The sequence below is a fragment of the Vibrio sp. TAP-3B genome (genome assembly GCF_057784735.1).
Map to the genome: position 1 here is coordinate 1,326,447 of NZ_CM173495.1, position 230,686 is coordinate 1,557,132.

Consider the following 230,686-nt stretch of genomic DNA (forward strand, 5'->3'; position numbering starts at 1 on the left):
TGCTCGAGTGTTTTTACAATTATAACCGCAGGCTAGATTTACCGCTGACAGTTCCACAAAAACGTCCGGTTTTTCCTTGCAACTGACTAATTTAAAAACAAAAAAAAGAAGTGGCACTTACCGTGCCACTTCTTAACATAAAAATAAAGCAATATAGCCTTCTAAAAACTTAAGCTTTCAAAAGTTTTGCAATGTGAGCTTTTAGTACATCAATCGCAATACGGTTTTTACCACCGCGAGGCACAATGATGTCCGCATATTGTTTAGAAGGTTCAATAAACTGCATGAACATCGGACGTACGGTTTGCTGGTATTGCTTAAGAACAGATTCCATTGTACGACCTCGCTCCTCAACGTCACGTTTAACCCGTCGAAGAAGACAGATATCGAGTGGCGTATCCATAAATATCGTCGCATGCATCAAATCACGAAGGCGAGGGTCAGTAAGAAGAAGAATACCTTCTAAAATGATTACCTTTTTAGGGGTCATTATTGTCGTATTGTTTGTTCTTGTATGCTCAGTGTAGCTGTACTCCGGTACCTTTACCGCTTCACCACGCCCCAGCTTTTCAAGGTGCTCACACAGTAGATCGTGATCTAACGCACTCGGGTGGTCGTAGTTCGCCTTTACTCGCTCTTCCATGCTTAGGTGGCTTTGGTCGTTGTAGTAACAATCTTCCGTGATGACACCGATTTGATGATCGCCTACTTTCTCGCGAAGCTCATTATAAATAGTGCTTGCGATCAGACTTTTTCCAGAAGCTGAAGCGCCAGCAATACCGACGATGACGCATTGATTATTATCAGACATTAGTTTGCACCCGATGATGATTTTCTAGTCACATAAAAAGATAAACTGCGTGATTATAGGGAGTTCCCCCCTTAGTTACTAGCTGGAATTAGGGTTTAGTCGTAAGTTTCTGCCTGCTCAGAGGATTAATCTCCAAGCAAACGTTAAAATGTGCAATCATCACCCAATTGGCATAGTAAACTTAGTTCACCATTGTAAAACTAATTGCCTCTGGTTTGGCTTTGCCTTGCCAAAACATCGTGCTACATACACGGTCAGCGAGTTGCTTATAATAACCGGCATGTTCGCTTTCTGGCCGTCTTGCTACTGTTGGTATCCCCGTATCAATGTCTTCTCGCATAGAAATATGCAATGGAATTTGACCTAATAATGCTAAGCCAAATTCTTGTGACATTTTTTCTGCGCCACCCATACCAAAAATATGTTCTTTCGCACCGCATTGACTACAGATGTGGTAACTCATATTTTCCACAACACCGATAACTGGAACATGAACCTTGTTAAACATCGCCGCGCCTTTTCTTGCATCGGCTAAAGCAAGGTCTTGCGGTGTCGTGACCAACACACTTCCGGTTACTGGAATCTGCTGAGACAAGGTCAACTGAATATCACCGGTACCTGGCGGCATATCGATAACTAAGTAATCCAAATCGGGCCAATCGGTTTCGGTTAGTAATTGCGACAACGCTTTTGAAGCCATTGGACCTCGCCAAATTGCCGCTTCCGATTTATCAACCAAGTAACCAATAGAATGAGTATAGATCCCGTGAGCAAAAACTGGCTTCATCCATTTTCCGTCTCGAACCTCGGGTTTCGCATCCTCTTGACCCAGCATCATCGGTACGGAAGGACCATAGATATCGGCATCAAGCAAGCCGACTTTCGCGCCAGATTGAGCAATCGCCAACGCTAAGTTGACCGCTGTGGTTGATTTACCGACCCCGCCTTTTGCCGAACTTACGGCGATGATATTTTTCACACCTTTTACTGGGTTGTCCACTTGTGTTTCTAATGCTTTAACGCCAAGACCAATATGGCATGGAAACTCCGGCACTGTGCCTACAGTTTGCTGATGTCTGATCCAGTCGCGTAATTCGTACTGAAGCCCATTACTTGCAAAGGGCAATGTTACCTCTACCTCACCTTGCGCTGTAATTGCGATGACATCGTGAATATCAGCCCAGTTTTCCACCAATTGTGGATGCTGGTATTGGTTAAACCAATCACAAAAATCTTGTTTTGAAGTGAACTGATGCATAAGTCCTCCTTTTAAAGTGCCATGCTAACACCGTCCCGCCTTAACCAGAACCCTAAAAAAACTAAGCCATTACGCAGTTTGACATCTTGGAGTTAGTGAATGCATGGGGTAGTATTATCCATCAAAATTTTTATACCTATCAAGAAAAGCGAATATTAAGTATGGCAAACGATCCAAGAATTCTTTCTTCAAGAAAAATGCTGGTAACTTGTGCCCTTCCGTACGCTAACGGTTCGATCCACCTTGGTCATATGCTTGAGCATATCCAAGCGGACATTTGGGTTCGTTACCAACGCCTACGCGGTAACACTGTAAACTTCATCTGTGCTGACGATGCTCACGGCACGCCAATCATGCTTAAAGCGCAACAGATGGGTATTACTCCTGAGGAAATGATTGCCGCAGTCAGCGAAGAGCACCAAAAAGACTTTGCAGGCTTTGATATCAGCTTTGATAACTACCACAGCACACATTCAGAAGAAAATCGTGAGCTGGCTTCGCATATCTACTTAGAGCTAAAGAAAAACGGCTTTATTTCTAGCCGCACCATTTCTCAGTTGTTTGATCCTGAGAAAAAGATGTTCTTACCGGACCGTTTCGTAAAAGGCACTTGTCCAAAATGTAAATCAGAAGATCAATATGGCGATAATTGTGACGCATGTGGTGAGGCTTACAGTCCAACCGAACTGATCAATCCTAAATCTGCGGTTTCTGGTGCAACTCCGGTAATGAAAGATTCCGAGCACTTCTTCTTCGACCTCCCTCAGTTTGAAAGCATGTTAAAGGCGTGGACTCGCTCTGGCTCTCTACAAAATGAAACCGCGAATAAGATGCAAGAGTGGTTCGAATCGGGTCTGCAACAATGGGATATTTCACGTGATGCGCCATACTTTGGCTTTGAGATCCCAGGCGAAAAAGATAAGTTTTTCTACGTATGGTTAGACGCACCGATCGGCTATATGGGTTCATTCAAAAACCTATGTGACAAGCGTGACGACCTCGACTTCAACGAATACTGGAAAAAAGACAGCTCGGCTGAGCTTTACCATTTCATCGGTAAAGACATCGTTTACTTCCATAGCCTATTCTGGCCAGCAATGCTTCAAGGGTCAGGTTTCCGTCAACCAAACAACATCTTCGTTCACGGCTACGTCACGGTTAACGGCGCGAAAATGTCTAAGTCTAAGGGCACATTCGTAAAAGCAAGTACTTACCTAGAACACCTAGATCCAGAGTGTCTCCGCTACTACTACGCAGCGAAACTTAATAGCCGCATTGATGATCTCGACCTTAACCTTGAAGATTTCACGCAACGTGTGAACGCTGACGTCGTCAACAAGATCGTTAACCTCGCCTCTCGTAATGCTGGCTTTATCGCTAAACGCTTTGACGGCAAACTGTCTGACAACTTTGCAGAACCTGAACTATACAAAGAGTTCGTCGCCGCAGCAGAGCACATCGCAGAGCTTTACGAAAGTCGTGAGTTTAGTCGTGCGATCCGTGAAATTACTGCATTAGCCGACAAAGCAAACCAATACGTTGACGAAAAAGCGCCTTGGGTAATCGCCAAAGTAGAAGGCAAAGATCAGGAACTTCAAGAGATCTGCTCTGTGGGTATCAACCTTTTCCGCGTTCTGATGACCTACCTAAAACCAGTGATGCCAGCACTCGCTGCACGTACAGAAGCATTCCTAAACCAAGAGCTAACTTGGGACGGCATGACTCAGCCACTAACAAGCCACGAAATCACTAAGTTTAAAGCACTATTCAACCGTATTGATCCGAAGAGGGTTGAAGCAATGGTCGAGGCTTCTAAAGAAGATGCCGCAGTTGAAATGGCAGCAAAAGAGAAAGCGGAAGCAGAAAAGAACGAGGCTAGCCAAACTGAGCTAGATAAAGATCCAATCTCTGATGAGATTGAGTTTGATACTTTTGCTCAAGTAGACATGCGTATCGCTCGCATTATTTCTTGTGAAGAAGTACCAAAAGCAAACAAACTACTGAAATTTCAACTGGATATCGGTGGCGAAACACGCCAAGTATTCTCTGGTATTAAATCGGCATACAAACCGGAAGAACTAGAAGGCAAGCTAACAGTTATGGTTGCGAACTTGAAACCTCGTAAAATGAAGTTTGGTATGTCTGAAGGCATGATCCTAGCCGCTGGTCCTGGTGGCACTGACCTATGGATCCTAGAGCCGCACGAAGGCGCTCAACCAGGTATGCGCGTCATGTAACTCGTTACTTTACTGCCCAATCCGAAAATCCCCGCGAGACTCTGTGGGGATTTTTTTGGTCAAATTCACAGGATTGGTGAACTGTTGCACCATGAATACACAAACTTATTCATTTAAAAACATAAGTCCATATTTTTAAATGAATTTTAATTTGGCATCAAAACTGCTAACTCTTGTTTGATACTCCCAAATACTAACAAGGAGTTGGTTATGTTTGTTTTGATTTCATCTTTACTGTCTATCGCTATTTTAGTGGGCATATATCACCTGTCCTTCAAGCGGGAACAGCAACATATTCGCAAGTATCAACTACTCACCTTATTACGTGATGTTGTTCACCTGCTGCGACGCCACCGCGCAGCAACGCACTACTCGATTCATTTTCAACAAAATAACGAGCAAGAACTACACAAACTGCACCGAGCTCTCACCAAGAAGCTACACCTCCTAGTTGAAACCTCACACTTTGAAAATAAACCCATGTATCGCGTGCTGCAGATAAAAGTCGGTAAATTACTCGAAAAATGGCAAGACAGTAGCGTTGCCCGTAACCAAATGGAGCATGGCCGGTTAATTCGTCACTGCTTATTCTTAATGGATGAAACTACAATAGCGTGGTTGACCGAAGAACAACGAGATGAGTTACATGATGAGTATCATATGAACTGGCAATACATCATAGATAGCTTAGAGACTCTCACTCAGCTTCGTATCTGCATCCAAGACCTAAGTGAGCAAGGAGGAAGGGCGCGATTTAAACACTATGCATCGGTCATGACACGTAAGCTGAACCAATTAGCGATCATTGCCCCATTAAATATCGCCTCGCCAGTTGCGATGCGCGCCATACAAGTACTGGATGACTACGTAAATGAAAAGAATGCCAATATAACGGAAGCAGAGCTTTATCGGATTACATCTGATTTATCGCTCACTATTTTCAATACCTACGATCATGTTCTCTCTGATACCGTTGAGGCTTTATATCTGCCACTCCCCAGACTCTCAGTCGTAGGATAGAAATTTTCAATCCTACGTAGGAAGTCGTTCAGTGAGGCATTTACACATAAACTCTACTTAATAAAAAAACCGCAGGTTTATCGCCTGCGATTTTTAAGTATCGTGCGCTTCTTAGCGCTTAGCTATCATCTTCGGTGAAATTAGTCGGCAACTGTTTTTTCATCTCGTTCCAGATCTGCGCACTTTCAATACCATAATGACGAATCACAATAGGTAGCTGTTCACGTTGACCATTTTCACAAGTTTCTAGTAGCTGACGGTAAAAGTTCAGGGCTAGTTCACGAGAAGCCGGATTTGAGAAGTAGTAGCTACCGACGCGATCATACAGCTTTTTCAATCCATTAAAGATCAACCCATAAATTTGGTTACCAGAATGGAATGCAAGACGCTGGAACAACATGTAGTCGTAAAAGTTGAACGTTTTAGCAATCAAAATTTCTTGACGCTTCGTTTCGTCTTTTTCGTTATCTTCTTTCACACTCTGCACAACTTTGTCGGCATAAGGGGAAGAAGCGATAAATTCATCCCAAGAGCTGGCATTCATCAAAGCTTCACAAGACTCGATTACATTTTTGATGGTGCGCTCAGAACTTTCCTTATTTACTTTAAATGCATAACGCATAAAGATAGGACTGATATTAGTACGTGCCGCAAGCAAATCTTCAACAATATTTGTGGCGTTATCTACGTCCAATGTCATCAAAGTATCTAAGATATGCAGGCCTGAAGTCTCCATAAACTGGTTAACTTTCGTCGGTTTCCCGTGTTGGATAGTTAACCATCCATCACGTGCTAATCGTTGCAGAACCTCTCGTAAAGTCGTTCGAGTTACACCTATCAGTTCGGACAGCTCGCGCTCAGCAGGTAAAATTGAGCCCGGAGGAAAACGGCCGTTCCAAATGCTCTCGATAATATATTTTTCTGCGAATCCCGCAGGGCTTTTCGCCTTTATGACCATTCTACTTTTTATCCAATCTTGATTTATGAGGATCGATATTACTCATCATACCACTAGTTAACGATTTGAGAAAACTTACGATCAATAATTGAAACGACCCTTCAGCATAGAGTTATCACTCTAAACTCCACAATAAATTAGAGTGCTTTTTCGTTGAGTCCAAACCGATAAAATCCACATTTTATGCGAATGAAACAGCCCACAAGTTGAGGCGAAATAAAGACTACTGCGTCACAATTTTATATTCAAAATATGAAAAGTTAATTTGTAATTGACGGTTAATATTCTTTCTTAATTTACCTTTTCTCATCACTGAGTGTCATTTACAATCCAAGAGGATTTTTTTAAACCTTTCATGATATAGTTACACCGTTTTGATCGCGTTATTACATTTAAAAAGTACTCTTAGTCAATAACATCACGTATTGTTATTGACTAATGAATGCTTGAGTGTAGAGTCTGCGGTCGAAAATGAGCGGTGCTTAAGTTCAGGGGAAGTAACTTGGCAAGACTACAATAGGCAAAGGATTGTTGTTTTACTAAGTTATTGTTTTAAAAGACTAACCAATAAGTCTAATAAACAGATACTTAAGCACTATTGTAGTGTCTAATCATAATTTTGTTATAAAGAGAATTATCATGCCGATATCGCTCGGAAATGCTTTCATCAAGAATTTCCTTGGTAAAGCACCTGATTGGTACAAAGTTGCCATTATTGCCTTCTTAATAATTAACCCAATTGTTTTCTTCCTAATTGACCCATTTATTGCTGGGTGGTTGCTGGTCGCTGAATTTATTTTCACACTTGCTATGGCGTTAAAATGCTACCCATTACAACCGGGTGGTTTACTTGCTATTGAAGCCATTGCTATTGGCATGACCAGTCCTGCACAGGTTAAACATGAATTAGTAGCCAATATCGAAGTATTATTACTTTTGGTGTTCATGGTGGCGGGGATTTATTTTATGAAACAGCTTTTGCTGTTTATCTTTACCAAGATCCTGCTTGGCATTCGCTCTAAAACCTTGTTATCACTAGCATTCTGTTTTGCTGCAGCGTTTTTATCGGCTTTCTTAGATGCGTTAACCGTGATCGCGGTCGTTATCAGTGTGGCTATTGGTTTTTACTCGATATACCATAAAGTCGCTTCAGGTAACCCAATTGGTGACCACGACCATACTCAAGATGACACTATCACAGAGCTAACACGAGACGATTTAGAATACTACCGAGCTTTCTTACGCTCGTTACTAATGCATGCTGGTGTGGGTACGGCACTAGGTGGCGTAACAACCATGGTTGGTGAGCCGCAAAACTTGATTATCGCAGACCAAGCGGGCTGGTTATTTGGTGAGTTTTTAATCCGTATGTCTCCGGTCGCTCTACCCGTCTTTTTCTGTGGCCTAATCACTTGTGCGCTGGTCGAAAAACTTAAGGTCTTTGGTTACGGTGCAAGACTGCCTAATAACGTTCGTAAAATTCTGGTCGACTTTGACCGTGAAGAGCGTAAAACACGTACGAATCAAGATGTTGCTAAGCTATGGGTTCAGGGCCTTATCGCAGTATGGTTAATTGCTGCTTTAGCCTTACATTTAGCTGCCGTTGGCTTAATTGGTCTTTCGGTGATCATCCTGGCCACTTCCTTTACTGGCGTAATTGAAGAGCATTCAATGGGGAAAGCGTTTGAAGAAGCCCTGCCTTTCACAGCACTGCTCGCTGTTTTCTTCTCGGTTGTCGCCGTCATCATTGACCAAGAGTTATTCAAGCCTGTTATCGATGCGGTACTGGCCGTTGAAGATAAGGGGACTCAGCTTGCTCTTTTCTATATCGCTAACGGCTTGTTATCGATGATTTCCGACAACGTTTTTGTCGGTACTGTTTACATCAATGAAGTGAAAACCGCGCTGATTGAAGGCGTAATCACACGCGAACAGTTCGACTTGCTGGCCGTCGCAATCAATACAGGTACAAACCTACCTTCAGTTGCCACTCCAAATGGTCAAGCCGCCTTCTTGTTCCTACTGACATCGGCTTTAGCTCCATTGATTCGACTCTCTTACGGCCGAATGGTCATCATGGCATTGCCTTACACCATCGTGCTTGCGATTGTTGGCTTGATGGGCATTATGTTCTTCCTAGAGCCAGCAACAGCTTCATTCTATGATGCAGGCTGGATTCTACCTCACAGTGGTGATCTGACTCCCGGAGCGTCAGTCGGCCACTAAAATTGAGTTGATTAGGAAACTTATACACGATAAAAAGCTCTGAGTATTCAGCGCTTTTTCTATTCAGACAGGAACGAAACCGTGACTACTTTAAATTCACTTAACCAGTTTTCGAAGGGACGCTTATCGTGGCTACTGCTACTTCTATTCATTATTATCTTTGAAGCGTGTGCACTTTATTTCCAACATGTAATGATGCTGGCACCATGTGTGATGTGTATCTACGAGCGTATCGCCATGCTCGGAATTGGCGTGGCCGCAATCATTGGACTGGTCGCACCAACTAATCCTCTTTTCCGTTGGTTAGGCTTAGTTGTTTGGGGACTCAGCGCTTATAAAGGGTTGCTTCTTGCTCAGCAGCACGTTGATTACCAATTTAATCCGTCGCCTTTTGCTACCTGCGACCTGTTTGTGGTTTTTCCTAGTTGGGCACCACTCAATCAATGGGTTCCTTGGATGTTTGAAGCTTATGGTGACTGCTCAAAAGTAGTATGGCAGTTCTTTGATTTGTCGATGCCACAATGGTTAGTCGTCATTTTTGCAGGTAATCTCATCGCTTTAGCGTTAATCGTTATTGCTCAATTCTTCCCTGCAAAACGCAAGAACCCAATTCGTTAATTGAAAAAAGCCGACCACTCGGTCGGCTTTTAAATTAGGGGGGGATGAGATAAATATTTATCAGTGTGACTTGCCACAGCAATGCTTGAACTTTTTACCGCTCTCACATGGGCAAGCTTCATTACGGCCAATGCCTTTGAATGGATTTAAGCTTTGAGCCTTGTTACCGACCATTAACTCATCCGCTCCCAAAGCGACTTCACTGACCATTAAATCCAATTGGTCGACTAGATCATTAAGCGACGGTGGGATTTCTATGCCCGCATCACGCATCTGTTGTTGAGTAGAGGCTTCATCGATGGCTAACATCAACGTTGTGAGTAGCGCCTGTAACATGCGTTGCAAGCCATCATTAAGCTCAGCATCCTGCCATTGCCCTTCAATCATCGGCCAAACCGACATAAATCCTTCCGCAAAATCCGCGAGTTGCTCTGGCTCTTTCCCAGTCAACTCTAATAGTGAATATTCATTGCGTTGAATTCGGTTGTGTTGTGTATGGATTTGCGCTTCAACCACTGGTTGAATGGCTTTGAAGCGCTCTCCTAGTAGTGGCTCTAACCACGCTTCAGGAGCCATGGGCTTAGTGGTCAAGTTAGCGGCTAAAACCGCGCCTTCAATAAATAAGGGAGATTCATCGAACTGAACTTCACCTTTCTCAATTAGTGTGTATTGCATGACGTTTTGGGTTCCCCATATATTTGGCGGCATTATACCCCAGCATTAAGAAGATGCCAGATGGTGGAAGGTTTAACAATCGAGTCTTTTAATGACAAACTTAGCTTACATCGCTACAATCGCCCTCCTTTTGACCACCAAACTGTATTAGGCAAGCTATGCGAGTTGTATTAGGCCCAATGGAAGGCGTTCTAGATCATTTGATGCGCCAAATCCTGACCGAAATAAACGACTATGATCTGTGTGTAACGGAATTTGTGCGAGTGATCGACCAATTATTACCAGACCACGTGTTTCACCGTTTATGCCCAGAGTTATTGCAAGGCTCTCAAACTCTATCCGGTGTGCCTGTACATGTTCAATTGTTGGGACAAGAGCCCAACTGGATGGCAGAAAACGCCATTAAAGCTGCCAATTTAGGCGCCAGAGGCATTGATATAAACTTCGGCTGTCCAGCCAAAATGGTCAATAAAAGCAAAGGTGGCGCTGCGCTGCTGCAACATCCAGAGCTGATTCATCAAGTAGTCAAAGCGTGCAGAGATGCGGTCCCTGATGATATTCCGGTGACGGCTAAGATTCGTTTAGGTTGGGAAAATCCGGAAGATTGCTTTGAAATTGTCGACGCGATTCAATCAGCGGGAGCAAATGAATTAACGGTTCATGCGCGTACCAAGCAAGGTGGCTATAAAGCGTCGGAGATTAAATGGGATTACATCAACCACATTCGTCAGCGTTTTTCCATTCCGTTAATCGCTAATGGTGAGATTTGGAATTACGTTGATGGCCAACGTTGTATTGAAACAACCGGTGCTGATTCCTTGATGGTTTGTCGCGGGGCATTCAACATTCCTAACTTAGGTAACATGGTGAAGCACAACCACCAACCAATGCCTTGGTCAGAGGTTGTCGAATTGCTGATTTACTATTCTCAATTTGAGATGAAAGGTGACAAAGGCCTGTATTATCCAAACCGCGTTAAGCAGTGGTTTTCGTACCTGCGCCAAGCGTATCCAGAAGCAAAGGATTTATTCCGCGAAATCCGCACGTTCAATAAAGCCACACCGATCGTTGAGCATATTCAACGCTATCGTGATGAATTACGATCTCATATTGCATGAACAAAAAGAGACTGAACATCCTCCTTGCGCGTTGGTGAATTTGCCAACGTTCTCAAGGAGGATCATGTTTGATAGTTACGTGAGCTTCAAACTAGATGGAGTCTGGCTTTCAGCGCCGTATTAACTTAATAACAAACTATCATCTGCCAGCTCTTCTCCTCTCACCTTCGAGAACATATCCAACAAATCAGGAACTTGCATCTTGGCTCTTTGCTCCCCTGCTACATCCAAAACAATTTCACCTTGGTGAAGCATTACGGTCCTGTCTCCACAAGCAAGTGCGTCTTTCATTGAATGTGTCACCATCATAACGGTTAAATCAAACTCACCGACGATACGCTTAGTTAAGTCGATGACAAACGCCGCCATTCGTGGATCAAGCGCTGCGGTATGCTCATCAAGCAGTAACAACTTACTTTCTGATAACGTCGCCATGACTAGGCTGACGGCTTGCCTTTGTCCACCAGATAACAATCCGATACTGTCGCTTAGCCTATCTTCCAGACCTAATCCGAGAATGCTGATCCGCTCTTGAAATAACCGACGACGCTTACTCGAAAGTGCTAGGCCCCAGCCACGTGTTTTACCACGCATATACGCAAGCGCCATGTTTTCTTCAATGGTTAACTCGCCACACGTTCCCGCCAGAGGATCCTGAAAAACTCGCGCGCATTGCGTGGCCCGCTGCGCCACGGTTTGTCGAGTCACTTCTTTACCATCAATGACCACTTGGCCGCCGATCATTGGGGTTTCTCCTGTCACGGCCCCCAACAAGGTTGACTTGCCTGCACCATTCGAACCAATCACAGTCAAGAACTCATGCTCTGGCACTTGTAGTGAAACCCCTTTAAGTGCTCGGTTTTCTAAAATCGTACCTGGGTTGAATGTGACTTGAATATCGTTGAGTTCGATCATAATACCTCCCCAGATCCTTTTTTAGATGCCGCTTGCTTGGCGTTCACCACGCGCTGTTTCGCTCTCATACTGTGTTTTAATTTCGGCGCAATCAGCGCAACAGCAACCAATACGGCAGTCACAAGATTGAGGTCTGACGCTTGTAAGCCAAACATGCCAGAACTCAGTGCAAAAGCGACTGCAAGGCGGTAGAGCACCGAGCCAACAATCACAGCAATAACCGCGACCCAAATTTTACGGCCAGGTAACAAGGTTTGACCCAAAATAACCGCCGCCAAACCAACGACAATAGTACCGACACCAGAAGTAACATCAGCAAAACTGTTAGTTTGCGCAAACAAAGCCCCTGCAAAGCCAACAAATCCGTTAGATAATGCCAGTCCAAAGTAAGTATAAAATCCTGTGCTCGCCCCTTGCGCTGAGACCATGCGCGCATTTACACCTGTAGCACGAAGGCCAAGACCAAAGTCACTATTAAGTAAACGGACGACAAAGAAAGCAGAGAAAAGTACTAATACCCCGACCACGATAAGGCGAACAAACATTGGGTCACCCATCGTTTCAAACGGCGTAAGGATTGTCTCTTCCCCTAACAACGCCATATTAGGTTTCCCCATAATACGAATATTGATCGAAAATGCAGCGATCATGGTAAGTATTGAAGCTAACAGGTGTAAGATCCCGCAACGGACAGCAAGAAATGCCGTTACCCAACCTGTCATACTCCCGGCGACCATCGCCATCGCCGTTGCAACCCAAGGATTGATGCCAGCCACAATGGCAGTAGCCGCAACCGCAGCGCCCATCGGGAAACTGCCATCGACACTCAGGTCCGGAAAATCAAGGACTCGAAAAGTGAGATAAACACCCAAAGCAACGAGACCGTAAATCAGGCCGATCTCGAGTGCACCAAAAAAAGCAAATGCAGACATAACCGCTCCTTTCTGCATGCTCAGGTCAATCTATGTTCACCTGAACTTAAGACTTCTAACTTATATCATCCAATCCAATCGCAGAGCGTTCTACGGACTTAACTAAGTTGATAGTAAATTTGGGGCAAATCATCTTTAATGTTAATGAAAATGCCCCGGAAAAGTGTTGGCTATTGAATGTTGGTCGCACGTTGAACGACTGAGGAGGGTAATTGAATACCTAGCTTAGACGCTGCAGCTTCATTGACCACAATGTCTGAACCAGTGGCCACTTTCACGTCCAGCTTGCCTGGCTCTTGCCCATCAAGGATAGCCGCCACATAATCTGCGGTTTGGACACCCACTTGATAATAATCAAAACCAAGTCCTGCGATGGCACCTTTTTCAACATACGATGTTGCGCCGCCAAACACTGGTTTCTTAGCTTGATTAGCCGCAACAATCATTCCTTCAATCGCACTCGCTACCGTGTTGTCGGTCGGTGCGTAGAGGATGTCTGATTTCGCTGCAATTGCCTGAGTCGCCGATTGTACATCGGCACTTTTTAATGCCGTCGCCTCAACAACTTCAATCCCTTTTTCTTTGGCACTTTCTTTGAGTAACTCGACTAGCGTGACTGCGTTAGCTTCCCCAGGGTTGAAAACCACACCGATGCTTTTCACTTGAGGAAGGATTTCTTGAATAAGTTCGACATGCTGAGTGACAGGTGATAGATCAGACAAACCTGTTACGTTTTTACCTGGCTGCGTCATTGTCTTCACCAGTTTCGCACCGACAGGATCAGTCACCGCGGTAAACACGACTGGGATAGAACGGGTTGCAGACACCAATGCTTGTGCAGACGGTGTCGCGATACCAACCAATACATCTGGATTTTCTCCCACATACTGACGAGCGATTTGCACCGCAATGGCAGGATTCCCCTGAGCGGTCTTATAATCAAACTCTAAGTTCTTGCCCTCTTCGTACCCTTTCGCTTTTAACCCATCGATCAGCCCCTGACGGGTAGCATCTAATGCAGGGTGTTCAACAATTTGTGAGACCGCAACGGTGGCAGTTTTTGCCAACACATTCGGACAAAAGAATATAGCGCTAGCAGATAGAACGGCAGTGGCTATTAAACGGTTCGTTTTCATCATAACTCCTTGATGTGACTTCGTCCTTGTTTCACGAGCATTCACGGTTAGTGCGTGCTCCTGAGTTCAAGTATGAGAAGGCGGTAATGTTGTGTTTGTACTTATTTGTGCACTTATTGCGCATCTTGTGTTTATTATTACTACTAAGTCTTAGTAAAGAAAAGAAAGATTTAACACTAAAACAACATTTGTGATCGTGAGGCTGTATTATCAAAGAGAATGGAAAGGAAGTGATTAATTAAACGAGAGAAATATAGATATAAAAATGGAGTGGCAATTGCGCACTCCATTTTCTAAGCTAGTGTACCTAGTACTTACAACCATCGTTCCAAAGACGACTTATCTAACTGACGAAACGCACGATTTAAGATAAGCGCCAGTTCTTTGTAACGTGGTCTTGACTTCACGGGCTCTAATGCAAAACCAGTTTCGACTATTTTTTGGTGTAGCTCTCGGTACCAAGAAGCCAGAGGCGGCGGTAGTTTAGTATTAGCGCGAGCACCCAACCACCAAATGCCTTGAATCGGTAAGCTAATAGCGAATAACGCAACGATAATAGATTGAGGCAATGCATTGTCGTTGTTAAACGCCATTTGAGTGAGCACACTGATAGCAGCAACCGCTGGCATCACTTTTATACCAAAACGGGTGGCTTTGATAATGCGCTGTTCTGGAAAAATGGCACCTAGCTCTTTACGAACTGGCCAGATCTCCATGTAACTCTGACCATCTTTCAGGCTATGGATCAATCCGACTTTATTACTCATACCACTCTCTCACTAAAAAATAGTTGAACATATCAACTGAAGGTACAAAAAATTGATGAAAGTTAATATTCTTTCAAATTTTTTTTGTTATCATTGCCTATTATCGCTATCCTTTGCGAACCCTCAATCTCATTGTTGCTGTTATTTACAATTTACGCAACTCCGAGATATCTATCTGCACGGATCGCACATAGTGATGGATGGGTTCATCACTATTTTTCTTTATACGGAATTAGAACAATTTTTGACCAAGATTAGTACGCAGCCTTGTGGGTATCGGCTATTCTTGTGAATAATTTTTCATTCTTTAACTGATTTTTTATCAGACGAATAACAGGTAGTCATACATGTCTAAGCTAGTTTTAGTTTTAAACTGTGGTAGTTCTTCTCTTAAATTTGCCGTTGTTGATGCCGAGAGCGGCGACGAGCACTTATCAGGTCTTGCTGAGTGCCTCCACCTTCCTGAAGCTCGCATTAAGTGGAAACTTGATGGCAAGCACGAAGCTCAACTAGGTGATGGTGCTGCTCACGAAGAAGCACTTGCGTTTATGGTCGAAACTATTCTTGCTTCTAAGCCAGAGCTTAAAGCTAACCTAGGCGCAATCGGTCACCGTATTGTTCATGGTGGCGAGCAGTTCACTCAATCGGCTCTTATTACTGATGAAGTTCTAAAAGGTATTCAAGACGCTGCAACATTTGCACCTCTTCACAACCCAGCTCACATCATTGGTATCGAAGCGGCTAAGAAAAACTTCCCAGAGCTTCAAAACGTGGCTGTATTTGACACTGCATTCCACCAAACTATGCCTGAAGAGTCTTACCTATATGCTCTTCCATACAACCTATACAAAGAGCACGGCATCCGTCGTTACGGCATGCACGGCACTTCTCACCTGTTCATCACTCGTGAAGTAGCAGGCCTACTAAACAAGCCTGTTGAAGAAGTGAACATCATCAACTGTCACCTAGGTAATGGCGCGTCTGTATGTGCAATCAAGAACGGTAAATCTGTCGACACTTCGATGGGTCTTACTCCTCTTGAAGGTCTAGTGATGGGGACTCGTTGTGGTGACATCGACCCTGCAATCATCTTCCACTTGCATGACGCTCTAGGTTATTCTGTTGACCAAATCAACACGATGCTAACGAAAGAGTCTGGTCTTCAAGGACTAACTGAAGTAACGTCTGACTGCCGTTTCGTTGAAGACAACTACGGTGAGAAAGAAGAAGCAACGCGCGCAATGGACGTGTTCTGCCACCGTCTAGCTAAATACGTAGCAGGCTACACAGCGTCTATGGACGGCCGTCTAGACGCCATCACTTTCACTGGTGGTATTGGCGAAAACTCTGGCCCTATCCGTGAAATGGTTCTAAACCGTTTAGGTATCTTCGGCATCGAAGTTGATAGCGAAGCGAACCTGAAAGCTCGCTTTGGCGGTGAAGGCGTTATCACAACTGACAACAGCCGCATCCCTGCCATGGTTATCTCGACTAACGAAGAGCTAGTGATTGCGGAAGACACTGCGAGCCTAGCAGGTCTTTAATTGAACTATCTGGCTAGCCACTTAGCTAGCCAGTGTTTCATTCAAACGAATTTCTTAGGGGCTCAACCCCTATTCTTCCGAGCGTCATGGAATAAGAGTTGAGCTTTTATCCCCCAAATAGCTAAAGGTACTCTACGAATGTCTCGTACTATTATGCTTATCCCTACTAGCGCAGGCGTTGGCCTAACAAGCGTTAGTATGGGTGTTCTTCGCGCTATGGAGCGTAAAGGCGTTAAAGTTTCTTTCTACAAGCCAATCTGTCAGCCACGCAGCGGTGGTGATCAGCCAGATCTGACTTCAACTATCGTTAGTCACAACAGCGATATGCAGATCGGTGAACCAATGGCGATGTCTGTTGCTGAAAGCCTAATCGGTAACGACAACATGGACGAGCTGCTAGAAACCGTTGTTGAACGTTACAACCAAATCAACAAAGACGCAGACGTTACGCTAATCGAGGGTCTTGTCCCGACTCGTAAGCACCCATTTGCAAACCAAGTAAACGCGGAAATCGCGGCAACACTTGGCGCAGAAATCGTGCTGGTTGCGACTCCAGGTACTGATAACCCTGCGCAACTAAAAGAGCGTATCGAAGTGGCATGCTCTAACTTCGGCGGCACTAAGAACAAAAACATCTCTGGCGTTATCATCAACAAGCTAAACGCACCGGTTGATGACGCTGGCCGTACTCGCCCTGATCTATCTGAAATCTTTGACGATGCAGACAGCGCGAAACAAAACGAATTGAAAGTGATGGAAATCTTCAACACTTCTCCAATTCGTGTACTAGGTTGTGTGCCTTGGAGCATCGATCTGATTGCAACTCGTGCAATCGACATGGCTAAGCACCTGAACGCCGATATCATCAACGAAGGTGACATCAATACTCGTCGTATCAAGAGCATCACATTCTGTGCACGTTCTCTACCAAACATGATTGAGCACTTCAAACCAGGCTCTCTACTTGTGACTTCTGCAGACCGTCCAGATGTCATCGTTGCAGCTTCTCTTGCGGCAATGAACGGTGTGGATATCGGTGCAGTACTGCTAACTGGCGGTTACGACATCCCACACGAAATTGAAGGTCTATGTAAGCCAGCGTTCGACACTGGTCTACCAATCTTCAAAGCACAAGGTAACACTTGGCAGACTTCTCTCAATTTACAGAGCTTCAGCATTGAAGTACCTTCAGATGATAAAGAGCGTATCGAGTTCATCAACGAGCACGTTGCGGGTCACATTGACGGTAACTGGATCGAATCAATGACGGAAGGGACTCAGAAGTCTCGTCGTCTAAGCCCACCAGCGTTCCGTTACCAGCTAACTGAACTGGCTCGTAAAGCAGGCAAGCGCATCGTTCTTCCTGAAGGTGACGAACCACGTACAGTCAAAGCAGCGGCTATCTGTGCTGAACGTGGCATTGCAGACTGTGTGCTTCTTGGTAACCCAGCTGAAATCCGTCGCGTGGCGGCACAACAAGGTGTTGAGTTAGGTACTGGTGTAACCATCATCGATGCTGATGCAGTACGTGAAAACTACGTCGCTCGTCTAGTTGAGCTACGCGGCGCGAAAGGCATGACTGAAGTTGTGGCTCGTGAGAAGCTAAAAGATTCCGTATTCCTAGGCACAATGATGCTTGAGAACGACGAAGTTGACGGCCTAGTTTCTGGCGCGGTTCATACTACGGCAAATACTATCGTTCCTCCGTTCCAAATCATCAAAACGGCACCGAACGCCTCTATCGTATCTTCAGTGTTCTTCATGCTTCTGCCTGATCAAGTACTGGTTTACGGTGACTGTGCAATCAACCCAGATCCAACCGCAGAACAGCTTGCTGAGATCGCTATCCAATCTGCGGATTCTGCGGCTGCATTTGGTATCGAACCACGCGTGGCGATGATCTCATACTCTACTGGTGAATCAGGTAAGGGTGCCGACGTAGATAAAGTACGTGAAGCAACCAAACTGGCTCAAGAGAAGCGTCCGGATCTCATTATCGACGGTCCTCTTCAGTACGACGCCGCTATCATGGAAAACGTTGCCGCTTCTAAAGCGCCAAACTCTCCAGTCGCGGGTAAAGCGACCGTTTTCGTATTCCCAGACTTAAACACGGGTAACACGACTTACAAAGCGGTACAACGTTCAGCTGACCTCGTTTCTATCGGTCCGATGCTGCAGGGAATGCGCAAGCCTGTAAACGACTTGTCTCGTGGCGCACTAGTAGATGACATCGTATACACAATCGCTCTAACCGCAATCCAAGCAACGCAAGAGCAAAAGTAATTCTCCTCTCAAATTTGATTGGTAAAATTCAAAGCCCTCGATGAATCGAGGGCTTTTTCGTGCTTGCTCTTTATTTTAATGAAGCCATCAGTAAAGCGTGAAAAACATGACCCCACCGACGAATACGCATCCTGTCATCACGGGGGCGACACGATGCCAGAGCTTTTTATCCCCTATCGCAACAACCATTCCCATTTTCACAATCGTATTTACCGAAGCCGCTATAAAAACACCAAGCGCGGCTGTCGTAGCGCTTAAGGCTTGAGTACTTTGCCGTCCCAAAGTCAATGAGATAGCATCAACGTCAGTAATACCAGACAAAGCCGCGAGAATAAGCACCCCTGTATTACCAAACCAATCCGATAACGCGTGTGATAGCAACATGATCACCGCTAACACCAAACCAAAAAATAGTGCAGACTGAAAAGCGAGAGGATTACTTTGCTTATTTGATTGCTCAACTTGCTCAACTTGACTCCTGCGCCAAATCCACCAAGCCGGTAAATAAAGTGCTGCCATCATCATCATGACGATTGGCCACAACAATTTAACTAATTGTGGATTAATCACTGACAGTACAATTAATAAACGTGGGAACATGGTGCCACAACTGAGCAGGATCCCACTCGCAAGTAATGGGCTGATACTCGCTTGCTCGCGAGAAAGATGAGAAAACTGAAGTGTTAACGCAGTAGACGAACTTAACCCCGCAAACACAGAGGTAAATAGGATACCTCGCTTTGCACCGCCAATTTTAATCGCGAAGTAACCAACAAATGAAACACTGGCAATCAGAACGACCATCCACCAAATTTCAAACGGGTTGAGCGCCCCCCAAGGCCCATAAGGTTGATTGGGTAAAAGTGGCAATAAAACAATAGAGATGAGCAATAAACGTAAAGCGGCATCAAGCTCATACTCTTGCAGCTTTTGCAGCGCTTGGTGAAGCTCTTTCTTATTATCCAAAACCACAGCGGTAACCACGGCAGCAGCAGCGGCAAGTACAATCTCTCCCGATACCGCAAGGCTTCCCAAAACAAACGTCACGATCAGACTAACAACGCCAGTAATACTGACGTCACCGCTCCTTTTTTGTTGAATCACAAAAGCCATACCAGCCAGTATCACCAATGAAACCAATGCAAAACCCAGTAACAGTGGTGAGTATAGGTTAGCCAGAATTGCCACAAGACCACCTAGTAAACTAACTAGGGAATAGGTACGAATACCAGCAACACGACTACCCTCTACGCTATTTCGCATGACCCAACCACGCTGCGTGCCTACTATCGCACCAAGAAGCAAAGCGATGAATAGATTCCAGATTAGATGGTCACCGCTAACAAGCTCGTTTATATCCATACCTCACCTCGGCAAAAGATCGGTTGTTATATCATCAGTTTATGTATATCTAGAGAATAAGTTGTGATGTTAGGAAAAGAATGAATAAAAAAGCGCCATATTAAATGACGCTGTTCTCGATGCATGTCAATCTTATAGAGACTCTCGGCCATGCGGTGAGTCTAAATCCAGCTCTGGGCCTTTAGGAACGACCTGTGTCGGGTTAATTCCAGTATGACTGAAATAGTAATGACGCTTGATATGATAGAAATCGGTCGTTTCCGCAACACCCTCTACTTGATAAAGCTCTTTCAGGTAACCCTGAAGATTTGGGTAGTCTGCGATGCGCTGTTTATTGCATTTAAAATGACCAACGTAAACGGCATCAAAACGAATCAGTGTCGTGAATAAACGCCAATCCGCTTCCGTCATTTTATTGCCCGCTAAATATCGATGTGTACCAAGGTGAGCATTAATCTTATCTAGTGCGGTAAACAATGAATCAAAAGCTTCTTCGTACGCTTCTTGACTTGTCGCAAACCCACAACGATAAACGCCATTATTGACATTTGGGTAGATGAACTCATTCCACTCCTCAATAATATCTCTTATCGGCTCAGGATAATAATCATCATGATGACCTGTTAACTCATTGAACTCAGAATTCAACATGCGGATGATCTCTGAAGATTCATTCGACACGATCGTGTTGGTCTTTTTATCCCATAACACGGGCACCGTGACACGACCGGTATAATCAGGTTTCGCTTGCGTGTAAATCTGGTGCATTCGAGTATGGCCAAACAATGGCTCCGGCAGACCCATTTGCCAACCTTGACTTAACATGTCAGGGCAAACAACCGTTACATCAATATGCGCTTCTAGATCTTTTAGTTTACGAAAGATGAGCGTTCGGTGCGCCCAAGGACAAGCAAGAGAAACGTATAGATGGTAACGACCTGATTCTGGTTTGAATTCCGCTTTGGCATCATTTTTAATCCAGTTGCGAAATCCAGCGTCTTCACGTACAAACTTACCGCCATTAGATTTTGTGTCATACCAGACGTCATGCCAAACACCTTCGACCAATTTCCCCATGATCCTCTCCTCTTATTCTATTTCGTTCGATAGTAGCAATTACGACGGGAGAGAAAATCATCATTGTTAGGACATCATGTTCAAGAAATTCGAATGTACTAGGCAGTAAACAATGCACATAAAAAAGCGCGACCTCAAGTGGGCGCGCTTACGTTCATTATAGACAGTATTTAGACACTGACGTGTAAACAAGATACCGCGTGAACGTCGTTACCTTGAATGGTCGGCTTCGTCTTCGCACACTCTTCTGTTGCTTGAGGACAGCGGGTGCGGAATACACAACCAGAAGGCGGACTGATTGGCGACGGTAAATCACCTTCTAACATCTGGATGGTTTTTTTACGTTCCAACTTAGGATCAGGGATTGGAACTGCGGACATTAAAGCGCGTGTATACGGATGTTTAGGATCTGAAAACAGCGCTTCAGCTTCACCAAGCTCCACGACGTTGCCGAGGTACATCACGAGTACACGGTCAGAAATATGTTTTACCACGGACAGATCGTGCGCAATAAAGACTAAAGATAGACCTAGCTCTTTCTGGATTTCTTTCAGCAGGTTAATCACCTGAGCCTGAATTGACACGTCAAGCGCTGAGACTGGCTCGTCACAAATGATCATTTTAGGTTTTAAGATAAGTGCACGTGCGATACCAATACGTTGACACTGACCACCAGAAAACTCGTGCGGATAACGGTTGATCACGTTTGGTAGTAATCCAACCTTGGCCATCATCTCTTTGACCCGGTCTTTCACTTCTTGTTTCGATAACTCTGGGTAGAACGTCTCTAATGGTTCTGCGATGATGTCACCTACCGTCATACGTGGATTCAAAGATGCCAAAGGGTCTTGGAAAATCATTTGGATCGCTTTACGCGTTTCACGGCGCTGAACGGCTTTCATTTTTGTTAGGTCTTGGCCCAACCACATCACTTCGCCGTCGGTGGCTTCGACCAAACCGATGATCGCGCGAGCAAACGTCGACTTACCACAACCGGACTCCCCCACTACACCGAGAGTTTCACCTTCATAAAGGCGAGCATTGACACCATCGACAGCTTTCAGGTTTGAGGGTTTCGACCAAGGCCATGCCGATTTTGCTGCAATACTAAAGTGAACTTTAAGATCTTTAACGTCTAATAGTAATGATTTATCTGCACTCATTTCTTCCAAGTCTCCCACGGTGAAAAACATGCGCGCTGACGACCATCACCAAACGAAGTCAGAATTGGCGCTTCTTGTTTACAACGGTCCATTACACGATGGCAGCGTTCCTGATAAGGGCAGCCCGGTGGTAAACGAAGTAAGTTAGGCGGATTGCCTGGGATAGTAGGTAGAATCTCCCCTTCTGTATCAAGGCGAGGAATTGCTTGTAACAGGCCTTCAGCGTATGGGTGACTTGGGTTGTAAAAGATTTCATCAACCGTACCGTACTCCATTGTACGTCCTGCATACATCACCAACACTTTGTTGCATGAGCCGGCCACAACCCCAAGGTCATGCGTGATCATAATGATTGCGGTGTTAAATTCATCTTTAAGTTCATTAAGTAGATCCATGATTTGTGCCTGAACCGTCACGTCCAATGCGGTCGTTGGCTCATCAGCAATCAATAACTTCGGACGACACAGCAACGCCATCGCAATCATTACACGCTGACGCATACCTCCTGAAAACTCGTGTGGGTACATGGTAATACGCTTACGAGCTTCTGGAATTTTCACCGCTTCCAACATACGAATAGACTCTTCAAATGCTGCGGCTTTGCCCATGCCTTTGTGAAGCATTAATACTTCCATTAGCTGATCACTTACCTTCATATAAGGGTTAAGTGACGTCATAGGGTCTTGGAAGATCATCGCGATCTGTTCTGCGCGCACTTTATTAAGTGCTTTCTCCGGTAAGTTGAGAATTTCTTTACCTTCAAATTTCGCACTACCAGAAATCAATCCGTTTTTTGCCAGCAGCCCCATGATTGCGAATACGGTCTGAGATTTACCAGAACCAGACTCCCCGACAATACCGAGGGTTTCGCCTTGCTCCAGAGAAAAGTTTAAATCGTTTACTGCGGTGACGATACCATCTTGCGTGGTGAATTCGACGCGCAGATCTTTGACATCTAATAAGCTCATCATTACTTCCTTAATCTTATCTTTTAATTACCTGTCTTTTGGATCCAGCGCATCGCGCAAGCCGTCACCCACGTAGTTGAAGCAGAACAGGGTTACAACCATAAATGCCGCAGGGAATGCCAGCTGCCAGATTGCCACTTCCATTGTCTGTGCACCTTCTTGTAGGAGTGCGCCCCAACTTGTCATTGGCTCTTGAACACCAAGACCAAGGAATGATAAGAATGATTCTGTCAAAATCATGCTTGGGATAAGCAACGTTGAGTATACCGCTACAATCCCCAGCACGTTTGGTACAATATGGCGGGTAATAATTTTCCAATTACTCACGCCACAAACGTGTGCCGCTTCGATAAACTCTTTACTGCGTAAACTCAGCGTTTGACCTCGAACGATACGCGCCATGTCCAGCCATGCGATTGCACCAATCGCGACGAAGATAAGTATGATGTTACGACCGAAGAAGGTCACTAGCACGATGACTAGGAACATGAACGGTACCGCGTAGAGGATTTCCAGAATCCGCATCATGATACGGTCGACTTTACCGCCGATGAAGCCGGAAGCCGCGCCGTACAGAGTACCGATAAGAACCGCGACAAATGCTCCCATCACACCAACCATTAGGGAGATACGACCGCCAATTAACGTACGTACGTATAAATCACGCCCTAGACTGTCGGTACCAAACCAGTGGTCCGCATTTGGCGACACATGCATAGCGTACCAGTCGGTCGCATCAAAGGCGTATGGGGCAATCATTGGTAGAATAATGACTGCCAAGGTCATTACAACCAGAATACATAAGCTCACCATCGCCGCTTTATTACGCATAAAGCGGATACGAGCATCTTGCCAAAGACTGCGACCTTCGATCTCTAAATTTTCAGAGAATTGTTCAATCGCTTCTAGGTTTTCTTTTTTCGTTAACATAACCAAACGTCCCTGTTAGTAGCGAATTTTCGGGTCAATCATTGCTAGTAGAATATCTACAATCGCGTTGAATAGAATGAATAGGAAACCAATAAGGATGGTCACCCCCATTACTAACGAGTAGTCACGGTTAAAAGCAGCGTTAACGAAGAGCTTGCCAATGCCTGGCAAACCAAAAATGGTTTCAATGACCACTGAACCTGTAATAATGCCAACAAAAGCAGGCCCCATGTAAGAAACCACAGGAAGCAGCGCGGGTTTCAGCGCATGCTTGATAATAATGTAACGGTAGCTCAGACCTTTAGCACGGGCTGTTCGAATAAAGTTACTGTTTAACGTTTCAATCATTGAGCCACGGGTAATACGTGCAAACGTTGCAACATAAAGTAATGACATGCCAATCACAGGGAGGACTAAATACTGCCAACTACCTCCTTGCCAACCACCTGCCGGAAAAATATGCCAGTGCAAAGAAAATAGATAGATAAGAGCGGGAGCCAACACAAAAGATGGCATAACGACCCCAAGCATCGCCGTCGACATGATGGTGTAATCAATCCAGGTATTCTGTTTTAACGCAGCAATGGTACCAACGGTAACGCCCATGATCAGAGTAAAGATAAAGGCGATGAAGCCAACTTTAGCCGATACTGGTAACGCAACGGAGATCAGTTCGTTAACCGAATAATCAAGATATTTAAATGATGGCCCGAAATCACCTTGGATAACATTGGTCAAATATGTGGTGTATTGCTCGAATACTGGCTTATCTAAACCATATTTAGCTTCGATGTTTGCCATGACTTCGGGTGGTAATGGACGCTCTGTCGAGAATGGGTTTCCCGGCGCAAAGCGCATAAGAAAGAAAGATACGGTGATCAAAACCAACATCGTTGGGATCGCCTCAAATATCCTTTTTGCGATGAATTTAAACATAAACTCACTCTTTCAGTCTGTGACCGTTAAATTAAAGAAAGTCGTCCAATTCTTTTTGGACTTAATAGGTGCCACATGCAATTTCTCGCACGTAGCACCTTATTTTTTATAGTTTTACCGAATTAAGACTTACTCAGTGATGTAGAGATCTTTAGAGTAAATTTTCTCTTCTGGGTTGTTCGCTGGGAAGCCGCCAACTTTTGGGGATAGTAGACGTGATTTTACGTACTGGTAGATAGGCGCGATTGGCATATCTTTCGCCATCAACTTCTCTGCTTCTAGATAAAGCTTTTGACGTTCTGCATCAGAAGTTGAAGCAAAAGCTTTGTTCATGATCGCATCGTACTCTTTGCTGTCATAGTGAATACCACCCGTGGTGTTATTACTCATCATCAGCGTTAGGAAAGATGAGGCTTCGTTGTAATCACCACACCAACCTGCACGAGCAACCTCAAAGTTGCCTGAGTCTTTTGTTGATAGGTAGGTTTTCCATTCTTGGTTTTCTAGGGTTACGTCTAGACCCAATGTTTGCTTCCACATCGACCCTAAAGCAACCGCCACTTTTTTGTGGTTCTCTGAGGTGTTGTATAGAAGATTAAACTCAAGTGGGTTATCCGCCCCGTAACCGGCTTCTTCCAATAAACGAGCGGCTTCAGCATTACGCTCTTCTTGCGTCATTGTGCCGTATGCTGGTATTTCTGGATTAAAGCCCGCTGTAATTTCAGGTGTAAGGAAGTACGCTGGTCTTTGCCCTTGGCCCATGATCGCATCACTTACGATGTCACGATCGATCGCGTAAGAGATCGCTTTCCGAACCCGAACATCGTCAAAAGGCGCGCTCTTCGTATTGAAGATGTAGTAGTAAGTACATAGGTTCCCCACCACTGACAGTGATTCTGGCTGCTCTTTCTTGAGGCGTTTAAAATGTTCTATCGGCACTTCATAACTGATATCAATTTCGCCGGCTAGGAAACGATTCATTTCCGCGACTTGATTTTCAATTGGTAAGAACGTCACTTGATCAATCGTGGTATCTTCGTTGTCCCAATATTGCTCGTTACGTTTTAATACTAGACGTTCATTAACGACCCACTTATCGACCACATAAGCACCGTTACCGACAAAGTTCTCTGGTTTCGTCCATTGATCGCCGAACTTCTCAACTGTCGCTTGGTGAACCGGCTTCACTGTCGTGTGGCCCATCATCATTACAAAATAAGGCACTGCAGTATCAAGCTCAATCACCAACGTGTGGTCGTCAACCGCTTTAACACCTAACTCACTCTTATCTTTATCGCCAGCAACAATGTCTTTAGCATTCTTCATCTTGGTATATTCCATATACCAAGCGTACGGAGAAGCCGTTGCAGGGTCGATAGCACGTTGGAAACTGTAAACGAAGTCATCGGCCGTAACAGGATCACCATTGGACCATTTTGCGTCTTTACGTAGGTGGAAAGTGTACGTTTTGTTGTCTTCTGTTTCCCAAGATTCTGCAACACCAGGGACAGTGTTACCGTCTGCATCTTGGTTTACTAGGCCCTCAAGAAGATCGCGAATCACGTGAGATTCTGGAACACCTTGAGATTTATGCGGGTCTATTGTCGCAACTTCTGTACCGTTACCACGCACCAACTCTTGGACAGCGGCCAGTTTTGGCTCTTTAGAATCAGATTTCGCTTCAGGTACTGGAGCCGGAGCGGGCTCAGCTGCTTGTTTCTCTGCAGGCTTTTCACCACAACCCGCCAGAGCGAAAGAAAGACCAGCACCAATAAATAAAGCGCGCGTGATTTTATTCTTATACATGCGTAAAACTCCAATTTTTTTGTTAGCATCCATGACTTCTCTGTAAGAGACTCTAACGGTCAGTGTTTTAGCGTTTTCAGTGTATTTCCTGAACACAAAAGCCTAAAACCTTACAAAGATTGCGGCCCACATTATCAATCATCGAAGTAATTTGCCATTAAAATGCAGCAAAAAAACCAATAATTCTGAGCAAACCCGACATATCTAGCAGTAAACTCTAATCAAATAGTATTCATCAGAAAAATGAAGAGTCGCGTTCGTAGTTAGTAGATGAAAGTGTCGAATAACCTAAGTTTCACTCTATTAATAGCATGTTCTGCTAGAAAATTACGCACTAATTAGGGTTTACAACAAGCAGTGCCTGACAAGTAATTGTTTATATATTGTTGGATAGTGAACTCGATTGCCCACAGGAAACACGAGCATGTTGGCGTGCAAACCGAAGCTTTAAGAAGATAGATACAAAAAAGCTAAGTGCTTTTGACACTTAGCTTTTTTAGTCAAAACGAATGATTGGTTCTACTTTTCCCAACGCTGAGCCGCTTGGCGATCCGTCGCTCGTGACTCAATCCAGCGATCTTCACTTGTGGTCCGTTCCTTTTTCCAAAATGGCGCCTTGGTTTTTAGGTAGTCCATAATGAATTCACAAGCATCAAATGCAGCGCCGCGATGAGCACTAGACACACCAACGAATACAATTTGGTCGCCGCTGTCCATATCACCCACACGGTGAATAACACGCATGCCGAGTAATGGCCAACGAGATTCAGCTTGGTTACAAATATCAATCAGACTCTTTTCGGTCATGCCGGGATAATGCTCTAAATGTAAACCAACGACATTATCCCCTAAATTCATGTCACGTACTTTACCAATGAAGGTGACGATGGCACCAGCGCCCGTCCCTTCGGATAAACGTTGGTATTCGTCATCAACGGAAAAGTCTTCAACCTGCACAGAGACGCGAGGATCCATCTTAACCTCCGGTCACTGGTGGGAAGAAAGCAACTTCATCACCGGCTTTCACTGCCGTTTCTAACGGAACAATAGACTGGTTGACCGCCGCCAATAACTTGCCCGGCTCTAATGCCAAATCCCATTTACCATGCTTAACAGAACCAGTTTCAACAAGATACGCTCGGATCGCTTCGACGGTCTCGAATTGTTCTTCTAACTCGAGACCGTCCACTCCAACCAACTCACGAGTTTGCGCAAAAAAAAGTACTTTAATCATGATTCCACCTTGAAGTGTCCCGATTTACCACCCGTCTTCTCTAGTAGACGAACTTGATCAATGACCATATCTTTTTGAACCGCTTTACACATATCGTAAATCGTTAATGCAGCCACAGAAGCCGCTGTTAACGCTTCCATCTCAACGCCAGTTTTCCCTGCAAGCTTACATACCGATTCGATACGTACTTTATTTTCCGCTTCGATCGCTTCTAGTTGAACTTCAACTTTAGACAGTAAGAGAGGATGACAAAGCGGGATCAAATCCCATGTCTTCTTCGCCGCTTGAATGCCCGCAATACGAGCAGTAGCGAACACATCACCTTTATGGTGTTGACCAGAAACAATCAGTTGCAGTGTTTCTGCCGCCATGTGCACGAATGCTTCTGCGCGCGCTTCACGAACGGTTTCGGTTTTCGCAGACACGTCGACCATGTTGGCTTCACCAGACGCATTGATATGGGTAAGTTGGGTCATTATTTTTCCTTCGTTTTAGGAAAGGTTATACAGAGAGGTGTGGCATGAAGTTACAAGGGCGGTGGCTTGCATCCAGCTGCTGCTTGATGATTTTTGTCCACCCTGTACGGCATGCACCAGTCGAGCCTGGCATAGCGAAAATAACCGTATGATTGGCAAAACCAGCAATCGAACGCGACTGAATCGTTGAGGTTCCAATTTCTTGGTATGACACCATACGAAATAACTCACCGAAACCTTCCACTTCTTTATCAAACAGTGGTTTAAGGGCTTCAGGGGTGCTATCTCGCGAAGTGAAGCCAGTACCACCTGTAATCATGACCGCTTGCACATTATCATCCGCAATCCACTGTGAAACGATCGCACGAATCTTGTACATGTCATCAATCACGATTTGCTTGTCTACAACATTATGACCCGCTTCTTTCGCGTGCTCTACTAGGTAACGTCCGGAGGTGTCATTTTCTTCCGTCCGTGTATCAGATACCGTCAGAACGGCAATGTTTGCAGGTTGAAATTTGCTTTCAGCGTGACCCATTTGTCCACCTATTCTCTATTAACTTTGATACGCTTAGTATCGATTCCGGAAAAAGTTAGAGAAAGCCTATTCCTAAGCTTTCTCTATAACATTTGACTACGTTTAACCGCCGATAGACGCAAGATGTGGCGTCATACCCGTATTGCCATCATGCAAGAAGTGACTGACCGACTTGGTTTGCAGCTGCGCTTGGATACGTTCAATCAGTTCGCTTTCTTGGTTGTCACGCTCAAGCAGATCGCGTAGCTCCACGCCATGCTCGCCAAATAAACACAAGTGCAACTTACCCATTGCAGAAACACGCAGTCGGTTGCAGCTTTCACAAAAATCCTTCTCATAAGGCATGATCAAACCGATTTCACCTTTGTAATCTGGATGAACGAATACTTGTGCAGGGCCGTCATTATGCGAGCGAACTTTAAGTAGCCAGCCATTGGCAATTAACTGATTACGAATAGCAACGCCAGAGACGTGATGCTTATTGAATAAGTCATCCATCTCTCCTGTTTGCATCAACTCGATAAAACGTAATTGGATAGGACGACCTTTTATCCAGTTAAGAAATGCAGGCAGCTCCTGATGGTTTAGGTCTTTCATCAACACGACATTAACTTTGACCTGCTCATAACCGACTTCAAACGCGCGCTCGATCCCATTCATCACTTCAGTAAACTTATTTTCACCCGTGATTTGATGGAACATACGCGGGTCTAAGCTATCTACACTCACGTTGATGTGTGTTAAGCCAGCTTCACGCCAGTCTGCGACTTGCTTTTCCATTCTGTAACCATTGGTCGTGGTTGCGACTTTTTGAATGCCCGGCGTCGTCGCCACTGATTGGATGATGTCGGTAAAGTCTTTACGTAAGCTAGGTTCACCACCAGTAATGCGCACTTTTGACGTGCCACAATCAGCGAACGCTTTTACGACCCGTTTAATTTCAGAGAGAGATAAAAAAGACGAGTTTTTTTTGCCCGACGGCTTGTAGCCATCAGGGAGGCAATAGGTACATTTGAAATTACACACATCTGTCACAGACAGACGCAAGTAATAGAACTTACGATGAAATTTATCTTCGAATTGTTGCGCCACGGAACACCTTTCCAAACACGGGAGGCATGGTCATTTCCAATCATGCCCTTGTGGCAGTATGCCACTGGCTCAAAACGCTTATCCTTGGACTTAGCAATTGTGAGCTCGGAGTTATGGCAACCAGAAGTATGAAACCTCTGATAGCTTTACGCTGTAAAATACTTAATATTTGTATTGGAATCCAGAGTTGAGTAATAAAAAAACTCTTCAGAGACACAATTTACCGCTTATTGAGTACCTTTCAAACACTCATTAATATAAATTGTAGTCGTTTTTACAAGATTATTAGAAGAACGTAATGAATATCTATACAGATAAAAAAGTGGTCGCTGTGGGTGGTGGTCATGGCTTAGGGCGAATGTTAGCAGCGCTAAGAGATTTTGGTGGTAACGCCACCGGTATTGTCGCCACAACTGATAATGGCGGCTCGACAGGACGTATTCGTCATTGCCAAGGTGGTATTGCTTGGGGTGACACTCGTAACTGTATCAATCAGTTGATCACAGAACCGTCGATCAGTTCAATGATGTTTGAGTATCGATTCAAAGGGACTGGGGAACTAGACGGTCACAATCTTGGCAACTTGATGCTTACAGCGTTAGATAACTTATCGGTCAGACCCTTAGATGCTATTAATCTGATCCGCAACATGCTGAAAGTCGACGTCAATATTCTCCCTATGTCCGAACATCCTTCCGATCTTTCAGCGCTATCCGTCGATGGTAAATGGGTGACGGGTGAGACCAACGTGGATGAAATGGACGCCGATTTACAACGCTTAGATCTCTCGCCAGAAGTGCCAGCTACCAAAGAAGCGATTAGCGCATTGGTTGAAGCGGACGCGATCATCCTTGGTCCGGGAAGCTTCCTGACCAGCATCATGCCACCATTACTGTTACCAGAGTTGGGTAAAGCCATCGCAGCAAACGAGAGTGCAAAAGTAATTTTTGTTGCTAACTTAAGCCCTGAATATGGTCCAGCCGGACGTATGACGATGGCACAAAAATTAGAATGGTGTGAACGAGCTTGCCAAGGTAGAAAAATAGACGTGGTACTTGCAGAAGAAGCCGATCAAGAAGTATTAAGCCAGTGGAATGTCGTTACTGAGTCATTAGCGTCAACAAACCGAGACTGGCGACACGATCGAGACAAGCTAAAACTTGCAATTGAAAAACAATTACTTCCAACCCTTTAATGGTAACGGGCTTTAAAGACGAATCGCCACACGGCTCATTTGTGGCGTATAGCTTAGCCCCCTTCCACGTCGGTGAAGCATTTGCTTCTAACGAAGATTATTTAGTAAAACTTATAAACTGATATATAACTTATTGCCGCCAATCGCGGTAAGCTTCCCGCGTTTTATGCAGAAGATTAAGCATCATTGCCAGCTCCTCGGCTTTTTCGTCTAGCTCACCAGTTTTGGCTTTCTTATCGATAGTTACCGCCAATGCGCATAAGCGATCAGCACCAAAACTGGCCGCACTGCTTTTCAATGCGTGACTGATTTCTTTTAAATACTTCAATCGTTCTGTACCTTGATAGAGCGATAGATTCTCAATGTAAACATCCATCTCTCCCAAGAAAATATCGAGCAGAACAGGGACATTATCATGACCAATTTCCATCGACAATTCGTCTATTTTCTGCTGATTTAAGACATTCACACTCATACTTTTTGCCGCTCCTCCTTGCCGTTCCATGCTTGTAATTTGCGGTAAAGCGTCGACGGGCTAACATCAAGATACCCCGCCGCTCGAGGAATATTGCCGTCGCACACTTCTATTGCTTGCTCTATTGCCATTTTTTCTGTCATCCATAAAGGCATAATGTCAGATGCTGTCACCATCTTAGGATCGATTAATTTTGCCATGGACAACGGACGATCGAGTGGCTGATTCAGTGGCGGAGGTAGCATATCTAACGTAATTTCTTTACCGTTATTTAGAACAACGATATTACGCAATACATTTTGTAGTTGACGAACGTTGCCCGGCCATTCATAGCTATTAAATCGAGCTATCACATCTGGCGCGAAACGGATAAAATTTTTCCCCTCTTCATGCGACATGTAACCCAAAAGTGAGTACGCAATTTCAATAACATCTTCGCCACGTTCGCGTAAAGGTGGCAGATGCAATGGAATCACGTAGAGACGATAGTACAAGTCTTCACGAAACCGCCCTTCTTGTACTTCTTTCCACGGGTCACGGTTAGTCGCACACACAAAACGCACATCCACACTCTTCATTTTCGAAGAGCCGACTTTTTGGAACGTACCCGTTTGGATAAAACGTAATAACTTGGTTTGTAAGTCCAAGTCCATTTCACATAACTCATCAAGGAACAGTGTGCCACCATCAGCTAGCTCAGCAGCACCTTGACGGTCATTCGCAGCACCGGTAAACGCCCCTTTTACGTGACCGAATAACTCACTTTCGATCAAATCTTTCGGGATAGCGGCACAGTTAATAGCGATAAACGGCTTGTCTCCTCGCTTACTCGCGGCATGAATTGCTTCCGCACATACCTCTTTACCAGTACCACTTTCACCAGTAATGAAGATGCTTGCTTTACTGCTCGCTGCAGAGTCAATGGTGCGATAGACCTGTTGCATGGTTTGACTGCTACCGATGAAGCCCTGATAACTTTGGTTGCCGGGATTATCGGCCTCATTTTTTAGCTTGGTCGCTTTACGAATGGCATTATTGACCGTGACGCGTAGCCGATCAGCTTCGCATGGTTTAATCAAGAAATCTTGAGAGCCATGGCGCATTGCCTCTACCGCGGTATCGATAGAGCCATGAGCGGTCATAAAAATAATCGGTACGTCCGGGTGGCTTTTTTTAACAGCGTGTAATACATCCATCCCTGTCATATCTGGTAGACGGAGATCGAGTAAAATAAGATCTGGAATTCGATGCTTGAGACTCTCAATCGCATCTCTACCTGTACCAACAATATTAATGTCGATCCCTAAAGGGGTCAGGTATGAACGATAAAGTGCCGCAACTGATATGGTATCCTCAACCATTAACAGGTAACGAGCTTTTTGGCCTTCTGACTTTTGTTGCATAATATAGCTAATTTTTTGTTGTATTTTAAACAATAATCGCATTACGCTTTGCATTTTGCAAACAGTCTATTGAATTACGGCTAATTGAAAATATTAAAAAATGATATCAATCACTTAAAAAATGGCATAAATCATGCTGTTGTATCTGCTGACCCTCGGGTCACCTAGCCAACTGACGTTGTTAGTGAACGGCATGTTCACAAAACAAGCCAATAGACCCGACTGCCTATTGGCTTCTTTTTTCTTCTACTTTATTTATTAAGCCACAACGATCTTGCTCAAACTTGAACGATGAAGGCTAACAGACTCTGTTTAGCTGTTCGTAATAAACTGCGCTCGTAGTTTTTCAATTTCATCACGTTTTTGTGCCGCTAACTCAAATTCTAAGTCTTGTGCATGCTGGTACATAGTCGCTTCTAATCGACTGATTTCTTTTTCCAGCTGTTGTGGTGACATCACTTGGTAAGATTGAGATGGCTCCGCCACTTTCGATAATGGCACCTGCTTGGTATTACGTTGACGCTTAGATTTCGTAATACCCCCCAGTTCCATGATGTCTTTAATATTGCGTTTAAGCGCTTGCGGAGAGATACCCAGCTCTTCGTTGTAGGCTTTTTGCTTCTCTCGACGACGACTCGTCTCATCCATCGCCTTTTTCATTGAATTAGTGATTCGGTCTGCGTATAAGATAGCCCGCCCTTCAAGGTTACGTGCAGCGCGGCCAATGGTTTGAATCAAAGAACGTTCAGAACGCAAGAAGCCTTCTTTGTCTGCATCCAAGATCGCCACCAGCGAAACTTCTGGCATGTCCAAACCTTCTCGTAACAAGTTGATACCCACCAGCACATCAAACTCACCAAGACGAAGATCGCGAATAATTTCCACACGTTCTACCGTATCGATGTCTGAATGTAGATAACGCACCCGTACGTCATGCTCGTGGAGATATTCGGTTAGATCTTCTGCCATTCGTTTGGTTAATGTCGTCACCAACACACGTTCATCTTTAACCGAGCGAATACGGATTTCAGAGAGTAAATCATCCACTTGCGTCGTAACTGGACGAACTTCCAGTTCTGGATCGAGCAATCCTGTAGGACGGACAACTTGATCAGCCACCTCTCCTGCTGATTTTTCTAGCTCGTAATTCCCTGGTGTTGCAGAGACAAAAATGGTCTGTGGTGCTAAAGATTCAAACTCTTCAAATTTAAGCGGGCGGTTATCCAAAGCAGAAGGTAAGCGGAAACCAAATTCAACCAAGGTCTCTTTACGAGAACGGTCACCTTTGTACATCGCACCAATCTGCGGCACAGTCACGTGCGACTCATCGATCATCAATAAACCATCATGAGGTAAGTAGTCGAAAAGCGTTGGAGGCGGCTCACCTTCCGAGCGCCCACTAAGATAGCGAGAATAATTTTCAATACCGGAACAAAAACCCAGCTCATTCATCATTTCGATATCAAATTGAGTGCGCTGACTAATGCGCTGCTCTTCTAACAGCTTGTTGCTATCTAAAAACTGTTTTTTCCTTACTTCTAACTCGACTTTAATATGTTCAATTGCTTCAAGAATACGCTCTCGTGGAGTCACGTAGTGAGTCTTAGGATAGATGGTATAACGTGGTAAATCTCGCTGCTTAACCACGCCAGTGAGCGGGTCGAACACGCTGATGCAATCTACTTCATCATCAAACATTTCGATACGAACGGCATCTTGTTCAGATTCTGCAGGAAAGATATCAATCACTTCGCCACGCACACGGAACTGACCACGTTCGAAAGCCACGTCATTACGTGAATACTGTAACTCGGCCAAGCGGCGCAACATATCACGCTGATCGATCACATCGCCTCGACGTAAATGCAACATCATCTGGAGATAAGATTCAGGATCACCCAAGCCATAAATGGCAGAAACAGAAGCAACGATAATGGCATCTTTGCGTTCCAGTAGCGCTTTTGTGGCAGACAAACGCATTTGCTCAATATGTGCATTTACCGATGCATCTTTTTCAATAAAGGTGTCCGTCGTCGGAACGTAAGCTTCAGGTTGATAATAATCATAGTAAGAAACAAAATACTCTACAGCATTATTAGGAAAGAATGATTTCATCTCTCCGTAAAGCTGAGCAGCAAGGGTTTTATTCGGCGCCAGCAATATGACTGGTCTTTGTGCTTTTGCAATCACATTCGCTAACGTGAACGTTTTACCAGAACCTGTCACACCCAGCAGTGTTTGATGCGCTAGGCCCGCGTCTAGCCCCTCAAGCAATTGGTTGATCGCTGCCGGTTGATCTCCTGACGGTTGATAACCAGAAACCAGTTCATAGACTTTACTCATACCCTTCCTCAACTCTGCTGCTTCTCGGCTGTATATATATACACCTTAGCCAATGAAATCTACGCCTATCGAAAATTTAGCGTCTATTGTTAATAAAATTTCTTGTTTGTCTATATCGAGATAGTCTTATCTCATTCGCTCTGATATAGTATTTCGCCCTAGTTAAAGACCTCCCTTCAATTTTTAGTCTTTAGTTTCCACAGCTTTTCCCCAAAAAACACTTTAAAGTTCCTTCATCCCCAAAAGCTTAGTTTTTATTCATTTTAAATACATCTTACTTAATTTGAACAAATCACTGTTTTATTTGCGTATTTGGTGCATAAATCTACGTAAAAACCCAGCCAATACAAAACCTGTTGCATTTAATAAAAGTTTACTCAGATCTCATCAACACACTTATCCACAAATTTAGTGGATAAGTAACTACAGCTCTTTACTGGTAAGCAATACAAAAAAGTAAAGTATTCTAGATAATATTTTTTGCTAAAAATGTATTTTTTTACGGTTGACACTACTTTAGCCGCTCGGTAAGATTCTTCCCGCTTTCATACAAAACAGTTCCTCCTTAGCTCAGTTGGTAGAGCGACGGACTGTTAATCCGCAGGTCGCTGGTTCGAGCCCAGCAGGAGGAGCCAAATTTAAGAAAAAAGCTCAGTTTAAGAACTGGGCTTTTTTCTTAAATTTGGTATTTCTAACTTGAACTTAATGCAGGGTGTCTGGTTTCTACCTAATAGTCTCGCTGAGCATGGGGTTTCTAAGCTTAAAAAACACCCTATCAGAGCATAAAACAACGCCTTTTCTTCCTAGAAACCATTCACTCGACTTTTTAATTTCTCCTTCATTCATCCAGCATTCCTCTCATAGACGACTATTTTCCCATCGTGTATATAAAACCACATCGTTCACCGGTTGTTATTGGTGTCGCAAAACACGATAATATTGAGATCGGATTTTCAGAACGTAATAACTATGACCGAATATGTTTTGTTGTTAGTCGGCACTGTGCTGGTGAACAACTTTGTACTAGTGAAGTTTTTAGGCTTATGTCCTTTTATGGGCGTGTCCAAAAAACTCGAAACAGCAATAGGTATGGGCTTTGCGACAACTTTTGTCCTCACGCTTGCATCAGTGTGCGCGTATCTAGTGGAAAGCTACATACTTCGCCCACTCGGTATTGAATACCTTCGAACCATGAGTTTTATTTTGGTGATAGCCGTTGTGGTGCAGTTCACCGAAATGGTTGTGCACAAAACAAGCCCAACACTTTATCGCTTACTCGGAATTTTCTTACCGCTGATCACAACAAACTGCGCGGTATTAGGTGTCGCGCTTCTCAACATCAATGAAAACCACAACTTTATTGAATCAATTATCTACGGCTTCGGGGCCGCTGTCGGCTTCTCACTGGTGTTGATACTGTTTGCATCTATGCGTGAGCGCATTGCTGCCGCAGATGTTCCAATACCTTTTAAAGGGGCATCGATTGCAATGATTACCGCGGGTTTAATGTCATTAGCCTTTATGGGCTTTACAGGTTTGGTGAAGTAAGCGATGAGTACGATTCTAATGGCGATCATCGCGCTAGCGGTTCTTGCCGCGATTTTCGGCGCAATACTTGGTTTTGCTTCCATTCGCTTCAAAGTTGAGGCGGACCCGATTGTAGATCAAATCGATGCGATCTTACCCCAGACCCAATGTGGTCAATGTGGCTACCCTGGTTGCCGACCTTATGCAGAGGCAATTGCGAATGGTGATCACATCAACAAATGCCCTCCCGGCGGTCAAGCGACGATCGAAAAGCTAGCCGACCTAATGGGCGTTGAACCAGAAGAATCAGCGCACGATCTCGACAGCAAAATCCCAACCGTTGCATTTATCCACGAAGATATGTGTATCGGTTGTACTAAATGCATTCAGGCTTGTCCTGTTGACGCCATTGTTGGCGGTACAAAAGCTGTACACACCGTAATTAAAGACGAATGTACGGGTTGTGACTTGTGTGTGGCACCGTGTCCGACCGATTGTATTGAAATGATTCCTGTGGTCACCACCACAGAAAGCTGGAAATGGCAACTTAACTCCATTCCAGTGCTTAACATTACGGATGCTGCCGATGATGCAGTGAACGTGAAAGATTCAATTAAGTAAGGTTTCGTATGTTGTCTTTGATTGAACAAATTCGTACAGGCTCACTTTGGGATTTCCCAGGTGGTGTGCATCCGGCAGAGAACAAAGCGCAGTCCAATAAAACAGAGCTCGTCCACGCATCCATTCCATCGGAAATCGTATTACCGTTAAAACAGCACATTGGCAAAGCCGGTAACTTATTAGTTTCCGAGGGCGATGACGTTTTAAAAGGCCAACCATTAACGCAATCAGAAACAGGGTTTACCGTTCCTGTTCACGCGCCTACGTCAGGCAAAATTACTGCGATAGAGCCACGAACCGTTGCCCACCCATCAGGGCTCAGTGAGTTATGTGTTGTTATCACGCCCGACGGAAATGACACTTGGGGTGAGAAAACTCCTGTCGCCGATTACACTCAAAAATCGCCTGATTCATTAATTGATATTATTCGTCTTGCGGGTATTTCAGGTATGGGCGGTGCAGGTTTTCCAACAGCGAAAAAGATCCAATCCGGTTTCGCGCGCACCGAAATTCTTATCGTCAATGCAGCCGAGTGCGAACCATACATCACATCTGATGACAAGCTCATGCAAGAACATGCCGACGAGCTGATTCAGGGAATCGAAATTGTCGAGCATATCCTATCGCCTAAATTGACCATCATTGGTATCGAAGATAACAAACCAGAAGCCGTCAAAGCATTAGAAGCAGCCGCTCTGAATAAAGATATTGTTATTCGCGTTATTCCAACCAAATACCCTTCTGGTGGTGAAAAGCAATTGATCAAACTTTTAACCAATAAAGAAGTGCCAAGCGGCGCAATTCCGGCTGATATTGGGATTTTGGTTCAAAATGTGGGTTCTCTTTACTCTATCAAACGCGCAATCATCGATGGCGAACCGATGATAGAGCGAGTCGTTACACTCACCGGAAAAACCTTTAAACAACCACGCAACGTATGGGCGTTATTGGGCACACCGGTACAAGCATTGCTCGACGAGTTTGGCTATAAAGCAGATAAGAAGTTACAGCGCTTGATCATGGGCGGCCCAATGATGGGCTTTACCCTGCCCCACTCTCAAGTGCCTATAACCAAGACAGCAAACTGTATCCTGGCTCCGACTCGCAGAGAGATCTCACCGCACCAATATGAGATGGCATGTATTCGTTGTGGTCAATGTGCTGACGCTTGCCCTGCGTCACTGTTGCCTCAACAGCTGCAATGGTATGCGAAAGCAGAAGAATACGACAAACTCGAAGAACTTAATCTCAAAGATTGTATCGAATGTGGTGCTTGTGCATTTGTGTGCCCAAGTGAAATTCCACTCGTACAGTACTACCGTCAAGCAAAAGCGGAAATTCGAACCAGAGCACAAGAAGCGGAAGCGGCCGAACGCGCGAAGCTGCGCTTTGAAGAGAAGAAAGCGCGTATGGAGCGCGAAAAAGCAGAGCGTGAAAATCGCTTTAAGAAAGCGGCTGATCAGCGTCGTAAAGATATGAAGTCTTCCGGTGGTGATGATGCCATCGCTGCCGCTATCGCGCGTGTCAAAGCAAAAGACACAAAAATACAAGAAAAAACAGAGTCAACGGTTAAACCAGCGGTCGCCGCTGCTATCGCAAAGGCGAAGGCAAAACAAGCTGCCGCAGCTGATGCTAACTCAAGCGAGCCTGATAACTCAGAAATGGCAAAGCTGCGTGAAGAACGCAAGCGTCTGGCGCGCGAACGCAAAGCGCAGAGAGAGCAAGACGACCCCTCTGCAAATAATGCTGATGACAAGAAGTCGGCTGTTGCAGCTGCCGTTGCTCGGGCTAAAGCACGTAAAGCAAAGCAAGAAAATTCGACCGAAACGGCAAAAGCTGAGACGCCTGCTGAGCAAGAAGACGATCCGAAAAAAGTGGCGGTTGCTGCCGCCATTGCGCGTGCCAAAGCGCGTAAAGCAGAACAAGCAGACTCAACTGAAACGGAAGAAGCTCAAGCGCCTGCTGAGCAAACCGAAGATCCGAAGAAAGCCGCCGTTGCCGCTGCTATTGCACGCGCTAAGGCTCGTAAAGCGAAACAAGCAGACCCAACCGAAACGGTAGAAGCTGAAACGCCTGCTGAACAAACTGAAGATCCGAAGAAAGCCGCCGTTGCCGCTGCTATTGCACGCGCTAAGGCTCGTAAAGCAAAGCAAGAATCCGAACCCAAACCTGCTGAAGATGAAGCGCCTGCTGAGCAAGCAGACGATCCGAAAAAAGCAGCGGTGGCTGCCGCCATTGCACGCGCTAAGGCTCGTAAAGCACAGCAAGAATCCGAACCCAAACCTGCTGAAGATGAAGCGCCTGCTGAGCAAGCAGACGATCCGAAAAAAGCAGCGGTTGCTGCCGCCATTGCACGAGCTAAAGCTCGCAAAGCTCAGCAAGACGCAAATAAAAACAATACCGAGGAGAACGAGTAGTGTCGTTTTTTATTGCCAGTTCACCGCATACCCACAGCCGTCGTAGTACGCCTGATTTAATGAAATGGGTGGCACTTTGTGCACTCCCAGGTTTAGCGGCTCAGACCTACTTCTTTGGGTGGGGCACACTCATTCAGCTCATTTTTGCCATCGCTGTCGCTGTATCACTAGAAGCGTTAGTGATGATCTGTCGTAAGCGTTCACCGATGCGAGCACTGCGTGATAACAGCGCGATTGTTACCGCTTGGTTATTAGCCGTCGCAATTCCGCCGTGGTCTCCTTGGTGGATCATGGTGATCGGTTTAATCTTTGCTATCGTCATCGCGAAGCACCTCTATGGTGGCCTTGGTCAAAATCTATTTAATCCGGCCATGGTCGCTTACGTCGTTTTACTGATCTCCTTCCCTGTACAAATGACAAGTTGGAGTGCACCGACCTTACTCATCCCTGATCACGTAAACTTTGCAGACACGCTATCGCTGATTTTTACCAGTTATGATTATGATGGCTTATCGTTACAACAAGTGCGCTCAAGTGTTGATGGCGTAACAATGGCGACACCACTTGATGCATTTAAGACGGGAATCCTTACCGGAGCAACGCCAAACGAAGTGTTTTCACAACCTATATTCGGTGGCCTCGCTGGCATTGGTTGGCAATGGGTTAACCTTGCTTACTTCATTGGTGGCATGGTGATGATCAAAAAACGCATCATTCAATGGTATATTCCAGCTGGTTTCCTTGCGAGCTTGACACTATTTAGTCTAGTTTTCAGCTTACTGACTCCGGGGGAAACAGGGTCACCAATCTTCCATTGGTTATCTGGTGCTACGATGCTTGGCGCGTTCTTTATCGCCACAGACCCGGTATCAGCTTCTACCACCGTTAAAGGCCGTTTGATTTTTGGTGCGCTTATTGGCGCTTTAGTCTTCATCATTCGCAGTTGGGGCGGATTCCCAGATGGCGTTGCATTCGCAGTACTGCTCGCCAACATGTGTGTTCCGCTGATCGATTACTACACCAAACCTAGAACCTACGGTCACTGAGGTAAACATGTTAACCGCAATTAGAAAAAATGGTCTGACGCTCGCGATCTTTGCCTGTGCAACAACCGGACTGGTAGCATTCACTCAGTACCTAACCAAAGATCAAATTAAGGAACAAGAACAACAACAGTTACTCTCTGTTTTGAATCAAGTCATACCAGAGACCATGCATGACAACGCGCTAACGCAGTCATGTACTATGGTCACATCACCAGAGCTTGGTACGCTGCGTGCGATGCCGGCCTACCTCGCGTCCAAAAATGGTGTGCCGACCGCCATCGCGGTAGAATCGATTGCGCCGGATGGCTACAATGGTGACATCAAAGTTATTACTGGTATTGATAATCAAGGCAACATTCTGGGTTCTCGTATTTTAAGTCATCAAGAAACCCCAGGTCTGGGCGATAAAATTGATCTCCGTGTCACTGATTGGATTTTGAGCTTTACTGGCAAACAAGTCACGGAAAGTAACTGGGACTCTTGGAAGGTACGTAAAGATGGTGGCGACTTTGATCAATTTACTGGTGCAACGATCACCCCAAGAGCGGTCGTAAAAGTGGTGCGAAACACCGTAAACTACGTAAATCGATCTCGTGAAGAAATTCTTAGTCAGCCTTTGGACTGTGAAGGAGAGCAGTAATGAGTGACAACAAGCTGCTAATGAAAAACGGCATGTGGAACAATAACCCCGCTTTAGTACAACTATTGGGGTTGTGTCCACTGCTGGCAGTTTCATCCACTATAACAAATGCGCTGGGTCTTGGTATCGCAACACTGCTGGTATTGGTAGGATCAAATGTAACGGTGTCTCTGATTCGTAACTACGTGCCTAAAGAAATCCGTATCCCTATATTCGTGATGATCATTGCATCCCTCGTGACGTGTGTTCAATTACTCATGAATGCCTACGCGTATGGATTATACCTATCGCTTGGCATCTTTATTCCCTTAATCGTTACCAACTGCATCATTATTGGCCGTGCGGAAGCGTATGCATCGAAAAATGATGTCGTCCCTGCAACATTGGATGGCCTATGGATGGGCCTCGGTATGGCTAGCGTTTTGGTTGTGTTAGGTGCCATGCGTGAACTAATAGGTAATGGCACGTTATTCGACGGTGCAGACCTGCTTTTGGGTGACTGGGCTTCTGCATTGCGTATCCAAGTCTTCCAGTTTGATAATAGCTTCCTGTTGGCGCTACTACCTCCGGGTGCGTTTATCGGTGTCGGTCTGTTGATTGCACTCAAAAATATTATTGATAACACCATTCAAGCGCGCCAACCAAAAGAAGAAAAACCCACCATTGAACGCGCTCGTGTGACTAACACATAATAGAAGAAGAATAAAATCAAAGCTCGACTGCTAGCCGAGCCTTTTCATACACCGCGCAGACGGGATTGGAAGTCAGCAATGAATAAAATAAAAAGAATTGAAATTCTTGAACGATTACGAGAAAACAACCCAAACCCTCAAACGGAGCTGAACTGGAGTTCTCCTTTTGAACTACTTATCGCGGTACTGCTCTCAGCACAAGCCACTGACGTAAGTGTGAACAAAGCGACGGACAGACTGTTTCCTGTGGCGAATACTCCGCAAAGTATTCTCAACTTGGGTGTCGATGGTTTAAAGGATTACATCAAGACCATTGGCTTGTTTAATTCTAAAGCAGAAAACACCATCAAAACCTGTAAGATCTTGTTGGAAAAACATAATGGTGAAGTTCCTGAAGATCGCGCCGCGCTGGAAGCGCTACCAGGCGTTGGTCGTAAAACAGCAAACGTCGTGCTCAACACCGCATTTGGCTGGCCAACCATCGCCGTTGATACGCACATTTACCGCGTATCCAATCGTACTAAGTTTGCTATGGGAAAAACCGTCGACGATGTGGAAGAAAAATTATTAAAAGTCGTGCCAAAAGAGTTTAAGCTCGATGTGCACCACTGGCTCATTCTTCATGGCCGTTACACCTGTTTGGCGAGAAAGCCACGCTGCGGTAGCTGCATTGTTGAAGATTTGTGTGAGTATAAAGAGAAAGTATATCCAGACAACTAATGTTATCTAAAAATGAAAGCTAGGAGCAAAAAATGTCAAACGGTCGAATTCTCCACACTATGCTTCGCGTAGGTGATCTAGACAAATCCATCCAGTTTTACACTGAAGTGATGGGCATGCAGCTACTTCGTACCAACGAGAACAAAGAGTACGAATACACGCTTGCGTTTGTTGGTTACGGTGACGAATCTCAAGGTGCAGTGATTGAGCTGACTTATAACTGGGGTACAACTGAATATGATCTAGGTACTGCTTTCGGTCACATTGCCATTGGTGTTGATGACATCTACACAACGTGTGATGCCATCAAAACAGCGGGTGGTAATGTAACGCGTGAACCTGGTCCAGTGAAAGGTGGCAGCACACACATTGCATTCGTAAAAGACCCTGATGGTTACATGATTGAGCTTATCCAAAACAAACAAGCATCAGCGGGTCTGGAAGGCTAAGACTCACTATTTCAACTCAAGTTGAACATCGATTACAGGCAGGTCTGCGATCTGCCTGTCCTTTTATAAACAAAAGCCTTTACTTGATAATAGTTATCGTTTAGATTTATTCATACCTTCGATATGCGGGATGACGATAATGATCAGTGAATGGGAAACACATACACTTCTAGCCGATACGGCACTTCAACTAGACGACCCTGTTCGCAGCATTCTTCATTACCAGCAAGCCTTAAATCTAAGTGAAGATATCAGCGAATGCGTGGAAATTGAGGCAGACGAGCGGTTATTGATTTCAGTCATTTCTTGTCATAACTTAGCTCAGTTCTGGCGTTGGGCCGGAGACACTGACTATGAACTCAAATACCTTCAGCTGGCTTCTGAGAAAGTCTTAACGCTCATCCCACAATGCCCAAATAAAGAATGTGCAAGCTTTATCGACTCAATAGGATGTTGCACTAAGGCACTGATAGACTTCATGAAACGCCATCCTAACCCGACTATTGCTAAACAGGTTGAAAAAATCGATACCGCAACCAATTGCGAAGTGATTGCCAAATTCCGCTTAAACTAACATTCAAGTTAAACAGCAGAAAACACCGTTAAGAAACTTGGCAAAGTACAAATAGAATATTATTAACGATATCAGTAAATAAAAACGCCGGAGCTTCTAAAGCTTCGGCGTTTTATATGCATCACACTTGGGTTCGCCCTAGCGATATCACGACTCGGCGGTTTTTGTCTTTTCCTATTGGCGAGCCGTTGTCCGCTATAGGTCGACGTTTGCCGTAACCTTGCACCTGAATTCTATCTTCCGGCAGACCGAGGGACTCAAAGTAATCACGGAGTGATTCTGCGCGTCTCTCAGATAAACTTTGACTCGCACTTTTACCATCCGTTGAATCGGTGTAAGTCGCCACCAGCACGAGATCGATATCTTGATTGTATCGGATATAATCTGCAATTTGTGACAAACGCTTTTTGGATGCTTTGGTTAACTGATCACCTTGTCTTTCGTAATGCAAAATCGTAAAGGCAATATCTTCAAAGCTGTATTTCAATAAGTTGGAAATACAGTCACTGAACGCGTTGTACTTACTTTGAAACAACACGGATGACAACGCGACTTCAATTCTCTGATCTCGACTCTGCCAATCTTGGTAACTAAAGGTCGGATAGCGTCCTTTTTCCAACTCAGACAAAATGCCCCATGCAGTTTGTCCACCCACATAGCCATCAAACTGTTTAAAAAACTTTAGGTTCGTAATTCGGTCGGCATGTTCACCAGGTCGCCAAGGGGGCGGCATAGAAATAAGGCTGACGTTACGCGTTTCTCCCATCGGGCGACGCATTTTTAACTCAAAATCTAAGTTGATCTTTTTGCTCGCACGTGATGAAAACACCGCATCTCCAAAACTAGGAATGGGGTGAACAAGTTGGCATTCTAACGGCGTGTTGACCACCATTTCCCATTGAGATTGCTGTGGAGTCGCAACGTAACGTTTGCCCATCACAGCGAAACTGTTGGCGCTAAACAACGAAAGTACAACGCCACTGGTTATCAGCCATTTCTTCATCTAAGTACTATCTCTTAAGCGGCAGCCTGCTGCCGTTACTTTACATCAATTAAACTACATCAAACAGCATGCAAAAACCCCGCCATGAAGTAGCGAAATGTTAACGTGATACAAAATCCTGAATGTTGACTCTTTATGTAATGAGTCATCCACATTCATTAATTAGATGAAAATCGAATTCCGCTTTTCTCCTAAATTGCGGTTTTTCTCCTCGGTAGAATCTGCAATAATGCAGCACTCATCACACAAAAATAAGCCGACATGACAATAGAAAATGAAGCTCTGACCCTGAAAAAACGTTTTCGCGGTTATTTCCCAGTGGTCGTCGACGTTGAGACCGCTGGTTTCAATGCTCAAACTGATGCACTTTTAGAAATCTGTGCCGTCACCCTTCGCATGGATGAAGATGGTATTTTGCATCCTGCCTCTACGATTCATTTTCATGTCGAACCATTTGAGGGTGCGAACCTAGAAAAAGAGGCGCTAGAGTTTAACGGTATACGTGACCCATTTAGCCCTCTGCGTGGCGCAATATCTGAACAAGAAGCGTTAAAAGAAATCTACAAACTGATTCGTAAAGAACAAAAAACCGCAGATTGTTCGCGCGCAATCATGGTTGCGCACAATGCAGCATTCGATTTAAGTTTTGTGAATGCCGCCAATGAGCGCTGCAAGCTCAAAAGAGTCCCTTTTCATCCATTTGCTACTTTTGACACGGCGACATTGAGTGGCCTTGCTTATGGCCAGACTGTTCTCGCTAAAGCATGCAAAACGGCAGGGATGGAATTCGATAGCCGTGAAGCACATTCGGCTCTTTACGACACAGAAAGAACTGCAGAGTTATTCTGTGGCATCGTCAACAAATGGAAGGCCCTCGGCGGTTGGCCGCTTGTCGACGAAGAATAATAAATAAACACAACATATTAGGAAAAGTATGAACCCTGTCGTTATATCTGTATGCGTCATGCTCGTGTTAGCATTGATGCGCGTAAACGTGGTGGTCGCCCTCACGTTTAGTGCCATTGTTGGTGGTTTTGTATCCGGCATGAGCCTTGGGGATACCGTGGCGGCCTTTGAAAGTGGCCTTGGTGGCGGTGCAACCATTGCACTTAGCTACGCCATGCTTGGTACGTTTGCGGTTGCCATTTCTAAATCGGGCATCACTGACCTGTTGGCAAAAAGTGTTATCAAACGCTTGAATGGCAAAGAAAACACAGCCTCGACGACTGGTCTGAAGTACGCTGTATTAATTGCTTTAGTTCTGGTCACTATGTCTTCGCAGAATGTGATCCCTGTCCATATCGCTTTTATTCCAATTTTGATCCCCCCCCTTTTAGGCGTATTCGCGAAGCTTAAACTAGACCGTCGTTTGGTTGCTTGTGTTCTGACTTTCGGCCTCATTACTCCGTACATGCTCCTACCTATAGGTTTTGGGGGGATTTTCTTAAACAACATCCTACTCAAAAACCTACGTGATAATGGTTTAGAGAATATTGTTGCTGGTCAAGTGCCAACTGCCATGCTATTGCCAGGTGCCGGTATGTTGTTTGGTCTTTTATTTGCGGCTTTTGTTAGCTACCGTAAACCCCGCATTTATGAGGAAACGGAGTTAACCGTCATCCACGAAACTGAACACACTATCAACAAGCAGCACATCCTAGTGGCGGCTTTAGGTATTGTAGCGGCTTTAAGCGTTCAGCTTTACACAGGCTCTATGATCATTGGGGCGCTAGCGGGCTTTATGGTGTTTACTTTTGGTGGCGTGATTGCGTGGAAAGAGACGCACGACGTGTTCACTAAAGGTGTCCACATGATGGCGATGATTGGCTTTATTATGATCGCTGCTGCGGGTTTTGCTGCCGTAATGAAACAGACTGGTGGTGTAGAGACGCTGGTTCAATCGCTCTCAACCAGCATCGGTGACAACAAGCCACTGGCAGCTCTGTTGATGCTAATTGTTGGGCTACTAGTGACAATGGGGATCGGTTCTTCTTTCTCTACCATCCCTATTCTTGCAACTATCTATGTGCCACTCGCACTTGCATTTGGTTTCTCACCAATGGCGACGATCGCGCTAATTGGTACAGCCGCGGCATTGGGTGATGCTGGTTCACCTGCCTCTGACTCAACATTAGGTCCGACTTCAGGCCTAAACGCAGATGGGCAGCACGAGCACATCTGGGAAACGGTAGTACCGACTTTTATCCACTACAACATCCCACTAATCATCTTTGGTTGGATCGCGGCAATGGTGCTTTAATTACCGTCAGACCTTCATAACTAAAAAACCGCTCTGTTGAGCGGTTTTTTAGTTATCCGGACGTTTGCTACCTTACCTAATTACATGAAGTAACTGCTATCCTCGCTCACAAGTAAAAAGTTATTGCGCTGGCATATTGTCAATAATACGCTCACGAATTGACTTGAGCGTCGATTCTGTTGACAAGTAATCCACCTCGATGGGGAAATACGCGTCGTTAATTTGAAGAACCAAGCTAGGGTAAGAATCCACACCTAAGCTCTTTGCAAGACTCAATTGATCTTCGAACACACCTTCTAAGAAAGAGCCGTCCATGTCATTCTTGAACTGCTGAACATTCAAACCAATTTCTTTAGCTAGCTGCAAGTGAGTCGCTTCTTCATGAGGTGGCATGGCACGTAAGTAATACGCATGCTGGAGCGCTTCTAGCATCTGCTCATAAGAGTCTTGAAATCCCGCTGCGATCACCGCGCGACAAGATTGGTAAGTGCTTCTTACTGGCGTGCAAAGCTTCCAGAAATCGTAGTTAAACTTAGTACCTAATTGACTCTCAATCTTTTTCCAAACCCTTTCAAGCTTTTGTTGCATCTCTGGTGGCATTGGTAAGTTGGTACCTGGTGCAAGCCCACCCACTACATACTCGAACTGAATCACGCCGGGCAGTTGCTGTTTCAATTTATCGAGTGTTGGTTTGTAACCCCAACACCAGCTGCACATTGGGTCATGTACGTAATAAAGCTTTATATCCACTTAAAATTTCAAACCTTTAAATTCAATTACTTATCACAAAAAACTTTAAATAGTGGCGATGAAATGGCGACGTATTTTATTTTTTGTTTGCTTTGCTGTACCCTAAAAGTCTAGGTTTAATCTGGTAAAGGGTCAGGTCTTACTCACTCAATCTCCACAAAACTGAGATTTTCTCCACCTGCTGTTTACCCTATACCAACCTTTGAGCTCAATTATACTGTCTATAAAATTGAAAAACTGCTTTATATTAAAAATTCGTTCCTAAGCCAGTCATTGCAAGGCTTCACATACCATAGGAGAGATCATTAAAAATACGGACAAGATCTCCCAAATCGTGACAAAAAACAAGGAAAGCATTTAATTTCAATAAGTTAAAATTAAGGATGAGATCTTTAATGATCGTTTATTTTTCAATTCTCTGCAAAAAACTGCAATGATTGAAATTCTACATAACGCAATTTAAGCCCTTTTCAGCAGCTTTTTGCATCACTCAAAAATCCTTACAGCAAAAGGCTTTATCGCGTGTCCTACGCCTTTCCTAACCCCGTAGATTTTCACCAAATCAAAATTGCAAAAAAACTGTTCGAAAAACTGCGCAGGCGGGTGAGGAGAGTGCGAATTTTGTCACTCGATCTTTATGTTACGTGGCTCTGTGGTCGCTGCTTGTTCTTTAGTTGCGTCATTGATATTTCACTTTGATTTAATACAGAAAAAAAACGCAGCCATTTGGCTGCGTTGATGGTGAGAAAACGATATGCAGGTATTAATAAAGTACTTTAACCTGGCTTTGATCTGTAGCCGGTCACATAAATCCAGACCACCACTATTAACGAGAATACAGTGACGTTTGAAAATACGATGAAATAAAAAGTATTGAATATATTAGTATTTGCCAACACATCATCGGGCAAGCTGAAGTAGTAACCGATACTTCCTAGAACAACGATCAAGCCAGCTCCCAAAGAAGATTCAAAAAGTCTTAGCAACCATAAGTGCGAGTATTTCTGCAATTTCCTAAAATTATCCCAGCCCCAATTTCCCCAAAAAACACCAACTACCAAGTTTGCGGTTTCCAAGGTCGTAAGCCAGAAAAAATCAATACTTCCAAACTCTTTAATTCTAAAGTGACTTAACCACAGCATAAAAAAACCCATGATTAAATGCACAATAATGTATATGTAAGGTGGCATATCTTTGATATTTAACATAGTTCCGAAACAAAGAAGCATAACGCTTCGTCTACAGCCGATCGCCGTGTTCAATTCTTATATACTGCCGCCTTTTATTTATCACTTCAATTTATAATCAGCATGTTAGTGACAATATTGAGAGATAAAACGCCTTGGTAAATATCACTTCTAGGTGAGTTAAATTCGAATAATTTATAAACGACTATCGATAACACTACTATATGTACGCGTGATTATTGTATCGGCCAACTTCCGGCTGAACTGCCGCTTTCGATAATGGCTTTGGCGTTGGCTTTTATCTCATCAACAACAGCATTGGCGATAGCGGTGGCAAGTTCATCTGATTTGGCGTGAGCTCCAGATGTTACAAACCCTTGTGATTGTAGCTCTGACAAGATTCTATTTTTTAATGAAGATTTACTAAGTGCCATTATTTTCCTGCCTTGACGGTGCTAGATAAATCAGAATGCGGCAAACCAGTGAATGCACAGATGCAATCGCCCTGCACGACGCCTTTGCCGCCGTTCATGGTTATTAGGTCCGCGGTGAAGCGCATATTCTTAGCACTAGCCTGCCAGTCTTTCTCTATGGTTTCTAATCGTTGGCCCATCACCTTGAGTTTTTCGTCTTGAGCAATAACAGTGTTTCTCAGCCGACCGATCACCGTAACCAAATCACCGGCGGTCGCCGTTTGTATGTTACCTAAACTACCTAGCACAATATCATCACCGGCAATTAGGTTAATCGCGCCGAGTGCTTCAATAAGCTTTTTGCCGACCACCTCTTCAATGCTGTGCTCATCAACCATAATATGGTGTTGACCAAATTCACCACGATAGCGTTCTGCTTGGTCTAGCTTTTCGAACGCTTTTTGGTTTTGCGTTTGGTCGGTTTTCTGGATGGTATTTCCTGCTGCATCAATGCGGTTGCTTACCTCTTCACGTTGCTGTTGCAGCTGTTCCCCTGGCTCTATCGAAGGCAGTGAATATTCACGACCATACACACCGCGAATAATTGGCTTATCATTTCGGCCATAAGCAAAAGCAATCTCAACCAACGTCCCTTCTAATGGATAAGCAACCAATCCAGATTCATGCCCGCTCATGTGAACCGGTAATGGAATTGAACGATAAACCGGTACGTTACTGTCTGGCTGTAAATCCTCATCGAGGATTTGAACATCTACCGACAACCTTGGACGAAAAGGGTCCGCCAGTTGTCCTGCGGTGGCGGTATCTCTCACCGCTTCCACCCGCCCAAATTTTGGCAAATGGAAACCTGCCGCCAACTCAGGAAAATGCTGTAGTGTTTCACGCTTTTTAGGTGGCACCTCTGATTGTTCCGTTTTCAAATAAGCGGTCATTTCGTCTTGAATCAAATCAACGCGATTGACGCGCTTATCGTTCATAACTCTGCCCGGCCTAAGCATTGGAAACGGCACAAAGGTGACACTGTTACCACTTTGGCGACTAGTAAACTCTTCAGGCAATGGCATCGGTTTGTTGTTGAAATGACTATCTTGATATGAACCGAAGTAAACCACCTGATCAGTATGTTGGAACCAAACACTATCAGGAATAGAAAACGCCTTGGCGACTTGCTCTAAACATTGATAGCCCGTTCCTTGGCAAACAAAGTTTGGAATCGTGGTTTTGATGTATTCGGAATCAGGTAGGTTGAACTCAAGCCCTGTTAAATCCGAAAGAACGCCGATCACCTGCTCTGCGGTTGGGTGCTCTAGACTAACCGCCCAACGTTTGGACAAAATGCCAGCCAGTTCTTTAACCGTAATCTTATGATAGCCATTTGCTGCAGGTTGAACCTTGTCGATATAGCCCTCAAACCACGAGGCGGTTTTGTTCTCATACCCAATATCAAAACGTACAGACTCAAACTGCTCTGGTTGCTCTTTGCCTTCAATTTCGAAGATAGCGACACCACCCAGTGATAGCTTTAGGCTCACCATGTTACTGACCAGTTTTACTTCTTCGCCACTGATGAACAAGCGTTTCTCTAACTTCATTTCGTCGCTTCCTCTGCCGTGGTCAATGCCTGTTTAAGTCGAGTATTTTCTCGTTGCTCAGGCTTACTTTGCTGTTTGGCTCTTTGCTCTCGCTGCTCTGCTACGCTGTTGTGCTCTCGCAACTCAAAGGAAACATTCCAAGCTTGCAGCGTTTCATGTTCACGTGCATTTATCCGACCTGTGAATTTCACATTGCGAATTTTCAGTGCTCGCGCAATGTCATTACCAATTCGATAGACTCGCCTTGTATTGGTTTCGTCTTTGTCCGAAGCAAGCGAATACAACTGCGTGAGTGTTTCTACCTGTGTGAAAGGAACACGACCAGTGAGCGTTAACTTTTTCCCTTTATCACCTTGCTCAGCCGTATCAGTACTCGATGATTGACCACTCATGTCTTGGTCTTTTAACTCCATCGACATTTCAACTTTCATTGAGTCCAAATTAACCGCCACACCATCGAGCGCTAACATTGGCTATCTCCTAACAAAGCAATTCTTCAAAAAAGGTCATGGGTTCATGGCTGAGCAATAGACTCGCCACGGTAAATTGATGATTGTTTGGCACACCCGCTTGGTTAATTTGCGTTGCGATACTTTCAACATTACCCGCAACAGAAAACGCATAAACACTGCCCTTTAAGCGTTTCAGAGTATTAACCTGGTCTTTTATTTCATCCAATTTGTTGCTTCGCTTCACCGCTAACGCCTGCAGTTTTTTAAGCACGTGGTTGCCATCATCGGCTAACGATTCCAGTGTGGCAATTTGCGCACCCTGCCAATGCAAAGCTTCATGCAATGGATTGGCATTAAGTTTTGCCATCGGTTTAAAGCGTGGCTGAACGATTGCAGCAGGTTGGTGAAGCTTATCTTTTTCATTGGTAGTCAGTGACTGAGTCAGTCTGCTTACCTGACACCAATCAGGCAGCGGGAACACAGAAACAAGCTCAACCAATTGGTTAGCGAACTGGGTTAACTGCGACGCGGTCAACATGACGGCAACACAATAAAGATGTCCATTAGGACGATATTGGTCAGCGTGATCACGAAGCTTACTCGACAGTACTTTTATTGCCGCTTGGGGGTTGAGATAACATCCAGAGTCTAATTTGGTACCGACTTGAAACTGATAAGGTGTGGCAGAAAGCACGGTGCCAGTAACGAGCAAGGATTCAAGTTCCGCGCGCAAACCTAGCAAGACCTCGGCTTCCGTACCTAAAGCATGACGCCCGTAATTGGCGTCACTTTCAAGGCTCATCAACCGGCTAACAGCCTCATTCATCGTGGTACTGATTTTATCGGTGACCGATTGCGCGCGGCTTTGAATATCCTGCGAACGACTTGGCCAACTTAATGGCGATAATTGCCACATTAAATACTTGTCTCACTGGTCGCCGTAATGTCTATTGGCCTTTTCGGTCTTGTATCGGTTGTTACAACGCCATTTTTTACATAGTCACGTAATGTTCTTCGATAAGTTCGCCAATCTGCCTCGCTCAACGTAGCGCGAGCGTCTGAATCTTCATGAAATCGGATTTGCATATCGATGAAATCCATCTCTTGTGCTACCCATAAGTTTTCGGATTCGGCGAACATGGCGGCGGCTTCTTCTGGCGTGATAACAGGTTCCACATAATCTGAAATCTCGCCAAGTTCGCCGTTAATTGCGCGTTGAAAAGCCTCTTCTCCATGCTTTTCAGTATCAGAAGATGACATTGCGAATGGAAGCCAGTCCGTACCTAATTCACCCAAACACTGAACTTCGCACTCAATCACAGTTTTATCAGGTGATGCGTATTTTAAGTTTCTTGCTGCTGTTATTCTCATTACAAAACCCTCTGGAATAGTCCTGTTTGCACGTTAGCCATCGCATATACATACCCACGAAACGCCCATGTACCTGCTAAAGATGCTCCTTTGTAATTTCCGTATAAGGAAGACCCGTAACGAGCATGATCTCCGCTACTCGAAGAAACCACGTACAGCGTAGTATGACGGTTTACATAGCCCTGACGGTAGTAAGTTGACCCCACCCAAGCTATAAGATATGCCCCTACAGGAAACTGGGTATTTTTGTTCGCAGTACCTGAGTAAACGGTCCCAGATACCGCATCACCAACATTGACCTTGTTATTCAGTGCGGTTTGTAACCCTGATACGCTAGAAATCGCCTGTGTTCCGGTATGATTAGCACGGTTTTTTAAATGCGCATCCGATTGGTTCTTGGTTGCGCCAACGGCGATACCATTGAGCTTAGATTTATCAGCTGCGGTCATTACACCAGCTTTGCTTGTGGTGGCGGCGGGTAAAGTCGCATTACTTCCCGTAGAGCTTGTGACGGTTTGTGTAGTGGCATTCCCAGTAACCCCTAAGTTGGTGGCGGCATTAACCTGCGCCCCTGCTTGAATGCCATTGAGTTTAGATTTATCACCTGCAGTCATTACGCCAGCTTTACTTGTGGTGGCGGCGGGTAAAGTCGCATTACTTCCCGTCGAGCTTGTGACGGTTTGTGTAGTGGCATTACCAATAGCCCCTAAGTTGGTGGCGACATTGACCTGCGCCCCTACCTGAATGCCATCGATCTTTTTCTTATCAGCCGCACTCATCCACCCTGCGACGCTTTGCGTGGCACTGTTAATGTTCTTATTGATGTAGGATGCAACGGCTTGGAAGACGCGCTTAGCACTCCACAAACTGCGTAGCTCACTCTCGCCCGCTTCCGCTTGTTGCTGAGTAATAACCTCCCATACTCGCCAGTCGCTCACTGCGCCCGATGTATCTATGCCAGCCAGCCTAGCGATATAATGTTTGTGACCATACTCATCAATGTGATCGTTCAATTCACTTTCTGAGCTGCGAACGGTGGCCGTATTTTCCCAGCGAGATAGCGCACTGCCGTGACGCACAACATCCAAATACAATCCACAAGGTTTGGCACTCACAACCACCTGCGTTTGCGGCAAGGCCACACGCAACCCAGAGACATAAACCACCCCAGAATTCACGGTGTAAGTATTTGGCTCTGCTTGTTTGACCACAGAACAGCCAGAGATAAATGCTGTGTTCCCATAGTGATCGCGATTTGCCAAATGTAAGTCATCATCCATTCCCGTTAGCCGAGCATGAAAATCAATTTGCCACGTTGCTGGGTCTATATGGATATTCGCGATGGCGGCAGCACCGCTATACTCTTGTGCCACCGATTTAGTGGCGGTCATGTTAGCTTCCTTCGTTTCAGTGCTTTTATGCACAATTAAACCGCAGGAATTCGCCACATGTTTGTCATGCAAGTAAATCGCATTAAAGGTAAAGCTAGCGGTAGTCGCTAAGAGGATCACAGAGTACACCAACGTGTTACTGTTCAAACGGGCGGCTTGGTCCACTGACTGACGATGCACAACATAAGCTTCATCAGGTAAACCTTGAGTACGTGCTATCGGTATCTCTGGGTCTAGATCTGGAATGTAAGCGAACACGAACTCATTCATATTCGGCGCACCGCCTGCCGTGATTTTATCCAGTAGATACCGCTCAAACTCTAAAGGGATAATGGTTTGGGTCATTAAATCTTACTCCTGTAGTTTTGCGCTAAACAGCTGTTGGCTATGGCTAAACTGAGCCGTCCGTAAGTGCAACTCAATGGGATACCACACCTCGAAACGGTAACGGCGGCAGGATCTTCCATACTGTTCAATCAAGGTCTGGGCTAACTTACTGCTTTTGGATATGTCACCATCGGTAAGTTCGATAGTGCATACATCCCAATTCATCGCATCTTCACGTTCTTTGAACGCCACAATGCCGATCCCTAACCGTTCAAAAATCCGTTTGAAGCCTGAGACACTACCGGCATCCTTGGCATTTAATGCCGCGAATTTCACTCGCTTACGAAACAGTGACAGCGGCTCACCTTCAAAGCGGGTAATGTCTCTATCCCAAGCCATTAGCTCCAAGGTGTTTTCGCTGCATGTCAGCGCATCCATTTGGCGAAGCGGAAACAACAGCCAACCCCGAACCATTTGAAAAAAGGCAAATACCCCTTTTGATAAAAAGTGCGGCTCTTTGATTTCTTCCGATGTAGTGCTGCCGTCTTGCCACCAAGGGATAACTATTTCTGGTAACTCTGGGGCGTGTTGTTTTGGGTTGTCGCTTTGATATTCAAACATGGCTTGTTACCTCACCGTCAGCGATTTCAAGCGAGGCTGCTCTAGGTCACTGATGATGTCTTCTTGTATCTTTCCGCCTACGGTGAACCTTACCGATTCAACCTCCGCCATATGGGTGTGGATCTCACTGCCAAGCAAGGACAAACTAAAGCGGCTCCGTGGCTTCGCACGCGTCATTTCTGGATACGCCGCCGTTTCACGAAAGGCAGCTCTGATCCGGTCTTCCGCTTCCAGCAGTTCATTTACTGTGGTTTGTGCGTCAAGGTTCGCTGCTAACACCACATCCGCAATCACATCATATTCAATGTCAGGAATGGCTTTGCACGTCAGCACATCGCCATGGCCGTGGTGCCCTTGAGCCATAATGTGTTCATTTAACTGGTCAAGAACGGGCTGTGGCGTTGCCCCTACTTCCATCAAAATCAAAGCTTCAGCACTGCCGGGAATAACATCCCCTGTATTTCTGAAGTAAATGTTATCGCTGCGAATGCCGGCAACGCTGGCAATGATAGAACGATAAACATCATCGATGTGCCATTCACCCGAACTGGTGAACGCGTTTTGTATACGCAAGGCTAACTCTTCATTGCTCTCGGCATTCGCACCAAGTTTGGTTATCCAGTCTGGTTCATTGACCGCTCCAACAATGCCTGGGATTTCTTCAGGAATGATATTGAAATAACCAGCAGGTAAATTAAAGGCCGCTCCTGGTTCAAATGCTTCAACCAACACCTTGCCCGTTGGCTGCTCTACCTCAATCACGCTTTCAGTCAATACGCGAACCTTATACACCACACCATTAATAGGTAGGGTTTGGATCACGGCGCCACCATCAACGGTGACCGCATCGGCTGTATTTGCTTTAGTGAGCGTGATGTAACCTTGTGTTCTCTGTGCATCTTTCGGCTCGATATTATGTTCCCAAGCTTTTAACTCCAACCCCCAACGCTGCGCCGTCGCCACAAACATGTTGGGCATAATATACTGAGCCAATAACGTTCTGATTAACCATACACAAGGGCTTACTACCGCCGCACGAACCCATCGCCAAAACGGCGACATTTCAGAGTCGTTAGAGATCTTACTGCCAGCTCCCACCACTTTTTGTTTTAACTCAACTTCCAGTGCCTCTTCGGTAACCGGTACACCCGATTCACTTAAGATCTCGATAAAGTCAGCGCTTGGTCGTTTATTCATACTTCGTTCTCTTCCAAAGAAAGCGCAAAATCACCATACTCATAAGTGATTGCGGTTAATGTTATTACCCCTACTTCTGGCTCCGCCGCTGTCGCGCTGCCCGGAATGATTCTCACATCGAGTTCCGATAACTGCTCAACCTGTACTAATACATCAGCACGTAAGGCAGGGTTTCGCTCTGCAACTAACTGACGGACCAAACCCGATTCCATAATTGAATGTTTGATGTCTTGCGCAATGCTGTATAAATCACTGCACTCGGTTGGTTGTTGCCCAGCGTCCATCTCCCAACCGCCGTCGTTCACTCTTATGTCGATGTATTTTTTGTTTTCTGATAAATGGCTATCCGGCATTGAGTTCATCCCACTCCGCTAGTTGGTCTGGTGTCATTCCACTTGGTGCCGTGATGTAAACGTCACCGTAAGAAGTCATATTGCTACCTTGTGGTTTATGGGTAGTCGTGACGTTTTGAACCATGCTAGGCGGTAGCGTAGGCATCGCTCCCGACTGTTTGTATTCTGCTATGCTGCCACTATTAACCGTTGGCGTTTCTGCTGCGTCGAACGCCATTGGCTGAATGGGTTTAGGGCCGCTTTGCTCTGCTTGAACCGCTGCCCTAATCTCTGGTGTATCAACCTTGCTACCCAGTTCAATATCTACACCGGGGATCATGTTCAGTAGGTCAACAATGCCCTCAATCGCTCCGGCAATAACATCAAACCAAGCTGTATCTTTGAATGTTGCGGTTAAGTCGTCCCACCAATAGATTGCAGCGGCCACACCACCAATAAGCAGTGCAATACCAGCCACTACCCACGTGATTGGGTTCGCCCATAAAGCGGCATTAAATAGCCAAGCGGCGGCGGTGCTTGCAATTGTGGTAATGCGTAGCAGTTTCATTATGCTGTTCAAGCCCGTCATGGTGACGGCCCAACCTGCTGACATCATTTGCCCGATACCCATAGCAAGCGAAAGCGTTGCGACCACCCCGCCAAGGGACAAACCAGCAATAGCCACATAACCCAGAATTTCAGCCAGCCAAGGAAATTCGTCTGTCCAACCCACGACAACCATCAATCCGTCAGCCATTGAACCAACAACCGCATTGATAGACGGAAGAATGGCACCGAATACCGCTGCACGAACAGCAAACCAAACTGACTGTAGGCGCTCCCATTGGTCGGTCATTGCGCTCGCCATTTCTTCGGCTTTTGACATACCTTGAACTTGACCGAGTTGATCAATGCTTCCTGCGAGTCCGTCGGTGTCCGTCATTAATTGTTTGATTAACGCTGTCGCTTGCTTACTTCCAAAAGCCTTATCTAGCTGTGCTGATTCAGCGACACTAAGCGTGTCACCAAACTGAGCTTTGATTTTTTCTAGGATGTCTATCATTGGCAGCATTTTTCCTTGGCTATCAGTAAAACTGAGCCCCAACTCATCCTGAGCTTTTGCTACCCCTGAAAGGAATGCGCGATATTTTGTGCCCGCTTCACTGCCACTCATGGTGGCTTGCAAGGTACCTAATATCGCCATTTGTTCATTCATGGCAATACCAGCCGAAGTGGCGTCAGCACCAACACTTGAAAAGGCACTGCTCATCTCTGAGCCAGTTGTTTTAAACATTTGCACCGCGCTAGCCGTTTGGCCAGCGACAACTTCGACCCAATCACCTTTTCCCATCTCTGTAGCTTGGGTTTTAAATATTCCGTACATGGTGCCCATGTAACTGGTGATTGTGGATGTATCGGCTTTCGTTGCTGCTGCTAATACACCGGACGCTTTGGTGAATTGAGACAGTTCATCACCATTTAAGCCCGCAATAGCAGACTGAATATCATAAGACGCATTAACAAAATCAGTGGCTGATTTACCGTATTCAGCAGCGAAGTCTAAGGAGGTCGCTTGTAACTGTTTTAATGCGTCATCAGTCACTCCAAGCGATTTCACCTCTCCAAGCTTTCTGTCCATTTCAATGGCTGGCATCAACGCATTTTGAATAGCAAAACCAGCAGCAACCAAACCCGCGCCACCTGTCGCCATGTTCTGCATGCCTTGCTTGCCTGCTTCCATGGAAGATTGCACTTGTTTGGTAATGCCTTGCAGTGGTTTAGTCACTTGGTCGACCAAGGCCACATGCATTAATAGCTTTTCCATACTCATTGCGAAATGCTTACCTTAGTTATTGAACAATCGGCTGATTGCGCTCATGACGGCTCGCTCGTTGCGTTCGAACTGGTACTTATCCAGCCAGATAGCACGGCTTAAACTGTGTTCGTCGTCCGGTTCGTTTGGCAGAAAATGACGACGCAGGGCAAAGGCTTGTTCAAGTGGGTTATCTTCAATCCGCTTTGCCCTGTCAGTTATTTTTTTAGTGAGATTTCAATGCCACCTTTAGAGGCATTACTCACGGTTGCATACAACTCGATGGTTAGGCCGGGAACGCTATCAAGCAACTCGATCAGCGCGTCTTTCTGCTCGGGTTTTACCGTGCGAGTCAAATACGTGTATGCAGGAGCCACTTTGTTGTTTGGCATCATGTCATTGGTGTAGTTGTTCGCATCTTGCACCGATGGTGTGAATTCGAACTCATTGCCACCGATAGTCACTTCTACAGGTTTTGATGTGAAAGCAGGTTTAGTCATTTTCATCTCTCTTCGTCTTTGTGTGCTTAGCTTCGTGCTTGGCACGCCATTGCAAATAATCTTCGGCTTGCTGAGCGCATTGACTCAGGGCTGCTTTTAATTGGGGGACATCTTCACTGGCCGTTATTAACGGACTAGTGCCTTTTATTTCTGGTTTATGGCAAGGAACTATCAGCCCCGCAGGTGGTAGCTTCACCACAACTTGAGTCGTCACTAATTCAGTACGGCTGGCGCAACCTGTCAGTAACATCACTAGGCCAAGGCTTTTGATAACACTCATCATCGGCAAGTTGATGTCGAAGCGTTTCAATATCCTCATTGAGCTGTTCCTCTATCATGCTGTGTTGCCGGGCTCGTTCGACCAATATCTGATTCGAGTCGTGGTTCTCTTCGGTCAAGGTTTCAATGGTTACCTGATTCACTTGGTTGGTTGATAAGGCCGTATCTAAACGCGCACTTAGTGCGACTTGTTCAGCTTTACTCGCTTTTAGCATCAACCACATCGATGTCATGACACCCCCTATCACGGCTATAACTAACCACTTAACCCATGGAACATGCTTAAATGGAGAGGCAGCGATCATGTTCTTTTTCCCTGCGGTCAATTAAACCTTTCAGCTTCACTCCACCGCCATAAACCCACCTTGGCAACTCATGACAGGCTTTCGTAAAGTTGCCCTGTTTGATGTAGCGATAAATCTGGGTTTCACTGCCATCACGGTTACGCATGAACCGAGTACAACCCGTGTTGAAACTGAAAGAGGTGAACGCATCAAACTGACCTTGTGACATCCGTTTTTCTGCGTCAGCCTCGGCGCGGCTAATACACTGCTCAGCTTGTTGTAAATTCTTCACCCAGTCAGTTGCGATCTGCTCTAACGACACCACTTGGTCTTTCACGTCATGAGTGTTACCAATGCCATTGGTTGCCAGTCCGGCAGGACAGGTGTAAGGGTCTTGTCTACAACCCTCTGCATTACCAATGATTTCCAAACCTATTGGACTGGTTCTTAGCTGGCCGACTTGCTCACCCGCAATCATTACATTGCCAATCGATAGCTCTGAGCTACTTAATGTGACTCCACCGGTCACCAGACCGATGACTGCAGCGACGGAACAAAGAATGCGTTTAGTCAATTTCATTCAGTGCCACTCCTTTTTCGCTTGCGATACGTTGCATTGCTCGTTTGTGCCAATAGTTCAAACCCAATGCTGCTAGGCCGATGACCAGTGATAAAATGAAATACCACTGTTCAAATGTCAGTTTGCTGAAAGTCATACCTGCCAATGACATTAGATAAGCAATTCCACTGGTTATTTTGTCGTACCAGTCTCTCATTCGGTTACTCCCGTTCTGCCTGGCAAGTTGCACAGTAACGACACCCTGCTATAAACAGCCGACGCGCTTCTGGGATTTCATCACCACACTCGTAGCACTCTTGCGCACTTTCTTGTTGGCGGCTCTGCACTGACCGTTTAAGTTGGTCTGCAATCGCCATTTCGGTGAATTTGGCTTCGTTATTACTGGCATGGTCGATAAAATCCGGCATTCTTTCTCTCTCTGAAAAGGCTTAAATGAGACCGCGTGTGTCGTCTGTACTTAGGTATGAAACACCATTGATGCGAACAAAGTGTGGGCTCGTCACAAAACCTTTCAGCTTGCGCTTGGTTTTATCACTGCTGTTAGGGTCAATGCTTAGCAAGTCTGAAATTTGCAGCTTTACGCCGAACAATTCGACTTTGTCTTCATCGTCCCCAGTATTGGCATAGAACATACAATCGTGAGGTTTGATGCCACGCCAACTGCCTGCTTCACGTGCTTTTTGCTGCAACTTGCGGAAGTTGTTCAAATCCAACTCATATTCCACTTCGCAACCTACCGCGCCATGAGTAAAGCCTGTTGGGATACCTTTCTCTTTATCGACGGCAGATTCATCACTAATGGTTGCTGTTGCTGATTCAACGTGAACCAGAACACCCAACATGTTGACGTCGAAGCTTCGACCTGTATAACGAGAATGCATTGATTACTCTCCTAGACGTTGGTTAAGCATGATGCCGATTGTGATTTTCACTGGGCATTCATAAGGCGTAACAGCAAGGAGAATTTCCACTTCTTCACTGTTAATCCAAGTAATGGTGATGTCTTCATCTTGCGGCGGCTTAATTTCACCAGGGAACTCGTAATCGCCGATTTTCGTCACGACCGCCATTTCGCGCAGGTCTTGCGTAAAGTAGAGTTTGGCCGCGGCGATACTGCCCGGTGTTGAGTTCAGTTCACGGTCCGCAATTCGGGCAATGGCACGCACGCGCACTTTACGCGCCGCTTTCATGGCTACACGGATATGGCGAATGTCTTGGAAATCCCCACCCGGCACATCTAAGGTGCGACCCGTAGTCCAATATTGACCTGGATAATCTGGGTACCACATCGGCACCGCCATTCGCGCCGCTTCCAAGGCTTTTAACGTAGCCAAGTCCAACGGCTTGCTTTCCTTATCGCTCGCCAACGCCATGCTGCCCAGTACACTGCCGGTTTTGACTCGCGCCGGTGAATCCGCAATTGACACTTCCTGATTGGCCAAGCGACCAGCGTAAATCCCAACGGTCGAGTTATCTTTATGTACTTGAGGCACAACGGTGATGTATTCACTCGCAAGATTGGTAGGGACGGCTACGGTTGCCGCTAGCCACTCGGCCCATGTCTCGCCTGCAACCGAGTCATCATTGATGCCGGGCAGCGTGCAAATCATGAATACTTCACGCCCTAGTTTGGCTTTAAGCTCATGACGAAACGCGATCGCGTCTTCAAGTACGGTTTTGCCTGTGTCTGGCTTATCGAGCACAACAGCTTCAAAACTTGAGGTTTCATTGGCTTTAAATACCGCGGCTTGCCAACTGTCTGCTGGGTCTAAAACAATCACACCTGCAGTCCAGTTCTGTTTGCCGTTTCGTTGAGCAGCTTTAAGCGTTCGGATGTGTATAGGGTCGATGTTATCGAATGTGCTATCGGCGAAATCCGTGGTGTTGTCCACCATAATGAGGCTGCGTTCGGCTCCCGCGACGGTGCCGTACACGACAAACAGAAAGTGAAATTCAACGCCCGGAATCGGTCCGCGCATCATGTTCAGTATGTTAATAATGACGGTAGGCCATGCCATGTTTAGTTGCTCCTGTTTCGATTCAATTCCCGCTTAATAATCATCGCCACTCGTTTGGGGCTAACTCCTATTAATCGGCGTTCTGGGCGGTCTACTTCCCACTTGCGTGATGGAGTTTTGTTTTCCAAATCACTAATTAGTTTTGCGACTTCGGCTACGGTCATATTCTGAGTAATGAATTTGAGCGTTGGCTTTTTGCCTCTCTTCTGTCTGCCTTGAGGCGTAAACCTGTACCCTAAATCGCGTAACTCTTTCGCTTGTTCTCTCGTTGCCGGATCGGTTTTCTTTGGTTCTTTCTTTTTCTTTGCCTGAACAAAACGTGCTTTTAAGCTACTTTCTTCGTTTTCACCTGAATGATGCTTTGCGGCAACGTAACCAGAGAATCCGGGCCAACCGATATAAACTGTTCGGTGATTGTCTCGCTGAAAGTATTTAATTTTCCTAGCAAGTCCCTTGAACATCTTCGTGCGGCCACGTTTGCGTTTCTTCCAACGATGACCTTCAGGGTCTTGTTGATTACGCATGTTTTGCTGCGTATGCTTTTTTGTGTACCGTCCGATCTGCGCTAAGATTCGTTGGCGGCTCTTTTTATCGAGCATTACCAACTCAAGTTGTTCTTTCACTCGCAGGTAACTGCGCTTATCGGCTCGTATTTCAAACATTACGGATAGTGATATTTGATAGTCTTTGCGCCTGCCAAATCTCGTATTCTTCGATTTTCCAGCGACGACTATTCCAGTAAATCGGCCCCTCTGGGTGTTCGATGACTTTTACTGGCTCTTCAAACATGACCGAAATAAGCACTTCGGCGTTTTTCTCATCTTCTAGAACGATATCCACATCAGGGTCGGCGAGCTCTTCAATACGGAAACGATCAACGTCGTTATCCATTAGCCAAGCACCAACATTCGCGAACAACACTGCAGGGTCATACTCTTTGAAAGGAAACTTATCGAAGTAAAAATCAGCAACGTAACGCTGGTAGATCAGGTCAAAACCGTGGCCCATGTGCTTGGTTTCTAACTTCAATTCAACCTTGCCCATTTCACATTCCATACGTTTAGCAATCTTGTCGCCTACAACTGTGGTTAAGAATGCGCTTAGATCACGCAGCTTGTAGCCTGCTTGGTATTGCGTTTTCATAGCAGATCCACCGATGAGCGGTTTAGCCCTTTCATATTTCGAATAATGCGCTGGCTTTCTGAAAGCAGCTCCGTTCGCACTTCTACACTTCTGTCTGCCATGTGATCACCTTTGTCCTTGGTATGCACGGTTGCAATGTCGGGTAACAAGTCGGCTTTGGCTCTGGCGAACACGGCAGATTCGTACTGGTACACCACTCGGTTTTTGCCATTCATTATCGGGAAAGCAGGAACATCGCCAGCAGCCGCATGCCTCTCTTCTTGATACTTGATTTTTAAATCTTCAAGTTGCTGATTTACTTCCGAGACAGCATTAACTAGAGCAATTGCAATCCGATCGGTATCTTGAGCGGCAGGAATACCGCGGCGCTTTTCGAAATCACCTGCATTGATGTTCGGCCAGAAACCATCATTGGTAATCTCTGTCACCTGATAGTTCGAGCCAGAAGCGCCTGTAAACATTGCCATTCCTCATGAAAATAAGTGAGCCTCTAGCCACTGGGTCGATAGGTCACGATGAACTAAAAGCTCTCGCACCCTCGCCAGCCGAGGCTCGGCGGCGTAGGAGTCTTTAAAGGTTCGTGCCTTCTTGAATGGCACGAATACGTTGTTCAATTTTCTTGATTTGGGTGCCCACGCCCACTTTGCTGTGCTTATCGTGGGCGTGATGAAGCAGAGCCAATGCCTGTTTCAGTGTTTCCAAATTACCGACCGCTGTCGCTTGCGGTTGACCTTCTTTATTTCGGATCAGGGATAACCCCGCAAACTTGTACCACTTGGCGTGAACCTTCTCGTGTAAGCGCCAGTCTTTCTCAACCTTCTCAAAAACTTGGGAGAAATAAGGTTCAATCGAGTTCCCCCGTTCTAATTCGCTTTCCGCCCATGCCAATACCTCATCAGCACAAAATGTCGGCCAATCACGACGAAAATTCTCTGGTGTTGGCAAGTCACGTTCGATGGCTTTCATGCACCAATCAATGGCGGTATCCAGCTCTTTAATATCGAATAGCCAGATCACCAAGTTGGTAAAGATGGGGTTTTCGAACTGTTCACCACTTTCTAAGTAACGCTGAACGTACGGCTTGTATTTCGGGACTAAGACATTGCGCTTATGCTCGACACGGTCAGCTATCGCATTGAAAGAGCGTAAATGCTTGCGGTCTTCTTCGAAGTCAATCAGCTTAATGTGCAGGCTGTCGGTGTCAGCCACAGACTCTACGCCAAAGCTTTGCCGCTCTTTTACTGCTTTCTTTGCAAGGTTGTCTCTCATACCTGGAGATAAGCGCATCGTCATTTACCCCTATGCCGCCGGTGTCGCACCGAAGTGTACTTTCGCTTCATTGAAGCTTGCGTAACCTTCATGATCACCCACGGCATAACCTTCGTTGCGTAGGTATGAGTTTTCATGTTGCTTGCGGTCTTCTACATGCTCCGACTTACGGTGACGCGTGTTGCGCTGCGTATAGATATGCAGGTTTTTCAGCGTAGTCACTGTCATTCGCATACCAGGGAAGAACGGTGGCGACATGGCACGACGACCAGCAATAGAGTTTGGCAATTGTTGCGCTGCTTTCTTCTCTGTTGGTGTTTTTGCCGCGTCGTACAAACGAGCCTGTTCGAATGAAAGAAGATCAGCCCCCACCAACACAATCAAGTTTGGGTCGTTTCGCAACGCCGGATGAATCTTGGTATTGATTAAATCAGACGCCATCGAGTCTAAGTTGGTGTAATCACCACCACCTTCAGGGTCTAGGTAAATATCTACATCAATGATTTGCTCTGGCGACTTTTCTTTTACTAGCTGCTGCCAGCCCTTGTTGATGTCTTCACCGTTTGGACTGGTAGCAGGGTTGGTTGTTTCTGCTACCGACGTACCATTAAAACCAACGCGGATCATGTCTTGCGCAAAGTTCAACGTTGCGTTTTCGTTTAGACGCTTCATGAATTCGCCAGGCTTACCAGAGTTAGCCCAAACACTCAGCAAATCCCATGTTGCTACGGCGCAAGAGTCGGTTTCGACTAGCGTGTAAGTATTGCCATCGACCTTTGAGTTGGTCGTATGGCGGCCACCTTTTTTACGGCCTGTATGTAGCTTATTGGTGCCAACATCCACAACCTGACCAGAAACTTGGTCTACATCTTCAACCGTGATCAGCTTGAGGAAATCAACAGACTCCATCAGCTTATTTTTTAGCGCCGTTTCAATCGGGCCTGAAATAGCGAATTGCTTACTTACATCAGGACGAGAAAACACTTCACACTGCTTTGCACAGTATTGCTCTAGCAATGCACGAGCGGTTTGAGTTAATTGCATTTACTATTGCTCCTTATACAAAATTGCTAATGTCTTCCGCCGCACCTTCTCCGCCCGGCTCTTGTCCCGGCACTTCTTGCGACAGGGCGTTAAACTTAGTCTCAAGGGCAGACACTTTCTCTAAAAGTGGGTTAAGCTTTTCTTCCAGCGTTGCAGAGAACTGCTCAACGGTAGTGCCTTCCGGCTTAACTTCCGGTTTTGGCTCTGGCTCGGGCTCTTGCTTACTGAACTCTTGCTTGAGTTCATCTTTCAGCTCGGTTTTTAAATCATCTTTAAGCACACCAAATTGCTCTTTTAGTGCGGCTTTTAATTGCGCTTCGGTCACTTCCGTTTCCTCGGGTTCTGGCTGTTCAGTTGGTATTTCTGGCAGTTCCCCACCAGATTGGAAATAGCTTGCGATGGTCGCTAATGCTTGTGCTAACGGATTGACAGAATAGAACTCGCTAAGATCGATTAACTCCAATGAATCGGTTTCAATCTCTTGAGTTTCACCCGCTTGGCGAGAGAACTTGAGGCGAGTCGTGCCCGTTGAGGCTGGGGAGTCAGTCACAGCTAGGCCAATCAGGTAAGCTCGCCCCGTTCCTTGGAAATCTGGGTGCATCTCGATAGAGGTATAGAGCTTCTGACCTTTTTTGTTAGCGGAGAGTAAGAGCTCATTTGGCGTAATTTTGGCCAGCAATCGCAGTTTGCCTGCACGTTTTTCAGCTTTAACTTGCGGCACTTCACCCCAGTTATTACCTTCGAACACGTTCCAGTGAGAGCGAAAGTGTTCAGGCCAAATTAATGCGCCATAAAGTGCAGGCGAATATGACTCACCCATCTCTTTAATCTGTGCCGCGCTAATCTGGCGACCGTCTACGGTAGCGCCTTCGGTTGCAACAATATTCCAATCACTGGTTTTGCTCATGTTTGTCGTTTGCCTAGTTAATTACGTCAAATACATCTTGGTCACGGCAAACAATACGCCTTTGACTGACTGCTTTCAGCCACTTCAATTCCTAGAAATTCGGATACAGCCCATATCCGAATTCATCCGAATTTTACTTAGTCATTTGCGAGTTTTCGGAGCGTATGATGCGCTTATGGCATATTCAGATGAAATCAAAGAGGCCGCGAAAAAGCTTTATTTACGCGGGGTACCTCCAAAGGAAATTGCGGCGCAACTTAACCTTAATAGCGACCGTATTATTTATACCTGGGCGGAGAAATTCGGCTGGGCTTTGTTGTTGAACGAACTGTCCGTTGAGGAAATGGTTAACCGCCGCTTGGCCGTGTTAATTGATAAAGATGAGAAAAGCGATCAGCAGCTGAAAGAGATGGATAAGCTTATAGACCATCACGTTAAGTTGCTAAAAGCTCATGCTGATGCAAAAGCCAAAGCGGAACGCATGCTCTCGCAAGGCAGCTCGAAGGAGAACCGCGCCGAATCATCCAATCAAAGTCGTGGGGGTCATGGCAGCAGTAAGAAAAAAGGTAAAGGCAAAAACAGCATTGAGCACCTTTGTGAAGATGACTTTGTCGGTTGGCATGAGTCACTATTCGAATATCAGCATGTCATGCGTAACAACATCAAACAGCGTATTCGCAACATCCTAAAATCACGCCAGATTGGCGCGACTTACTATTTCAGTGGCGAAGCGTTAGAAGATGCCATCCTAACGGGCGATAACCAAATATTCCTTTCAGCTTCTCGCGCTCAAGCCGAGGTTTTCCGTAGCTACATTATTGCGATTGGTAAAGAATTCTTGGGTATCGAATTAACCGGCAACCCAATCATTCTTTCTAACGGTGCCGAACTGCGCTTTTTATCAACCAACAGTAAAACCGCCCAGAGTTACCACGGCCATGTTTATGTCGATGAATATTTCTGGATACCTAAGTTTGATGAGCTGAACAAACTTGCCTCAGCAATGGCTACACATAAAAAGTGGCGTAAAACCTACTTTTCTACCCCGTCTTCCAAAATGCATCAGGCTTACCCTTTTTGGACGGGCGACTCATGGCGCAAGGGCAAAGAGTCTCGGGAGAAAATTGAATTCCCAACCTTTGCAGAATATCGCGACGGTGGTCGACTCTGTGATGATAAACAGTGGCGTTATGTTGTCACCATTGAAGACGCTGCGAAGGGGGGTTGCGATCTATTCGACATTGACGAACTGCGCGAAGAATACAGCGAAGATGACTTCAACAACCTATTTATGTGTGTGTTTGTTGATGGCTCGCTTTCTGTCTTCAAGTTCTCTGACCTTGAAAAAAGCATGGTGGACGCGGCCCACTGGCAAGACTTTAAACCAAAGAACAAACAACCTTTTGCTCATCGAGAAGTGTGGCTAGGTTACGACCCAAGCCGAACCCGAGACAATGCCTGTTTGGTGGTTGTCGCGCCACCTGCCGTCGCGGGTGAACGGTTCCGTGTATTAGAAAAACACTACTGGAAAGGGCTTAACTTCCAGTACCACGTTTCAGAAATAGATAAAGTGTTTCAGCGTTACAAAGTCACTTACATCGGCGTCGATACCACCGGCATTGGTGGCGGCGTTTGGGACTTAATATCGAAGAAATACCCACGTGAAGCTCACGCCATCCATTACAGCAACGAAAACAAAAACCGTCTAGTGATGAAGATGATCGACATCGTAGAAGCCAAACGACTTCAATTTGATGCTGAACACAAAGACATTGCGATGGCGTTTATGGCGATTAAGCGAGTACCAACCGCCAGTGGTAACGCCATGACATTCAAAGCAGAGCGCAGCCAAACGACAGGCCACGCCGATGCATTCTGGGCTATTTCTCACGCCATCATTAACGAACCGCTAGATCATTCCAATCCAACAAAATCAACGTGGGCCACTGCAGCATGACCGAACAAACAGAAACTCTAGTCAAACAAGAAGAACAAGCATCCGAGTCGGTCTATCACATCGACTCTGCACCAGAGGCCATCGACGCCAATAGCTGGATGACGTCTTACTCAGATTTGTTTTACAACGATTTCGACAACTACTGGGAGCCGCCCATTTCGCGCCAAGGCTTATCAGAGACCTCACGCGCGAATGCTTACCACTGTTCACTGCTTCGAGCTCGGGCTAACTATGTCGCTGCTCGATTTCTCGGGGGCGGAGGACTAACACACCGACAAGTGCAGTTTTTTGGTAATAATTACTTTACCTTTGGTGATGCCGCTTTCTTGAAAATAAGAAATGGATTTGGCCTCCCAATAAGACTTCACCCGTTGCCTTCTATGCACTTGCGCCGCCGAAAGAACGGCGACTTCGTCATACTTGGACGCGACAATAAACAACGTGTCTACAAACAGAAAGACGTTATTTTCTTGCCTCAAGATGATTTGCAACAGCAAATCTATGGCTTACCAGATTATTTGGGCAGCTTGCAAAGCAGTTTACTCAACAGAGACGCGACCTTGTTTCGTCGCCGCTACTACAAGAACGGCGCGCACATGGGTTTTATTTTTTACGCTACAGACCCAAACTTAAGTGATGATGACGAGAAGATGCTGAAAGATAAAATCGCGAGCTCAAAAGGCGTGGGCAATTTCCGCAGTATGTTTGTCAATATTCCCGGTGGGCATGAAAAAGGCATCCAGTTGATACCTGTAGGTGACATTGCGACAAAAGACGAATTTGAACGCATCAAGAACATTACCGCTCAAGACATTCTTGTAGGACATCGGTTCCCTGCAGGTAAAGGCGGCATGATGCCCCAACCTGGTTCAAGCTTTGGTGACCCAGAAAAAGTGGGTAAAGAGTATGCGAAAGACGAGACCATTCCTGTCTGTAAATTGATTATGGATGAGGTAAACAACGACTATGAAATCAAAAACATGAAACACTTATATTTAAAATTTGATACTGACACTGATACGGAAACAAGCACGTAAAACTGTACAAAAACACAGCCCTTTAACGTATCATTACATGGTCAGTCAATAAGCTAGGTTTTACTATGAGAGTGTTGTGTCCAGAGTGTGGTTGTAAAAGCCGTATCCAAAAATCTAATCGTATATCTTCAGGTTATGCCGACTTGTATTGTGCTTGTAGTGAGGCAGAGTGTGGGCACACATTTGTGATGAATTTGTCGTACAGCCACACGCTAAGCCCTTCTGCGAAAACAACTTCACAGATGGCATTTAACTTGGTTAAAGCTCTAGCACCAGCTCAAAGAAAAGAGCTGAAGCAGCAGCTTTCAATGCTATAACTTGAACTCTGGACTATCCACTTCATCAGCCATTTGGATGATCATCTGAATGGCTTCTACTTTGTCGCTATCGAGTTTACCTTGATTGTCTGCGACCACTAATCCCATCAAATACGCACCGACCTGCGCACGACTTTCGGCTTCAGTGCTTAACGCTACTCCATCGATGATGAGCTCCAGAGCTTGCTGGAATAATTGGTTTTTATCAGACATATCAATACCCTTAACAACAACGCAGACAATATACTGTATATTCATACAGTCTTCTACCAGTATTTTGCTGTCGGTGTCACTGTATCGAAAGTTGATGAGGTAAAGTCCATTTACCGAACTTTAGTCTACGTTAATATTCCTTCCCCTTTCATGAAGCTCTCCCAGGCTGGTTCAGACCTATCTAACTCCATTTCAAGGAAGTACTTATCGAGTATTTTTTGGCTTTTAGGTGGAATTCTACAGTTATTGCCACTGGACCAAGGGCGGTCGCTCCCGCTCCCTTCAGAAGCCTCCGACAAGTCGGAGTCTTTCTTAATGAGTTTCCATTCCGTTTCTCGTGTATAAACAAGTAAACCTGAACCTTCCACCCCATCAGTAACAGTCACAATTTCACCGTATTTGTTTTCGCGTTCTTTTGTAACTAAGCGGATTGGACGCTCAGACGATCTAAGCCTATGGCCGCCCATATAATCCATGTAAGCCGAAAAGAAACCACAGTCGGCCGCTCTTCTGGCCTTTTCAAACAAGCAGTATTCTTGCTCTTCATCGATACGACGAAGCTCTCGCCAAATGGTCACTGGCGGCGTTTTCTGAAATTGGAACTGACGAAAGCAGAATGTACGTGACCAAGCGGTGACGTTCTTTACGGTTTCTTGAAGCTTGGCTCTTTTATTGTCTCGGTCAACTTCGCCTTCAAGAGCATAACCATCAACGTTTTTCGAAATATACTTAGCAAGATAAGCAACGGCACCTCCGGCAGATTTATCGATCAGCTTTGCATCAAAGCGCGCTTTCATTGCTTTGGTTCTTGGTGTGCCGTCATCAAAATATAGGTCTTGGGACTCTCTGAACTGATACGCTTCAAGCCCTGCGATGAACGCCTTTACGTGTTCTAACGGCATGAAAAATACGCCATGCCAGTGAGGTGTACCGTCTTGGTGAGGCTCGACTACTCTCATACCGTAATACACCAACCCTCGGTAATCGGCCCAGGCTCTGAACAAGTTCCAGCCATGGCTCAGCCAAGCATGTGCGTCTTTCGGGTTAGCACCATCAAACTTCGGGTTTTCTATCCAATATTTACCGTGTTGTTTGAGCCTGTGAAATCGGCTCGGTGAGGTCATCGTGACAAAAATTGCGACATGATCATTGCTCTCAGCATATTCCTGACAACCAGCAATACGCGTCATTAGCTCATGTCTACGATTTGCGGGATTGCTTTGAGACGAATCAATAACTGTTTTTAGGTCAACTACGTCCCCGTTTTCGGATTCTATCGCCATCAACTCAATCCATTCTCGTTGACGATCTTGACGAATAGTTAACCATTCACACGCAGAGTTAGACGCATAAGGTGAGCTATGCGGGGAAACCATACCAGCAGCACGACGGGCATTCTCAAATACCGCAACAACAATACGGCCAATAGCTCTGCGCCAAAACGCTTCATCCATTAGCCTGACAATCATGGAATATGCTTGGTTGGTATCCTCAACATGAGCGAAATGAGGTAGCCATAGAGAAGCACCAGTGAATTGATTAATAAATGAGATTGTCTCAATTGGTGAGAGCCCATGTTCTGACGCGAGCCTGACTCGGTTTCCGCAGCGCCCGGCCATTTCAACAGCCAATTTCGCTCTTTTGATTTCGTTATCAACTTTCCACCAAGCTTCAGGTAACACGGAAAACGCAGATGCAACCGCACTACTGCGCTTTTCAATAAACTCAATTGCACGCTTAAAGCCATACTTTTTTAATCGGCTCGAGGCTGCTTTATCAATATAGTTACGGATATCGAAAGGTAACTTGAGCTTGTTAGCGGTCATAGACGCAAACTCAAACACTCGTTCGCGAGGTGTTAGCTCTCCATCATGAACCCATACGCCATTCACGAAAGAAAGTTGGGAAGTGCCTTTTTGATTATCCAGATAGGAAATCAACTCCCGATGCAGATTGCTTGGGAGTCGATTCAGTGGATTGTTTAGATTAATGTTTTTCTTCTGCATGAAAGTTAAGAACGTGCCATCACACGATTAGGTAAACGCAAAGACTTTTGCTTTAATTTCGTGCGCCACACTCTTTTGCGTCGCTCGCGCTCTGTTTCTGTTATTGTTCGTTTTGCTTCAAGCTCAGCTCGTACCTTCTCTAACCAAATAAGGCCACGCTCTTTGTCTTCCTTTGTCAAAGAGTAATGCGGCAAATCCGGACAAGGTAAATGGCAAGGTTCAGTAAAAGTTTGAATGCTCATATCTCAGTAAACTCCTGTGCATCTACAACAATAAATCCGCCTAGCCCTTCACCTTCGCTTAAAACTCCGTGGCGAACGTGGTTACAGTTAAGTAGCTCGCAAGCTTGATTAACGGCATCGTCTAACGAATCGAAATCTCCAAGCGCCGTTGTTTCTGGCTCTTGAGTGTGTTTGTGGCGCTTCATCGCACCATCACCAAATAATCGAATGGCTACGTATTGCATTAGGCACGCTCCACTCGCTCTGAGATGGCTTTCATTTCTAAACCCGCTTGTCGCCGAATATCTTGCCAAAGACGAATATTTGAGTTTTGCTGGCACTCTTGCCCTTCGACTGAGTTCTGTTGGTACTTGCTGATATTCAGCGCAGCAACGTTCTGTAAGTGTAAAGCTTCTTCTAGGGTGTTCAGTTCGATCGTTATCATGTGGAAATGTCCTTACTATTCTCTGGAGTTAACTCAATCCAGGAATCGGTGCACCACTGGCGATGAAGTCCACGCTCATACTTAGTAATGGCGTGATGCCCGTTGTGCGACTTTCAAGATCAGAGATCAGCGCGACTAGATTGCTGATACTGCAATGCGCCTTGTCGATGATGGTTTGCTTGTGTGAACGGCTAATACGGCTGCGTCCTCCGTGTTCCAGCGCCATGCGAGATAGGTCGCCAGAGTGCACCGCGTTTTCTAGCGCCCGCTTGATAAAGGTTTCTTGATTCGCATCACTTGGGATATGAGCCGTCACCACACCGAGGCCAAGCAAAAGACTATTAAGAATGGTGTAGTTGCCACTCGCTTTGGTTATCAACACAAGTTCTACGTTGGTTAGAATGTGCGGCTGCTCTGGGTTGAGCTTATTGCGCAGCATGGTGGCATTCATTCCTACGGCTTTTGCTAACTTGGTCATGTTCTCCGAGTTCGCAAATGCACAACACGCTTCGTTAAATGCCTTTTGTTTAGAGCCACGGAATTCGCACATTGAATCAATTTCGTTCATAGCGAATACTCAATTGAAGAAAAACGGTACGAAAACGCAAGCCCAACCAAGGGTATTTAGCCACCAAGGGCAATGCTCTTTGGTTGGAATTAAGGAAGATAAGCGCATGATCACCTACCCCAAGTTTTCCATTGCTTCACGTGTAGCAATTTCAAGTAACGCCACCATGTTGATTAGCGGTGTTTCTTTACCTTTTGCTTTAGTTTTAATGGGTAAGCGACCATCTGAGACCCAATCCATGATGGTCCGCTTAGGCATACCAGAGAACTGGGAATATTGGTCATACGTCATGAAAGGGGTATTTAGGACTACTTGATATGAGAGCATAGTGATATCCTGTTAGGTTATTGAATGTTGTGTAACGGTCTAGTGAGTTGCAGCTCGCTAGTCATTAATTTGAATATTAAGTGATCATTTGAATGACTGTCAAGAAGAAAATAGAACCATATGAATATATTGGTGGTCGCGACTTTACATCAAAAGTCGTCAAAGTAATGAATTTGGAGCGTTACAACCAGCTAACTGACGTTCTGGGTGTAAATAAAGGCACAATTTCGACTTGGCACACTCGAAACATGACGCCATTTGAATTAGCTGTACGCATTCATTTGAGTGAAGGGGTTTCTTTAAAGTGGTTACTCTTAGATGAAGGTGAACCGTTTCCAGAGCAAAACTCTCAAGATCACGTAACTAAGAAGAATGAATCAAGAGCCTTATTCGATATCGATATATTCAATTTAGTGAACGGTAAACTGCAAGGTAACGAGTCTCTACCTTTTGACAAAGCATATTTAGATAAGCTTGGCGTACTAAATGTGATGGGTATCGAGCAAGATGGCTCAACATACATTATCGATAAAGAAGTTCATCAAGCAGTAAGTGGCACATATCTAGTAGATATGGATGGCCTATTCTCCCTAAATGAAATCCAACGCCTGCCGGGTAAGAAGCTAGCGATCAGCTTTAATGGCTCAACTTTAACGGTTGAGGAAGATGAAGTAAGGGTTGTAGGTAGAGTTGCATTGGTGATGGAGAAGAAGTAGTTGGATACACCGGAAAGAAATGACAATCATGTAGCGGGGGAAGTTGGTGAACAAAGCGCAGCTTTACAATTTACTAAGTGGGGATGGACCTCTGAAAAAATCTCCTCTGACTATGGCGAAGACTTATCCTGTAGCATATTTACGAACAAGAAAAAGACCCCTCTCTATTTCCGGGCACAAGTAAAATCTTTTTACTCAGAAAAGGGGCAAGTGGCCCAATTAAGCTCGGGAGAGTTTAGTGTCCCAATAAAATCGTCTACCTGTCTATCGTGGGCTCAAAGTTTTTTCCCTGTTATTTTTATTGTATATGACAATAATAACGATCAACTCTATTGGTCTGATGTAACACAAGCGGTAAGAACTAAATCATTACAATTAAAAGGAGAAACCGTTTCTCTTAGGGTTCAACCCAATATACTCAAAGACAGCAAAGCTGGGCTAGAATCTTCCATTGCTGCTTTTTATTCAAAAATGTTAATGTTAAATCAGCCTGAGTTTAGATGCGATGTAATTCCTGTTTTAATGCCAGAGTATAGAGCTTTAAAAACGGCTGGAATAAATGGAATTACCGAACTATCCCCCCCTGAAAACATGTCCGTAATCCCTTTTGGCCAAAGGTTATTTCAGGATTTACCCGGTTGGTTTAGCGCTATTTCATCACTACACCCAGACTCGATTGAGGTTTGTAAAGTAAAATCCAGCACTCAAAGCTTAGATTGCTTTTTTAATGAGTTGGAGCAACTAATTGAGTCGTCAAGAATATCTCATGAACCCGAACAATGGGTATCTTTCATCATTTCCCCAGTATTGCTAACTGACGCTAATGCTGATGATTTTGTTGACCATAACATTTGGAGTAAGACACTCACTGGCTGGTCATGTTACAGCCTTTTTCACGGGAAAGCCTATGATGACTATGATTTCGCATTTTCCATACCCAGTAACTTTTGTCGCCAAGTAGCAAGAAGATCCAGAAGCGTTCAAGGCTATTTTTCTATATCGCCATCTAAAAAGTCGGCGATACAAACATATGCACTGTGCAACCCACCATATTTAGTTTCTCAACATAGTAAGAACTTTAGGGCACAGGTCGAGAAAAGCTTTACTCCATGGCAGTGTTTAGAGAGTGAAATTCCTTCAATTAAAATCATGCTAAAAGAGTTGAATTTGGTGTTCAATATCTTAGAGAAGGATGACAATTTGATGAGTGGCATTATTTGTAATCCTCTCTTTAACCCAGAAAGTGGTGGTATGTTCTTACCGACAAGCTGGGCTGAATATGACGTAGCAAGTGTAAAGGAACAACTCTCATCATATACAGGCCCTTTAATCGGAAAGCCTGGCGAACAAGCTATCGAAGAATCAATCATGTCAAGCTTCCACCTAAACCAAAATGAGTCAACACAACCTTTACTGTGCATGCCAACTGACCATGATGTGGGGCTTCCACTTCTTCAGGCGGATAGACAATTGCTTATCCACTTTTACTTTAATAACTGTAGTTTATTATCTGACAAAGATAGTACATCGGGCATAACTGAACTAGTTCGAAACAACCTAATAGATTCAATGCATGTTGAAGTGTTTTTACAAGAATCAGAACTAAACTCAGATGTCTTAGAGTTATGCATTTGTTTAAAACCTAGATTCGATGTTTCAACCGAAGAGATTCTTATGAGAAATGAGAATAGGATTACGGAATCTGTATATGACTATCTGATAAAGATCGATTGTGTTGTGTTGGCCCCTCAAGAATACCTAACAACTAACGGAGAGATTTACTTTGAAGGGAATTCACCTTGGAAATGACAAACAACGTTTGAAGTCCCCGAGTAGGGGTCGGGAGATTTGGAATCACTAACCTCCCCATGATAACTAAATGTATAAATAAGGGATAGCCAGTTGCGCTGTTTGTCGCTTTTCAACATCACCTTTCCCGCTAGTTTGGTGATTCCAATAATCGGCAATTTGCTGATAGTATTTTTGCCACCATTTCACCTGAGCTAACTTGATTAGTTCCTTATATCGAGTGTCTTCCCGAAAACTTTGCCATATTCTACGTTCAATAAAGTTAGTCAGAAGAAAATCAAAGGCAAGAAATATATCCAAAGGTGGATGCATTAGCCTTGGAGCATCCAATAACACTAATTCGCCGTAATCTTGCGTATTGTCTTTGACCTTACGACCTCCGTGATGAATATGGTTACTCGGATGAATAAAGTCAGGCACACCACTATGATGTCCATGACAATCTAAATGCCACGCTCCTCGAGCAATTTTGTCTGAATTATTGATCGCTTCATAAGTGATCTCTATGACCGATTCATTTACATTTCCAAACTCAAAATCTAAATTCGGCATTAAACTAACGCTTACATGAAGCCTCACATCTAAAGAACCCGCTTTCCAAGTATCACGGCATATAAACTGTTGCTCAGAAACATTCACAAACTTCAAGCTATCAAGAGTGTAGCGAAGCCCTCGGCTTGAATTTGTTCGTTCAAGAACATTAATTAATTGATATAGAGGTGCTGTGCTTTCAACAATTTGACTGCTAGAGGAATCAATAATTGATATTAATTTTCTAACACCTTCGATTGTTTCTGCTTTAGTCGCCATCTATAGTCAACCTTTCATATAGAGGGATCACTTTATCTTGGTAATCTTTGTGAACTGGGTATTTATCCCTATCATATTCCCTGTCATGAGTAACCTGCGGATCCAAGTAAATAGGTTGTTCCCATGACATAAGATCAGGTTTACTCACCAAGATGGCATCACATATGTCTAACGGAGTATCAGAAACAATACAATTTACCCAATACTTCTCACTTTGAGTTCCATTGGTGTATTTTGGTACCAGAGGAATTAAACCACTACATCCAGTGGCTTCTATGATTGATTCAACTCGTTGAGTGGCTGTTAAACCTCTTAATGGCAGGTCGTTAATTTCATTGTCATACCACCAATCCTCTATCGAAGAGAACCACCAACGATCTTTTAAAGACGAAAATACACCTTTATATTTACAATCTTCTAGTAGAGTTTTAAATTCTTCCCACCCTTCTGAGCGATTAATATCTACACCAAGTCGTGTTGCTAACATTGACTCAGTAACTAACATTCCAGCACTTCTTACTAAGTTGTGTAAGATTAAAGAAATGAGCGTATGAATATCTTCCAACTTGGATTCAGCGTACTCTACAAATCGTTTATCGCAATATTTGTATACACTGTCATTCCAGTTCAAAAGAGGTTCTAGTATTTCTTGAATTTTTGCATTTGAACCTATTTTAGGGATCACATTCTCTTTAGCTATCTTATAAGAAGTGGCTAGCCCAATCAGTATATGACTAGCTTGATGTGCATAGCTTTCGCTCTTCGATACTTTTGTTTTCCCAACTGTAAAATCAAATAAATTATGAGCACTTTGGTCTTTATCAAAATATTTTACATATACGTCTTCATTTGAGAACAATACGATGGGAGCTACTACCATTTGGTTTCCAATCATTTCCGTTCTACAGTCTTGCGCTAATGATGTTCCCCAGTAACCTGCAACAACTCCATTTTCATTAGCAGCGTCCAGCTTCTGATCAATCATTAAGCCATCAAAACCGCCTTCAGAAAACATTTTTTGAATGTCCTTCATTGGCCGAGTTTGTGTATGAGTGATTTCTAGCTGGCCGCCTGCATGAAATTCTAGTTCGGTTATTAATTCTTCCAACTTCTCAGTTTCATCATCATCGACATATAAATATTTAATAGGCATCATCTGGAATCTCATCTTCTTTTGCTTTAGGAATAATTACTTGAATGCAGGTGCTATAACCTTCAGATGGTTCTATCACAGAAATATCACCATCAAAACCGTCAACTATGCTTTGGGTAATAGTCAACCCTAATCCCATTCCTCTTAGTTGGTGTCCATCTTTGACATATGCGCCTTTTGAAAGCTCTGTCGTAAATAAAGCACCAAATACTTTACCCCAATTTTCTTTAGGTATGCCATCACCATTATCTTCAAAGTGAAGAATATGTGCGTCATCCGCAGTTCTCACTGTAACTTTTATTTTACCTTTCGGTTGATTGGCTCGGACAATAGCCTTACAAGCATTTGTGAATAAATTAATAAAAACTGAAGACAACTCTGAAATATGCATAGGAATTGTCCAAAAATCATCCCCATCAAAGTTCGTTATTAGTTCATAGGCTCGACGGTTTAAAGTTGGTTGCATAGCATCGAAAAAAGTTTTAGATACTTCTCGTATTTCCAATACTTCTTTAGCTCTCTGAGAGTTATTCCTTATGGTATCGGTAAAGAAATCTGTATACGATACAAGCATTTCTATATTAGACTCTATTTTTCTTGCCGATTTCAATGCAATTTCATTATCAGATACCGCTCTTCGAAGCTGTTTACCATTCAAGGTTAACGCGTTTAGATATAATTGTATTTCATGTGTAAACTCACCGATCGCTAGACCGGAAGATGAAAGTACTCTGTACATGTTTTTTTCATCTATAAGTTCCTTTATATATACTTCTTGTTCTGCCAACCCTTCTTCGAGAGCTACTTTTAACTCTGGAGTTACAAAGCTATTTGTATCTTTCTGAGTATTCTCATCTTCAAATAAACTTGTCGGTGCATCTTCTTTTACATTATTAGAAATTTGTTCGGCAGTCGCTTTGAGTTTTTCCCGAGACTCTTCAAGCTTCTCTTCGATGGTCGGCTCTTTCTTCTTGAAACCAGTTTTCTGACTTGCGGTAACTTTTTTTCCCTGAGCAGATGCTATACGACTTACAGTATTTGCTATAATATCGTAAGCTGTTCTTCGCAACTCTTCAAAATACTTATTTTCAATTAAACCTTCACGTGCAGATGTTTCATCAAACAGAGTACCGTTTATATCTGTTATATCTATACCACCTACAAAGTTGGTGTTTGCATGTGGGGGTAATATTCTCCTTCTCCTACTTGAATCATCTAAACCTAGCCAGTCATCAAACCTACTACCATATGGCGCGACATAGAAACCATTCCTGTATAGTTTTACACCTCCATTTGCATTCAAGTAAGTAAATAGATATTTTGAGGCTCCGATACCCATTGTGAAATAATGCGCGCCAAAAGTGAACTTCGCTGACTTTAGAACATCTGATTTTATTTGCTTTAATATATATTTTTCATCTAGTTCAAAATCTTTCAATCCTTTAATTTTGACTTCTACATATCCTTCATTAGTAATAGAGGCTTGAATATAAGCTGTGGCTTCATTTAAGAACTCAACATCATCAGAAACTATAGGTAATAATTCGTCAGATATTGGTAACTTCGCGTAGAAAGCTGGTGAAAAACCAGGGTCTACTAAACCAGACCCTAAGGTAGTAGGCGTATTTTTTATTACAGAACTAATATATTTAAATGCAGTGGACTGGTTAGTTTCACTCCACACTTCTTTAGTTCCTGAAATAATTAATTTAGTTCCATTCTCGAACCCATAATCATCTTCACTCGTTCTTATTTTATTTCCGATAGACAATAAATTAGATTTTGACTTGTACTCCTGCCAATCAAAATCTACGACTAAGTAAGGTTCATCTGCACTCGTGCGAGTAATTATTGTTAGGTAGTTCCCAATTTTCTGAGCCGCGAACCTACCAATGCCCTTTCGTCCAGCTCTTGCTCTTTCGTAATTTGGAGAAATAGGGTTATCTTCTTTGTCTGAAGTACTAATCTTCATAAAGCCATTGATTAATGCTTCTCTTGTCATACCATGGCCATTATCTGCAATTGTAATGGTTCCACCTGGTTGATCAGTATTTTCAAATATTACTTCAACTTTACTAGCCTCTGCATCATAGCAGTTTTTAATCAGCTCGCTTAAAGCAGTTGTTTTCTTTGCTACTAATTGTTCCCCTAAGCGTTTAACTAAATTACCATCAACAGAAAATCTTGCATTTTCTTCATCATATGTTGATAGTTCTGCAGCAACTTCTAGAATTTTTCCATATTCTAATTTCTCATCATCGTTATTACTTATTAAATCAAGAAGTTCTTTTCTTAGTTGAGATTTATTGGTCATTAAAACTCCTAACACCTTTATAACGCTCTCTTCTTAAAACATTAACACCATCTAATAAGCAAGCACGTTGTTTAATTGTAATCAATCCATGCTGAATAAGAACACCATCTACTAATTCAGCGACCTTAATAGGGTTTTCACGTTGAATTTCTTTTTCAACATCAGCTTTAATGCCTAACAAATCTTCAACACAGTCAGGAGTAAATAATACCTTTATATTTCTACCAGCTGACGGTTCAATCTTAAGCACACCAGAACTATAAGCTCTACCTTCTACCTCTGCCGAAAACTGCGAATAAGTAGAAAGCAACGTTAAAGCAAATGCCTGCTTTACTTTTGCTGGCGTATTTTCTCGGAAAATAACTTTATGAATGGAGTTAGTACAATTCACCTTAGCCTTGTTGACTACCATTCTTGGTCCCAAATGAATCATATAAGATAGAAAGCAATCAGCTACTATCCCATCGATGCCATACCCCGGCGCAAACCAGTTTGGACGTTTTTCGAAAGTTCTATTTTTGTTCCTTTCTTCTAACGTAATTTGGTTTAAATAAGCACTAACAGGATTATTTGGATCTTGCATTTGCTCTTCTGAAGGACAAACTAAATAAGCTCTGTGCCCTTCTCGCTGAATACGTCTTTGTTTTCTGATGTCGTGCGTCACACCTGTCAGAGATGAAAAACGCCCAATAACTGGCTGTAGCACATCCTCTGGCAAGTTATGTTCATTTACCGTTGCCTGATTAACAACAAAGTACTTATTTGCGCCGGTTACCATGCCTATTTTGATATCAGCATAATGGCCAATTGGTTTAGAATGCTCGGATTCCAATAGCTGCAAATAAGCGTTTTTAGCATCTTTGCTGACTAGATCTAACTTATAGCCATCAATTCCCGCTTCTGTAGTTTGCAAATCGCCTTCAATTGCTCGCTTAAGATCTTCAACGTTCTCTACTGCGGCTACTGAAAAATTCGTATCTACCAATGGCTTTGTACTAAAGCTGTCTGCAATTAGAATAACTGATGTTTCTTTGGCACCTTCTTCTTTAAAAAAGCGCTCCGCAAGTTTTAACACTTTTACATTCTGAAAATGTAGCTGATGGATTTCCAATAACCTTTTAGCGTAGTCAGCATGTAGCAAGCTACTTGGTAGAACCCACGCAACTCGCCCACCTTCCTTCAGAAAACTCAATGAGTGCAGTAGGAAAAATGCCCAAAGACTCGCGTTGCGTCCCATAGTTACGCTAGAAAATGGAGAATCACGTAGAACCGTCTCACACGTTTCTCTTTGTTTCTCTGTCATATTGTGCATTGAAACATATGGGGGATTTCCTAATACAACATCGAATTGTTGAACTAAGAAGTCAGTTGGATGAACTGTAATAAAATCTTTCTTAATAAATCGATTTACAGTTTCAACCATATGTCCAAATTTTTCACTCAAGATGCCAAATGCATGTTGGTCGATATCCACACCATACAATTGTTTCTCTGGTGACGGACACCCAAGGCGTCTTAGTGTTTTTATACTACTGTCAAAGAACCCACAGCCCCCAAAACTAGGTTCTAGAATATCCTCGTCAGAACGCACAATAGCCCAGTCCGTTAAAACTTGGCTAAGTTCAGGTGGTGTGTAGTAAGCACCCAGCTCTCTTTTTTTAGTTAAAGAATGTGGGTTAAGCATTAGTTCATGTACTCGCTCATCTAAGTGGTCAACTTATAAGATTTCTTATATAGGATATTAACCTATGTCGTGCATCAAATGAATAAGTTTATCTAACGTCCATCGAGAGCATCACGTATACATACCTATAAAAATCATATAGATACATAACATCTCACTCAATGTAATTATCAAAAGCCTGTCAAATATAATCATAAATCTCAAACTAGCGGCATGTGCTTTAATTGCGATATTAAACATTGTTTAGCGTATGCTTACGTTTATACTGTATATAATCACAGTCAATTGTAGTTTATCCATGTCTATCCGCAACTTAAAAGACGGTTCAAAGAAACCCTGGCTTTGTGAATGCTACCCAAACGGTCGAGTAGGTAAGCGCGTTCGTAAGGGATTCGCTACTAAAGGTGAAGCTGCTGCTTTCGAACGATTCACCATGCGAGAAGTAGACGATAAGCCCTGGCTAGGTGTTAAACCTGATCATCGCCGTTTATCTGAGCTGGTTGCATTGTGGTTTAAGTTGCATGGTAAAAATCTAAAATCCGGTGACCATACTCGCCTTCGTTTAGAAAGCATGGTTTCAGATTTAAACAACCCTATTGCTTCACATCTCAATGCGCAGCAACTCGCGTTGTACAGAGCTAGTCGCTCAAACAAGGGACGAGGCAAGCAACACAAAGATTTGTCTATCGCTTCGAATAATGTGGATTTCGGTTTGCTCAAAGCCATGTTCAATAAGCTGATTAAACTTGGTGAGTGGAAATTGCCGAATCCGGCTGATGGTATCGAGGCAATTAAAAAGCCTCAATCCGAGCTGGCGTTCCTAACCGAGCAAGAAATTCACCACTTGTTTAAAGTAGCGAGACAAAGCCCAATTGGTGACGAACTGATTAAGGTGTACAAGGTTTGTTTGGCGACCGGTGCACGCGTACGGGAAGCAATATTTTTAAAAGGTTCTAACTTGACGAAGTACCGGATCACTTACAGTAATACCAAAGGTAAACGCAACCGGACGGTACCTATTTCTGAAGAGTTATATCATCAGATATATAAGCCGACCAATGATCGCCTGTTCACCTGTAGTTACAACGTGGTGTATAAGTGGCTCACGATCGCCCTTCCCCATTTACCAGAAGGCCAAGCCACTCACGTTCTACGCCATACCTTCGCAAGCCACTTTATGACGAATGGCGGCAACATTCTTGTATTGAAGGAAATCCTCGGCCATCAGCACATCGATCACACGATGATTTATGCGCACTTTTCCCCAAACCATTTGAGTGATGCAGTGAGGTTTAACCCTCTAACAGCACTAGATATCTAGCCGCCATAAGTGGCGACAAAGTGGCGACACACATCGTAATTAAGCGTTATTCTGCGTTAAGATTCGAACAAGATATTTTGAATACACTAGGTAAGACAAGGGATTACAAGGTTTCACTGGTGATATTGAGACTGCCGAACATAATAAAGCTTTATGTTCATTTCCACTAACCTAAAAAAGAAAAAGGAGCCAATGTGGCTCCTTCGTATTCTAACGCCAAGTGTGAGTATTTACGAATTACTCAGCTTGACCTTCAGCGCGTGCTGCAGCTTCTTTAACTAGAGGCTGAAGCTCACCTTTCTGGAACATTTCTAGAATGATGTCACAGCCACCAATCAGCTCACCTTCAATCCATAATTGAGGGAACGTTGGCCATTGTGCGTACTTTGGCAACTCAGCACGGATATCTGGGTTTTGTAAAATATCTACGTAAGCGAACTTCTCACCACATGTCACTAGAGCTTGTGCAGCTTGAGAAGAGAAACCACAGCTTGGCAGTTTCGGTGATCCTTTCATGTACAACAGGATTGAGTTTTCAGAGATCTGCTGTTTGATTTTGTCGATAGTTTCCATCGCTTCCTCATTCATGGGTTTGAACTTTGTTTATCTGTCACATTCTACTCAATAACCACAGAATAAAAACCATATAATTGGTGTGGTTTAATTTTTAATTCGCTAGCTAGATAGTGAACCATTCAACATTGAGCAACCACTAACCTCTTAAAATATTTTCATATCGGGGTTTTAATAAAGTAAAAACTTGCTAAAATAATCAGCAAGTCAGTCGTAATGACGATACACAAATAAAAACACTGGAAGCAATCGAAAGGTTATCCTTTCAAATCAATGGAGAATCGAGTAATGGCATTTGAACTACCAGCACTTCCTTATGCGAAAGACGCACTAGAACCACACATCTCAGCAGAGACTCTAGACTACCACCACGGTAAGCATCACAACACTTACGTTGTTAAGCTAAACGGTCTTATTCCTGGTACTGAATTCGAAGGAAAAACACTAGAAGAGATCATCAAGACCTCTACTGGTGGCGTATTCAACAACGCAGCGCAAATCTGGAACCACACGTTCTACTGGCACTGTCTTGCTCCAAACGCGGGCGGCGAGCCAACTGGCGCCGTTGCTGACGCAATCAACGCAGCATTCGGTTCTTTCGAAGAATTCAAAGCGAAGTTTACTGATTCAGCAATCAACAACTTCGGTTCTTCATGGACTTGGCTAGTTAAGAAAGCGGACGGCTCTCTAGAGATCGTTAACACTTCTAACGCTGCTACTCCTCTAACAGAAGAAGGGACAACTCCACTTCTAACGGTTGACCTATGGGAACACGCGTACTACATCGATTACCGCAACGTACGTCCTGATTACATGAACGGCTTCTGGGCGCTTGTAAACTGGGATTTCGTAGCTGAGAACCTAGCGAAGTAATTCACTTCCCCTAAGTTCAATTTAGTCTTATTCAAAAGCTCGCTTAATTGGCGAGCTTTTTTACTGCCTGCCAATTAATACTGCCATTAATTGTCGTTTTCTCCTTAAGTTCTTCCATGCCATGCCGTTATAAAAGCATCTAGCGAGGAACATCATGCAAATCCATACTTTAGACAAAGCGGCAATAATTAACGAACTTCAGTTCGGTAATGGGATTAACCATGCGGTACACGAAGGCCGTCGTGCGGATTTTTCTCTGATTTTGTCGATGTTCTCTAACGATGTACGCGACGTTATACCTGTTGAGGAAATAAAAGAGGTCACAACCAGTGACAGTGTGCTGCGTCAACAATTTGAGTTATCACAACCACAGGCTCTTCGTTCCGACAGCAGCAGCTACGAGATTGCAGGACAACAAGCTAAACAATTTCACCATGCTGGCCTACCCTCCGCAAAATTAAGCCATTATCTTAGACCTGATGCGTTAACTTACCTACCTGAGGACACATTTAACCTTCCTGAGGATGTTTACCATAACCTTTCAGGTCATGAACGACGTCATTTAGGTGAACGTAATAAGGCTCTGTTCTCTGATGCTGGACTGTATAACCAACTGGTAACGGCCCAACGTCAGTACCAAATCCAAGCTCAAGCATAAAGCTCGGCTTTTTTACCCATTGTTTACATAAGCAACATATCAGAATGTGAACCCTTACAAATTCCCACACAATAGTCCCCACCCTAAAGCGTTAGTTTGAAGCCTTTCACACTGACCGTATCGAATTTCAACCATGCTGTTAGCTCAAACCACTGGTGTAGTTTTCACACATGGAGATAGTGAAGGTGTTATGGATATTAAAGAATCCCTTATTCTTGTCACATCGGCAGGCTCTGTCATAGGTAGGACTTGTGCTAGTCACTTTGCTCACCTTGGAGCAACATTGATTCTTTGCGATCAAAACCCCAGCACTTTAAAAACTAGCTATGAGCAGATTAGTGCCTTCACAGATAAGGTTTACGCTATGAATGTGTGCAGTGATAACACAACTTCAATAAACTTACTCTTCGATCAAATTGAGTCCCAACTGCATGCTACACCGGATGTCATCGTCAACTGTTGGACAAGCACTTCCATGCCAGGCTTAATGGCGCCGGAACCAATGAGCACCTATATCGACCATTTATCTTCAGCCGCCCGCTTTCTTTATACTTACGGACAAGTAGGTGCTGAACGCTTTCGATCTCGAAATAAGAAGGGGGTCATCGTCAACGTCATCTCTCACGATAATCATCAGGATCTGACTGGCGTTGAGAGCATGGCTGCTTTAGTGTCGGGCTTTACCTACAGCTGGGCAAAAGAGTTAACCCCATTTAATATCCGAGTTGGCGGCGTTATTCCCTCGCTCAGTCATATCCGTGACGACATCAAAGAAAGGCATTGGGCGGAAGTTCAAGACGAATTAGTACGAAATACCGCCTACATCATTGCAAATGAATATTTCAACGGCAGAGTGGTTACAACTGAAGTATAAACGTATAAAAAACTATGTTACTGCTGCTAAAGCCTTATTTAACACTCCAAGCAAAAAAGCCCCAGTCAAATGACTGGGGCTTTTACTTTTTCCCGGTTAAGGTTTCGTGCTAGCGAAAACCTTTTTTCAAAAACAACTCTTAATTACGCATCAGCTTTTTCTTTTTTAGCTTTAGGCGCTACTTTCGCTGCTTCTTGATCTGCTTTCTTCTTGATAACCGTTGTACCTTCGAAAGTTTCACCTTCAACAAATGCTTTACCGTAGTAAGAAGACATTAACACTTCTTTTAACTCACTAATGAGTGGGTAGCGTGGGTTCGCACCTGTACATTGGTCATCAAACGCTTCAACTGCTAGCTCTTCAAGTTTAGCCACGAAGTCTGCTTCAGATACACCGGCCGCTTGGATAGACATTGGGATGTCTAGGTTCACTTTTAGCTCGTCCAACCATGCTAGTAGACGTTCAATTTTCTGAGCAGTACGGTCACCAGCTTGGCTTAGACCTAAGTGGTCAGCAACTTCAGCGTAACGACGACGTGCTTGTGGGCGGTCGTATTGAGAGAACGCTGTTTGTTTAGTTGGGTTATCGTTCGCGTTGTAACGAACAACGTTAGAGATAAGTAATGCGTTAGCCAAACCATGTGGAATGTGGAACTCAGCACCCAGCTTGTGAGCCATTGAGTGACAAACACCTAGGAATGCGTTCGCAAATGCAACACCTGCGATAGTCGCTGCGTTGTGTACTTTCTCACGAGCGATTGGGTCATTTGCACCGTTCGCGTAGCTTGATGGTAGGTACTCTTTGAGCATCTTAAGTGCTTGTAGAGCCTGACCATCTGAGTATTCGTTCGCAAGAACAGACACATAAGCTTCTAGAGCGTGAGTGACGGCATCATAACCACCAAATGCGGTTAAAGACTTCGGCATGTTCATGACCAAGTTCGCATCAACGATAGCCATGTTTGGCGTTAGTTCGTAATCAGCTAGTGGGTACTTCGCCCCAGTTTCGTCGTCAGTAACAACCGCGAATGGCGTAACTTCTGAACCAGTACCTGAAGTGGTAGTGATACATACAAGCTCCGCTTTTTGACCCATTTTAGGGAACTTATAGATACGTTTACGGATGTCCATAAAGCGCATTGCCAGTTCTTCAAATGCTGTTTCTGGGTGCTCATACATTACCCACATGATTTTCGCAGCATCCATTGGTGAACCACCACCTAGAGCTAGAATCACGTCAGGCTGGAAGCTTTGCATTGCTTCTGCACCTTTTCTAACAACCGATAGCGTTGGATCAGCTTCCACATCAAAGAATGTTTGAACCTCCATGCCTTGAGCTTTAAGTAGGCTTACTACGCCATCTGCGTAACCGTTGTTGAATAGGAAACGGTCAGTTACTAGGAATGCGCGTTTTTTACCTTCTAGGTCGCCAAGGGCGATTGGAAGGCTACCACGACGGAAGTAGATTGACTTAGGTAGTTTATGCCACAACATGTTTTCAGCTCGCTTCGCTACAGTTTTCTTGTTGATTAGGTGCTTAGGACCTACGTTCTCAGAGATAGAGTTACCACCCCAAGAACCACAACCTAGTGTTAGAGAAGGCGCAACGTTGAAGTTGTATAGGTCACCGATACCACCGTGTGTAGTCGGGATATTGATTAGGATACGAGCCGTTTTCATTTTGTCACCAAAGTAACGGATACGGTCTGCATTTGTGTCTTGATTTGTGTAAAGACCAGATGTATGGCCGATACCGCCAATCTCTACCATAGTGACCGCTTGAGCAACCGCGTCTTCGAAATCGTCAGCACGGAATAGGCCTAAGGTTGGGGACAGTTTTTCGTGAGCGAACTCGTCTTCCACTGAGACTTTACCTAAACCTTCACCAACGAGAACCTTAGTATCTGCTGGAACTTTAACGCCTGCCATCTCAGCGATTGCTGGTGCTGGTTGACCAACGATTTTTGCGTTTAATGCGCCGTCAATAAGCAGCACTTTACGCACTTTATCAGCTTCCGCTTTGCTGAGTACGTAAGCTTTGTGAGAAGCGAAACGCTCTTTTACTTCGTCATAGACTTCATCAACAACGATCGCTGCCTGTTCAGAAGCACATACTACGCCGTTATCGAATGTTTTAGACATTAAGATAGACGCCACAGCACGTTTGATGTCTGCCGTTTCGTCGATCACAACTGGAACATTACCTGCACCAACGCCAATTGCTGGCTTACCAGAAGAGTAAGCTGCTTTAACCATGCCTGGACCACCAGTCGCTAGGATAAGTGCAATGCCATCGTGCTTCATGAGAGCGTTAGACAGCTCAACTGAAGGCTGGTCGATCCAACCAATGATGTCTTTTGGGGCGCCCGCAGCTACTGCTGCATCTAAAACCAGTTTCGCGGCATCGTTCGTCGAATTTTTTGCTCGTGGGTGTGGAGAGAAGATAATGCCGTTACGAGTTTTCAAAGAGATGAGTGATTTGAAGATGGCGGTAGAAGTAGGGTTTGTCGTTGGAACGATACCACAGATGATGCCGACTGGTTCAGCGATTGTCATCGTACCTAAGCTGTCATTCTCTTCTAAGACACCACAGGTTTTTTCATCTTTGTATTTATTGTAAATAAATTCAGATGCAAAGTGGTTCTTGATTACTTTATCTTCAACAATACCCATACCAGATTCCTCTACCGCTTGTTGCGCTAGAGGGATACGAGCTTGGTTAGCAGCAAGAGACGCGGCGCGAAAGATTGCGTCAACTTTCTCCTGAGAGTAAGTTGCAAACTCTTCTTGCGCTTTTTTGACGCGAGCGACCATTGCATCTAGTTCGGCCAGGTTAGTTACAGGCATAGGGATTCTCCTAAAATTAACAAATATTAAAAACTTTTTAGTAAGGCTATTGTTTATCGATTTCACTGTTAATCAGTCATTTAGAAAACAAGCGTCTTAGTAAATTGCTTTCAGGGCTGAGTATAATATTTCAGAGTGTGAAAAAAAATGACTTGGATCAGTTATCACTCTCGAAACACCAGTAAAATCAATTAAGCTACTGATAAAAAAAGAAATTAAACTTCATTCTTTATTTAAAAAAAAGAAGCGCATAGACAGTCAAATAAAAGAAACAACAACAACCTGTAAAAAATTTTCATTTTTAGCCAACAAAATTACATGCAGGCTCAAATTATTACGCTACTGAGAGTATATAGAATCAAATTCATCTCTCTGCAAACCACCTTTGTTTTTATCAAAAGTGCACGAATGTTAAAGTTTGTGTAAAAAAGAGCAGATTTACAACATCTTTCTACGTAACAATTTATTTCCAAGTTGGATACAGATTATTAAAAATTAGTTTTTCTCACGCATATACTGTCGAATACGTTAGTTTTTTTCATTTCTTTAAGTCGGGCTTTTGCCTTACATTACCGCAAAATTACCTCTTCTCTTTTTCACTCGCGTGAATTTTTACGAGTACACGATATGCAGACTTTTGAGCTAGCCATATTCTTACAGTTTTTTCTTGGTTTGGTTGCCGCAGTTAACCCTGTAGGCATCATGCCAGTATTTGTGTCATTGACCGGTCACATGACACCAGAAGAAAAAAGCAAAACCGCGACCACGGCTAATGTGGCGGTTGCTATTATTCTGATCACATCTCTATTTGCTGGTCAGATGTTATTAGATATGTTCAGTATTTCGCTCGACTCGTTTAGAGTCGCGGGTGGTTTGTTGTTGCTCAGTATCGCATTCTCGATGATGAGTGGTAAGTTAGGGGAAGGTAAACAGAACAAACAAGAAAGGTCCGAATACGTGAGTCGTGAACAGATTGGTGTCGTGCCACTGGCTATGCCCTTAATGGCGGGGCCTGGTGCCATTAGTTCAACTATCGTCTACGGCGCACGATACCCAAACATGTTGGATACTGTCGGTATCAGCCTTACTATTGGCTTGTTCTGTCTATGCTCGTGGCTGTTGTTCCGCTCTGCCCCACTGATCGTGCGATTTTTGGGCCAAACCGGCATTAACGTTATCACCCGTATTATGGGGTTGATCTTAGGTGCATTGGGTATTGAATTTATTGCGAATGGTTTACGCAACTTATTCCCAGGATTAGCCTGATTTCCTATAAAATTGTATGATAGAGCGATTCAATAATGGATCGCTTTGTCATGACAACTGACTCTCTCAAACATACGCTTTATGTCACTATATTTGGCACGCATACCAAGGCTGGTCGTGCTTTTGATATTGCACTCATCGTTGCAATCCTTAGCTCTTTAGCCGTTCTTGTCCTCGATTCTATCCCATCTGTGCGCGCAGAATGGGCACAAGAGCTCAAGTATTTAGAATATACCTTCACAGGCTTGTTCACCATAGAGTATTTACTGCGTTTGTATTGCTCCCCCAAACCAGCAGCCTACGCGAAAAGTTTTTATGGTGTTGTTGATCTACTGGCAATACTCCCAACCTACTTAGTTCTGTTCTTTCCGGCAGCATCTTTCATGGGCGTGATCAGAGCACTTCGTGTGATGCGCATATTCCGTATCCTAAAATTGGTCCGATACTTACAAGAGTCTAATATCCTATTGCGTTCTTTGTTAATGGCGCGAAGAAAAATCTTCATCTTCTTTAGTGCCGTTGCCATTTTAGTTACGATTTTTGGTTCTTTGATTTTTATTGTTGAAGGCCCAGAGAACGGATTTACCAGCATTCCAAAAAGCATTTACTGGGCTATCGTAACGATAACAACTGTGGGTTATGGTGATTTGGTCCCACAAACCAACTTGGGCAAAGCATTGGCGTCAATCACTATGTTACTTGGCTACTCGATTCTTGCGGTTCCGACGGGAATATTTACGGCTGAATTACATCAAGAAATGCAATCACACAAGGTTCTAGTGAAATGCCCCAACTGTTCTCACTCCGGGCATGACTCCGATGCGAGTTATTGCAAACATTGTGGTAGCGAGTTAGCCGAACCAGATAAACGAGTGGTTAGAGGAAAAGAATAAATATAAAAAAGAGCTCCCAAGGGAGCTCTTTTGTATTTAAACACTACTTGTTGATTGTTAAATTTATACTTTTTCAGAAAGAATGATGCGTAACGTACGGCGTAGTGGCTCAGCGGCCCCCCAAAGCAATTGGTCACCAACGGTGAAAGCATTTAGGAAGTCATCCCCCATTGCCATCTTACGTAGACGCCCCACAGGCACTGACATTGTGCCCGTCACTTTCGCAGGCGTTAGCTCTTGCGCGGTGATATCGCGGTCGTTAGGAATCACTTTAACCCAATCGTTGTGAGTTGCGATGATTTCTTCGATTTCATCCATTGGCACGTTTTGCTTTAGCTTAATCGTGAGTGCTTGTGAGTGACTGCGCATTGCACCGATACGGACACAAGTGCCATCAATAGGCACTGGCGTATCTTGAGATCCTAAAATCTTATTTGCTTCTGCACCCGCTTTCCACTCTTCTTTACTCTGGCCATTATCACGTTTTACATCGATCCATGGAATAAGCGAGCCTGCCAATGGCACACCAAATTTATCCGTAGGGAAAGAAGAACTGCGCATTGTGTCGGCCACTTTTTTATCAATATCAAGTATCGAGCTTGATGGGTTTGCAAGCTCTGAGCTTACAGAATCGTTGATGACACCCATTTGAGAAATCAATTCACGCATGTTCTGTGCACCTGCACCAGAAGCGGCTTGGTAAGTCATGGCACTTGTCCACTCGACTAAACCTTTCTCAAATAGACCGCCTAGGCCCATCAACATTAAGCTGACAGTACAGTTACCACCAACAAATGTGTTGGTGCCAGCATGAATACCTTGTTGGATTTGCTGCAAGTTCACTGGATCAAGCGTGATGATTGAATCTTCTGCCATACGTAAGGTAGAGGCAGCATCAATCCAGTAGCCTTTCCAGCCCATTTGACGAAGTACTGGGTAAACTTTCTCTGTGTAGTCACCACCTTGACACGTAATAACCGCATCAAGTTGTTTTAAGCTTTCAATATCATACGCGTCTTGCAGTAATCCTGCGTCTTTTCCTAAGTTAGGAGCAGGTATACCAACTTGAGAAGTACTGTAGAATACTGGTTCGATCAGATCGAAGTCTTTTTCTTCAACCATACGCTGCATAAGGACTGAACCAACCATACCGCGCCAACCAACTAAACCAACTCTCATCGTATTAACTCTCCATGTATTAAAAAACCTATTCCATAGTTCATTTTTCGCAACAAAATCTCAAGCCCTAATTTGTAAATAAACTCAATTATTAACCTTTTATCCTGAATAATTCGCGTTAAACGAGATTTTTAAGGGGTCTGGTTGCTAATTCGTTCATTTTTCAAGTAGGGAAAGCCCTCTTTCTCAAAATTGGTCTTACCAGAAAATCAGAAATAACACCTGAAGCACATAATTTTCACATCACATAACATTTAAAACCATAAAGATTAAATAACTTTGACATTTAATTTCACAAGCAAACGTTTTCGCCGACGAACATCAAGATAAAACACCAAATATTCGAAATATAATTTTTGTTAATGTATGTTGTGAGCCATTACAACAAGGAGCGCCTTCCTCTATTGCTCCAAGATTGAAAGAGGCACATATGAAGCAAGTTACACCACGCCTACCAAGCTTGATACAGGTATTTATCTCGCTTGGTTTTTTTCTACTGCTGGCATTTTCGTTTACTGCCAAGTTAGATCTGCCAATACAGTTAGCGCTGTACATCGGCTGGTTCATTATTATCCTGCTGGGTTTAAAACTCGGTCACCTATATAAAGACCTTGAAAAAGCAGCACTAAATGGTATTTCCAACGGGCTTGGAGCAGTATTGATTCTGCTTGCCGTAGGTGCCCTTGTCGGCACTTGGATTTCAGGCGGTATTGTGCCTACTATCATTTACTACGGTCTAAAAGCAATTCACCCTTCTATCTTTTTGCTCGCTACAATGATCATCTGTTCATTAACAGCATTGGCGACAGGCACATCTTGGGGCGCAGCAGGTACTGCTGGTATTGCAATGATGGGTATCGGCCAAGGCCTTGGCGTTCCTGCGCCGATCACGGCAGGTGCCGTGCTTTCAGGCTGTTACTTTGGTGATAAAATGTCGCCTCTGTCAGATTCTGTGATCCTTGCTTCATCAATGTCTAACGTTGAAGTCATGGAGCACATCAAAGGCATGTTACCAATTGCACTGATCAGCTACATTATTACAGGCATCATGTTCACGGCATTTGGCTTTCACTATGCTGGCCAAGTGGACATGAGCCAAGTGGATTCTGTAATCAAAGCGATGGAACAACAGTTCTACATCACACCTTATTCATTTGTTCCGGTTATTATCGTATTGTCACTACTGGCCATGCGTATGCCTTCATTCCCTGTGATCAGCTTCGGTTCTCTACTGGGTATTATTTGGGCTGTGATGATCCAAGAAGTTGACTTCCTAACCGCATTCAATACCGCATGGGCACCATTTGCGATTTCTTCTGGTGTGGATTTCATTGACTCTATCCTTAACCGCGGTGGTATGTCTTCAATGCTAGGGTCAGTTGCGGTTATCGTCTTTGGTCTTGGTTTTGGTGGCCTACTTGATAAAGTTGGTGTTCTAGAAACCATCGCGAAGTTATTCGAAAAACGCGTTCAAAGTGCAGGCTCCCTAGCAACAAGCACGATTGGCACGGCGTTTATGGGTAACGTATTTGGTTCAGCGATGTACGTTTCACTTATCTTGACACCAAAAATCTGTGCGAAGAACTACGACCGCCTAGGCTACAAACGTAAAAACCTGTCTCGTAACGCGGAGTTCGGTGGCACATTAACCTCAGGCATGGTTCCATGGAGTGACAACGGTATCTACATGGCAAGTATTCTGGGTGTTGCGACTCTGTCTTATGCACCGTTCATGTGGTTAAGCTTTGTATGTATCATCGTGACCATTATTAGCTCTTACATGGGCTGGTTTGTTGATAAATGTGAGCCAGTAGCAGAATCATCGGAACAAGTGGAAGCTGAGTTAAAGCAGCAAACGGCTTAATCTGATTTTGCTATAAAACAACTCAAATGAAAAAAGAGCGCTTATAAGCGCTCTTTTTTGTTTACTTTGGGCAATATCAATCTGTGAGCATTTCTTGTATCTTTTCACTCTCAAGGACATTGTTAGCATAAAGTATGGTTTGATGCAGAACACCAGCTAAATCTGTTAGCTTATCTTCCGGCACTGTAAGCCCTTGCTTAATTAACAACTCAATATCACCCGATATATAGTACAGTGGCATTGCACCCAAACTTCCTGCTACTCCCTTTAAGCTGTGTAACGTCCTTTTTGCTTGATCTTTATCTTCCTTTAGTAAGCGATGCATTTTAGTGCCATCATCACAGTGATCCTGAATAAAGATCTCAAGCAACATGCGCACCGCATCTTCGTCTCCCGTTAACGAATCCAACATCTTATTGATATCGATATATGGCTCACTTGAGATCTCATCTGTCGTTGGTGAAGGTGAATTATGCTTGCTTGTTTCTGCGTTCTGTTGTGCTTGCCGACTCTTAGCATGGAACGATAAATCAACGCTAAGTGGTTTATTCTTTATGTGCTCTGGCTCTTTTTCTTGCTCACCTGCTGTTTCTACTGGCTGAACGGTGCCTTCGGTGAAAACTGCCCACGAGAAAAACGCAAGCACTACACCACTGACGGCCGAAAGCCAAACAAGGAATGTCATCAGCTTTTGCTCCAACTGGGCATTAATAGAAGCCAATTGGTTGGAAAAATCCGGCTTAAGTAGCTGATTCGCTAAATAACTACCTTGTGCATTGGCAGAGAGAGCACTTGACGTTTGAGCAAGTCGACGTTGAAAAGCACGCCGCTCTTCAGCGATGAGAGAATCTGACTCGATAAAAAGTAAATCAAGTTCGCGGTACGTATCGGTATTCGTTGCAGAGTCGCTAAAAATAGACTCCAACACTAACGCCCCTAAACGGTAGTACATTGACTGAATGTGTTCTGAATTCTGGTCTAGGTCTCGGCTATTGTGTAATAACTCTGCTAACGATACGAGTTTAGTATCGCTGTCAATAAAAGCGCGAGCGCGCTCTAAAAAACGATCGGTGGCATAAAGCAATGGAGTAATATCTGGTGTGGTTTCTTCTGCCGATAATTCAGTCTCGAGTTGCAAACGAACGGCGTAAACTAGCTGGAGCTCAAGAGAGATTTGATCAACATACTTAACACGATAAGGAAGCTCGAAGTTAAAGAAATGTCGAACCTCTTCGACTTTGGTCCCTAATTCATTAACGATCGAGATTGTTTGCATCGTTTGCTTCGCCTGCAGCAAAACTCCTAGAGCAAAAGCACACCATAAAACAAATAAGAACCAAGCATATTGCCGAACCCCGCCTTTTAACTTCTGCAACGCTCATCCCTCATATATATCCATTAATTACAAGCATATACCATGGCATACATAATGGGTGTACCTGCCTCACATAAAAAAAGAGAGCCAGTGGGCTCTCTTTGTTAAAATGTACTGACCTAGTTACGACTCAACTGGTCTTTGAGATTCGGAGGGGTTCCTTTGATCGTTAACGTATCAGTCTCCGGATCGTAAAATATACGCTCACCAAGCAACAAGCTATCGAAGCTGATGTTTAAGCCTCCACCGGCTCCAACGTATTTGGTTAGCTTGCGCACTGTCGACCGATCACCAGGAAATGACTCTTCAAGTTCATAACCCTGTTCTTTGGTAAAGTCCATGAAACTCGTACCGTCTTGGCTCGGTGGAAGCTCACCAGATAACTCAGAGATTTGAACTTCATCACCTGATTTAATTTGTTCGTTACAGTAATCGTAAACTTGCTTTTTGTACTCGTTAACTTCTTGCTTCTCGAGCTTAGAGTCCGAGCAGAAGTCATCAACGGCTTGCATTAACACCAAGTTTTGTTGTTTGGTGTCTAGGCCAATATCCGCTTGTAAAAAATCGAGGAAAAAGTCCGCCACTTTACGGCCTACTCGTCCTTTTATATAAGACAAATAACGGTTGGACTCTTTATCTGTTTCGTAGCTAGACAGATCAATACGCGCAGCAATATCCATTTTGGTGATATCTAAATAATCTGTCGCACTGATGTCCAAACCCTCCGTCACTTTTAGACTTTGGTTCATAGGTAAAATACCAATGAATAGGTAATCTGTCGCCAAGCTTTGGTATTCTGCAAAAACCAAGATCCCTTCATCCGCGAAGGGATACTTAATCAACTCTTCTTTCAAGCGATTTGCACTAATTTGTGAGAAGTCGTAAAAATCTCGCTCTCCTTTGCGCATTTCTTGAAGCCAAAATTGAAATTCGCTGTCTGACTGGAAAGAGCCAAAACCTTTACCAGCTTTAGAATGGAATACGCGGTGAAGCTCAGCGACTAATTTTTCAGTAGATGCATCGTTCTCTAATGATGCTGGACGAAAGTTTACAACCAGTTCGTCCTGGTCGTTTTTGCATAGTTGATGCAAAATAACGTTTGAAAGATGAAGGCTCATAGTGATTTATCTTGCTACAAGGTTTTAGTTGATGTGGATTGTAGGTTATCATAAGCCGCTTTTACTATCATTATTAGAGTCTTTATGCCGATTACATCTAAATATACTGACGAGCAAGTAGAGAAAATTCTTGCTGAAGTAGCAACAGTTCTTGAAAAACACGCTGCTTCTCCTGAGTTGACGCTAATGATTGCCGGAAATATCGCAACCAATGTCTTAAATCAACGTGTTGCTGCTTCACAACGCAAAGCGATTGCTGAAAAATTTGCTCAGGCGCTGATGTCTTCTTTAGAAACACCAAAAACACACTAATAACGGACAATAGAACACATACATGGTAGACAGCAGAAACTCATACGGCGAACGTGTATCTCGACTGGTTGGTTGGGGTCATTGGTTTGCATTCTTCAATATCGTCGCTTCGATGTTGATAGGCACGCGCTATATTGTTCAGTCACCTTGGCCCGAAACATTGCTAGGTCAATTCTATCTGGCGGTATCTTGGGTTGGGCATTTTGGCTTTCTGGTTTTCGCGCTCTACCTACTGGTTCTATTCCCGCTGACATTTGTCCTGCCATCGCGGAAACTATTCCGTTTGGTGGCTGTGATTTTCGCGACGGTTGGACAAACCCTATTACTGATTGATACCCAAGCGTATCAGTCAATCAACCTGCACTTGACCCCCGTCGTCTGGGAATTACTGTTCAGCGAAGACAAAAGTACACTCAGTACGGATCTGCAACATTTATTTGTGGTGATGCCGCTGATTTTCCTTACTCAGCTCGCTCTATCCGAGTGGGTATGGCGAAAACAGCGTAAGCTTTCTCATAAACACGTAGGGCGACCGCTAACCGCCGTATTCTTCATCAGCTTTATCATGAGTCATTTGGTTTACATTTGGGCGGATGCTTATTTCTACAACCCAATAACAAGTCAGCGCTCAAATTTCCCGTTGTCCTACCCGATGACGGCGAAAAGCTTCATGGAAAAGCATGGCTTGCTTGATCGCGAAGAGTATTTACAACGCTTAGCTGAAAATGAAGGTAACGTCGAGCTAGTCAACTACCCACGAGAAAAGCTGGAGTTTAATCGTCGTGTAAACAAACTCAATGTACTAATGATCAGCGTGAACAACTTACGGTCAGACGCGCTAAATCAACAAGAGATGCCGAACCTCTACGAGTTTGCTCAGAAAAACCAAAACTTCCGCAATCATTACAGCTCAAGTAATGACACATATGGAGCCTTCGGTTTGTTCTACGGTTTACCAACCAGTTATGCCTCAAGCATTAAAGCACAGGGTACCTCTCCCGTATTACTCGATGTTCTCAAAGATCAGGGTTACAACTTTGGTTTGTTCAGTGGCAACGGTTTTGAAGATGACCTGTACTCAGAAATCATTTTCCGAGATTTAAAGCTGGCAGATGAGCTTGACGGAACACAACCCCATACAGACCAACAATCCATTGCAGATTGGAGTACTTGGCTAACTGAACAAGCGAACCAACCTTGGTTTAGCTACATCGAAGTGACGGCTGTTGATAATTTTGAACCGCTGCCATCAAACAAAGATGAAGAAATGCCAGCAAGCGAACGATTCAAAAAAGCGTATGAACTTGCCGTAAAAACTGCTGACAAGACAGTTGCAGGCATTATTAATGAGCTTGAAACTACAGAACAGTTGACCAACACTATCGTTATCATTACCTCTAACCACGGTAGTGAGTTTAATGAGACAAACACCAATAGCTGGGGAGCAAATAGTAACTACAGTCGTTATCAGCTCCAAGTGCCGATGGTACTCCAATGGCCAGGAATGTTAGCAGGTGAGTTTAGTCACAGCACGAGCCATTTAGATCTCTCTGTCACGCTACTGCAAGATATGCTAGGCGTATCGTCTAACCCATCTGATTACAGCAGTGGCCGTAACTTGTTTGATGAAGGCCGCCGCCGCTGGATTCTTGCGGGTGACACTCGTGAGCTGGCATTAATTACCAATTCGCAAACCACGGTGATCGACAAGTTTGGCAACTACAAATTGTATGACAAAGATTACAAACGCCTACGAGATGAAGCGCCGAAATTGCCTGTATTGATGCAAGGCTTAACGGAACTGCAACGCTTTTATTCAAAAAACAACTAGCCGAAGCTGGCAAACACCTACCGCAAAGCTCTCCTTTAGGGGAGCTTTTGTTTATTTAAACAACAGAGATTATAGTTTTCTGAGCAGTAAACATCCAATTGATTAAATTGGGGTTTACAATATTTTCAAAGCCTTATAATATCCAAGTCAACAATGGAGAGATGGCTGAGTGGTTGAAAGCACCGGTCTTGAAAACCGGCATACGTTAATAGCGTATCTAGGGTTCAAATCCCTATCTCTCCGCCATTATTTAAAAAGCCTGCATTTTTGCAGGCTTTTGTCGTTTTAGGATATCTACCCAGTCGAGGGGAATTTTCCCCTCTGATGCATTTAGCTAATTGATAAACACTTCGCTAGCAGCATTAATTAACTGTAAGTGAATTGGTACCAAATCTGCGTGATTCGTTCGGTATCCTCCCCCAACCACTGCCGCAACGGGAATGCTTCTCTCTTTCATCGTTTGCATTAAAAATTGGTCGCGCTCTGCAATGCCTTGCGTAGATACATTAAAATAACCTAGTTCATCATCTTGATGGATATCCACACCAGCATCATAGATCACCAGATCTGGACGATGGAGGTTAAGGGCCATTTCAACGACTTCTTTGAATGTCATTAGAAATGTTTCATCCTCTGTCCCGCGAACGAGAGGAACATCCAGATCTGATTGAGGCTTTCTCGCAGGGAAGTTTTTATCGCAGTGAAATGATAACGTAATAATGTCTGGCTCTGCTTGGCAAAGCGTTGCCGTTCCGTCACCATGATGCACATCACTATCGATAATCAAGACCTTGTCCACATATTCGATATCTAACATTTGCTTTGCGGCGATGACCAGATCATTAAATAAACAGAACCCACTGCCAAAATCTTTGTGTGCATGATGGTACCCACCACTCAAATGAATCGCGACACCATACTCAAGTGCCTTTTCCGCCGTTAAGACCGTCCCTGCCGCAGAGGTTAATGTTCTTGTGATCAGGAGCTCACTCCAAGGAAAACCGATACGGCGCATTTTCGCGGTAGGCATATTACCTTTAATAAGTAAGTCGACATACTCTTCATCATGAACTTGCTTTATCTCATCGACAGTTAATGCCTCCGGCTGGAAAAACTGCACCTGCTTTCCCCACCCCTCCTTTTCGATTTGTGCCATAACCGATTGGTAAAGGTACTTGTATTTCATAATTGGATAGCGATGACCTTTAGGTAATTGAAGTTGCGAATAGATTGGGTGGTAGATCAGTGGCAGCATGAGATTTTCTTGTTAACAATCGTTGTGAAATAGTATCAACTCCAAGTTAATAAAAACAATTCTAATTGATAATGATTTTCAGCACTGACAAAAACAAGTTAAATAGAAACACATTGCCTTTGCCATACTAGATACAATCGTTGGTTTTTATGCGCTGCTTTTTTAACGATCACATTGAGTGCCTAATGGTTAGTTGATTTTATTATTCTCCGCTAACACAATGGCCTCTGTTTAGATCAACAAGGTAGGTGTTTTTATGAGTCAAACGGTCTTTATTACTGGTGCAAACCGAGGCATCGGCTTAAGTTTAACCGAGCTGTACTTGCAACAAGGCAGCCAAGTACACGCCACTAGCCGCTCTCTTGAAAGCTGTTCAGAACTACGAGCATTAGCATCACGCTACGACTCATTGTCTTTACACGAACTGGATGTGACTAACTATGACCAAGTGGCTAAGCTTACTGGCGAACTTCCAGCTATCGACTTGCTGATAAACAACGCAGGCTATTACGGGCCTAAGGGTTATGGCTTCGGCAATACCGATGTTGAAGAATGGCGCAAAGTATTTGAAATTAACACCATTGCTCCATTAAAGCTGATTGAGAGCTTTTACCCACTATTACAGCAAGGCGCTACGAAAAAGATTGCTTGTATTTCATCGAAAGTCGGCAGCATGACCGAGAACACTTCCGGCGGAGGCTATATCTATCGCTCATCGAAAGCAGCACTTAACTCCGTCGTTAAGAGCTTAAGCAACGATTTAACCTCTGAAGGATTTACCGTGTTAGCGCTTCATCCCGGTTGGGTGCGTACCGCGATGGGTGGACCCAATGCTTTGATTGATACACAGACGTCAGCAAAGGGGTTAGCAAACGTGATTACACAGAGCACCCCCAAAAATTCAGGTCAATTTATTAACTATGATAGTACCGAGCTCCCTTGGTGATCAATAAGCCATCAATAGGTGGCCTCTTGACGGTATGATAGACGCGCAACCCAAAGCAACAATGACCTTTTGAGTTGGCGCTTTATGATGTGGATTTACGTGTGGAGGCACCCGATTTAGCAGCGCCTCCTTTCGCATAGCTCCGTTTCTTACGTTTGAATGCAGGACGATCTACTTTAGGGAGATGGCGTAATGAGTCCGGGATCGGCCCTGATTTAACCTGCCCCATCAAACCACTAATTCGTTGCTCTAATGCTTGCATGAAGGGTTGATACGCCTGATTTCTTTCTGACATTCCTTGTAACTGATGTTCCCAATTCGCCGTCATATCAGGATAAGTCGCATCTTGTGGCAGTGCATGAATTAACCCCCGCCCAGCTTGAGAGCTGAGTATCGACTTGCCTTGACGTGTCAACAGTTGGCGTTTGAATAAGGTATCTAAAATACCGGCTCGCGTTGCCTCCGTGCCCAAGCCGTCGGTATCGCGCAATATTTTCTTTAACTCTTTATCCGCAACATATCGAGCAATGCCCGTCATCGCTTGTAGAAGCGTCGCTTCCGTAAAATGCTTCGGGGGTTCGGTTTTGCGATCTTTAATTTCACCCTCTCGACAAGTCAATACTGTCCCCTCCGATAATGGTGGCACAGCATCAATCCCTTCATCATCTTTGTCCGTTTTTCCCATTAACACTTTCCAGCCAGATGATAACAATTGACGTCCTTTAGCGATGAATGTGCCACCAGCGATGTCAAACACGAGTTTTGCTTCTGCGTATACCGCTGTAGGGTAAAACTGCATAAGATATTGACGAGCGATCAACTGATATATTTTCATTTCATTAGCAGAAAGAGCGTTTACATTCGCTTGCTTTGGTGTGGGAATAATCGCATGGTGTGCATCGACCTTTTTATCGTTCCATGCTTTTGATTTCAGAGTTAAATCGGCTCCCTGAACCGCACTTTGTAGCTCTTTGGTATTGTTCGCGATGGCTGAGGTTACCGTCCTTGCTTGCGCATAATGCTCCATCGGTAAGTAGCGACAATCTGAGCGTGGATAAGTGATCAACTTATGCTTTTCATACAACGCCTGACAAGTGTCTAAAGCCTGTTGAGCACTCAGCCCATAACGCTTTGCAGCGTCAATCTGTAGTGCCGACAACGAATACGGAAGCGGCGCCGATTGCTTGGTCTGCTTTTGCTCGGACTCGGTGACTTTAGCTGGCTGATTTTTAATCCGACTTGCTACGTTTTCCACTAGCTTTCGGCTCAGCACTCGCCCTTCTTCATCTTGCCAAGGCTGACAGGCTTCACTCGGCTTCCAGCGTGCGCGAATATCGAATGTGCCATTGTTATCTTGATACGGAATCAATGCATGCAGTGTAAAAAAGTCTTTCGCCACAAAATTTTCTATTTCTTCATCACGGCGAACCACCAAACCTAACACCGGCGTTTGAACCCGCCCCACAGATAATACACCTTGATAACCTGCTTTTTGACCAAGCAGTGTGTAAGCACGAGACATGTTCATTCCGTACAGCCAATCGGCCCTAGAACGAGCGAGTGCCGATACAGAAAGCGGGATAAACTCACGATTACTGCGCATTGAACTCAATGCTCGCTTGACCGCTGGCAAGTTCAAGTCTGAGATAAGCAAACGTTGAGTCGCTGCTTTTTTGGTTTTGGAAAGCTTGCAGTGTTCCAATACCTCATCCACCAACAATTGACCTTCGCGGTCTGGGTCTCCGGCGTGAATGACTTCATTCGCTTCCTTGAGTAACTTGCGAATCACGGTTAACTGCTTGCTCGCACTTTTTCTCGGTCTCAATTGCCACTGCTGTGGAATGATCGGCAAATCCGTCATACTCCACTTTTTATAACGCTCGTCGTAAGCGTCTGGCTCTACCTGTTCTAATAAATGCCCGATACACCAAGTCACTACATCACCGTTACCACAGCGAATAAAGCCTTGGTCTTTCTTTTGGGGGGTAGGCAATGCGGCCGCTATTGCACGACCTAAACTTGGTTTTTCAGCGATAAACAGACGAGACATAACATTTAGACATCATAATAATAAGGGCTACATTATCGAATCTCACCCTAAAAAATCAAGAAAAACTGTATATATAAACAGTAATCCGTTTTTTTTAAATATATTTATTGAAACTCAACAAACTTTGACAAGTCACGCTCTGGTACTTTCATTGGCGTGCAACCCGGTGTGCCTAGGTATAAAAATCCTACGATTTTATCTTCACCCTTTAAGCCAAACGCTTGATGAACTTCTGGATGAAACATCCATTTACCCGATCGCCAAAAACCTTGGAAGCCTTGTGCTACCGCTGTCATCTGCATCGCTTGTGCTGCACAACCGGCAGAGAGATACTGTTCTAATACAGGCACTTTCTCATGTTCGGTTACTTTAGCAATCACGGTAATTACCATAGGCGCGCGAAATGGCGCATTTTTTATCTTTTCCACAACAGTTTCATCACTGTTTTCCGCCATTGCCGCTTTGACCAAAATGTCTGACAGTCTCTTTAGTCCATCTCCCTGAGCAATCACAAAGCGCCAAGGCGTTAAACCTGCGTGATCAGGGGCACGAAGCCCAGCACGAATGATGTTCTCCAATGCTTTGCCTTCTGGCGCAGGTGCAGATAATTTCGCAATAGATCGGCGATTGAGCAAAAGTTCGAGCGCTTCCATGAGAGAATCCTTATTGAATATCACTGTTATTTTCTTTGTTACTCACTTTAGCATAATCCTTTCATCCGAATAACAACCTGTTTTCTGAGGATTTAATAACTTGCTTCACTTAACACTCATCAAGGTTTACTGTAAATTTATTCGTAAAATGAATAGGTTGAATATAGGCAGGTAGATGGACAAAGATAAACAAAACAGCATTTACGAAAAAATCATCAATGACGAAGATGCCCGCGCCTGCAAAGCGATTCCTGAATCCGCTTGCCATCAAGTTCCTGGTAACTTCCTTAAAATCATTTATGCTCAATTTCTAACAAAATTGGGGGATGCGTTGATCAATCCCAAAGTGACTTTGCCATGGATATTACAAAGCCTTGGCGCGCCCGTTTACTTAGTTGGTTGGCTAGTTCCCATTCGCGAATCTGGTTCACTCATTCCGCAGTTAAGTATTGCGCATTACATTCGCCTGCTCCCGGTAAGAAAGTGGGTTTGGGTGCTTGGCAGTGTATTACAAGCGCTTTCGATATTCGCCTTAGCCTTAGTCACCCTCACTATGACGGGCGTTGCTGCTGGTTACGCCGTCATCGTATGCCTCGTCGTTTTCAGTTTTTCGCGTGGTCTTAACTCCGTGGCTTCCAAAGATGTATTAGGAAAAACCATTCCTAAAAACCAACGTGGCCAAGTTAATGGCTGGTCTTCAAGTGCTGCGGGGCTCGTCACTCTTGTGTTCGCTAGCCTTCTTGCAGTGACTTGGCTTTGGGGAGTGGAACCGACCGTACGCTTTTACAGCATCAGTTTAGCATTGGCCGGCATCATATGGTTAGTTGCAGCTTGGGTCTACGCTCGTATTAATGAGTATGCTGGCGAAGTAGACGGTGGTAAAAACGGGGGGTTAGAAGCCTTTAAGCAGTTGGTTCTGTTAAAAACTGACGTGACTTTTCGGCGCTTTGTTATTACCCGAACACTATTTTTATGCTCCGCATTGAGCGCGCCGTATTACATCGTATTGGCGCAACAATCTCTCGGCGGTCAGTTGTGGGTGTTGGCGCTCTTTATGTTTTCAAGCGGGTTAGCCTCGTTTGTCTCTGGTCCTTTCTGGGGACGCATGTCTGATTACTCGAGCCGAAGTGTCATGGTGATTGGCGCAACAATCAGCGCGCTACTTGGCATCGCGTTGTTTGTTTATGACACTTTGATAACCTCTTCTCCCGCCTTTTTATTTGTCATTCCGCTGCTCTACTTTTGTGTTTGTATTGCTCATGATGGCATACGTGTAGGCCGAAAAACCTATCTGATTGATATTGCCGAAGGTGACAAACGCACAAGCTATGTGGCCGTAAGTAACACGGTCGTGGGCGTAATGCTTTTATTGATGAGTTCACTTGGTGCAATGGCAAACGTTCTTAGTCTCTCGTCGATCGTCTTAGTGTTCTCTTTTATTACATTAATAGGCGTATTGCTGGCGAAACAACTGCCAGATATTAACGATTAACTTTTATGCTTATCTCAATGAAAGAAAGCTGCGCATGAGTCGCAGCTTTCTTTTGCAGGATAATTTGAGGCTATTTATAGCTTCACGTTATAACTTCACGGCTAACTTTACCCCTTGGCGAATCGCACGAACGGCATCGAGTTCGCCCGCATGGTCAGCTCCACCAATGATGTGGATTTTTTCACCGAGCTCAGGCCATTTCTCTTCAAATGGACGTACCGACTCCTGCCCTGCGCAAATCACTATTTTATCCGTTTTAAGCAATTGCGATTTTCCATCCACATGAATATGCAAACCATCATTATCGATTTTGTCGTAAGACACCCCACCCACTAAATGTACGCCGCGCTTTTCTAGGGTTCGTTTGTGGATCCAGCCTGTCGTCTTGCCAGGGCCTTTACCGACACGACCTTTACGACGCTGAAGCACCCACACCTCTTTGTCACTCACCGAGTCAGGATATGGGTACAAGCCACCTGGTTGAGACATTTCTTTATCAATGCCCCAATCATGAAGCCAGTCATCCAATGTTTGTCCAACGGGTTCGGTGAGCATCGTCGCAACGTCGATACCAATACCACCCGCACCTACGATCGCAACTTTCTCTCCTACTGGCGTTTTATCTCTAATGAGCGTTTGGTAGTCCACGACTTTTTCAAGGTTTTCAATACCGTCGATTTTCACTTTACGCGGCTCAACGCCGGATGCCATTACGATTTCATCGTACTCGGTGAGCAAATCGTAATTCGCTTCAGTAGAAAGGTGTAAGTTGACCCCTGTCTCATCAATACGGTTAGCAAAATAACGTATTGTTTCACGGAACTCTTCTTTGCCAGGGATCTGCATGGCAAGACGGAACTGACCACCGATTCGATCATTCTTTTCAAACAAATCGACTTTATGCCCGCGTTCAGCCAAGGTTGTTGCGCAGGCTAAACCTGCAGGCCCCGCCCCAACCACAGCAATATTTTTCTTGTTAAAAGCAGGTTCAACCACGATCTCGGTTTCATAACAAGCCAGTGGGTTAACCAAACAGCTGGCGCGTTTACCTTTAAACACGTTATCTAAACACGCTTGGTTACAGCCAATACATGTATTGATCAGCTGCGCTTTTTCCTGCTCAGCTTTGGCGACAAAGTATGGATCCGCTAAAAATGGACGCGCCATTGACACCATGTCGGCATGCCCGGCAGAAAGAATACGCTCTGCATCATCCGGCGTATTAATCCGGTTACAGGTGATAATTGGCACTGACACATGGGGCTTTACTTTTTCCGTTACCCAAGTGAATGCACCTCGAGGAACTTGAGTCACAATGGTTGGAATTCGCGCTTCGTGCCAGCCAATTCCGGTATTTATTATGGTTACGCCAGCTTCTTCCAGTGCTTTTGCCAGTTCGATAACATCTTCAAATGTACTGCCTTGCTCAACAAGGTCCAGCATCGAGAGACGAAATACAATGATGAACTTTTCTCCCACTGATTTTCGAACCGCTTTAACAATCTCAACTGGAAAGCGCATACGTTTTTTATAGCTCCCCCCCATTCGTCGTAACGCATGTTAGTACGCTTACAGAGGAACTGGTTAATCAAATAACCTTCAGAGCCCATTAGCTCCACACCATCATAGCCAGCAAGTTGTGCCAGTTCGGCACTGTTAACAAACGCCTCGATAGTACTTTTAATTTGACGCTCACTCATTTCGCTAGGTGCGAACTTGGCAATAGGTGCCTTTATACCAGACGCACTTTGCGCGAATGGATGCATTGCGTAGCGCCCCGCATGAAGAATTTGCAAAGCAATTTTTCCACCGTGCTTATGCACTGCTTCAGTGACCACTTTATGAGCTTTAGCATGCTTGGGCTTACTAAACTCGGCACTCAAAGGGTGTAGACGACCGCGTAAATTGGGAGAAAAGCCTCCGGTCACGATCAGCCCGACACCTCCTTTCGCACGCTCTTCATAAAACGCGGCCAGCTTTTGCAATCCTTCTTTATGCTCTTCTAAGCCCGTGTGCATTGATCCCATCAGAACTCGGTTTCGTAATTGAGTAAAACCAAGGTCCAGTGGCTTTAATAGGTTTGGGTACATGGCAGACATTACTAAACATCCATTGTTATTATCATGGTCTGACCAGATTACGTCTGCGCAAGCCAAAAATCAAACAGGCGTTTACATTTTTGTAACACCGATCAATCTCGCGTGAAAATATGCCAATTGTTGAGTGGTCGTGATAAGCTAAAAAAATGTTATTTTTTGAGATCTTAGAGATAAGAACCCATACTTTGCAAGATTAAGGGAAGACTATCTCGTTATGGAGACAAGATGAAAAAACTCTTCAAATTTATTGGGTTGATATTTAAGGGAATATGGAAAAGCATCACCTTTATCAGACTCGCGCTGGCAAACTTGATCTTTTTGCTGATGATTGCCGTTTTTTACTTTGCTTTTACCTACACCGGAGAGGGGTTACCTGTCGTCGAAAAAGAATCAGCGTTGGTGATGAACCTGTCCGGGCCAATTGTTGAGCAAAGGCGCTATATCAACCCGATGGACTCTTTTGCTGGATCAGTTTTCGGTAATGAATTACCTAAAGAAAATGTCTTGTTCGATGTCGTTGATACCATTCGCCATGCCAAAGACGATCCGAAAGTATCAGGGTTAGTTCTGGCACTTCGCGACATGCCAGAGACAAATCTAACGAAACTTCGTTATATTGCTAAAGCGCTGAATGAATTTAAAACGTCAGGCAAGCCAGTTTACGCCGTCGGCGACTTTTACAATCAAAGCCAATATTACTTGGCAAGTTATGCCGACAAAGTGTACTTAGCGCCAGATGGTGGCGTACTGATTAAGGGGTACAGCTCTTACTCTATGTACTATAAAACGTTGTTAGAAAAACTGGACGTTTCCACCCACGTATTTCGCGTAGGCACCTACAAATCAGCCATTGAGCCATTTATTCGTGACGATATGTCGGATGCGGCAAAAGAATCAGCAACACGTTGGGTTACCCAGCTATGGAGCGCCTTTGTAGATGATGTGACAACCAATCGTAACATCGATGCAAACGTCTTGAACCCTACGATGGACGAGCTACTTACTGAGATGAAATCTGTCGACGGTGATATCGCACAACTGGCGATAAAACTCGGTCTGGTCGATGAACTGGCAACACGTCAAGACATCCGCACCCTGTTTGCGAAACAGTTTGGTAGTGATGGCCAAGACAGTTACAACGCAATAAGTTACTACGATTACCTCGCTACTATTCGTCCAGATTACAACGTGACCAAACACGACATCGCGGTTGTGGTTGCAAGCGGTGCCATTATGGATGGCCAGCAACCTCGTGGCACCATCGGCGGTGACACGGCTGCAAGCTTACTTCGTCAAGCCCGCAATGATGACAAAGTCAAAGCAGTCGTACTGCGTGTCGATAGCCCAGGGGGAAGTGCCTTTGCCTCTGAAGTAATCCGGAACGAAGTTGAAGCACTAAAAGAAGCCGGCAAACCAGTAGTGGTCTCTATGTCGAGCTTGGCCGCATCTGGGGGATATTGGATCTCGATGAGCGCAGATAAGATCGTTGCTCAGCCAACCACCCTGACAGGTTCAATCGGCATCTTTAGTGTGATCACGACATTCGAAAAAGGCTTTAATAAGTTAGGTATCAATACCGATGGGGTTGGTACATCACCCTTCTCGGGGGATGGCATTACGACTGGCCTTTCCGAGGGCGCCTCGCAAGTCTTCCAACTAGGTATTGAACACGGATACAAGCGTTTTATCTCTTTAGTTGGCTCTAACCGCGCTATGTCTTTAGAGGAAGTCGATAAGGTGGCTCAAGGGCGAGTTTGGACGGGACAAGATGCCCTATCCTTTGGTCTTGTCGACCAAATGGGCGACTTTGATGACGCCGTCGAATTGGCAGCCAAACTTGCAAATGTGACCGATTACGGCCTTTACTGGGTTGAAGAACCACTTTCACCAACTGAGCTGTTTTTACAAGAGTTCATGAAGCAAGTCAAAGTGTCTATAGGTATTGATGCAACTAGTTTGTTGCCAAAGAGTATCCAACCTGTCGCTCAACAGTTTGAACAAGATGTGAGCTTACTGCAAAGCTTTAATGACCCGAAAGGTCAGTATGCATTCTGTTTGAACTGCCAAATTCAGTAGACGTTTAATCGCGATAAATCTTTAAATCGTGCATTGAGGCATCTTGTTGTGAGATGCCTCTTTTTATTGCGTTATCGACTCATTCCTCTGCCTCGCATCTCAAGGTTATTTGGGTATATAATCCCGTTCCCTGTTCCCCTACATGAAAGAAAAATTGAACGATGACTAGAAAACACATCTACATCGCTTACACCGGTGGGACCATCGGTATGCAAAAATCGGATCATGGTTATGTGCCTATCGCTGGCTTTATGGAAAAACAATTAGCGAGCATGCCGGAGTTCCACCGCTCAGAGATGCCGAACTATACTATCCATGAATACGAGCCACTGATTGACTCATCAGACATGACACCTGAAGACTGGCTACAGATTGCGAATGATATCCGCGACAACTATGAAAAATACGATGGTTTCGTGATTCTGCACGGCACTGACACTATGGCCTACACTGCGTCAGCATTGTCTTTCATGCTTGAAAACCTTGGCAAACCAGTAATTGTAACTGGCTCACAAATTCCATTGGCAGAATTGCGTTCTGATGGCCAAGCAAACTTATTGAATGCTCTGCATATTGCGGCCAACTACCCGATCAATGAAGTAACATTATTCTTCAACAACCAGTTGATGCGTGGTAATCGCAGTACTAAGTCTCATGCGGACGGCTTCAATGCCTTCACTTCACCAAACCTCCCGCCACTTCTAGAAGCCGGTATTAACATTCAGGTAAGCAATACCGTGACCGTCGGCGCACAACCTGAAGGTGAATTCAAAGTACACAAGATTACCCCACAACCAATCGGTGTCATTACGATGTACCCGGGCATCTCGCATGAAGTTATCCGAAACACGCTTCGTCAACCCGTTAATGCGATGATTCTACTGACTTTTGGCGTAGGTAATGCACCACAAAACCCAGAGCTACTTGGTCACCTTAAAGAAGCGTCAGAGCGCGGTGTTATTGTCGTCAACCTGACGCAATGTTTAGCAGGAAAAGTCAACATGGGTGGCTATGCGACTGGTTGTGCTTTGGCTGATTCGGGCGTAATCAGTGGCTTTGACATGACTCCTGAGGCAGCGCTAGCAAAACTGCACTATCTTTTGAGTCAAAATCTCACTTACGAAGAAGTGAAAGAGAAAATGCAACAAGTACAGCGTGGCGAAATGAGCCTATAACAAGGATTCGCATAAAACCTAAAAAGGTCCATCGTTCCTTTCTCGGAAAGCCACGATGGACCTTTTTCTTTAACGGTGACACTTTAACGACAATCAATGCTGCGGATATAACATGTCATCAATCAATATTTGGATTCACACGTACAATATCGTTTGCTTCTCCACTGAACTGCTTTTTAAGCTCTTGCTTAGATTTAAAACTGATTTCACCACCCGCTGCAACGCTCATGTGTTGAGCATCGGTATTATGTTTTGATTGATACAACATCACAGCTTGCATACATGAATCTCGCTGCTCTCTAGAAAGTGTTGTACCCTCAGGCCATCTTCCCGTCTCGACTGCATAGACCAGACGATTATAAACTTCTGGAGTCATCGCTTTTAATAGTTGTTCTGCGTTCATAATGTACCTTCTTATTACATTTTATTCACAGAACATAACGGGTTCACAAACTGAGTCAAGAACACGAAAATCAATTGGTGTAACAGATCACAAGCAAAACCATGAAAACAACATACTGGTTACTTACAGGCCTCGCCAGCCTCACACTAACAGGCTGCCTTGAGGGTAACGTGACAACAGAAGAGTTGTGCAATAAAACACCGCAGCTACGTTGCGAATACCTCAATATGGATGACGGACAGTGTCGAATACCACGAACAGACTTGGTCTGGCATCGGTTTGAACAATTTAAACATCCATCAGAAGCAAACCAAATCACCGAATACGGCTTAGTTGCCGAGTATCGAAAGTGCCTAGAGCTTGCTTCTCAGATTACGCCTATCGATCAAAGCGCCCTAAAAAGACAACGTTTTAATGCTTTAGTACATAGCATTGACGAGCTGGATCGTATTGTGGATGAACTCCAAAACTCAGATAATCCAGCCACTTTATACTTTCTCTGGTCTCAAACCGGTGATACCCAAGCGCGCCGTAAGTTTTTACAAATGGAAGGTTCACCGAAGCTAGAAACGGCTGAGATGCAGTATGCTTTAGCCACTTTTTATACTAACCGGGACGCCCAAAAAACGCTGACGCTGTTAAACAATGCGCTGTCTTTATCGAATCAAGACAACGTAAACTCCGTCATTCTTAAATCTATGGCGAGTATCTATCAAGGACTTGGAAAGAAAGAACATGCGTACTTATGGGCAATGGTCGCGAAAAGATTTGATGTGCCACTGGCAGGACAAAAACAGCTGAAGCGAATGTTTAATTTTGAGGATCCTAACCAATATCAACGGCTAGACGATGTAGCGGAATCAATCGCGAAAGCCATTCAAAACGGCAACTATTCTCCCGCAATGATTCCCCAAGAGATGTAAAAAATTCCCACTGAATGTGGGAATTTTTTTGGCTCAATCTCGGTTCTAAATGTTCTACCTAGCAAGCACTTTGTGAAAGGATAAAACACTCTGATGCTCAATTTGGCCTTTATTACCCAGATTTGTTGAAAATTAACGACACTGAATTGATGCAATAACGCTCACCTGTGGATTGCGGTCCATCTTCAAAAACATGCCCTAAATGGCTATCACATGTCGCGCAGCGAATCTCCGTACGGACCATCCCGTGACTGAAATCCTCCAAATAACGCACCGCATTGTCATTGACAGGCGCATCAAAACTCGGCCACCCACACCCAGAGTCATACTTGTTATCAGAGACAAACAGAGGAGCATTACAACAGGTGCAGGCATACACGCCCGTTTCTTTATTATGCAGCAACTTGCCGCTGAACGGCGGCTCTGTACCTTGCTCTCGACAGACACGAAACTCTTCATCAGATAGTTGCTCACGCCACTGCTCATCGGACTTTGTGACTTTTTTCCCACTTTGTTCCACGACTTTCCGTTCCTTCTTTACTCTTTCTAACATTGACTTTTTTAGTAAAAAACTTGCTTCTCGTAATAGTTGTAGCACATACTTTCTCACTAGCACACCATGCGTAATTAATTTAATACGAGTACTTCTCTTACAAGTTATACTACGCCAACTGGGCTATAGATAAATCAGTTGAAAGTTTAAAAAACACACATTTGCTAAGAATTGTTAAAAAAAGCGTCGCTTTTTTTTGACTTTAAACAAGTTAAGTCCGATTATCTGTTGCAGATGATTACTGGATTCTGTAATTTTACTACCAGTTATCTTTAATCAGAAATTAAGTTGTGGAGCAACTATAATGACTATCAAAGTAGGTATTAACGGTTTTGGCCGTATCGGTCGTTTCGTATTCCGTGCAGCGCAAGAACGCACTGACATTGAAGTTGTAGGTATTAACGACCTTATCGACGTAGAATACATGGCGTACATGCTTAAGTACGACTCAACTCACGGCCGTTTTAACGGTACTGTTGAAGTTGAAGGCGGTAACCTAATCGTGAACGGTAAAACAGTTCGCGTAACTGCAGAGCGCAACCCTGAAGACCTTAAGTGGGACGCAATCGGCGTTGACGTTGTTGCTGAAGCAACAGGTCTTTTCCTAACAGACGAGACTGCGCGTAAGCACATCACTGCTGGTGCGAAGAAAGTTGTTCTTACCGGCCCTTCTAAAGACGCAACTCCAATGTTCGTTAACGGCGTAAACTTTGACACTTACGCAGGCCAAGACATCGTTTCTAACGCTTCTTGTACTACTAACTGTCTAGCGCCTATCGCTAAAGTTCTTAACGACAAATTCGGTATCGAATCTGGTCTTATGACTACAGTTCACGCGACTACAGCTACTCAAAAAACTGTAGACGGTCCTTCTGCTAAAGACTGGCGTGGTGGTCGTGGTGCTTCTCAAAACATCATCCCTTCTTCAACTGGTGCAGCTAAAGCTGTAGGCGTTGTACTTCCAGAAGTAAACGGCAAGCTAACGGGTATGGCTTTCCGCGTACCTACTGCTAACGTTTCTGTTGTTGACCTTACCGTTAACCTAGTAAACGGTGCTTCTTACGAAGACATCTGTAAAGCGATGAAAGAAGCTTCTGAAGGCGAACTAAAAGGCGTTCTTGGCTACACTGAAGACGCAGTAGTTTCTCAAGATTTCATCGGTGAAGTTTGCACTTCTGTATTCGATGCTAAAGCTGGTATCGCGCTAACCGACAAATTCGTTAAAGTTGTATCTTGGTACGACAACGAAATCGGTTACTCAAACAAAGTTTTAGACCTAATCGCTCACATCTCTAAGTAATTACTTAGCTTTGAAAAAAGCGTTTAACGAAGCTTGTGTTTGAAGCATAAGATTTGAATAAAAGGCGACCATAGAGTCGCCTTTTTTGTATCTGGAATTTGATGAAAACGTTCGGCTGACTCTCACGACAACCGAGAGATGTGTCGAAATTTCATCTCTACTTGGCCATAGGAAACAGCACATGGATTTAAAAACTCTCCCAGCCCTCACCGTTCTTTCCGATAACGTTACTATTGTAGAAATCAACCAAATAAAAATGGTTCGCGTTATTCACAAGAAAGCAACAGCCGGCATCGCTCTGCATGGCGGTCATGTCGTCTCGTTCTCACCTGAAGGTCAAGAAGATCTAATTTGGATGAGCGAAAAAGCGGTTTTTGATGGTAAAACAGCACTTCGTGGTGGTATCCCCGTTTGTTGGCCTTGGTTTGGCCGTATTGCCGCTCCCGCTCATGGCTTTGCACGCACCTTTGAATGGGAACTGATTGAACATCGGGAAAATGACAATGGTGTGATTGTCGAACTTGCTCTGTTCCCGACAGAAGAAACTCACGCCATCTGGCCTCATATGTTTGATGCTCGCCTTGTAGTAGAAATAAGTGATGAACTAAAAGTCACACTTAAAATCGCGAACATTGATGATGAACCTTGGACCTTCTCTGGCGCGTTACACTCTTATTTAAACGTGGGTGACATTAGGCAAGCCCAAACCACAGGCATGGGCACTGAGTACATCGATAACCTGAAGGCTGGTGAAGTGTGTCAAGGCGGCGATTTACTTCAACTGACTGACACTATCGACCGTGTTTATACCCAACCAGAACCGCAAATCTTGGTGAACGACCCAGTATTACATCGAACCTTGAGTGTAAAAAATTACGGTCATAACTCGGCAGTACTATGGAACCCTTGGGCTGAAGGTGCACAGTCAATGGGTGATATGGCTGATAACGGTTATAAAACGATGCTGTGTGTAGAATCAGCACTGCATGCTCCAACCTTAGAACAAGGTAAAGCCCTGCAACCGGGCGAAAGCTACGAACTGGTTACTGTAATTTCGGCACTTTAATTCCCCCTAATGAAGAGCCGCAGATATCGGCTCTTTTATTTCACTTAGGGTCACTGTTTTTGATAGAATTTGCCGCCCTACTTTCTGTTCGAGATCACCATGAACTATCAATGTCCTTTATGTCATCAGCCTCTTGCATTAAAAGAAAAAATGTTCAAGTGTGAAAAAAACCATCAATTCGACCTAGCCAAAGAAGGTTATGTCAATTTGATGCCAGCACACCATAAACGCTCCAAAGATCCAGGTGATAACCAAGACATGATGCAAGCTCGTCGTCGATTTCTTGAGGGCAATTACTACGACCCAATGCGCCAAGAGGTTACGCAGCTGTGTGCCAACTATACACAAGGTACCGCTCATCAAGTATTGGATATTGGTTGTGGTGAGGGCTATTACACAGATCAAATCCAAAAAGTGATGCAGAAGCAATCGGACAATGCGGCAGTATACGGTTTGGATATTTCAAAAGTCGCTATCCGCTATGCAGCAAAACGTTACACGCATTGCCACTTTAGCGTAGCCTCCAGCCACCGGCTTCCTTTCGCCGATGAATCGCTTGATGCCATCGTACGTATTTATGCACCATGTAAAGCAGCAGAGCTACAACGCGTTGTTAGAGAGAACGGTGTGATCCTCACCGTAACGCCCGCGGGTCGCCATTTATATCAACTACGGGAACGCATTTACCAAGACGTTCGACTCCACCGTGAAGAGCTTGAAAGCATTGAAGGCTATAGGTTAGAACACCAGCAAAAGCTTAACTATATGATGGATTTAAAAGACGGCGCAGCATTCGATTTATTGCAAATGACACCGTTCGCATGGAAAGCAACTGGCGAACTTCGTGAAGAACTAAAATCCACTACACTGTTTCAATGTGAGGCAGACTTTATGCTGCATGTTTATCGCAAAAAGTCCCTATAGTAAAAGAATCGAAAAACGTAAACGTAAGTAATCCCACTTACATTGATTCACTGCTTAGCCTCTTTTAATATTACTCAGCATTTTTGGAGGCTTTTCAATGCGCTTTTCTACTTTGAGCTCGATCTTTGCAAGCTTACTCACTGGTTGTGCTGCTCATATGCCAACCGAGCCTGAGCTGATCCCAACCGATGTCACGAGCTTTTACGACTACCAATTACACTCACCTTCTGGTGAACACCTCGCTATAAACAACTTGCCAATTGAGTTGCTGCAAGCTGATGTGATCCTGATTGGCGAATGGCACACTCATGCCGGTATTCATCACTTCCAAACGGATATGCTCAAGCAGCTTTCTTTTGGCAAGCGCTCACTTGCACTATCGATGGAACAATTTACTCGCGACAAACAAAACGTTCTCGATTCTTATCTCAAAGGGGAAATTGGTGAGCAACCTTTGATCAAGCAAGCCAATGCTTGGCCAAACTACGAAAGCGATTATCGCCCTTTAATAGAATTTGCCAAGCAAGCAAACCTTCCGGTGATAGCAGCGAATGCACCGAGGCATATCGTTCGATGTATTGGTCGTTACGGCATTGATTACACCAACAAGCTAGACCCTGAAGAGCGTACTTTTATCGCAAAAGTAATCAACACAAAGACCAGCCCTTATAAAGAGAAGTTCATGGCATCAATGCATCACGGTAAGCCAGAACAAACCGAGCGACAATACGCCGCTCAAATCACTTGGGATGAGACTATGGCAGAATCTATCGTCAACTACCTCACGACCAACCCTAGAACACAAGTTATGCACGTGGCAGGAAAGTTCCACACAGAAGGTGGTTTAGGTACGGCGGCATCAATCTTAAACCGCAACCCAAGCTTAAAGGTGGTAGTGATCAGCCCAACGGCCAACGTGTTATCAAATAGCTCAGATTATCAGCTAGAAGTCTTGGCTCCACCTGCGCGATACGTGCAAGATGCAAACCGCATGGCAGCGTACGAACACCTCTCGCAACGTAACAGCCGTCTTCAATGCAAATAGCCACATAAGGTTACGTCATCAGAACCGTTTGGCACATTACCCCCTAACAACCACGGTCTGCTTTTTGCTAGTAGTTATGCCAAATAGACAGGAAGCGGCAAAACCAAGCCTATTTTTTATTCACATAGCTTTAGAAATACTTTTTGCCGCCGATATTAAATTAACGGCTTTTACCCGCACTCAGTGAACGAGTGTCGATGTTCCAAGGAGTATTCGATGAATCCAGTAGGAAGCACTTCTATTAATAGTTATGCCAATCGCTCTACAGTTTCAACTCAAGACAATATCGCCCAAGAAAAGACAAACGCTTCGCCACTTAAAATGGAGCGAAATCAAGTGACACTTTCACCTGAAGGTAAAGCGCTGCTGTCCGCCCTCCAGCAGATTGATCATGAGAGTGAACATGTAAAAGTAGAAAATAAGTCGGTCGGTGAAAAAGTCGAGTCCTTTACGCACGGTGCTCTTGGGATGGAGCATCCTACTAAGCTTGAAGAAGACGAAGACGGTTCTTACTCTGCGGGACAGTACCTTTCTGCCGCACTGACTGTTGGTGGCATCATCCTTGCGCTTGCCTAAACCTCAGCATTGTAGAATTCGAGACAACTCATAAACACATCAAAGCTTTCGATCACTAATAGCAGCGCCTCGGCCCATTTTCTTATCGGACTGCGCGATTATAACTTAAACTTTAACAAAACTAGCGCATTGAACTGTAAAGAAAACTTAGCCACAAAATATGACTTACTTAACGGATAAAAAAAGACACTCTATCAACAGAGCGCCTTTTTACATTCGTATGCTCCTTGGCTAAGCGTCTCGCTTCTCTACCATGTGCAAATGTACATCTTGTTGTGGGAAAGGAATGGAAATGCCCTCGCGGTCAAAACGCAGTTTCACCTCTTTAGTCACATCCCAATACACATCCCAATAATCATCCGTTTTAACCCAAGGACGAACGATGAAGTCGACAGAAGACGTATTCAAGGTATGCACTTTGATCATCGGCTCAGGGGAACGAAGCACCGCAGGGTGAGAAGTTACAATGTCAGACAACACCGACTCTGCTTTTAACAGGTCATCAACGTAACCAATACCAAATACCATATCCACTCGGCGAATACGTTCATGAGTTACATTCTTGATTACATCTCCCCAAATTTTGCTGTTCGGTACAATAATGATCTGGTTATCAAACGTACGAATGGTGGTGTTCACTAAACTCATATGGCTGACCTTACCATCCACACCGCCTGCGTACACAAAATCACCCACATCAAATGGACGATAAATCAAGAGCATCATGCCCGCTGCAAAATTAGACAAGGTATCTTGTAACGCAAAACCAATGATGACACCAGCAATACCGAAACCAGTTAAGATTGGCGCAAGATTTAACCCTATTTGAGACAGGCCGACCATGATACCAATCACCCACACGAATTTACCGGACATAGCGATAAAAAAGTCCTGCATTAAGTGTGAGAGCTTCAAATTCTTCGAGGCCACTGCCTTACTTACTACTGTTCGCGTTAACTTCGCTAGCCCGCGAGCAATCAGTAAAATCAGCGCAAAGACAAACAGCTGGAAAATATGCTGCGGCGCATTGTCAGCAAACCAGTCAACCGCCGAGTTTGACCAATGGCTAAGTATTGACCACACCACTTTGGTATTAAGCAAGTCATGCGTGATATTGCCCGTTACCTCAAAAATCTGGCGTTTATATTCTGAGGTTTCTAGGCCGATTTTATCTCCTATCGATATGAGTTTTCGTAGACTTTCTGTCGCAATATTCAGTCTTTGCTTAATAATAAGCTGATTGAGTTGCAACGAGGTTTTCTCTGAATCCGGACTAGACGACAGCTGCGAACTAATAACATCATTTTGTTGACTCAAGTACTCAGTAGAGGCTGACAATAAACGCATTCGTTTATCAATTTTGTCTTTTAACTCTATTTCAGCACGCTCATTCTGTACCCCTAACTCCTTTAACCACGCTAGATTTTGCCAACTAGAATCGAAGCTCACATCCAAATAATTCTGCAATTCTCGGTAGTCATTAATGAGAGCCAGCTTCTCTTCCTCTTTGGCATTATTTAGGTTTTCAACGACTTTCTTAATTTTTTCCAATAAGTAATCAGTTGCGTCCTCTGAGTAATTTTCTTGTTTTTTGACCAGCGTAATCAGCTTATCGCGTGGAATCGAACCATGCTGAATCGCAGCCTCTAGCTGGTTTCTTAGCTCTTCATTTTTTTGGAATAGTTGCAGCTGAAGTGCATCACGCTCATCGCCACTTGCCTGTGAAAGGCTCTGGGACAAGTCAATAATATCTTGGTTCAAGTTATCAATTGAGGCTTCCGCAGCGGATATTTCGGGCGCATCCTTTATCTCAATGGCACTAACAACAGAAGGGGTCACCATACTAATGATGAGTACGAATAATGTGGCCCAAGGTGTCAGGCGATTTTTCAGTAGGGATTGAAACGTCATTTTTACCTCGTAACGGACAGGTCCCGATCGGAGCGATCAAGAATTAGAATGTAAAGCCTTGAAATTATATGCTCTAAGTTTACAACACTAAATAAAAATCCGTTCAGCATTTAGTAAATTAAGCATCAACGTTCCTCAATTTTTTTAATCGATAGTCACGACTTAAGTGTTGTTCTTTTCTTATCTCCCAATAGCAAACAAGCCTTTCACTGTTTGGTGAAAGGCTTGTTTAAATTCGGCTAAGGGCGATTGGGATGATTCAACACATGGTCTTCCCAGTCCACCACATCTATCTCGTACACCACTTTGTTTCGGACACTTTCCCCTGCAGCGTGCATCGCTGATTTAGAGCCCGTAATAAGTGGATGCCACTCTGGTAAAGGTTGCTTGTCTGCCAATAGACGATAAGCACAAGTATGCGGTAACCATGTAAAGTCATTAATGTCTTCACGAGTAAGCTTGGTGCACTCTTCACCAGAAGTAAAACGGTTTGGGTAGTCCTTGCATGAACATGTTTTACTGTTTAGCCAACTACACGCCACGTTGGTGTAATAGATTTCATCCGTATCTTCATCCATCAGCTTATGCAAACAACACTTGCCACACCCATCACAGAGAGACTCCCATTCTTCTTCAGTCATCTGTTCCAACGATTTACTTTGCCAAAATGGAGTGCTCATACTTCAGGTCTCACCAACGAAATTTAGGGGCCGATTTATACTCCTCTCGTCGAAAAAGTTCAAGTTTTACGACGAGATCGCATCATGAATAACGAATGCTCGCAATATCCACTCATTTTCCTTTTACTGTTCTATCCTTAACCAAGTTTGTATTATTTTGTTAAACACTAAGGAATTAAGGAGTTTTCATGGGTATCTTTGCTTGGATAATTTTAGGCTTGATCGCCGGAGCTTTAGCGAAATGGCTCATGCCAGGAAAAGATGGTGGGGGCTGGGTTGCCACTATGTTACTTGGTATCGCGGGGGCGTTTGTTGGTGGCTTCCTGGGAGGAATCCTTGGTTTTGGTGGCGCAACAGGAGTCAACGTAGGCAGCATCCTGACTGCGACGCTTGGTGCCTTTATTTTGCTTTTTGTGTACAACCGCTTTCTTAAGTAATCTTGCTTTAAGGTAATCCAACCTAAAACAGAAGAGGTACTCAGTAGTACCCCTTCTTTTTTTAACTGCTAGCCCTTTCAATCTACGTCAAAATGACCATAATTGCTTCCTCAATTTTTAAGAGGTTTACATTATGGATTGTCGACTAGGGTGCGGAGCATGCTGCATTGCACCAAGTATCTCTTCTCCCATACCCGGTATGCCAGATGGTAAACGTGCTGGTGTTCGTTGCGTACAGCTGAACGAGGACAATCTATGTAAGCTGTTTGGCACCCCTGAGCGTCCAAAGGTTTGCCACGATTTTAAACCGTGCCCGGTTGTATGTGGCAAAACCAACCAGGAAGCACTCAACAATATCATTGAGTTAGAGCAACTGACTTAGCACAACTTTCACTTATTGGTTACCGCTCTTTGTGATGACGTCAGGGCCGTATTGGCCGCCGTTTCTGATATTGGGATGGACTCTTTGGGTATCGCCCTTTACGTGACTGCTACAGGAAAGGAGACGACGCTTTGTTGTCGCAGGCTTTTGACTTTTCGGAAGGTAATGACGATGAATGTTCAATAGGTCAAGATGGAAAACCGCTGAAGTTCAGCGGTTTTTTATTAAATCCGGTGTCGACCTAAAAGCGAATGTGACAGCGTTGTGCCATCAACGAGCTCTAGCTCGCCACCCACAGGTACACCATGCGCAATACGGCTCGCATCGACTTGGTGCACTTTACACAGCTCTGCGATGTAGTGTGCTGTAGCTTCGCCTTCAACCGTCGGGTTAGTTGCCAAAATCACCTCGGCGATATCACCGCGGCGTAAGCGATAATCAAGCACATCTAGCCCAATATCACTTGGGCCAATACCGTCTAACGGTGACAAGTGCCCCATAAGGACAAAATATCGACCTGAATATTGCCCTGTAGCTTCGACTGCTGCAATGTCTGCCGGGCTTTCTACTACACAAATTTGGCCATTTTCTTGGCGTTTTGGGTTAGTACAAATATGGCAAACGTCTTCTTCAGTGAAGGTTCGACACTCGGTGCAATGACCAACCTCAGTCATTGCCTGACTCAACGCATCTGCCAGTTGCAGACCGCCCTTTCTATCGCGCTGTAACAAATGAAAGGCCATACGTTGCGCCGACTTGGGGCCAACCCCAGGTAGACAACGTAAGGCCTCCATCAAGTGCTCCAGCATATGACTGGTTCGCATTAGAAGTCCGCTTAATTAAATAATATCAGCAGCTTAGAATGGCATCTTCATGCCTGGTGGTAGTTGCATACCACCAGTAACAGAAGCCATTCTCTCTTTTTGAGTCTCTTCTACACGACGCGCTGCATCATTGAATGCTGCAGCGATCAAATCTTCGAGCATCTCTTTGTCGTCTTCCATCAAGCTTTCATCGATGTCAACACGACGCACGCTGTGGCTACCAGTAATAGTAATTTTAACTAGGCCAGCACCAGACTCGCCAGTTATTTCCATATTCGCAATTTCTTCTTGAAGCTTTTGCATGCGATCTTGCATTTGCTGGGCCTGCTTCATTAGGTTGCCCATACCGCCTTTACCAAACATGTTTATCTCTCTGGTTTAATGAGGTGTTGCACTAATTAATGGGGTTATCACTATCGATTTTCAACCCCATTCCATTCGATTGTTAGATAGGTCGCACGCTATCTCTATCAAGCTCTGCAGCAAATCGACGTTCGATAAATTGAACATTTGGATCGTCTTCTAGGCTATTCAGAGCTTGCTGTAATTTTTCTTGATAGAGCCGATCTCTCAGTTCAAGTGGCGTTTCGCCACTCTCGCCCACTTCAATACTCAAATGACACTCTTCATCTAAAACCGAGTTGAGTGCTTTGAGTAACTCCATTTGAGCTCTATCGGTATTCAAGTGAGCCTGACTACTTCTCAATAACAAAGAAACGGTCGAGCCTTCTTTACTGTATTGTGAGTTTAGCGCAAGTTGTTCCACCAGCTTGGGGATATTCATCAAGCTGATCAACTTTGCCCACTCGTTCAGCTCTAACGACTCTTCGATGAGCTTTTGAGCCATTTCTGGCGTCTTTTCGTGCTCAAGTGCCTGCTTGAGCTGCGTAGGTGTCAGTTTCGTATTTACTTTTGTCTCAACGGGTTTACTTGGACGCCAGCGATACGCTTCCTCTACTTCAGATTCAGACTCCATGGCTTGGGGAGCTGAATTTGGCGACACCTGCGCGGAATTGTCATGCAATTGCGCTAAACGATCAATGACCGATTCTGGTTGTACAGATGCCGCTTTAGGCTTTTTTGAGCCACCACTTTGAGGAGTATTCTGTTGTAAGCCTTGACGCTGAGAGCGCAGTTGATGACGTAAGCCACTCAACCTACCCCGAGCCGGGGTTGATGTGCTCTCTTGCTCCTGCTGGGATGGCCCCTCATGCTGTGGTGCCGGATTCTCACTCATTGGCGGCGCCATGTCATAACCACTAGATTGATGGTCCGGAGCTTGTGGGGCAGGCTTAGGCTCCATTTGCGGTATATTGTGAGTTTTACTTGGCTGCGGCTGGGAAGCAGGCTGAGTTGATGCTGGTGGTACTGACGCCGGTTTGAGCTGTTCTGTACTTTGCACAGGTGCCGTTGCAGACTCAGTTTGGGCGGAAATTACGTTCGCGTCACGGTTTGATGATGGTCGAAAAGCCATCATTCGTAGCACGACCATTTCCATACCAACACGCCCGTTTGGCGATAAGGTGACATCTTCACGCCCTTTGAGTGCAATTTGATAGTAAAGTTGCACATCTTGCGGGGTGAGCGCTTTACTCAATAATTCGATTTTTCCAGCATCTGGCTGGGCGTTATCTAATGTTGATGGTAAAGCTTGATACATCGCAACACGATGTAATTGCGTCGCTACTTGCTGCAACAGCCCATCCCACTCCACACCATTGGCAGCAAACTGTTGAATTTTGTCCATCGCTTGCTGCGGCTGTTTACGGCTGATCGATTCAAGCAAATGAATGGCTTGGTCAGTATCAATGCTTCCCAGCATATGACTAACAATATCAGTGTGTACCGCGCCATTCCCCAAAGCAATCGCTTGATCGGTAAGGCTTAGAGCATCGCGCATACTGCCATCGGCCGCGTGAGAGAGCATCCCCAGAGCTTTCGATTCAGCAGAAACTTGCTCTTGCCCTAAAATGTAATCAAGTTGCTGATGAATATCATCAACGCTGATTGGCTTAAGGTGAAACTGCAGACAACGAGATAAAATCGTCACTGGCAATTTTTGTGGGTCCGTCGTCGCCAGTAAGAATTTGACGTACTCAGGAGGCTCTTCCAGCGTTTTTAAAAGCGCATTGAAAGAATGACGCGACAACATGTGTACCTCATCGATGAGATAGACTTTGAAGCGTCCACGAGCTGGCTTGTATTGCACGTTGTCTAGCAGTTCGCGAGTATCTTCAACTTTAGTACGTGATGCCGCATCAATTTCCAATAGGTCAACGAATCGACCTTCATCAATTTCACGACAAGTATCGCATTTGCCACAAGGTGTTGCGGTAATACCAGTTTCACAGTTCAACCCTTTGGCGAACAGTCTGCCGATGCTCGTTTTGCCGACGCCGCGAGTACCACTAAAAAGGTAAGCGTGGTGTAAACGGTTTTGCGCCAAGGCGTTTTCCAAAGCGGTCAGGACATGTTTCTGTCCTACAACTTGGTCAAACTGATTCGGACGCCATTTTCGCGCTAAAGCTAAATAACTCATTGAATGTATTAATGTCCTTCAAAATCGCAAATGCTGTATACGTTTAGACCTAATGCCTCTAAACGTTTATCACCACCGATTTCTGGTAGGTTAATAACGAACGCAGCGTGCTCAACTTCACCACCAAGTTGACGAATCAGCTTAGTCGTTGCTTCGATAGTGCCGCCTGTTGCAAGCAAATCATCAACAACAAGTACTTTGTCGCCCGCTACTATTGCATCAGTATGAATCTCTAGCGTATCCACGCCATATTCAAGCTCGTAAGATTGAGCAACAGTTGGACGCGGTAATTTGCCTGGCTTACGCACTGGAACAAAGCCTACCCCAAGCTCAAGCGCTAATGGCGCACCAAATAAAAAGCCACGAGCTTCAGTCCCCACAACCTTGGTAAACCCCATGTCTTTGTAACGTTCAACCATTAAATTGATCGTTGCTTGGTACGCTTTTGCATCTTCAAGAAGACTGGTGACATCACGGAAAAGGATCCCTGGTTTTGGGTAATCTTGGACGCTTTTGATGCTAGATTTGATCAGTGAAATTGTTTCTGTAGTCATAATACCGATTTACTTAGATTGGCTCATCACCCTCTATATTTTATCGCAGTATCACGAGGGCAACGAACAATAGGTTTTCATCACCATGCACTTATTTTCGTAAAGTCACAGGTGCTGAAAATACAAACGCCCACTCGAAGAGTGGGCACACTATTCTCTGCAATCTTAGTGATTTTCTTCTCGGTCAGCAACCAACTCAATCACAGGGAGACGCATAAACCACCTGAGTAAAACGATTAACATCACTAAAAGACCAATTTTCACCCAAACAAAGGGGACCATAAAAATAGAAATCATGAAACTGAGTGCAATAAAAATCGCACCACGTCGTTTTATCTTAAAAGTAACGGCCCGATGTTTATTCCAATTTTTGAGAACTGGTCCAAACGTTTTGTGGTGATGTAACCAGTGATGAAACGCTGGACTGCCACGCATAAAACAAGCGCTGGCAAGTAAAATGAAGGGGGTCGTTGGCAAGAGAGGAAGAGCTATGCCGGCAATGCCAAGCACAATAGAGAGTCCACCAACGATATTGAAGAAGTAGCGCTTAATACGAATGGTGAACTCCAGAACATAATAGCGAGATTAAAAGCCAGCGTAACCATTCATTACACGAAGCCAGGTTAACGTTGCAGGTAGTGTAGGAATTAAAAGTACTGCAATGAACCCTAAAAAGTAAAAAATATTATAAGGCTCTTTAAAATCTTTATCTGCCATGATGTATCTTCTCACTAGTTGACTTTGCTTCTCCCACCACGCAGCGTTAAATAATCGTTGCGTAAATAGGGGATTATTGTTTGCGCATGACTATACCTTAAACTGTTAACCCTAAAAACCAGAGAAAAGTAAGGTTATATATCAGTAAATACCCACTTTTCCTCGATTAAAAAACCACCCTGCAGCGCAAATACGCTGCTGGGTGGTTTTATTAAATCAGAATCAAGCAAACTAGGTATGCCGAACAATATTTAGGCTGAAACTTGACGTTCCAAGACATCCAATAGTCAACTGCCCAGACGTATTTAGTGGCAAGTCTGTGGTGATAAAGTTTTTCATGCTACCGTCACCTAAACAATTGCCCGCTGCAATATGCTGGTTATTATTTCCATCAGACCATCGGCAATCTAAGCCTGCTGGTAAAATAGATACGGTTGATGATGCCAAATCAGCCACACCAAACATCGCATTGACGGCACCAACACATTCCGAGCACTCAATTCCCTTCTCCATGATCTCTATCATATCTTTCAGATCTGCATTGAAGCTCTTCAAGTTCCGTAGATAATCATCGAATAAAGCCCGCACAAGCAATGTCGTCGCTACTCCGCCGTTTTTCTGAGAGGCTGAGTCAACTAAGTAAAAGGCAAACTGTCCATTCAACAACCAACGGTAATCAAACACGAGCGGCATGACATCAATTGATTGCAGCAGACGATACGAGCAACGCCAATCTCCTTGAGAAGTATCCTTCTCTGGTAATAAGGCATGCAGCAAATCTCTCGCTGCGCTCGGGTTCTCCTGCAAGTATTCTAAATGCCAGTGAAGCTCTTGTTCATCTGGTATCTCACCACCATCATCCACTCTAAACCACTGACTTGAGAAATCTCGTTGTTCAGAGAAATGGCTATCGGTATCTTCAAGTGTGTTATCGATCGCTTGAGATAGGTGCTTATAATTACCTATCGGTTTAGGCAGAAAATCTTTAATACCAAATCGTAATGCTTTTGCGACATCCGACATCTCATCCGTACCTGATACTACGATAAGTGGCAAGTATGGATATTCAAGGCTTACTTCTTCAACAAACTCAATACCGTCTAATACCGGCATAGATAGATCGCATAAGACAAGATCGGGCTGACACTCCCTAAGTTGTTGAAGTGCATCCAGACCGTTTTCAGCTTCTACTAATTTAAAACCCTGACTTTCTAAATAGGCATTGGTGACTTTACGAAATACCGGATCATCATCCACCAACATAATTAGTTTTTGATTAACCACTTCCTGTGCCGAGACCATTGCCGTTTGACTGTGAGTCTTAAACATACCTTTACACCTCACAAAGCTCAGTCAAAAAAACAGATTATTATTAAGTCATTATTTTTGTTGTATTTATATCTAGCGAAACGTTGCGCAGCAAGACTTGAGGCCGTTTCGCCTTGTTATAAAAAGTAGCTTGAAAACGCCGTTTATACAATATTGCGGTGAGATATAACTAAAGTAGCTCCCAATAATTTGGGATGAGCGAGATTCCGCTGCGCTATTTTCTTAACCGCGTAGCGTAACGGCGCTTAAAGTCTTACTTATTGAAGCCATTTAAGTATTACAATATTTACGCAGCGAAGTTTACTGTGTTCAAATTCAAATGATGTAACATGTTGACTTAAAGCAAACTACGATCGCAAAATTAATTATAAATTAGCCGTAATGGTAATTGAATGTGTCTGGAAATATGAAATTAGATGACTTAAACCTATTTCGACTGGTTGTCGAAAATGGGAGCTATACCGCAACTTCGCGAAAAACCATGATCCCGGTGGCAACCATCACCCGACGCATTCAAGCGCTAGAAGACTCTGTCAATCTTCGACTATTGAACCGTCATGCTCGCAAACTTTCTTTAACCGAGGCTGGAGAACGTTTTTACCATGAGTGCTCTCCTTTACTGCAAAGGTTAACGGCTGCGACTGAAGAAATCACCGATGACTGTAAAGGGGCGTCAGGGAAAATAAAGATATCTGCGCCTTATAACCTAACTAAGCGCATGATGATGCCAATGCTCAACGGATTTATGAAGCAGTACCCAGATATCAATATTGAGCTAACGACAGAAAATAACGCAGACAAGCTAGACCCGACAGAGTGGGATGTGATTTTTCGTGTTGGCCCACAACGTGACTCTAGCCTAATCGCACGCAAAATAGGTGAAGTAAAAGATATTTTGGTCGCCAGCCCTGATTACCTCACGTTAAACCCGGCGCCAAACCACGCCGAAGAGCTCTCAAACCATTCATTGTTGAAAGGCTATCCTCTCATCAAGTGGACCTTAATTAACAGTAAGGGCGAGTCTGTAGTGAATGTAGAACGCGGTCGTTTTCACGCTAATGCTCTCAATGTCGTTCGTAGCGCATGCTCGGAAGGTCTTGGTATTACGTTAATGCCAGATGTGATGATCAAAGAGTATATTGAAAGCGGCGATCTGCTGCGCGTGCTATCTGATTGGAGTGCAAACCCACGTGATATCTATATGCTGTACAACCACAAAGACCACCTGCCGGAGAAAGTACGTCTATTTATCGACTTTGTGATCGCGTACAACATCCACTAATTAAAGCTCGAAACCTACATCGTTATTGGTTTAGGTATGACAATAAAAAAGAGGCTTAACGCCTCTTTTTTTATATTTTAATAATGTTTAGCGTCGACGCCCACGCGGTGGGTAATTCGACTCATCTGATGGCTGACCGCTCAATGGTGGGATCTTTTCTTTTCCAGCCAATTTTTTCTGCAACGAAAGCATCAATTCGGCCTCTGCCTTAGGCAGTTCACACTCTTCAATAAGCTCATTTATGTCAGCACCAAGCTGTACCATTTTAGAAGCGCGACTGTACAATCGACCATCGTTGTCTGCGTGTTCTAATTCACCAATGCGCTCGTTTAAATGCTGAATAATGTCTTGTTGTTCGGTGACCTTCTGTCCAAGGCCAACCACAACAGAACGGACTTCCAGTAACTGTTTGCTAAGCTTCTGGACTTCTTTATCCGCATGCCGTGCTTGAGCACGTTGTTGACCAATTTGCTTTTGTAATCTCGAGCGAATACGCAGTTGCAACGCAAGCAATACTAAAACGATAAAAGCGACACCACCCGCTAGGAATGGTACAGATAAAAAAGTGTCTTCAGCCATGATTATTCAGCCAATTATAGGTGAGCCATCTCATCCCATTCGTCATCACTTAACAGCTTATTCAAATCGACAAGGATAAGAAGCTTACCGTCACGGTTGCTTACACCTTGGATGAACTTCGCGCTCTCGTCAGTACCGACCGAAGGAGTGGTATCAATCTCAGATGAACGTAGGTAAACCACTTCAGCCACACTATCGACTAAGATACCGATAACTTGACGTTCAGACTCAATCACAATAATCCGCGTATTGTCTGTTACCTCACCTTCTATCAGGCCAAAGCGCGAACGAGTATCGATAACCGTCACTACATTACCACGCAGATTGATGATACCCAGAACGTAATCCGGCGCACCTGGAACGGGGGCAATTTCAGTATAACGAAGCACTTCACGAACTTGCATTACGTTAATGCCGTAGGTTTCTTCTTCTAGCTGGAACGTCACCCATTGAAGAACTTCGTCGTTCGATGCATCTTTCTTCACTTCTACTTCAAAAGCTTGAGACATAGTTAATCCTCGTTAATGTCGTTCCCGACTTAAATCTAATTCATTGATTTTACATCTAAACCGGCGTTTAGCATGTTAATGAGTGCTTGGACATGAATTAAAGCACACATTTTTTCTTTTACCATGCCCGCTAGCCAAGGGCGCTTCCCCGCCTGTTCACGCCAGCGAACTTTGTCGACATTGAGAGTTTCCGTCCCCATTAACTGGTTACTGGCTAACCCCCACATGCTATCTCCAAGCATAACGACATATTGGTAATTATCTTTGTAATCGTCATCGCGAAGCTTATCTGCCATCACCCATTTAGCGGTATCGACAACATCAAATTGTTGCTCGCGATTGCTCTGTAGCCCTAGATACCAAGCGGGTTTACCAATTAAATGGTTCAGTTCCGTCATACGATGAATACCACCTAATTCATCAAGTGGCACTGCAAACGTTACGTTGTTCACATCAAAATAGAGAACTTGAAAATCTTTACTTCGCTGTGTACTTTCCCACGAGTTCGGTACCTCGGCATCCGTTGGCTTATCAACCTCTGGATCAACCTTTAATTCAACGTTGTTATCTTGCTCAATCATACCCTGAGTATCAACCCATGCTGACTGACGCTCCTCCAAAACTGGCGCTTCAATTACCCAGTCTTGTATTTCTTCCATTTTTTCGTGTTGTTGCGCCTCTGAGGAAGAAACCGGCACCTCTGGCTCCACCAATTTTACTTTTTCGGCAATATCGATGGTGTTTTGTTCCAGAATACGGTCAATGTCTAACTCGGCCACAGGGTTGCTCGCCTCAAGCTGACTCAATAGTCTTTGGACATCTTCCAGATTAGGCGCTTCTATCTCTGGTGAATAAGTGTCTCGGAATGGATAAGTGCCCGGTTCAGAATATTGCAACTGTAATTCTGGCTCTGGCTCTGGCTCTGGCTCTGGCTCTGGCTCTGGCTCTGGCTCTGGCTCTGGCTCTGGCTCTGGCTCTGGCTCTGCAGAGGATAACTCTTGAGCCAGTAAGTCAAGATCTTCTTCAAGATCAGCTACCTCAACTTCTTCGCCCAGTAATGCGCTAAAGTAGTCATCAAGCGCTTGCTCACTGGAAAGTACGTCGTTACTGCTCATCAAACGCTAGCCTCTCCAAATAAATCAGCAGTTGCTTATAGGCAAACACACCACGACTGCCTGAGGCAAAGTGCGAAGCTGGTAAGTTTTTTAAACTGGCATCACGGAACTTGGTATCAATCGGTACTGCCGATGTCCACACCTCATTTGGATAATCTTGCTTTAGCTGCATTAATGTCTGTAAAGAAGCTTTGGTACGCTTATCATACATCGTTGGCACGATGGTAACTTTAAAACCACTCGAACGAGACTTATGCATGATGGTTAACGTACGCATCATGCGTTCAAGCCCTTTCATCGCCAAAAACTCGGTTTGGACCGGAATTAAAATTCGATCGCTGGCCGCCAGTGCATTCACCATCATCACACCAAGAATCGGTGGGCAATCAATCAGCACATAGTCGTAGTCTTGCGCAACCGCTTGTAGCGCTCGTTTTAAAATCAACCCCATGCCACTGCGGTTGCCCATTACACGGTCAAGCGTCGCAAGCGACATATGCGCCGGAATGATATCCATTCCTTCCAGCTTCGTTCCCAAAATCAACGGCTTCACCGTTTCACGTGAGAACATCTTAAGTTGGAACAGGTCGAACAAACTTGTCGTTACTGCATCCGGGTCATAACCAAGATAAGTGGTCAATGATGCATGCGGGTCGGTATCCACCATCAGCACACGATACCCCTTTTGACTTAGCAAACCTGCTAATGTCACTGTTGAGGTGGTTTTGCCCACGCCACCTTTCTGGTTAGCTACACTCCAAACAATCATTATGAATCCTACGCTAGGCCAACTTCCACCAGCATGCGGTCAGCAATACGGTCGAGAGGTAAATCTTCGGAAGAGATGCCCGCTTTCGCAACCGCTTGTGGCATGCCGTAAACAACGCAGCTCTGTTCATCTTGTGCCCAGATGGTGGAACCTGCAGATTTTAACATCCGAGCCCCTTCGCGACCGTCAGCCCCCATGCCTGTCAGCACTAAAGACAGTACTTTATCGCCATATACTTTCGCGGCAGACCCAAACGTCACATCGACACAAGGTTTATAGTTCATCCGGTCACCGCCATCAATAATGCGCAAACGTGCTGCGCCAGGCCGACCATCTACCATCATCTGCTTACCACCAGGTGCTAGATACGCAACGCCCGGTTGCAATACATCACCATCTTGCGCTTCTTTGACTTGAATTCTACATAACGTATTCAAGCGACTAGCAAATGCGGCTGTAAACGTTGCTGGCATATGCTGGATTAACACGATCGGATGAGGATAGTTCGTTGGCATAACCGTCAAAATTTTTTGTAGTGCGACAGGTCCACCCGTTGATGTCCCGATCGCTGTAAGCTGATATTTCTTACCAGAAGCACGGAACTTGGTCACTGCAGATCGAGTTGGTGCTGAAGCTGCTCTTACACCTAACGAGCGCGGAGCAGTACTGGGATTTGCTGCAGGACGAGCGATTGGCCGATGCATAAAAGTACGCTTAGAGGCAATCTGAATCACTCGTTGTTGGAGCAGTGATACCGCTTCTTCACGATTACGCGCGATATCTTCAAATTTTTTCGGTAAGAAGTCCAAAGCACCCGCATCTAACGCGTCAAGTGTTGCTTTCGCGCCATCATGAGTAAGGGACGAAAACATCAGGATTGGCGTTGGTGCTGCAGCCATGATTTCACGCACAGCGGTAATGCCATCCATCACTGGCATTTCAATATCCATGGTGATGACGTCAGGCTTAAGAGATTGGGCTTTTTCTACCGCCTCTCTACCGTTCACTGCAACGTCAACCACCTCTAGGCGCGATTCTGAGTTGATGATTTCACTAACACGACGACGGAAAAAACTCGAATCATCAACGACTAGTACTTTAATCGCCATTTTATTCCTTTTAATAACGTCAGCTTAGCCTAGAGGCGTGAAGCCGCAGCGTATTGCTTAAGTAAATCAGGCACATCAAGAATCAATGCGATGTGACCATCACTGGTGATCGTCGCGCCAGCCATACCCGGCGTGCCTTGCAATAAGTTATCGAGCGGTTTAATGACCACTTCTTCTTGACCAATCAGCGTATCCACAACAAAACCAACACGTTGGCTACCAAGCTGAACAATCACCACATGACCATGACCGATGCGCTCTTCTATTCGTGGTGACTTTACCGTTAACCAATTTTGCAAGTAGAACAATGGGATAGATTTATCACGAACGATAATAGTAAGTTGACCATCCACTACGTTAGTGCGGCTTAAGTCCAAATGGAAGATTTCACTGACCGATGCCAATGGCAGAGCAAACGGGTGTCCACCCACACCAACCATTAACGTCGGTAAGATAGCTAATGTCAGTGGCACTTTGATGATGATCTTGGTGCCCTTACCAAGTTCAGAATCGATATCGATTGAACCATTGAGGGTGTTGATCGCCGTTTTCACCACATCCATGCCCACACCACGGCCAGAGATGTCAGAAATCTTATCTTTGCTTGAGAAACCAGGGGCGAAGATCAGGTTAAAACACTCTTTGTCTGTCAAACGCGCAGCAGCATCTTCATCCATCATGCCGCGTTTCACTGCGATTGCGCGAAGTTTGTTCGAGTCCATACCGCCGCCATCGTCAATGATAGCAAGTTCAATATGATCGCCTTCTTGAGAAGCAGAAAGAAGCACTTTACCCGTTCGCGATTTCCCTGCTTTCACTCGGTCATCCGGCATTTCAATACCGTGGTCAACAGAGTTACGCACTAGGTGGATCAACGGGTCGGCAAGCGCTTCAACAAGGTTTTTATCGAGATCGGTTTCTTCACCACGCATTTCTAGCACGATGTCTTTATTTAGGTTACGCGCTAAATCACGAACAACACGTGGGAAACGACCAAATACTTTCTTGATTGGCTGCATGCGCGTTTTCATTACCGCGCCCTGTAGATCGGCCGTAACCACATCGAGGTTGGACACCGCTTTTGACATTTCTTCGTCGTTGCTGTTCAAGCCAAGACTTAACAAGCGGTTACGCACTAACACAAGCTCACCAACCATGTTCATGATGGTATCGAGCGTAGAAGTGTCAACACGCACTGTCGCTTCAGCTTGAGGCTTTTTAACGACTGGCGCCGATGCCTTCGCTTCTTCTTTCACAGCGACAGGTTTAGGTTCTGTTTTTGTTGCTGGCTCTGCAGCCATTGCCGGTTCTGGCTTAGCAACAGGTTCAGGGATGATCTCTTCTGACTCGACATTTGTTGATGCTGGTTTAGTTGCCATATCAAGCTCTTCAAGCGTTGGGCCTTTCCCTGAGCCATGCAGTTCATCCAGCAACTTCTCGAACTCTTCGTCCGTCATTAAGTCGCTGTCAGTGCTTGAGGATGATGCCGGCGTTGAAGCGGGTGTTGAGCTCGCCGCCTGTGGCGATTTAGGCATTTCTTCTGCCGCAGAAGATTCAGCAGTCGATGGGCTGTTACCTGCGCCATGCAGTTCATCTAAAAGACGCTCAAATTCGTCGTCGGTGATATCATCACTTTCGAGTGCACTTGATTGTTCTGGTTCTGACGCCGCAACAGAAGCAGGTGGTATCGCGCTTGGCGCTGAGCCTTTACCATGCAGCTCATCCAGTAGCTTTTCAAATTCGTCTTGGGTAATTTCATCAACAGAACCGACACTTGAGTCTACTACTGGGGCTGCTGGCTCTTCGGTGACCGCTTCTGGAGCAACGACCGATTCTTCTGTGAGTGTTTCAACCACTTCATCTTTAGATTCTGGTTTACATAGACGGTGAAGTTCTTCAAGAAGTGCCGGATCCGCAGCTTGTAATGGTTCATGATCTTGCACGGCTCGGAACTGAGTGTTTACTGTATCCAAAGCCCTCAACATCGTATCCATCAGGCTTTGCGTCACCGTGCGTTGACCATTTCGCAATACGTCAAACACGTTCTCTGCGCCGTGGCAGGTATCTACCAGCTCAGCCAAAGAAAGGAAGCCAGCCCCACCTTTTACGGTATGGAAACCGCGAAAAATGGCATTAAGTAAGTCTTTATCTTCTGGGTTGTTTTCCAATTCAACCAACTGCTCAGATAGCAGTTCCAGAATTTCCCCAGCCTCAATGAGAAAGTCCTGAAGAATATCTTCGTCTAAATCGTAGCTCATACGTTACCTTTAAAATCCAAGACTGGACAACAAGTCATCGACTTCGTCCTGCGATGAAACCGCATCTTCTCTTAGTTCTGGATGAAGAATAGGGCCTTCAACTTCGCTTGTTTGTTTATTCTTTTTATCTGCCGGTTCTGACAAAACTTGAACCTGAACTTCAGGTTTATTGCCGGAAAACACGGTGAGAATTTCCACTAAACGGCCTTCAACTTCGTTCACCAACGTGATTACGCGACGAATAATTTGACCCGTTAAGTCTTGGAAATCTTGCGCCATGAGAATTTCAGTCAGCTGACCGCGCAACTCGGTACTGTCACCTTCGACTTGAACCAGCAGCTCATCGATACGATGACAAAGCGCTTTGAACTCGCTTAATTCGATGCGCCCATGCATAAGTTCATTCCATTGAGGACGAACTTGTTGAAGGCAATCATTTAGGTTGTCAGCGATGGGAAGGCAGCAGTCCACCGCATCCATCGTTTTGTTTGCTGCCAGCTCCGTTTTTTCGATCACGTAGTTCAGTCGGTCCCTTGCACTCGGAATTTCATCTTGCGCAATTTCGGTCATGCGTTGATCGAAGCTAAACTGCTTGAGTGAATCGTGAAGGTCTCGAGTTAACGACCCAATTTCTTGCAGCATTGGATTCTCAGTACCTTCATAAATCGAGGCAACAAGCATATTGGCTTGGTCTTGCTCGCCGCTTTCTAGCATTTGAACGAGCGATTTCGCCTGCTCTAGTGAGATCATTCTGAATAGACCCTTTTACGTTTAATTCTTATTATCACTTTGAAAACGCTAAACAAGTCATTTAACAGGCATTTAATAATTGGTACGAATGACTTGAATAACAAAGGCAAAGAGAGAGTTATAAACGTTCGAAAATTTTATCTAATTTTTCTTTTAGTGTTGCAGCAGTGAATGGCTTAACAATGTAGCCATTTACCCCTGCTTGAGCAGCTTCAATGATCTGCTCACGCTTCGCTTCAGCTGTGATCATAAGAACTGGCAGATGCTTCAATTCAGCATCCGCTCGAATGTGTCTAAGCAAATCGATGCCTTGCATACCAGGCATGTTCCAATCAGTTACAACAAAATCGAAGTCACCTTTTTTCAGCATGGGTAATGCAGTTAAACCATCGTCCGCTTCTTGAGTGTTATTGAACCCCAAGTCACGCAACAGATTTTTAACAATACGGCGCATTGTTGAGAAGTCATCAACAATAAGGATCTTCATATTTTTATTCAAAATTGCCTCCACTGAATCGTAAATCAGTGTTTTTAGTCATTTTGTGTCCACGCACTGAGCTTGGTGCGTAAACGTTGCATCGATTGACTCAGTATTTGACTTACGCGAGATTCGCTTACGCCTAATACATCGCCAATTTCTTTCAAATTGAGTTCTTCGTTATAATAAAGCGAAAGCACCAACGCTTCACGCTCTGGAAGCTGTTTGATCGATTCAACCAGTGCGTTTCGAAAGGATTCATCAGCAACCCGTTTGAATGGATTGCTCTCATCAGTTTCATCAGCAGGTGAAATCACATCATCAGAAACGCCTAAATCCTCAATTCCTACTAATTTCGAGCAGTTTATATCGGTTAGTGCACTATGATATTGATCTAGTGTCATATCGAGGTGCGCTGCTATTTCAGAATCAGTCGGATCGCGATTTAGTTCACCTTCTAGCTCCGCAACCGCTTGGTTGATCTCTCGATTATTTTTATGAACAGAACGCGGTACCCAATCGCCTTTGCGCATGTCATCTAACATGGCTCCGCGAATACGAATACCAGCATAAGTTTCAAAGCTTGCACCTTTAGAACCATCATAATTCTGCTGAGCTTCGATAAGACCTATCATGCCGGCCTGAATTAAATCCTCTACTTGGACACTTGGTGGTAAGCGGCCTAATAGGTGATGAGCAATGCGCTTAACCAACACTGAATAGCGTTCTATAAACGCTTGCTGGCTCTTAAATCTGCCATGCTGGTCATAGGTTATCGCTTTATTCACCAAAAGGGTCCTCTGCGAATTCGGTTCGATTTAGCAACCTTTCCACAAAAAACTCCAAGTGTCCACTGGGTGTTTTCGGTAGTGGCCACGTTAACGCTTTATTTGCTAGTGAGCTGATAGCTAAAGCTGCAGGTGAGCGTGGAAACGCATCAACAACAATTTTTTGTCTTTTTACAGCCTGACGTACTTTATCATCTAATGGAATACATGCGACGAGTTCAATGCTTACATTCAAGAATCGCTCTGTGACTAGCGTCAACTTTGCAAACAATTCTCGACCTTCACGGTAGCTTCTAACCATATTTGCGACAACTTTAAAGCGTTGAACTTGATGATCTTTGCTGAGTAGCTTAATTAATGCGTATGCATCAGTGATGGATGTCGGCTCATCACAAACCACAACAACCACATCTTGAGCTGCACGCGAAAAGCTAATCACCATGTCAGAAATGCCCGCAGCCGTATCAATCAGCAGGACGTCAATTTCTTCTTCAAGACCACCAAATGCTCGGATGAGCCCAGCATGTTGAGCATGTGAAAGCTCAGTCATACTTTGTGTGCCAGAAGTTGCAGGGATTATCTTGACACCATAAGGGCCTTCCACAATCGCATCTTTTAGCTCACACTCACCAGCTAGAACATGTCCTAGGTTACGTTTTGAGCGGATCCCGAGCATCACGTCTACATTGGCCAGACCTAAGTCAGCGTCAAGAACCATCACCTTCTTGCCTTGACGAGCCATACAAATTGCCAGACCCAGTGTTACGTTTGATTTCCCCACACCACCTTTGCCGCCAGTAACAGCAATCACTTTGGTCAATGATGGTTGTGTTAAGCGACGGAGGCCGCTTGCTTGATCGTGTATCATATTCTCAGTCATAGTAATCCGCCGCCTTCGAATCCTTCACTGTCACTGTTCCAAAAGTGAGGTTCATTCTCTGTCGACTTTTCTAACAGTTCATTTGCTTTCGCAAGCATATATTTTGGTTGCGCTATCACAATGTCTTCTGGCACGCGCTGACCATTAGCAATGTAAGCCACTGGCATCGCGTTTTGAATCACTACACTGATGAATTCGCCTAGACTCAATGACTCATCAAGTTTGGTCATAATACAACCCGACAGCGGAATGCGTCGGAAGTGATCCAGCGTTTCTTGTAGAACTCGACGTTGTGCGGTTGCTGGCAAAACGAGATAGCTGTGAATGACTTCTCCGCTTTCTTGCATCAGGGTATCGAGCTGTTCGGAAAGCCGCACATCTCGCTGACCCATCCCTGCCGTATCGACCAAAATCAGTCTTCTGTTTCTTAGCTGATATATAACATCGGCTAACTCGTTAGAATCTTTAGCAACTCTTACGGGACAACCCATGATTCTTCCATAAATTGAGAGCTGTTCATGTGCCCCGATACGATATGTATCAGTGGTAACAAGCGCCACATTATCGGCACCATATTCCATGGCGGCGCGTGCTGCGAGCTTAGCCACTGTCGTTGTTTTTCCGACACCTGTTGGGCCTAACAGGGCAACCACACCACCACGCTTTAAAATATCCTTTTTAGGAATCGTGATTTGATCTGCCACAAGGGACAGAAGTGCCTTCCACGCTCGTGCTGGTTGCGTATCTTCAGGAATGTAACACGCCATTTGATCGGCGAGTTCTGGAGAAACCCCCATTCGTTCTAAACGCTTGATTAGCATCGCTCTTAGCGGCTCACGGCGTTCCACTTCTTGCCACATGAGGCCTGAGACTTGGTGTTCCAACAGACGGCGAATTGACATCATCTCTTCACGCATGCTTTCAAGCTCATCCGCCGATTCTTCTCGTTCATCAGCAGGTCGACGGCGGTCATAACGCGTCGGGTCTAGCTTCGGCGTTGGACGTTCAAATCGATTGTCTTGTGCAATGAGCTTCGCCAACGGGGAATCGGGTTGATATGGCGCAGGCTTTTCTTGATTGTAACCATCGCGATGCTGGTTCTGACGCTGCAATAAAGCTGACAACGAATCTTCGTTTTCCGCAGTATGCTCATCAGAATCTGCTGCTCCGCTGCTATATTGCTTGAGCATATTGGCAAATCGCTTAGTCATTGAGCCTGATTTTTCGTTGTTACTGTGATTATTCAGGCTAATTTTGTCGTTATCTAAATTGCGGTCTCGAAAACGGTCGGCAGACGACGATGACATTTGACGATGTTCGTTATAGCGATTCGATTGAGGAGCACCACGATTCGATTGCGACGTGGCATTCGTGGAAGGCGCGTTAGATTCGCTATCTATTGCTGCGACAATTGCTACGCCCCCAGCCACTTTCTTGTTTGACATGATCACCGCTTCCGCGCCTAGCTCCTCTTTCACTTGGAGCAACGCCGCTCGCATGTCTTTGGCAAAAAATCGCTTTATTTTCAAACTATGAATCCATTAATGATGCGTGAGATCAGTTACCCACGGCTTGCACAATTCTGATCTGTTTTTCATCCGGAATTTCTTGATAAGACAGCACCCGGAGATTAGGTATTGTGTTCTTCACAAACTTCGCTAACGTCGAACGTAATACACCCGACGTCAGCAGAACCGCAGGTTCGCCATTTAACTCTTGCTCTTGCGTCGCTTGGCTTAGTGAAGACTGCAATCGTTCAGCGAGTCCCGGTTCAATCCCAGCAGATTCGCCTCCTGAAGCTTGCATAGTTTGATGCAATATTTGTTCCAGCTCAGGTATCAGGGTAATCACTGGCAACTCTGGCTCTATCCCATTGATTTCCTGAACAATTAGACGTTTTAGACTAATTCGAGCCGCCGCCGTTAATATGTCAGGTTCTTGACTCTTACTGGAATACTCAGCCAAAGTTTGCACAATCGTGCGAATGTCACGAATCGGTATGGCTTCGTTTAACAAGTTTTGCAGAACTTTCACTACGACACCTAATGCCAACTGATCAGGCACAAAATTTTCAACCAACTTAGGCGTACTGCGGCCTAACATTTCCAATAAATTCTCAACTTCTTCATGACCAAGCAATTGAGAAGCATTGTTCGTTAACTGTTGGCTAAGATGCGTCGCTAATACTGTGGATGAGTCCACAACCGTATAGCCTAACGCTTGCGCATGCTCGCGCTGATCTTCGCGAATCCATACGGCTTCCAGTCCAAATGCAGGGTCAATGGTTGGCTCGCCATCAATCATGCCATACACCTGACCTGGGTTAATCGCTAGCTCTTGATCCGGACGAATCTCAGCTTCGCCCACCGCAACCCCCATTAATGTGATTCGATAGCTGTTTGGCGTCAGTTCAAGGTTGTCACGTATGTGTACCGCTGGAATTAGAAATCCAAAGTCTTGCGAAAGCTTCTTACGCACCCCTTTCACCCGCTCCAGCAATTCACCGCCTTGGTCTCGATCAACTAAGGGAATCAAACGGTAACCAACTTCTAACCCGATAATATCAACGGGCTGAACGTCGTCCCAAGACAGCTCACGCTGTGATGACGGCTCACTCCCTTCCTCATCTTTCGCGGGTAGAGCAAGGTCTTTTATTTTCTGTTTTTGACGTTTGTCGATCAAGTACGCGCCGGTGCCTGCTGCCACCGCCAGCGTCAAAAAGGCGAAATGTGGCATACCTGGCACAATCCCCATCACGCCAAGAATCGCGGCCGTGATCATCAACGCTTTAGGGTTATCGAACAGTTGGAAAACCAATTGTTCGCCCATGTCTTCATCGGTATTTTGGCGCGTAACCATCATTGCCGCCGCAATAGAAAGTAAGAGCGACGGGATTTGCGCCACCAAACCATCGCCAATGGTCAACAAGGTATAGATTTCAATGGCTTCACCAAAACCTAACCCGTACTGCGCCATCCCGATAGCAAGGCCACCGATAATGTTGATAAACAGAATTAAAATACCGGCAATCGCGTCACCTTTTACGAACTTAGAGGCACCATCCATTGAGCCGTAAAAGTCCGCTTCTTTGGTTACTTCAAAGCGACGTACCCTCGCCTGCTCTTGATCAATTAGTCCAGCGTTTAAGTCTGCATCAATTGCCATTTGTTTACCGGGCAAAGCGTCAAGCGTAAAGCGAGCACTCACCTCAGAGATACGACCCGCACCTTTGGTGACCACCATAAAGTTGATGATCATTAAAATGAGGAACACGACTAAACCAACCGCGTAGTTACCCCCAATGACGACGTTACCAAAAGCTTCAATCACGTTACCTGCCGCATCGCCGCCTTCATGTCCGAGCAGCAACACGACACGTGTCGAAGCGACGTTCAATGCCAGACGCAGTAATGTAGCGATCAGCAATACCGTCGGGAATGCCGCGAAGTCCAACGGACGACGCGTGTAAACGGTCACTAACAACACCACCATCGACAACGCGATATTAAAGGTGAAGAACATATCCAGCAGCAAAGCCGGTATTGGTAATACCACCATAGCAAGGGTGGCCAAAACCATGACTGGCGCGCCAATGGCTGGCATTGCGCGCAGAGGTATTCGTGGCAATTTTTCTGCAAATGGCAGGTTTAACTTCATACTGCGAGGTATCTCAATCGATTGAAGCGTCACGCTATCTGATATTATATACGCGACCACTTTGACCCAAAGTTTAGGTCTGTTGATAATTAAGCCGTGTTAAGCAATCTATATACCACAATTAACGCCAAAATAATGACTAAACGCTAAATAAAGACTAGATCTTTGATTCTAATAGCCTTTCTCTAGCTAGGTTGCGTAAGGATTAGTGACGATGCTCTGGCGGGATAGGTAAGTCATAATCTTGAATTTTTGGACGTTGACCGCCTTTTTTACGATACTGTTTCAGCTGGAAAACAAACGCTAGGATCTGTGCAACGGCACTGAACAAACCATCGGGGATTTCTTGCTCTAATTCTGTTGTATGGTATAGCGCACGGGCAAGGGGTGGCGCGGGTACAATAGTAATGTCGTGCTCACGGGCTACTTCCCGGATCTTCATCGCCATATGATCAGTACCTTTGGCGATCACCACTGGCGCCCGATCGGTTTTCTGTTTGTACCGAAGCGCAACCGAAAAGTGTTCTGGGTTAGTAACAATAACGTCGGCTTCAGGTACGTCGGCCATCATACGTCGTTGCGCTGCTTCCCTTTGCAACATACGAATACGCCCTTTCACTTCTGGCTTGCCTTCCGTTTCTTTGTATTCGTCTTTAACTTCTTGCTTGGTCATTTTCAGCTGATCGGCGTGTTGCCAGATCTGGAATGGAATGTCGATAGCCACCACAATCAACAACGAGCAACTGATTAATAAGACAAAGTTGAGCAAAATATCTAACGCATGAAAGATGTTTTGTGGATACACATCCATACTCAGTTGAATCAAGTCTGCTTGTGACGCTTGGATCAAATAAATGGCAATACCAGTCACCAGCACGACTTTTAGGAGCGACTTAATCAGCTCCACCCAACTTTGCATACCAACCATACGTTTAAGGCCGCTAAGTGGGTTCATTTTTGACAGTTTAGGCATCGCTGCCTGGGCGGAAAAGCTAATACCACCTACGCCTGCAGCGCCAATCATTGCGGCCGTAAACAACGTCGCTAAGATGAGAAATAAAGGCAAAAGTAACTCGCTCATCGCACTGATTGCGATATCAAATAACTTAGCCGTATCGAAGATTTCGTCACGCTGGAGATCAAACAAGCGACTCATAATAGAAAACAAGGAACGTGATAAGCTCTCACCAAACCACATCAACGAAATGGCGCCAACAATCAGTACTGACGCTGACGCGAGCTCCTTGGACCGAGCCACCTGTCCCTTTTCTCTGGCTTGTTGTAACCGTCGGGTCGTGGCTTCTTCGGTGCGTTCCTGACCGTCTGACTCTGCCATACCAGCCTCCTAGCAATCCAAGCGAATGAGGCGACAAATCTGCTCCTCACCCACTGCCCAGAACAACTCATAATGACTGTATAGACCAGACAAAATGTACCAACAAATTAATAAGCCCACCATCAATGCAAAGGCAAAACCGAGTGAGAAAATATTCAACTGAGGTGCGGCACGTGTCATCACACCAAACGACAAGTTGATGGTCAGTAACGCAATAATGCCTGATAGCGACATACTGAGCGCCGTTTTAAACATGATGCCAAGCCAACCAGCCATCTCGCGGAAATCCAGCGCCGTTAATGTACCAGAACCAATAGGGAGCGTTTTAAAGCTAAACACCACCAGCTGCAACATTTTGAGGTGCCCGTCCGTCGCGAGAAAAAACATGGTCGTCAGGAACATAAACAACTGACCAAGCAAAGGCGTGCTTTGACCATTAGCCGGATCGACCATGGATGCGAAGCCCAAACTCGATTGCATGCCAAGAATCTGTCCTAATAAGACAAACGTCTGAATCATAAATTGGGTTACCATCCCCATGGCGATACCAATGATCATCTGTTCGACGATGGTTATAAAACCACGAAATGAGAGCAACTCAATATCTTGAGGAACGGCAGGAATGGCTGGCATAACGGCGAATGTAATCGCGAGCCCAAGATAGAGCCGAATACGCGGCGAAACAAAGCGCGCGCCGGTCACCGTCATCACCATCAACATCGAAGAGATACGAACGTAAGGCCAGAAATAATTTGCAATCCATTCTAAGACAACACTAGTAGGATACTCCATACGCGCCTCTAGTAGAGTACCTGAGGAAGACGCTCAATTAAGCCGTAAAAGTACTCCATCATCATTTGTGTCATCCAATGACCAAATAACATCAGCGCTAATAAAGTGACAATCAAACGAGGTAAAAAGCTTAATGTTTGTTCGTTGATGGACGTAGCAGCCTGAAAAATAGCCACAACAAGACCGATAAGTAAACTCGGAATGATAATGGCACAGACCATGATCAACACCATCCACAGTGCATCACGGAAAAGCTCGACAAACATTTCTGGCGTCATGTCTTATCCTCTTATCTGTGCCACGCTAAACGGCAAAACTGCCCGCGAGTGTGGATAGTATTAAGTTCCAACCATCCACCAGTACGAACAGCATTAACTTAAACGGCAACGATACAATCATCGGAGATAACATCATCATACCCATGGCCATTAATACCGATGCAACCACAAGGTCGATGATCAAAAATGGCAAAAACAGCATAAAGCCAATTTGGAATGCGGTCTTTAATTCAGAGGTGATGAATGCCGGAATCAATACCGCCATTGATACATCTTCTGGGTTAGCCACCTGCTCGCCAGACATATTAACGAAGGTCTCCAAATCTTTAATACGAGTCTGCTTGAGCATAAAGGCTTTCATTGGCGTTTGTGCCGCATCAAAGGCTTCACGAGCCGTCACTTGCTCATTCAAATAGGGCTGAACCGCTCGCTCATTGATTTCATCAAGCACTGGCGACATGACAAAGAAAGTTAAGAACAGTGCAATACCAATGATCACCTGATTCGAAGGCGTTTGTTGCAAACCCATCGCTTGACGCAATATCGACATCACCACGACGATACGGGTGAAAGAGGTCATCAGAATCACCATCGCTGGCAAGAAGCCAAGCATGGTCATTAATGCCAGAATTTGTAACGTGACCGAATAGTCTTCGCTGCCATCAGGGTTAGTGGTCATAGTGAAAGCAGGAATACCACTACCATTGTTGACCGCCATAGCACGACTGGCGCCCGTGTCGCTTTGCATGGCCTGCACCGTCACGCTACTCCCTTCTGCCAAATTAGCAGGCAGTAATGACTCCTCTGCCTCGGCAAACGAAAGTGAAGAAAACAGTATGCCAGCCAAAAGTAACAACGTACTCATGACCAAGCGAATTAGGTTACCCTTTTTCATGTTTTTTAATCAGTTGGCTAAATTGATTAGCAAAAGCGTTGGTTGCCAACTCTTGCTCTTTTAGTGGCTTGTCTAACTTAGCCAAGGCTTGGATCGATTGGCTAGTGATCCCGACCAAAAACTGCTCTTCGCCAACTTGGACCACGGCAATTCTTTCTTTGGTGCCGACAGGGAGTTGACTCACTATACGTAAGCCTCTTTGTTGTCCCATCGTGGGGCCTTGCATACGTTTAAGCAGCCAAGCAAGCAGTAAAATAACCCCAATAACGAGCACAAGAGACCCTAGGGTGGTGGCGAGATCGAGATTACTTGGCGCGGCAGCAAATGCATAAGGAGCACTCAGCATTAAGCTCAGTGCTCCAATGAGTTGCTTCATGCGTGTCTTGATTGAACCGCTCATACTAACGCAGCTTCTTAATGCGTTCAGTTTGGCTGATCACATCGGTTAAACGGATACCAAACTTATCATTCACGACCACCACTTCGCCGTGTGCGATTAAGGTTCCGTTGACTAATACGTCCAATGATTCACCCGCTAGGCGATCCAGCTCAACAACCGAACCTTGGTTCAATTGCAGTAAATTACGAATGCTGATTTGTGAACGACCGACTTCCATCGCTATCGTCACGGGAATATCCATGATGGTATCGAGTTTACGGCGCTCATCGTCCGTAATGGGACTTGAAGTATCTTTCAACTCATCCAGTGGCGCCGCCAACACTTCATCTACATCAATAGAAGGCGCAGAAGGGTCTTCGTCGAGAGCGGCTGCCCATTCGTCTGCCAGCTTTTGATCGTCACTTGGTTCCATTTTTCTATCCTGTGTTAAGCCTTATTTCTGCCAAAGCCTGTATAAGGTATCTTAATCGTTTGTATCGTCGTCACTCTCAAGCTCCGACATGATGTCTTTACCTAAGAAAGCTAAGTCTGTTTTTACCACATGTGGTCGCTCAATCTCTTCCGAGATCTGCACCGCCAATTTGTCTTCCGCACGACCCATTTTGACTCGATAGGTCGGCAGATCTTCAACAAACATCGTCGCGTTTTCTGGCATTTCAACTGGGATGATATCACCTGGTTGTAACTCCATCAGATCACGTAGCGAGATATCTTTTTCGAGCAAATTGACGCGGAAATTGACCGGACAATCCATGATCTCTTCACGCAACGCGGAGCTCCAACGAACGTCGGTTTCCATTTTGTCTGATTGAACACCCGCATCTAGCAGTTCGCGGATTGGCTCAACCATCGAGTACGGCATGACCACATGGAAATCACCACCACCGCCATCGACCTCGATATGGAATGAGCTCACCACTATCACTTCGGTTGGGCTAACGATGTTTGCCATACTAGGGTTCACTTCTGAGTCGAGATATTCGAACTCAACCCCCATAACAGGCGACCAAGCCTCTTTATAATCTTCAAAAACTATTTTCAGTAATAATTGAATAATGCGACGTTCAGTTGGGGTAAATTCACGCCCTTCAATTTTGGCATGAAAACGACCATCGCCACCGAAGAAGTTTTCTACCAGTATAAATACCAACCGCGCTTCCATCGTTATCAATGCCGTGCCCTTTAGTGGGCGAAAACGCAGCATATTCAGACTGGTGGGAACGTACAATGTGTTTTGGTACTCACCAAACTTCATCATCTGAACGCCGTTTATCGACACCTCCGCCGTTTTACGCAGCATATTGAACAAGCTGATGCGCATATGCCTTGCAAAACGCTCGTTGATAAGCTCGAGCGTCGGCATTCTGCCACGTACAATCCTGTCTTGAGACGAAAAATCGAAACTGACGGCACCTTCTGTGTCGTTTCCTGCTGGTTCATCAACGTCATCGACATCGTCAACCCCATGCAATAGCGCATCAATTTCGTCTTGGCTTAATAGATCGGTCACGTTTTACCTATTGAATAACAAAATCTGTAAACAGTACTTTTTCAATCACTGGTTTACCAACCGCAGCGCTAAGTGCTGCTTTAATGTCCTCAGAAGCGCGATCACGCAACTCCACTCGGCCCGTCGGAGAACGAAGCTGCTCAACGGTTGCAGAGGCAAACGTCGACAACAAAGAACTCTCAACCAGAGGTGAATGGTAACGAGCTAACTGCTCATTCTCAGCGCCACGGACCATCAACTGAGCTTTGATTTGTACCAGCCTATCGCGACGGTCACCCGTTACGTTGAAAACAAATGCTTGCGGAAGGTTCACGTAAGCGATCGGTGCTGCATTCGAGGTCGACGCTTGACTCTGCTGAGACACGTTCGTTTGAGTCGACTCATAAGAGCCTATTAAAAAGACTCCCGCAACAGTACCGCCGAGCAGTATCACCACTACAGCAATAATAATGAGTAACTTACCTTTCGGTGCGTTGGTCCCTTGGGGCTGTTCATCTGCCATTATTGTCTCTTATTGTTCTGGAGGTTACTTGATCGAGCACGAAGCTTGCTTGGTAACCTGATCATTACGTGTGAAAGGCATCATTATGCGTAGAAACTAATTCCATCACGCTTTGAAACCACATTCAAATCAAGATTGGCGTCGGTATCAAAGTTTTCTTCTGAATGACCAGAAAATCCTCTCCCAGTAGTGCCTTGCCCACTTTGATCCGATGCGGCATAACCATCTTGTTGTTGACCACTGTTTTGTTGCTGAACCGACGAATCAGCGAGTTGCATGCCTTGCTGAGCCAACATTTCTCTCAAACGGGGAAGCGCCTGATCCACAATGTCACGCGCTTGCGGATTACTCACAGTGAAATGAACATTGGCGATATCATTGTTCATGGTCATGCGAATTTGCATACGGCCCAGCTCAGGAGGGTCAAGACGAATATCAAGGTTTTTCAGGTTCTTTGACATCATCATTTGTACCTTTTCCGCCACTTGCTCATTGGCTAACTCTTTGGTCAGTTGTAGCGGAAGCTGGGCTTGCTGAGCAGCATCAATTCGCGCTTGTTGCGGTGTACTGACACCCTGCTGCCCTGCCGCGGCTTGAATTTGTCCAGCCAAACCATGTTGCAGGTCCGGTTTATCTTGTTTATCGGCCGTCGCTTGCAATGCACTTGCTGTCAAAGCCGCGTTCATAGCTTTATGACTCACATCACTCTTCGCCACACCTTGAAGCGCCGGAGACAAATTGGTCGTAACCAAGGCGTCTGGCATGGAAGACATCGCCGCTTTATCTAGATTCTGAGCCGCCAATGCTTGAGCGGATTGAGCCGCCGCGTGCTTCATTTCTTGCGTGGCTGCCTGTTGTGCCGTGGTCATGGCTGAAGCTTGACGCGCGAGGCTCTGCTGCGTCGCTTGTTGCTCCGCAAGAGCTTGCTTTAGCTCACTCGGCAGAGCCACAAACTGCGCAAGATCTTGATTGGGCATATCAGCGACAATCGCGCCGGTTTTCAGCCCCTCAATAACATCGATTTCTTGCGCCGTCAGCGACTTTCCTTGTGCAAGCTTGGTATCAATGAGCTCCAGCTGGTCCAGTGAAACGCGTTGGACGGTCTCAGCATCAGCCACTAACTTCGCGGACATCAGCACACCAGAGCTCCCATCATTTACCACATTCTGCGCAGCCGCATTCGTCACTTGCGCCGTCATATTTTGCCATGCTTCGCTCTTTTGTAGAGGCACCTCTTTGCCGCTCTCGACAGAAGCAGTATTTGCTTGCAACGCTTGATTCGCTTGCTCAAGACGGCCTAATAGTTGCTGCCCTTCTCCCATCGCGTTGGTGACATCATGAGTCTTTGCCAAGCTGTTTTGGTCAGACGTTACTGAATCGATCGCTTGAATATCTAAGTGTTCTTCTTGCCCTGACGGTAATTCGCCTTGTTGGCTTGCTTGGGTGTTCACCGCGTTATCGGCCGCTGTATTGTTGTCAGCGTTGTCGCTAGCCGCGACGGTTTCTTGGCTCTCACTTTTATTTGTAAGCGAATTACTGCCCGTGGCGCTTGCTTCGCTTTCAATGTCTGCGGATTGCGCCGCGGTTTTTTTTGTTGTTTGTGAACCGGTAAAAGTGTCGGCTAAGGTTTCAAAAAAACCTTTTTTTTCAGAGTTTTCTGCAATTCCTTTCGCGGTAGAGTCCGAAGCTGACGTCTTATTTGTCGCTGAAGCATTAGACAAATTCACATTCATATAGAAATTCTCATTATCCGCAGCATTAATATTTCACTGCCGTCATTGCGCATGAGTGGCAAAATTAGGTTAGTTGTATCGTTTTATGCACAAATCACGCCAACAAGAAGTAAATTTCTTTCGACAATATCCTTCCGAAAGTGTAAACAGATTCGCATTTCTCTATCCTTAAAATGGCTTCGCTCTTCGGCTATAAAGTAATGTCGAGAACTCATCCATCTGCTTTTGTTCGCGTCTAGCTTCTTCCTGTTGTTTATCTTTCATGCGTTTTTCTATCATCCATTCATAGGATTTGCGTTCTTTTCGCACTTTTAACCAGTATTCTTGACAGTTTTCGACTTGTTCTTTGAAGTGATTTTCCGCTTGCTTTTGCTTAGATAAGGTCTCATCTAGCTGAGTGAGAAATCGATTTAAATGGCCATATTGGCTGGCGGTCAAACCCGCTTGACCACGGTCAACTAGCTGTTGACAATAATCTAGACGATATTTTTCAATCTGCTCAACTTGAAGGTAGTAGTCTTCTAACTCACTGCGCGCTTTATTAAGAGCCAAGACCGCTTGATCTTCTTGCTCTTTCGCTTGCTTGAGCAAGAAATCCATCGCGTTTTCCATAGGCTATTACCCACTTAAAATACTTTTCAGCATATTGACACACATACCGTAAGGCACCGACTCTTTCATGCTTTGTTGGAGGTATTCATCTAATTTCGGCTTCAGGGTAAAGGCACCATCAATCGCAGGATCAGTACCAGGTTTGTACGCGCCAATCGAGACCAAATCCTGATTCTTACGACAAATCGACAATACCTGACGCACCGCTTTTGACATCAATACGTGCTCTTCGGTGGTGATTTGCGGCATAACACGGCTAACCGATTTCTCAACGTCGATGGCTGGGTAGTGGCCTGCGTCTGCCATTTCACGGGACAACACAATATGACCATCGAGAATCGCACGTGAGGCATCGGCGATAGGGTCTTGTAGATCATCACCTTCGGTTAATACAGTAAAGAATGCGGTAATTGACCCCTGCTCGCCATCTCCATTACCTGCACGCTCCACCAACGCTGGCAATTTTGCAAAGACTGATGGCGGATAACCTTTCGTGGCGGGCGGCTCACCGACGGACAAGGCGATTTCACGTTGCGCTTGCGCAAAGCGCGTTAATGAATCCATCAGCAATAATACGTCCAAACCTTGATCGCGGAAGTACTCGGCAATGGTTAAGGCTGTCTGACAACCTTTCAACCGCATCAATGGTGAAGCATCAGCTGGCGCCGCCACGACCACAGAGCGACGACGGCCATCGTCACCTAAAATTTCTTCGATAAACTCTTTAACTTCGCGTCCACGTTCACCGATAAGGCCAACCACCACCACTTGCGCCGTAGTGCCTCGGGTCATCATGCCAAGCGTGACCGATTTACCCACGCCCGAGCCAGCAAAGAGTCCGATGCGTTGGCCTTTACCCACCGTCAATAAACCGTTGATCGCTTTCAAACCGACATCAAGGGGTTCAGAAATAGGCTTGCGAGCCAGTGGATTAATAGGCACAGCATGAAATGAAGCACGATGATCAGTATACAGAGGCCCAAGTCCGTCTAAGGGGTTCCCTACACCGTCAATCACTCGGCCAAGCAACTCCATACCAACAGGCAAACCCGCATCATTCGTTATTGGTGTCACTTTAGCGCCAGGTAAAATGCCCGTGATTTGCTCGCTTGGCATCAAAAACAGATTATCGCCTGAGAAACCGACGACTTCCGCTTCCATCTGCCCAGACATGGTTTCAACCAAACAGAGGCTGCCGATTGGTGCACGGCAACCTGTGGCTTCTAACGTTAAACCAATAACGCGAACCAGTTTGCCAGAGGCGACTGGGCGTGTGGTTAAGCCTTCAACTTTGTAGTTTTTTAAACGGTCGGCCAACGCTTGCATGGCTTACTCACCCTCTTGATGACGGTTTGTGCCACAAAAGCTGTGTAGAACACTCTTAATGCGTTCTTCCATCCGGTAACTAATACTCGATTCTCCCGCTTCGATCTGTACATCACCGCGGTTAAGGGAGGGTTCCGCCACTAACGTCCAATTGCGACTATCCAAATCTTCTTCACCATAAGACGAGCGAATAATCGCCACATCTTCTGGATTAAGATGAAGGGTGATTGCGTGACCAGAGATAGGAAGAGCTTCAACCGACTGCTTAACGGTATCCAAGAGGATTTGAGGGTTGGTTTGTACTTCAACGTGTACCACTTCTTTTACCAAGCAAAGCACCATATCCACCAGTTGCTTCTCCACCTGAGCATTCATTAACTCCAGCGGCTGAGTAAACTGATTTGCTAGATTCATAAAGGTTTCGACTTGCTGCTGAATATATTCCTGACCCGCTGTCACGCCTTCGGCTTTACCAAGCTCCACTCCCTCTAGGTGCCCCGCTTGAAGACCTTCCTCTTTACCTTTGTCGTAACCTTGTTTGAAGCCCGCCTCTTGGCCTTGGTACAAACCTTCTTGATAAGCGCCCTGCTTGATCTGTTCGATCTGCTCCTCGGTCAACTCAAGAACTTGCGCCTCTTCAGGCTCGTCAAAGTTCGGCACCCAACCGGGATCGTAGTTAAACGCAGTTTGCTTCACTTGTTTGGCTTTGGACCCACCGTAATCCGGCAAACCCCAACGTTGCGGCTCGAGCATCGCATCATCTTCATCAGGGCGGATAAATCCACGTTTTCTATCACCAGCCATGGGTTACCTATGTGTATTCGATTGGAAGTGAAGGAGCCCTGCGATAGAAATCGCAGGGTAATAGAGATTATAGGAACTCGTCAGCACCGCCGGTCAACATAAGTTCACCAGCATCGGCCATACGGCGAGCTATTGCGAGAATTTCTTTTTGAGCGGCTTCTACGTCAGCAACACGGACCGGCGGCATCGCTTCGATGTCATCACGCATCATATCAGCGGCACGCTTCGACATGTTCTTAAACACTTTCTCACGTAGAGAATCGTCGGCGCCTTTAAGCGCTTTTTGCAGAACATCTTGTGGCACATCACGCAGCAATTTCTGAATGCCTTGGTCGTCCACTTCGGCCAGGTTTTCGAAAACAAACATAAGGTCTTGAATTTGCGTTGCCATGTCTTCGTCTTGATCGCGGATCTGATCCATCAACAAACCTTCGACGTTGTTGTCTAGATAGTTCATGATCTCGGCGGCTGCTTTTAAGCCGCCAATTTTGGCCGCTTGCGCCCCCGCTTGGCCGGCAAACTGCTTCTCCATGATTTCGTTCAACTCGGCCAGCGCCGATGGCTGAACCTCTTCTAGGTTGGCAATACGCATCATCAAATCCAAACGCACCCGCTCTGGGAACTGAGAAAGGATTTCCGCCGACTGATCCGATTCCAAGTATGACAATACGATGGTTTGGATTTGTGGGTGCTCATTAAAGATGATGCTGGCGACTTGGCGCGGATCCATCCATTTCAGTGAATCTAACCCCTTCGAGCCTGTCCCCAATAAAATTTGGTCAACCAAGTTGTTCGCTTTATCTTCACCCAGCGCTGCTACCAGTGCGTTGCGCATGAAGTCTTCGCTGCCCATACCAATATTGGTGTATTTCTGGATGTCTTCCAAAAATGCTCGGTGCACTGCCGAGACTTTGTCTTGGTTGAGATTTTTCGCTTTCGCCATCGCGCTACCGACGCGCTGTACTTGCTTAGGCTCGAGATGACGAATGATCCCCGCAGCATCTTGCTCGTTAAGACTCAGTAGCAAAATCGCCGCTTTTTCTTCGCCAGTGATGGTCGAGATATCCAATTCAACTGGCATTCCCTCGACGTTGTTATCTTGAGGTGCGATATCGTTAACCATTGTCATTCATCCAGTTTTTTACTACTTGAGCGGCAAGTTCGGGTTCATTCGCAACCAGCGCGCGCACCGCTTTCAGTACGTCTTCATCTTTGTGCAGGTTTGGCAGGTCAATGCTTGAGCCAAATTCAAACAGTTCACTGTTTTCGATGTCACTACTGATCAAGCTTGTTTCACCATCCGCGCCAATTGGTAAACCATCTGGCCCGTACATGTCATCTTTATCGTCGCTTGCTGGGTTAAGCAATTTCTTCATTGCTGGGCGAACCAGAACCAATACCACCACGATGATAACCAATGCACTCGCAAACCAACGAACCCAATCACTAAAGTTGGGGTGCTCCCAAATTGGCGCATCTTCTAGTTGTTCTGTTTGCGGCTCAGCAAACTTCACACTCAACACATTTAGCAAGTCACCACGACCTTGATCAAATCCAACACTACCTATAAGCACTTGACGAATTGCATTAATTTCTGATTCAGACATCGGTGTGTAAGTCACTTCACCAGTATCTGGATTGACTTGTCGACGATCTTTGATGGCCACCGACACGGTTTGACGCGCGACCGTGCCCGTTTGCTTACGCTCATGTCTAATGGTGGTATCTAACTCAAAGTTTCGGGTTGACTCTTTACGTACCGAGCCCTGCCCCATGACCGAGCCATCTTTCATCTGAGCCACATCTTGCGGAATAGAGGCATCCGCTGGCGGCTGATTACTCAATGCTCCCGGAATGCCGGCTACCACGTTACCGTTGTTGTAATCTTCTAATGCGTACTCACTGCGTGTGGCTGGCGTATTAGGATCGAAGCGTTTGCGGGTTTGCTCCACAGCGCTGAAGTCCATTTTAATGTCCACCTGCGCGGTGTAGTTGCCATAACCTAAAATTGGCAACAAGACCGAGTCAATCTTTTCACGGAGTGCTTGCTCTTGACTACGCTCTAATTCTTGCTCTTTGCGACGGGCGGCAGACGCAGGGTCTTGAGAACCCGAGCTGAGTAGACGTCCGTGTTGGTCCGTGACGGTGATACGGGAAGTTTTCATTCTGGGCACCGCACTCGCCACCATATCGACAATCGAATCAACTTCTTGTTGTTTAAGGTTCATCCCTGTCGATAGGGTTAGAAATACGGAAGCAGAAGCCTCTTGGTTATGACGCACAAACACACTATGTTTTGGCAGTGCTAACAACACTCGAGCCTTGCGAACCTGTTTCATTTCCTCAATCGCTTGAGCAAGTTGACGCTCGCGACTGAGCTTAAGACGCTCTAACTCAAGACGCTGTGAAACACCAAACCCCATGTCTTGCAGTAGGATGTCATCACCGGCCTCTGTGGCCTGATTCACGCCCGAACGCACCATTCCAAGTTTTATCGAGTTGTATTCGCTCGATTCAACGGAAATGGTATTACCGTCTATCTTGTAATTGATTTTTTGCTGATCCAGATAATCTAGGACGGGGATTAACTCTTCCGTCTCGTACGCCCCAAGTGGGCGCATTTCTGGTTCTTTTACCCAAAAAAATAGCATCACAATCAACGCAACACAGATGGAGATTGACAGTACGAGCACGACCTGACGAAGTAAGTCGAGATCGCCTACCGCCATGTCGAATTTCGACGCACTGCGCTCCTCTAGATCTGGATTTTGACTTTCCATATCAACATCGGAACTTGCTACCAGTGCACCATCTGAGCCGCCTTCAGTGACGGTTAAATCTGTAGACTTGTCTGCCACACTTATTACCTAAATTACACTGGCATATTCATGAGGTTTTTGTAGGCCTCAACGAGTTTATTGCGAATTTGAACCGTCGCATCAAACGCGACACTGGACTTGTTACGAGCAATCATAACGTCAGAAAGGGAAACATCGGCATCACCACGATCAAAACGGGTTTGTAAGTCACCCGATGCTTTTTGGAGTGTATTTACGTTATTGATGGCTTTTGTTAGGAGATCACCAAAATCGGCACCAACTTTCGCCCCACTTGGGGTAGGAGCAGTGTTAGTCGCTTCTACCATCATGGCGCGCATTTCTGCCTGCATACCATCAACTTTCATTACCACCTCGAAGCCAAAAGTTTGACTATTCATAAAACTGATTATTGACACAGCAATTAGTGTGCCATAAGAAAAGTGTTGCTAGTCTACCCACACTTTGATTGTATGGCTATGCATATACCTAAATGACTTAAAGATATACACTTCAATGCCTTGACATTATAGAAGCCACAAATCCTAACTCGGAATATCTATACCAGCATCGCGCATTTTTGCAATTTTGTAGCGCAAGGTTCGTGGGCTTATCCCCAATTTATCTGCCATGTCTTTACGGCGACCGTTACACTCAACTAAAGTTTCTAGAATGATGGCGTATTCTTGATCGCGTAATTCGCTGCCTAAACCCTCACCTGAGGAAACCGCTCGATTGGTATGGTCTGGTTCAGCTACTGGCTTAACATTCGGTACGACGGCCTCTGTATTTTGCACAATATGTTGCAAGCTATTGGCATCTTGCCAATCCACCCCTTCTAACAAAATATGCTCTGCATCAATATCGCCGTTTTCACTTAAAATCAACGCTCGTTGAACGACGTTATCAAGCTCGCGTACATTACCCGGCCACGGGTATTGCAACAGTTTTTCTACCGCAGAAGGTGAGAACTGAGGAACTGGCAAGCCCATTTTACTGCAATGACGCCCAGCAAGGTGCGTCGCAAGCGGCTCAATATCGCCTTTACGCTCACAAAGGGCAGGCCAAGTGATTGGGAAAACATTCAGTCGGTAATATAAGTCTTCCCGAAAATGCCCTTCGGCTACATACTGTTTAAGATCGCGGTTACTGGTTGCCAAAACACGCACGTCTAATTTAATGCTTTTGCGACTCCCTAGGCGTTCAACTTCGCGCTCTTGTAAAACACGCAACAGTTTCGCTTGTAGACTTAAGTCCATTTCACTGATTTCATCGAGCAAAATGGTGCCGCCTTGCGCTTGCTCGAATTTGCCTGGGCACGCCTGAACAGCACCGGTAAAGGCACCTTTCTCATAACCAAATAGGGTCGCTTCCAGCATATTGTCAGGGATCGCCGCACAGTTAATCGCGACAAATGAGCCATCTTTACGACTGGACGAGTTATGGATGTAACGCGACATCACTTCTTTACCTGAGCCACTTGGTCCTAATACCATGACGTTGGCATTAGTGCGTGCGACTTTATCAGCCAGCGCCAACAAGCGTAGGCTTTTCTCATCAGCCACAATCGCATCACCATTATCGTCACTTTTTACGGGCGCGTAACGGCTGACCATGTTGAGCAACACTTCAGGTGCAAATGGCTTTGCCATGTAGTCTATTGCGCCGTCTTTCATCGCCGAGACGGCGTCTTCGATGTTGGCGTACGCCGTCATCAGAAGCACAGGTAAATTTGGCCAGTTCTGTTTAATATTTTTCAGCAGGGCGAGACCACCCATTCCCGCCATTTGCACGTCAGAGACGACAATGTCGACAGCGTTTGACTTTAGTTTGACTAACGCGCCTTCCGCACAATCGGCTTCTAACCATTCATACCCTGCCAGAGCCAGAGTATCCACCAAGGCTTCACGAAGACCTTCGTCATCTTCTACGATCAGCACTTTGCTTTGCGCCATTCTGATTCTCCAGTAATTGTTATCGGCATAAGCCGCTTATTGAACTTCTGCTTGCACTCGCTCTAACGGAATACACATGGTGAAGCAGGCTCCATCACCCTGTTCTGAAATAAGCTCTAATCGGCCGTCATGGGCACGGCAAACCATTTGAACTACGGCCAGTCCTAATCCAGTACCTTGGGATCGCGTAGTAAAAAACGGTTCCATAATTTTGGCTTGTAGTTCTTGTGGTACACCCGGCCCGCTATCTTGCACAGAGATGCGCAGCTCGCCGTTAATCGGGCGGAAAAAGATATCAATTTGTGATTCTTTACCCGACATTTGCACCGCATTCATCACGAGGTTACTAAGCGCAGAGGCAATAGCATTCGCATTTCCCAATAACTCTGTCTGCTCTTCTTCGACTTCAAGAAAATAATCAATACTGTTGTTTTTTAGTGCGGTTTCGACCATGGGTTGATACTCCGCCACCAGCTGAGCAATCGTAAATGACTTAATGACTTTATTGTCGCCACCTTTAGCAAACAGCAGCATATCATTTACCTGCTTTTCCAAATCGTGCAGTCGATCCATTAATTTACTTTGAAATCGCTCTCTGGTGGCAGTAGGCAAATTCGGCGCCCCTAAGTTCGATGCGTACAGCATCGCACTCGACAACGGCGTTCTCACTTGATGAGCCAGTGAGGCCACCATATGCCCTAGCGATGACATGCGCTGCAAATCACTCACTCGGGCTTGTAATAAACGAGTTTCGGTTAGGTCAGTAATTAAAATAAGTTGCCCTGTCGTCGAGGCAGAAATCGCCAAACGAACTTTACGGCCATTGCGCAAGGAAACTTCGTGACCATCGTCTTCGCGAGGATCAAACACAGCCTGAATGATGTTGAACCACTTTTCGTTGACCAGCGGAATGTCAAGAATCCGGTGTGCTTCAGGGTTTGCTTCACGCACGACACCGTACGTATCAAGCAAAATCACTCCGGCAGGCATCACATCGAGTACCTGCTTATAGCGTTCGACTTGGTTTTCTACTGAATCTAAATGGGATTGGTTGGTGTTATTGTCCATTCACTGCCTGTCGAAATATCGCCACTAAAACTAAAATAGCTTAACAAGCAATTTACGTACCAAGCTCTTTTCCATATTAATCATGACGTTAGCTAATCGACAATAAGTTGACACTCAAGAATATCGTTCTTTTATGCCGGAAAAGGTTACAAATTAACGCACAGTGTCACTGAAAATACGAATCAGACTCAGCGTTGTAAGTTGTACTTACGCATTTTTTCAACCAACGTCGTACGTCGCATACCGAGCATATCTGCCGCCCGTGCCACGACCCCAGACTGTGCTTCTAACGCCTGACTGATCATATTGACTTCTAAATCCGCCAACAATTCTTTCAGATTCACACCATCGGGTGGCAGCGCTTGTGGCGCATTGATATTGTGGTCGAGCTCGTCTTGCTCATCAAAACTAAAGTCTTCTGAGAAAATGTCTTGGAACACATCCCGCTCTTGCTCTTCAACCGAAGTAAATGGATTGCTTTCGGGTTGGAACTCTGGAATATCGCTGTAACGATACTTGGTCGGTAGGTGATTCACATCCACTAGGCTGTTTGGGAACAAAATCACCATCCGTTCTACCAAGTTTGCTAATTCGCGTACGTTCCCTGCCCAATTGTGCTCCATCAATGAGTTGATCGCACGCGGCGTAAAGCAGATAGGCTGCCCACCTTCCGCTTCTAGGCGCGTCATCAACTCTTGCAGTAACAATGGAATATCTTGTTTGCGCTCTTTAAGTGCTGGCATCTCGATAGGAAAAACATTGAGGCGATAGAACAAGTCCTCGCGGAAGGTTCCTTCTTCAATCATGTTTTCCAGATTCCGGTGCGTCGCCGCAACCACTCGAACGTTGACTTTGATGGTACTGTTACCACCAACACGCTCAAAACAACGCTCTTGCAGCACACGTAGTAATTTTACCTGCATCGACATCGGCATATCGCCAATTTCATCGAGGAAGATCGTCCCCCCATCAGCGAGTTCGAATCGGCCCTTACGCGCCGTTAACGCCCCTGTAAACGCGCCTTTTTCATGGCCAAATAGTTCGCTTTCTAATAACTCTGGAGGAATCGCACCACAGTTAATTGGCACAAATGCACCATTACGGTAGGAGGAATGATAGTGGATGTTACGAGCAACCACCTCTTTGCCTGTGCCTGATTCACCCAAGATCAGAACGTTCGCTTCCGTTCCTGAAACTTGCTCAATCAGATGACGAACTTCTTGAATGCTTCGGCTTTGTCCCACTAAGCTGCGAAAAAGCGTATTTTTACGCGCACTCGCTACCACATTGACGCCCTTGCGACCAAGAAAATCTTTGCAGTGACGTAATGCTTCACTAAGCTGTGGGTAATTAAGCGGAAGCTCTAGCTCACCGACAAAATTCGGCAAGTCATCAACCGAAAGAGGAAAGCTATCCAAGACTAGAAGTGGGATATGATAAGCACTTTTGAGGTGCGACATCACTGTCGCCGCACGCTGACCAGCCGATATGTTACCAACGATACAACAAGACCATACGCTAGACCAATCAACATCGCCTAGCTGTTCAGAGCTGACAACTTCGCAACTTTCTCCAACAAATTCCAATATATTGCTTAAATGTAAACGACTTGATGCGTCATCATCAATAACAAGCAGCTTTGCCAAACCTTGCATAAATAAGAGTGATTGCCTTTATTTTAGGTGCGTTGCGGCCAAACCTTGATTTACGTAATTGGGTGCTAAAGACGGCGGAACCACCACACTCAATCTACGATCGACAGAATAGGAAAATCAGCAACAAAAAAGCCATTAGGGCTACTAATGGCTTCTATTTTATTTGAATATAAAAATAAGGCAACCAAGCAATAATTAGAGGTGTGAGCTTGCTTGTAACTTTAGTGCACAACGGATTGCGCAATTGACAATTATATTTCAAGCATTTACTAACGCATTGTTTTGGCTATTAAATACCAACTTCTGCTGCGGTAAGATTATGAAACTCTGGTGGAATATGGTCCCAAGCCGACTTAATCTCGCGGATAATATCGATAACATCATCGAGCGGCTGTGGGTCATTTTGATGGTTAGCAGCAGAGATTTTTGTGATCATAAACTCATATAAAGAATCTAAGTTTGAAGCAATATCACCACCGTCATCCATCGATAAACAACTGCGTAGCGCAATAATGATGTCTAGCGCTTTACCTAAACGCTCACCTTTTGCCGGAATATTGCCTGCTTGCATAGCGGCTTTGCCTTGGATCAGGCGCTCAATAGCGCCAGCCATCAGCATTTGAATGACTTTGTGCGGAGAAGCCGCACTGAGCTGGCTATCAACTGATACTTTTTTGTATGCTTGCAATGAACCGCGCATAGTAATCCTCTTTTAAATAAATTTTTTGTACTGCTGAAGCGAACGTTGGCCATAGCGAAACTTATGCAGTTCTTTTCCGACCTTTGACGTTTCTGATTGCATCAGTTCGACAATTATTTGGGTACGAGTGAGCAAGTCTTGCCACTCCGCATCCTGCTTAACCAAGGGATTCTGAACAATAATTGGTAGCAGGTTCTGCAATAACCGTTCCCTAGTATCGACCAAGCGCAGAATTTCTTCAGTATTAAAATCGACTTTTTCCAGCTCTTGCGTAATCAGTTGATCTATATCACCAATTTCTATGAGTTCATTTTGCATCTGTTAACCCAATGCGCTCATTAGTGCGCCTAACTGGCCTTGCATTTTGCCCGTCGCATCTTGCATAGCGGCGAATTTGTTGTGGGTGCGTTTTTCCAAACTTTCCATGCGGCGATCTAATGCCGCTTGATCATCATTCAAACGGTAATTTTGTTCAGTGAGGCTTTTTTCTCGAGTCCGGATGCTACCAGTGACACCTGTAATGCCGTGGATCGCGTCTTCCACTCGTTTGGCAAATCCCGTATTGCCACCAAAGAAACTTTCGAGTTCATTGAAGTTAGTGTTCAACTGACGGTCAAGCATGTCGTAATTGATCTCCAATGTACCTTGACGCGTGGTAGTAATACCAAATTCAGTTAACGATTTTAGATCTTCGGGTGCGTTATCTATCTCAGTAGAAAAAACGGACTTCAATCTTGAGTCAGCGCTACGAACCGTACTATCGCCCGATAATGGCCCTTTTTGACCAGTGACCGGATCTACGCTCGCTAAAGCCTGAGAAGTTTGATAGAAGGCGTTGTACGCCGAAACAAAGCTTTCAATATCGCTACGCACACTTTGACGATCGTACTCAACCCCAATTTCTGCAGGCGGCTTATTCGACTCTGACTTGCCTTTTAGTGTTAAATCAACACCCTCAATAGCATCTTCAATCACGTTATTGTGGCTGGAAAGTTTCGCTACGCTGTCAAGTAATACCTCTGCATCTTGCCCCGCCTGTATTTCGGTCATGCCTAGGTATTGTTCAAACGAGGATTGAGCTTGAGCGATTTTCGCTTCTGCGACATCAATTTTTTCTAAGCGCTCACGCTCTTCGGGATCGAGCCTCGCACGATGGATTTGCTGCGCTTGCGCTTCAGTCAGCTCGCCTCGTTTAACTTTGGCATCGAGCTCTTGCTTTCCATCTGCAATCTTCAGCTCTATTTCAGCTTTTTCTTGCTCAAGCAGCTGCTTTGCTTCTTTAGTTGTAACGTAAGAATCGGTCAGTGTGCCGGATGTGGCATTATTCCATCCAGGCACATCCGGTGCCTTGGCTATGGCTTTTTCATCCAGCTCTAGTTCTGGCTCTTCATAGGAATCAAGCAACGTGCCTGAAGCGGTTTCAGTCCAACCCGGAATGCGCTCTTCGGGACGTAAGCTTGCACGTTGGCTGGCTTGATCAATGGCTGCTTGTCCTGCTTTAGCCGCCGCAGCACCTGCCGCAGAAATCGGCGTTGCCGATGCGTCATTTGACGCACTTTCTGCCGGTTTTTGTTCTTCAGAAACGAGAGGGTTACCATTTGCATCCAGCTCTACTGGCTGCGATGGCATTTTAAGGGGACCTAACACTTCCTCCGCCGCTGTACGCGCATCTTCTAGCGCATTCATTCGGTCTTCATGTGTTTGGTATTCGAAATATTTCAGCGGGTTGGCTTTTTCGGCATCCACACTGACTTTAATTTGATGGTCCTTACCCGATAGGTTAGAGGCAAGGATAAGTCGGGGTCCCTCAACGTCGTTAATGAGAGAGGCACGAACACCAGGGTTTTCTTTTGCTCCGTTGATACCGCGAACAACATCAACCAGCTTGGAGCTCGAGCGAACGTTTACGTTGAAGGTGTCATCACCAAGCGAAATATGCAGCTTACCTGGGCCAAGTTTCGCGTCTTCTGGCAGTACGTCAGAAGCCACTTTATGGCTCTGGGCAAGCTGCAACACATCGATAGCATACTTACCGGCGATCGCATCTGTGGTTGCAGTGGCGGATACGATATTTTCATCAGTGGTCTCTACCGTACGGACAGCAAAGGCCTTCTCCTGACGAAAGTTCGTCATGAGATTTTTCATCGTATCTAACGATTCTCTGAGCCGACCATAGGCACTGATACTGGCGTCAATTGTCGTGCGTTCATTGTTGATGCGTTGCTGCTTTGGCACACGCTCGGCATCCACAACTTTGCTGACCATGGAGTTAATATCCATGCCGCCAGACATCCCCAAAGGGCCTAAACTCATCTCATCACCTCAAAAACGACTTACACTTTTTCAGTCAACAAACCGCTGTTAGCTGTGTGTTCAGCTAGGCGACGTAATACCACTAGCATTTCTTCATCAGGAATTTGACGGATCACGTCACCAGTCTTGGCTTCGTAAATCGTCACCACATCCCGGCCGGATTCTTCATCCACCCGAAACGCGACTCCTTTGTTTATGGACGTCACAAAATCATTCATTTGTTCGACCACTTTTTCACGCTCTTGTCTGTTCAGCTCCTGACGGCTTTCTGCCATCTCTATGACGGCTTGAACAGATAAATCGTGATCGGTGTCTTTCACTGTTTTCGGCGAAAGTTCACCGACTGAACTTGCTGCGCTAAACGTGCCTACATTACTGTCATTTTTATTTGCAAACTTTGTGCCACTTGGCGCGCCGTGAGACTGGATGTTCGATGTGTAGGAAGAAATATCCATTATGCTCTCCCCTCCGCCTTATAAGCTAACGATAAACCTATCGCTTTAGTGACCCAACCTCTCGGGTATACCACCCGAAGCTGGGCCGACCGACTAGCCCAGCAAGCTTAACGCGGCAGAAGGAGCCTGCTTCGCTTGAGCCAAGATTGAAGTACTTGCTTGCTGAAGAATTTGCGACTTAGTCATCGCCGTCGTCTCTTTAGCATAATCCGTATCTTTAATACGACTCTTCGACGCATTAACATTCTCATTAATGTTATCTAAGTTGCTGATTGCATGGTCGAAACGATTTTGGAATGCACCTAACGATGCACGTTGGCTGTCAACGTATTTCATCGCTGAATCGATGATTGCAACTGATTCTTGTGCACCACCAACTGACGTTACATCAACACTATCCACCGTGACTGCTTTTGCCACGCCCATATCTAACTCATCAGCAAGACCACCACTGAATGTAACGGCGCCGTCAACGGTATTCGAACTTGTAAAGACTTGTAGCGCACCTTCTTCGTCAACAGACGCTTTCACCAAATCGGTTTGACCATTGATATAAGTTGCCAGTTCTTCGATGTCATCGCCTTCTTTCGCCGCGATATTGATTGTACGAGCCTCACCATCAGTGTCAGTTAGCTCGATAGTCATATCATTTGCAGTACCTGACACACTCCAATCAGGGGTCTTTGCCGTCGCTGCTTTGTAGCTAGAGCCGCCCATATCAGCGTTGTCTGAGCGCATACCGTTCAACGTTAGCGTGACAGCTTCACCAGAATCGGCACCGATTTGGAAAGATTGCGTGCCGTGGGTACCGTTAAGCAGCTTATTACCACCGAAAGACGTTGTTTCAGCGATACGGTTGAGCTCATCATTTAGTGCGGTGACTTCTTCTTGAATCGCAACACGATCTGATTTTGAGTTAGAACCATTGGCAGACTGTAAAGACAAGTCACGCATGCGTTGTAGAATGTTGCTAGACTCATTCATTGCACCTTCAGCGACCTGTGCAATAGAAATGCCGTCATTGGCGTTTTTCACCGCTACGTCTAATCCTCGGCTTTGTGCGTTCAAACGGTTTGAAATTTGTAGACCTGCAGCATCGTCTTTCGCGCTATTGATTTTATAACCCGAAGACAAACGCTCCATTGATTTTTGTTGACCGTCAGCGGCTTGGTTTAAGTAACGCTGTGCCGTCATCGCAGAAACGTTAGTATTAACGTTAATCGCCATAATTGTTCTCCTTTAAGGCTTAAGTGAATGTACCCTCGTGTCTCTCACCTCACTTAGGTACATCTCATTTCTCTCAGTCCCTTTAACGACGGCTTATGCATATTCTTGAGGAGTATTTTAAAATTTTTGCGATTATTTTCTTTAACTTACTGAAGTGTGATGGAACTCTGGTGTTGCAGGTAAAAGTGCTTACCTGTTTAAACATAAAAAAACCCAGCCGAAGCTGGGTTTACTTGCTCATCACGAGCCAATCAAGTGCTCGCTTTAGGTTTGGAATTAACCTAGCAGACTTAGCGCTGAGTTTGGCGCTTGTTTCGCTTGCGCCAGAATAGAGCTTGACGCTTGCGATAGAATTTGTGACTTGGTCATTGCGGTGGTTTCTTTCGCAAAGTCAGTATCTTTGATACGGCTCTTCGACGCATTCACGTTTTCGTTAATATTGTCCAAGTTGCTGATCGCATGGTCGAAACGGTTTTGGAAGGCACCCAATTCTGCACGATGACTGTCGACGTTGTTTAGCGCCGAATCAATCACTGCTACCGATTCTTGTGCGCCACCAACAGAGGTGACGTCGATATTATCAACCGTGACCGCCTTGGCCGCGCCCATGTTTAGCTCATCAGCAAGGCCACCGCTGAATGTGACTTCGCCATCCACTTTATTCGTACCTGCAAAAATTTGTAGCGCGCCTTCTTCATCCACTGACGCTTTTACCAAATCGGTTTGACCATTGATGTAGGTTGCCAATTCTTCAATGTCATCGCCTTCTTTCGCCGCGATATTGATGGTATGGGCTTCACCGTTCGTGTCAGTCAGTTCGATGGCGATATCATTTGCAGTGCCTGATACTCCCCAGTCCGGATCTTTTGCCGTTGTCGCTTTATAGCTAGAGCCACCCATACTCACGTTGTCTGAACGCATGTTATTCAACGTGAGTGTCACGGCTTCACCAGAGTCGGCACCAATCTGGAACGACTTGGTTGTAAAGGTACCATTTAACAGCTTGTTACCACCAAACGATGTGGTTTCTGCAATACGGTTGAGTTCATCGTTCAGTGCGGTGACTTCTTCTTGAATCGCCACACGATCTGATTTTGAGTTAGAACCGTTTGCCGATTGTAGAGACAAGTCACGCATACGTTGCAGGATGTTGGTGGTCTCGTTCATGGCACCTTCCGCCGTTTGTGCCATTGAGATACCGTCGTTCGCGTTACGAACAGCCACATCCAGGCCACGGCTTTGTGCATTCAAACGGTTTGAGATTTGCAGGCCCGCAGCGTCATCTTTTGCGCTGTTGATTCTAGAACCCGAAGACAAACGTTCCATTGACGTTTGTTGCGCTGAGTTTGCGTTGTTGAGGTAACGCTGAGCGGTCATTGCTGATACGTTTGTGTTTACATTCACTGCCATGATAATTTCTCCAATTGATTTTCCGGAAATGCGGTTTCCGACGTCTCGGAAAACCAAGTAGTTCTCTCAAAGTTACCTTTATTAACGACGCCCAAGCCGATTTCTTTAGCTTTTTTTCTGTAAACAATTCGTTTGGTGGGGTTATCGTGACCATGCAGAGAAAAAAGCAAGAAACTTTCATTTTTCACTAAAGCTTATTCTTAAGCTGTCGATAAAAGCAGGTTTTGCGTTGAAATGACGAAAAGCCAGTCGTTAGCCAAGCAAGGTTAACGCGAGGTTTGGCGCTTGCTTCGCTTGAGCTAAAATGGAGGTACTGACCTGTTGCAAGATCTGCTGCTTCACCATTTGCGTGGTTTCTTTGGCGTAGTCGGTATCTTGAATGCGGCTGTTGGAGGCCGCCAAGTTTTCGTGGATATTATCCAGATTGTTGATGGTGTGATTAAAGCGATTTTGGTAAGCACCGAGCTCTGCACGATGGCTGTCCACATACTTCATGGCAGTATCTAAAACAGCAACCGCCTGTTGCGCGCCTCCCGCAGAAGTAATATCGATGTTGTCGACGGCATCGTAGCCTTTTAACTCTAGACCAAGCTCATCGGCAAGATTGCCAGAGAACGACATCGCCCCAGCCGTTTCTTCACCTGCCATAAAGATCTGCAATTGCCCTTTTTCATTGACAGACGCGGTGACTTTATCAGTTTGACCATTAATGTAAGTAGCAAGCTCTTCAATATCGTCCCCCTCTTTGGCATTGATTTCGATCTCATCCCTTTCGCCAAAGCGGTTAGTGAAAGACATTTTCAGTTCATTAGCACCGTTTTTAACTTGCCAATCGGAACTCGCACGCCCTTTCGCGAGATAACTAAAGCCGCCCATTTCGATGCCATCGCTGCGCATCGATTTCAACTCCACTTGCACCGCCTCACCAGAAGCCGCGCCAACCTGAAATGCTGATTTACCAAAACTGCCGTTAAGCAATTTACGTCCACCAAACGAAGTTGTTTCCGCAATACGATTTAACTCATCGTTTAGCGCGGTGACTTCTTCTTGTAGCGCAGTACGTTCCGCTTTGCTATTGGAACCATTGGCGGATTGAAGTGACAAATCACGCATGCGTTGCATGATGTTAGTCACTTCCTTCATCGCGCCTTCAGCAGTCTGCATGATGGAGATACCGTCATTAGCGTTACGCACAGCAACATCCAAACCTCGCATTTGCGATTGTAAGCGATTGGAGATTTGCAGACCCGCAGCATCATCTTTTGCGCTGTTAATACGCTTCCCTGAAGACAAACGCTCCATGGATTGATTCAGCATCTCCGTCGCACTGGTCAAATGACGTTGTGCGACAAGTGCTGCAACATTGGTATTAACGGTGATCGCCACGAGAAGCTGACTCCAAGTTATCTAGGGCTTTGGATACTTATCGACCAAGTAGCACAAAGGTTTAGTGGTTTCTTTGAAAAGTAATGGCAAATGAACTAAAAACAAAAAGCCCTCCTTTTGGAGGGCTACAGGAATAATTTGTGCAGACTTATCTAATTGCCAGTTCAGCCAGCATTTCTTGCGAAGGCGCGAAGAAGTAAGCCCCTGTTACCGCTTTTGTGAAACGCAGCATTTGGTCTGTTTTGCCATCCGTTACACCATACATGCTTTCTAACATCACTTTGATGTTATGCAGCGTATTACAGTAACAGATGAACAACAGACCATGAGGACCTGTAACGGTGCCGTAAGGTAAGCTGTGACGAACAATTTTAAGACCTTTGCCGTGCTCTTTAATGTCCACACGACCAACGTGAGACGCCGCTGGCACATCTTCTAACTCAATAGAGTCTGGCTTAGTACGCCCAATCACTTTCTCTTGCGCTTTTACGTTCAACCGGTTCCAGGCCGCAAGGTTATGTTCAAAGCGTTGAACCATTACGTAGCTGCCACTAGCGAACGGCCCTTCTTTAAGCAAAGCCACGTCAGCGCGAGCCTCACCTTTCGGGTTTTCGGTACCGTCAATGAAATCAGTCATATCGCGCGCATCAAGGTAGCGATAACCATACGTTTCGTCCACGAGCGTGACATCTCCCGCTGTCGCTTCCAGGAATTTACGTAGTACATAAAAGTGCAAATCATGGCGTGTAGAGTGACAGTGAATGAGAACATCGACCTCACTCACTGGGGCAACGATGTCACCTTGCCCAAGTTGAGTGAAATCAATCAGCCCTTCTGGCACGTCTACATTGAGGTGTTCCCAAAACGACTTTGTGAATGCGATAGAAAGTGTCAGTGCTGCGCCCGGTTGAGTGATATTTAACTCTTCAACCAGTTTCGGCAGCGCTTTCAATTTTGCCAACACGTTTTCACGGTTTTGGTTCACTTTAAATTGAGTGTACAGTGCAAATGGCCCTGCTTCCGGCACGATCGCCGTTTGAGCTTGTGGCATTGAGGTTTCCTCTATACTTTGCCCCAGTGTGGGAGGTTATTGTTTTTAATTCTTCGAAGGCTGTCCATTGCTGCGCTTCAATTGTGGCACATGAAAACAGTCTTTCACCCATCTTCCGTTTAGAAGATAAATCATAAACCAAGTTAATAAAGTCATGGTAAGAGCGTTTGCCCAGTTAAAAACACCATGTTCCAAGTACACATGATACACGCTCTGGGCGAGTTGAATGGCGCATAAGATCAAAGTTACTTCTCGACCATAACGGGTCACTTGGTTCACCCAGCTTCTATCTGGATGGCGCAGCCCCATTAACCACATTAACAATAGGCTTGGTACCCCCATTGCAAGGCCTAAATATAGGGTATTTGAGTCTGGATACACAATCGCTAATATCTTGCTCCCGCTGTCACGGCTGACGCCTGCCATAGCAAACACAACCCATGAACGCGCAAGAAACATCCACCCTAACCATAAAAAAATGGGCGCTTTTAAAATTCCATGGGTGTCATATTGGTCAAATGAGTAGCGCACAATCTCTTCTTCTTAAATGTGATAAAAAATGTCACCTTAACCTATCACTTCAGAGTTGCAAGCGAGTAAAGGTGACAACTACAGTTCATTTCGTCGTCTTTGGCAGGTAAACTAAGATCTGGTTTACAGCGACGTCGAATAAAAATATGAAACAAAAAAATACAGTGGTCCCAACGCCTTCCCAAGAAACGCAAACAGAAGCCTTGAAAATAGCCAAAGCGACTCAAAAGCCAAACCAAACAAAAGAACAAACGAAGTTAATCGCACAAGGTATTGAGAAAGGCATTGCTCTGTACAAAAAACAACAAAAAGAGCGGAGCCGGCAAGCAGACAAAGCAAAAAAGAAACAACAAAAAGAAAAAAAAATTCAACATCCACCAGCTATTGAACAAAATACGCCAGCAACCTTGGAATCAAAGTCTACGCCATATTCCATGCTCCCTTGGGGTTTGCTTGTGATCAGCTGGATAGGATTCGCCGCTTATGTTTTGATGGGGAATTAACATGCAAAGACTTATTGTTATTGGATGCGCGATGTTCTCTCTACTTGGCTGCGCGACGCCGTCAGTCAAAATTCATGATCAAAGTCAGCAAGTTGAACTTCGCCTTGATGAACAGTTCAACCCGTCTAATTGCCAGTACTTAGGCGAAGTGACAGGCAGTGAAGGTCATTGGTATAGCTATCTTTTCTTCACTAACGATGCCATGTTGCAAGGCGCTGTGATTGATCTGAAAAACAATGCAGCCGCGTTAGGCGCCAATACGGTTGACATGATTGCACCTCAAGACTTTACCACTTCATTTAGCGTGCTCGGAACCGCTTATCATTGTAAATAAAGCTCAAAGAGCATGAAAAAAAGCCAGCGACTGCTGGCTTATGCACGAAATCCAAGACTGCTAGCGATATCTCTCTCCCGCTCTAGGACCCATTGGCAATCAAAAGGCCCCCAATCTGAAAGTTGATAATAGCCGTCATTATGACGTCGACCATCTTGAACGAATATAAGTTCAATACCAATCCCCGGTAATGCCTTTAGTACATCTTGAATCGTACGACGAGGCCACCCCGTTTTTTCGATCAACTTCGGCACATTCGGCCTTTCTAGGTTTTCCACCAGCAAGGCTAAATATAGTCGCCTTGCAAAAACAGGACTCAATTCCATTGACACCTCCTAAAATTGTGCTAACTCATTATTTCTTTTTTGCCCAACGAGATGTTGCGTTTGATCAATAACTCGACCTTTCTATTTGATTTAGACAGTTTTTTATTCACTTTATGCCTAATGTAACCAATTCTTAAGTTGTAACATCCGTATTCAATACCTCTCCCCTCAAGTAACCACATGTTATGTGGGTAGAGAGTAGAGTGGTTATAGAAATTATGTTCTACCGCATTTTGTCAGTTTGATTGCTTCTTGATAGGATGCGGTAACAACTCCAAATCGTTCATACACGAGTCAACTCTACTCGTGTAAACAGAATAAAGAAAAAAAGGGAACACTATGTCGATTACCATGTTCGGTATTCCAAACTGCGATACGATTAAAAAAGCCAAAAAGTGGTTAGACGCTGAAGGTATCGCGTATGATTTTCATGATTACCGCAAACAAGGCATTGATACCGCGATGGTGACAGAGTTTTGTCAAGCATTAGGTTGGGAACAGGTGGTCAACAAACGCGGCACGACCTACCGAAAGCTGACGCAAGAACAAAAAGACTCTCTCAATGAAGAAAACGCCATCGTTCTATTGGTGGAAAACCCTGCGATGGTTAAGCGCCCAATTTTAAGAGTGAATGATCAACTGCATATCGGTTTCAAAGCGGATCAATACACCACTATTTTTAATTCATAATTTAAGGAATATTCAAGGATGACAGACAGTCCTGTGTTGGCACTTGCTAAAGATCTGATCAGCAGACAATCCGTAACCCCTGAGGATGCAGGTTGCCAGAACCTGATGATTGAGCGCTTAAAAGCACTCGGTTTTAATATTGAAGTGATGGTGTTTGAAGACACAACCAATTTCTGGGCACGACGGGGCACAGAAGCGCCATTGTTTGCTTTCGCCGGTCACACCGATGTTGTACCAGCAGGCAAGCTGGAAGATTGGGATACCCCTCCCTTTGAACCAACCATTATGAATGGCTATCTCCACGGTCGTGGGGCAGCTGATATGAAAGGCTCGTTAGCTGCAATGGTTGTAGCCGTTGAGCGCTTTATTACGGATAACCCTAACCACAAAGGCTCTATTGGTTTTTTAATTACTTCGGATGAAGAAGGTCCATTTATCAACGGTACGGTTCGCGTTGTAGAAACGTTGATGGCGCGTGGCGAGAACATCGACATGTGCATCGTCGGCGAACCTTCAAGTACTGACGTGGTGGGAGATGTTGTCAAAAACGGACGTCGTGGTTCAATTACCGGTGACTTGACGGTAAAAGGGACACAAGGACACGTGGCCTATCCTCACCTCGCGAATAACCCAGTACACGCCTCTTTACTGGCGATCCATGAACTCGCAACGACCGAGTGGGATCAAGGGAATGATTACTTCCCACCGACCAGCTTTCAGATCCCGAATGTCTCTGCTGGGACAGGCGCATCTAACGTAATTCCTGGTGAGTTTAACGTGCAGTTCAACCTACGCTTTAGCACCGAGCTAAGCAACGACTTAATCGTTCAGCGTGTTACAGAGACCTTAAATAAGTATGATCTGAACTATGAAGTAAGCTGGACCTTCAACGGTGATCCGTTCTTAACTGACACGGGGGCATTGCTCGATGCCGTTGTCGCTGCGGTAGCAGGTGTTAACGATACTAAGCCAGCGTTACTGACCACTGGCGGCACCTCTGATGGCCGTTTTATTGCACGTATGGGGGGGCAAGTCGTCGAACTAGGCCCAGTTAACGCCACCATCCATAAAGTGAACGAATGTGTGAAAGTCGACGACCTAGAGAAACTCACTGACATGTACCAAAACACACTGAAACATTTGCTGGCGAAATAAACGCTCGTAATAGGCCATCCAGTACTGAGAACATCATGACACCAGAGCAACTCACCGGAACGACAGATACTCACCTTCAATCGACCATGGTTGGTCAAAAGGCCTTTCTGATGCATCCAGATGTGGCCGATGACCTACTCAGAATGATTGAAGTGGCTTCAAGTGCCGGCTTTAAAATGGAGATCGCCAGTGGATTTCGAGATTTTGAACGCCAACACTCCATTTGGAACGGGAAGTTTTCCGGCGATTTGCCCATTCAAGATTCTCACTCTCAACCGTTAAACAAGACAGATTTAAACGACGAAGAGAAACTGATGGCCATTCTCCGCTGGTCAGCCCTACCTGGAGGAAGTCGTCATCATTGGGGGTGTGATTTTGATGTTTATGCCCGTAATTTATTGCCACAAGACACTAAACTTCAATTGGAGCCATGGGAGTATTTGCAAGGCCATCAGTACGATTTTCATCAATGGTTACGAGCGCATCTTGAAGATTTCGGCTTCTTTTTCCCTTACCAGCAAGATTTGGGGGGCGTCGCAATTGAACCTTGGCATATCAGCCATAAAGCGGTATCACAGCAATGCCTGACACATTTAACGCCAGATCTACTGAAAAATCAGTTAATCCAGCAGAATCAGATCAAAAGCATTGCAGGTATTGACGTCATATTGAATAATTTAGAGACGGTTACTGCTAAATTTATTCACAATATTACATCGCCGGAGGCGCTATGTTAGAACTGCTTACTAACCCTTGGGTTATCATCACGGTGGTGCTGAGCGTGGTCATTGGTAATATTGCAGCGCTAAAATACACGGCCAATATGAAGCTAGGTCAGATGGATAAAAGTCGAAAAAATGACTTAGACCAACTGAATAAACTTGATAAAGCACGTGATGAGAGCAATGAAAAAAACTGAGACGGGACTCGTTAACCAAGTGCCCATCTCAGAGTAAATCAATCCGCATAAAAAAGGGACCGCGTGAGTCCCTTTTCTATTTCTTCGCTTCTGACTACTGCTTCACAACGCTGGCCAAAACCGGTGCTAGCGATTTTAGAAACGCCTCCTCGACTGGCTTACCTGAAGAGTCGGTGATGTTAATAGAAGTTCGGTTACCTAAATCACCAAATAGGAATGTATATTTACCTGAGTCTAAATCAACCGGTTTAACACCAATCTCATTCCAGAACTCATCATCTGGAGATGCATATTTTGCGGTAACCGTACCTTGAGACTGACTCCGCTCTTCAATAGTAAAACCCATCTTAGGTAAGATGTTTGGCAAACGCTGCCAAAGCATATTGTATTGTGCACGAGCAACGATAACTGGAAGCCCACTGCGGTCTTTACCCATGGTAATTGGGATATGCTTCACCAACTCTTGTGCGTTACGTTGTGCTTGTTCACGCACGTCTTGATCGTAGCGAGCTGTCACCAAGTTAGTCATGAATGCATTGTAACGCTCACGATTGGTTGCCGTGACCTCTTTTACTTGGTTGCCTTCACGCCAGTCAATAAGGTTTACTTTAAAACCATGTCGACCATTGGCTTCTGTACGCACAATCTCATATCGACTCCCAACTTCTAACTCTTCATCTGGAGAGTCCCAAGTGACCCAACCTGTTTCGATGCGCGAATCCGTTTGGCTTTCAACCGGAATTTGATTGGTTTCAACCATACCCAGCACCGTTTGCCAAACCTTATCCAACTCGTCTTTTCGGAGTAACCAAAGTGTCACTTCCCCATCACGATTACGATCAAGACGAGCACCAGGAATAAGCTCTAGCACCTGTTGTGGTGGACGAATATCTACTTCTTTACCCACGCCACCGACGTAATCACCCTGAGGGATATCATAATTTGGGTAAAACTGAGGTTGTGCCCCCTGTGGGACATTCCACTCACCCAAATTTTGGGAATTCAAATACTCGAAGTCGTCTTTTGCTTGACGACGCTGATTGGCACCACCTGAACAGGCAGTCAATACGAATACAGCTAATGAACTTAACACTAACTGGCTTGAAAGCTTCATCTATACTCCTAAAATACTCAGGGCTTATCGACCCTCAGCATGAACTTCAATCCTAGTAACTCAATCTTAATAGCTCAATTTTAATAAATACCGGCGTCGGTTAACGACTGCTCCACGATCGGCTGCGATTTTTCAGACAGAGTGGTTAAAGGAAGACGCAAACCACCGTCTTCAATCAAGCCAAGCTTTTGCGCTGCCCATTTTACCGGGATAGGGCTTGCCTCAATGAAAAGGTTCTTATGCAACGTCATTAAACGCTGGTTAATCGCCTTAGCTTCTTCGCACTTACCTTCACTTGCCAAATCGAACATGTCTGCCATGTCTTTAGCCGCAATATTGTTGGTTACCGAGATAACACCATTGCCGCCAAGTTCCACAAAATCGAGTCCCGTCGCATCATCACCGCTTAGTAAGATAAAATCTTCGCCACAAAGTTCACGATGAAGTGCAACTCGACTCAAATCGCCTGTCGCGTCTTTTAATGCAACGACATTATCAAGCTTTGACAAGCGAGCCACTGTTTCTGGCTGCATATCTACCGCAGTACGACCTGGTACATTATACAAAATTAGAGGCACATCACTTGCTTCAGCGATCGCCTTGTAATGCAGGAACAAACCTTCTTGAGTGGGCTTGTTGTAATACGGTGTCACACTCAAGAAACCTGAAATACCAGAATCAGCTAATAATTTGCTAAATGTAACTGCTTCGTGGGTGGCATTTGCCCCCGTACCAGCAATCACAGGGATGCGACCGTCGGCAAACTCGACCGTTTTATTCACGACCTTTACATGCTCTTCAATCGTCAGTGTCGCTGACTCGCCTGTTGTGCCTACAGCCACAATACCGTCTGTACCCGCTTCTACGTGGTACTCTACTAGCTTTTGTAGACTGTCAAAGTCTACTTCACCATCCGCTTTGAATGGTGTAATCAGCGCTACGATACTTCCTGAAAACATGTTTATCTCCCTCACTTTACTCTTTCTGCATGGTACTGTAATGCGATTGAAAAACACAAGAGCGTAAACTCGCTTACAAAGTACAAATGAATGAATAATTATCAGTTGTTAGAGGTCTAGCAACTTAATTACTCGATTTGGTTTAATTCCCAACAATCTTAATAATCGTGTTAGGCCTAGTAGTTAGTGAGCCGCATGGCTCTATATTCGAGTGACTTTAGAATCTATCAGTGATTGGAAAAATAGCGAAACAATACTTAATGCCACTCTACTCTGAAATCGAAAATATACTCTTGGGTTATGTCGGCTAAGTCAGGCTTGAGTGAATAAAAAGACCAAATCGTCAGCAAATGAGCAGAGAAAGTTTTATTGCTTAGCACTCAGACGTTGAAATCAAAAATACAGGCAGACACTCTCCAGTCAGCTTGCTTTCTTATAAACTAAAAAAAGAACGGACTCGTATTTCTCGTCAATATTTGTGCTAACATCTTCCTATTCAAGAAAGGACAAGAAGCTCATTTATGAAGCAAAATCTGGTACTTACAGCAGTTGGAACGGACCGTCCGGGCATTTGTAACCAAGTGGTAAAACTGGTCACTCAAGCTGGCTGTAACATTGTCGATAGCCGCATAGCTATCTTTGGAAATGAATTTACTCTGATCATGCTACTTACTGGCAACGCTAGTAATGTCACCCGCGTAGAAACACAACTGCCGCTATTGGGCCAAGAGCATGATCTGATTACGATCATGAAGCGAACGGCCTCTCATGAGCTACTCGGCCACAGTTACACCATGGAAGTGTTTATCGAGTCTGATGACCGCCTTGGTCTAACAGAAGAATTTACTCGCTTCTTCGCGGATCAACAGATCGGCTTAGACTCCCTGAGCGCCCAAACTATCAGTAAGTCGAAAATTCAGCGTGATACTGACCAATTTCACATCGCAATTACCGCATCAGTCAGTACCGACTGTAATCTAATGCAATTACAAGAAAATTTCGATGAACTTTGTAAGTCACTCAACGTACAAGGTTCTCTGAATTTCATTAAAAACACACTATAAAGTAAAGGAAATCACCATGAATACGCTGACAGAAGGCTCGCCAGCGCCAGCCTTCTCTTTGCTCGACCAAGACGGTAACACCGTTTCTCTTGATGACTTTAAAGGTAAAAAAGTACTTTTCTATTTTTATCCTAAAGCAATGACGCCAGGCTGCACTACGCAAGCAAAAGGTCTGCGTGATATTAAAGCAGAGCTAGACGCGCACAATATCGTTGTATTGGGCGTAAGCATCGACCCTGTCAAGCGGTTGGGTAAGTTTATAGAACGTGACGAATTGAACTTCACCTTACTTTCAGATGAAGATCATGCCGTAGCCGAGCAATTTGGCGTTTGGGGCGAAAAAAAGTTCATGGGTAAGGTCTATGATGGCCTTCATCGTATTAGCTTTCTCATTAATGAAGACGGCGTGATTGAACACGTGTTTAATAAGTTCAAAACAAAAGACCACCACGAAGTGGTTCTGAACTACCTTAACCAAAACGCGTAATCGATATCGCGTCACGACACAATAAAAGCCCAGCGTTCTGCTGGGTTTTCTTTATTCTGTCGTTTACTGCTTGCTATTCTTGTTCCGCAGTCTGGTTCTCTTCTGTACTTGGCAACGCATGCCAAACCGCTTTCACTAGTGTCGCCAATGGAATAGCGAAGAAGACGCCCCAAAAGCCCCACATACCACCAAATACCAATACGGCAACAATGATTGCGACCGGGTGTAAGTTGACGGCCTCAGAAAACAACACAGGGACCAACACATTACCATCTAACGCTTGGATAATACTGTAGGCAAGGAGTAGCCAATAAAACGGAGGGGTCAACCCCCATTGGAACAAACCGACAATAGCAATGGGTACCGTTATGGCTGCCGCACCGATATAAGGGATCAATACCGACAAACCAACAGCTACCGCAAGTAACGCCGAATAACGTAAATCCAAAATCGCAAAAGTTACGTAGCTCACGCTACCAACGATTAAAATTTCAAGTGCTTTGCCACGAATGTAATTAGAGATTTGCTCATTCATCTCATGCCAAACTTTATTTGCCAACTTACGATTTTTAGGCAAAATTTTACTCGCAATTCTTAACATTTCTTCTTTGTCTTTTAACAGGAAGAAAATCAATAGCGGCACCAAAATCAAGTACACCACTAACGTTGCGATGCTCACCAATGAAGCAAGTGAACCTTTAACAACGCTTTCACCCAACCCTAATGCTTGGTTTTTTGCATTACTGAAAACCGTTTCCACAATTTGTAAATTCGCCAACTCAGGGTGACGCTCTGGCAACGTAACGATGAACTTTTGCAGACCGTTATACATATTCGGAATGTCGTTGATAAGGTTTCCGACCTGAGTCCAAATTGTCGGCACTAAACCAAACATGGCGATTAACATTAACCCAAGAAAGATTAAAATAACGATGATGACCGACAATGTGCGCGGCACTCCCAAACGGCACATCTTAACGACAGGCCATTCAAGCAGATAAGCTAAAACGATCGCGACAAGCAATGGCGCAATCAAATGCCCAAAAAAGTAAATGGTGATGAAACCAAACAGTAAGATCGCGACGAGGCTTACTGCATGAGGGTCAGAGAAACGTCGCTTGTACCAGCGATTTACCATTTCAAACATCTTATGAGGATTCCTTATTGAAGACAGTCAATGTGTAGTGCTCGGGTGTAGATTGGCAATCGACTAGGTACCCTTGGGCACTTAGGTAGTTCACAATGTCTCGTTTAGAGCTGCTATCCATTACTTGAATGACAAGTGGATGATACTGTTGAGCTTCTCCTTGAAAGGCCTCAGCAGCGTGACGTTTTGCAAGCAACAGCGCCATTGGGCAACGTTGTTCGCGCAAATCAAGTAACATCGATTCCATTGTATTGCTCTGCACTTATGATAGGGTTGTATTGTAACGGCTTTTTAAGCTGGTGCTAGCACTTCTAACATGATTTAACCACATGCTAAAATGACTCGGGTATAAAGAAATTTACGAAACCAATTCGTTCATTTCCGGTCTTATTGCTAGCGTATATCCACGCGGATGACCAAAAGACATGTGGCATGCTAGGAGAACCTCTACCTCCAACCACACGCTTAGGTATTTTTGGAGACCCCTTTAAACGTATGTTAAAACGCACTCGCTCGCTAGTTTGTTTATGTCTTGCTGCTGTAATCAGTTCGCCGACCACTTATGCCAATACCAACAGCATGGATTTGCCCGAAATCGGTACAGCTGCTGGAGGCACGCTTTCGATAGACCAAGAGTTGATTTATGGCGATGCGTATATGCGCATGCTTAGAGCCAGTAAGCCTCTCGTCAATGACCCCGTGATTAATGAGTACATCGATTCTTTAGGCCACCGTCTGGTTGCCAATGCGAATGACGTAAAAACCCCGTTTCACTTTTTTATGATCCGCGACCGTAATATTAACGCGTTTGCATTTTTTGGTGGTTACGTCGCGTTGCACTCTGGCTTGTTTCTTCATGCTCGCTCTGAGAGTGAACTCGCCTCTGTTGTGGCGCACGAGATCGCGCACGTCACGCAACGCCACCTCGCTCGTAGCATGGAAGAACAAGCACGCCGTTCTCCTGCAACATTGGCTGCGCTCGCTGGAGCTTTACTACTTTCTATTGCCTCCCCTGAAGCGGGGATGGCGGCAATTACCGCGGCAACTGCGGGCAATATGCAAAGCCAAATCAATTATACTCGCACTAACGAGAAAGAAGCGGATCGCTTTGGGATTTCGACGCTGGCAAAAGCAGGCTTCGAAGTGCAAGCCATGCCTCGCTTTTTTGGACGCCTTGCCGATGAGTATCGCTATGCCAGTAAGCCACCACCAATGCTGCTAACGCATCCGCTACCCGAAGACCGTATTACCGATAGCCGTGCGCGAGCCAGAACCTACCCACCAATGCGAGTCGTCCCGTCGATAGACTACCACCTAACTCGTGCGCGCATAGTGGCGCGTTATGCAGGCATTGATGGACAAGCCGCTCTTAATTGGTTTGAACGTACACAAAAGCAAGCCTCGGCAGATATCACGCTGGCTTTCGATTATGGACGAGCTTTGGTGCATCTCGATAGTAAACGCTTATCTCAAGCAGAACCGATTTTGGAAAAGCTCTTAGAACAAGACCCAAGTAACCCATTCTACCTTGATACCATGACCGATTTATATATTGAGAAAAAGCAACCAGACAAAGCGATAGAAATGCTCAACCGGGCGCTCTCTCGTAATCCTCAGAATAAAGTTTTAACCATCAACTATGCCAATGCGCTACTTGAAGGTAATCAAAACACTCTGGCCGTGCGTGTTCTTCAGCGTTACACCCATGATTACCCAGAAGACACAAACGGCTGGCACTTACTCTCGAAAAGTTATCATGCATTAGGCCGTAGTGATGAAGAATTGGCCGCACGTGCTGAAATTTTGGCACTACGAGCAAACTGGAATAAAGCGATTCAATATTATAGTGAAGCAAGTAAAATGGCCAAACTGGGTAGCTTAGAACAAGCGCGATACGATGCTCGTATTGACCAACTCATGATCCAAAGAGATCGATTCATGGCATTACAATAACGAAATGGAGAAAACCATGTCAGTCGTGATTTACCACAACCCTCGCTGCTCAAAGAGCCGTCAAACTCTTGAGCTACTTGAGCAAAACGGTATTACACCAGAAATCATCAAATACCTAGATACACCTCTGAATGTAAATGAACTCAAAGTACTTTACACTCAACTCGGTTTATCATCTGTACGTGAAATGATGCGCACAAAAGAAGCCATTTATAAAGAGTTAGGCTTAGGTGCAGCCTCTGTAACCGATGAGCAACTATTCGAGGCCATGGCGACAAACCCTAAGCTATTTGAACGCCCCGTTGTCGTTGCCAATGGCCAAGCGAAGATTGGTCGCCCACCAGAACAAGTGTTGGATATTCTATAAATGGATTGCCGAATCCTTATTTTGTACTTCAGCCGTCACGGCTCCACAAGACAGTTGGCAAGGCAGATTGCAAGAGGGGTTGAATCGACTCCTCATTGCCAAGCAATTTTACGTACAGTTGAAGAATTGTCACCTGACTCACATCCCCTTTCCGATCCAATTGTTACTCTAGAAGAACTGAAAACATGTGACGGTCTCGCTTTCGGCAGCCCTGTCTGGTTTGGCAACATGGCAGCCCCTTTAAAACACCTTTGGGATCAAACGACTTCTCTATGGGTTGGTGGTGACTTAATTGATAAGCCTGCTTGTGTCTTTACCTCCTCATCTTCGATGCATGGTGGTCAAGAAACAACATTACAAAGCATGATGACTCCTTTATTGCATCACGGGATGATGGTAATGGGGATTCCATATGCAGAACCAGAGCTACACACCACACAGTCGGGTGGCACGCCCTATGGTGCAAGTAGTGTGGGTCAGGAGCCTAGCCTCACCAATGAAGAGGCTCGCCTGGCACAAAAATTAGGCAAACGACTCGCAACCACAGCGTTAAAATTAAAAGTCTGTTAGTAAATTCAAGGATAGTTCATCGATGTCTGACTCTTTCGACCAAATACCACTCGGTACGCAGGCTAAAACTTACCGTTACCTCGCTTTGTTTGGCAATTTAGCCTTATTAACTTGGGTCGCTATTTGGCAGCTTGCGTTATCGCCTCACCCTCACCTAAGCAGTACAACATTGGCTATTGCATGGTGTATTCCTTTGTTACTTCCACTTCCCGGAATTTTAGCGGGCAAACCTTATACTCACGCTTGGGCTAACTTTGTTCTGATGCTGTATTTCTTACACGCCCTGACCATTCTTTATGTGGATGGCGGCGAACGTTGGCTTGCGGCAGTGGAGTTACTGCTAACGTCATTAGGCTTTATAGGGAATATTTTATTTGCTAGGGCGAGAGGTAAAGAACTAGGACTAAAACTAAAACTTTTATCCCAAGTAGAAAAGGAAGAAAAGTCGAAATTCAATAAATAATACGATGAAACTCAAATGAGCGTGATAGGTATTATCAACCGTTAATCTAGAATCTAGATAACAAAAAAGAGTCGCCAATCGCGACTCTTTTTTCTATGCTATTTTTTACCATTTACTGTGGTTAGTATAAACACTATGACGCCGTGCGCCATTGGTAGATAAGATCATACTGCTCTTGCACTGGCGTAACACCAGCAGGGGATTCAACCGCTTTTACTCTCTCTTCGCTAGACTCTTCAATCATATCAGCCGGAGCTTCGGACTGCCCTTCTGCTTCCGCTGCAGGCTTTCTTGTTTGCTCCACTTGAGCAGACTGCTCTGGTTGTTGTGCCGGAACCATGTTTTCAACCTCCCTCAACTGAGAGATCGATGATAGCTCTTTCTCAAAGGCTTGTTGAGAGGCCAACAAGTGGATATTTAACGTCAACTCATTACCTTGAACACGCTTGACTTCAATTCCTGCGACAGAATTAAGCTGTTTTAGTGCATTTTCTAAATGGAAGAAGTCGGCTGCAGATGTAACGTTAAGCACTTTCACTGCAAGCGCTTGTGAAGACTTCCCAGAAACCACCACCGCACTCTTACTCGCATAATAGTCGGCAATTCCGTCTACCATAGCAGCAATTGCATTGGAGCCGGATTCAGAACCATTACGAGCAGAGCGTTGCACATCAAGAATGTTTGTTGGCGATTGATCGTACAGCGTCCAACGAATCTGATCTCCTTGAGCACGCACAACAAGAATCGCATCAGCTTGGTAGCGTTGGCTTGCTTGACCAATTGGCTCAATAAATCCCCCCCATAAATCAGAAACATTCACGCCCGTTACATCATCAAAATCCCCGACAGGGATCGTGATCGGCAAACCTCTTGATTGCGCCGCTCCGCGAAGTGCTGCAATGTTGGGTGAGCCGGAGTGCTCCCAAGCGATGTTGCGATCATAGTCTTGTTCCTCAACCATCCAAACTAAGATATTAGGTCGATTGGGAGACCAAGACGGCAATTGAGCCTGAGTGAGCAACGCGCTGATTTGACCACTATTGAAAAGCATCTTCAAACTTGTTTGCCCATTTATCTGACCATAACTCAGTTGTGATATATAGCGCGCACTGGAGCTGAGCGCCTTTTTAATAACAGGATTGCTTAATGAGGATTGAGAACCCGTAGCTCGAACAATCACATCTTGCATACCTTGTTGACGAGCCAATGTCTCACCGTTGTTCTGCTCATTGTCGATAACCACTTCAGCACGATAGATATCTACCTGAGTTAATGCATATACCGGTAGGGACAACCAACCTATCAGTAAGAGAGCTAAATAGCGCATAGTTTTTATAATCCTCTAAACAAGAACCCGAATAATAAGCAACTATCAAACCTTGAGCAAGGCAAGCTCTGAGTAAATTGCCTGTATCTTAACGAGTTAAAGCCGCTTGGTTAACAACCTTGGTATATACGCGCTACTCTCTGTTTTTATAAAAGCGTGATTGTTTATGGTCTTATCGCGATAATTAAATCATCAAGCAAACAACCTCTACCGAACCCGCAAAACAGACCAATTTGCAAGCAACCAGCTCTCAAAAACGTCATTTGTCTTATAACTTCAACTCAAAGTTTGATCCAGGCAGCATTGCAAACGATTACAGGATGATAGAATTCGCCGGATTTGTCTGCGTATCTTTAAATAGGGAATTATTATGAAAAATGCGTTACAAGGCGCTCAAATGCTCTTTGTCGCTTTTGGTGCTCTGGTACTTGTGCCACTCCTAACTGGCCTTGACCCCAACGTGGCCCTTTTTGGTGCCGGTGTCGGTACCCTCCTCTTCCAATTAATGACTAAACGTTCTGTTCCAATCTTTCTTGCTTCTTCTTTCGCGTTTATTGCTCCTATTATGTTCGGTATCCAAACTTGGGGTATCGGTGCAACCATGGGTGGCTTAATGGCCGCAGGTTTGGTGTACGTTGCACTCGGCGCAATGATTAAGGTTCGTGGTGTTGGTTTTATCCATAAAATTTTGCCCCCAGTGGTTGTTGGTCCGGTGATCATGGTCATTGGGCTTGGCTTGGCGCCAACAGCGGTAAATATGGCCGTAGGCAAAACTGGCGATGGCGCGGTACAACTGGTTAACGGCGATGCGGCAATCATTATCTCCGCGGTCTCTTTGCTCACAACTATCGTATTAAGTGTCTTCGCAAAAGGCTTCCTCAAGCTGGTTCCTATCGTTGGCGGCATCCTAGCAGGTTATTCAGTATCACTCTTTTACGGTGTGGTGGACTTTACCCCTGTGACTCAAGCTGCGTGGTTGGCAATGCCAAACTTCACTACGCCTGAGTTCAACATCAACGCGATTCTGTTTATGATTCCCGTGGCTATCGCACCAGCGGTAGAACACGTGGGCGACATGCTGGCTATCTCAAATGTAACAGGTAAGAACTACCTGAAAAAGCCAGGCCTACATCGCACAATCGCAGGAGATGGGATTGCGACGATCGCCGCTTCCATGGTTGGTGCCCCACCAAACACCACTTACAGTGAAGTTACCGGTGCCGTTATGCTAACTAAATCATTCAATCCAGCCATCATGACATGGGCCGCGATCACTGCCATCGTGCTTGCGCTTGTCGGTAAGCTAGGGGCAACACTTCAAACTATCCCTATCCCTGTGATGGGTGGCATTATGATCCTGCTGTTCGGCTCTATCGCGACCGTCGGTCTAAATACGTTAATCAAAAATAACGTTGACCTTCACAAGTCGCGTAACTTGGTGATCGTAGCGGTAACATTAGTATTTGGTATTGGTGGTATGGCTTTCGGTATTGGCGAGTTCAGCCTACAAGGCGTGAGCTTGTGTGGGATTGTGGCTATCATTCTTAACCTAGTGCTACCCAACGACTTGGGTGAGAACCACGTCATCGACAATGCACAAATGGAAGAAGATAACGCGAAATAATATCGCAGCACTGTCTTTAAGACAGAAGACTTTGATTATTTGTCTTAACCACCGCGTACAAAAAAGGCTTGATGAAAATCAAGCCTTTTTTAATTTCTGTTCTGCTTAATTATTGCGTGCCGAAGATCTTATCGCCAGCATCCCCAAGACCAGGAACGATGTAACCTTTATCGTTTAGCTTCTCATCGATTGCTGCAGTGTAAAGCTCAACATCTGGATGCGCTTTTGCGAGTGCTTCAATACCTTCTGGCGCAGCAACAAGTACCAACACCTTAATGTGGTTACAATTTTTTTCTTTTAAAAGATCGATGGTCGCGATCATAGAACCGCCCGTTGCCAGCATTGGGTCAACAACAAGCGCAATACGCTCGTCTATGTTAGAAGCAAGCTTATTAAAGTAGGGTACTGGCTCCAGCGTTTCTTCGTCACGGTAGATGCCCACCACGCTGATGCGTGCGCTAGGCATGTGCTCAAGAACACCGTCCATCATACCAAGGCCTGCTCGTAAGATTGGCACGACAGTGACTTTTTTACCTTTGATCTGGTCTACTTCTACCGGACCGTCCCAACCATCAATGGTCACTTTCTCTGTTTCAAAGTCTGCTGTTGCTTCGTACGTTAGTAGGCTACCGACCTCTGTCGCTAACTCACGAAAACGCTTTGTGCTGATGTCACCTTCTCTCATTAGACCAATTTTGTGCTTTACTAGAGGGTGCTTTACTTCAACAACTTTCATGTCCATCTCCGGCTATAGTTGGCAATATTTAAACAAACCTGCAGATTATACATGACTTTTACAGAGATATCAGAACAAATCACGAGAGAAAAAAACCAGCGCAAACGTTTGCCATCTATATTTAAGCACTGATAGAATAGCGCCGTTTTCATATCCAACTAAATACCGAGGACTTCCCTGTGAGTGGTAATAACTCTTCTCTGAGCTATAAAGACGCTGGTGTAGATATTGATGCGGGCAACGCGCTTGTGGATCGTATTAAGGGTGCAGTAAAACGCACTCGCCGCCCTGAAGTGATAGGGGGGATCGGTGGTTTTGGCGCGCTATGCGAATTGCCAACCAAATACAAACAACCTGTACTGGTTTCTGGTACTGATGGCGTAGGCACTAAGCTTCGCCTGGCACTGGATATGAACAAGCACGACACTATCGGTATCGACCTTGTTGCGATGTGTGTCAATGATCTTATCGTGCAAGGCGCAGAGCCACTGTTCTTCCTCGATTACTACGCAACAGGTAAATTGGACGTTGATACCGCAGCGGATGTAGTTTCGGGTATCGCGGAAGGCTGTATTCAAGCAGGTTGTGCACTTATCGGCGGTGAAACGGCTGAAATGCCGGGCATGTATGAAGGCGAAGACTACGATGTGGCAGGCTTCTGTGTGGGCGTCGTCGAAAAAGAAGACGTGATTGACGGTACCAAAGTAGCCGCAGGTGATGCGCTCATCGCCGTCGGCTCAAGCGGTCCACACTCAAACGGTTATTCTCTGATCCGCAAGATTCTTGACGTGTCTGGCGCAGATAAAAACGAAGAGCTCGCAGGTCGCACTATCGGCGAACACCTTCTTGAACCGACCAAGATTTACATCAAATCTGCACTTAAGATGATTGGTAAGCACGATATCCATGCAATCTCTCACATCACTGGTGGTGGTTTCTGGGAAAACATACCACGCGTACTGCCAGAAGGCACAAAAGCGGTGATCGACGGTAACAGTTGGGAATGGCCAGTAATCTTCAAATGGCTACAAAAAAAAGGGAACGTAGATACACACGAGATGTATCGCACATTTAACTGTGGTGTTGGTCTAATCGTCGCCCTACCGAAAGAGCAAGCAGATGCAGCGGTTGCTCTTCTTAGAAAAGAAGGCGAAGACGCGTGGGTAATTGGTGAAGTCGCTCAAGCGGAAGCTAATGAAGAACAAGTTGAAATCAAATAACTTGTGAATCACGCTAAAAATAGAACGAATGGGGACGTTATGTCCTCATTTTGCTATCTGGCAGATCGAAAACCATTCTAATAGTAGGTAATTTATATAGCCTACAATATCAAGATCAAGGTAATCTCAGTATCATGAAAAACATTGTGGTCCTCATCTCGGGTAACGGCAGTAACCTGCAAGCCATCTTGGAAGCTTGCGAAGACAACATGCCAAACGCACAGGTCGCGGCCGTGTTCTCTAACAAAGCAGACGCTTATGGTTTAGAACGTGCAAAACAATTTGATGTGAACGGTCACTTTGTCGATCCAAAAGCGTTTGATTCTCGAGACGCTTTTGACGCGGAACTAATGAGCCAAATCGATAATTATCAGCCTGATATCATTGTCTTAGCGGGATACATGCGCATCCTCAGTCGTGCGTTTGTTCAGCACTATAGCGGCAAGATGATCAATGTTCACCCTTCTCTATTACCTAAATATCCGGGCTTGCACACCCACCAACGTGCGATTGATGCCAAGGACAGAGAGCATGGCACCAGTGTTCACTTTGTGACGGAAGAGTTAGATGGCGGCCCTGTCATTTTGCAAGCAAAAGTCCCGGTATTTGAGGAGGATGATGCCGATGCACTTGCTGCCCGTGTTCAAACTCAGGAGCACAATATCTACCCTATGGTCACCAAGTGGTTGATTGAAGATAGGTTGAAGATGCAAGACGGCAAAGCTTGGCTCGATGGTCAAGCTCTTGGTATTCACGGCTACGCTGCCGAAGAAGAGTCATCTTCTGAATAGATCCAAAAAAGGCAGTTCAGTGACGGCCTTTTTCTTCGACTATCAGGTTTTATTCCAGTGGCTCAATGGCCGCCTGGTTGCCCGGTTTAGCTGCGGCAAACGGCACATTTGCTAATTCAGACGCATTGTTTTCGACTAACTCGCCGAGATGAAATAAACCGTACTCTCCTGGTTTCATTCGTTGCCACGCTTCATTACCAGTCAAAGGTTGAGTGGCAATAACAGAGACAATATCGTGCGGTGTCGTTTCTTCTTGGAAGTTGATTTCTACATCCTCATCAAGCAACACGGCTTTACCGAATGGCGCACGTCGTGTGATCCAATACAAGTGATTAGTACAATACGTCATGACGTACTCACTATCACTGAGCAACATATTAAAGACGCCCTTGTCTTTTAGCTGGTCACAGCATTTAGCAACATAGAGAAAAACCGATTCCATATCTTCTGGAGGCTCAGGATATCGATCTTCCATTTGTTTCAATAGCCAACAAAAGGCCAGTTCACTATCTGTCTCGCCGACTGGTCGATGCCGACCGGTATGCAAGTCTTGATAACCTGATAGCTGTCCATTGTGGGCAAAAGTCCAATACTTCCCCCATAACTCACGCGTAAAGGGATGGGTGTTTTCTAAATTAACCCCTCCACGGTTAGCCTGACGGATATGACTCACCACCGCTCGACTTTTGATCGGGTAATTTTGCACCAACTCAGCAATCTGAGACTCACAACTCGGTTTGGGATCTTTGAAGGTCCGAAATCCCTTCCCTTCATAGAAGGTTATGCCCCATCCATCGCGATGTGGACCAGTTCGGCCTCCACGCTGCATAAGCCCGGTGAAGCTGAAACAAATATCCGTAGGAACATTGGCGCTCATGCCGAGCAATTCACACATCGTTTACGAACTCCTTATCTTAAATATCGACCTAAACAAGTCACAGGTTATTTTCTGGTAACAGCCGCTGATAACCATGTTGTCAATTTGCACACTCACTCGTTGCAATCCGTCTCTTTGCCACTAGCGCAGAGTTACTTATTCAGGTCGATACCAGGCCGCAACCCCAGTCGAAAAAGCTGCGTACCCTATGATTCCATCTCTTTTTCAATCAACTGAATGATAATGTGAATAATCTTAATATGTACTTCCTGAATGCGGTCAGCGTAACCAAAGTGTGGTACACGAATTTCAACGTCAGCGAGACCGGCCATTTGTCCACCATCTTTACCTGTCAGTGCGATGGTCTGCATACCTTTAGCTTTTGCCGCTTCAATCGCTTTAAGAATATTGCCTGAATTGCCAGACGTCGACAAACCAAACAAAACATCGCCCTTACGACCCACAGCTTCAACGTAACGAGAAAATACAAAGTCATAGCCAAAGTCGTTACTGACACAAGAAAGGTGGCTTGGATCTGAAATAGCGATACCCGCATAGCCCGGACGATTTTCACGGTAACGACCGGTGAGCTCTTCTGCAAAGTGCATCGAATCACAATGAGATCCCCCATTCCCGCATGACAGTACTTTACCATCTTGCTTGAATGAGCCTGCAATCATTTTCGCTGCTGCTTCTATTTGCGCAATGTTATGGTCATCGCTTAAAAATTTATTGAGCACTTCAGCCGCTTCGTTTAATTCACTTCTAATCAGATCATGGTACATAACACGTTCTCTTTATTATTTAGGCTGTCGGAAATCCATCGCTTCCTCAGCAAATTGTTCTGATGCTAATTCAGCACCTAACATTTCATAAACCTGAACTCGGGTTTGATGCCTCTGAGTTTACCCACAAACGAGAATTAGTGTCGATAGCGAAGCAACAGATTTAGATTAGTGATAGTAATAAACTTGTTAACTTGCTTACAAAATCATCACTCAAATCGCAACTTTAAAATTTTAACCCTACTTAGATCACTTTTTACCCAATCTTATGTTTTACATTTCCTTAATATTTTGATTACACTTAGCCAACTGGTTAGACCTCTTACCTAGCACACAGACGTACAACACTTATAAAGTCTGAAAAGGAAAATACATATGGACATCTTGCTCTCAATCATCACGATGATAATCGTGTTAGGCGTCACGCTCTATCACCGAATGAGCCTCGTGAAATCCATCAGCCTTCTAACTATTACCATGTTAGTGCTGACCATTACTGGCTCAGTAGGGTTGATAGGCTGGGCGATTTACGTACTTGCTGCAGCCATCCTCGCGGTTCCCAGCGTTCGTCAGTCTTTAATTAGTCGTAAAGCGCTGGCGCTTTTCAAAAAAGTGCTACCTGCCATGTCTCAAACAGAAAAAGAGGCACTAGACGCAGGCACAGTATGGTGGGAAGCCGAACTATTCAAAGGCAAGCCTGAATGGCAAAAGCTTCATGCCATTCCAGCACCTAAATTAAGTGCCGAAGAACAAGCATTTCTTAACGGTCCGGTTAATGAAGTGTGCGCCATGGTCAGTGACTTCCAAGTGACCCATGAGCTAGCAGATTTGCCTCCGGAAGTATGGCAATACTTAAAAAATCATAAGTTCTTCGCCATGATCATCAAAAAGAAATACGGCGGTCTTGAATTTTCCGCCTACGCGCAGTCTTTGGTACTACAAAAACTCACGGGCGTATCGGGCGTTCTATCTTCAACCGTTGGTGTGCCGAATTCTTTAGGCCCTGGAGAGTTACTGCAACACTACGGTACTGAAGAACAAAAAAATCATTACCTACCGCGCCTAGCAGAAGGCAAAGAGATCCCATGTTTCGCCCTAACCAGTCCAGAAGCTGGCTCAGATGCAGGCTCAATCCCAGACTACGGTGTGGTCTGTAAAGGCGAATGGGATGGTAAAGAAGTCTTAGGTATGCGCCTAACTTGGAACAAACGCTACATCACCCTTGCACCAGTAGCGACTGTACTCGGCCTAGCCTTCAAACTGCGTGATCCTGAAGGCTTACTGGGCGACAAAAAAGATCTCGGTATTACCTGTGCGCTCATCCCAACGGATGTGAAAGGTGTAGAGATTGGAAACCGTCACTTCCCTCTTAACGTACCATTCCAAAATGGTCCAACGCGCGGTAACGACATTTTTGTGCCTATCGATTTCATTATTGGTGGCGAAAAAATGGCTGGCCAAGGTTGGCGTATGCTGGTTGAGTGTTTATCGGTCGGTCGCGGTATCACGCTTCCTTCAAACTCAACCGGTGGCATCAAATCAGCCGCAATGGCAACCGGGGCATATTCCCGTATCCGTCGTCAGTTCAAACAACCTATCGGTTACATGGAAGGGGTTGAAGAACCGTTAGCACGACTAGGTGGTAACGCCTATGTAATGGACGCGGCAAGTAACCTAACGGTGGCAGGTATTGACCTAGGTGAAAAGCCATCGGTTATCTCGGCAATCGTGAAGTACCACTGTACTCACCGTGGTCAACAAAGCATTATCGACGCCATGGATATTGTAGGCGGTAAAGGTATTTGCCTTGGCCCTTCTAACTTCCTAGCACGTGGTTACCAAGGTTCGCCAATCGCCGTAACCGTGGAAGGTGCCAATATCCTAACTCGTTCAATGATCATCTTCGGCCAAGGTGCCATTCGCTGTCACCCTTATGTTCTAGAAGAAATGAACGCGGCTTACTCTCACGCCAGCGATGCAGTTGAACAATTCGACAAAGCCCTTGCTGGTCATGTGAGCTTCACCATGAGTAACATCGTGCGCAGTATTTGGTTTGGCTTAAGTGATGGCTTAAGCTCATCGGCTCCAACCAAAGATGCCACCAAGCGCTACTACCAGCAATTAAACCGTTACAGCGCGAACTTAGCCCTTCTGTCTGATATCTCGATGGCCGTGCTGGGTGGGTCACTAAAACGCAAAGAGCGACTGTCTGCACGTTTGGGAGATATCCTAAGCCAATTATACCTCAGCTCAGCGACACTCAAACGCTTTGAACAAGATGGACGTCCAGTCGAAGATCTTCCTCTTGTTCATTGGGGCTTACAAGACAGCTTAAAACAAGCAGAAGTGGCCGTAGATGAGTTTTTAGCGAACTTCCCGAATAAAGTAATTGCCCGGGCGCTACGTGTACTCATCATGCCATTTGGCCGCATACGTAAAGCGCCAAGCGATAAATTAGACAGCAAAGTCGCGCGTATTCTACAAACCCCAAGTGCAACACGTTCACGCATTGGGCGCGGTCAATACCTTGAACCAACCGAGCACAATCCTGCAGGTAAGATTGAACTGGCCCTCTCAGTGATTCTTCAAGCAGAACCGCTGTTCGACAAAGTATGTAAAGCACAAGATAAGCGCCGCCCATTCTTGCGTTTAGATATGATGGCACAAGAAGGACTAGATCAAGGTATTCTTACCCAAGAAGAAGCGGAACTGCTAAGAGAAGCGGAGCAGCACCGTCTAGATACCATCAATGTCGATGACTTTGAGCCGGAGCTACTTGCCGCAAAGCCACTATACCCTCAGATGGATAGCGTGGCTTAAACGATCCTCTGAGACAGTAAAACGGGAGCCGCGATGGCTCCCGTTTTGACTTATAATGGCTCCAAATATCTCAAAATCAAACCAGTACTTTTCCAACACGAATGCTTAAGTGAACCTCACCAAATAACGTTTTCGCTTTTCAACGGATAAATAGCTCACAGGCGTTACGACGAAGCGGTGTATACTTTAAGTAACTCAACTACATATAGAGTAAATCTGTTGGCCAAAACATTATTCGCACAATGGTTTCCCGGGCTAGTCCAACTTAAGCATTATCAAAAAGAATGGCTTGTTAACGACTTTAGAGCGGCTTTTTCTGTCGTCGCGGTGGCGCTACCTGTCGCCATCGCTTATGCACAGTTAACCGGTGTTTCTGCGATTGTCGGCCTGTATTCATGCGTATTGCCCATGCTGGTGTATGCTGTGATGGGCACTTCTCGACAGCTCATTGTTGGCCCCGATGCGGCGACCTGCGCGGTTATCGCTGCTGTCGTTACCCCTCTTGCGGCAGGCGACCCAACCAAACACTGGCAATTGGTCATGACCATGACCGCCATGACAGGTATTTGGTGCGTACTGGCAAGCCGATTCAAACTAGGCATTTTTGCTGACTTCCTATCTCGTCCTATCCTTCTGGGACTACTCAACGGTGTCGCCCTCACCATCATTGTGGGTCAGTTTGCGAAAGTCTTGGGCTTAAAATACGAACAACGTTATCTACTTGAGCAATTATGGGAGGCGCCTCAACGTTTAGCAGAACTTCACTGGCCTACTTTAACGTTAAGTATTGCAACGGTTGTGGTTTATCTGGTGACGAAACGCTATCGCCCAGCTTGGCCAGCGGCAATGCTCGCCATACTGGTCACGACAACCTCGGTTTGGCTATTCCATCTACAAGAGATGAACGTCTCTGTGGTCGGCCTGACTCAAGGCGGGTTTCCACAATTCCAAACACCAAAGTTCGAGCTAGGTGAAGTGCGCGGACTGGTGGTTCCAGCACTCAACCTTGCTATCGTGAGCTTTGTCAGCATGATGCTCACCGCGCGCAGTTTTGCTGCTAAAAATGGCTATGATATTGACGCTAATAAAGAATTTCAGGCATTGGGTTTTGCGAATATAGCTTCTGCCTTTTCTCAAGGGTTTGCGATTAGTGGCGCCGACTCTCGCACCGCAGTCAACGATGCAAATGGCGGCAAGTCCCAACTCGTATCGATCATTGCGGCGCTCACCATTGCGGTCATCGCCGTGTTTATCTACGAGCCTTTACAGTTTATCCCTATTGCTTCACTTGGCGTCGTCTTGATTATTGCGTCCTTGTCGCTACTCGATCTCAAGGGTATTTGGACGTTAAAGGCACGTGACAAAGACGCGTTCTATCTTGCCATCATTACCTTCGTGTCTGTTTTAGTCATTGGTGTGATTCCGGGCATTACATTAGCCGTGCTTTTGGGGTTATTTCAGTTTTTACGCATCGTCATGCGGCCGAGTGATCAGCTGCTTGGATTGGATGAGAAAGGTACTATTCGTACCATCGACGACACGGGCAAAGCCTCACCTATTCCAGGCATGGTAATTTATCGATTCAACTCACCACTTACCTACTTTAATGCCCCTTATTTTAAGCGCCGAGTGCTAGAACATGCAGAGCGTCACAAAGATGCCAGTTGTGTCGTGGTTGATGCGGTATCAAGCTTTACCCATCTTGATTTAAGTGTAATGACAACGCTGGCTGACATTCATGACGTATTGAAAAAGCGAGGCATACGTTTGGTTCTGGCCGGACGAAAACGACGCTTACGTCAATGGTGTGAGCTCACTGGGATCAGCACCAGCGAGGGCGGTATCTTACTGCGTGCCGATATGTATCTCGCCATTAAGCTTAGTGGCTGTTACATCAATGCGGTCGGTGAAGGACAAATACCGACGGTACAAAAAGAGCCCGACTTGGAGCAACCACCAAAACCGATACCTGAAGTGGCTTAAATGGCCATTTAAAACCGCCATCGCCCTTTCTGATAGATACTCAATACAGACGATTTGGCAAGCTCAGTAAAATGCTGTTTTCAACTAAACGATTTCAGATTAGGGAAAGAAGACTAATTCTGCTAAAATCCGCTCCCTTCCTATCTTCATGACAAAATACGACCGTCTTGTTTGGAGCGGAAACCACACAACCCACCACCTTGGTTAGTAAGATACTTGGGAGCTCGTTATGATGACTGATGAAGAAAGAATTGAACTACAACAAAATAACCCGTTACACGGTCTTAAGTTAGAAACATTGCTGCAAGAACTTGTGGATTTCTATGGTTGGGACATTCTAGATACGGCTATGCGTTTTAACTGTTTTCATACCAACCCATCGATTGCGAGCAGTGTTAAGTATTTAAAGAAAACCGATTGGGCGAGAGAAAAGCTAGAGAACTTCTACCTATACCGCTTTAAGCGCATGCCTCGCGCCTCTAGCGAAGAGTATGACCTGACTCCACGAGCTCGTACGTTCCCACATGGCCTAAAGCCGAAGGAGCCACTGGAACTGACGGTTGACTCAATTTTAAAGTCACAAGCTAAAGCAGCATCCGCTCATAAAGAACGCTCATCACGTAATCGTCCTTTTCGTCGTTAATTCCTCAATTCCTCGGAATAATAGTAAAAGAGCGATGTATAGGTAACTTGCATGGCTCTTTACTTTTTGTACGACTACTGTAAAGCTAACGTTTGCAGGCGAATATTTTCATGTCCTACCGATTCCAATAAAGAATGTTTGTATAAATCTCACTAAACATTCTGCAACTCTCTACCACTTTGTCATTCATACTAACTCTGCTAAAACACGAGGAACTTTGAACAAATTACTGCGTCCTTTCTTCACTATCTCGTAAGTTCCTAATTTATTCCTTCCAAACTAGACTAATCTTTCCAATATAAATTCATAGATTTGTTCTTGAATGAGAAGGGATTGATTGGGAGTTATGGATGAGCTTAACCGGCTTAATAAATGATTTTGTGTTGTTATGGGCTGTCGTTGATCCTATCGGTACTGTTCCAGTGTTTCTTGCTATTGCAGCAAATAAATCGGAATTGGAGCGACGACAACTCGCGATAAAATCCGTCTCAATCGCCTCACTGGTGCTCTTATTTTTTGCAATCGCGGGTGAAGCATTACTTCAGGCAATGGACTTGCCACTGGCGTCATTTCAGGTTGCAGGAGGCATCATACTTTTTATATTTGCTACAAGTATGATATTCGGCTCTAGTAAGCCTGATGATGAGATCTCACAAATTGAAGGACATAATCATTTGGCAATTTTCCCACTGGCTATGCCCTCAATTGCCTCACCAGGAGCGATATTAGCCGCCATTATGATGACTGATAGCCATAGAAACTCGCTGAACGAACAACTCATAATAATAGCTTTATTGGGTGTTGTATTACTCTCAGTGCTTGCTCTTTTGCTTTGCGCGTCTGCAATTTATAGAGTTATTGGCTCTGCTGGTTCCAGTATTATAAGTCGTATCATGGGGTTAATTCTGGCAACAGTCGCTGTTGATCATATCATCAATGGAATAATAAGCCACATAGGTATAATTGGAGATCTTAAATGAAAAGAGAACCGCATGAGGAGTTACCGTTAGACGAGCCTGACCGAATCATTCGTGTTAGTCATATAGCCATTCGTTTCGCCGTTAAGCTTTTGGCCGTTTTAATGGTCATTGTCATTTACTTCGGTATCGTGGATGTATTATATGTTTTATACCAACGCCTGACTTCAGATCCTTTGTATTTGCTGAATATTAGCGACATTTTTGAGACTTTTGCAGCCTTTCTCGCAGTACTCGTTGCAATCGAAATCTTTGTCAATATTCGCATCTACCTCAAGGGGTATGAGTTTCCTGTAAAGCTTGTGGTTGTGACAGCCATGATGGCCGTGGCCCGAAAAATTATTGTACTTGATTTTAATAAAATCGACGCATTAGAAGTTTTTTCGTTAGGGGCCATTATGGTGTCGTTAGGCTTAACATATGGCGTGATGCTTATTGCCGACAAAAGAAGGCAAGAGGATGAAGCACTTGACCGCATTAATCACAAATAACTGTTCAAGTCGACTCGGTAATTGAACCATGAAAATAAAGCCTAACGAACCCAAGACAACGACTATCATTGTTGATTTGTTTCCTTAAAGCTTTATTCACCGTTTTAAGCTGATTCATCACTTAATCTGAATGTCGTTCGTTTCCGGCCCTTTACGCAAATCATCTAGAAAGATCCCGACACTTTAACCAAACTCAGTCAGCTCATAGAATCGGTCTATCATTAATAACCCGACGTATGACCATGTTTCCGTTTTCTAACTCTTTGAGTCGCTGAACAACTATCTTCTTACTCGCTCCTGTTACCATATATTCAATGGTTATTCAGACATTAGTTTGTATCTCGATAAAGTTATTATTCAACGAGCATGACTAATTTTGGTAAAGAAAAACTCATTCATTACCACTGTCATGCTTGGTTCTTTATTAAATTGACATTTGACGGTTTCTTAATCTGTGTTTAAGATCTCTTTTTTGTTTTTCATGGAGTGACCCAATGTCAATTACGCCGCCTTAAACCACATCCCTCATTAACTCCTTTCTACTATTAACTAACTTCATAATTTAAGAGTAAATTCATGATTGAAACGATGAAACGTGATTGGTTGTCCAATATACGTGGTGATGTGCTGGCTGGCATAGTTGTAGCGCTGGCTTTGATTCCTGAAGCGATTGCTTTTTCCATTATTGCAGGCGTTGACCCAAAAGTAGGCCTTTATGCCTCATTTAGTATTGCATTCATCATCTCTATCGTCGGTGGCCGACCAGGAATGATTTCAGCGGCAACGGGGGCGATGGCTCTGTTGATGGTCACTCTGGTCAAAGAACATGGCCTACAATACCTATTAGCGGCAACTGTACTCACTGGTGTCATTCAAATTCTCGCCGGCTACCTCAAACTAGGGGATTTGATGCGTTTTGTTTCTCGTTCAGTGGTAACGGGCTTTGTAAACGCTTTGGCCATTCTTATTTTTATGGCGCAACTGCCAGAGTTAACCAACGTGACATGGCATGTTTATGCGATGACGGCTGCGGGGCTTGCCATTATCTACTTATTTCCTTATGTCCCTTATGTAGGCAAGCTTTTACCATCACCTCTAGTGTGCATTATTTCCCTTACGGTTGTCGCTATTGTGTTTAACATCGACATTCGCACCGTGAGTGATATGGGCCAACTACCCGATACTCTACCTATATTTTTATGGCCTGATGTCCCTCTAAACCTAGAAACACTTTGGATCATTTTACCTTACTCATTAGGTCTCGCGATTGTTGGCTTACTTGAGTCGATGATGACGGCGACGATTGTTGATGACTTAACTGACACTAATAGTGATAAAAACCGCGAATGTAAAGGCCAAGGTATTGCGAACATCGCAACAGGCTTTATTGGCGGTATGGCAGGTTGTGCCATGATTGGTCAGTCCATTATCAACATCAAATCTGGCGGTCGTGGTCGTTTGTCTACATTCTGTGCGGGCATCTTTCTCCTGATCATGGTGGTTTTCCTCAGTGATTGGTTGAAACTTATCCCAATGGCGGCATTGGTGGCGGTTATGATTATGGTTTCAATTGGTACTTTCTCTTGGAGTTCAATTAAAGATCTCAAGTCTCATCCGTTATCAACCAACATCGTCATGATTGCGACCGTTGTCGTGGTCGTTGCCACTCATAACCTCGCGATTGGTGTGTTTGTGGGCGTATTACTCGCTTCACTCTTCTTTGCCAACAAAATTGGGCGTTTCATGGTGGTTAAAAGTGATTTATCCGAAAACGGTGACGAGCGTACTTATCGTGTTATTGGGCAGGTCTTTTTTGCTTCATCAGATCAATTTTTAAAAGCATTTGACTTTAAAGAAGTCCTTGAGCGTGTCACGATTGATCTCTCGAATGCCCACTTTTGGGATATCACCTCTGTTTCTTCTTTGGACCGCGTTGTTATCAAATTCAGACGAGAGGGAACAGAAGTTAATTTGATTGGGATGAATGAAGCAACGAGCACTATCGTTGATAAATTTGGTATCCACGATAGACCAGAAGAAGTCGAAAAAATGATGGGCGGACACTAAGGATCTAATTATGACAAACATAATCGCTTGTATAGATGGGTCGAGCTATTCCCAATCTGTCGCCGACATTGGTGCATGGACATCCCAGCGCCTATCCGCACCATTAACGCTACTTCATGTGTTGGATAAGTCATCTCAAGAAACAGAAAGTGAGTTAAGCGGCAATATCGGTCTCGGAGCCAGAGAACACTTACTTACTGAACTTATCGAACTTGATGAGCAGCGAGCAAAAATAGCGCTGAAGCATGGCAAAGCTTTATTAAACGATCTAGAGCACCACTTAGTAGAACACGGTTTCAATACTATTCATAAGCTACAAAAACATGGCAACTTAGTCGAAACATTAACGGATATAGAGCAAGACATCCGTGTTTTGGTTATTGGCAAGTCAGGTGAACTTCACCAGAATGACACCAAAACCATCGGCTCACAGTTAGAAAGTGTCGTGCGTTCAATCAAATCACATATTCTCGTTGCACCGGACGGTTTTTCGCCGCCAGACAGTTACGTACTTGCCTTTGATGGCAGTGCAATTAGCGAAAAACTGGTTGATAAGGCGATTAAAACACCGCTTCTGAAAGGGATGACATGCCACCTAGTGATGGTTGAAGACTCCAACAGCAAAACTGATGCATTTTTAAACGCAGCGCAGAAACTCAAAGCCAATGGCATAACGGTTGTTGAAGTGAAACTACAAGGTGAAGTTCATTCCGCTATCTTGAAATATCAGCAACAACAAAACATTGGCATGATTGTTATGGGAGCTTACGGGCATTCGATACTTCGTCAGTTTTTTGTCGGCAGCAATACGACACGGATTATTACCGACACGACAGTGCCACTCTTACTGATTAGATAACCCTTTTTAAAGCCTTCCTGACAGAAGGCTTTTTTTGAAAAGGGTTATAAAAACACAGACAAAACTGTCATTATAAGTACCACCTCAAACAAAAAAGCGAAGCCGTTGAGCTTCGCTTTTTTTGATCGTGACCTTTATTTCTTTGGGACTTCCAGTTGCATCTCTGGCATGGTGTCGCGTTTGGCTTTTATGTTACGCCAGACTCCCCATGCGACAAGGCCAATCAATAGCACGATGAGGTTACCTACCGCAATGATGATTATGCTACGCTTACGTTTAGCTTCACGCTCAGCAATGATGCGCTTTTCCATCTCGATACGGCGCAGCTCAATAAGCTCGGCTTCTTTGGCGATTCGTGCAGCTTCTAGATCGACTTCATCGACAACGCTGAAGGTTTGCTCTTGAATTGGAAACATCAGCGGGCGCTGCGTGGCGAAATCAGTGGCAAAAACCTTTCCTCGCCATGAGTATCTACCCAATTCAGCATCGTTGTTCAGGCTTAGTGTGGTTTTCATCCCCTCTTTGGAGACTTGCTTTTGGCTGTAGCTAATAAAGCCATCTGGTGCGTGTTGCTCGACCGTTGTCGCAATAGAGCCTGGTGCGATCATACCCTGCTCCCCTCTGACGACCAGCTGATGGGCCTTATCAGGATTTCGAGCTTGGATAAAGGTTCGAGTGATTGGGTTCGGATAAACCAAGATGACTTGCTCTTGCGCGCGTAAAAATACGCCATTGCCAGAGGTGATTCGCGCACGGTACTTTCCGGGCTCAACGTCTATTGGTAGTTGGACGGTAAATACGCCATCGCCCGCTTTTTCATCTAGGTCACGACCATCATCAGAAAACTCACCCACTACTATTGGGACTGGGCGCGCTTCTTTGATCAGTTCATCTTCATTTTCGACAAACTTCCTAAACGTGACTCGCAGGTTTATCCGGTCAAGAAAATCACGCAGCACAAGCGGTTTATCGTCTGAGGTTAGACGCGCAGTGAATTTAAGCGCTTCGCCATTATAGAGTCGATTTGGGAATTCATCTGTGCTGAGTTTTAAATGCGAAATTAAGCGGATATTATTTTTTGGCGTTACTTTACCAACCGCCTGCCATGGCCCCGGCATTGGGTTATCGACGGAAATGATGTCGAGCGAGGGTTCTTGGTACCAACGTACATTATCGTAGGTACCCCAAGCGTAATACTTTTTACCATCAGGACGCACTAATACGACAGGTTGAGAGCGTTGTTTACGATAAACCAAAAAAGTAATCTGTTCGATGGTCGGATCAACCCGAAAACGATTATCTAACAAAGAGATGGCGGACTCACTCGCTGCATTCGCGAAACAACTCCAGACCGCGAATAATGCGATCGACAAAGCCCTCAACATAGCTTCTCCTATTAGTGCCAAATACTGTCGTTCACCAATTCTAGTCTTTTCTGGTGAGCTTCTAGTTCATCGGCACTTGCATGCAAAACCTTTAGCGATTTTCGTCCCTCAACGCGACGAATGGTTTCAACTCCCCCCTCTTGTTTGTTAGCGTTGAATTCTAAATTCGTTTGCCCACCAGTCATGAATAGGTAAACGTCGGCTAGAATCTCCGCATCGAGTAATGCCCCGTGGAGTGTGCGGTGGGAATTATCAATACCGTAACGTTCACACAAAATATCGAGATTGTTTCGTTTGCCCGGGAAGATTTTCTTCGCCATGGCTAGGGTATCGGTCACCCTACAGAAATCCGCCGTTTTACCAATGTTGGGATCGAGCATATTAAACTCGTTATCCATGAAGCCCGTATCGAAGGGCGCATTGTGAGCAACAAGCTCGGCCCCTTTGATAAAGTCGAGAAACTCTTGGTGCACGCTCGCGTATTCGGGTTTATCAATCAAGAATTCATCGGTAATACCGTGAACCTCAACCGCTTCGGATTGAATTTCGCGGTCTGGTTTAAGGTAGACGTGGAAGTGACGACCAGTCAGCTTACGGTTGATGATCTCCACGGCACCGATTTCAATAATGCGGTGCCCCATGTAATGAGGACCACCTTCTCGGTTCATACCCGTGGTTTCGGTATCGAGAACGACAATGCGGTTATATTCAGAATTGCTGCTGGTATTCATAAGGTTATGTATGTCAGACTATGCTTTATTAAATGTTTCGGCTAATAGTACCAAAAATATGACCAAACACGTTGAGATTTTCACTGACGGTTCTTGTTTAGGCAATCCTGGACCTGGTGGTTACGGCATCGTCTTGCGTTACAAAGGGGTAGAAAAGACGCTTTCTAAAGGCTATACGCTGACTACCAACAACCGTATGGAAATGTTAGCAGCCGTCGTAGCACTTCAAACGTTAAAAGAACCTTGCCAAGTAACATTAACCACGGACAGTCAATATGTGCGCCAAGGTATTACACAGTGGATTCACAACTGGAAAAAGCGTGGTTGGAAAACGGCGGGCAAAAAATCAGTGAAAAATGCGGATTTATGGCAAGCACTAGATAAAGAAACCGCACGCCACAAAGTAGAATGGCACTGGGTAAAAGGTCACGCTGGCCACAGAGAAAACGAAATCTGTGACGAACTCGCCCGTACCGCGGCCGAGAACCCGACTGAAGAAGACAAAGGTTACCAGCCTTCCTAACTTTTCTCGTTCGATACCTTCCTTACTGCACTACCCTCTCGATTCATTACTCCCAGTGGTGAGAGTTTTTTCTTCAAACGCCAATGAGGTTTAATCGGTTTGAGAGGGTATGTTCTTTTACGCGCCACGATATAATACAAGCTTCCTGCTGGCGATGCCCAGTGACCTAAACTGTTTTCTAACCAAGTCCACATTGTCCGGTAACGCTTCATCGGAAACAGCGCATAACGATCGCAGTGAATGACTTCATAATTGAGCAGCCCTAACCAGTCTTTAATGCGATTAGATGTAAACATTCGTCCACACCAAGGCACATTGTGTTTACGCCAAGGGAACAAACTCGCTAACCCCGTCAAGCTGAACGGGTTAAAGCCCGTGATGATCAAATAGCCATCATCCATCATGACTCTGTCTACTTCTCGCAGCAAACGGTGTGGATCTCTTGCGTAGTCAAGCTGATGAGTGAACACCACCACATCAAAGCTTTTTTCCAAAAAGGGCAATTCATAACCATCTGCAATCACATTATGCAACGGGTTCTGGATATCTACGTTGACTTGGTGTTGAATGTTACAATTACAGCTGGTTAGCTCACAGCTCAACCCGCCCAGCTTGAGCATATGGTAACCGAAGAATTTCGGCCACCACTCGTCAAGTCGGGTCTGGATTGACTCAAGTACCCACGGACCGTTGTTCATTACTGACCAACTCGACGGGTGTGGTATAGTTTTGTTGCTGAGTGCTGGTTTCATTAACCACCTGACTAAAATGGGTGACGGAGAACGAATCGTGTTAGAGATCAAAAGCATACCCGCATTTAATGATAATTACATCTGGCTGATACAAAATAGCGATAAACGTTGCGCGGTGGTTGACCCGGGCGATGCTAAGCCAGTGTTAGAATACTTGCAGGCTAACGAGTTAACTTTAGAAGCAATCTTGATCACACACCACCACAACGATCACATTGGTGGGGTTCCAGATTTAGTCCGTGCGTTTCCAAACGTAACCGTTGTCGGCCCCAAAACAGAACCAATTCCAACCCTTACGACACCAATGGAAGAAGGAGACAAGCTAGAACTGTTTGGTGAGATCTTCTTGGTGCTGGGGTTACCAGGTCACACCTTAGGCCACATTGGTTATGTCGGTGATGGTAAACTATTTTGTGGTGATGTCCTGTTTTCTGCAGGCTGTGGACGTATTTTCGAAGGTTCGTCAGAGCAGATGTTTGAATCGTTAAGTAAACTCGCGTCCCTACCAGAAGAAACGCAAGTCTTTTGCGCTCACGAATACACTGCCAGCAACGTCGCTTTCGCTTTAGCGGTCGAGCCAGACAATGAACAACTTCGCCAGTATCGTGATGATGTCAACAGGCTTCGAGCGCTCAATATTCCAACGCTTCCGACAACAATACGCAAAGAAAAGTGGATTAATCCGTTCTTACGCTCTACCAACCCAGAGGTCGTTAAGTCCGTTGCGAACCGCATTAAAAACAGCGATCCATGCTCGGTTTTTACTGCTTTACGTGAGTGGAAGAACGAGTTTTAACCATTTTCTGCTTGTAAGTTTACCAGACCCCAGTATTATCATGGGCTGATTTTTCGAGAAGCGCCACTGGCGCTTCTCTTACTTTGGGGTTGATATGAATCTATTTTAAGTTCCCCCTAGTGCGTAACTTAGAAGCTCTCACCTCTATTTATTACTTAGTGTTTAAAGATGTCTATTATCTTGCGACTGCCACGTAATTTGTATTGCGCGACAGGCAGGTGAAGATAAACAGGCCCTAAATAGGCTGAATCCATGCGTTTGAAGTATACCTGGGCGTTGGCGTTATTATTATCTGGCTGTCAATTGACTCAGTCAGACTCAACAACGTCTTCTACACCAGAAACCAACAAGTCCGAGCAAACTGCAAACCAAAATGCAGCTACCGCTCAATCAAAAAGCAAACCATCCCTAGCAAAAAAGACGGCTGGGGATACACCAAAAGCTCTCTCTCCTCAGGAACAGGAAGATGTGTGGCAACGTATCGCTATGCAGCTTGAAATGGACATCCCTAACAACAAAAAAGTGGACTATTACCGCACGTGGTATTTAAAGCACCCAAACCACCTTTATACGGTGTCGAAACGTGCTACCCCTTTTCTCTATATGATCACAGAACGTATAGAAGAACGCGGGCTGCCAATGGAGTTAGCTCTACTTCCTGTGGTTGAAAGCTCATTCGATGCCTTTGCATACTCACATGGCAGTGCTGCGGGTTTATGGCAGTTTGTTCCTGGCACCGGAAAAATGATGGGGCTTGAGCAAAACTACTGGTATGACGGACGCCGAGATGTGGCAGCGGCTACCGATGCGGCGCTGGATTACCTCGTTAGACTGAATCAGCGCTTTGATGGCAGCTGGGAACACGCCATTGCTGCGTACAATAGTGGCGGCGGCCGTGTTTCCAGTGCTATCCGTAAAAATAGAAAGCTAGGCAAGCCTATCGACTTCTTCTCTTTGGATTTACCAAAAGAGACCAGCAGCTACGTGCCTAAACTTCTGGCGTTGGCAGATGTCATCGCAAACCAAGATAAATACGGGCTTAATATTCCAGCGATTCCGAACAAGCCTGTCCTTGCTCTTGTTGATCCTAAAGAACAATTAGACCTAGCGATTGCAGCGGATTACGCTGGCATTGGAGTTAAAGAGCTACAAAGCTATAACCCAGCTTACAATCAATGGTCTACGGCTCCAGAAGGCCCGCATCAACTTTTGATCCCGATTAAGAAAAAAGATGTGTTCCTAGCCAAAGTGGAAAAAAACCGCGGCAAAGGAATGAAAGTGGCTCGCTACAAGGTAAAATCTGGCGATTCTCTGAGTGTGCTGGCTAACCAATATGGTACAACCACGAAAGTCATTCGGCGTGCAAATGGCCTTGCCAACGATAACATTCGCATTGGCCAGTATCTGTTGATCCCAACGTCAACGAAAGACGACTCTAAGTACGCTTTAAGCGCTCAGAACCGTTTGAACAAAACCCAATCTCGAGCTCGAGGTCAATTCAAGCTAACCCACTCGGTTCAGTCTGGGGAAAGTTTGTGGTCAATCGCGCATGATAACAAAGTATCATACAAGTCTCTGGCGAAATGGAACGGCATGGGTCCAAAAGATCCATTGCGCGTTGGTCAAAAACTGGTGATTTGGAAGAACGCAGACCAAGGTGCGGTCATTCGCACGGTGTTTTACAACGTTCGCTCCGGCGATACGATCAGTGGCATTGCCAGCAAGTTTAAAGTCAAAACAAACGACATCGTGAAATGGAACGCGCTACAAAAGAGCAAATACCTACAACCAGGTCAAAAACTTAAATTATACGTTGACGTAACGAAGGTGAGTGTATGAGCCCATCAAGTAATCCACTTGTAATGTTATTGGATATTTTCCGTTCTCCAACGTCTTGTTTTCTTGCGTTGTATCAGCGTGGCGCTTGGGGGTGGCAACCGTTCATCTTCTTGATGCTTAGTCCGTTTTTATTCTGGGGCGCTTACTTTTCGAATGTCGATTTCACGTGGCTTAGTGACCAACTTGCCGTGCAGTTTCAGCAAATCGACCCGAAGCAGATTGAGCTATTAGAACCCAACACTCTGATGGCAAGTGCGATCATCAATGATGTATTCAACCGCTTTGCCACCTTACTGTTGCTTGCGCTTTGGTTCTTTTTAGCAACTAAAGCAAGTAAACAGCCATACGGTTACTGGAAGTGGTTTGCCGCATCGTGTGCGGTTTTGTTTCCTGCCGTGTTAGGAGACATTGCAAGCTATGCTAGTTTGCTATTGAAACACGGCGAGGTCATGACTTACGCGGCGGATCTGAACAGTCTTAATGGTTTATTAAAGTTGCCACTGACCAACGATTGGTCTCACTTTGCCAGTTCATTACCTCTGCTTCTGCCTTGGTACATTGTACTTGGCTACGGTGTGGTGTTAACTTGGACAGAGTTTGAACGAGGGCAAGCTTTAGTTATTGCAAGTTTACCATGGGTTGTCTTTTACGTAATTTGGGCGCTGTACCTTGTCGTGATGTAACCCAACCGGCTTCAGTTACCTAAATCAAACGACATCAACAGTGGATTATGATCGGAAGCGTCGCTCTGCGGCGCTTTCGCGTATTTAAGAGTAAGTCCTCGGTAAAACACATGATCCAATGGTAATCCAGTAATAAATTGGGTGCGATGGTCCGGAGAAAAAGTCACTTCTTTCAAGCTTGCCGCTTTTAAAACCTTGCTCATCGCATCGACTCGGGACTCACTCCAACTGTTGAAGTCTCCGGCAAACAAAACTGGTCCGGTATGATTTTTTAAGAGCATCTCTAGTAAGGTTAATTGCGACACGTACTCTTGCATCCCAACCGTAAAGTTGATGGCATGCACATTGATGACGGCAAGACGCTCCCCATTGCTCAAATAGTATCGGCTGTACAAGGCGGACTTGGGTAAGCGTAACCACGGCTCTTTCGACGTATAAGCACACGCTTTTTCTGGTTGCTCCTGCCCGATGCTAATCACACCAACGCCACTTCCTAATGCTTTAAACGCACTAACTTGATTACTCACCCAGTCACCCTCGACTAACCACTGCTTAAAGGTTTGAGTCATGCTGGCTTCTTGCAGTAATAGCAGTTGTTTGTTAGCCGAAAACTCATCAAGCTCGCGTTGCCAATTATTGCGATTTTGTTTGTAAATATTCCAAACCAGCACATTGAGTTCACCACCATTATCCAGTGCTTTTGAGCCACCAAATTCAATACATCGAATCTCTTGGGTGATTTTCGAACCGGTTTGAGTAATGATCTGCGGCTGCTCTGGAACGGTAAAAATCACTTGAAAGCTAACTAACACAACCATGATGAGAAAAGCTACAGCTAGGACAACACGCTTAAACATACGACACCTGAATCCAGTTTATATACCCAAATGACTTTAAGAGGCTCTTGTCTGCGTACTTTCACTGTTTCGATTGCAAGGAAAACAACAAAGCGTAATAGTCGATTCTTTCCGGGTTGTGCGGGTATAGAGGCTAAAACAAAAAAGGAGCCTCTTGGCTCCCTTTAGCATAGTAATATGAGACCCTTTATAATGAAATATTAAATCGCGTCTTCGTCTTCTTCACCTGTACGGATACGAACCACACGCTCAATATCCGTGACAAAAATCTTACCATCACCAATCTTACCGGTTTGAGCTGTTTCAATGATGGTTTCCACACATTTATCCGCCACGTCTTCAGTTACGACGATTTCTAACTTCACTTTAGGAAGAAAGTCCACCATGTACTCAGCACCGCGGTACAGTTCTGTATGACCTTTTTGACGACCAAAGCCTTTCACTTCAGAGACAGTCATCCCTGTGATGCCAACTTCAGCCAGTGCTTCTCGAACATCATCCAGTTTAAATGGCTTGATAATCGCTTCAATTTTTTTCATGTTCATCCCTTAAGCTTTAATCGATTGCACTTATTATCGTTTAGCGCTTCATAACATTCAATATTTGTCTCTGACCCACCAGCTCAAATCCGCTTTAAGAAGGGGTAATGATGCGGATAAAGCAAAGCCAGAGTCTTCTCCGACATTATATATGGAAGACCTAGCCGCAAAAGCACTTTCCCCAATTACTTCAAACTCGAGTAGTAGGCGGCTAAATTTTCGATGTCTTCATCAGAAAGAAGCGAGGCTTGCGCCTGCATTACCGCAGCCAGCCCGCCATTTCGCTCTTTATTTTTATACGCTTTGATTGAACTGATAATGTACTGCTCATTTTGCCCTTTCAAGTTTGGGTAAGCGGGAATGGTTGCGATGCCATCGGCGCCATGACACGCCGCACAAACGCCAGCTTTGGCTTGACCTACCTCAACATTCCCTCCCGCAAAGGCTTGCCCGCTCAACATGCTTAACGCCATTATCACGCCCATCTCTATTTTCTTCATTGCTTCACCTAATTCTTGTTATTTGAGTTAATCTTTTTATTTAATACCGATATTGTGGCATTAATTACAACGACTTGCGCCAAATGAGTTCACAGTCTTGGCCACTAAAAGCTTGCTCAACAAGCAAGTCGGCGACAGCAACGACCTGATCCTGATACATTAGAATTGGCGTTTGGCGGCGCAACCAGCTTGGCACACCATACTCTTGAAAGAGTTTTTTTAGCTTTCGGCTATGACTACGGGTTGTCGGATGGGCCGAAAGCCCTTCAGGATTAAATGTAATGCTCAACTCTTCGGGTTGTGCTGGTAAGGCGATGGTTGGATGAGCCGACGCCGTACTCAACGTCACCTGACCCAAAGACTCTGGGAGGCTCAGGGGCTTGTCGATTTGGATAGTACGTTGCCAATGTGTCACATCCGCGATGTCAGTAATCCAATACAAACGACGTTGAAAGCGTCGGATCTCACCTTGTTTTAACTTTAGCTTGGGGTTGGCATCTTGCTGCGCCAGTGCAACCTCATTCCAAATTAGACTAAGTTGAGCCTGCGTCGGCATGTTCACCTTGAGTTTTGCTAACCACATGCGGATCAAACGTGCTCGAGCAAGCTCACTGTGGGATGATAACTCTTCAATATTCAAGCTCAAATCAGCTTGTAGAGCGCGCATAAAAATAGCGCCTAGTAACTCATCCAATAAAGCTTCTTGCTGTGCACACAAACTCGCACAGCGCTGCACAGAATGATGAATGCTCGGCCAACGCTCAGATAAGGTAGGGACAATGCGATGACGAAGAAAATTACGGTCGTAGCGGGTATCTTGGTTGCTTTCATCCTCAACCCACTCAAGCCCTAGTTCTTTAGCTGCAGATTCAATTTGCTCTCGTCGAATAGACAACAACGGACGTACTAAAGTACCACCAGCAAAAGACATATTTTCCGCCATGGAGGATAAGCCTTTAGGTCCACTGCCCCGCTTAAGTGCGAGCAAAAAAGTTTCAACCTGATCATCAGCATGCTGACCTGTTAATACGACATCGCCTTCATTCACATATTTGGTTAACGCTTGATAACGGGCTTCTCGGGCGATGAGCTCAATACTCTCACCACGAGTGATATCCAAATAGACGCGTTCAACCGAGTAAGGAATGGCCGCTTGTTGTGCCCATAACTGACATTTTTCTGCCCAATGGTCAGCGTTGGCACTCAGACCATGATGTACGTAAACGGCATGACAAGTTACTGAGTTAACTTGCTGATAACGACTAAGCATCTCAAGCAGCAGACGGGAATCGACCCCGCCACTGAAAGCTAATACTATTTTAGTATTCGGTTGGTGATAAGTGTCCAACACATGAGCAAAGTGCTGATAAAGCAATTCCATAAGCGATCCGATAGATACAAAAAAGGGTTGGACGCTTGTCCAACCCTTTCTATTTTAACTTTTATCGTGCGAGATATCAGCAGTAACCGTAGTTCATTAAACGTTCATAACGACGTTCGCGCAGCGCTTCTTCGTCAAACTGTTCCAATTCTTCCAATTGACGAAGCAATGTTGCTTTCATATTAGCGGCCATTTGTACGTGGTTACGGTGAGCACCGCCCAGTGGCTCCTCGATAATTTCATCAATCAGCTCAAGTTCTTTTAGACGTGGGGCTGTTAGGCCCATCGCTTCTGCTGCTTGTGGGGCTTTATCTGAATCACGCCATAAGATTGAAGCACAACCTTCTGGAGAAATAACAGCGTAAGTTGAGTACTGGAGCATGTTCACATAATCACCAACACCGATCGCTAATGCACCGCCTGAACCACCTTCACCCACAACATTACAGATGACAGGTACTTTAAGACCAGACATCACTTTTAAGTTTGTCGCAATAGCTTCAGATTGACCACGCTCTTCAGCGCCAACGCCAGGATAAGCGCCCGCCGTGTCGATGAAAGTAAGGATTGGCATTTTGAAACGCTCTGCCATTTGCATCAGACGCAGTGCTTTACGGTAACCTTCTGGTTTAGGCATACCAAAGTTACGTTTTACTTTCTCTTTAGTTTCACGACCCTTTTGGTGACCAATGATCATGACTGGGCGGCCTTCAAGACGCGCAATACCACCTACAATCGCTTTATCATCGGCAAACGCGCGGTCACCCGCTAGTTCATCAAATTCTTCAAAAGCGTGCTGAATGTAGTCCAATGTGTAGGGACGTAAAGGGTGACGAGCCAGTTGAGCCGTTTCCCATGCACCTAAGCTGCTAAAGGTTTTCTTCTTCAGCTCCAAGCTTTTCTTCTCAAGCTGTTCGATTTCTTTATCCAGGTCAATCGCAGAATCACCACCGTGACGAGAGACATCACGCAGCGCTTCAATTTTTGCTTCTAATTCTGCAATTGGCTTTTCAAATTCAAGAAAGTTTAGGCTCATCTGTGAATCCTTGTTTACTCAGCGTCTAACACATTGCGCTGAATTTTTTAGTTAAATTCGAGTTCTACCTGACTGTTGCCAAGTAACTGTTTTAAATCGTCGAGTAATCTATCACTTGGCGTCACTCGCCACTCGGTGCCCAATGTTAACCGCGTTCTGGCGTCGGCACGCTGGTAGTATACATTGACGGGTACGGTTCCGGCTTTGTGCGGTGCTAAAATACCGCTAAACCGCTCAAAAAACTGCTCATCGACTTGAGTTGCATCTATCGATACCGACAAGCCACGAGCGTATTTTTCACGCGCGCTGCCGAGATCCATAACTTCACGCGCCGACATTTTAAGGCCACCGTTAAAATCATCAAAGCTGACCTGTCCAGAAACCACTAAAATTCTGTCTTTTTCGAGAAGTTCTGCGTATCGATCGAGCGCATCTGAGAACAACATCACTTCCATTCGACCGCTTCGGTCGTCCAACGTCATGAGACCAATGCGAGTCCCACGCTTGGTGGTCATTACGCGCGCAGCGATTACTAACCCCGCCACAGTCACAGACTGATCACGACGTGTTGGTGTCGCGTCTTTAAGTCGACAACTGGTGTATTTGTTAAGTTCCTTCGCGTAGGCGTTAATTGGGTGCCCAGTCAAATATAAGCCTAGGGTATCACGCTCGCCTTCCAACCACACTTTTTCTGGCCATGGTGGAACTTGCGTGTACTTATGTTCCACTTCTTCTGGTGCATCAGTTAACACCCCAAACATGTCGGTCTGACCAAAGGCTTCTGCTTGGTGATACTGACTTGCCGCCTTTACTGCATCATTGAGTGAAGCCATCATTGCTGCGCGGTGCGGGCCCAATCTATCCAGTGCACCGGCGTAAATCAGCTTTTCGATCACTCTTTTATTGACGCGTTTCAGATCAACACGAGCACAGAAATCAAACAGGTCTTTAAAGTGACCACCTTTATTTCTTGCCTCAAGAATAGCGTCGATTGGACCTTCACCGACCCCTTTAATGGCACCAATACCGTAAACAATGGCGCCATTCTCATCAACATTAAAGCGGTATAATCCGGAGTTGATGTCTGGTGGTAACATCGTGAGCTTCATGCGGAAACACTCATCGACCAAGCCAACTACTTTCTCGGTATTATCCATGTCAGCCGTCATTACCGCTGCCATAAACTCAGCTGGATAATGCGTTTTCAACCAAAGCGTCTGATAAGACACCAGTGCATAAGCGGCGGAGTGCGATTTGTTAAAGCCGTAACCTGCGAACTTCTCTACCAAGTCGAAGATTTTCATCGCCAACTCGCCGTCGATACCGTTCTTTATCGCTCCCTCTTCAAAAATAGCACGTTGTTTGGCCATCTCTTCCGGTTTTTTCTTACCCATCGCACGGCGCAACATGTCCGCACCACCTAGCGTATAGCCTGCTAAGATCTGTGCGATTTGCATAACCTGCTCCTGATACAGGATGATGCCATAGGTTGGTTCGAGTGTTTCTCTCAGTGACTCATGCTGCCATTTTTCATCTGGGTAAGAGACCGCTTCTCGGCCATGTTTACGGTCGATAAAGTTATCTACCATCCCCGATTGCAAAGGGCCCGGACGAAAAAGCGCCACCAATGCGATAATATCTTCAAAACAGTCTGGCTGAAGTCGCTTTATAAGCTCTTTCATACCGCGCGATTCCAGCTGGAACACCGCGGTTGTTTCTGATTTTTGCAACACACGGAAAGAGGCGGAGTCTTTAAGCGGGATTGACTCAATACTAACCGGCTCTTTACCTTCTCGCTCTAGACGGGGGTTAATCAGACCAAGCGCCCAGTCAATGATAGTTAAGGTACGCAGCCCCAAAAAGTCAAACTTAACCAAGCCAGCGGTTTCAACGTCATTCTTATCGAATTGCGTGACTGGGAAGTGACCTTCCGCGTCAGCGTAAATAGGCGCAAAATCGGTAATTGTCGTCGGCGAAATAACCACACCACCAGCGTGTTTACCAGCATTTCGCGTACAGCCTTCCAGAATATGACACATATCGATGAGCGCTTTCACTTCCTCATCGGCTTCGTACAATTCTGGTAAGGCAGGCTCAGCTTTAAACGCTTTATCCAGCGTCATACCCGGATCGGGTGGGATCAGCTTTGAAATACGATCCACAAAACCAAATGGATGACCAAGTACACGGCCTACGTCACGAATTACCGCTTTCGCTGCCATCGTACCGAACGTGATGATCTGAGACACGGCATCACGGCCATACATTTCCGCTACGTGATCAATCACTTGATCACGCTTATCCATACAGAAATCGACATCAAAATCGGGCATCGAGACACGTTCTGGGTTCAAAAATCGTTCGAAAAGCAGGTCGTATTCCAACGGGTCTAAGTCTGTGATTTTGAGCGCATACGCCACTAAAGAACCAGCACCCGAACCACGACCTGGGCCGACTGGAATTCCGTTATCTTTAGACCACTGGATGAACTCCATTACGATCAGGAAGTAACCTGGGAACCCCATTTGGTTAATAACGTCAAGTTCGATTTGCAAACGCTCATCGTACCCAGGACGATGTCGTTTTCGCTCCTCTTCATCAGGGAATAGAAATTTCAAACGTTCTTCTAGACCTTCTCGAGACTTCATGACCAAGAATTCGGTCTCTTTCATCCCTTCCGTTGGAAACGCTGGGAGGAAGTACTCGTCTAAGCGAACCGTTACGTTACAACGCTTGGCAATCTCAACACTGTTTTCTAATGCTTCAGGAATGTCGGCAAACAACGCGCACATTTCTTCTTCAGTACGAAGGTATTGCTGTGGGCTGTAGTTTTTTGGTCTGCGTGGGTCTTCTAACGTGTAGCCATCATGAATCGCGACACGAATTTCATGTGCGTCAAAAAGGTCCTCACTAAGAAACACCACTTCATTTGTTGCGACAACAGGCAAGTCTTGCTGCTCTGCCAGCTCCACAGCAAAATGAAGGTAGGTTTCTTCGTCCGGACGACCAGTACGATGCAACTCCAGATAGAAACGGTCTGGGAAATACTGTTTATAGAAGTCGACACAGTTTTGCACTATCTGTCGGTTACCTTTCAGTAACCCTCGGCCAATTTCACCACTTCTTCCTCCGGACAAGATAATAAGGCCTTCGGACATATCCGCTAGCCATGTTTTATCGATCACGGGGTGATGCTGAATATGACCGCGTAAGTAAGCTTTCGAGATCAGCAACGTAAGGTTTTTATATCCCACATTGTCCGCTGCAAGTACCGTTATTTGTGTCAGCTCTTCACCGAACTCATCCGATTGCATTTTAAAATCGGCACCAATGATCGGCTTAACACCGCAGCTATGTGCTGTGCCGTAAAACTTCACCAAACCACATAGGTTGGTAAAGTCGGTCAGCGCCATGGCAGGCATACCGAGCTCAGCGACTTTCTTAACTATCGGTGGAACTTTGTTGAGGCCATCCACCATCGAGAAATCACTATGAACGCGCAGGTGGATGAATTTGGGATCTGACATTAACAGGTACCGTGTGACTCTATTTTGTTGGGGATTCTAACCTAAAGAGATTGGGTTTATAACTCCAATTGTCTCCATTGGTTATTCTATGCCTAAAGCTTTCTTTACTGGTTTGAAACTCTTGCGATGTTCGCTGATGACGCCGTGTTGCTCAATCGCTTCAAAATGCGCTTTGGTTGGATAACCTTTGTGCTTCGCAAAACCAAATTGTGGGTGCTGTTTATCCAATTCTTGCATTTCTTGATCTCGCACGACTTTGGCAATAATCGAAGCAGCGCTGATTTCAACAACACGCAAATCGCCTTTGACTACCGCTTGAGCATCCATCGGCAGTTCTGGACAGCGATTGCCGTCAATCAGAACTAAATCTGGCGGAATATTTAAACTAGAAACCGCACGCTGCATGGCTACCATCGTGGCTTGAAGAATATTTAGTCGGTCAATCTCTTCAGGAGAGCAACGCCCAATAGACCAAGCTAACGCTTTTTCTTTGATTTCAGGAAGCAGCGCCATACGCTTCTTCTCCGTCAATTTTTTGGAGTCATTCAAGCCTTCGATGGGATTGCTTGGATCAAGGATAACGGCAGCGGTGACGACATCACCGACCAAAGGGCCACGTCCAACCTCGTCGACCCCCGCCACAAGTTGATAACCTTGTGGGTACTCAAACGGTGGGAGCTCAACTTTTTCTTTGGTCGTTTTAGCTTTCGCAGGCATGGGAATTCTCTATTTCTCAATCAATTTTAATACCGCTTTTGCGGCTTGTTGATCCGCATTTTTACGGATCCAATGATGCATTTCGTTAAACTTGTCTAACATCTGTTTATTGTTGCTTTCTAATAAACGGGAGACTTCGTTAAACAGATTGTGTGACGTGCAGTCATCTTGCAGGAACTCTTTCACTAACTCGTCATCGGCGAGAATGTTCGGCAGTGAGACATATTTAGTTTTGAGTAGGCGCTTAGCCAAAAACGCGGTAAATGCATTCACACGATAACCAACCACCATCGGACGTTTAAGAAGCATACATTCCAGTGCCACTGTACCGGACGCTAGCATAACGGCATCCGAAGCGGTGATGACGTTGCGTGCGGTGTCATCGACTAATCTAAAATCCAACTCTGGCGCATGCTCTTTCCAAGCTTGTTCAAACTGTTCACGGCGTTTTTGATTAACTAGCGCTACGACAAAGCCCAAATCGGGGAATTTTTGATGAAGCAGCTTACAAGTTTTAATAAATGGCTCTGACAGCATTTTTAATTCGCTCCCACGACTGCCTGGTAATACTGCTAACCATCTTTTATTTTGCTCCAACCCGATCAGTTCACGTGCAGGTGCTTGCTCGGATTCGAGTGGGATCGAGTCTGCCAATGTATGCCCAATAAATTCACAAGGGACGTTAAACTTGTCATAGAACGCTTTCTCAAAAGGCAGAAAAGCCAATACGAGGTTAGTTGCCGCTTCAATTTTGAAGATGCGCTTTTGACGCCAAGCCCAAACTGACGGGCTCACGTAATGAACGGTTTTAATGCCCGCCTGCTTAAGGTCAAGTTCCAAGCGTAAGTTGAAGTCAGGAGCATCGATACCAACGAAAACATCCGGTGGATTTTGTGTAAAGTATTTAACTAACTCTGCTTTCACTTTCAAGAGTCTCGGCAGACGCCCTAGAACCTCAACCAACCCCATCACAGCGAGCTCTTCCATATCGAAAAGAGATTCACATCCTTGGGCAATCATTTTCGGGCCACCAATACCGACAAACTCCGCGGTTGGGTACTGTTCTTTCACGGCTTTGATAAAGCCTTCACCTAGCGTGTCGCCAGACAGTTCTCCGGCAATGATGCCGATACGTAGTGGTCTTTCCATTCTTACTTCGCCTCTGTGCGCTATGGATAAAGGTTTGCCTTATCCATAAAACACAAAAAGATCGCAACCCTTAATTTGGTCACGATCTTTTGTTTTTATTGGCTTACTCGCGAATTAACGAATAATGCCACGTTCCGTTGTTTCCAGAATGTCAGTGAAACGTTTCACAGCAGACCACTCTTGAGCCATTTCAGCCAGAATGGGTTTCACTTCTTCTAAAGTCTTACCTGAACGATAAATTTCTTTATACGCTTTTTGTAATGCACGAATTTCAGGTTTTTCAAAACCATTGCGCTTCAAGCCGACTAAGTTCAGGCCAAATGGCGTTGCGTGGTTGCCTTGCGCTAACACATACGCTGGAACATCTTGTACAACAGCAGAACAACCACCAACGTAAGCATAAGCGCCAACGGTACAGAACGGATGAATGGCAGAAAGAGCCATCACACCAGCATAGTCACCCACTGTCACATGACCACCAAGAATGGCGTTGTTACCTATATGCGTGTGGTTGCCAACAATAACATCGTGTGCAATGTGCGCGTTCACACACAGCAAGTTGTCATCGCCAATGACAGTGGTGGCTTTATCTTGCACAGTGCCACGGTGAACCTGAACCGCCTCACGTATCACATTGCGGTCACCAATAACCACGGTTGTCTGTTCGCCACCGTATTTTTTGTCTTGGTTTTCTTCACCAACCACAGCATGTGGGAAAATACGGTTATCTTTACCAATGGTGGTGTGGCCTTTAATCACAACATGGGACATGACTTCTGTACCTTCACCAATCTCAACCGTAGAGGTGATGTACGTGAAAGGGCCCACTGTCACATTGGCGCCAATTTTGGCACCTTCTTCTACCACCGCTGCCGGGTGGATTTTAGCGGTTTCATGAATCATATTAAAACTCTCGACGAGCACACTTCAGTTCTGCAGAACATACCACTTCACCGTCAACTTTTGCTACACCTTTAAATGCAGCAATACCGCGACGTTCTTTTAAGAACTCTACCTCTATCACCAATTGATCGCCCGGAACCACTGGTTTGCGAAATTTCGCACCGTCAACACTTGCAAAATAGTACAGTTCGTTTTCTGTTGGTGCACCAAATGATTTAAATGCTAGTAAGCCTGTTGCCTGAGCCATAGCTTCCAAAATCAAAACACCAGGGAATACTGGCAGTTGAGGAAAATGACCTGTGAACTGAGGTTCGTTAACCGACACGTTTTTAATGGCATGAAGGTACTGCTCTTCTTGGAAGTCAATCACTCGGTCGATCAATAAGAATGGGTAGCGATGAGGTAGTAACTCTTGGATCTCAGAGATATTCATCGTTTTCTTTTCAGTAGTCAAAGTCGTCTTCCTATATCAATTTTTTGCAGCCAAGATGGCAAAAACGCGACAACAGGTCGCAAAGCCAGAATGCTTTGTGGCGCATTCTAGCAAAATACACACCATCTTGGTGGTCAATCTACTTATAGCACGTCATTATAGAAGAAAAAGACCCGCATTTCGCGAGTCTTTGTACAGAAAATGGAACCAATGCGTGTTATCTTTGGCGCGAAACGCACCCCAAAAGATAACCACGTCCTAGATTTCTTCTTTCTGTTCCAGCTGTTTTTCTACTGCTTTCAGGCGTTTGTTCATCTCATCAATACGGTGAACTCGAGTTGCAGTTTTACGCCACTCTCTGTTCGTTTGTAATGGGATACCTGAAGAGTAAAGGCCTTTTTCTTCAATACTGCGCATTACCATGCTCATACCGGTAATCGCCACACCATCTGCAATAGTAATGTGTCCATTTAAAACGGACGCGCCGCCGATCTGACAGTACTTACCTATTTTAGTACTGCCAGCAACAATGGTACCACCAGGCATCACGGTACCATATCCGATCTGCACGTTATGCGCGATTTGAAGCTGGTTATCAAGAATCACGTTATCTTCAATGACAGTGTCTTCTAATGCGCCGCGATCGATTGTAGTACATGCGCCGATTTCAACGCGATTACCGATACGTACAGAGCCAAGCTGAGGGATCTTAATCCACTCACCTTTATCATTTGCATAGCCAAAACCATCTGAGCCGATGACTGCACCAGATTGAACCAGACAATCATCACCCAAGGACACTTCATGATAGATAGTAACATTAGCCCACAGCTTGGTATTGTTTCCTAACTTGGCATTTTTACCGACAAAGCAACCAGCCCCAACAATCACGTTGTCGCCTAACTCTACACCCGTTTCAATCACAGCATTTGCTCCGATTGCCACGTTTTTACCCATTGTTATATCTGCGGCAATGACAGCACTTGTTGCGATGTCTTCCGCTGGCTGTGGCGTGGTATCCATCGCCTGTACAACACGAGCGAATGCAACGTAAGGATCAGCAACCACCAGAGCATGGCCTACACACTTATCTTTGTGCTCGGCCTTCACCATCACAACTGTCGCTTGACAGTCAGACAGGTGTTTCGCGTATTTTGGGTTAGACAAGAAGGTCACATCACCTGCTTGTGCTTTATCCATTGGGGAAACACGGCTAACAACTAGTGTGTCATCGCCAAACAGTTCGCCCCCAGTAATCGTTGCCAACTCGGCCAATGTTAATGTCTTCATAATGTCTTATTTTAAAGCTTTAATTACGTCTTCAGAGATATTGTATTCTGGCTTGCCATATTGAAGCGAAGAGATATCAATCACTAGATCGTAACCTTTTTTATCCGCAACTTTCTTCACTGCGTCTTGAATTGTTTTGAAAAGTTTTGCTTTTTCTTCAGCTTCGCGACGTGCAGACGCCTGCTCTAAGGCTTTAGCTTTAATTTTATACTTACTGTCTAACTGGCCAATCTCAATACGCAGCTGTTCAACTTCATCTTCACCCAATAGCTCACCATCACGTTGTAGCTTTTCGATCTTGGTTTTAGCTTGGGCTTGAATAGATTTCAGCTCGTCAGCCTTGCCTTTGAAGTCTTTCTGCATGTTTTGTAGAACCACTTCACGTTGAGGAAGAGCTTGGAAGACTTGAGCGGTGTTTACATAAGCAATTTTTTGCGCAGCCTCTGCCGCATTGGCAAACATTGAAGAGCTAAGTACAAGAAGGCCAATCCCAGCCGCTTTAATCATTTTATTCAAAATATTTTCCTCTTTAGAAAGTTCTACCGATAGTGAATGTGAAGAACTCTTCATCATCGCCATCAAATTTCTTAATTGGTTTCGCTAGTGAGAAAACTAGTGGCCCCATTGGAGACATCCATTGCAACGCCGCGCCATAAGAAGAGCGGTAGTTGGTTGGATCTGAGTAATCATCGTAGTAACGATCACCATATTCCGCACCTGAGTCGCGGTAGTCAAACTCCGTATCCCAAACACTTGCCATATCGAAGAAGATACTGGTCCGAATTTGACTTTGAACTTCATCTGACGCGAATGGGGTTGGGACAATCAGCTCAAGACTCGCTAAAGCCACGGCGTTGCCCCCAACAGAGTCATCGGTTGCGGTATCAGCACCGTTGTTTGACCCTGAACTATCACGGTACACCGCTTTTGGGCCTACAGAGTTCGAGCCGAAACCACGTAGTGAGGTAAAACCACCTGCGTAGTAGTTTTCGTAGAATGGGAACAGATTATCATTGCCATCCGTTTGCCCATAACCGTTACCATAACCTAAACGACCCCGGAACAAGAGCGTGAACTCATGTTTTTCTGTGAGTGGAAGGTATTGACGAACATCATACTGCATCTTGAAATATTGAACGTCAGAACCAGGCACCGTCATTTTGTAGAAGGCGCGTTGGTGGTTACCCGCAGTAGGGAAGTAGCCACGGTTTAATTTGTTACGCGTCCAAGAAATATTGAGGTCAAAATCGTTCGTGTTCAACGCACCGCTGGAATCAACATTGTCTGCTTGCGCCTGCAAGAACTGCTCCACCTGTAGGTAGGGGGAAAGATTTCCGATTTTATTGTGTGTGTAGCCAACACCAAATTCAAAACGGTTCAACTCATCAAATGGAAAACCCCAAGTTAAGCTGGCACCATAACTTTCGTTAGTATAGTCAACGATGTTGGCTTCTTTTGCTTCGAACTCATTGTAGAAGACCTTACCACCCAAGCTAACCCCGTCCAAATTCCAATAAGGGTCACGGTAATCTAAACTGATGTTTTTCTGGTAGTCATTCATCATCGCATTGATACCAACACGGTTACCACTGCCAATAAAGTTGTCTTGCTGTAGACCGACCTGGAAACTGACACCCGACTCTGTACCATAGCCGACACCAAAGTTAACACTGCCCGAGTTTGCCTCTTTCACCGAGTAAACAAGGTCAACTTGGTCATCACTTCCTGGGACTCGAACGGTTTGTACTTCAACGTTTTCAAAATAACCGAGACGGCTTAGACGAGTTTTACCTGTTTCAATCGATTTAGAGTTTAACCAACTGCCTTCCATCTGGCGCATTTCGCGACGAAGCACTTCGTCTTTAGTCGAGTTGTTACCATTAAAGCGAATGTCGCGAACATAAATTCGATTGCCAGGGTCAACGTTAACCACCAAAGAGACTTCTTTAGTGTCGTCATCAAATTCTGGAATGGTGTTTACTTGAGGGTATGCATAGCCTGATTCACCCAGTACACGCTTAATCCCCTCTTCCATCGACGTAACCAGTGAACCGTTATAGATGTCGTTACTTTCAAATGGAACCAGTTCTTCAAACGAGCCTTCTTCATCAATCAAATCACCACGGAATGCCACATCCTTAACGGTGAAGACTTCGCCCTCTTCCAGACCAAGAGTAATGTAAACCCCTTTTTTGTCAGGGGAAATGGCGACTTGTGTTGAGTCAACGTTAAACTTCAAGTAACCACGATCCAAATAGAAAGATTTCAGTGCTTCAATATCACCCGCGAGCACTTGCTTCTGGTATTTTTCATCAGAAAGAAAGTTCCACCAAGGCACATCAACATTTAAGTTAAAACGAGACAGCAGTTCATCATCTGAAAAAACTTCGTTTCCGATAAAGTTAATTTGCTGAATTTTTGCTGAAACACCTTCAGTAAAGACAAACTTCAGATCAGAACGGCTACGTGGTAATGGTGTCACAACGGCTTTTACCGTCGCATTGTACTTACCCACGCTGTAGTAAAAATCTTCTAAGCCTTTTTCAATGTTGCTTAGCGTAGTCCGGTCAAGCGCTTCACCTTCACGAACGCCTGATGCGTTCAGGTTTTCTTGTAGCTGCTCGTCCTTAATTGCTTTGTTACCTGAAAATGAAATGCTTGCAATGGTCGGGCGTTCTTTTACTTGAACAACCAGAACACCACCGTCACGCAAAACTTTGACGTCTTCAAAGTTACCAGAGGCATACAATGCGCGGATAATCTCTGCCACATCGCCTTGGCCAATGGTATCACCGATACGTACAGGCATTTTCAACAACGCAGCACCCAGTGCCACACGCTGTAATCCATCGATTTCAATATCTTGAACTACGAAGTTCTCTGCTCCATTTGCAGATACACTGGTTGCCAGTAAACTTGCAAATAGAATTCGCTTAATCGCCATACTTGTTCTAATTATTCCTTTGCTACTGCTTTTGTCTCTGAACTATCACAGACGAGTAAAATCATTAAATAGCGCTAACGCCATGAGCGAGAAGATGATCGCACCACCAATTCTAAACCCCATTTCCTGTACTTTTTCTGGAACGGGACGTCGGATGATTGCTTCAATTGCAAAAAACAATAAATGACCACCATCCAACATTGGTAGAGGAACGAGATTAATAATACCTAGGTTAACACTGATTAAAGCGAGAAAACCTAAAAAGTAGACCAGACCATAGTCTGCTGTTGCCCCTGCACCTTTGGCAATGGATATCGGTCCGCTTAGATTATTTAGACCAACGTCTCCGACAACCAGTTTCTTAAGCATACTGGCGGTTAGTCCAATCACTTGCCCTGTTTTATCAATCGCTTTGCCAATTGACTCGAATACACCAAACTGCAGTTCGAAGCGATAACTTTCTGGCCATTCTGCGACTTCAGGAGCGATTCCCGCAAAGCCTACTACTTGTTTGTTAGCTAGCTCACGGCTATCAGGCGTTAGCGTCAATGTCTGTTGATAACCTTGACGCAATACCGTGAGATCCATCGGCGTATTGGGTTTGGAGCGCACAGCCTCAACCACTTGCTTCCAATGGGTGACAGTTTGCCCATCAATGGCAACAATCTCATCGCCTGGAAGAACGCCCGCTTTTTCCGCGGCCCCATCCTGCGTAACCTGTTCAATAACTCGATACACTTCCGGGGTATATGGCGCAAAACCCAGTGACTGCATTGCCGATTCAGTTTCTGGTTCAAACTTCCAATTGCGAAGATTGAGCGTTCGAGTCACTTCTGAACCGACTTCATTCACTGACGTTAGTGTTACCGTCATCGAGTCATCACCAATATGAGAAATCAACCCCATATTAACCGATTCCCAGTCCGGAGTTTTGATACCTGCGATCGCTTTTAGTTCCATCCCTGATTCAATTCCGGCTTCTGCAACTATCGAATTGGGCGTAACATCACCAATTACTGGCTTAACGGCTGGTACACCAATCAGAAAGACTAACCAGTAAGCAAAAATAGCGAAGAGAAAGTTAAAAATAGGACCAGCCGCAACAATGGATGTTCGCTTCCAGAGCGGCTTTTGATCGAAGGCTAGATGCTTCTCATGCTCAGGCACCTCATCCACGCGACTATCAACCATTTTGACGTAGCCGCCAAGCGGGATCATTGAGATGCTGTATTCGGTTCCGTCTTTGCCGACCTTACTCCAGATAGACTTGCCAAAACCGATCGAAAACTTTTCCACTTTTACGCCACAACGGCGAGCGACCCAAAAGTGACCAAATTCGTGCACGGCAACAAGAATGCCTAGTGCTACGATAAAAGAAATAAGATTCCACAATATACCCGTCATTAGCTACGCTCGCGTATGGTTTCTAGGGCGATAATTCTTGCCATTCTATCTAGCTCTAACAAGCTTTCCAAGCTATTCACACTCTCAGCTTTGCAGCTTACACTGATTTTATTCAACACCGACTCATTGATACGAGCGATGTCTGTAAAGCCTAGGCGGTTATTTAGAAACGCATCAACTGCCGCTTCATTTGAAGCATTCAGTGCTGTTGTTGCATGCTGACCTTCATAACACGCATCAATCGCTAGTTTCAAGCATGGATAACGGGCGAAGTCAGGCTGCAAGAACGTCAGTTCTCCCACCTGGGTGAAATCTAATGATTTTACCCCTGCGTCAACTCGCGATGGGTATGACATGGTCTGCGCGATCGGTGTGGCCATATCTGGCTCACCCATTTGCGCTAAAACAGAACCATCACGGTATTGTACCATTGAGTGGATCACTGACTGCGGATGAATGATCACCTCAAGCTGGTCACGAGTAGCATTAAATAGCCACTTCGCTTCAATGTATTCAAGACCTTTGTTCATCATGGTCGCAGAGTCGACTGAAATCTTGGGGCCCATAGACCAATTAGGATGAGCAATTGCTTGGGCAGGAGTTACCTTTTCAAGCGAAGCGATGTCAGTATAACGGAATGGTCCACCAGAGCCGGTAAGTAGAATATTAGAAATGCCATGCTCTTCTAAGTCACAACGTCCAAGGCTCGTTTGCACTTGCTGTGGCAGACATTGAAAAATGGCATTGTGTTCACTATCAACGGGGAGTAATTCTGCGCCATGCGCTTCAACAGCATCGATAAACAATTGGCCTGACATCACAAGCGCTTCTTTATTGGCTAACAATATCCGTTTACCTGCCTTGACCGCCGCCATCGTGGGTAATAAGCCCGCTGCGCCCACTATCGCAGCCATTACACTGTCGATTTCTTCCAACGAAGCAACATGACAAAGCGCATCTGTACCAGCTAACACCTCAGTTTTTGGCGAGACAGAATTTAACTCCGACTGCAAAGCGACCGCTGCGGCTTTATTCGCCATGACTGCGTATTTAGGTTGCCACTTTCGACAGAGTGCACTCATCTTTTCAACGTTTGTGCTTGCTGCTAATGCGACTACAGAAAACAGCGCTGGGTTTTGTTCGACCACTTTAAGCGTGCTTGATCCGATTGAGCCTGTAGCGCCAAGAATCGTTAACTTTTGCATGTTGTAAGACCGTTAGAAAACTCCGGAGCGATAATGCTGCGTCGCTCCGGATAAATTAGAATACGTAATAAAGAAGAGCAAAAACTGGGAATGCTGCGGTGAGACTATCGATTCGGTCAAGCACACCGCCGTGTCCTGGAATAATGTTACTGCTGTCCTTAATGCCAGAGACTCGCTTAAACATACTTTCAACCAGATCGCCTAACACTGAAATAACAACAGTGATAAGCGTAATCAGCACCATATGAAAAGGACTGGTAAAGTGAATGTCGAACCAATCGGCAAACACCCAAGCGACGATTAAGGCCGCAATAATACCGCCGATAAGCCCTTCAATGGTTTTATTCGGGCTGACATGGGGCGCCATCTTACGTTTACCTAAGCTTTTCCCTGCAAAGTAAGCACCACTGTCTGCAGCCCATACCAAGAAACAAACATATAAGACCAGTTTAGCGCCGTGGTATGGGTCTACCGTAATGTTATAAGCTCTGAGAATTATTACACTCCAAAGAAATGGAACTAATGTCAGAAAGCCAAAAATATGTCGTAAAATACGATTACTTTGCCAAGATTTGGTGGTTTTAGGATAAGTAATCGCCATTAAACTCGCGACAATCCACCAAACAAAACCGAGTCCCAATACAACGTAATGAGGTGTGGTTAAATGGTTAAGGCTGTGCGCGTCAGGTGAAATATATAGGAAACTAAGCCCGGTGATAATGACCGCCGGAACAAGGGCAGCAATACGAGAATTGCTTCCTGTAAACTGAGTCCACTCCCAAAAACCTAATAGTGTGATCGCAGTCAAAGCTGCAATAAAGCCCATTAGGGGTAATTTAAAAATGCCTAAAATAACCAAGGGAGCTAAAATTAGTGCTGTTATTATTCTCTGTTTCAAACTAACTCGTCCTTATTGAGCCGCCATCAATGCCTTTATTTGCTCACCAGTGCAGCCAAAACGACGCTCTCGATTAATAAACCAAGTGACCGCTTCTACTAAGCTATCTTCGTCAAATTCAGGCCAATATTCTGGTGTAAAGTACATTTCAGCATAAGCCATTTGCCACAACATAAAGTTGCTGATACGACACTCCCCACTGGTGCGAATCAAAAGATCCACCTCAGGTAGGTCTGCCATGGTCAAATACTTTGTGATTAACTGCTCATTGATATCTTCTACACGGATCTCACCGTTGCGCGCTTTTTGGGCTAGCGTTTTTGCCGCCTCGGTGATGTCCCATTTACCGCCATAATTGGCAGCAATGTTAATTACCATCCCCGTGTTAGCTGCTGTAAGCTTTTCTGCATCTACAATTTTTTTTTGCAGGCGCTCACTAAATCGACTGGTGTCGCCAATCACGCGTAACCGTAAGTTATTTTTGTGTAGTTTTTTTACTTCACTAGACAAGACTGAGATAAACAGTTCCATCAAAAGACCCACTTCTTCTTCCGGACGACGCCAGTTTTCGCTACTAAAAGCAAACAACGTCATGGCTTTAATGCCAAGCTTTGAAGCAGCAGCCACGGTTTTGCGAACCGCATTAACGCCTTTTTTATGACCAAATACGCGAGGTTTTCCTTTGGACTTAGCCCAACGGCCATTACCGTCCATAATGATGGCGATATGCTTAGGGAGAGAATCAGAGAAGGCTTGAGAATTTTGCATAGGAAGTTAATTGAATTCCATCAGTTGGATAGACTAACACAAAAAAACGCTGAGCTGTGAGCACAGCGTTTTCCAACAGTGATGTGTGTGGGAGTATTAAACTTCCATCAACTCTTTTTCTTTGGCAGTAAGAACTTCATCGATTTTCTTCACTGCAACGTCTGTTAATTTTTGAATCTCGTCTTGTGCTTTACGATCTTCATCTTCAGAGATTTCTTTATCTTTTAGAAGCCCTTTAAGATCGCCATTGGCATCGCGACGGATATTACGTACCGCAACACGAGCACCCTCTGCTTCGCCACGAACAATCTTAACAAGATCTTTACGACGCTCTTCTGTGAGCGGCGGAAGTGGGACACGGATAATCGTACCAGCAGACATTGGGTTTAGACCAAGATCAGACATCATGATCGCTTTTTCAACTTTCGGCGTTAGCTCTCTGTCGAAAACCGTGATTGCAAGTGTACGTGCATCTTCAGCAATAACGTTTGCAACTTGATTGAGAGGAGTAGATGCACCGTAGTATTCTACAGAAATACCGGATAGTAGGCTTGGGTGTGCACGACCTGTACGAATTTTAGAAAGGTTGTTCTTAAGCGCTTCAACGCTTTTATCCATGCGCTCTTGCGCGTCTTTTTTGATTTCGTTAATCACAGTTTCACCTTAAAAATGTCATCTTTCCTGAAGAAAGCCTAAAAGGATTGAGCAAAGCGAAACGCCATTCAAAGCGTTTCAGTGTCGTTATAGATCAAGCTTGTTCGCTGATTAGCGTGCCTTCAACTTCACCCATAACCACGCGACGTAGTGCGCCCGGCTTGTTCATATTAAATACGCGGATTGGCATTTTATGGTCACGAGCTAGCGTAAACGCGGCCAAATCCATTACTTTCAGCTCTTTATCCAGAACTTCTGCGTAAGGTAGCTTATCATACAGCTCTGCGTCTGGGTTTGCTACCGGGTCTGCAGTAAATACGCCATCAACTTTTGTCGCTTTTAGTACAACATCCGCTTCGATTTCAATACCACGTAAACAAGCAGCAGAATCCGTTGTGAAGAATGGGTTACCTGTGCCTGCTGAGAAAATCACGACTCGGCCTTGGCGAAGTTCACGGATGGCATCAGCCCAATTATAGTCGTCACACACGCCTTTTAGCGGAATAGCCGACATCACACGAGCATTTACGTATGCACGGTGAAGCGCGTCACGCATAGCTAGGCCATTCATTACTGTTGCAAGCATACCCATGTGGTCACCTACTACGCGGTTCATACCTGCTTCTGCAAGACCTGCACCACGGAACAAGTTACCGCCACCGATAACTACACCAACCTGAACGCCCAGTTCAACCAGTTCTTTAACTTCTTGAGCCATACGGTCAAGGACCGCAGGATCAATACCAAAACCATCTTCACCTTGAAGAGCTTCACCACTTAATTTTAATAGAATACGTTGATACGCTGGCTTAGGGTTCGTAGTCATGGAGTTTACCTTCCAAAGAGAGTTGTTGATTAACAGTCATGAATAGGCACAAATTAATTTATAGCTATTCATCACGACTAATCTTCCACTTCTCATAAAAAGACCGTAGCCTTGGCTACGGTCTAATCTTTGCTCAGTCTCTAAGGATTAACCTTTTTGAGCTGCAGCAACTTCTTCTGCGAAGCTCATTTCTTCAGCTTTCTCGATACCTTCACCTACTTCTAGGCGAACGAATGTAGCAACTGAAGCGCCTTTTTCTTTCAGCATTTCACCTACTGTTTTCTTAGGTTCCATGATGAACGCTTGACCTGTCAGAGAGATCTCGCCAGTGAATTTCTTCATGCGGCCGATGACCATCTTCTCAGCGATTTCAGCAGGCTTGCCTTCGTTCATTGCGATTTCAACTTGAACCGCTTTCTCTTTTTCTACTACGTCAGCTGGTACGTCTTCTGGGTTAACGAACTCTGGCTTAGAAGCAGCAACGTGCATTGCAACATGCTTAAGAGTTTCTGCGTCGCCTTCACCAGCAACAACCACACCAATTTTCTCACCATGACGGTAAGAAGCGATTGCAGAGCCTTGAACGTATTGTACGCGACGGATAGTGATGTTCTCACCGATCTTTGCAACAAGAGTGATACGCTCTTCTTCAAATTTCGCTTGTAGATCTTCTACTGAAGCTTTAGAAGCTAGAGCTTCTTCAGCCACTTTGTTTGCGAATGCAGTGAAGTTACCATCTTTAGCAACGAAGTCAGTTTGACAGTTAACTTCTAGAAGAGCAGCAACGCCGTTTTCTTCTTTGATGATGATTGCGCCTTCAGCTGCAACGTTACCAGCTTTTTTCGCTGCTTTCGCTGCGCCCGATTTGCGCATGTTTTCAATTGCTAGTTCGATGTCAGCGTTTGCTTCTACAAGCGCTTTCTTACATTCCATCATGCCAGCGCCAGTACGCTCGCGAAGTTCTTTAACTAGAGCAGCAGTTACAGTTGCCATTCTCTATTCCTCGTTTGATTCGAAATAAGGTAAAAAACAGGGGCCTAACATTGTCGGCCCCCATTGCTAACTATAACTTAGTTTATGCTACACAAAGGTTTCACATAGACCAAGTGTGACACAGAGCCGCTATTATTCAGCTTCTACAAAACCGTCTTTTTCAGATACTGCTGCAACGTCTTTGTTACGACCTTCAGCGACTGCTGAAGCAGCTGCATTTAGGTATAGGTGTACAGCACGGATCGCGTCATCGTTACCTGGGATAACGTAGTCAACGCCGTCTGGGTTAGAGTTAGTATCTACCACAGCGTATACTGGAATACCTAGGTTGTTAGCTTCTTTAATTGCAATGTGTTCGTGATCAGCGTCGATTACGAATAGCGCGTCTGGTAGACCGCCCATGTTTTTAATACCACCAAGAGATTTCTCTAGCTTCTCCATTTCACGAGTACACATTAGAGCTTCTTTCTTAGTTAACTTGTCGAAAGTACCGTCTTGAGATTGAATCTCTAGTTCTTTTAGACGCTTGATAGACTGACGAACTGTTTTGTAGTTCGTTAGCATGCCGCCCAACCAGCGGCTATTCACGTAAAACTGGTTGCTTGCAATAGCAGCTTCTTTAACAGCTTCAGATGCAGCGCGCTTAGTACCTACGAATAGAACTTTACCTTTCTTCTCGCCAACTTTAGCTAGCTCAGCTAGAGCGTCGTTGAACATTGGTACCGTTTTTTCTAGGTTGATGATATGAACTTTGCTACGAGCGCCAAAGATGAACGGCTTCATTTTTGGGTTCCAGTAACGAGTCTGGTGACCGAAGTGAACACCAGCTTTTAGCATATCGCGCATTGATACAGTTGCCATTTTAAATTCCTCTATGGGGTTAGGCCTCCACACTCCCCATAACTCCGACCAAGCTTCTGCTCAGCACCCCGGAATATGTGACGGAATGTGTGTGATTTAAAGATAAAAGGTTATTCGGATGAAGCCTGCTTCGCCGCTTAGCTAGCACTTAGCAAAGAGAACAGTCCTCTATACCGGCGCGCTTTATACCATATTTCAGCTTACTCTGGCTAGTAAAAGTTATGTTTTCACCCTCCTGTACAAGAGTGAATGCAGAGCCCTATTCTCAATTAAGAATGATGCATATTCCTATCTGGCTTGGGTTAACGCCTCGATGTCTGATAGAATGCGACTATTCGCACGTTTACGTGCTTACGAATTAAGTAGAGAAAACCAATGTCAATCAAGATTAAAACTGCTGAAGAAATTGAACGCATGCGCATTGCAGGCAAGCTAGCCGCAGAAATTCTAGAAATGATCGAACCGCACGTAAAAGCCGGTGTAACCACAGAAGAGTTAAACAAAATCTGTCATGAATACGCTCTAGAAAAAGGCGCATACTCTGCTCCACTTGATTATCATGGTTTCCCTAAGTCAATTTGTACCTCTATCAACCATATCGTTTGTCACGGCATTCCAGCAGAACGAGACGAAATCGGTAGTAATGGTCAAATAAAACCAGCCGTACTAAAAGATGGCGACATCTTGAACATTGATATTACCGTTATTATTCCTAACGATGAGAATGCCGATCTAAGTGTGCGCCCTCAAGGCTACCACGGTGATACCTCTAAAATGTTCTTAGTTGGTGATGTCTCGCCAGCAAACAAGCGTCTATGTATGGTTGCACAAGAAGCTCTTTACGTGGGTATGCGTCAAGTCAAACCGGGTGCAACTGTTGGTGACATCGGTACGGCTATTGAAAAATACATCAAAGAAAACAACAAGAACAATCCTCGCAATAAGTTCTCTATTGTTAAAGACTTCTGTGGTCACGGCATCGGTGATGAGTTCCACGAAGAGCCTCAGGTGGTTCACTATAAGAACAAAGACCGCCGCGTACTAAAAGAAGGCATGTGCTTTACTATCGAACCAATGATTAACGCAGGTAAGTTCGGTTGTTCTGTTGATGCGCAAGACGACTGGACGGTATACACCGGTGACGGCAAAAACTCAGCACAGTGGGAACACACTATCGTCGTAACTAAAGAAGGTTGCGAAGTGTTCACTCTTCGTAGCGATGATACGATTCCTCGCCTAATGAAAAACGCGTAAAGCTGACTGTCACACCTCGTTTACAATATCCCTGCTTCGGCGGGGATATTTTTTATCTTCCGTAAATTTGTTAGATTGGTTCTAGATTATGATTAGCTTGCACGGATGGCAAATATGACACTTCAGTCCCCTCTTACCTTTTCCGATGAACACATCAATATTGATAAACTCAAACAAGAGTTAGAGAAGTTTAGCTCCGATCAAAACCAAGCATTTCTCAACCAGCATCCCGTGACAAGCCTAGTTTTGGCTCGGGCGGAATATATGGACCTGCTCCTTAATCGCCTATGGCAGCACTTTGGCTTTAAGGACATCTACAATATTTCATTGGTGGCGGTTGGTGGTTATGGACGCGGCGAGCTTCACCCGTTATCCGATATTGATATTTTGATTCTGTCGAACAATAAATTACCCACCTCGCTTGAAGCAAAAATCAGCGAGTTCATTACCTTATTATGGGATCTAAAACTTGAGGTAGGACACGCCGTTCGTACCGTTAGTGAGTGCGCAAAAATAGGTCAAAAAGACCTCACTGTCGCGACTAACCTTCAAGAAGCCCGCCTGCTGTGTGGCAGCGAGGATACATTCCAAGCACTAAAAAAAGTGGTGTTATCGGATTCTTTCTGGCCGAGCGAAACCTTTTACCGCGCTAAAATCCAAGAGCAACGCGAACGCCATGCACGCTACCACGATACAACTTATAACCTTGAACCGGATATCAAATCCACTCCCGGAGGTCTGCGCGATATCCATACCTTAAGTTGGGTTGCTCGTCGCCACTTTGGCGCGACTTCTTTACTTGAAATGAGCCGATATGGTTTTTTGACTGACGCAGAATACCGAGAACTGGTTGAGTGTCAGGACTTCCTTTGGCGCGTGCGCTTTGCTCTGCATATGGAACTGCGTCGATACGATAATCGTTTAACCTTCGCTCACCAAGCACAAGTTGCAGAAAACCTCGGCTACATTGGAGAAGGTAACCGCGGCGTAGAAATGATGATGAAAGAGTTTTATCGTACGCTTCGTCGTGTGGCAGAGCTCAATAAAATGCTGCTCAAACTGTTTGATCAAGCCATCATCAATGGTGGCGTTACTAAGAATGCAGAAATTCTCGATGCCGACTTTCAACGTCGAGGTTCGTTGATTGAAGCCCGTAAACCGGCTTTATTTCAAGCTCGCCCAGAAACCATTCTGGATATGTTTTTACATATCGCGAATGACTCTACCATCGAAGGGGTTAGCCCACCCACTCTACGTCAATTAAGAACGGCACGCCGCCGCCTGAATAAATTTCTTCACACCATGCCTGCCGCCAGAGAAAAGTTCTTAACTTTATGTCGTCACCCTAATGCTCTGCACAAAGCATTTAGCTTGATGCATCGACTTGGTGTGATGGCGGCTTACTTACCACAATGGAGCCAAATAGTAGGCCAAATGCAGTTTGACTTGTTTCACGCCTATACCGTCGATGAACATAGTATTCGGTTACTCAAACACATTAATACCTTCAGTGATCCTGAGAACCATGATAGGCATCCAATTTGTTGTGATGTTTACCCGCGTATACAAAAAAAAGAACTACTGATTATAGCGGCGATTTTTCATGACATCGGTAAAGGGCGTGGGGGGGATCACTCTGTGATTGGTGAAGAGGAAGCGTACGATTTCTGTATTGAACATGGTTTATCCAAACCAGAAGCCAAACTCGTGGGCTGGTTGGTAAGGCACCATTTGTTGATGTCCGTCACTGCACAGCGTCGTGACATTTATGATCCCGATGTGATTGCTGAGTTTGCCAAAAAAGTAAGAGATGAAGAATCCCTCGATTACCTTGTTTGCCTAACCGTGGCTGATATTTGTGCGACAAACCCAGAACTCTGGAACACTTGGAAACGAACCCTGCTCGCTGAATTGTATTACTCCACTCAGCGCGCCTTACGTCGAGGGTTAGAAAACCCTGTCGATGTCCGAGAACGCATTCGCCACAATCAACAGATGGCCTCAGCAATGTTGCGCAAAGAAGGGTTTTCTGCGCGTGAGATAGAAGTACTTTGGCAACGTTTTAAAGCCGACTATTTCCTCCGTCATACTCATACGCAGATAGCTTGGCATTGTGAGCACTTACTGCGTATGGATGATCCTAGCAAACCATTGGTCTTGATCAGCAAAAAAGCGACTCGCGGAGGCACCGAAGTTTTCGTGTACAGCAAAGATCAACCCGCATTATTTGCTACCGTCGTAGCAGAACTTGAC

The 230,686-nt window shown here is 45.0% G+C and carries 228 protein-coding genes, 2 tRNA genes, 2 pseudogenes and 1 riboswitch (1 of these 233 running past the window's edge); of the genes and pseudogenes, 76 read left to right on the forward strand and 156 right to left on the reverse strand.

Annotated features, from left to right (window positions below):
• Window positions 1-169: 169 nt before the first annotated feature.
• Window positions 170-811 carry a uridine kinase gene (udk, locus tag AC3D28_RS06185; RefSeq protein WP_098415248.1) on the reverse strand — a complete coding sequence of 214 codons (642 nt, stop codon included), beginning with the start codon at window positions 809-811 and terminating at the stop codon, window positions 170-172.
• A 181-nt stretch (window positions 812-992) separates the two neighbouring features.
• Entirely contained in the window at window positions 993-2,069 is a 1,077-nt protein-coding gene (gene apbC, locus AC3D28_RS06190; protein ID WP_098415247.1) for an iron-sulfur cluster carrier protein ApbC, read from the reverse strand.
• 161 nt (window positions 2,070-2,230) lie between these two features.
• Here apbC and metG point away from each other — a divergent pair, with 161 nt between their 5' ends.
• Window positions 2,231-4,306: a methionine--tRNA ligase gene (metG, locus tag AC3D28_RS06195; protein ID WP_098415246.1), complete on the forward strand. Its 2,076-nt coding sequence runs from the start codon at window positions 2,231-2,233 to the stop codon at window positions 4,304-4,306.
• Window positions 4,307-4,516: 210 nt separating this feature from the next.
• Complete coding sequence (locus tag AC3D28_RS06200; RefSeq protein ID WP_488535894.1) at window positions 4,517-5,326, forward strand: hypothetical protein; 810 nt, start codon at window positions 4,517-4,519, stop codon at window positions 5,324-5,326.
• A gap of 118 nt (window positions 5,327-5,444) precedes the next feature.
• Here the strand turns inward: AC3D28_RS06200 and fadR are convergent, their stop codons facing one another.
• Window positions 5,445-6,284, reverse strand: coding sequence for a fatty acid metabolism transcriptional regulator FadR (gene fadR, locus AC3D28_RS06205; RefSeq protein ID WP_098415244.1), 840 nt, complete (start codon window positions 6,282-6,284; stop codon window positions 5,445-5,447).
• 639 nt (window positions 6,285-6,923) lie between these two features.
• Here fadR and nhaB point away from each other — a divergent pair.
• Together nhaB and dsbB are read left to right on the forward strand one after the other, a co-directional pair.
• A complete protein-coding gene (nhaB, locus tag AC3D28_RS06210) occupies window positions 6,924-8,510 on the forward strand; it encodes a Na(+)/H(+) antiporter NhaB (protein WP_488535895.1) in 1,587 nt (528 codons plus the stop codon).
• An 81-nt stretch (window positions 8,511-8,591) separates the two neighbouring features.
• Window positions 8,592-9,128: a disulfide bond formation protein DsbB gene (dsbB, locus tag AC3D28_RS06215; protein WP_488535896.1), complete on the forward strand. Its 537-nt coding sequence runs from the start codon at window positions 8,592-8,594 to the stop codon at window positions 9,126-9,128.
• A gap of 60 nt (window positions 9,129-9,188) precedes the next feature.
• Here dsbB and AC3D28_RS06220 read toward each other — a convergent pair whose 3' ends face one another.
• Entirely contained in the window at window positions 9,189-9,803 is a 615-nt protein-coding gene (locus AC3D28_RS06220; RefSeq protein WP_488535897.1) for a YecA family protein, read from the reverse strand.
• Window positions 9,804-9,961: 158 nt separating this feature from the next.
• Here AC3D28_RS06220 and dusC point away from each other — a divergent pair, with 158 nt between their 5' ends.
• Complete coding sequence (gene dusC, locus AC3D28_RS06225) at window positions 9,962-10,921, forward strand: tRNA dihydrouridine(16) synthase DusC (RefSeq protein ID WP_488535898.1); 960 nt, start codon at window positions 9,962-9,964, stop codon at window positions 10,919-10,921.
• A 120-nt stretch (window positions 10,922-11,041) separates the two neighbouring features.
• Here dusC and AC3D28_RS06230 read toward each other — a convergent pair whose 3' ends face one another.
• The 4 genes from AC3D28_RS06230 to yfbV form a co-directional block, all read right to left on the reverse strand.
• Window positions 11,042-11,836, reverse strand: a complete 795-nt coding sequence (locus AC3D28_RS06230) for an ABC transporter ATP-binding protein (protein ID WP_488535899.1) — start codon at window positions 11,834-11,836, stop codon at window positions 11,042-11,044.
• Entirely contained in the window at window positions 11,833-12,768 is a 936-nt protein-coding gene (locus AC3D28_RS06235; RefSeq protein ID WP_488535900.1) for an ABC transporter permease, read from the reverse strand. Before AC3D28_RS06235 ends, AC3D28_RS06230 begins: the two co-directional genes overlap by 4 nt.
• A gap of 170 nt (window positions 12,769-12,938) precedes the next feature.
• Window positions 12,939-13,904, reverse strand: coding sequence for an ABC transporter substrate-binding protein (locus AC3D28_RS06240; RefSeq protein ID WP_488536064.1), 966 nt, complete (start codon window positions 13,902-13,904; stop codon window positions 12,939-12,941).
• A gap of 314 nt (window positions 13,905-14,218) precedes the next feature.
• Window positions 14,219-14,671, reverse strand: a complete 453-nt coding sequence (gene yfbV, locus AC3D28_RS06245) for a terminus macrodomain insulation protein YfbV (RefSeq protein ID WP_098415236.1) — start codon at window positions 14,669-14,671, stop codon at window positions 14,219-14,221.
• A gap of 347 nt (window positions 14,672-15,018) precedes the next feature.
• Here yfbV and AC3D28_RS06250 point away from each other — a divergent pair, with 347 nt between their 5' ends.
• Complete coding sequence (locus AC3D28_RS06250; RefSeq protein WP_098415235.1) at window positions 15,019-16,215, forward strand: acetate kinase; 1,197 nt, start codon at window positions 15,019-15,021, stop codon at window positions 16,213-16,215.
• 138 nt (window positions 16,216-16,353) lie between these two features.
• A complete protein-coding gene (gene pta / locus AC3D28_RS06255) occupies window positions 16,354-18,498 on the forward strand; it encodes a phosphate acetyltransferase (protein ID WP_488535901.1) in 2,145 nt (714 codons plus the stop codon).
• An 87-nt stretch (window positions 18,499-18,585) separates the two neighbouring features.
• Here the strand turns inward: pta and AC3D28_RS06260 are convergent, their stop codons facing one another.
• The 12 genes from AC3D28_RS06260 to moaA form a co-directional block, all read right to left on the reverse strand.
• Window positions 18,586-19,860, reverse strand: a complete 1,275-nt coding sequence (locus AC3D28_RS06260) for an MgtC/SapB family protein (protein WP_488535902.1) — start codon at window positions 19,858-19,860, stop codon at window positions 18,586-18,588.
• Window positions 19,861-19,992: 132 nt separating this feature from the next.
• Window positions 19,993-20,937 (reverse strand): glutathione S-transferase family protein, encoded by a 945-nt coding sequence (locus tag AC3D28_RS06265; protein ID WP_488535903.1) that lies wholly within the window; start codon window positions 20,935-20,937, stop codon window positions 19,993-19,995.
• A 170-nt stretch (window positions 20,938-21,107) separates the two neighbouring features.
• Window positions 21,108-22,100, reverse strand: coding sequence for a murein tripeptide/oligopeptide ABC transporter ATP binding protein OppF (gene oppF / locus AC3D28_RS06270; RefSeq protein ID WP_488535904.1), 993 nt, complete (start codon window positions 22,098-22,100; stop codon window positions 21,108-21,110).
• On the reverse strand, window positions 22,097-23,068 hold the full coding sequence (oppD, locus tag AC3D28_RS06275) for an oligopeptide ABC transporter ATP-binding protein OppD (RefSeq protein ID WP_488536065.1): 972 nt from the start codon (window positions 23,066-23,068) through the stop codon (window positions 22,097-22,099). The genes oppF and oppD overlap by 4 nt, the downstream gene beginning before the upstream one ends.
• A gap of 27 nt (window positions 23,069-23,095) precedes the next feature.
• The gene (gene oppC / locus AC3D28_RS06280) at window positions 23,096-23,998 is read right to left on the reverse strand and encodes an oligopeptide ABC transporter permease OppC (RefSeq protein WP_098415230.1); all 903 of its coding nucleotides are present in this window, start codon (window positions 23,996-23,998) and stop codon (window positions 23,096-23,098) included.
• Between the two features lie 15 nt (window positions 23,999-24,013).
• Window positions 24,014-24,934 (reverse strand): oligopeptide ABC transporter permease OppB, encoded by a 921-nt coding sequence (gene oppB, locus AC3D28_RS06285; protein ID WP_098415229.1) that lies wholly within the window; start codon window positions 24,932-24,934, stop codon window positions 24,014-24,016.
• Between the two features lie 129 nt (window positions 24,935-25,063).
• A complete protein-coding gene (locus tag AC3D28_RS06290) occupies window positions 25,064-26,740 on the reverse strand; it encodes an ABC transporter substrate-binding protein (protein WP_488535905.1) in 1,677 nt (558 codons plus the stop codon).
• A 519-nt stretch (window positions 26,741-27,259) separates the two neighbouring features.
• On the reverse strand, window positions 27,260-27,715 hold the full coding sequence (moaE, locus tag AC3D28_RS06295; RefSeq protein WP_488535906.1) for a molybdopterin synthase catalytic subunit MoaE: 456 nt from the start codon (window positions 27,713-27,715) through the stop codon (window positions 27,260-27,262).
• Window position 27,716: 1 nt separating this feature from the next.
• Entirely contained in the window at window positions 27,717-27,974 is a 258-nt protein-coding gene (gene moaD, locus AC3D28_RS06300; RefSeq protein ID WP_488535907.1) for a molybdopterin synthase sulfur carrier subunit, read from the reverse strand.
• Window positions 27,971-28,450 carry a cyclic pyranopterin monophosphate synthase MoaC gene (moaC, locus tag AC3D28_RS06305; protein WP_098415226.1) on the reverse strand — a complete coding sequence of 160 codons (480 nt, stop codon included), beginning with the start codon at window positions 28,448-28,450 and terminating at the stop codon, window positions 27,971-27,973. The genes moaD and moaC overlap by 4 nt, the downstream gene beginning before the upstream one ends.
• Window positions 28,451-28,475: 25 nt before the next feature.
• A complete protein-coding gene (moaB, locus tag AC3D28_RS06310; RefSeq protein WP_488535908.1) occupies window positions 28,476-28,988 on the reverse strand; it encodes a molybdenum cofactor biosynthesis protein B in 513 nt (170 codons plus the stop codon).
• 102 nt (window positions 28,989-29,090) lie between these two features.
• On the reverse strand, window positions 29,091-30,080 hold the full coding sequence (gene moaA, locus AC3D28_RS06315; protein WP_488535909.1) for a GTP 3',8-cyclase MoaA: 990 nt from the start codon (window positions 30,078-30,080) through the stop codon (window positions 29,091-29,093).
• Window positions 30,069-30,203, reverse strand: a riboswitch (molybdenum cofactor riboswitch). Its footprint overlaps the gene before it by 12 nt.
• A gap of 175 nt (window positions 30,204-30,378) precedes the next feature.
• On the opposite strand from moaA, the gene AC3D28_RS06320 reads away from it, so the two are divergent.
• A complete protein-coding gene (locus AC3D28_RS06320; protein ID WP_488535910.1) occupies window positions 30,379-31,275 on the forward strand; it encodes a YvcK family protein in 897 nt (298 codons plus the stop codon).
• Between the two features lie 130 nt (window positions 31,276-31,405).
• On the opposite strand, the gene luxU is transcribed toward AC3D28_RS06320, so the two are convergent.
• The 3 genes from luxU to uvrB form a co-directional block, all read right to left on the reverse strand.
• On the reverse strand, window positions 31,406-31,750 hold the full coding sequence (luxU, locus tag AC3D28_RS06325) for a quorum-sensing phosphorelay protein LuxU (protein WP_488535911.1): 345 nt from the start codon (window positions 31,748-31,750) through the stop codon (window positions 31,406-31,408).
• Window positions 31,747-33,153, reverse strand: a complete 1,407-nt coding sequence (gene luxO, locus AC3D28_RS06330; RefSeq protein ID WP_488535912.1) for a quorum-sensing sigma-54 dependent transcriptional regulator LuxO — start codon at window positions 33,151-33,153, stop codon at window positions 31,747-31,749. The genes luxU and luxO overlap by 4 nt, the downstream gene beginning before the upstream one ends.
• Window positions 33,154-33,465: 312 nt before the next feature.
• Entirely contained in the window at window positions 33,466-35,496 is a 2,031-nt protein-coding gene (gene uvrB / locus AC3D28_RS06335; protein WP_488535913.1) for an excinuclease ABC subunit UvrB, read from the reverse strand.
• Window positions 35,497-36,055: 559 nt separating this feature from the next.
• On the opposite strand from uvrB, the gene AC3D28_RS06340 reads away from it, so the two are divergent.
• From AC3D28_RS06340 to AC3D28_RS06385, 10 genes are all read left to right on the forward strand, one after another.
• Window positions 36,056-36,131: transfer RNA gene (locus tag AC3D28_RS06340), tRNA-Asn, on the forward strand.
• Window positions 36,132-36,465: 334 nt separating this feature from the next.
• Window positions 36,466-37,044 (forward strand): electron transport complex subunit RsxA, encoded by a 579-nt coding sequence (gene rsxA, locus AC3D28_RS06345; RefSeq protein WP_098415220.1) that lies wholly within the window; start codon window positions 36,466-36,468, stop codon window positions 37,042-37,044.
• A 3-nt stretch (window positions 37,045-37,047) separates the two neighbouring features.
• The gene (rsxB, locus tag AC3D28_RS06350; RefSeq protein ID WP_488535914.1) at window positions 37,048-37,644 is read left to right on the forward strand and encodes an electron transport complex subunit RsxB; all 597 of its coding nucleotides are present in this window, start codon (window positions 37,048-37,050) and stop codon (window positions 37,642-37,644) included.
• 8 nt (window positions 37,645-37,652) lie between these two features.
• Window positions 37,653-40,061 (forward strand): electron transport complex subunit RsxC, encoded by a 2,409-nt coding sequence (gene rsxC, locus AC3D28_RS06355; RefSeq protein ID WP_488535915.1) that lies wholly within the window; start codon window positions 37,653-37,655, stop codon window positions 40,059-40,061.
• Window positions 40,061-41,107: an electron transport complex subunit RsxD gene (gene rsxD, locus AC3D28_RS06360; RefSeq protein ID WP_488535916.1), complete on the forward strand. Its 1,047-nt coding sequence runs from the start codon at window positions 40,061-40,063 to the stop codon at window positions 41,105-41,107. Before rsxC ends, rsxD begins: the two co-directional genes overlap by 1 nt.
• A 7-nt stretch (window positions 41,108-41,114) precedes the next feature.
• Window positions 41,115-41,747 (forward strand): electron transport complex subunit RsxG, encoded by a 633-nt coding sequence (rsxG, locus tag AC3D28_RS06365; protein ID WP_488535917.1) that lies wholly within the window; start codon window positions 41,115-41,117, stop codon window positions 41,745-41,747.
• Window positions 41,747-42,439 (forward strand): electron transport complex subunit E, encoded by a 693-nt coding sequence (locus AC3D28_RS06370; RefSeq protein WP_488535918.1) that lies wholly within the window; start codon window positions 41,747-41,749, stop codon window positions 42,437-42,439. The genes rsxG and AC3D28_RS06370 overlap by 1 nt, the downstream gene beginning before the upstream one ends.
• Before the next feature lie 78 nt (window positions 42,440-42,517).
• A complete protein-coding gene (gene nth / locus AC3D28_RS06375) occupies window positions 42,518-43,159 on the forward strand; it encodes an endonuclease III (RefSeq protein ID WP_488535919.1) in 642 nt (213 codons plus the stop codon).
• 32 nt (window positions 43,160-43,191) lie between these two features.
• Window positions 43,192-43,608, forward strand: coding sequence for a lactoylglutathione lyase (gloA, locus tag AC3D28_RS06380; protein WP_488535920.1), 417 nt, complete (start codon window positions 43,192-43,194; stop codon window positions 43,606-43,608).
• Window positions 43,609-43,747: 139 nt separating this feature from the next.
• Window positions 43,748-44,182, forward strand: coding sequence for a DUF2753 domain-containing protein (locus AC3D28_RS06385; RefSeq protein WP_488535921.1), 435 nt, complete (start codon window positions 43,748-43,750; stop codon window positions 44,180-44,182).
• A gap of 121 nt (window positions 44,183-44,303) precedes the next feature.
• Here the strand turns inward: AC3D28_RS06385 and motY are convergent, their stop codons facing one another.
• Window positions 44,304-45,185 carry a flagellar protein MotY gene (gene motY, locus AC3D28_RS06390; protein ID WP_098415211.1) on the reverse strand — a complete coding sequence of 294 codons (882 nt, stop codon included), beginning with the start codon at window positions 45,183-45,185 and terminating at the stop codon, window positions 44,304-44,306.
• A gap of 261 nt (window positions 45,186-45,446) precedes the next feature.
• On the opposite strand from motY, the gene rnt reads away from it, so the two are divergent.
• Together rnt and AC3D28_RS06400 are read left to right on the forward strand one after the other, a co-directional pair.
• Complete coding sequence (gene rnt / locus AC3D28_RS06395) at window positions 45,447-46,091, forward strand: ribonuclease T (RefSeq protein WP_488535922.1); 645 nt, start codon at window positions 45,447-45,449, stop codon at window positions 46,089-46,091.
• Window positions 46,092-46,119: 28 nt separating this feature from the next.
• Window positions 46,120-47,445, forward strand: a complete 1,326-nt coding sequence (locus AC3D28_RS06400) for a Na+/H+ antiporter family protein (protein WP_488535923.1) — start codon at window positions 46,120-46,122, stop codon at window positions 47,443-47,445.
• A 120-nt stretch (window positions 47,446-47,565) separates the two neighbouring features.
• Here the strand turns inward: AC3D28_RS06400 and AC3D28_RS06405 are convergent, their stop codons facing one another.
• The 27 genes from AC3D28_RS06405 to AC3D28_RS06535 all read right to left on the reverse strand — a co-directional run bounded on the left by AC3D28_RS06405 (window position 47,566) and on the right by AC3D28_RS06535 (window position 66,936).
• Window positions 47,566-48,195: a DsbA family protein gene (locus tag AC3D28_RS06405; protein ID WP_488535924.1), complete on the reverse strand. Its 630-nt coding sequence runs from the start codon at window positions 48,193-48,195 to the stop codon at window positions 47,566-47,568.
• A gap of 776 nt (window positions 48,196-48,971) precedes the next feature.
• The gene (locus AC3D28_RS06410; protein WP_488535925.1) at window positions 48,972-49,403 is read right to left on the reverse strand and encodes a hypothetical protein; all 432 of its coding nucleotides are present in this window, start codon (window positions 49,401-49,403) and stop codon (window positions 48,972-48,974) included.
• A gap of 215 nt (window positions 49,404-49,618) precedes the next feature.
• Window positions 49,619-49,816, reverse strand: a complete 198-nt coding sequence (locus tag AC3D28_RS06415; protein WP_488535926.1) for a hypothetical protein — start codon at window positions 49,814-49,816, stop codon at window positions 49,619-49,621.
• A complete protein-coding gene (locus tag AC3D28_RS06420) occupies window positions 49,816-51,408 on the reverse strand; it encodes a hypothetical protein (RefSeq protein ID WP_488535927.1) in 1,593 nt (530 codons plus the stop codon). Before AC3D28_RS06420 ends, AC3D28_RS06415 begins: the two co-directional genes overlap by 1 nt.
• On the reverse strand, window positions 51,405-51,878 hold the full coding sequence (locus AC3D28_RS06425; protein ID WP_488535928.1) for a baseplate complex protein: 474 nt from the start codon (window positions 51,876-51,878) through the stop codon (window positions 51,405-51,407). Before AC3D28_RS06425 ends, AC3D28_RS06420 begins: the two co-directional genes overlap by 4 nt.
• Before the next feature lie 10 nt (window positions 51,879-51,888).
• A complete protein-coding gene (locus tag AC3D28_RS06430; protein WP_488535929.1) occupies window positions 51,889-52,776 on the reverse strand; it encodes a hypothetical protein in 888 nt (295 codons plus the stop codon).
• On the reverse strand, window positions 52,776-53,231 hold the full coding sequence (locus AC3D28_RS06435) for a hypothetical protein (protein ID WP_488535930.1): 456 nt from the start codon (window positions 53,229-53,231) through the stop codon (window positions 52,776-52,778). The genes AC3D28_RS06430 and AC3D28_RS06435 overlap by 1 nt, the downstream gene beginning before the upstream one ends.
• The gene (locus AC3D28_RS06440; RefSeq protein ID WP_488535931.1) at window positions 53,231-54,967 is read right to left on the reverse strand and encodes a phage tail-collar fiber domain-containing protein; all 1,737 of its coding nucleotides are present in this window, start codon (window positions 54,965-54,967) and stop codon (window positions 53,231-53,233) included. The genes AC3D28_RS06435 and AC3D28_RS06440 overlap by 1 nt, the downstream gene beginning before the upstream one ends.
• A 6-nt stretch (window positions 54,968-54,973) precedes the next feature.
• Entirely contained in the window at window positions 54,974-55,570 is a 597-nt protein-coding gene (locus tag AC3D28_RS06445) for a phage tail protein (protein WP_488535932.1), read from the reverse strand.
• 6 nt (window positions 55,571-55,576) lie between these two features.
• A complete protein-coding gene (locus AC3D28_RS06450; RefSeq protein ID WP_488535933.1) occupies window positions 55,577-56,767 on the reverse strand; it encodes a baseplate J/gp47 family protein in 1,191 nt (396 codons plus the stop codon).
• Complete coding sequence (locus tag AC3D28_RS06455) at window positions 56,764-57,129, reverse strand: DUF2590 family protein (protein WP_488535934.1); 366 nt, start codon at window positions 57,127-57,129, stop codon at window positions 56,764-56,766. Before AC3D28_RS06455 ends, AC3D28_RS06450 begins: the two co-directional genes overlap by 4 nt.
• Window positions 57,110-58,930 carry a phage tail tape measure protein gene (locus tag AC3D28_RS06460; RefSeq protein ID WP_488535935.1) on the reverse strand — a complete coding sequence of 607 codons (1,821 nt, stop codon included), beginning with the start codon at window positions 58,928-58,930 and terminating at the stop codon, window positions 57,110-57,112. Before AC3D28_RS06460 ends, AC3D28_RS06455 begins: the two co-directional genes overlap by 20 nt.
• A 15-nt stretch (window positions 58,931-58,945) precedes the next feature.
• Window positions 58,946-59,134 (reverse strand): DUF6890 family protein, encoded by a 189-nt coding sequence (locus tag AC3D28_RS06465; RefSeq protein WP_488536066.1) that lies wholly within the window; start codon window positions 59,132-59,134, stop codon window positions 58,946-58,948.
• Entirely contained in the window at window positions 59,131-59,412 is a 282-nt protein-coding gene (locus tag AC3D28_RS06470) for a putative phage tail assembly chaperone (RefSeq protein WP_098415196.1), read from the reverse strand. The genes AC3D28_RS06465 and AC3D28_RS06470 overlap by 4 nt, the downstream gene beginning before the upstream one ends.
• Window positions 59,405-59,662, reverse strand: coding sequence for an Rz1-like lysis system protein LysC (gene lysC, locus AC3D28_RS06475; protein WP_098415195.1), 258 nt, complete (start codon window positions 59,660-59,662; stop codon window positions 59,405-59,407). Before lysC ends, AC3D28_RS06470 begins: the two co-directional genes overlap by 8 nt.
• A complete protein-coding gene (locus AC3D28_RS06480) occupies window positions 59,631-59,924 on the reverse strand; it encodes a DUF2570 family protein (protein WP_488535936.1) in 294 nt (97 codons plus the stop codon). Before AC3D28_RS06480 ends, lysC begins: the two co-directional genes overlap by 32 nt.
• Window positions 59,925-59,973: 49 nt before the next feature.
• Entirely contained in the window at window positions 59,974-60,555 is a 582-nt protein-coding gene (locus AC3D28_RS06485; RefSeq protein ID WP_098415193.1) for a lysozyme, read from the reverse strand.
• On the reverse strand, window positions 60,542-60,751 hold the full coding sequence (locus AC3D28_RS06490) for an HP1 family phage holin (RefSeq protein ID WP_098415192.1): 210 nt from the start codon (window positions 60,749-60,751) through the stop codon (window positions 60,542-60,544). The genes AC3D28_RS06485 and AC3D28_RS06490 overlap by 14 nt, the downstream gene beginning before the upstream one ends.
• Before the next feature lie 4 nt (window positions 60,752-60,755).
• The gene (locus tag AC3D28_RS06495; RefSeq protein WP_488535937.1) at window positions 60,756-60,962 is read right to left on the reverse strand and encodes a TraR/DksA C4-type zinc finger protein; all 207 of its coding nucleotides are present in this window, start codon (window positions 60,960-60,962) and stop codon (window positions 60,756-60,758) included.
• Between the two features lie 21 nt (window positions 60,963-60,983).
• The gene (locus AC3D28_RS06500; RefSeq protein WP_098415190.1) at window positions 60,984-61,436 is read right to left on the reverse strand and encodes a phage protein; all 453 of its coding nucleotides are present in this window, start codon (window positions 61,434-61,436) and stop codon (window positions 60,984-60,986) included.
• A 3-nt stretch (window positions 61,437-61,439) separates the two neighbouring features.
• Window positions 61,440-62,573, reverse strand: coding sequence for a DUF2586 domain-containing protein (locus tag AC3D28_RS06505; protein WP_488535938.1), 1,134 nt, complete (start codon window positions 62,571-62,573; stop codon window positions 61,440-61,442).
• A gap of 2 nt (window positions 62,574-62,575) precedes the next feature.
• Window positions 62,576-63,235 (reverse strand): phage virion morphogenesis protein, encoded by a 660-nt coding sequence (locus tag AC3D28_RS06510; protein ID WP_488535939.1) that lies wholly within the window; start codon window positions 63,233-63,235, stop codon window positions 62,576-62,578.
• On the reverse strand, window positions 63,228-63,716 hold the full coding sequence (locus tag AC3D28_RS06515; RefSeq protein WP_488535940.1) for a phage tail protein: 489 nt from the start codon (window positions 63,714-63,716) through the stop codon (window positions 63,228-63,230). The genes AC3D28_RS06510 and AC3D28_RS06515 overlap by 8 nt, the downstream gene beginning before the upstream one ends.
• Window positions 63,713-64,177: a head completion/stabilization protein gene (locus AC3D28_RS06520; protein WP_488535941.1), complete on the reverse strand. Its 465-nt coding sequence runs from the start codon at window positions 64,175-64,177 to the stop codon at window positions 63,713-63,715. The genes AC3D28_RS06515 and AC3D28_RS06520 overlap by 4 nt, the downstream gene beginning before the upstream one ends.
• Window positions 64,178-64,286: 109 nt before the next feature.
• On the reverse strand, window positions 64,287-65,003 hold the full coding sequence (gpM, locus tag AC3D28_RS06525) for a phage terminase small subunit (RefSeq protein ID WP_488535942.1): 717 nt from the start codon (window positions 65,001-65,003) through the stop codon (window positions 64,287-64,289).
• A 12-nt stretch (window positions 65,004-65,015) separates the two neighbouring features.
• Complete coding sequence (locus AC3D28_RS06530) at window positions 65,016-66,029, reverse strand: phage major capsid protein, P2 family (RefSeq protein WP_098415184.1); 1,014 nt, start codon at window positions 66,027-66,029, stop codon at window positions 65,016-65,018.
• A gap of 13 nt (window positions 66,030-66,042) precedes the next feature.
• Window positions 66,043-66,936, reverse strand: a complete 894-nt coding sequence (locus AC3D28_RS06535) for a GPO family capsid scaffolding protein (RefSeq protein WP_098415183.1) — start codon at window positions 66,934-66,936, stop codon at window positions 66,043-66,045.
• A gap of 175 nt (window positions 66,937-67,111) precedes the next feature.
• On the opposite strand from AC3D28_RS06535, the gene AC3D28_RS06540 reads away from it, so the two are divergent.
• The 3 genes from AC3D28_RS06540 to AC3D28_RS06550 all read left to right on the forward strand — a co-directional run bounded on the left by AC3D28_RS06540 (window position 67,112) and on the right by AC3D28_RS06550 (window position 70,247).
• Window positions 67,112-68,893 (forward strand): terminase large subunit domain-containing protein, encoded by a 1,782-nt coding sequence (locus AC3D28_RS06540; protein ID WP_488535943.1) that lies wholly within the window; start codon window positions 67,112-67,114, stop codon window positions 68,891-68,893.
• On the forward strand, window positions 68,890-69,930 hold the full coding sequence (locus AC3D28_RS06545) for a phage portal protein (protein WP_488535944.1): 1,041 nt from the start codon (window positions 68,890-68,892) through the stop codon (window positions 69,928-69,930). The genes AC3D28_RS06540 and AC3D28_RS06545 overlap by 4 nt, the downstream gene beginning before the upstream one ends.
• 65 nt (window positions 69,931-69,995) lie before the next feature.
• Window positions 69,996-70,247, forward strand: coding sequence for an Ogr/Delta-like zinc finger protein (locus AC3D28_RS06550; RefSeq protein ID WP_488535945.1), 252 nt, complete (start codon window positions 69,996-69,998; stop codon window positions 70,245-70,247).
• Here AC3D28_RS06550 and AC3D28_RS06555 read toward each other — a convergent pair.
• The 7 genes from AC3D28_RS06555 to AC3D28_RS06585 all read right to left on the reverse strand — a co-directional run bounded on the left by AC3D28_RS06555 (window position 70,242) and on the right by AC3D28_RS06585 (window position 74,027).
• Complete coding sequence (locus AC3D28_RS06555) at window positions 70,242-70,460, reverse strand: hypothetical protein (protein WP_488535946.1); 219 nt, start codon at window positions 70,458-70,460, stop codon at window positions 70,242-70,244. The genes AC3D28_RS06550 and AC3D28_RS06555 overlap by 6 nt on opposite strands.
• Window positions 70,461-70,585: 125 nt before the next feature.
• Entirely contained in the window at window positions 70,586-72,466 is a 1,881-nt protein-coding gene (locus AC3D28_RS06560; protein ID WP_488535947.1) for a replication endonuclease, read from the reverse strand.
• A gap of 5 nt (window positions 72,467-72,471) precedes the next feature.
• On the reverse strand, window positions 72,472-72,708 hold the full coding sequence (locus tag AC3D28_RS06565; protein ID WP_488535948.1) for a hypothetical protein: 237 nt from the start codon (window positions 72,706-72,708) through the stop codon (window positions 72,472-72,474).
• Window positions 72,705-72,932 (reverse strand): hypothetical protein, encoded by a 228-nt coding sequence (locus AC3D28_RS06570; protein WP_025517531.1) that lies wholly within the window; start codon window positions 72,930-72,932, stop codon window positions 72,705-72,707. The genes AC3D28_RS06565 and AC3D28_RS06570 overlap by 4 nt, the downstream gene beginning before the upstream one ends.
• Window positions 72,932-73,132, reverse strand: a complete 201-nt coding sequence (locus AC3D28_RS06575) for a hypothetical protein (RefSeq protein ID WP_488535949.1) — start codon at window positions 73,130-73,132, stop codon at window positions 72,932-72,934. Before AC3D28_RS06575 ends, AC3D28_RS06570 begins: the two co-directional genes overlap by 1 nt.
• Window positions 73,133-73,160: 28 nt before the next feature.
• On the reverse strand, window positions 73,161-73,700 hold the full coding sequence (locus tag AC3D28_RS06580; protein WP_488535950.1) for a phage regulatory CII family protein: 540 nt from the start codon (window positions 73,698-73,700) through the stop codon (window positions 73,161-73,163).
• Window positions 73,701-73,814: 114 nt separating this feature from the next.
• On the reverse strand, window positions 73,815-74,027 hold the full coding sequence (locus AC3D28_RS06585; RefSeq protein WP_488535951.1) for a hypothetical protein: 213 nt from the start codon (window positions 74,025-74,027) through the stop codon (window positions 73,815-73,817).
• Window positions 74,028-74,119: 92 nt separating this feature from the next.
• On the opposite strand from AC3D28_RS06585, the gene AC3D28_RS06590 reads away from it, so the two are divergent.
• Both AC3D28_RS06590 and AC3D28_RS06595 read left to right on the forward strand, forming a co-directional pair.
• Window positions 74,120-74,743 carry a helix-turn-helix domain-containing protein gene (locus tag AC3D28_RS06590; RefSeq protein ID WP_488535952.1) on the forward strand — a complete coding sequence of 208 codons (624 nt, stop codon included), beginning with the start codon at window positions 74,120-74,122 and terminating at the stop codon, window positions 74,741-74,743.
• Window positions 74,744-76,552, forward strand: a complete 1,809-nt coding sequence (locus AC3D28_RS06595) for a DUF4365 domain-containing protein (RefSeq protein WP_488535953.1) — start codon at window positions 74,744-74,746, stop codon at window positions 76,550-76,552.
• Window positions 76,553-76,618: 66 nt separating this feature from the next.
• Here AC3D28_RS06595 and AC3D28_RS06600 read toward each other — a convergent pair whose 3' ends face one another.
• From AC3D28_RS06600 to AC3D28_RS06620, 5 genes and pseudogenes are all read right to left on the reverse strand, one after another.
• Window positions 76,619-77,362 carry a hypothetical protein gene (locus tag AC3D28_RS06600; RefSeq protein WP_488535954.1) on the reverse strand — a complete coding sequence of 248 codons (744 nt, stop codon included), beginning with the start codon at window positions 77,360-77,362 and terminating at the stop codon, window positions 76,619-76,621.
• Window positions 77,352-78,518 (reverse strand): hypothetical protein, encoded by a 1,167-nt coding sequence (locus tag AC3D28_RS06605; protein ID WP_488535955.1) that lies wholly within the window; start codon window positions 78,516-78,518, stop codon window positions 77,352-77,354. The genes AC3D28_RS06600 and AC3D28_RS06605 overlap by 11 nt, the downstream gene beginning before the upstream one ends.
• Window positions 78,505-80,829 carry a sensor histidine kinase gene (locus AC3D28_RS06610; RefSeq protein ID WP_488535956.1) on the reverse strand — a complete coding sequence of 775 codons (2,325 nt, stop codon included), beginning with the start codon at window positions 80,827-80,829 and terminating at the stop codon, window positions 78,505-78,507. The genes AC3D28_RS06605 and AC3D28_RS06610 overlap by 14 nt, the downstream gene beginning before the upstream one ends.
• On the reverse strand, window positions 80,819-81,814 hold the full coding sequence (locus AC3D28_RS06615) for a hypothetical protein (protein ID WP_488536067.1): 996 nt from the start codon (window positions 81,812-81,814) through the stop codon (window positions 80,819-80,821). Before AC3D28_RS06615 ends, AC3D28_RS06610 begins: the two co-directional genes overlap by 11 nt.
• Window positions 81,815-81,856: 42 nt before the next feature.
• A pseudogene (locus AC3D28_RS06620) lies at window positions 81,857-82,516 on the reverse strand (HsdM family class I SAM-dependent methyltransferase); the annotation flags it as partial.
• Window positions 82,517-82,811: 295 nt separating this feature from the next.
• Between AC3D28_RS06620 and AC3D28_RS06625 the strand changes: the two are divergent.
• Entirely contained in the window at window positions 82,812-83,834 is a 1,023-nt protein-coding gene (locus AC3D28_RS06625; RefSeq protein ID WP_488535957.1) for a phage integrase, read from the forward strand.
• 237 nt (window positions 83,835-84,071) lie between these two features.
• On the opposite strand, the gene AC3D28_RS06630 is transcribed toward AC3D28_RS06625, so the two are convergent.
• Window positions 84,072-84,407 carry a Grx4 family monothiol glutaredoxin gene (locus AC3D28_RS06630; RefSeq protein ID WP_098415166.1) on the reverse strand — a complete coding sequence of 112 codons (336 nt, stop codon included), beginning with the start codon at window positions 84,405-84,407 and terminating at the stop codon, window positions 84,072-84,074.
• A 288-nt stretch (window positions 84,408-84,695) separates the two neighbouring features.
• On the opposite strand from AC3D28_RS06630, the gene sodB reads away from it, so the two are divergent.
• From sodB to AC3D28_RS06645, 3 genes are all read left to right on the forward strand, one after another.
• The gene (gene sodB / locus AC3D28_RS06635) at window positions 84,696-85,280 is read left to right on the forward strand and encodes a superoxide dismutase [Fe] (RefSeq protein ID WP_005396533.1); all 585 of its coding nucleotides are present in this window, start codon (window positions 84,696-84,698) and stop codon (window positions 85,278-85,280) included.
• Window positions 85,281-85,434: 154 nt separating this feature from the next.
• Window positions 85,435-85,938 carry a VC2046/SO_2500 family protein gene (locus tag AC3D28_RS06640; RefSeq protein WP_488535958.1) on the forward strand — a complete coding sequence of 168 codons (504 nt, stop codon included), beginning with the start codon at window positions 85,435-85,437 and terminating at the stop codon, window positions 85,936-85,938.
• Window positions 85,939-86,071: 133 nt separating this feature from the next.
• Window positions 86,072-86,812 (forward strand): SDR family oxidoreductase, encoded by a 741-nt coding sequence (locus AC3D28_RS06645; RefSeq protein WP_488535959.1) that lies wholly within the window; start codon window positions 86,072-86,074, stop codon window positions 86,810-86,812.
• Between the two features lie 143 nt (window positions 86,813-86,955).
• On the opposite strand, the gene adhE is transcribed toward AC3D28_RS06645, so the two are convergent.
• Complete coding sequence (gene adhE, locus AC3D28_RS06650; protein WP_098415164.1) at window positions 86,956-89,658, reverse strand: bifunctional acetaldehyde-CoA/alcohol dehydrogenase; 2,703 nt, start codon at window positions 89,656-89,658, stop codon at window positions 86,956-86,958.
• Between the two features lie 627 nt (window positions 89,659-90,285).
• On the opposite strand from adhE, the gene AC3D28_RS06655 reads away from it, so the two are divergent.
• Window positions 90,286-90,924, forward strand: a complete 639-nt coding sequence (locus AC3D28_RS06655; RefSeq protein WP_488535960.1) for a YchE family NAAT transporter — start codon at window positions 90,286-90,288, stop codon at window positions 90,922-90,924.
• A gap of 35 nt (window positions 90,925-90,959) precedes the next feature.
• Window positions 90,960-91,817: an ion transporter gene (locus tag AC3D28_RS06660; RefSeq protein ID WP_098415162.1), complete on the forward strand. Its 858-nt coding sequence runs from the start codon at window positions 90,960-90,962 to the stop codon at window positions 91,815-91,817.
• Between the two features lie 63 nt (window positions 91,818-91,880).
• Here the strand turns inward: AC3D28_RS06660 and asd are convergent, their stop codons facing one another.
• On the reverse strand, window positions 91,881-92,996 hold the full coding sequence (asd, locus tag AC3D28_RS06665; protein ID WP_488535961.1) for an aspartate-semialdehyde dehydrogenase: 1,116 nt from the start codon (window positions 92,994-92,996) through the stop codon (window positions 91,881-91,883).
• 430 nt (window positions 92,997-93,426) lie between these two features.
• On the opposite strand from asd, the gene nhaC reads away from it, so the two are divergent.
• Window positions 93,427-94,860: a Na+/H+ antiporter NhaC gene (gene nhaC / locus AC3D28_RS06670; protein WP_098415160.1), complete on the forward strand. Its 1,434-nt coding sequence runs from the start codon at window positions 93,427-93,429 to the stop codon at window positions 94,858-94,860.
• Window positions 94,861-94,936: 76 nt separating this feature from the next.
• Here the strand turns inward: nhaC and AC3D28_RS06675 are convergent, their stop codons facing one another.
• Together AC3D28_RS06675 and yejK are read right to left on the reverse strand one after the other, a co-directional pair.
• Entirely contained in the window at window positions 94,937-96,136 is a 1,200-nt protein-coding gene (locus AC3D28_RS06675) for an Hpt domain-containing protein (protein ID WP_488535962.1), read from the reverse strand.
• 218 nt (window positions 96,137-96,354) lie between these two features.
• On the reverse strand, window positions 96,355-97,353 hold the full coding sequence (gene yejK, locus AC3D28_RS06680) for a nucleoid-associated protein YejK (protein WP_488535963.1): 999 nt from the start codon (window positions 97,351-97,353) through the stop codon (window positions 96,355-96,357).
• An 84-nt stretch (window positions 97,354-97,437) separates the two neighbouring features.
• On the opposite strand from yejK, the gene AC3D28_RS06685 reads away from it, so the two are divergent.
• From AC3D28_RS06685 to AC3D28_RS06695, 3 genes are all read left to right on the forward strand, one after another.
• On the forward strand, window positions 97,438-97,665 hold the full coding sequence (locus AC3D28_RS06685; RefSeq protein WP_005380722.1) for a YejL family protein: 228 nt from the start codon (window positions 97,438-97,440) through the stop codon (window positions 97,663-97,665).
• A gap of 22 nt (window positions 97,666-97,687) precedes the next feature.
• Entirely contained in the window at window positions 97,688-99,496 is a 1,809-nt protein-coding gene (locus AC3D28_RS06690) for a DUF3413 domain-containing protein (RefSeq protein WP_098415156.1), read from the forward strand.
• Between the two features lie 155 nt (window positions 99,497-99,651).
• A tRNA-Ser gene (locus AC3D28_RS06695) sits at window positions 99,652-99,742 on the forward strand.
• 88 nt (window positions 99,743-99,830) lie between these two features.
• Here the strand turns inward: AC3D28_RS06695 and AC3D28_RS06700 are convergent.
• The gene (locus AC3D28_RS06700; protein WP_098415153.1) at window positions 99,831-100,751 is read right to left on the reverse strand and encodes a histone deacetylase family protein; all 921 of its coding nucleotides are present in this window, start codon (window positions 100,749-100,751) and stop codon (window positions 99,831-99,833) included.
• A gap of 256 nt (window positions 100,752-101,007) precedes the next feature.
• Here AC3D28_RS06700 and AC3D28_RS06705 point away from each other — a divergent pair, with 256 nt between their 5' ends.
• Entirely contained in the window at window positions 101,008-101,697 is a 690-nt protein-coding gene (locus AC3D28_RS06705) for an SDR family oxidoreductase (protein ID WP_488535964.1), read from the forward strand.
• 82 nt (window positions 101,698-101,779) lie between these two features.
• Here AC3D28_RS06705 and AC3D28_RS06710 read toward each other — a convergent pair whose 3' ends face one another.
• Both AC3D28_RS06710 and AC3D28_RS06715 read right to left on the reverse strand, forming a co-directional pair.
• On the reverse strand, window positions 101,780-103,747 hold the full coding sequence (locus tag AC3D28_RS06710) for a DNA topoisomerase III (RefSeq protein WP_488535965.1): 1,968 nt from the start codon (window positions 103,745-103,747) through the stop codon (window positions 101,780-101,782).
• Window positions 103,748-103,851: 104 nt separating this feature from the next.
• Window positions 103,852-104,400 carry an NAD(P)H nitroreductase gene (locus AC3D28_RS06715; protein ID WP_488535966.1) on the reverse strand — a complete coding sequence of 183 codons (549 nt, stop codon included), beginning with the start codon at window positions 104,398-104,400 and terminating at the stop codon, window positions 103,852-103,854.
• Window positions 104,401-104,575: 175 nt separating this feature from the next.
• On the opposite strand from AC3D28_RS06715, the gene AC3D28_RS06720 reads away from it, so the two are divergent.
• Entirely contained in the window at window positions 104,576-105,892 is a 1,317-nt protein-coding gene (locus tag AC3D28_RS06720; protein ID WP_488535967.1) for an MFS transporter, read from the forward strand.
• Window positions 105,893-105,979: 87 nt separating this feature from the next.
• Here AC3D28_RS06720 and AC3D28_RS06725 read toward each other — a convergent pair whose 3' ends face one another.
• Window positions 105,980-107,068 (reverse strand): FAD-dependent oxidoreductase, encoded by a 1,089-nt coding sequence (locus AC3D28_RS06725; RefSeq protein WP_488536068.1) that lies wholly within the window; start codon window positions 107,066-107,068, stop codon window positions 105,980-105,982.
• Window positions 107,063-107,991 (reverse strand): annotated as a pseudogene (locus AC3D28_RS06730) (2,4-dienoyl-CoA reductase FMN-binding domain-containing protein); the annotation flags it as partial. The gene AC3D28_RS06725 and the pseudogene AC3D28_RS06730, both read right to left, overlap by 6 nt.
• Window positions 107,992-108,216: 225 nt before the next feature.
• Here AC3D28_RS06730 and sppA point away from each other — a divergent pair.
• Together sppA and ansA are read left to right on the forward strand one after the other, a co-directional pair.
• The gene (gene sppA, locus AC3D28_RS06735; RefSeq protein WP_488535968.1) at window positions 108,217-110,067 is read left to right on the forward strand and encodes a signal peptide peptidase SppA; all 1,851 of its coding nucleotides are present in this window, start codon (window positions 108,217-108,219) and stop codon (window positions 110,065-110,067) included.
• Between the two features lie 161 nt (window positions 110,068-110,228).
• A complete protein-coding gene (gene ansA, locus AC3D28_RS06740) occupies window positions 110,229-111,242 on the forward strand; it encodes an asparaginase (protein ID WP_098415146.1) in 1,014 nt (337 codons plus the stop codon).
• Between the two features lie 118 nt (window positions 111,243-111,360).
• Here the strand turns inward: ansA and AC3D28_RS06745 are convergent, their stop codons facing one another.
• Window positions 111,361-111,645 (reverse strand): YeaC family protein, encoded by a 285-nt coding sequence (locus tag AC3D28_RS06745; protein ID WP_488535969.1) that lies wholly within the window; start codon window positions 111,643-111,645, stop codon window positions 111,361-111,363.
• Between the two features lie 101 nt (window positions 111,646-111,746).
• Here AC3D28_RS06745 and AC3D28_RS06750 point away from each other — a divergent pair, with 101 nt between their 5' ends.
• Entirely contained in the window at window positions 111,747-112,568 is an 822-nt protein-coding gene (locus AC3D28_RS06750; RefSeq protein ID WP_488535970.1) for a DUF2989 domain-containing protein, read from the forward strand.
• A 112-nt stretch (window positions 112,569-112,680) separates the two neighbouring features.
• Here the strand turns inward: AC3D28_RS06750 and msrB are convergent, their stop codons facing one another.
• The gene (gene msrB, locus AC3D28_RS06755) at window positions 112,681-113,121 is read right to left on the reverse strand and encodes a peptide-methionine (R)-S-oxide reductase MsrB (RefSeq protein WP_488536069.1); all 441 of its coding nucleotides are present in this window, start codon (window positions 113,119-113,121) and stop codon (window positions 112,681-112,683) included.
• 304 nt (window positions 113,122-113,425) lie between these two features.
• Between msrB and gap the strand changes: the two genes are divergently transcribed.
• From gap to AC3D28_RS06780, 5 genes are all read left to right on the forward strand, one after another.
• A complete protein-coding gene (gene gap, locus AC3D28_RS06760) occupies window positions 113,426-114,421 on the forward strand; it encodes a type I glyceraldehyde-3-phosphate dehydrogenase (protein WP_098415143.1) in 996 nt (331 codons plus the stop codon).
• A 181-nt stretch (window positions 114,422-114,602) separates the two neighbouring features.
• Entirely contained in the window at window positions 114,603-115,487 is an 885-nt protein-coding gene (locus AC3D28_RS06765) for a D-hexose-6-phosphate mutarotase (RefSeq protein ID WP_488535971.1), read from the forward strand.
• A gap of 99 nt (window positions 115,488-115,586) precedes the next feature.
• On the forward strand, window positions 115,587-116,411 hold the full coding sequence (rlmA, locus tag AC3D28_RS06770; protein WP_488535972.1) for a 23S rRNA (guanine(745)-N(1))-methyltransferase: 825 nt from the start codon (window positions 115,587-115,589) through the stop codon (window positions 116,409-116,411).
• A gap of 97 nt (window positions 116,412-116,508) precedes the next feature.
• The gene (locus tag AC3D28_RS06775; RefSeq protein WP_488535973.1) at window positions 116,509-117,456 is read left to right on the forward strand and encodes a ChaN family lipoprotein; all 948 of its coding nucleotides are present in this window, start codon (window positions 116,509-116,511) and stop codon (window positions 117,454-117,456) included.
• Between the two features lie 216 nt (window positions 117,457-117,672).
• Window positions 117,673-118,032, forward strand: coding sequence for a hypothetical protein (locus tag AC3D28_RS06780; protein WP_488535974.1), 360 nt, complete (start codon window positions 117,673-117,675; stop codon window positions 118,030-118,032).
• Between the two features lie 231 nt (window positions 118,033-118,263).
• Here AC3D28_RS06780 and AC3D28_RS06785 read toward each other — a convergent pair whose 3' ends face one another.
• Both AC3D28_RS06785 and AC3D28_RS06790 read right to left on the reverse strand, forming a co-directional pair.
• Window positions 118,264-119,874 (reverse strand): mechanosensitive ion channel domain-containing protein, encoded by a 1,611-nt coding sequence (locus AC3D28_RS06785; protein WP_373560842.1) that lies wholly within the window; start codon window positions 119,872-119,874, stop codon window positions 118,264-118,266.
• Window positions 119,875-120,182: 308 nt separating this feature from the next.
• Entirely contained in the window at window positions 120,183-120,623 is a 441-nt protein-coding gene (locus AC3D28_RS06790; RefSeq protein ID WP_488535975.1) for a YcgN family cysteine cluster protein, read from the reverse strand.
• Window positions 120,624-120,811: 188 nt separating this feature from the next.
• On the opposite strand from AC3D28_RS06790, the gene AC3D28_RS06795 reads away from it, so the two are divergent.
• Window positions 120,812-121,060: a GlsB/YeaQ/YmgE family stress response membrane protein gene (locus AC3D28_RS06795; RefSeq protein ID WP_098415136.1), complete on the forward strand. Its 249-nt coding sequence runs from the start codon at window positions 120,812-120,814 to the stop codon at window positions 121,058-121,060.
• A 133-nt stretch (window positions 121,061-121,193) separates the two neighbouring features.
• Window positions 121,194-121,442, forward strand: a complete 249-nt coding sequence (locus tag AC3D28_RS06800; RefSeq protein WP_488535976.1) for a YkgJ family cysteine cluster protein — start codon at window positions 121,194-121,196, stop codon at window positions 121,440-121,442.
• Window positions 121,443-121,666: 224 nt separating this feature from the next.
• On the opposite strand, the gene recR is transcribed toward AC3D28_RS06800, so the two are convergent.
• The 7 genes from recR to AC3D28_RS06835 all read right to left on the reverse strand — a co-directional run bounded on the left by recR (window position 121,667) and on the right by AC3D28_RS06835 (window position 127,405).
• A complete protein-coding gene (recR, locus tag AC3D28_RS06805; protein WP_488535977.1) occupies window positions 121,667-122,266 on the reverse strand; it encodes a recombination mediator RecR in 600 nt (199 codons plus the stop codon).
• Window positions 122,267-122,299: 33 nt separating this feature from the next.
• Window positions 122,300-122,629, reverse strand: a complete 330-nt coding sequence (locus tag AC3D28_RS06810) for a YbaB/EbfC family nucleoid-associated protein (protein ID WP_098415133.1) — start codon at window positions 122,627-122,629, stop codon at window positions 122,300-122,302.
• 82 nt (window positions 122,630-122,711) lie between these two features.
• Window positions 122,712-124,805 carry a DNA polymerase III subunit gamma/tau gene (gene dnaX / locus AC3D28_RS06815; protein ID WP_488535978.1) on the reverse strand — a complete coding sequence of 698 codons (2,094 nt, stop codon included), beginning with the start codon at window positions 124,803-124,805 and terminating at the stop codon, window positions 122,712-122,714.
• Between the two features lie 8 nt (window positions 124,806-124,813).
• Window positions 124,814-125,359, reverse strand: coding sequence for an adenine phosphoribosyltransferase (gene apt, locus AC3D28_RS06820; RefSeq protein ID WP_488535979.1), 546 nt, complete (start codon window positions 125,357-125,359; stop codon window positions 124,814-124,816).
• Window positions 125,360-125,524: 165 nt separating this feature from the next.
• Window positions 125,525-125,929: a YbaN family protein gene (locus tag AC3D28_RS06825; protein WP_098415130.1), complete on the reverse strand. Its 405-nt coding sequence runs from the start codon at window positions 125,927-125,929 to the stop codon at window positions 125,525-125,527.
• Window positions 125,930-125,944: 15 nt separating this feature from the next.
• Complete coding sequence (locus tag AC3D28_RS06830; protein WP_005380608.1) at window positions 125,945-126,076, reverse strand: hypothetical protein; 132 nt, start codon at window positions 126,074-126,076, stop codon at window positions 125,945-125,947.
• 231 nt (window positions 126,077-126,307) lie between these two features.
• Window positions 126,308-127,405 carry a response regulator gene (locus tag AC3D28_RS06835; RefSeq protein WP_488535980.1) on the reverse strand — a complete coding sequence of 366 codons (1,098 nt, stop codon included), beginning with the start codon at window positions 127,403-127,405 and terminating at the stop codon, window positions 126,308-126,310.
• Window positions 127,406-127,811: 406 nt separating this feature from the next.
• Here AC3D28_RS06835 and AC3D28_RS06840 point away from each other — a divergent pair, with 406 nt between their 5' ends.
• Window positions 127,812-128,687 carry a LysR family transcriptional regulator gene (locus AC3D28_RS06840; RefSeq protein WP_098415128.1) on the forward strand — a complete coding sequence of 292 codons (876 nt, stop codon included), beginning with the start codon at window positions 127,812-127,814 and terminating at the stop codon, window positions 128,685-128,687.
• An 87-nt stretch (window positions 128,688-128,774) separates the two neighbouring features.
• Here the strand turns inward: AC3D28_RS06840 and AC3D28_RS06845 are convergent, their stop codons facing one another.
• The 39 genes from AC3D28_RS06845 to AC3D28_RS07035 form a co-directional block, all read right to left on the reverse strand.
• Window positions 128,775-129,266, reverse strand: a complete 492-nt coding sequence (locus tag AC3D28_RS06845; protein ID WP_488535981.1) for a DUF2802 domain-containing protein — start codon at window positions 129,264-129,266, stop codon at window positions 128,775-128,777.
• Between the two features lie 14 nt (window positions 129,267-129,280).
• Window positions 129,281-129,775, reverse strand: a complete 495-nt coding sequence (locus AC3D28_RS06850) for a chemotaxis protein CheW (protein ID WP_098415126.1) — start codon at window positions 129,773-129,775, stop codon at window positions 129,281-129,283.
• Between the two features lie 35 nt (window positions 129,776-129,810).
• Window positions 129,811-130,890 (reverse strand): chemotaxis protein CheW, encoded by a 1,080-nt coding sequence (locus AC3D28_RS06855; protein ID WP_488535982.1) that lies wholly within the window; start codon window positions 130,888-130,890, stop codon window positions 129,811-129,813.
• The gene (locus tag AC3D28_RS06860; protein WP_488535983.1) at window positions 130,880-131,659 is read right to left on the reverse strand and encodes a ParA family protein; all 780 of its coding nucleotides are present in this window, start codon (window positions 131,657-131,659) and stop codon (window positions 130,880-130,882) included. Before AC3D28_RS06860 ends, AC3D28_RS06855 begins: the two co-directional genes overlap by 11 nt.
• 8 nt (window positions 131,660-131,667) lie before the next feature.
• Window positions 131,668-132,768 (reverse strand): protein-glutamate methylesterase/protein-glutamine glutaminase, encoded by a 1,101-nt coding sequence (locus AC3D28_RS06865; RefSeq protein WP_488535984.1) that lies wholly within the window; start codon window positions 132,766-132,768, stop codon window positions 131,668-131,670.
• A gap of 29 nt (window positions 132,769-132,797) precedes the next feature.
• A complete protein-coding gene (locus AC3D28_RS06870) occupies window positions 132,798-135,026 on the reverse strand; it encodes a chemotaxis protein CheA (RefSeq protein WP_488535985.1) in 2,229 nt (742 codons plus the stop codon).
• 9 nt (window positions 135,027-135,035) lie between these two features.
• Window positions 135,036-135,776: a protein phosphatase CheZ gene (locus tag AC3D28_RS06875; protein ID WP_488535986.1), complete on the reverse strand. Its 741-nt coding sequence runs from the start codon at window positions 135,774-135,776 to the stop codon at window positions 135,036-135,038.
• A 118-nt stretch (window positions 135,777-135,894) separates the two neighbouring features.
• Complete coding sequence (gene cheY, locus AC3D28_RS06880; RefSeq protein WP_098415120.1) at window positions 135,895-136,263, reverse strand: chemotaxis response regulator CheY; 369 nt, start codon at window positions 136,261-136,263, stop codon at window positions 135,895-135,897.
• Window positions 136,264-136,307: 44 nt separating this feature from the next.
• The gene (locus tag AC3D28_RS06885; protein WP_488535987.1) at window positions 136,308-137,042 is read right to left on the reverse strand and encodes an RNA polymerase sigma factor FliA; all 735 of its coding nucleotides are present in this window, start codon (window positions 137,040-137,042) and stop codon (window positions 136,308-136,310) included.
• Window positions 137,035-137,922: a MinD/ParA family protein gene (locus AC3D28_RS06890; RefSeq protein ID WP_488535988.1), complete on the reverse strand. Its 888-nt coding sequence runs from the start codon at window positions 137,920-137,922 to the stop codon at window positions 137,035-137,037. Before AC3D28_RS06890 ends, AC3D28_RS06885 begins: the two co-directional genes overlap by 8 nt.
• A complete protein-coding gene (gene flhF / locus AC3D28_RS06895; RefSeq protein WP_098415117.1) occupies window positions 137,919-139,451 on the reverse strand; it encodes a flagellar biosynthesis GTPase FlhF in 1,533 nt (510 codons plus the stop codon). Before flhF ends, AC3D28_RS06890 begins: the two co-directional genes overlap by 4 nt.
• 28 nt (window positions 139,452-139,479) lie before the next feature.
• Entirely contained in the window at window positions 139,480-141,579 is a 2,100-nt protein-coding gene (gene flhA / locus AC3D28_RS06900) for a flagellar biosynthesis protein FlhA (protein WP_488535989.1), read from the reverse strand.
• Between the two features lie 205 nt (window positions 141,580-141,784).
• Complete coding sequence (gene flhB / locus AC3D28_RS06905) at window positions 141,785-142,915, reverse strand: flagellar biosynthesis protein FlhB (protein ID WP_488535990.1); 1,131 nt, start codon at window positions 142,913-142,915, stop codon at window positions 141,785-141,787.
• Between the two features lie 9 nt (window positions 142,916-142,924).
• Complete coding sequence (gene fliR, locus AC3D28_RS06910; RefSeq protein ID WP_098415114.1) at window positions 142,925-143,707, reverse strand: flagellar biosynthetic protein FliR; 783 nt, start codon at window positions 143,705-143,707, stop codon at window positions 142,925-142,927.
• 8 nt (window positions 143,708-143,715) lie between these two features.
• The gene (gene fliQ / locus AC3D28_RS06915; protein WP_098415113.1) at window positions 143,716-143,985 is read right to left on the reverse strand and encodes a flagellar biosynthesis protein FliQ; all 270 of its coding nucleotides are present in this window, start codon (window positions 143,983-143,985) and stop codon (window positions 143,716-143,718) included.
• 25 nt (window positions 143,986-144,010) lie between these two features.
• A complete protein-coding gene (gene fliP, locus AC3D28_RS06920) occupies window positions 144,011-144,880 on the reverse strand; it encodes a flagellar type III secretion system pore protein FliP (RefSeq protein WP_488535991.1) in 870 nt (289 codons plus the stop codon).
• On the reverse strand, window positions 144,867-145,280 hold the full coding sequence (gene fliO / locus AC3D28_RS06925; protein ID WP_488535992.1) for a flagellar biosynthetic protein FliO: 414 nt from the start codon (window positions 145,278-145,280) through the stop codon (window positions 144,867-144,869). The genes fliP and fliO overlap by 14 nt, the downstream gene beginning before the upstream one ends.
• A 1-nt stretch (window position 145,281) precedes the next feature.
• Window positions 145,282-145,692 carry a flagellar motor switch protein FliN gene (gene fliN, locus AC3D28_RS06930; protein ID WP_098415110.1) on the reverse strand — a complete coding sequence of 137 codons (411 nt, stop codon included), beginning with the start codon at window positions 145,690-145,692 and terminating at the stop codon, window positions 145,282-145,284.
• A 51-nt stretch (window positions 145,693-145,743) separates the two neighbouring features.
• A complete protein-coding gene (fliM, locus tag AC3D28_RS06935) occupies window positions 145,744-146,790 on the reverse strand; it encodes a flagellar motor switch protein FliM (RefSeq protein WP_098415109.1) in 1,047 nt (348 codons plus the stop codon).
• 7 nt (window positions 146,791-146,797) lie between these two features.
• The gene (gene fliL, locus AC3D28_RS06940) at window positions 146,798-147,292 is read right to left on the reverse strand and encodes a flagellar basal body-associated protein FliL (protein ID WP_488535993.1); all 495 of its coding nucleotides are present in this window, start codon (window positions 147,290-147,292) and stop codon (window positions 146,798-146,800) included.
• Window positions 147,293-147,375: 83 nt separating this feature from the next.
• Window positions 147,376-149,025 carry a flagellar hook-length control protein FliK gene (locus AC3D28_RS06945; RefSeq protein ID WP_488535994.1) on the reverse strand — a complete coding sequence of 550 codons (1,650 nt, stop codon included), beginning with the start codon at window positions 149,023-149,025 and terminating at the stop codon, window positions 147,376-147,378.
• 168 nt (window positions 149,026-149,193) lie between these two features.
• Window positions 149,194-149,637, reverse strand: a complete 444-nt coding sequence (fliJ, locus tag AC3D28_RS06950; RefSeq protein ID WP_488535995.1) for a flagellar export protein FliJ — start codon at window positions 149,635-149,637, stop codon at window positions 149,194-149,196.
• A gap of 6 nt (window positions 149,638-149,643) precedes the next feature.
• On the reverse strand, window positions 149,644-150,963 hold the full coding sequence (gene fliI / locus AC3D28_RS06955; protein WP_488535996.1) for a flagellar protein export ATPase FliI: 1,320 nt from the start codon (window positions 150,961-150,963) through the stop codon (window positions 149,644-149,646).
• A gap of 3 nt (window positions 150,964-150,966) precedes the next feature.
• Window positions 150,967-151,767 (reverse strand): flagellar assembly protein FliH, encoded by an 801-nt coding sequence (gene fliH, locus AC3D28_RS06960; protein WP_488535997.1) that lies wholly within the window; start codon window positions 151,765-151,767, stop codon window positions 150,967-150,969.
• A gap of 67 nt (window positions 151,768-151,834) precedes the next feature.
• A complete protein-coding gene (gene fliG, locus AC3D28_RS06965) occupies window positions 151,835-152,890 on the reverse strand; it encodes a flagellar motor switch protein FliG (protein WP_488535998.1) in 1,056 nt (351 codons plus the stop codon).
• A complete protein-coding gene (gene fliF, locus AC3D28_RS06970) occupies window positions 152,883-154,625 on the reverse strand; it encodes a flagellar basal-body MS-ring/collar protein FliF (protein ID WP_488535999.1) in 1,743 nt (580 codons plus the stop codon). The genes fliG and fliF overlap by 8 nt, the downstream gene beginning before the upstream one ends.
• Before the next feature lie 14 nt (window positions 154,626-154,639).
• Window positions 154,640-154,951, reverse strand: a complete 312-nt coding sequence (gene fliE / locus AC3D28_RS06975; protein ID WP_098415888.1) for a flagellar hook-basal body complex protein FliE — start codon at window positions 154,949-154,951, stop codon at window positions 154,640-154,642.
• Between the two features lie 177 nt (window positions 154,952-155,128).
• Window positions 155,129-156,538, reverse strand: a complete 1,410-nt coding sequence (locus AC3D28_RS06980; RefSeq protein WP_488536000.1) for a sigma-54-dependent transcriptional regulator — start codon at window positions 156,536-156,538, stop codon at window positions 155,129-155,131.
• Window positions 156,539-156,574: 36 nt separating this feature from the next.
• Window positions 156,575-157,606, reverse strand: a complete 1,032-nt coding sequence (locus AC3D28_RS06985; RefSeq protein ID WP_098415100.1) for a sensor histidine kinase — start codon at window positions 157,604-157,606, stop codon at window positions 156,575-156,577.
• A 188-nt stretch (window positions 157,607-157,794) separates the two neighbouring features.
• Window positions 157,795-159,261: a sigma-54 dependent transcriptional regulator gene (locus AC3D28_RS06990; RefSeq protein ID WP_488536001.1), complete on the reverse strand. Its 1,467-nt coding sequence runs from the start codon at window positions 159,259-159,261 to the stop codon at window positions 157,795-157,797.
• Between the two features lie 289 nt (window positions 159,262-159,550).
• On the reverse strand, window positions 159,551-159,961 hold the full coding sequence (gene fliS, locus AC3D28_RS06995; RefSeq protein ID WP_098415098.1) for a flagellar export chaperone FliS: 411 nt from the start codon (window positions 159,959-159,961) through the stop codon (window positions 159,551-159,553).
• A gap of 12 nt (window positions 159,962-159,973) precedes the next feature.
• Window positions 159,974-160,279 carry a flagellar protein FliT gene (locus AC3D28_RS07000; protein WP_098415097.1) on the reverse strand — a complete coding sequence of 102 codons (306 nt, stop codon included), beginning with the start codon at window positions 160,277-160,279 and terminating at the stop codon, window positions 159,974-159,976.
• A 3-nt stretch (window positions 160,280-160,282) separates the two neighbouring features.
• Entirely contained in the window at window positions 160,283-162,274 is a 1,992-nt protein-coding gene (fliD, locus tag AC3D28_RS07005; RefSeq protein ID WP_488536002.1) for a flagellar filament capping protein FliD, read from the reverse strand.
• 20 nt (window positions 162,275-162,294) lie between these two features.
• Window positions 162,295-162,729: a flagellar protein FlaG gene (flaG, locus tag AC3D28_RS07010; protein WP_488536003.1), complete on the reverse strand. Its 435-nt coding sequence runs from the start codon at window positions 162,727-162,729 to the stop codon at window positions 162,295-162,297.
• A gap of 93 nt (window positions 162,730-162,822) precedes the next feature.
• Window positions 162,823-163,956 carry a flagellin gene (locus AC3D28_RS07015; protein WP_098415094.1) on the reverse strand — a complete coding sequence of 378 codons (1,134 nt, stop codon included), beginning with the start codon at window positions 163,954-163,956 and terminating at the stop codon, window positions 162,823-162,825.
• Window positions 163,957-164,232: 276 nt separating this feature from the next.
• The gene (locus tag AC3D28_RS07020) at window positions 164,233-165,366 is read right to left on the reverse strand and encodes a flagellin (RefSeq protein ID WP_488536004.1); all 1,134 of its coding nucleotides are present in this window, start codon (window positions 165,364-165,366) and stop codon (window positions 164,233-164,235) included.
• A 252-nt stretch (window positions 165,367-165,618) separates the two neighbouring features.
• Window positions 165,619-166,752, reverse strand: a complete 1,134-nt coding sequence (locus AC3D28_RS07025) for a flagellin (protein WP_488536005.1) — start codon at window positions 166,750-166,752, stop codon at window positions 165,619-165,621.
• 148 nt (window positions 166,753-166,900) lie between these two features.
• Window positions 166,901-167,803, reverse strand: a complete 903-nt coding sequence (locus AC3D28_RS07030; protein WP_488536006.1) for a Dyp-type peroxidase — start codon at window positions 167,801-167,803, stop codon at window positions 166,901-166,903.
• 45 nt (window positions 167,804-167,848) lie between these two features.
• The gene (locus tag AC3D28_RS07035) at window positions 167,849-168,334 is read right to left on the reverse strand and encodes a DUF2919 domain-containing protein (protein ID WP_488536007.1); all 486 of its coding nucleotides are present in this window, start codon (window positions 168,332-168,334) and stop codon (window positions 167,849-167,851) included.
• A gap of 146 nt (window positions 168,335-168,480) precedes the next feature.
• Here AC3D28_RS07035 and AC3D28_RS07040 point away from each other — a divergent pair, with 146 nt between their 5' ends.
• Window positions 168,481-168,837 carry a DUF2956 domain-containing protein gene (locus AC3D28_RS07040; RefSeq protein ID WP_488536008.1) on the forward strand — a complete coding sequence of 119 codons (357 nt, stop codon included), beginning with the start codon at window positions 168,481-168,483 and terminating at the stop codon, window positions 168,835-168,837.
• 1 nt (window position 168,838) lies between these two features.
• Window positions 168,839-169,171 (forward strand): DUF4156 domain-containing protein, encoded by a 333-nt coding sequence (locus AC3D28_RS07045; protein WP_488536009.1) that lies wholly within the window; start codon window positions 168,839-168,841, stop codon window positions 169,169-169,171.
• A 38-nt stretch (window positions 169,172-169,209) separates the two neighbouring features.
• Here the strand turns inward: AC3D28_RS07045 and AC3D28_RS07050 are convergent, their stop codons facing one another.
• Window positions 169,210-169,497, reverse strand: coding sequence for a winged helix-turn-helix domain-containing protein (locus tag AC3D28_RS07050; RefSeq protein WP_098415086.1), 288 nt, complete (start codon window positions 169,495-169,497; stop codon window positions 169,210-169,212).
• Between the two features lie 339 nt (window positions 169,498-169,836).
• Between AC3D28_RS07050 and AC3D28_RS07055 the strand changes: the two genes are divergently transcribed.
• The 4 genes from AC3D28_RS07055 to AC3D28_RS07070 are packed head-to-tail and all read left to right on the forward strand — an operon-like array spanning window position 169,837 to window position 172,261.
• Window positions 169,837-170,187, forward strand: a complete 351-nt coding sequence (locus AC3D28_RS07055) for an ArsC family reductase (RefSeq protein WP_488536010.1) — start codon at window positions 169,837-169,839, stop codon at window positions 170,185-170,187.
• Between the two features lie 18 nt (window positions 170,188-170,205).
• Complete coding sequence (gene dapE / locus AC3D28_RS07060) at window positions 170,206-171,342, forward strand: succinyl-diaminopimelate desuccinylase (RefSeq protein WP_488536011.1); 1,137 nt, start codon at window positions 170,206-170,208, stop codon at window positions 171,340-171,342.
• Between the two features lie 35 nt (window positions 171,343-171,377).
• Window positions 171,378-172,079 (forward strand): M15 family metallopeptidase, encoded by a 702-nt coding sequence (locus tag AC3D28_RS07065; RefSeq protein WP_488536012.1) that lies wholly within the window; start codon window positions 171,378-171,380, stop codon window positions 172,077-172,079.
• Window positions 172,073-172,261 (forward strand): DUF2897 family protein, encoded by a 189-nt coding sequence (locus AC3D28_RS07070; RefSeq protein ID WP_488536013.1) that lies wholly within the window; start codon window positions 172,073-172,075, stop codon window positions 172,259-172,261. Before AC3D28_RS07065 ends, AC3D28_RS07070 begins: the two co-directional genes overlap by 7 nt.
• 94 nt (window positions 172,262-172,355) lie before the next feature.
• Here the strand turns inward: AC3D28_RS07070 and bamC are convergent, their stop codons facing one another.
• A complete protein-coding gene (gene bamC, locus AC3D28_RS07075; RefSeq protein WP_488536014.1) occupies window positions 172,356-173,375 on the reverse strand; it encodes an outer membrane protein assembly factor BamC in 1,020 nt (339 codons plus the stop codon).
• Window positions 173,376-173,455: 80 nt separating this feature from the next.
• Window positions 173,456-174,334 carry a 4-hydroxy-tetrahydrodipicolinate synthase gene (gene dapA / locus AC3D28_RS07080; RefSeq protein ID WP_098415080.1) on the reverse strand — a complete coding sequence of 293 codons (879 nt, stop codon included), beginning with the start codon at window positions 174,332-174,334 and terminating at the stop codon, window positions 173,456-173,458.
• A gap of 521 nt (window positions 174,335-174,855) precedes the next feature.
• Here dapA and AC3D28_RS07085 point away from each other — a divergent pair.
• Both AC3D28_RS07085 and bcp read left to right on the forward strand, forming a co-directional pair.
• On the forward strand, window positions 174,856-175,398 hold the full coding sequence (locus AC3D28_RS07085; RefSeq protein WP_488536015.1) for a glycine cleavage system transcriptional repressor: 543 nt from the start codon (window positions 174,856-174,858) through the stop codon (window positions 175,396-175,398).
• A gap of 16 nt (window positions 175,399-175,414) precedes the next feature.
• Window positions 175,415-175,885, forward strand: a complete 471-nt coding sequence (gene bcp / locus AC3D28_RS07090; protein WP_488536016.1) for a thioredoxin-dependent thiol peroxidase — start codon at window positions 175,415-175,417, stop codon at window positions 175,883-175,885.
• A gap of 73 nt (window positions 175,886-175,958) precedes the next feature.
• Here bcp and AC3D28_RS07095 read toward each other — a convergent pair whose 3' ends face one another.
• Complete coding sequence (locus AC3D28_RS07095; protein ID WP_098415077.1) at window positions 175,959-177,032, reverse strand: AI-2E family transporter; 1,074 nt, start codon at window positions 177,030-177,032, stop codon at window positions 175,959-175,961.
• A 1-nt stretch (window position 177,033) separates the two neighbouring features.
• Window positions 177,034-177,270, reverse strand: coding sequence for a sulfurtransferase TusA family protein (locus tag AC3D28_RS07100; RefSeq protein ID WP_488536070.1), 237 nt, complete (start codon window positions 177,268-177,270; stop codon window positions 177,034-177,036).
• Window positions 177,271-177,527: 257 nt separating this feature from the next.
• On the opposite strand from AC3D28_RS07100, the gene bepA reads away from it, so the two are divergent.
• From bepA to AC3D28_RS07120, 4 genes are read left to right on the forward strand one after another with little or no spacing between them, the layout of a single operon-like run.
• Window positions 177,528-178,985, forward strand: a complete 1,458-nt coding sequence (gene bepA / locus AC3D28_RS07105; RefSeq protein WP_098415887.1) for a beta-barrel assembly-enhancing protease — start codon at window positions 177,528-177,530, stop codon at window positions 178,983-178,985.
• 16 nt (window positions 178,986-179,001) lie between these two features.
• Window positions 179,002-179,352 (forward strand): arsenate reductase (glutaredoxin), encoded by a 351-nt coding sequence (gene arsC / locus AC3D28_RS07110; protein WP_488536017.1) that lies wholly within the window; start codon window positions 179,002-179,004, stop codon window positions 179,350-179,352.
• Window positions 179,353-179,922 carry an NAD(P)H:quinone oxidoreductase gene (wrbA, locus tag AC3D28_RS07115; RefSeq protein WP_488536018.1) on the forward strand — a complete coding sequence of 190 codons (570 nt, stop codon included), beginning with the start codon at window positions 179,353-179,355 and terminating at the stop codon, window positions 179,920-179,922. It begins immediately after the preceding gene.
• A 22-nt stretch (window positions 179,923-179,944) separates the two neighbouring features.
• Window positions 179,945-180,385 carry a DUF2069 domain-containing protein gene (locus AC3D28_RS07120; RefSeq protein WP_098415073.1) on the forward strand — a complete coding sequence of 147 codons (441 nt, stop codon included), beginning with the start codon at window positions 179,945-179,947 and terminating at the stop codon, window positions 180,383-180,385.
• 133 nt (window positions 180,386-180,518) lie between these two features.
• Here AC3D28_RS07120 and AC3D28_RS07125 read toward each other — a convergent pair whose 3' ends face one another.
• Window positions 180,519-181,712 (reverse strand): DUF2066 domain-containing protein, encoded by a 1,194-nt coding sequence (locus AC3D28_RS07125; protein ID WP_488536019.1) that lies wholly within the window; start codon window positions 181,710-181,712, stop codon window positions 180,519-180,521.
• A gap of 370 nt (window positions 181,713-182,082) precedes the next feature.
• On the opposite strand from AC3D28_RS07125, the gene AC3D28_RS07130 reads away from it, so the two are divergent.
• Window positions 182,083-183,336 (forward strand): uracil-xanthine permease family protein, encoded by a 1,254-nt coding sequence (locus tag AC3D28_RS07130; RefSeq protein ID WP_098415071.1) that lies wholly within the window; start codon window positions 182,083-182,085, stop codon window positions 183,334-183,336.
• Between the two features lie 109 nt (window positions 183,337-183,445).
• Here the strand turns inward: AC3D28_RS07130 and upp are convergent, their stop codons facing one another.
• Window positions 183,446-184,072, reverse strand: a complete 627-nt coding sequence (gene upp, locus AC3D28_RS07135) for a uracil phosphoribosyltransferase (protein ID WP_098415070.1) — start codon at window positions 184,070-184,072, stop codon at window positions 183,446-183,448.
• Window positions 184,073-184,251: 179 nt separating this feature from the next.
• Between upp and purM the strand changes: the two genes are divergently transcribed.
• Together purM and purN are read left to right on the forward strand one after the other, a co-directional pair.
• A complete protein-coding gene (gene purM / locus AC3D28_RS07140) occupies window positions 184,252-185,292 on the forward strand; it encodes a phosphoribosylformylglycinamidine cyclo-ligase (protein WP_488536020.1) in 1,041 nt (346 codons plus the stop codon).
• 134 nt (window positions 185,293-185,426) lie between these two features.
• Entirely contained in the window at window positions 185,427-186,083 is a 657-nt protein-coding gene (gene purN / locus AC3D28_RS07145) for a phosphoribosylglycinamide formyltransferase (protein ID WP_488536021.1), read from the forward strand.
• 49 nt (window positions 186,084-186,132) lie between these two features.
• Here the strand turns inward: purN and AC3D28_RS07150 are convergent, their stop codons facing one another.
• Together AC3D28_RS07150 and lpcA are read right to left on the reverse strand one after the other, a co-directional pair.
• Window positions 186,133-186,978 (reverse strand): class II glutamine amidotransferase, encoded by an 846-nt coding sequence (locus tag AC3D28_RS07150; protein ID WP_098415067.1) that lies wholly within the window; start codon window positions 186,976-186,978, stop codon window positions 186,133-186,135.
• Between the two features lie 188 nt (window positions 186,979-187,166).
• Entirely contained in the window at window positions 187,167-187,745 is a 579-nt protein-coding gene (gene lpcA / locus AC3D28_RS07155) for a D-sedoheptulose 7-phosphate isomerase (protein WP_488536022.1), read from the reverse strand.
• Between the two features lie 375 nt (window positions 187,746-188,120).
• Here lpcA and fadE point away from each other — a divergent pair, with 375 nt between their 5' ends.
• From fadE to AC3D28_RS07190, 7 genes are all read left to right on the forward strand, one after another.
• Window positions 188,121-190,565: an acyl-CoA dehydrogenase FadE gene (gene fadE, locus AC3D28_RS07160; protein WP_488536023.1), complete on the forward strand. Its 2,445-nt coding sequence runs from the start codon at window positions 188,121-188,123 to the stop codon at window positions 190,563-190,565.
• Between the two features lie 219 nt (window positions 190,566-190,784).
• Window positions 190,785-192,548, forward strand: coding sequence for a SulP family inorganic anion transporter (locus AC3D28_RS07165; protein WP_488534370.1), 1,764 nt, complete (start codon window positions 190,785-190,787; stop codon window positions 192,546-192,548).
• A gap of 229 nt (window positions 192,549-192,777) precedes the next feature.
• Window positions 192,778-193,191 (forward strand): VF530 family protein, encoded by a 414-nt coding sequence (locus tag AC3D28_RS07170; protein ID WP_488534371.1) that lies wholly within the window; start codon window positions 192,778-192,780, stop codon window positions 193,189-193,191.
• Between the two features lie 350 nt (window positions 193,192-193,541).
• Complete coding sequence (locus AC3D28_RS07175; RefSeq protein ID WP_488534372.1) at window positions 193,542-194,171, forward strand: MarC family protein; 630 nt, start codon at window positions 193,542-193,544, stop codon at window positions 194,169-194,171.
• Window positions 194,168-194,659 carry a phosphate-starvation-inducible PsiE family protein gene (locus AC3D28_RS07180; protein ID WP_098415061.1) on the forward strand — a complete coding sequence of 164 codons (492 nt, stop codon included), beginning with the start codon at window positions 194,168-194,170 and terminating at the stop codon, window positions 194,657-194,659. Before AC3D28_RS07175 ends, AC3D28_RS07180 begins: the two co-directional genes overlap by 4 nt.
• 576 nt (window positions 194,660-195,235) lie before the next feature.
• Window positions 195,236-196,726, forward strand: a complete 1,491-nt coding sequence (locus AC3D28_RS07185; protein WP_098415060.1) for a SulP family inorganic anion transporter — start codon at window positions 195,236-195,238, stop codon at window positions 196,724-196,726.
• A 10-nt stretch (window positions 196,727-196,736) separates the two neighbouring features.
• Window positions 196,737-197,585 carry a universal stress protein gene (locus AC3D28_RS07190; protein WP_488534373.1) on the forward strand — a complete coding sequence of 283 codons (849 nt, stop codon included), beginning with the start codon at window positions 196,737-196,739 and terminating at the stop codon, window positions 197,583-197,585.
• 134 nt (window positions 197,586-197,719) lie between these two features.
• Here the strand turns inward: AC3D28_RS07190 and AC3D28_RS07195 are convergent, their stop codons facing one another.
• Both AC3D28_RS07195 and dnaQ read right to left on the reverse strand, forming a co-directional pair.
• Window positions 197,720-198,970 carry a TIGR03503 family protein gene (locus tag AC3D28_RS07195; protein WP_488534374.1) on the reverse strand — a complete coding sequence of 417 codons (1,251 nt, stop codon included), beginning with the start codon at window positions 198,968-198,970 and terminating at the stop codon, window positions 197,720-197,722.
• A gap of 11 nt (window positions 198,971-198,981) precedes the next feature.
• Window positions 198,982-199,701: a DNA polymerase III subunit epsilon gene (gene dnaQ, locus AC3D28_RS07200; protein ID WP_098415057.1), complete on the reverse strand. Its 720-nt coding sequence runs from the start codon at window positions 199,699-199,701 to the stop codon at window positions 198,982-198,984.
• 58 nt (window positions 199,702-199,759) lie between these two features.
• Here dnaQ and rnhA point away from each other — a divergent pair, with 58 nt between their 5' ends.
• A complete protein-coding gene (rnhA, locus tag AC3D28_RS07205; RefSeq protein WP_098415886.1) occupies window positions 199,760-200,224 on the forward strand; it encodes a ribonuclease HI in 465 nt (154 codons plus the stop codon).
• Here rnhA and AC3D28_RS07210 read toward each other — a convergent pair.
• Complete coding sequence (locus tag AC3D28_RS07210; RefSeq protein WP_098415056.1) at window positions 200,221-200,976, reverse strand: class I SAM-dependent methyltransferase; 756 nt, start codon at window positions 200,974-200,976, stop codon at window positions 200,221-200,223. The genes rnhA and AC3D28_RS07210 overlap by 4 nt on opposite strands.
• 37 nt (window positions 200,977-201,013) lie before the next feature.
• Here AC3D28_RS07210 and gloB point away from each other — a divergent pair, with 37 nt between their 5' ends.
• The 3 genes from gloB to AC3D28_RS07225 all read left to right on the forward strand — a co-directional run bounded on the left by gloB (window position 201,014) and on the right by AC3D28_RS07225 (window position 204,294).
• On the forward strand, window positions 201,014-201,772 hold the full coding sequence (gene gloB / locus AC3D28_RS07215; RefSeq protein ID WP_098415055.1) for a hydroxyacylglutathione hydrolase: 759 nt from the start codon (window positions 201,014-201,016) through the stop codon (window positions 201,770-201,772).
• A gap of 252 nt (window positions 201,773-202,024) precedes the next feature.
• A complete protein-coding gene (locus AC3D28_RS07220) occupies window positions 202,025-203,611 on the forward strand; it encodes a lytic transglycosylase (RefSeq protein WP_488534375.1) in 1,587 nt (528 codons plus the stop codon).
• On the forward strand, window positions 203,608-204,294 hold the full coding sequence (locus tag AC3D28_RS07225; protein ID WP_488534376.1) for a YIP1 family protein: 687 nt from the start codon (window positions 203,608-203,610) through the stop codon (window positions 204,292-204,294). The genes AC3D28_RS07220 and AC3D28_RS07225 overlap by 4 nt, the downstream gene beginning before the upstream one ends.
• Before the next feature lie 11 nt (window positions 204,295-204,305).
• Here AC3D28_RS07225 and AC3D28_RS07230 read toward each other — a convergent pair whose 3' ends face one another.
• From AC3D28_RS07230 to rpsB, 21 genes are all read right to left on the reverse strand, one after another.
• Window positions 204,306-205,151, reverse strand: a complete 846-nt coding sequence (locus AC3D28_RS07230; protein ID WP_488534377.1) for an endonuclease/exonuclease/phosphatase family protein — start codon at window positions 205,149-205,151, stop codon at window positions 204,306-204,308.
• A 200-nt stretch (window positions 205,152-205,351) separates the two neighbouring features.
• Window positions 205,352-205,690, reverse strand: a complete 339-nt coding sequence (gene glnB / locus AC3D28_RS07235) for a nitrogen regulatory protein P-II (protein ID WP_005380372.1) — start codon at window positions 205,688-205,690, stop codon at window positions 205,352-205,354.
• A 185-nt stretch (window positions 205,691-205,875) separates the two neighbouring features.
• On the reverse strand, window positions 205,876-206,190 hold the full coding sequence (locus AC3D28_RS07240) for a c-type cytochrome (protein WP_488534378.1): 315 nt from the start codon (window positions 206,188-206,190) through the stop codon (window positions 205,876-205,878).
• 64 nt (window positions 206,191-206,254) lie between these two features.
• A complete protein-coding gene (gene tilS, locus AC3D28_RS07245) occupies window positions 206,255-207,571 on the reverse strand; it encodes a tRNA lysidine(34) synthetase TilS (protein ID WP_488534379.1) in 1,317 nt (438 codons plus the stop codon).
• 76 nt (window positions 207,572-207,647) lie between these two features.
• The gene (gene accA, locus AC3D28_RS07250) at window positions 207,648-208,607 is read right to left on the reverse strand and encodes an acetyl-CoA carboxylase carboxyl transferase subunit alpha (protein WP_488534380.1); all 960 of its coding nucleotides are present in this window, start codon (window positions 208,605-208,607) and stop codon (window positions 207,648-207,650) included.
• Between the two features lie 47 nt (window positions 208,608-208,654).
• The gene (gene dnaE, locus AC3D28_RS07255; RefSeq protein ID WP_488534381.1) at window positions 208,655-212,134 is read right to left on the reverse strand and encodes a DNA polymerase III subunit alpha; all 3,480 of its coding nucleotides are present in this window, start codon (window positions 212,132-212,134) and stop codon (window positions 208,655-208,657) included.
• Between the two features lie 81 nt (window positions 212,135-212,215).
• Window positions 212,216-212,851 (reverse strand): ribonuclease HII, encoded by a 636-nt coding sequence (gene rnhB, locus AC3D28_RS07260; RefSeq protein ID WP_488534382.1) that lies wholly within the window; start codon window positions 212,849-212,851, stop codon window positions 212,216-212,218.
• Window positions 212,852-212,860: 9 nt separating this feature from the next.
• Window positions 212,861-214,000, reverse strand: a complete 1,140-nt coding sequence (gene lpxB / locus AC3D28_RS07265) for a lipid-A-disaccharide synthase (RefSeq protein WP_488534383.1) — start codon at window positions 213,998-214,000, stop codon at window positions 212,861-212,863.
• 114 nt (window positions 214,001-214,114) lie between these two features.
• The gene (gene lpxA, locus AC3D28_RS07270; protein ID WP_098415045.1) at window positions 214,115-214,903 is read right to left on the reverse strand and encodes an acyl-ACP--UDP-N-acetylglucosamine O-acyltransferase; all 789 of its coding nucleotides are present in this window, start codon (window positions 214,901-214,903) and stop codon (window positions 214,115-214,117) included.
• Window position 214,904: 1 nt separating this feature from the next.
• A complete protein-coding gene (gene fabZ / locus AC3D28_RS07275) occupies window positions 214,905-215,357 on the reverse strand; it encodes a 3-hydroxyacyl-ACP dehydratase FabZ (protein WP_488534384.1) in 453 nt (150 codons plus the stop codon).
• Between the two features lie 237 nt (window positions 215,358-215,594).
• Window positions 215,595-216,626, reverse strand: a complete 1,032-nt coding sequence (gene lpxD, locus AC3D28_RS07280) for a UDP-3-O-(3-hydroxymyristoyl)glucosamine N-acyltransferase (protein WP_098415043.1) — start codon at window positions 216,624-216,626, stop codon at window positions 215,595-215,597.
• Between the two features lie 6 nt (window positions 216,627-216,632).
• Complete coding sequence (locus AC3D28_RS07285) at window positions 216,633-217,142, reverse strand: OmpH family outer membrane protein (RefSeq protein ID WP_179885631.1); 510 nt, start codon at window positions 217,140-217,142, stop codon at window positions 216,633-216,635.
• Between the two features lie 13 nt (window positions 217,143-217,155).
• Window positions 217,156-219,570 carry an outer membrane protein assembly factor BamA gene (bamA, locus tag AC3D28_RS07290; protein WP_488534385.1) on the reverse strand — a complete coding sequence of 805 codons (2,415 nt, stop codon included), beginning with the start codon at window positions 219,568-219,570 and terminating at the stop codon, window positions 217,156-217,158.
• Window positions 219,571-219,615: 45 nt separating this feature from the next.
• A complete protein-coding gene (gene rseP / locus AC3D28_RS07295; protein ID WP_488534386.1) occupies window positions 219,616-220,974 on the reverse strand; it encodes a sigma E protease regulator RseP in 1,359 nt (452 codons plus the stop codon).
• Entirely contained in the window at window positions 220,974-222,179 is a 1,206-nt protein-coding gene (gene ispC, locus AC3D28_RS07300; RefSeq protein WP_488534387.1) for a 1-deoxy-D-xylulose-5-phosphate reductoisomerase, read from the reverse strand. Before ispC ends, rseP begins: the two co-directional genes overlap by 1 nt.
• Window positions 222,180-222,234: 55 nt before the next feature.
• Complete coding sequence (locus AC3D28_RS07305) at window positions 222,235-223,077, reverse strand: phosphatidate cytidylyltransferase (RefSeq protein WP_098415039.1); 843 nt, start codon at window positions 223,075-223,077, stop codon at window positions 222,235-222,237.
• 12 nt (window positions 223,078-223,089) lie between these two features.
• Window positions 223,090-223,845, reverse strand: a complete 756-nt coding sequence (gene uppS / locus AC3D28_RS07310) for an undecaprenyl pyrophosphate synthase (RefSeq protein ID WP_098415038.1) — start codon at window positions 223,843-223,845, stop codon at window positions 223,090-223,092.
• 96 nt (window positions 223,846-223,941) lie between these two features.
• Window positions 223,942-224,499 carry a ribosome recycling factor gene (frr, locus tag AC3D28_RS07315; protein WP_098415037.1) on the reverse strand — a complete coding sequence of 186 codons (558 nt, stop codon included), beginning with the start codon at window positions 224,497-224,499 and terminating at the stop codon, window positions 223,942-223,944.
• Between the two features lie 94 nt (window positions 224,500-224,593).
• The gene (pyrH, locus tag AC3D28_RS07320; protein ID WP_098415036.1) at window positions 224,594-225,325 is read right to left on the reverse strand and encodes a UMP kinase; all 732 of its coding nucleotides are present in this window, start codon (window positions 225,323-225,325) and stop codon (window positions 224,594-224,596) included.
• A gap of 147 nt (window positions 225,326-225,472) precedes the next feature.
• The gene (tsf, locus tag AC3D28_RS07325; protein ID WP_488534388.1) at window positions 225,473-226,318 is read right to left on the reverse strand and encodes a translation elongation factor Ts; all 846 of its coding nucleotides are present in this window, start codon (window positions 226,316-226,318) and stop codon (window positions 225,473-225,475) included.
• 132 nt (window positions 226,319-226,450) lie between these two features.
• Entirely contained in the window at window positions 226,451-227,179 is a 729-nt protein-coding gene (gene rpsB / locus AC3D28_RS07330; RefSeq protein WP_098415034.1) for a 30S ribosomal protein S2, read from the reverse strand.
• 375 nt (window positions 227,180-227,554) lie between these two features.
• Between rpsB and map the strand changes: the two genes are divergently transcribed.
• Entirely contained in the window at window positions 227,555-228,433 is an 879-nt protein-coding gene (gene map, locus AC3D28_RS07335) for a type I methionyl aminopeptidase (RefSeq protein ID WP_098415033.1), read from the forward strand.
• A gap of 114 nt (window positions 228,434-228,547) precedes the next feature.
• Window positions 228,548-230,686, forward strand: the 5' portion of a protein-coding gene (glnD, locus tag AC3D28_RS07340) for a bifunctional uridylyltransferase/uridylyl-removing protein GlnD (protein WP_488534389.1). The gene runs 486 nt beyond the window's last position; 2,139 of the gene's 2,625 nt are visible here — the first part of the coding sequence; it begins with the start codon at window positions 228,548-228,550; the stop codon falls past the right edge of the window.

Coding starts and splice junctions, on each gene's coding strand:
- udk (WP_098415248.1), bottom strand. CDS start 811: ATGTCTGATAATAATCAATGCGTCATCGTCGGTATTGCTGGCGCTTCA.
- apbC (WP_098415247.1), bottom strand. CDS start 2,069: ATGCATCAGTTCACTTCAAAACAAGATTTTTGTGATTGGTTTAACCAA.
- metG (WP_098415246.1), top strand. CDS start 2,231: ATGGCAAACGATCCAAGAATTCTTTCTTCAAGAAAAATGCTGGTAACT.
- AC3D28_RS06200 (WP_488535894.1), top strand. CDS start 4,517: ATGTTTGTTTTGATTTCATCTTTACTGTCTATCGCTATTTTAGTGGGC.
- fadR (WP_098415244.1), bottom strand. CDS start 6,284: ATGGTCATAAAGGCGAAAAGCCCTGCGGGATTCGCAGAAAAATATATT.
- nhaB (WP_488535895.1), top strand. CDS start 6,924: ATGCCGATATCGCTCGGAAATGCTTTCATCAAGAATTTCCTTGGTAAA.
- AC3D28_RS06220 (WP_488535897.1), bottom strand. CDS start 9,803: ATGCAATACACACTAATTGAGAAAGGTGAAGTTCAGTTCGATGAATCT.
- dusC (WP_488535898.1), top strand. CDS start 9,962: ATGCGAGTTGTATTAGGCCCAATGGAAGGCGTTCTAGATCATTTGATG.
- AC3D28_RS06230 (WP_488535899.1), bottom strand. CDS start 11,836: ATGATCGAACTCAACGATATTCAAGTCACATTCAACCCAGGTACGATT.
- AC3D28_RS06235 (WP_488535900.1), bottom strand. CDS start 12,768: ATGTCTGCATTTGCTTTTTTTGGTGCACTCGAGATCGGCCTGATTTAC.
- AC3D28_RS06240 (WP_488536064.1), bottom strand. CDS start 13,904: ATGAAAACGAACCGTTTAATAGCCACTGCCGTTCTATCTGCTAGCGCT.
- yfbV (WP_098415236.1), bottom strand. CDS start 14,671: ATGAGTAATAAAGTCGGATTGATCCATAGCCTGAAAGATGGTCAGAGT.
- AC3D28_RS06250 (WP_098415235.1), top strand. CDS start 15,019: ATGTCTAAGCTAGTTTTAGTTTTAAACTGTGGTAGTTCTTCTCTTAAA.
- pta (WP_488535901.1), top strand. CDS start 16,354: ATGTCTCGTACTATTATGCTTATCCCTACTAGCGCAGGCGTTGGCCTA.
- AC3D28_RS06260 (WP_488535902.1), bottom strand. CDS start 19,860: ATGGATATAAACGAGCTTGTTAGCGGTGACCATCTAATCTGGAATCTA.
- AC3D28_RS06265 (WP_488535903.1), bottom strand. CDS start 20,937: ATGGGGAAATTGGTCGAAGGTGTTTGGCATGACGTCTGGTATGACACA.
- oppF (WP_488535904.1), bottom strand. CDS start 22,100: ATGAGTGCAGATAAATCATTACTATTAGACGTTAAAGATCTTAAAGTT.
- oppD (WP_488536065.1), bottom strand. CDS start 23,068: ATGAGCTTATTAGATGTCAAAGATCTGCGCGTCGAATTCACCACGCAA.
- oppC (WP_098415230.1), bottom strand. CDS start 23,998: ATGTTAACGAAAAAAGAAAACCTAGAAGCGATTGAACAATTCTCTGAA.
- oppB (WP_098415229.1), bottom strand. CDS start 24,934: ATGTTTAAATTCATCGCAAAAAGGATATTTGAGGCGATCCCAACGATG.
- AC3D28_RS06290 (WP_488535905.1), bottom strand. CDS start 26,740: ATGTATAAGAATAAAATCACGCGCGCTTTATTTATTGGTGCTGGTCTT.
- moaE (WP_488535906.1), bottom strand. CDS start 27,715: ATGGATCCTCGCGTCTCTGTGCAGGTTGAAGACTTTTCCGTTGATGAC.
- moaD (WP_488535907.1), bottom strand. CDS start 27,974: ATGATTAAAGTACTTTTTTTTGCGCAAACTCGTGAGTTGGTTGGAGTG.
- moaC (WP_098415226.1), bottom strand. CDS start 28,450: ATGACCCAACTTACCCATATCAATGCGTCTGGTGAAGCCAACATGGTC.
- moaB (WP_488535908.1), bottom strand. CDS start 28,988: ATGGGTCACGCTGAAAGCAAATTTCAACCTGCAAACATTGCCGTTCTG.
- AC3D28_RS06320 (WP_488535910.1), top strand. CDS start 30,379: ATGAATATCTATACAGATAAAAAAGTGGTCGCTGTGGGTGGTGGTCAT.
- luxU (WP_488535911.1), bottom strand. CDS start 31,750: ATGAGTGTGAATGTCTTAAATCAGCAGAAAATAGACGAATTGTCGATG.
- luxO (WP_488535912.1), bottom strand. CDS start 33,153: ATGCAACAAAAGTCAGAAGGCCAAAAAGCTCGTTACCTGTTAATGGTT.
- uvrB (WP_488535913.1), bottom strand. CDS start 35,496: ATGAGTAAAGTCTATGAACTGGTTTCTGGTTATCAACCGTCAGGAGAT.
- rsxA (WP_098415220.1), top strand. CDS start 36,466: ATGACCGAATATGTTTTGTTGTTAGTCGGCACTGTGCTGGTGAACAAC.
- rsxB (WP_488535914.1), top strand. CDS start 37,048: ATGAGTACGATTCTAATGGCGATCATCGCGCTAGCGGTTCTTGCCGCG.
- rsxC (WP_488535915.1), top strand. CDS start 37,653: ATGTTGTCTTTGATTGAACAAATTCGTACAGGCTCACTTTGGGATTTC.
- rsxG (WP_488535917.1), top strand. CDS start 41,115: ATGTTAACCGCAATTAGAAAAAATGGTCTGACGCTCGCGATCTTTGCC.
- AC3D28_RS06370 (WP_488535918.1), top strand. CDS start 41,747: ATGAGTGACAACAAGCTGCTAATGAAAAACGGCATGTGGAACAATAAC.
- nth (WP_488535919.1), top strand. CDS start 42,518: ATGAATAAAATAAAAAGAATTGAAATTCTTGAACGATTACGAGAAAAC.
- gloA (WP_488535920.1), top strand. CDS start 43,192: ATGTCAAACGGTCGAATTCTCCACACTATGCTTCGCGTAGGTGATCTA.
- AC3D28_RS06385 (WP_488535921.1), top strand. CDS start 43,748: ATGATCAGTGAATGGGAAACACATACACTTCTAGCCGATACGGCACTT.
- motY (WP_098415211.1), bottom strand. CDS start 45,185: ATGAAGAAATGGCTGATAACCAGTGGCGTTGTACTTTCGTTGTTTAGC.
- rnt (WP_488535922.1), top strand. CDS start 45,447: ATGACAATAGAAAATGAAGCTCTGACCCTGAAAAAACGTTTTCGCGGT.
- AC3D28_RS06400 (WP_488535923.1), top strand. CDS start 46,120: ATGAACCCTGTCGTTATATCTGTATGCGTCATGCTCGTGTTAGCATTG.
- AC3D28_RS06410 (WP_488535925.1), bottom strand. CDS start 49,403: ATGTTAAATATCAAAGATATGCCACCTTACATATACATTATTGTGCAT.
- AC3D28_RS06415 (WP_488535926.1), bottom strand. CDS start 49,816: ATGGCACTTAGTAAATCTTCATTAAAAAATAGAATCTTGTCAGAGCTA.
- AC3D28_RS06420 (WP_488535927.1), bottom strand. CDS start 51,408: ATGAAGTTAGAGAAACGCTTGTTCATCAGTGGCGAAGAAGTAAAACTG.
- AC3D28_RS06425 (WP_488535928.1), bottom strand. CDS start 51,878: ATGTTAGCGCTCGATGGTGTGGCGGTTAATTTGGACTCAATGAAAGTT.
- AC3D28_RS06430 (WP_488535929.1), bottom strand. CDS start 52,776: ATGTGGCAATTATCGCCATTAAGTTGGCCAAGTCGTTCGCAGGATATT.
- AC3D28_RS06435 (WP_488535930.1), bottom strand. CDS start 53,231: ATGAGAATAACAGCAGCAAGAAACTTAAAATACGCATCACCTGATAAA.
- AC3D28_RS06440 (WP_488535931.1), bottom strand. CDS start 54,967: ATGACCCAAACCATTATCCCTTTAGAGTTTGAGCGGTATCTACTGGAT.
- AC3D28_RS06445 (WP_488535932.1), bottom strand. CDS start 55,570: ATGTTTGAATATCAAAGCGACAACCCAAAACAACACGCCCCAGAGTTA.
- AC3D28_RS06450 (WP_488535933.1), bottom strand. CDS start 56,767: ATGAATAAACGACCAAGCGCTGACTTTATCGAGATCTTAAGTGAATCG.
- AC3D28_RS06455 (WP_488535934.1), bottom strand. CDS start 57,129: ATGAACTCAATGCCGGATAGCCATTTATCAGAAAACAAAAAATACATC.
- AC3D28_RS06460 (WP_488535935.1), bottom strand. CDS start 58,930: ATGAGTATGGAAAAGCTATTAATGCATGTGGCCTTGGTCGACCAAGTG.
- AC3D28_RS06470 (WP_098415196.1), bottom strand. CDS start 59,412: ATGACTAAACCTGCTTTCACATCAAAACCTGTAGAAGTGACTATCGGT.
- lysC (WP_098415195.1), bottom strand. CDS start 59,662: ATGTTACTGACAGGTTGCGCCAGCCGTACTGAATTAGTGACGACTCAA.
- AC3D28_RS06480 (WP_488535936.1), bottom strand. CDS start 59,924: ATGACATCGATGTGGTTGATGCTAAAAGCGAGTAAAGCTGAACAAGTC.
- AC3D28_RS06485 (WP_098415193.1), bottom strand. CDS start 60,555: ATGAAATTGACTAAACGCATTCTTTGTTCCGTCGCTGCAGTCATCGGT.
- AC3D28_RS06490 (WP_098415192.1), bottom strand. CDS start 60,751: ATGAGAGACTGGTACGACAAAATAACCAGTGGAATTGCTTATCTAATG.
- AC3D28_RS06495 (WP_488535937.1), bottom strand. CDS start 60,962: ATGCCGGATTTTATCGACCATGCCAGTAATAACGAAGCCAAATTCACC.
- AC3D28_RS06500 (WP_098415190.1), bottom strand. CDS start 61,436: ATGCATTCTCGTTATACAGGTCGAAGCTTCGACGTCAACATGTTGGGT.
- AC3D28_RS06505 (WP_488535938.1), bottom strand. CDS start 62,573: ATGGCATGGCCTACCGTCATTATTAACATACTGAACATGATGCGCGGA.
- AC3D28_RS06510 (WP_488535939.1), bottom strand. CDS start 63,235: ATGTTTGAAATACGAGCCGATAAGCGCAGTTACCTGCGAGTGAAAGAA.
- AC3D28_RS06515 (WP_488535940.1), bottom strand. CDS start 63,716: ATGAAAACGCAATACCAAGCAGGCTACAAGCTGCGTGATCTAAGCGCA.
- AC3D28_RS06520 (WP_488535941.1), bottom strand. CDS start 64,177: ATGTTTACAGGCGCTTCTGGCTCGAACTATCAGGTGACAGAGATTACC.
- gpM (WP_488535942.1), bottom strand. CDS start 65,003: ATGCGCTTATCTCCAGGTATGAGAGACAACCTTGCAAAGAAAGCAGTA.
- AC3D28_RS06530 (WP_098415184.1), bottom strand. CDS start 66,029: ATGCAATTAACTCAAACCGCTCGTGCATTGCTAGAGCAATACTGTGCA.
- AC3D28_RS06535 (WP_098415183.1), bottom strand. CDS start 66,936: ATGAGCAAAACCAGTGATTGGAATATTGTTGCAACCGAAGGCGCTACC.
- AC3D28_RS06540 (WP_488535943.1), top strand. CDS start 67,112: ATGGCATATTCAGATGAAATCAAAGAGGCCGCGAAAAAGCTTTATTTA.
- AC3D28_RS06545 (WP_488535944.1), top strand. CDS start 68,890: ATGACCGAACAAACAGAAACTCTAGTCAAACAAGAAGAACAAGCATCC.
- AC3D28_RS06550 (WP_488535945.1), top strand. CDS start 69,996: ATGAGAGTGTTGTGTCCAGAGTGTGGTTGTAAAAGCCGTATCCAAAAA.
- AC3D28_RS06555 (WP_488535946.1), bottom strand. CDS start 70,460: ATGTCTGATAAAAACCAATTATTCCAGCAAGCTCTGGAGCTCATCATC.
- AC3D28_RS06560 (WP_488535947.1), bottom strand. CDS start 72,466: ATGCAGAAGAAAAACATTAATCTAAACAATCCACTGAATCGACTCCCA.
- AC3D28_RS06565 (WP_488535948.1), bottom strand. CDS start 72,708: ATGAGCATTCAAACTTTTACTGAACCTTGCCATTTACCTTGTCCGGAT.
- AC3D28_RS06570 (WP_025517531.1), bottom strand. CDS start 72,932: ATGCAATACGTAGCCATTCGATTATTTGGTGATGGTGCGATGAAGCGC.
- AC3D28_RS06575 (WP_488535949.1), bottom strand. CDS start 73,132: ATGATAACGATCGAACTGAACACCCTAGAAGAAGCTTTACACTTACAG.
- AC3D28_RS06580 (WP_488535950.1), bottom strand. CDS start 73,700: ATGAACGAAATTGATTCAATGTGCGAATTCCGTGGCTCTAAACAAAAG.
- AC3D28_RS06585 (WP_488535951.1), bottom strand. CDS start 74,027: ATGCTCTCATATCAAGTAGTCCTAAATACCCCTTTCATGACGTATGAC.
- AC3D28_RS06590 (WP_488535952.1), top strand. CDS start 74,120: ATGACTGTCAAGAAGAAAATAGAACCATATGAATATATTGGTGGTCGC.
- AC3D28_RS06600 (WP_488535954.1), bottom strand. CDS start 77,362: ATGGCGACTAAAGCAGAAACAATCGAAGGTGTTAGAAAATTAATATCA.
- AC3D28_RS06605 (WP_488535955.1), bottom strand. CDS start 78,518: ATGATGCCTATTAAATATTTATATGTCGATGATGATGAAACTGAGAAG.
- AC3D28_RS06610 (WP_488535956.1), bottom strand. CDS start 80,829: ATGACCAATAAATCTCAACTAAGAAAAGAACTTCTTGATTTAATAAGT.
- AC3D28_RS06625 (WP_488535957.1), top strand. CDS start 82,812: ATGTCTATCCGCAACTTAAAAGACGGTTCAAAGAAACCCTGGCTTTGT.
- AC3D28_RS06630 (WP_098415166.1), bottom strand. CDS start 84,407: ATGGAAACTATCGACAAAATCAAACAGCAGATCTCTGAAAACTCAATC.
- sodB (WP_005396533.1), top strand. CDS start 84,696: ATGGCATTTGAACTACCAGCACTTCCTTATGCGAAAGACGCACTAGAA.
- AC3D28_RS06640 (WP_488535958.1), top strand. CDS start 85,435: ATGCAAATCCATACTTTAGACAAAGCGGCAATAATTAACGAACTTCAG.
- AC3D28_RS06645 (WP_488535959.1), top strand. CDS start 86,072: ATGCTGTTAGCTCAAACCACTGGTGTAGTTTTCACACATGGAGATAGT.
- adhE (WP_098415164.1), bottom strand. CDS start 89,658: ATGCCTGTAACTAACCTGGCCGAACTAGATGCAATGGTCGCTCGCGTC.
- AC3D28_RS06655 (WP_488535960.1), top strand. CDS start 90,286: ATGCAGACTTTTGAGCTAGCCATATTCTTACAGTTTTTTCTTGGTTTG.
- AC3D28_RS06660 (WP_098415162.1), top strand. CDS start 90,960: ATGGATCGCTTTGTCATGACAACTGACTCTCTCAAACATACGCTTTAT.
- asd (WP_488535961.1), bottom strand. CDS start 92,996: ATGAGAGTTGGTTTAGTTGGTTGGCGCGGTATGGTTGGTTCAGTCCTT.
- nhaC (WP_098415160.1), top strand. CDS start 93,427: ATGAAGCAAGTTACACCACGCCTACCAAGCTTGATACAGGTATTTATC.
- AC3D28_RS06675 (WP_488535962.1), bottom strand. CDS start 96,136: ATGCAAACAATCTCGATCGTTAATGAATTAGGGACCAAAGTCGAAGAG.
- yejK (WP_488535963.1), bottom strand. CDS start 97,353: ATGAGCCTTCATCTTTCAAACGTTATTTTGCATCAACTATGCAAAAAC.
- AC3D28_RS06685 (WP_005380722.1), top strand. CDS start 97,438: ATGCCGATTACATCTAAATATACTGACGAGCAAGTAGAGAAAATTCTT.
- AC3D28_RS06690 (WP_098415156.1), top strand. CDS start 97,688: ATGGTAGACAGCAGAAACTCATACGGCGAACGTGTATCTCGACTGGTT.
- AC3D28_RS06700 (WP_098415153.1), bottom strand. CDS start 100,751: ATGCTGCCACTGATCTACCACCCAATCTATTCGCAACTTCAATTACCT.
- AC3D28_RS06705 (WP_488535964.1), top strand. CDS start 101,008: ATGAGTCAAACGGTCTTTATTACTGGTGCAAACCGAGGCATCGGCTTA.
- AC3D28_RS06710 (WP_488535965.1), bottom strand. CDS start 103,747: ATGTCTCGTCTGTTTATCGCTGAAAAACCAAGTTTAGGTCGTGCAATA.
- AC3D28_RS06715 (WP_488535966.1), bottom strand. CDS start 104,400: ATGGAAGCGCTCGAACTTTTGCTCAATCGCCGATCTATTGCGAAATTA.
- AC3D28_RS06720 (WP_488535967.1), top strand. CDS start 104,576: ATGGACAAAGATAAACAAAACAGCATTTACGAAAAAATCATCAATGAC.
- AC3D28_RS06725 (WP_488536068.1), bottom strand. CDS start 107,068: ATGGTGTCAATGGCGCGTCCATTTTTAGCGGATCCATACTTTGTCGCC.
- sppA (WP_488535968.1), top strand. CDS start 108,217: ATGAAAAAACTCTTCAAATTTATTGGGTTGATATTTAAGGGAATATGG.
- ansA (WP_098415146.1), top strand. CDS start 110,229: ATGACTAGAAAACACATCTACATCGCTTACACCGGTGGGACCATCGGT.
- AC3D28_RS06745 (WP_488535969.1), bottom strand. CDS start 111,645: ATGAACGCAGAACAACTATTAAAAGCGATGACTCCAGAAGTTTATAAT.
- AC3D28_RS06750 (WP_488535970.1), top strand. CDS start 111,747: ATGAAAACAACATACTGGTTACTTACAGGCCTCGCCAGCCTCACACTA.
- msrB (WP_488536069.1), bottom strand. CDS start 113,121: ATGTTAGAAAGAGTAAAGAAGGAACGGAAAGTCGTGGAACAAAGTGGG.
- gap (WP_098415143.1), top strand. CDS start 113,426: ATGACTATCAAAGTAGGTATTAACGGTTTTGGCCGTATCGGTCGTTTC.
- AC3D28_RS06765 (WP_488535971.1), top strand. CDS start 114,603: ATGGATTTAAAAACTCTCCCAGCCCTCACCGTTCTTTCCGATAACGTT.
- rlmA (WP_488535972.1), top strand. CDS start 115,587: ATGAACTATCAATGTCCTTTATGTCATCAGCCTCTTGCATTAAAAGAA.
- AC3D28_RS06775 (WP_488535973.1), top strand. CDS start 116,509: ATGCGCTTTTCTACTTTGAGCTCGATCTTTGCAAGCTTACTCACTGGT.
- AC3D28_RS06780 (WP_488535974.1), top strand. CDS start 117,673: ATGAATCCAGTAGGAAGCACTTCTATTAATAGTTATGCCAATCGCTCT.
- AC3D28_RS06785 (WP_373560842.1), bottom strand. CDS start 119,874: ATGGTGACCCCTTCTGTTGTTAGTGCCATTGAGATAAAGGATGCGCCC.
- AC3D28_RS06790 (WP_488535975.1), bottom strand. CDS start 120,623: ATGAGCACTCCATTTTGGCAAAGTAAATCGTTGGAACAGATGACTGAA.
- AC3D28_RS06795 (WP_098415136.1), top strand. CDS start 120,812: ATGGGTATCTTTGCTTGGATAATTTTAGGCTTGATCGCCGGAGCTTTA.
- AC3D28_RS06800 (WP_488535976.1), top strand. CDS start 121,194: ATGGATTGTCGACTAGGGTGCGGAGCATGCTGCATTGCACCAAGTATC.
- recR (WP_488535977.1), bottom strand. CDS start 122,266: ATGCGAACCAGTCATATGCTGGAGCACTTGATGGAGGCCTTACGTTGT.
- AC3D28_RS06810 (WP_098415133.1), bottom strand. CDS start 122,629: ATGTTTGGTAAAGGCGGTATGGGCAACCTAATGAAGCAGGCCCAGCAA.
- dnaX (WP_488535978.1), bottom strand. CDS start 124,805: ATGAGTTATTTAGCTTTAGCGCGAAAATGGCGTCCGAATCAGTTTGAC.
- apt (WP_488535979.1), bottom strand. CDS start 125,359: ATGACTACAGAAACAATTTCACTGATCAAATCTAGCATCAAAAGCGTC.
- AC3D28_RS06830 (WP_005380608.1), bottom strand. CDS start 126,076: ATGGCAGATAAAGATTTTAAAGAGCCTTATAATATTTTTTACTTTTTA.
- AC3D28_RS06835 (WP_488535980.1), bottom strand. CDS start 127,405: ATGTTTAAGACTCACAGTCAAACGGCAATGGTCTCGGCACAGGAAGTG.
- AC3D28_RS06840 (WP_098415128.1), top strand. CDS start 127,812: ATGAAATTAGATGACTTAAACCTATTTCGACTGGTTGTCGAAAATGGG.
- AC3D28_RS06845 (WP_488535981.1), bottom strand. CDS start 129,266: ATGGCTGAAGACACTTTTTTATCTGTACCATTCCTAGCGGGTGGTGTC.
- AC3D28_RS06850 (WP_098415126.1), bottom strand. CDS start 129,775: ATGTCTCAAGCTTTTGAAGTAGAAGTGAAGAAAGATGCATCGAACGAC.
- AC3D28_RS06855 (WP_488535982.1), bottom strand. CDS start 130,890: ATGAGCAGTAACGACGTACTTTCCAGTGAGCAAGCGCTTGATGACTAC.
- AC3D28_RS06860 (WP_488535983.1), bottom strand. CDS start 131,659: ATGATTGTTTGGAGTGTAGCTAACCAGAAAGGTGGCGTGGGCAAAACC.
- AC3D28_RS06865 (WP_488535984.1), bottom strand. CDS start 132,768: ATGGCGATTAAAGTACTAGTCGTTGATGATTCGAGTTTTTTCCGTCGT.
- AC3D28_RS06870 (WP_488535985.1), bottom strand. CDS start 135,026: ATGAGCTACGATTTAGACGAAGATATTCTTCAGGACTTTCTCATTGAG.
- AC3D28_RS06875 (WP_488535986.1), bottom strand. CDS start 135,776: ATGATCTCACTAGAGCAGGCGAAATCGCTCGTTCAAATGCTAGAAAGC.
- cheY (WP_098415120.1), bottom strand. CDS start 136,263: ATGAAGATCCTTATTGTTGATGACTTCTCAACAATGCGCCGTATTGTT.
- AC3D28_RS06890 (WP_488535988.1), bottom strand. CDS start 137,922: ATGACTGAGAATATGATACACGATCAAGCAAGCGGCCTCCGTCGCTTA.
- flhA (WP_488535989.1), bottom strand. CDS start 141,579: ATGAAGTTAAACCTGCCATTTGCAGAAAAATTGCCACGAATACCTCTG.
- flhB (WP_488535990.1), bottom strand. CDS start 142,915: ATGGCAGAGTCAGACGGTCAGGAACGCACCGAAGAAGCCACGACCCGA.
- fliR (WP_098415114.1), bottom strand. CDS start 143,707: ATGGAGTATCCTACTAGTGTTGTCTTAGAATGGATTGCAAATTATTTC.
- fliQ (WP_098415113.1), bottom strand. CDS start 143,985: ATGACGCCAGAAATGTTTGTCGAGCTTTTCCGTGATGCACTGTGGATG.
- fliP (WP_488535991.1), bottom strand. CDS start 144,880: ATGAAAAAGGGTAACCTAATTCGCTTGGTCATGAGTACGTTGTTACTT.
- fliO (WP_488535992.1), bottom strand. CDS start 145,280: ATGAGCGGTTCAATCAAGACACGCATGAAGCAACTCATTGGAGCACTG.
- fliN (WP_098415110.1), bottom strand. CDS start 145,692: ATGGAACCAAGTGACGATCAAAAGCTGGCAGACGAATGGGCAGCCGCT.
- fliL (WP_488535993.1), bottom strand. CDS start 147,292: ATGGCAGATGAACAGCCCCAAGGGACCAACGCACCGAAAGGTAAGTTA.
- AC3D28_RS06945 (WP_488535994.1), bottom strand. CDS start 149,025: ATGAATGTGAATTTGTCTAATGCTTCAGCGACAAATAAGACGTCAGCT.
- fliJ (WP_488535995.1), bottom strand. CDS start 149,637: ATGGAAAACGCGATGGATTTCTTGCTCAAGCAAGCGAAAGAGCAAGAA.
- fliI (WP_488535996.1), bottom strand. CDS start 150,963: ATGCAAGCGTTGGCCGACCGTTTAAAAAACTACAAAGTTGAAGGCTTA.
- fliH (WP_488535997.1), bottom strand. CDS start 151,767: ATGGCTGGTGATAGAAAACGTGGATTTATCCGCCCTGATGAAGATGAT.
- fliG (WP_488535998.1), bottom strand. CDS start 152,890: ATGGTTAACGATATCGCACCTCAAGATAACAACGTCGAGGGAATGCCA.
- fliE (WP_098415888.1), bottom strand. CDS start 154,951: ATGAAAGTTGATGGTATGCAGGCAGAAATGCGCGCCATGATGGTAGAA.
- AC3D28_RS06980 (WP_488536000.1), bottom strand. CDS start 156,538: ATGGCGCAAAGCAAAGTGCTGATCGTAGAAGATGACGAAGGTCTTCGT.
- AC3D28_RS06985 (WP_098415100.1), bottom strand. CDS start 157,606: ATGGACAATAACACCAACCAATCCCATTTAGATTCAGTAGAAAACCAA.
- AC3D28_RS06990 (WP_488536001.1), bottom strand. CDS start 159,261: ATGCAAGGTTTGGCAAAGCTGCTTGTTATTGATGATGACGCATCAAGT.
- fliS (WP_098415098.1), bottom strand. CDS start 159,961: ATGCGCGGTTCATTGCAAGCATACAAAAAAGTATCAGTTGATAGCCAG.
- AC3D28_RS07000 (WP_098415097.1), bottom strand. CDS start 160,279: ATGCAAAATGAACTCATAGAAATTGGTGATATAGATCAACTGATTACG.
- fliD (WP_488536002.1), bottom strand. CDS start 162,274: ATGAGTTTAGGCCCTTTGGGGATGTCTGGCGGCATGGATATTAACTCC.
- flaG (WP_488536003.1), bottom strand. CDS start 162,729: ATGGATATTTCTTCCTACACATCGAACATCCAGTCTCACGGCGCGCCA.
- AC3D28_RS07015 (WP_098415094.1), bottom strand. CDS start 163,956: ATGGCGATTAACGTTAATACTAACGTTTCTGCGATGACGGCACAGCGT.
- AC3D28_RS07020 (WP_488536004.1), bottom strand. CDS start 165,366: ATGGCAGTGAATGTAAACACAAACGTATCAGCAATGACCGCTCAGCGT.
- AC3D28_RS07030 (WP_488536006.1), bottom strand. CDS start 167,803: ATGCCACAAGCTCAAACGGCGATCGTGCCGGAAGCAGGGCCATTTGCA.
- AC3D28_RS07040 (WP_488536008.1), top strand. CDS start 168,481: ATGAAACAAAAAAATACAGTGGTCCCAACGCCTTCCCAAGAAACGCAA.
- AC3D28_RS07045 (WP_488536009.1), top strand. CDS start 168,839: ATGCAAAGACTTATTGTTATTGGATGCGCGATGTTCTCTCTACTTGGC.
- AC3D28_RS07050 (WP_098415086.1), bottom strand. CDS start 169,497: ATGGAATTGAGTCCTGTTTTTGCAAGGCGACTATATTTAGCCTTGCTG.
- AC3D28_RS07055 (WP_488536010.1), top strand. CDS start 169,837: ATGTCGATTACCATGTTCGGTATTCCAAACTGCGATACGATTAAAAAA.
- dapE (WP_488536011.1), top strand. CDS start 170,206: ATGACAGACAGTCCTGTGTTGGCACTTGCTAAAGATCTGATCAGCAGA.
- AC3D28_RS07065 (WP_488536012.1), top strand. CDS start 171,378: ATGACACCAGAGCAACTCACCGGAACGACAGATACTCACCTTCAATCG.
- AC3D28_RS07070 (WP_488536013.1), top strand. CDS start 172,073: ATGTTAGAACTGCTTACTAACCCTTGGGTTATCATCACGGTGGTGCTG.
- bamC (WP_488536014.1), bottom strand. CDS start 173,375: ATGAAGCTTTCAAGCCAGTTAGTGTTAAGTTCATTAGCTGTATTCGTA.
- dapA (WP_098415080.1), bottom strand. CDS start 174,334: ATGTTTTCAGGAAGTATCGTAGCGCTGATTACACCATTCAAAGCGGAT.
- AC3D28_RS07085 (WP_488536015.1), top strand. CDS start 174,856: ATGAAGCAAAATCTGGTACTTACAGCAGTTGGAACGGACCGTCCGGGC.
- bcp (WP_488536016.1), top strand. CDS start 175,415: ATGAATACGCTGACAGAAGGCTCGCCAGCGCCAGCCTTCTCTTTGCTC.
- AC3D28_RS07095 (WP_098415077.1), bottom strand. CDS start 177,032: ATGTTTGAAATGGTAAATCGCTGGTACAAGCGACGTTTCTCTGACCCT.
- AC3D28_RS07100 (WP_488536070.1), bottom strand. CDS start 177,270: ATGTTACTTGATTTGCGCGAACAACGTTGCCCAATGGCGCTGTTGCTT.
- bepA (WP_098415887.1), top strand. CDS start 177,528: ATGTTAAAACGCACTCGCTCGCTAGTTTGTTTATGTCTTGCTGCTGTA.
- arsC (WP_488536017.1), top strand. CDS start 179,002: ATGTCAGTCGTGATTTACCACAACCCTCGCTGCTCAAAGAGCCGTCAA.
- wrbA (WP_488536018.1), top strand. CDS start 179,353: ATGGATTGCCGAATCCTTATTTTGTACTTCAGCCGTCACGGCTCCACA.
- AC3D28_RS07120 (WP_098415073.1), top strand. CDS start 179,945: ATGTCTGACTCTTTCGACCAAATACCACTCGGTACGCAGGCTAAAACT.
- AC3D28_RS07125 (WP_488536019.1), bottom strand. CDS start 181,712: ATGCGCTATTTAGCTCTCTTACTGATAGGTTGGTTGTCCCTACCGGTA.
- AC3D28_RS07130 (WP_098415071.1), top strand. CDS start 182,083: ATGAAAAATGCGTTACAAGGCGCTCAAATGCTCTTTGTCGCTTTTGGT.
- upp (WP_098415070.1), bottom strand. CDS start 184,072: ATGAAAGTTGTTGAAGTAAAGCACCCTCTAGTAAAGCACAAAATTGGT.
- purN (WP_488536021.1), top strand. CDS start 185,427: ATGAAAAACATTGTGGTCCTCATCTCGGGTAACGGCAGTAACCTGCAA.
- AC3D28_RS07150 (WP_098415067.1), bottom strand. CDS start 186,978: ATGTGTGAATTGCTCGGCATGAGCGCCAATGTTCCTACGGATATTTGT.
- lpcA (WP_488536022.1), bottom strand. CDS start 187,745: ATGTACCATGATCTGATTAGAAGTGAATTAAACGAAGCGGCTGAAGTG.
- fadE (WP_488536023.1), top strand. CDS start 188,121: ATGGACATCTTGCTCTCAATCATCACGATGATAATCGTGTTAGGCGTC.
- AC3D28_RS07170 (WP_488534371.1), top strand. CDS start 192,778: ATGATGACTGATGAAGAAAGAATTGAACTACAACAAAATAACCCGTTA.
- AC3D28_RS07175 (WP_488534372.1), top strand. CDS start 193,542: ATGAGCTTAACCGGCTTAATAAATGATTTTGTGTTGTTATGGGCTGTC.
- AC3D28_RS07180 (WP_098415061.1), top strand. CDS start 194,168: ATGAAAAGAGAACCGCATGAGGAGTTACCGTTAGACGAGCCTGACCGA.
- AC3D28_RS07185 (WP_098415060.1), top strand. CDS start 195,236: ATGATTGAAACGATGAAACGTGATTGGTTGTCCAATATACGTGGTGAT.
- AC3D28_RS07190 (WP_488534373.1), top strand. CDS start 196,737: ATGACAAACATAATCGCTTGTATAGATGGGTCGAGCTATTCCCAATCT.
- AC3D28_RS07195 (WP_488534374.1), bottom strand. CDS start 198,970: ATGTTGAGGGCTTTGTCGATCGCATTATTCGCGGTCTGGAGTTGTTTC.
- dnaQ (WP_098415057.1), bottom strand. CDS start 199,701: ATGAATACCAGCAGCAATTCTGAATATAACCGCATTGTCGTTCTCGAT.
- rnhA (WP_098415886.1), top strand. CDS start 199,760: ATGACCAAACACGTTGAGATTTTCACTGACGGTTCTTGTTTAGGCAAT.
- AC3D28_RS07210 (WP_098415056.1), bottom strand. CDS start 200,976: ATGAAACCAGCACTCAGCAACAAAACTATACCACACCCGTCGAGTTGG.
- AC3D28_RS07220 (WP_488534375.1), top strand. CDS start 202,025: ATGCGTTTGAAGTATACCTGGGCGTTGGCGTTATTATTATCTGGCTGT.
- AC3D28_RS07225 (WP_488534376.1), top strand. CDS start 203,608: ATGAGCCCATCAAGTAATCCACTTGTAATGTTATTGGATATTTTCCGT.
- AC3D28_RS07230 (WP_488534377.1), bottom strand. CDS start 205,151: ATGTTTAAGCGTGTTGTCCTAGCTGTAGCTTTTCTCATCATGGTTGTG.
- glnB (WP_005380372.1), bottom strand. CDS start 205,690: ATGAAAAAAATTGAAGCGATTATCAAGCCATTTAAACTGGATGATGTT.
- AC3D28_RS07240 (WP_488534378.1), bottom strand. CDS start 206,190: ATGAAGAAAATAGAGATGGGCGTGATAATGGCGTTAAGCATGTTGAGC.
- tilS (WP_488534379.1), bottom strand. CDS start 207,571: ATGGAATTGCTTTATCAGCACTTTGCTCATGTGTTGGACACTTATCAC.
- accA (WP_488534380.1), bottom strand. CDS start 208,607: ATGAGCCTAAACTTTCTTGAATTTGAAAAGCCAATTGCAGAATTAGAA.
- dnaE (WP_488534381.1), bottom strand. CDS start 212,134: ATGTCAGATCCCAAATTCATCCACCTGCGCGTTCATAGTGATTTCTCG.
- rnhB (WP_488534382.1), bottom strand. CDS start 212,851: ATGCCTGCGAAAGCTAAAACGACCAAAGAAAAAGTTGAGCTCCCACCG.
- lpxB (WP_488534383.1), bottom strand. CDS start 214,000: ATGGAAAGACCACTACGTATCGGCATCATTGCCGGAGAACTGTCTGGC.
- lpxA (WP_098415045.1), bottom strand. CDS start 214,903: ATGATTCATGAAACCGCTAAAATCCACCCGGCAGCGGTGGTAGAAGAA.
- lpxD (WP_098415043.1), bottom strand. CDS start 216,626: ATGAAGACATTAACATTGGCCGAGTTGGCAACGATTACTGGGGGCGAA.
- bamA (WP_488534385.1), bottom strand. CDS start 219,570: ATGGCGATTAAGCGAATTCTATTTGCAAGTTTACTGGCAACCAGTGTA.
- rseP (WP_488534386.1), bottom strand. CDS start 220,974: ATGACGGGTATATTGTGGAATCTTATTTCTTTTATCGTAGCACTAGGC.
- ispC (WP_488534387.1), bottom strand. CDS start 222,179: ATGCAAAAGTTAACGATTCTTGGCGCTACAGGCTCAATCGGATCAAGC.
- uppS (WP_098415038.1), bottom strand. CDS start 223,845: ATGCAAAATTCTCAAGCCTTCTCTGATTCTCTCCCTAAGCATATCGCC.
- pyrH (WP_098415036.1), bottom strand. CDS start 225,325: ATGACTACGAACCCTAAGCCAGCGTATCAACGTATTCTATTAAAATTA.
- tsf (WP_488534388.1), bottom strand. CDS start 226,318: ATGGCAACTGTAACTGCTGCTCTAGTTAAAGAACTTCGCGAGCGTACT.
- rpsB (WP_098415034.1), bottom strand. CDS start 227,179: ATGGCAACTGTATCAATGCGCGATATGCTAAAAGCTGGTGTTCACTTC.
- map (WP_098415033.1), top strand. CDS start 227,555: ATGTCAATCAAGATTAAAACTGCTGAAGAAATTGAACGCATGCGCATT.